198 protein-coding genes, 5 tRNA genes, 1 other RNA gene, 2 pseudogenes and 1 riboswitch (2 of these 207 only partly in view) are annotated in these 230686 nt (G+C 65.1%); of the genes and pseudogenes, 69 read left to right on the forward strand and 137 right to left on the reverse strand.

The genetic code is table 11. The features are described from left to right. Together ftsY and smc are read right to left on the reverse strand one after the other, a co-directional pair. Window positions 1-760 carry the 5' portion of a signal recognition particle-docking protein FtsY gene (ftsY, locus tag FBY36_RS00300; protein ID WP_142116805.1) on the reverse strand. It extends 446 nt beyond the left edge of the window, so only the first 760 of its 1206 coding nucleotides appear in the window; the start codon lies at window positions 758-760; the stop codon falls past the left edge of the window. Between the two features lie 99 nt (window positions 761-859). Then, window positions 860-4447 (reverse strand): chromosome segregation protein SMC, encoded by a 3588-nt coding sequence (gene smc / locus FBY36_RS00305; protein ID WP_142116808.1) that lies wholly within the window; start codon window positions 4445-4447, stop codon window positions 860-862. Window positions 4448-4675: 228 nt separating this feature from the next. Between smc and FBY36_RS00310 the strand changes: the two genes are divergently transcribed. Genes FBY36_RS00310 through FBY36_RS00320 form a run of 3 tightly spaced genes read left to right on the forward strand, consistent with a single transcriptional unit; the run spans window position 4676 to window position 9341 of the window. Continuing rightward, window positions 4676-5698 carry a 3-oxoacyl-ACP synthase III gene (locus FBY36_RS00310; RefSeq protein WP_200830407.1) on the forward strand — a complete coding sequence of 341 codons (1023 nt, stop codon included), beginning with the start codon at window positions 4676-4678 and terminating at the stop codon, window positions 5696-5698. Beyond that, entirely contained in the window at window positions 5692-8373 is a 2682-nt protein-coding gene (locus FBY36_RS00315; RefSeq protein WP_142116813.1) for an alpha/beta fold hydrolase, read from the forward strand. Before FBY36_RS00310 ends, FBY36_RS00315 begins: the two co-directional genes overlap by 7 nt. Further along, window positions 8370-9341: an NAD-dependent epimerase/dehydratase family protein gene (locus tag FBY36_RS00320; RefSeq protein WP_142116815.1), complete on the forward strand. Its 972-nt coding sequence runs from the start codon at window positions 8370-8372 to the stop codon at window positions 9339-9341. Before FBY36_RS00315 ends, FBY36_RS00320 begins: the two co-directional genes overlap by 4 nt. Window positions 9342-9370: 29 nt before the next feature. On the opposite strand, the gene mutM is transcribed toward FBY36_RS00320, so the two are convergent. The 5 genes from mutM to coaD form a co-directional block, all read right to left on the reverse strand. Next, window positions 9371-10339 carry a bifunctional DNA-formamidopyrimidine glycosylase/DNA-(apurinic or apyrimidinic site) lyase gene (gene mutM, locus FBY36_RS00325; protein WP_142116817.1) on the reverse strand — a complete coding sequence of 323 codons (969 nt, stop codon included), beginning with the start codon at window positions 10337-10339 and terminating at the stop codon, window positions 9371-9373. Window positions 10340-10345: 6 nt separating this feature from the next. After that, window positions 10346-11074 carry a ribonuclease III gene (gene rnc, locus FBY36_RS00330; protein WP_142116819.1) on the reverse strand — a complete coding sequence of 243 codons (729 nt, stop codon included), beginning with the start codon at window positions 11072-11074 and terminating at the stop codon, window positions 10346-10348. 20 nt (window positions 11075-11094) lie between these two features. Then, on the reverse strand, window positions 11095-11298 hold the full coding sequence (gene rpmF, locus FBY36_RS00335) for a 50S ribosomal protein L32 (protein WP_009356569.1): 204 nt from the start codon (window positions 11296-11298) through the stop codon (window positions 11095-11097). A gap of 36 nt (window positions 11299-11334) precedes the next feature. Continuing rightward, complete coding sequence (locus FBY36_RS00340; RefSeq protein ID WP_142116821.1) at window positions 11335-11859, reverse strand: YceD family protein; 525 nt, start codon at window positions 11857-11859, stop codon at window positions 11335-11337. A gap of 122 nt (window positions 11860-11981) precedes the next feature. Continuing rightward, window positions 11982-12482, reverse strand: coding sequence for a pantetheine-phosphate adenylyltransferase (gene coaD / locus FBY36_RS00345; RefSeq protein ID WP_056335335.1), 501 nt, complete (start codon window positions 12480-12482; stop codon window positions 11982-11984). Between the two features lie 43 nt (window positions 12483-12525). Here coaD and FBY36_RS00350 point away from each other — a divergent pair, with 43 nt between their 5' ends. Together FBY36_RS00350 and FBY36_RS00355 are read left to right on the forward strand one after the other, a co-directional pair. Then, a complete protein-coding gene (locus FBY36_RS00350; RefSeq protein ID WP_200830408.1) occupies window positions 12526-13755 on the forward strand; it encodes an aminotransferase class I/II-fold pyridoxal phosphate-dependent enzyme in 1230 nt (409 codons plus the stop codon). Next, window positions 13755-14543 (forward strand): spermidine synthase, encoded by a 789-nt coding sequence (locus tag FBY36_RS00355; protein ID WP_200830409.1) that lies wholly within the window; start codon window positions 13755-13757, stop codon window positions 14541-14543. Before FBY36_RS00350 ends, FBY36_RS00355 begins: the two co-directional genes overlap by 1 nt. On the opposite strand, the gene rsmD is transcribed toward FBY36_RS00355, so the two are convergent. The 4 genes from rsmD to thiL are packed head-to-tail and all read right to left on the reverse strand — an operon-like array spanning window position 14540 to window position 19557. After that, a complete protein-coding gene (gene rsmD / locus FBY36_RS00360; RefSeq protein WP_142116825.1) occupies window positions 14540-15184 on the reverse strand; it encodes a 16S rRNA (guanine(966)-N(2))-methyltransferase RsmD in 645 nt (214 codons plus the stop codon). The two genes, FBY36_RS00355 and rsmD, sit on opposite strands and share 4 nt — an antisense overlap. Before the next feature lie 57 nt (window positions 15185-15241). Further along, window positions 15242-17512: an ATP-dependent DNA helicase RecG gene (locus FBY36_RS00365; protein WP_142116827.1), complete on the reverse strand. Its 2271-nt coding sequence runs from the start codon at window positions 17510-17512 to the stop codon at window positions 15242-15244. Next, entirely contained in the window at window positions 17502-18488 is a 987-nt protein-coding gene (locus FBY36_RS00370; protein ID WP_142122417.1) for a DAK2 domain-containing protein, read from the reverse strand. Before FBY36_RS00370 ends, FBY36_RS00365 begins: the two co-directional genes overlap by 11 nt. A gap of 22 nt (window positions 18489-18510) precedes the next feature. Next, window positions 18511-19557: a thiamine-phosphate kinase gene (gene thiL, locus FBY36_RS00375; RefSeq protein ID WP_142116829.1), complete on the reverse strand. Its 1047-nt coding sequence runs from the start codon at window positions 19555-19557 to the stop codon at window positions 18511-18513. Between the two features lie 69 nt (window positions 19558-19626). On the opposite strand from thiL, the gene FBY36_RS00380 reads away from it, so the two are divergent. Continuing rightward, on the forward strand, window positions 19627-20130 hold the full coding sequence (locus FBY36_RS00380; protein WP_142116831.1) for a DUF3515 domain-containing protein: 504 nt from the start codon (window positions 19627-19629) through the stop codon (window positions 20128-20130). Between the two features lie 54 nt (window positions 20131-20184). Here FBY36_RS00380 and FBY36_RS00385 read toward each other — a convergent pair whose 3' ends face one another. The 6 genes from FBY36_RS00385 to leuC form a co-directional block, all read right to left on the reverse strand. Further along, window positions 20185-21333, reverse strand: a complete 1149-nt coding sequence (locus FBY36_RS00385; RefSeq protein WP_142116833.1) for a D-alanine--D-alanine ligase family protein — start codon at window positions 21331-21333, stop codon at window positions 20185-20187. 2 nt (window positions 21334-21335) lie between these two features. Beyond that, entirely contained in the window at window positions 21336-22385 is a 1050-nt protein-coding gene (locus FBY36_RS00390; RefSeq protein WP_142031557.1) for an NAD(P)H-dependent glycerol-3-phosphate dehydrogenase, read from the reverse strand. Next, complete coding sequence (locus FBY36_RS00395) at window positions 22382-23152, reverse strand: lysophospholipid acyltransferase family protein (RefSeq protein ID WP_142116835.1); 771 nt, start codon at window positions 23150-23152, stop codon at window positions 22382-22384. The genes FBY36_RS00390 and FBY36_RS00395 overlap by 4 nt, the downstream gene beginning before the upstream one ends. Before the next feature lie 10 nt (window positions 23153-23162). Further along, window positions 23163-24488: a UDP-N-acetylglucosamine 1-carboxyvinyltransferase gene (murA, locus tag FBY36_RS00400; protein ID WP_142116837.1), complete on the reverse strand. Its 1326-nt coding sequence runs from the start codon at window positions 24486-24488 to the stop codon at window positions 23163-23165. Window positions 24489-24646: 158 nt separating this feature from the next. Next, entirely contained in the window at window positions 24647-25249 is a 603-nt protein-coding gene (gene leuD, locus FBY36_RS00405; protein WP_142116839.1) for a 3-isopropylmalate dehydratase small subunit, read from the reverse strand. A gap of 9 nt (window positions 25250-25258) precedes the next feature. After that, window positions 25259-26713, reverse strand: a complete 1455-nt coding sequence (leuC, locus tag FBY36_RS00410) for a 3-isopropylmalate dehydratase large subunit (protein WP_142116840.1) — start codon at window positions 26711-26713, stop codon at window positions 25259-25261. Between the two features lie 113 nt (window positions 26714-26826). On the opposite strand from leuC, the gene FBY36_RS00415 reads away from it, so the two are divergent. Together FBY36_RS00415 and FBY36_RS00420 are read left to right on the forward strand one after the other, a co-directional pair. Then, complete coding sequence (locus FBY36_RS00415) at window positions 26827-27546, forward strand: IclR family transcriptional regulator (protein WP_142116842.1); 720 nt, start codon at window positions 26827-26829, stop codon at window positions 27544-27546. Window positions 27547-27603: 57 nt separating this feature from the next. Beyond that, on the forward strand, window positions 27604-28149 hold the full coding sequence (locus FBY36_RS00420) for a DUF1697 domain-containing protein (protein ID WP_142116844.1): 546 nt from the start codon (window positions 27604-27606) through the stop codon (window positions 28147-28149). A gap of 23 nt (window positions 28150-28172) precedes the next feature. Here FBY36_RS00420 and FBY36_RS00425 read toward each other — a convergent pair whose 3' ends face one another. The 4 genes from FBY36_RS00425 to FBY36_RS00440 all read right to left on the reverse strand — a co-directional run bounded on the left by FBY36_RS00425 (window position 28173) and on the right by FBY36_RS00440 (window position 32017). Then, window positions 28173-29789 carry a GTPase gene (locus tag FBY36_RS00425; protein WP_142116846.1) on the reverse strand — a complete coding sequence of 539 codons (1617 nt, stop codon included), beginning with the start codon at window positions 29787-29789 and terminating at the stop codon, window positions 28173-28175. Continuing rightward, a complete protein-coding gene (locus FBY36_RS00430; RefSeq protein ID WP_142116848.1) occupies window positions 29786-31552 on the reverse strand; it encodes a dynamin family protein in 1767 nt (588 codons plus the stop codon). The genes FBY36_RS00425 and FBY36_RS00430 overlap by 4 nt, the downstream gene beginning before the upstream one ends. Window positions 31553-31741: 189 nt before the next feature. Next, window positions 31742-31817 (reverse strand) — tRNA-Glu (locus FBY36_RS00435). Between the two features lie 128 nt (window positions 31818-31945). Next, window positions 31946-32017: transfer RNA gene (locus FBY36_RS00440), tRNA-Gln, on the reverse strand. 300 nt (window positions 32018-32317) lie between these two features. Between FBY36_RS00440 and FBY36_RS00445 the strand changes: the two genes are divergently transcribed. Continuing rightward, the gene (locus FBY36_RS00445; protein ID WP_235008653.1) at window positions 32318-33922 is read left to right on the forward strand and encodes a hypothetical protein; all 1605 of its coding nucleotides are present in this window, start codon (window positions 32318-32320) and stop codon (window positions 33920-33922) included. Between the two features lie 79 nt (window positions 33923-34001). Here the strand turns inward: FBY36_RS00445 and FBY36_RS00450 are convergent, their stop codons facing one another. The 14 genes from FBY36_RS00450 to ilvD all read right to left on the reverse strand — a co-directional run bounded on the left by FBY36_RS00450 (window position 34002) and on the right by ilvD (window position 53210). Further along, complete coding sequence (locus FBY36_RS00450; protein ID WP_142116852.1) at window positions 34002-34742, reverse strand: HAD family hydrolase; 741 nt, start codon at window positions 34740-34742, stop codon at window positions 34002-34004. Beyond that, window positions 34742-36256 carry a glutamate--tRNA ligase gene (gltX, locus tag FBY36_RS00455; RefSeq protein ID WP_142031566.1) on the reverse strand — a complete coding sequence of 505 codons (1515 nt, stop codon included), beginning with the start codon at window positions 36254-36256 and terminating at the stop codon, window positions 34742-34744. The genes FBY36_RS00450 and gltX overlap by 1 nt, the downstream gene beginning before the upstream one ends. Window positions 36257-36333: 77 nt before the next feature. After that, window positions 36334-37110: a fumarylacetoacetate hydrolase family protein gene (locus FBY36_RS00460; protein WP_142116853.1), complete on the reverse strand. Its 777-nt coding sequence runs from the start codon at window positions 37108-37110 to the stop codon at window positions 36334-36336. Window positions 37111-37115: 5 nt separating this feature from the next. After that, window positions 37116-37943: an MBL fold metallo-hydrolase gene (locus tag FBY36_RS00465; protein WP_235008654.1), complete on the reverse strand. Its 828-nt coding sequence runs from the start codon at window positions 37941-37943 to the stop codon at window positions 37116-37118. Between the two features lie 211 nt (window positions 37944-38154). Next, window positions 38155-39267 carry a branched-chain amino acid aminotransferase gene (locus FBY36_RS00470; protein WP_142116855.1) on the reverse strand — a complete coding sequence of 371 codons (1113 nt, stop codon included), beginning with the start codon at window positions 39265-39267 and terminating at the stop codon, window positions 38155-38157. Between the two features lie 103 nt (window positions 39268-39370). Then, window positions 39371-40423, reverse strand: a complete 1053-nt coding sequence (locus FBY36_RS00475; protein ID WP_142116856.1) for a 3-isopropylmalate dehydrogenase — start codon at window positions 40421-40423, stop codon at window positions 39371-39373. Window positions 40424-40511: 88 nt separating this feature from the next. Next, the gene (metG, locus tag FBY36_RS00480; RefSeq protein ID WP_142116857.1) at window positions 40512-42068 is read right to left on the reverse strand and encodes a methionine--tRNA ligase; all 1557 of its coding nucleotides are present in this window, start codon (window positions 42066-42068) and stop codon (window positions 40512-40514) included. 34 nt (window positions 42069-42102) lie between these two features. Then, entirely contained in the window at window positions 42103-42858 is a 756-nt protein-coding gene (locus tag FBY36_RS00485) for an ABC transporter ATP-binding protein (protein WP_056335262.1), read from the reverse strand. After that, a complete protein-coding gene (locus FBY36_RS00490) occupies window positions 42855-45653 on the reverse strand; it encodes an ABC transporter permease (protein ID WP_142116858.1) in 2799 nt (932 codons plus the stop codon). Before FBY36_RS00490 ends, FBY36_RS00485 begins: the two co-directional genes overlap by 4 nt. 215 nt (window positions 45654-45868) lie before the next feature. Next, window positions 45869-47458 carry a phosphoglycerate dehydrogenase gene (gene serA, locus FBY36_RS00495; protein ID WP_056335256.1) on the reverse strand — a complete coding sequence of 530 codons (1590 nt, stop codon included), beginning with the start codon at window positions 47456-47458 and terminating at the stop codon, window positions 45869-45871. A gap of 125 nt (window positions 47459-47583) precedes the next feature. Further along, window positions 47584-48609 (reverse strand): ketol-acid reductoisomerase, encoded by a 1026-nt coding sequence (gene ilvC / locus FBY36_RS00500; protein ID WP_056335254.1) that lies wholly within the window; start codon window positions 48607-48609, stop codon window positions 47584-47586. Between the two features lie 82 nt (window positions 48610-48691). Beyond that, window positions 48692-49204, reverse strand: a complete 513-nt coding sequence (gene ilvN, locus FBY36_RS00505; RefSeq protein WP_018768340.1) for an acetolactate synthase small subunit — start codon at window positions 49202-49204, stop codon at window positions 48692-48694. A 2-nt stretch (window positions 49205-49206) separates the two neighbouring features. Next, complete coding sequence (locus FBY36_RS00510; protein ID WP_142116859.1) at window positions 49207-51114, reverse strand: acetolactate synthase large subunit; 1908 nt, start codon at window positions 51112-51114, stop codon at window positions 49207-49209. 374 nt (window positions 51115-51488) lie between these two features. Continuing rightward, window positions 51489-53210: a dihydroxy-acid dehydratase gene (gene ilvD / locus FBY36_RS00515; protein WP_142116860.1), complete on the reverse strand. Its 1722-nt coding sequence runs from the start codon at window positions 53208-53210 to the stop codon at window positions 51489-51491. A 260-nt stretch (window positions 53211-53470) separates the two neighbouring features. Between ilvD and FBY36_RS00520 the strand changes: the two genes are divergently transcribed. From FBY36_RS00520 to FBY36_RS00530, 3 genes are all read left to right on the forward strand, one after another. Beyond that, window positions 53471-54580, forward strand: coding sequence for a sunset domain-containing protein (locus FBY36_RS00520; protein ID WP_142116861.1), 1110 nt, complete (start codon window positions 53471-53473; stop codon window positions 54578-54580). 40 nt (window positions 54581-54620) lie between these two features. Further along, on the forward strand, window positions 54621-55742 hold the full coding sequence (locus FBY36_RS00525) for a PQQ-dependent sugar dehydrogenase (RefSeq protein ID WP_442858255.1): 1122 nt from the start codon (window positions 54621-54623) through the stop codon (window positions 55740-55742). Window positions 55743-55856: 114 nt separating this feature from the next. Beyond that, window positions 55857-55932: transfer RNA gene (locus tag FBY36_RS00530), tRNA-Lys, on the forward strand. A 299-nt stretch (window positions 55933-56231) separates the two neighbouring features. Here FBY36_RS00530 and FBY36_RS00535 read toward each other — a convergent pair. Beyond that, window positions 56232-56690 carry a MarR family winged helix-turn-helix transcriptional regulator gene (locus FBY36_RS00535; protein WP_142033003.1) on the reverse strand — a complete coding sequence of 153 codons (459 nt, stop codon included), beginning with the start codon at window positions 56688-56690 and terminating at the stop codon, window positions 56232-56234. A gap of 96 nt (window positions 56691-56786) precedes the next feature. Between FBY36_RS00535 and bcp the strand changes: the two genes are divergently transcribed. From bcp to FBY36_RS00575, 8 genes are all read left to right on the forward strand, one after another. Further along, complete coding sequence (gene bcp / locus FBY36_RS00540; protein WP_142116863.1) at window positions 56787-57260, forward strand: thioredoxin-dependent thiol peroxidase; 474 nt, start codon at window positions 56787-56789, stop codon at window positions 57258-57260. A 118-nt stretch (window positions 57261-57378) separates the two neighbouring features. After that, window positions 57379-57460 (forward strand) — tRNA-Leu (locus tag FBY36_RS00545). Between the two features lie 233 nt (window positions 57461-57693). Then, the gene (locus FBY36_RS00550; protein WP_142116864.1) at window positions 57694-58386 is read left to right on the forward strand and encodes a fasciclin domain-containing protein; all 693 of its coding nucleotides are present in this window, start codon (window positions 57694-57696) and stop codon (window positions 58384-58386) included. Between the two features lie 156 nt (window positions 58387-58542). Further along, window positions 58543-60210 carry an ABC transporter substrate-binding protein gene (locus FBY36_RS00555; protein WP_235008658.1) on the forward strand — a complete coding sequence of 556 codons (1668 nt, stop codon included), beginning with the start codon at window positions 58543-58545 and terminating at the stop codon, window positions 60208-60210. A 79-nt stretch (window positions 60211-60289) separates the two neighbouring features. Continuing rightward, window positions 60290-61792, forward strand: coding sequence for a malate:quinone oxidoreductase (locus tag FBY36_RS00560; protein ID WP_142116865.1), 1503 nt, complete (start codon window positions 60290-60292; stop codon window positions 61790-61792). A 68-nt stretch (window positions 61793-61860) separates the two neighbouring features. Continuing rightward, window positions 61861-65091, forward strand: coding sequence for an efflux RND transporter permease subunit (locus FBY36_RS00565; protein WP_142116866.1), 3231 nt, complete (start codon window positions 61861-61863; stop codon window positions 65089-65091). A gap of 106 nt (window positions 65092-65197) precedes the next feature. Beyond that, the gene (locus FBY36_RS00570; protein ID WP_142116867.1) at window positions 65198-66307 is read left to right on the forward strand and encodes an LLM class flavin-dependent oxidoreductase; all 1110 of its coding nucleotides are present in this window, start codon (window positions 65198-65200) and stop codon (window positions 66305-66307) included. Next, the gene (locus tag FBY36_RS00575; RefSeq protein ID WP_142116868.1) at window positions 66307-66774 is read left to right on the forward strand and encodes a MarR family winged helix-turn-helix transcriptional regulator; all 468 of its coding nucleotides are present in this window, start codon (window positions 66307-66309) and stop codon (window positions 66772-66774) included. The genes FBY36_RS00570 and FBY36_RS00575 overlap by 1 nt, the downstream gene beginning before the upstream one ends. A 74-nt stretch (window positions 66775-66848) precedes the next feature. Here the strand turns inward: FBY36_RS00575 and FBY36_RS00580 are convergent, their stop codons facing one another. After that, window positions 66849-67655, reverse strand: a complete 807-nt coding sequence (locus FBY36_RS00580) for a transglutaminase-like domain-containing protein (protein ID WP_142116869.1) — start codon at window positions 67653-67655, stop codon at window positions 66849-66851. Window positions 67656-67726: 71 nt separating this feature from the next. After that, on the reverse strand, window positions 67727-68554 hold the full coding sequence (locus tag FBY36_RS00585) for a hypothetical protein (RefSeq protein ID WP_142116870.1): 828 nt from the start codon (window positions 68552-68554) through the stop codon (window positions 67727-67729). A 195-nt stretch (window positions 68555-68749) separates the two neighbouring features. On the opposite strand from FBY36_RS00585, the gene FBY36_RS00590 reads away from it, so the two are divergent. Both FBY36_RS00590 and FBY36_RS00595 read left to right on the forward strand, forming a co-directional pair. After that, on the forward strand, window positions 68750-69412 hold the full coding sequence (locus tag FBY36_RS00590) for a DUF1684 domain-containing protein (RefSeq protein WP_142116871.1): 663 nt from the start codon (window positions 68750-68752) through the stop codon (window positions 69410-69412). Window positions 69413-69498: 86 nt separating this feature from the next. Next, on the forward strand, window positions 69499-69987 hold the full coding sequence (locus FBY36_RS00595) for a GtrA family protein (RefSeq protein WP_142116872.1): 489 nt from the start codon (window positions 69499-69501) through the stop codon (window positions 69985-69987). Window positions 69988-70004: 17 nt separating this feature from the next. Here the strand turns inward: FBY36_RS00595 and FBY36_RS00600 are convergent, their stop codons facing one another. The 5 genes from FBY36_RS00600 to FBY36_RS00620 are packed head-to-tail and all read right to left on the reverse strand — an operon-like array spanning window position 70005 to window position 75884. Beyond that, the gene (locus FBY36_RS00600; protein ID WP_142116873.1) at window positions 70005-71171 is read right to left on the reverse strand and encodes a cysteine desulfurase family protein; all 1167 of its coding nucleotides are present in this window, start codon (window positions 71169-71171) and stop codon (window positions 70005-70007) included. Window positions 71172-71178: 7 nt separating this feature from the next. Then, window positions 71179-72096 (reverse strand): carboxylating nicotinate-nucleotide diphosphorylase, encoded by a 918-nt coding sequence (nadC, locus tag FBY36_RS00605; protein ID WP_142116874.1) that lies wholly within the window; start codon window positions 72094-72096, stop codon window positions 71179-71181. Next, window positions 72089-73873: an L-aspartate oxidase gene (locus FBY36_RS00610; protein ID WP_142116875.1), complete on the reverse strand. Its 1785-nt coding sequence runs from the start codon at window positions 73871-73873 to the stop codon at window positions 72089-72091. The genes nadC and FBY36_RS00610 overlap by 8 nt, the downstream gene beginning before the upstream one ends. Then, entirely contained in the window at window positions 73873-75177 is a 1305-nt protein-coding gene (nadA, locus tag FBY36_RS00615) for a quinolinate synthase NadA (protein WP_142116876.1), read from the reverse strand. Before nadA ends, FBY36_RS00610 begins: the two co-directional genes overlap by 1 nt. Next, the gene (locus FBY36_RS00620; RefSeq protein WP_142116877.1) at window positions 75174-75884 is read right to left on the reverse strand and encodes an NUDIX hydrolase; all 711 of its coding nucleotides are present in this window, start codon (window positions 75882-75884) and stop codon (window positions 75174-75176) included. The genes nadA and FBY36_RS00620 overlap by 4 nt, the downstream gene beginning before the upstream one ends. A 306-nt stretch (window positions 75885-76190) precedes the next feature. On the opposite strand from FBY36_RS00620, the gene FBY36_RS00625 reads away from it, so the two are divergent. The 3 genes from FBY36_RS00625 to FBY36_RS00635 all read left to right on the forward strand — a co-directional run bounded on the left by FBY36_RS00625 (window position 76191) and on the right by FBY36_RS00635 (window position 79315). Further along, complete coding sequence (locus FBY36_RS00625) at window positions 76191-77588, forward strand: amino acid permease (RefSeq protein WP_142116878.1); 1398 nt, start codon at window positions 76191-76193, stop codon at window positions 77586-77588. 84 nt (window positions 77589-77672) lie between these two features. Beyond that, a complete protein-coding gene (locus tag FBY36_RS00630) occupies window positions 77673-78500 on the forward strand; it encodes an alpha/beta fold hydrolase (protein ID WP_142116879.1) in 828 nt (275 codons plus the stop codon). Window positions 78501-78667: 167 nt separating this feature from the next. Then, window positions 78668-79315, forward strand: coding sequence for a phosphoribosyltransferase (locus tag FBY36_RS00635; RefSeq protein ID WP_142116880.1), 648 nt, complete (start codon window positions 78668-78670; stop codon window positions 79313-79315). A 64-nt stretch (window positions 79316-79379) separates the two neighbouring features. Here FBY36_RS00635 and FBY36_RS00640 read toward each other — a convergent pair whose 3' ends face one another. After that, window positions 79380-80714 (reverse strand): MFS transporter, encoded by a 1335-nt coding sequence (locus FBY36_RS00640; protein ID WP_142116881.1) that lies wholly within the window; start codon window positions 80712-80714, stop codon window positions 79380-79382. Between the two features lie 254 nt (window positions 80715-80968). Here FBY36_RS00640 and FBY36_RS00645 point away from each other — a divergent pair, with 254 nt between their 5' ends. Then, entirely contained in the window at window positions 80969-81700 is a 732-nt protein-coding gene (locus FBY36_RS00645) for an IclR family transcriptional regulator (RefSeq protein WP_142116882.1), read from the forward strand. A 34-nt stretch (window positions 81701-81734) separates the two neighbouring features. Here FBY36_RS00645 and FBY36_RS00650 read toward each other — a convergent pair whose 3' ends face one another. The 4 genes from FBY36_RS00650 to FBY36_RS00665 all read right to left on the reverse strand — a co-directional run bounded on the left by FBY36_RS00650 (window position 81735) and on the right by FBY36_RS00665 (window position 88448). Beyond that, window positions 81735-83072: an MFS transporter gene (locus FBY36_RS00650; protein WP_142116883.1), complete on the reverse strand. Its 1338-nt coding sequence runs from the start codon at window positions 83070-83072 to the stop codon at window positions 81735-81737. A gap of 82 nt (window positions 83073-83154) precedes the next feature. Next, window positions 83155-86268 carry an AAA family ATPase gene (locus FBY36_RS00655; RefSeq protein WP_142116884.1) on the reverse strand — a complete coding sequence of 1038 codons (3114 nt, stop codon included), beginning with the start codon at window positions 86266-86268 and terminating at the stop codon, window positions 83155-83157. Continuing rightward, window positions 86265-87443, reverse strand: coding sequence for an exonuclease SbcCD subunit D (locus tag FBY36_RS00660; protein WP_142116885.1), 1179 nt, complete (start codon window positions 87441-87443; stop codon window positions 86265-86267). The genes FBY36_RS00655 and FBY36_RS00660 overlap by 4 nt, the downstream gene beginning before the upstream one ends. 57 nt (window positions 87444-87500) lie before the next feature. Next, a complete protein-coding gene (locus tag FBY36_RS00665) occupies window positions 87501-88448 on the reverse strand; it encodes an aquaporin (RefSeq protein ID WP_142116886.1) in 948 nt (315 codons plus the stop codon). A gap of 226 nt (window positions 88449-88674) precedes the next feature. Between FBY36_RS00665 and FBY36_RS00670 the strand changes: the two genes are divergently transcribed. After that, entirely contained in the window at window positions 88675-89760 is a 1086-nt protein-coding gene (locus FBY36_RS00670; RefSeq protein ID WP_142116887.1) for an ADP-ribosylglycohydrolase family protein, read from the forward strand. Here FBY36_RS00670 and FBY36_RS00675 read toward each other — a convergent pair. Together FBY36_RS00675 and FBY36_RS00680 are read right to left on the reverse strand one after the other, a co-directional pair. Continuing rightward, on the reverse strand, window positions 89741-90220 hold the full coding sequence (locus FBY36_RS00675; protein ID WP_142116888.1) for a DUF4395 domain-containing protein: 480 nt from the start codon (window positions 90218-90220) through the stop codon (window positions 89741-89743). The genes FBY36_RS00670 and FBY36_RS00675 overlap by 20 nt on opposite strands. Window positions 90221-90301: 81 nt before the next feature. Beyond that, window positions 90302-91360: an exonuclease domain-containing protein gene (locus tag FBY36_RS00680; protein WP_235008660.1), complete on the reverse strand. Its 1059-nt coding sequence runs from the start codon at window positions 91358-91360 to the stop codon at window positions 90302-90304. An 82-nt stretch (window positions 91361-91442) separates the two neighbouring features. On the opposite strand from FBY36_RS00680, the gene FBY36_RS00685 reads away from it, so the two are divergent. Beyond that, window positions 91443-92237 (forward strand): DedA family protein, encoded by a 795-nt coding sequence (locus FBY36_RS00685; RefSeq protein WP_142122419.1) that lies wholly within the window; start codon window positions 91443-91445, stop codon window positions 92235-92237. 92 nt (window positions 92238-92329) lie between these two features. Here FBY36_RS00685 and rdgB read toward each other — a convergent pair whose 3' ends face one another. The 6 genes from rdgB to clpS all read right to left on the reverse strand — a co-directional run bounded on the left by rdgB (window position 92330) and on the right by clpS (window position 96646). After that, window positions 92330-92989 (reverse strand): RdgB/HAM1 family non-canonical purine NTP pyrophosphatase, encoded by a 660-nt coding sequence (gene rdgB / locus FBY36_RS00690; RefSeq protein ID WP_142116889.1) that lies wholly within the window; start codon window positions 92987-92989, stop codon window positions 92330-92332. Then, the gene (gene rph, locus FBY36_RS00695; RefSeq protein WP_142116890.1) at window positions 92986-93744 is read right to left on the reverse strand and encodes a ribonuclease PH; all 759 of its coding nucleotides are present in this window, start codon (window positions 93742-93744) and stop codon (window positions 92986-92988) included. The genes rdgB and rph overlap by 4 nt, the downstream gene beginning before the upstream one ends. Window positions 93745-93772: 28 nt before the next feature. Further along, window positions 93773-94570, reverse strand: a complete 798-nt coding sequence (locus FBY36_RS00700; RefSeq protein WP_142116891.1) for an MBL fold metallo-hydrolase — start codon at window positions 94568-94570, stop codon at window positions 93773-93775. Further along, window positions 94567-95580 (reverse strand): glutamate racemase, encoded by a 1014-nt coding sequence (gene murI / locus FBY36_RS00705; protein WP_142122420.1) that lies wholly within the window; start codon window positions 95578-95580, stop codon window positions 94567-94569. The genes FBY36_RS00700 and murI overlap by 4 nt, the downstream gene beginning before the upstream one ends. 123 nt (window positions 95581-95703) lie before the next feature. Continuing rightward, entirely contained in the window at window positions 95704-96270 is a 567-nt protein-coding gene (locus FBY36_RS00710; protein WP_142116892.1) for a DUF2017 domain-containing protein, read from the reverse strand. Continuing rightward, entirely contained in the window at window positions 96263-96646 is a 384-nt protein-coding gene (gene clpS / locus FBY36_RS00715; protein WP_142116893.1) for an ATP-dependent Clp protease adapter ClpS, read from the reverse strand. Before clpS ends, FBY36_RS00710 begins: the two co-directional genes overlap by 8 nt. Before the next feature lie 155 nt (window positions 96647-96801). Between clpS and FBY36_RS00720 the strand changes: the two genes are divergently transcribed. Together FBY36_RS00720 and FBY36_RS00725 are read left to right on the forward strand one after the other, a co-directional pair. Then, the gene (locus FBY36_RS00720) at window positions 96802-98130 is read left to right on the forward strand and encodes a nicotinate phosphoribosyltransferase (protein ID WP_142116894.1); all 1329 of its coding nucleotides are present in this window, start codon (window positions 96802-96804) and stop codon (window positions 98128-98130) included. A gap of 11 nt (window positions 98131-98141) precedes the next feature. Next, a complete protein-coding gene (locus tag FBY36_RS00725; RefSeq protein WP_142116895.1) occupies window positions 98142-98774 on the forward strand; it encodes an isochorismatase family protein in 633 nt (210 codons plus the stop codon). A gap of 4 nt (window positions 98775-98778) precedes the next feature. Here FBY36_RS00725 and FBY36_RS00730 read toward each other — a convergent pair whose 3' ends face one another. The 5 genes from FBY36_RS00730 to FBY36_RS00750 form a co-directional block, all read right to left on the reverse strand. Further along, window positions 98779-100560 carry a DEAD/DEAH box helicase gene (locus tag FBY36_RS00730; RefSeq protein ID WP_142116896.1) on the reverse strand — a complete coding sequence of 594 codons (1782 nt, stop codon included), beginning with the start codon at window positions 100558-100560 and terminating at the stop codon, window positions 98779-98781. Beyond that, window positions 100560-100901: a DUF3039 domain-containing protein gene (locus FBY36_RS00735; RefSeq protein WP_142031611.1), complete on the reverse strand. Its 342-nt coding sequence runs from the start codon at window positions 100899-100901 to the stop codon at window positions 100560-100562. The genes FBY36_RS00730 and FBY36_RS00735 overlap by 1 nt, the downstream gene beginning before the upstream one ends. A gap of 108 nt (window positions 100902-101009) precedes the next feature. Further along, the gene (nagB, locus tag FBY36_RS00740; RefSeq protein ID WP_142116897.1) at window positions 101010-101789 is read right to left on the reverse strand and encodes a glucosamine-6-phosphate deaminase; all 780 of its coding nucleotides are present in this window, start codon (window positions 101787-101789) and stop codon (window positions 101010-101012) included. A gap of 21 nt (window positions 101790-101810) precedes the next feature. Beyond that, window positions 101811-103382 carry a transporter gene (locus FBY36_RS00745; protein ID WP_142116898.1) on the reverse strand — a complete coding sequence of 524 codons (1572 nt, stop codon included), beginning with the start codon at window positions 103380-103382 and terminating at the stop codon, window positions 101811-101813. Continuing rightward, a complete protein-coding gene (locus tag FBY36_RS00750; RefSeq protein ID WP_142116899.1) occupies window positions 103364-104158 on the reverse strand; it encodes an ABC transporter ATP-binding protein in 795 nt (264 codons plus the stop codon). Before FBY36_RS00750 ends, FBY36_RS00745 begins: the two co-directional genes overlap by 19 nt. A gap of 51 nt (window positions 104159-104209) precedes the next feature. Here FBY36_RS00750 and FBY36_RS00755 point away from each other — a divergent pair, with 51 nt between their 5' ends. After that, window positions 104210-106084: a Na+/H+ antiporter gene (locus FBY36_RS00755; protein WP_142116900.1), complete on the forward strand. Its 1875-nt coding sequence runs from the start codon at window positions 104210-104212 to the stop codon at window positions 106082-106084. Between the two features lie 34 nt (window positions 106085-106118). Here FBY36_RS00755 and FBY36_RS00760 read toward each other — a convergent pair whose 3' ends face one another. The 3 genes from FBY36_RS00760 to FBY36_RS00770 are packed head-to-tail and all read right to left on the reverse strand — an operon-like array spanning window position 106119 to window position 109934. Next, window positions 106119-107216 (reverse strand): NADH:flavin oxidoreductase/NADH oxidase, encoded by a 1098-nt coding sequence (locus FBY36_RS00760; RefSeq protein WP_142116901.1) that lies wholly within the window; start codon window positions 107214-107216, stop codon window positions 106119-106121. Beyond that, on the reverse strand, window positions 107216-108211 hold the full coding sequence (locus tag FBY36_RS00765; RefSeq protein ID WP_142116902.1) for a tetratricopeptide repeat protein: 996 nt from the start codon (window positions 108209-108211) through the stop codon (window positions 107216-107218). Before FBY36_RS00765 ends, FBY36_RS00760 begins: the two co-directional genes overlap by 1 nt. A 52-nt stretch (window positions 108212-108263) precedes the next feature. Beyond that, entirely contained in the window at window positions 108264-109934 is a 1671-nt protein-coding gene (locus tag FBY36_RS00770) for a hypothetical protein (protein WP_142122421.1), read from the reverse strand. A 235-nt stretch (window positions 109935-110169) separates the two neighbouring features. On the opposite strand from FBY36_RS00770, the gene FBY36_RS00775 reads away from it, so the two are divergent. Then, window positions 110170-111489 carry an AI-2E family transporter gene (locus tag FBY36_RS00775; protein ID WP_142116903.1) on the forward strand — a complete coding sequence of 440 codons (1320 nt, stop codon included), beginning with the start codon at window positions 110170-110172 and terminating at the stop codon, window positions 111487-111489. Here the strand turns inward: FBY36_RS00775 and FBY36_RS00780 are convergent. Both FBY36_RS00780 and FBY36_RS00785 read right to left on the reverse strand, forming a co-directional pair. Further along, window positions 111486-112283: an alpha/beta hydrolase gene (locus FBY36_RS00780; protein ID WP_142116904.1), complete on the reverse strand. Its 798-nt coding sequence runs from the start codon at window positions 112281-112283 to the stop codon at window positions 111486-111488. The two genes, FBY36_RS00775 and FBY36_RS00780, sit on opposite strands and share 4 nt — an antisense overlap. Window positions 112284-112359: 76 nt before the next feature. After that, window positions 112360-112713 carry an ATP/GTP-binding protein gene (locus FBY36_RS00785; protein ID WP_142031620.1) on the reverse strand — a complete coding sequence of 118 codons (354 nt, stop codon included), beginning with the start codon at window positions 112711-112713 and terminating at the stop codon, window positions 112360-112362. 119 nt (window positions 112714-112832) lie between these two features. On the opposite strand from FBY36_RS00785, the gene nucS reads away from it, so the two are divergent. Together nucS and FBY36_RS00795 are read left to right on the forward strand one after the other, a co-directional pair. Then, window positions 112833-113528 carry an endonuclease NucS gene (gene nucS, locus FBY36_RS00790; protein WP_142031621.1) on the forward strand — a complete coding sequence of 232 codons (696 nt, stop codon included), beginning with the start codon at window positions 112833-112835 and terminating at the stop codon, window positions 113526-113528. A gap of 306 nt (window positions 113529-113834) precedes the next feature. Beyond that, on the forward strand, window positions 113835-114038 hold the full coding sequence (locus FBY36_RS00795; RefSeq protein WP_011692441.1) for a cold-shock protein: 204 nt from the start codon (window positions 113835-113837) through the stop codon (window positions 114036-114038). A 156-nt stretch (window positions 114039-114194) separates the two neighbouring features. Here FBY36_RS00795 and FBY36_RS00800 read toward each other — a convergent pair whose 3' ends face one another. From FBY36_RS00800 to FBY36_RS00865, 14 genes are all read right to left on the reverse strand, one after another. Next, complete coding sequence (locus FBY36_RS00800; protein WP_142122422.1) at window positions 114195-116765, reverse strand: phosphatidylglycerol lysyltransferase domain-containing protein; 2571 nt, start codon at window positions 116763-116765, stop codon at window positions 114195-114197. Between the two features lie 32 nt (window positions 116766-116797). Then, a complete protein-coding gene (locus tag FBY36_RS00805) occupies window positions 116798-118126 on the reverse strand; it encodes an alpha/beta hydrolase (protein WP_142116905.1) in 1329 nt (442 codons plus the stop codon). Between the two features lie 5 nt (window positions 118127-118131). After that, window positions 118132-118563 carry a DUF2550 domain-containing protein gene (locus tag FBY36_RS00810; RefSeq protein WP_142031623.1) on the reverse strand — a complete coding sequence of 144 codons (432 nt, stop codon included), beginning with the start codon at window positions 118561-118563 and terminating at the stop codon, window positions 118132-118134. A gap of 10 nt (window positions 118564-118573) precedes the next feature. Next, window positions 118574-118858, reverse strand: coding sequence for a F0F1 ATP synthase subunit epsilon (locus FBY36_RS00815; protein WP_056335099.1), 285 nt, complete (start codon window positions 118856-118858; stop codon window positions 118574-118576). A 1-nt stretch (window position 118859) separates the two neighbouring features. Continuing rightward, the gene (gene atpD, locus FBY36_RS00820) at window positions 118860-120314 is read right to left on the reverse strand and encodes a F0F1 ATP synthase subunit beta (RefSeq protein WP_056335096.1); all 1455 of its coding nucleotides are present in this window, start codon (window positions 120312-120314) and stop codon (window positions 118860-118862) included. A gap of 82 nt (window positions 120315-120396) precedes the next feature. Further along, complete coding sequence (locus FBY36_RS00825; protein ID WP_056335093.1) at window positions 120397-121287, reverse strand: F0F1 ATP synthase subunit gamma; 891 nt, start codon at window positions 121285-121287, stop codon at window positions 120397-120399. Between the two features lie 72 nt (window positions 121288-121359). Continuing rightward, on the reverse strand, window positions 121360-122997 hold the full coding sequence (atpA, locus tag FBY36_RS00830) for a F0F1 ATP synthase subunit alpha (protein ID WP_142031625.1): 1638 nt from the start codon (window positions 122995-122997) through the stop codon (window positions 121360-121362). Window positions 122998-123074: 77 nt separating this feature from the next. Continuing rightward, on the reverse strand, window positions 123075-123902 hold the full coding sequence (locus tag FBY36_RS00835; protein ID WP_056335089.1) for a F0F1 ATP synthase subunit delta: 828 nt from the start codon (window positions 123900-123902) through the stop codon (window positions 123075-123077). Further along, window positions 123902-124453: a F0F1 ATP synthase subunit B gene (locus FBY36_RS00840; protein ID WP_056335084.1), complete on the reverse strand. Its 552-nt coding sequence runs from the start codon at window positions 124451-124453 to the stop codon at window positions 123902-123904. Before FBY36_RS00840 ends, FBY36_RS00835 begins: the two co-directional genes overlap by 1 nt. Window positions 124454-124504: 51 nt before the next feature. Then, window positions 124505-124708: an ATP synthase F0 subunit C gene (locus FBY36_RS00845; protein ID WP_142116906.1), complete on the reverse strand. Its 204-nt coding sequence runs from the start codon at window positions 124706-124708 to the stop codon at window positions 124505-124507. A 107-nt stretch (window positions 124709-124815) separates the two neighbouring features. Next, window positions 124816-125616, reverse strand: a complete 801-nt coding sequence (gene atpB, locus FBY36_RS00850) for a F0F1 ATP synthase subunit A (RefSeq protein WP_142116907.1) — start codon at window positions 125614-125616, stop codon at window positions 124816-124818. Between the two features lie 81 nt (window positions 125617-125697). Further along, on the reverse strand, window positions 125698-126036 hold the full coding sequence (locus FBY36_RS00855) for an AtpZ/AtpI family protein (protein WP_142116908.1): 339 nt from the start codon (window positions 126034-126036) through the stop codon (window positions 125698-125700). A 4-nt stretch (window positions 126037-126040) separates the two neighbouring features. After that, entirely contained in the window at window positions 126041-126511 is a 471-nt protein-coding gene (locus FBY36_RS00860) for a hypothetical protein (RefSeq protein ID WP_142031629.1), read from the reverse strand. A 111-nt stretch (window positions 126512-126622) separates the two neighbouring features. Beyond that, window positions 126623-127735 carry an MraY family glycosyltransferase gene (locus FBY36_RS00865; protein WP_142116909.1) on the reverse strand — a complete coding sequence of 371 codons (1113 nt, stop codon included), beginning with the start codon at window positions 127733-127735 and terminating at the stop codon, window positions 126623-126625. Between the two features lie 286 nt (window positions 127736-128021). Here FBY36_RS00865 and FBY36_RS00870 point away from each other — a divergent pair, with 286 nt between their 5' ends. Beyond that, the gene (locus FBY36_RS00870; RefSeq protein ID WP_142116910.1) at window positions 128022-128918 is read left to right on the forward strand and encodes a glycosyltransferase; all 897 of its coding nucleotides are present in this window, start codon (window positions 128022-128024) and stop codon (window positions 128916-128918) included. Window positions 128919-128970: 52 nt separating this feature from the next. Here the strand turns inward: FBY36_RS00870 and FBY36_RS00875 are convergent, their stop codons facing one another. The 10 genes from FBY36_RS00875 to argS all read right to left on the reverse strand — a co-directional run bounded on the left by FBY36_RS00875 (window position 128971) and on the right by argS (window position 141685). Then, entirely contained in the window at window positions 128971-129729 is a 759-nt protein-coding gene (locus FBY36_RS00875; protein WP_142116911.1) for a WecB/TagA/CpsF family glycosyltransferase, read from the reverse strand. Then, complete coding sequence (locus tag FBY36_RS00880) at window positions 129729-130553, reverse strand: L-threonylcarbamoyladenylate synthase (RefSeq protein ID WP_142116912.1); 825 nt, start codon at window positions 130551-130553, stop codon at window positions 129729-129731. Before FBY36_RS00880 ends, FBY36_RS00875 begins: the two co-directional genes overlap by 1 nt. Next, window positions 130550-131449, reverse strand: a complete 900-nt coding sequence (prmC, locus tag FBY36_RS00885) for a peptide chain release factor N(5)-glutamine methyltransferase (RefSeq protein WP_142116913.1) — start codon at window positions 131447-131449, stop codon at window positions 130550-130552. The genes FBY36_RS00880 and prmC overlap by 4 nt, the downstream gene beginning before the upstream one ends. Window positions 131450-131462: 13 nt before the next feature. Beyond that, window positions 131463-132536, reverse strand: a complete 1074-nt coding sequence (gene prfA / locus FBY36_RS00890) for a peptide chain release factor 1 (protein ID WP_142116914.1) — start codon at window positions 132534-132536, stop codon at window positions 131463-131465. 185 nt (window positions 132537-132721) lie between these two features. Then, window positions 132722-134863, reverse strand: coding sequence for a transcription termination factor Rho (gene rho, locus FBY36_RS00895; protein WP_142116915.1), 2142 nt, complete (start codon window positions 134861-134863; stop codon window positions 132722-132724). 293 nt (window positions 134864-135156) lie between these two features. Then, complete coding sequence (thrB, locus tag FBY36_RS00900; RefSeq protein ID WP_142116916.1) at window positions 135157-136131, reverse strand: homoserine kinase; 975 nt, start codon at window positions 136129-136131, stop codon at window positions 135157-135159. A 2-nt stretch (window positions 136132-136133) separates the two neighbouring features. Beyond that, a complete protein-coding gene (gene thrC, locus FBY36_RS00905; RefSeq protein ID WP_142116917.1) occupies window positions 136134-137240 on the reverse strand; it encodes a threonine synthase in 1107 nt (368 codons plus the stop codon). Next, the gene (locus tag FBY36_RS00910; protein ID WP_142116918.1) at window positions 137241-138557 is read right to left on the reverse strand and encodes a homoserine dehydrogenase; all 1317 of its coding nucleotides are present in this window, start codon (window positions 138555-138557) and stop codon (window positions 137241-137243) included. Then, window positions 138558-140030: a diaminopimelate decarboxylase gene (gene lysA, locus FBY36_RS00915; RefSeq protein ID WP_142116919.1), complete on the reverse strand. Its 1473-nt coding sequence runs from the start codon at window positions 140028-140030 to the stop codon at window positions 138558-138560. Between the two features lie 5 nt (window positions 140031-140035). After that, complete coding sequence (argS, locus tag FBY36_RS00920; RefSeq protein ID WP_142116920.1) at window positions 140036-141685, reverse strand: arginine--tRNA ligase; 1650 nt, start codon at window positions 141683-141685, stop codon at window positions 140036-140038. Window positions 141686-141850: 165 nt separating this feature from the next. On the opposite strand from argS, the gene FBY36_RS00925 reads away from it, so the two are divergent. From FBY36_RS00925 to FBY36_RS00940, 4 genes are all read left to right on the forward strand, one after another. Next, window positions 141851-142342, forward strand: coding sequence for an FMN-binding protein (locus FBY36_RS00925; protein WP_442858226.1), 492 nt, complete (start codon window positions 141851-141853; stop codon window positions 142340-142342). A gap of 3 nt (window positions 142343-142345) precedes the next feature. Beyond that, the gene (locus tag FBY36_RS00930; RefSeq protein WP_142116921.1) at window positions 142346-143218 is read left to right on the forward strand and encodes an FAD:protein FMN transferase; all 873 of its coding nucleotides are present in this window, start codon (window positions 142346-142348) and stop codon (window positions 143216-143218) included. Next, window positions 143215-144783, forward strand: coding sequence for a ferredoxin--NADP reductase (locus tag FBY36_RS00935; RefSeq protein WP_142116922.1), 1569 nt, complete (start codon window positions 143215-143217; stop codon window positions 144781-144783). The genes FBY36_RS00930 and FBY36_RS00935 overlap by 4 nt, the downstream gene beginning before the upstream one ends. 109 nt (window positions 144784-144892) lie before the next feature. Beyond that, window positions 144893-144965, forward strand: a tRNA-Arg gene (locus FBY36_RS00940). Window positions 144966-145046: 81 nt separating this feature from the next. Here FBY36_RS00940 and FBY36_RS00945 read toward each other — a convergent pair. Beyond that, a complete protein-coding gene (locus FBY36_RS00945) occupies window positions 145047-145997 on the reverse strand; it encodes a cation diffusion facilitator family transporter (RefSeq protein ID WP_142031644.1) in 951 nt (316 codons plus the stop codon). A gap of 125 nt (window positions 145998-146122) precedes the next feature. Between FBY36_RS00945 and FBY36_RS00950 the strand changes: the two genes are divergently transcribed. The 4 genes from FBY36_RS00950 (at window position 146123) to FBY36_RS00965 (ending at window position 152619) form a co-directional block, all read left to right on the forward strand. Further along, window positions 146123-147175 carry a M4 family metallopeptidase gene (locus tag FBY36_RS00950; protein WP_142116923.1) on the forward strand — a complete coding sequence of 351 codons (1053 nt, stop codon included), beginning with the start codon at window positions 146123-146125 and terminating at the stop codon, window positions 147173-147175. 59 nt (window positions 147176-147234) lie between these two features. Next, window positions 147235-147573, forward strand: a complete 339-nt coding sequence (locus FBY36_RS00955; protein WP_142116924.1) for a protealysin inhibitor emfourin — start codon at window positions 147235-147237, stop codon at window positions 147571-147573. A gap of 66 nt (window positions 147574-147639) precedes the next feature. Then, window positions 147640-151605, forward strand: a complete 3966-nt coding sequence (gene hrpA, locus FBY36_RS00960; protein ID WP_142116925.1) for an ATP-dependent RNA helicase HrpA — start codon at window positions 147640-147642, stop codon at window positions 151603-151605. A gap of 30 nt (window positions 151606-151635) precedes the next feature. Continuing rightward, on the forward strand, window positions 151636-152619 hold the full coding sequence (locus FBY36_RS00965) for a beta-ketoacyl-ACP synthase III (RefSeq protein WP_142116926.1): 984 nt from the start codon (window positions 151636-151638) through the stop codon (window positions 152617-152619). A gap of 14 nt (window positions 152620-152633) precedes the next feature. Here FBY36_RS00965 and FBY36_RS00970 read toward each other — a convergent pair whose 3' ends face one another. Genes FBY36_RS00970 through FBY36_RS00980 form a run of 3 tightly spaced genes read right to left on the reverse strand, consistent with a single transcriptional unit; the run spans window position 152634 to window position 155139 of the window. Further along, window positions 152634-153068, reverse strand: a complete 435-nt coding sequence (locus FBY36_RS00970; protein ID WP_142116927.1) for an HIT family protein — start codon at window positions 153066-153068, stop codon at window positions 152634-152636. After that, window positions 153065-154225: an NAD(P)-dependent alcohol dehydrogenase gene (locus FBY36_RS00975; RefSeq protein WP_142116928.1), complete on the reverse strand. Its 1161-nt coding sequence runs from the start codon at window positions 154223-154225 to the stop codon at window positions 153065-153067. Before FBY36_RS00975 ends, FBY36_RS00970 begins: the two co-directional genes overlap by 4 nt. Continuing rightward, window positions 154222-155139 carry a sulfurtransferase gene (locus FBY36_RS00980; RefSeq protein WP_142116929.1) on the reverse strand — a complete coding sequence of 306 codons (918 nt, stop codon included), beginning with the start codon at window positions 155137-155139 and terminating at the stop codon, window positions 154222-154224. The genes FBY36_RS00975 and FBY36_RS00980 overlap by 4 nt, the downstream gene beginning before the upstream one ends. A gap of 108 nt (window positions 155140-155247) precedes the next feature. Here FBY36_RS00980 and FBY36_RS00985 point away from each other — a divergent pair, with 108 nt between their 5' ends. Next, window positions 155248-156357, forward strand: coding sequence for a PLP-dependent cysteine synthase family protein (locus FBY36_RS00985; protein ID WP_142116930.1), 1110 nt, complete (start codon window positions 155248-155250; stop codon window positions 156355-156357). On the opposite strand, the gene FBY36_RS00990 is transcribed toward FBY36_RS00985, so the two are convergent. Further along, on the reverse strand, window positions 156354-157010 hold the full coding sequence (locus FBY36_RS00990; protein WP_142116931.1) for an MBL fold metallo-hydrolase: 657 nt from the start codon (window positions 157008-157010) through the stop codon (window positions 156354-156356). The two genes, FBY36_RS00985 and FBY36_RS00990, sit on opposite strands and share 4 nt — an antisense overlap. A 116-nt stretch (window positions 157011-157126) precedes the next feature. Here FBY36_RS00990 and FBY36_RS00995 point away from each other — a divergent pair, with 116 nt between their 5' ends. Further along, a complete protein-coding gene (locus FBY36_RS00995; RefSeq protein WP_142116932.1) occupies window positions 157127-157588 on the forward strand; it encodes a Fur family transcriptional regulator in 462 nt (153 codons plus the stop codon). Here the strand turns inward: FBY36_RS00995 and FBY36_RS01000 are convergent. The 5 genes from FBY36_RS01000 to FBY36_RS01020 all read right to left on the reverse strand — a co-directional run bounded on the left by FBY36_RS01000 (window position 157566) and on the right by FBY36_RS01020 (window position 162717). Beyond that, window positions 157566-158450, reverse strand: coding sequence for a metal ABC transporter permease (locus tag FBY36_RS01000; RefSeq protein WP_142116933.1), 885 nt, complete (start codon window positions 158448-158450; stop codon window positions 157566-157568). The two genes, FBY36_RS00995 and FBY36_RS01000, sit on opposite strands and share 23 nt — an antisense overlap. After that, window positions 158450-159265, reverse strand: a complete 816-nt coding sequence (locus FBY36_RS01005) for a metal ABC transporter ATP-binding protein (RefSeq protein WP_142116934.1) — start codon at window positions 159263-159265, stop codon at window positions 158450-158452. The genes FBY36_RS01000 and FBY36_RS01005 overlap by 1 nt, the downstream gene beginning before the upstream one ends. After that, entirely contained in the window at window positions 159262-160239 is a 978-nt protein-coding gene (locus FBY36_RS01010) for a metal ABC transporter solute-binding protein, Zn/Mn family (RefSeq protein ID WP_200830411.1), read from the reverse strand. The genes FBY36_RS01005 and FBY36_RS01010 overlap by 4 nt, the downstream gene beginning before the upstream one ends. A 67-nt stretch (window positions 160240-160306) precedes the next feature. Next, complete coding sequence (locus tag FBY36_RS01015; RefSeq protein ID WP_142116936.1) at window positions 160307-161386, reverse strand: hemolysin family protein; 1080 nt, start codon at window positions 161384-161386, stop codon at window positions 160307-160309. Further along, complete coding sequence (locus FBY36_RS01020; RefSeq protein ID WP_142116937.1) at window positions 161383-162717, reverse strand: hemolysin family protein; 1335 nt, start codon at window positions 162715-162717, stop codon at window positions 161383-161385. The genes FBY36_RS01015 and FBY36_RS01020 overlap by 4 nt, the downstream gene beginning before the upstream one ends. Before the next feature lie 595 nt (window positions 162718-163312). Here FBY36_RS01020 and FBY36_RS01025 point away from each other — a divergent pair. From FBY36_RS01025 to FBY36_RS21110, 5 genes are all read left to right on the forward strand, one after another. Next, a complete protein-coding gene (locus FBY36_RS01025; RefSeq protein ID WP_142116938.1) occupies window positions 163313-167122 on the forward strand; it encodes a multifunctional oxoglutarate decarboxylase/oxoglutarate dehydrogenase thiamine pyrophosphate-binding subunit/dihydrolipoyllysine-residue succinyltransferase subunit in 3810 nt (1269 codons plus the stop codon). A gap of 155 nt (window positions 167123-167277) precedes the next feature. After that, window positions 167278-167877, forward strand: coding sequence for a GDSL-type esterase/lipase family protein (locus FBY36_RS01030; RefSeq protein WP_056334984.1), 600 nt, complete (start codon window positions 167278-167280; stop codon window positions 167875-167877). 81 nt (window positions 167878-167958) lie between these two features. Beyond that, the gene (locus FBY36_RS01035; protein WP_142116939.1) at window positions 167959-168789 is read left to right on the forward strand and encodes a DUF4097 family beta strand repeat-containing protein; all 831 of its coding nucleotides are present in this window, start codon (window positions 167959-167961) and stop codon (window positions 168787-168789) included. Beyond that, complete coding sequence (locus FBY36_RS01040) at window positions 168789-169250, forward strand: PadR family transcriptional regulator (RefSeq protein ID WP_142116940.1); 462 nt, start codon at window positions 168789-168791, stop codon at window positions 169248-169250. Before FBY36_RS01035 ends, FBY36_RS01040 begins: the two co-directional genes overlap by 1 nt. A gap of 121 nt (window positions 169251-169371) precedes the next feature. After that, entirely contained in the window at window positions 169372-169446 is a 75-nt protein-coding gene (locus FBY36_RS21110; protein ID WP_369299106.1) for a 50S ribosomal protein bL37, read from the forward strand. A 118-nt stretch (window positions 169447-169564) separates the two neighbouring features. On the opposite strand, the gene rsrA is transcribed toward FBY36_RS21110, so the two are convergent. Together rsrA and FBY36_RS01050 are read right to left on the reverse strand one after the other, a co-directional pair. Continuing rightward, a complete protein-coding gene (rsrA, locus tag FBY36_RS01045) occupies window positions 169565-169825 on the reverse strand; it encodes a mycothiol system anti-sigma-R factor (protein ID WP_056334975.1) in 261 nt (86 codons plus the stop codon). Then, window positions 169822-170634, reverse strand: coding sequence for a sigma-70 family RNA polymerase sigma factor (locus FBY36_RS01050; RefSeq protein ID WP_142122424.1), 813 nt, complete (start codon window positions 170632-170634; stop codon window positions 169822-169824). The genes rsrA and FBY36_RS01050 overlap by 4 nt, the downstream gene beginning before the upstream one ends. A gap of 237 nt (window positions 170635-170871) precedes the next feature. On the opposite strand from FBY36_RS01050, the gene FBY36_RS01055 reads away from it, so the two are divergent. The 10 genes from FBY36_RS01055 (at window position 170872) to FBY36_RS01100 (ending at window position 179356) form a co-directional block, all read left to right on the forward strand. Next, on the forward strand, window positions 170872-171420 hold the full coding sequence (locus FBY36_RS01055; RefSeq protein WP_142116941.1) for a DoxX family protein: 549 nt from the start codon (window positions 170872-170874) through the stop codon (window positions 171418-171420). A 6-nt stretch (window positions 171421-171426) separates the two neighbouring features. Next, window positions 171427-172809 (forward strand): 3-phosphoshikimate 1-carboxyvinyltransferase, encoded by a 1383-nt coding sequence (aroA, locus tag FBY36_RS01060; protein WP_142116942.1) that lies wholly within the window; start codon window positions 171427-171429, stop codon window positions 172807-172809. After that, the gene (gene rsgA / locus FBY36_RS01065; RefSeq protein WP_142116943.1) at window positions 172799-173914 is read left to right on the forward strand and encodes a ribosome small subunit-dependent GTPase A; all 1116 of its coding nucleotides are present in this window, start codon (window positions 172799-172801) and stop codon (window positions 173912-173914) included. Before aroA ends, rsgA begins: the two co-directional genes overlap by 11 nt. 44 nt (window positions 173915-173958) lie before the next feature. Continuing rightward, the gene (gene hisN / locus FBY36_RS01070) at window positions 173959-174771 is read left to right on the forward strand and encodes a histidinol-phosphatase (RefSeq protein WP_056334967.1); all 813 of its coding nucleotides are present in this window, start codon (window positions 173959-173961) and stop codon (window positions 174769-174771) included. Between the two features lie 151 nt (window positions 174772-174922). Beyond that, window positions 174923-175036, forward strand: a riboswitch (SAM riboswitch). Window positions 175037-175074: 38 nt separating this feature from the next. After that, entirely contained in the window at window positions 175075-176493 is a 1419-nt protein-coding gene (locus FBY36_RS01075) for an aminotransferase class V-fold PLP-dependent enzyme (RefSeq protein WP_142116944.1), read from the forward strand. Window positions 176494-176594: 101 nt separating this feature from the next. After that, window positions 176595-177353 carry a class I SAM-dependent methyltransferase gene (locus tag FBY36_RS01080; protein WP_142116945.1) on the forward strand — a complete coding sequence of 253 codons (759 nt, stop codon included), beginning with the start codon at window positions 176595-176597 and terminating at the stop codon, window positions 177351-177353. Between the two features lie 45 nt (window positions 177354-177398). After that, entirely contained in the window at window positions 177399-178112 is a 714-nt protein-coding gene (locus FBY36_RS01085) for a metal-dependent transcriptional regulator (protein WP_142116946.1), read from the forward strand. A gap of 7 nt (window positions 178113-178119) precedes the next feature. Beyond that, window positions 178120-178521, forward strand: coding sequence for a fluoride efflux transporter FluC (locus FBY36_RS01090; RefSeq protein WP_142122425.1), 402 nt, complete (start codon window positions 178120-178122; stop codon window positions 178519-178521). Then, window positions 178518-178916: a fluoride efflux transporter FluC gene (locus FBY36_RS01095; RefSeq protein WP_142116947.1), complete on the forward strand. Its 399-nt coding sequence runs from the start codon at window positions 178518-178520 to the stop codon at window positions 178914-178916. Before FBY36_RS01090 ends, FBY36_RS01095 begins: the two co-directional genes overlap by 4 nt. A 62-nt stretch (window positions 178917-178978) precedes the next feature. Then, window positions 178979-179356 carry a hypothetical protein gene (locus FBY36_RS01100; protein ID WP_142116948.1) on the forward strand — a complete coding sequence of 126 codons (378 nt, stop codon included), beginning with the start codon at window positions 178979-178981 and terminating at the stop codon, window positions 179354-179356. Between the two features lie 95 nt (window positions 179357-179451). On the opposite strand, the gene FBY36_RS01105 is transcribed toward FBY36_RS01100, so the two are convergent. Further along, window positions 179452-180435, reverse strand: coding sequence for a S1C family serine protease (locus FBY36_RS01105; protein WP_142116949.1), 984 nt, complete (start codon window positions 180433-180435; stop codon window positions 179452-179454). Window positions 180436-180598: 163 nt separating this feature from the next. On the opposite strand from FBY36_RS01105, the gene FBY36_RS01110 reads away from it, so the two are divergent. Further along, the gene (locus FBY36_RS01110; protein WP_142116950.1) at window positions 180599-181063 is read left to right on the forward strand and encodes a pyridoxamine 5'-phosphate oxidase family protein; all 465 of its coding nucleotides are present in this window, start codon (window positions 180599-180601) and stop codon (window positions 181061-181063) included. A 31-nt stretch (window positions 181064-181094) separates the two neighbouring features. On the opposite strand, the gene FBY36_RS01115 is transcribed toward FBY36_RS01110, so the two are convergent. Next, entirely contained in the window at window positions 181095-182150 is a 1056-nt protein-coding gene (locus FBY36_RS01115; protein WP_142116951.1) for a zinc-dependent alcohol dehydrogenase family protein, read from the reverse strand. Then, window positions 182147-183052: a hypothetical protein gene (locus FBY36_RS01120; protein WP_235008662.1), complete on the reverse strand. Its 906-nt coding sequence runs from the start codon at window positions 183050-183052 to the stop codon at window positions 182147-182149. Before FBY36_RS01120 ends, FBY36_RS01115 begins: the two co-directional genes overlap by 4 nt. Before the next feature lie 148 nt (window positions 183053-183200). Between FBY36_RS01120 and FBY36_RS01125 the strand changes: the two genes are divergently transcribed. Then, window positions 183201-183671, forward strand: coding sequence for a pyridoxamine 5'-phosphate oxidase family protein (locus FBY36_RS01125; protein ID WP_142116952.1), 471 nt, complete (start codon window positions 183201-183203; stop codon window positions 183669-183671). Between the two features lie 21 nt (window positions 183672-183692). After that, window positions 183693-184703: a zinc-dependent alcohol dehydrogenase family protein gene (locus FBY36_RS01130; RefSeq protein ID WP_142116953.1), complete on the forward strand. Its 1011-nt coding sequence runs from the start codon at window positions 183693-183695 to the stop codon at window positions 184701-184703. 30 nt (window positions 184704-184733) lie between these two features. Here the strand turns inward: FBY36_RS01130 and FBY36_RS01135 are convergent, their stop codons facing one another. The 16 genes and pseudogenes from FBY36_RS01135 to FBY36_RS01210 all read right to left on the reverse strand — a co-directional run. Beyond that, window positions 184734-185759, reverse strand: coding sequence for an ATP-dependent 6-phosphofructokinase (locus FBY36_RS01135; protein WP_142116954.1), 1026 nt, complete (start codon window positions 185757-185759; stop codon window positions 184734-184736). Continuing rightward, the gene (locus FBY36_RS01140) at window positions 185756-188941 is read right to left on the reverse strand and encodes an HAD-IA family hydrolase (RefSeq protein ID WP_142116955.1); all 3186 of its coding nucleotides are present in this window, start codon (window positions 188939-188941) and stop codon (window positions 185756-185758) included. The genes FBY36_RS01135 and FBY36_RS01140 overlap by 4 nt, the downstream gene beginning before the upstream one ends. A gap of 57 nt (window positions 188942-188998) precedes the next feature. Further along, a complete protein-coding gene (locus FBY36_RS01145) occupies window positions 188999-189460 on the reverse strand; it encodes a pyridoxamine 5'-phosphate oxidase family protein (protein ID WP_142116956.1) in 462 nt (153 codons plus the stop codon). Between the two features lie 215 nt (window positions 189461-189675). After that, window positions 189676-190044: a transfer-messenger RNA gene (gene ssrA, locus FBY36_RS01150) on the reverse strand. Window positions 190045-190117: 73 nt separating this feature from the next. Continuing rightward, on the reverse strand, window positions 190118-190591 hold the full coding sequence (gene smpB, locus FBY36_RS01155) for an SsrA-binding protein SmpB (protein ID WP_138132248.1): 474 nt from the start codon (window positions 190589-190591) through the stop codon (window positions 190118-190120). Window positions 190592-190675: 84 nt separating this feature from the next. Then, window positions 190676-192106, reverse strand: coding sequence for a M23 family metallopeptidase (locus FBY36_RS01160; protein ID WP_142116957.1), 1431 nt, complete (start codon window positions 192104-192106; stop codon window positions 190676-190678). 27 nt (window positions 192107-192133) lie between these two features. Then, window positions 192134-193048: a permease-like cell division protein FtsX gene (ftsX, locus tag FBY36_RS01165; RefSeq protein WP_142116958.1), complete on the reverse strand. Its 915-nt coding sequence runs from the start codon at window positions 193046-193048 to the stop codon at window positions 192134-192136. Then, entirely contained in the window at window positions 193045-193833 is a 789-nt protein-coding gene (ftsE, locus tag FBY36_RS01170; protein WP_142116959.1) for a cell division ATP-binding protein FtsE, read from the reverse strand. Before ftsE ends, ftsX begins: the two co-directional genes overlap by 4 nt. A gap of 186 nt (window positions 193834-194019) precedes the next feature. Continuing rightward, window positions 194020-195135 carry a peptide chain release factor 2 gene (gene prfB, locus FBY36_RS01175; RefSeq protein WP_142116960.1) on the reverse strand — a complete coding sequence of 372 codons (1116 nt, stop codon included), beginning with the start codon at window positions 195133-195135 and terminating at the stop codon, window positions 194020-194022. Window positions 195136-195212: 77 nt separating this feature from the next. Further along, on the reverse strand, window positions 195213-195659 hold the full coding sequence (locus FBY36_RS01180) for a pilus assembly protein TadG-related protein (RefSeq protein WP_235008663.1): 447 nt from the start codon (window positions 195657-195659) through the stop codon (window positions 195213-195215). Continuing rightward, on the reverse strand, window positions 195656-196279 hold the full coding sequence (locus FBY36_RS01185; protein WP_142116961.1) for a hypothetical protein: 624 nt from the start codon (window positions 196277-196279) through the stop codon (window positions 195656-195658). Before FBY36_RS01185 ends, FBY36_RS01180 begins: the two co-directional genes overlap by 4 nt. Next, entirely contained in the window at window positions 196260-196673 is a 414-nt protein-coding gene (locus FBY36_RS01190) for a TadE family protein (RefSeq protein WP_142116962.1), read from the reverse strand. Before FBY36_RS01190 ends, FBY36_RS01185 begins: the two co-directional genes overlap by 20 nt. A gap of 3 nt (window positions 196674-196676) precedes the next feature. Further along, complete coding sequence (locus FBY36_RS01195) at window positions 196677-196964, reverse strand: hypothetical protein (RefSeq protein WP_142116963.1); 288 nt, start codon at window positions 196962-196964, stop codon at window positions 196677-196679. Window positions 196965-197037: 73 nt separating this feature from the next. Then, complete coding sequence (locus FBY36_RS01200; protein ID WP_142116964.1) at window positions 197038-197979, reverse strand: type II secretion system F family protein; 942 nt, start codon at window positions 197977-197979, stop codon at window positions 197038-197040. Further along, entirely contained in the window at window positions 197976-198833 is an 858-nt protein-coding gene (locus FBY36_RS01205) for a type II secretion system F family protein (protein ID WP_200830412.1), read from the reverse strand. The genes FBY36_RS01200 and FBY36_RS01205 overlap by 4 nt, the downstream gene beginning before the upstream one ends. After that, a pseudogene (locus tag FBY36_RS01210) lies at window positions 198830-199156 on the reverse strand (CpaF family protein); the annotation flags it as partial. The gene FBY36_RS01205 and the pseudogene FBY36_RS01210, both read right to left, overlap by 4 nt. A gap of 115 nt (window positions 199157-199271) precedes the next feature. On the opposite strand from FBY36_RS01210, the gene FBY36_RS20500 reads away from it, so the two are divergent. From FBY36_RS20500 to FBY36_RS01220, 3 genes are all read left to right on the forward strand, one after another. Further along, window positions 199272-199430 carry a hypothetical protein gene (locus FBY36_RS20500; RefSeq protein ID WP_160141862.1) on the forward strand — a complete coding sequence of 53 codons (159 nt, stop codon included), beginning with the start codon at window positions 199272-199274 and terminating at the stop codon, window positions 199428-199430. Window positions 199431-200567: 1137 nt separating this feature from the next. Beyond that, window positions 200568-201209, forward strand: a complete 642-nt coding sequence (locus tag FBY36_RS01215) for a hypothetical protein (protein WP_142116965.1) — start codon at window positions 200568-200570, stop codon at window positions 201207-201209. A gap of 287 nt (window positions 201210-201496) precedes the next feature. Continuing rightward, complete coding sequence (locus FBY36_RS01220; protein WP_142116966.1) at window positions 201497-202258, forward strand: hypothetical protein; 762 nt, start codon at window positions 201497-201499, stop codon at window positions 202256-202258. A 787-nt stretch (window positions 202259-203045) separates the two neighbouring features. Here FBY36_RS01220 and FBY36_RS01225 read toward each other — a convergent pair. Both FBY36_RS01225 and FBY36_RS01230 read right to left on the reverse strand, forming a co-directional pair. Continuing rightward, entirely contained in the window at window positions 203046-203378 is a 333-nt protein-coding gene (locus FBY36_RS01225; RefSeq protein ID WP_142116967.1) for a hypothetical protein, read from the reverse strand. Then, window positions 203378-203656, reverse strand: coding sequence for a hypothetical protein (locus FBY36_RS01230; protein ID WP_142116968.1), 279 nt, complete (start codon window positions 203654-203656; stop codon window positions 203378-203380). Before FBY36_RS01230 ends, FBY36_RS01225 begins: the two co-directional genes overlap by 1 nt. Before the next feature lie 269 nt (window positions 203657-203925). On the opposite strand from FBY36_RS01230, the gene FBY36_RS20505 reads away from it, so the two are divergent. Then, complete coding sequence (locus FBY36_RS20505; RefSeq protein WP_160141863.1) at window positions 203926-204066, forward strand: hypothetical protein; 141 nt, start codon at window positions 203926-203928, stop codon at window positions 204064-204066. Window positions 204067-204679: 613 nt separating this feature from the next. On the opposite strand, the gene FBY36_RS01235 is transcribed toward FBY36_RS20505, so the two are convergent. From FBY36_RS01235 to FBY36_RS01285, 11 genes are all read right to left on the reverse strand, one after another. Further along, window positions 204680-205132 carry a hypothetical protein gene (locus FBY36_RS01235; protein WP_142116969.1) on the reverse strand — a complete coding sequence of 151 codons (453 nt, stop codon included), beginning with the start codon at window positions 205130-205132 and terminating at the stop codon, window positions 204680-204682. Between the two features lie 246 nt (window positions 205133-205378). Continuing rightward, entirely contained in the window at window positions 205379-206581 is a 1203-nt protein-coding gene (locus tag FBY36_RS01240; RefSeq protein ID WP_142116970.1) for an AlbA family DNA-binding domain-containing protein, read from the reverse strand. Between the two features lie 57 nt (window positions 206582-206638). After that, complete coding sequence (locus FBY36_RS01245; protein ID WP_142116971.1) at window positions 206639-207559, reverse strand: hypothetical protein; 921 nt, start codon at window positions 207557-207559, stop codon at window positions 206639-206641. A gap of 128 nt (window positions 207560-207687) precedes the next feature. Further along, the gene (locus FBY36_RS01250) at window positions 207688-211200 is read right to left on the reverse strand and encodes an SIR2 family protein (RefSeq protein WP_142116972.1); all 3513 of its coding nucleotides are present in this window, start codon (window positions 211198-211200) and stop codon (window positions 207688-207690) included. 54 nt (window positions 211201-211254) lie between these two features. Continuing rightward, window positions 211255-214371 carry a type I restriction endonuclease subunit R gene (locus FBY36_RS01255; protein WP_142116973.1) on the reverse strand — a complete coding sequence of 1039 codons (3117 nt, stop codon included), beginning with the start codon at window positions 214369-214371 and terminating at the stop codon, window positions 211255-211257. Window positions 214372-214373: 2 nt separating this feature from the next. Beyond that, complete coding sequence (locus tag FBY36_RS01260; protein ID WP_142116974.1) at window positions 214374-215708, reverse strand: restriction endonuclease subunit S; 1335 nt, start codon at window positions 215706-215708, stop codon at window positions 214374-214376. Further along, window positions 215705-217666 (reverse strand): type I restriction-modification system subunit M, encoded by a 1962-nt coding sequence (locus FBY36_RS01265; protein ID WP_142116975.1) that lies wholly within the window; start codon window positions 217664-217666, stop codon window positions 215705-215707. Before FBY36_RS01265 ends, FBY36_RS01260 begins: the two co-directional genes overlap by 4 nt. Window positions 217667-217774: 108 nt before the next feature. After that, window positions 217775-218689, reverse strand: coding sequence for a YDG/SRA domain-containing protein (locus FBY36_RS01270; RefSeq protein WP_142116976.1), 915 nt, complete (start codon window positions 218687-218689; stop codon window positions 217775-217777). Between the two features lie 358 nt (window positions 218690-219047). Further along, on the reverse strand, window positions 219048-220673 hold the full coding sequence (locus tag FBY36_RS01275) for a hypothetical protein (RefSeq protein ID WP_142116977.1): 1626 nt from the start codon (window positions 220671-220673) through the stop codon (window positions 219048-219050). Between the two features lie 1132 nt (window positions 220674-221805). Further along, window positions 221806-222282 (reverse strand): hypothetical protein, encoded by a 477-nt coding sequence (locus tag FBY36_RS01280; protein WP_142116978.1) that lies wholly within the window; start codon window positions 222280-222282, stop codon window positions 221806-221808. A 539-nt stretch (window positions 222283-222821) separates the two neighbouring features. Beyond that, complete coding sequence (locus tag FBY36_RS01285) at window positions 222822-223472, reverse strand: hypothetical protein (protein WP_142116979.1); 651 nt, start codon at window positions 223470-223472, stop codon at window positions 222822-222824. A gap of 156 nt (window positions 223473-223628) precedes the next feature. On the opposite strand from FBY36_RS01285, the gene FBY36_RS01290 reads away from it, so the two are divergent. Next, on the forward strand, window positions 223629-224201 hold the full coding sequence (locus tag FBY36_RS01290; RefSeq protein ID WP_142116980.1) for a recombinase family protein: 573 nt from the start codon (window positions 223629-223631) through the stop codon (window positions 224199-224201). 13 nt (window positions 224202-224214) lie between these two features. Here FBY36_RS01290 and FBY36_RS01295 read toward each other — a convergent pair whose 3' ends face one another. The 3 genes and pseudogenes from FBY36_RS01295 to FBY36_RS01305 all read right to left on the reverse strand — a co-directional run. Next, window positions 224215-225915, reverse strand: coding sequence for a recombinase family protein (locus FBY36_RS01295; RefSeq protein WP_142116981.1), 1701 nt, complete (start codon window positions 225913-225915; stop codon window positions 224215-224217). Between the two features lie 239 nt (window positions 225916-226154). Then, window positions 226155-228395, reverse strand: coding sequence for a P-loop NTPase fold protein (locus tag FBY36_RS01300; RefSeq protein ID WP_142116982.1), 2241 nt, complete (start codon window positions 228393-228395; stop codon window positions 226155-226157). A 186-nt stretch (window positions 228396-228581) separates the two neighbouring features. Further along, window positions 228582-229490: pseudogene (locus tag FBY36_RS01305) on the reverse strand (CpaF family protein); the annotation flags it as partial. 302 nt (window positions 229491-229792) lie between these two features. Here FBY36_RS01305 and FBY36_RS01310 point away from each other — a divergent pair. Then, window positions 229793-230686 carry the 5' portion of a glycosyltransferase family 39 protein gene (locus FBY36_RS01310; protein WP_142116983.1) on the forward strand. Its footprint extends 639 nt past the window's final position, so only the first 894 of its 1533 coding nucleotides appear in the window; its start codon is at window positions 229793-229795; the stop codon falls past the right edge of the window.

The following is a 230686-nucleotide window of genomic DNA, read 5'->3' on the forward strand; positions in this document are numbered from 1 at the left end:
GCTGCCCCCACGTGGCCAGCTGTTCGGCGGCGGCGGCGCGGAACGTGTCAGCGGCGCCCAGCAGGACGTCCTTGTCCTCGGCCACCAGCACGCGGGCCAGCTTCCCCACAGTGGTGGTCTTGCCCACGCCGTTCACGCCCACCACCATCATCACGGCAGGCTTGTCCGCATGCCGCTGGACATTCAGGCTGCGGTCCATGGAGGGGTCCACGAGCTTGATCAGTTCCTCCCGGAGCATGGCCTTGACGTGTTCGGGGGTCCGGGCGCCCAGCACCTTGACCCGTTCCCGCAGGGCATCCACCAGTTGCATGGTGGGTTCGGTTCCGAGATCCGCGAGCAGGAGTGTTTCCTCCACCTCGTCCCAGACGCTCTCGTCGATCCGGTCGCTGGAGAGCAGCGCCAGCAGGCCCTTGCCCATGATGTTGTTGGAGCGGACCAGCCGCTCACGGAGCCGGATGAGGCGTCCCTCGACGGGCAGCGGGGTTTCGACCGGGATGGTTTGCAGCCCGGCAGCGTCGTCCGGAACCGTGGTGGTGTCCAGCCCTTCGACGTCCACGCCTGCCGGGGTTCCGCGTTCTATGGTGCCGGTTCTGTCCGCCACCGCGGTGCTGCCGCCGGAGCGGATCTCCGGGTCGTTGGCGTCGCGGGTGCCGGGGTACCGGGTGATGTTCCTCCGCGTCTTGAGCAGGACCGGAATCAGCCCGCCGATGACCACCAGCGCAGCAAGAATGGACAGGACAATGGGAAGGATGTCATTCACTCCCCTAGCTTCTCACAAACAGCCCTGCCGATTCCGGCGCCAACTGCGCCCCTGACCTGCCCCTATGCGGCGCGCCGGCTGGCTGGACCTCGGCCGCTGCTACACCTCAGCGCCCAGGCGCTGGCTGATCACGGTGGAGACGCCGTCGCCCCTCATGGTCACGCCGTACAGGGCGTCCGCCACCTCCATGGTCCGTTTCTGGTGGGTGATGACGATGAGCTGGCTGGACTCCCGGAGTTCCTCGAAAATGGTGATCAGCCGGCCGAGGTTGGTGTCGTCCAGCGCCGCCTCCACCTCGTCCATGACGTAGAACGGCGAGGGGCGCGCCTTGAAGATGGCCACCAGCAGGGCCACTGCGGTGAGGGACCGCTCGCCGCCGGACAGCAGAGACAGCCGCTTGATCTTCTTGCCGGCTGGGCGGGCCTCCACCTCGATGCCCGTGGTGAGCATGTCCTCCGGATCGGTGAGGACCAGCCGGCCTTCGCCGCCGGGAAAGAGCCGCTCGAAAACGCGGACGAACTGGGCCTGGGTGTCCTCGAACGCTTCGGCGAAGACGCGCTGGACCCGGTCATCCACTTCCTTGATGATGTCCAGCAGGTCCCGGCGGCTGGCCTTCAGGTCCTCAAGCTGGGTGCTGAGGAACTGGTGCCGCTCCTCCAGCGCCGCGAATTCCTCCAGCGCCAGGGGGTTCACCTTGCCCAGACTGGCGAGGTCCCGTTCGGCCTTGCGCAGCCGCTTCTCCTGCTCCTGCCGGACGTAGGGCTTCCCTTCCAGGATCTCTTCCCCGCCGGCGTCAACGGGAGCGCGCAGTGCTGCCCACTTGTCGCCGGTCTCCTCCGCGGGCACCGGTACCGGGACGTGCGGCCCGAACTCTGCCACCAGGGCTTCGGGGGTGATGCCCAGTTCGTCCACCGACCGGGTTTCCACCGCCTCGATCCTGGCCCGCTGCCGGGCCCGGGCCAGCTCGTCCCGGTGCACGTTGTCGGTGAGGTCAGCCAGTTCGCGGGCCAGGGCGTCGTTCGCTTCCCGGATGTCCCGCAGCCCTCGGTCACGCTGTTCGCGGTTTTCCTCGGCCAGGTCCCGTTCGTGCCGGGAGAGGTCCACGGAGAGGTCCACATACCGCAGTGCCATTTCCACGGCTGCGGATACCGCGGCGGCACGCCTGGCCTGGATGCGGCGGCGCCGGGCGCGCTGGGCCGCTTCCTCCCGGGCGCGGCGTTCGGTGGCGGCGGCCCGCTCAAGGGATGCCACCCTGTTGCCGGTGGCGGCCAGCTGCTCCTCGGCACTGCGGAGGGACAACCGCGCCTCCACCTCGGCAGCGCGGGCGGCGGAAGCTGCATGGGCCAGGGCGTCCCGCTGTTCGGTGGAGGGCTCCTCTTCAACGGGAGCTTCCTGCGCAGCGGCCAGCCGGGCGGTGATGGCGGCGAGCGCTTCCTCCTCCGCGGCAACGTTCTCCCCCGCACGTGCCAGGGAGGCAGCCAGGCGCTCACTCTCGCCCACGGCGCTGCGCAGGACCGAGTTGAGGTGGCCCAGGCGTTCAGCGACGGCGGCCAGGCGGGCATCGGATTCGTGCAGCCTGTCCAGGGCAGCGTCTGCCGCCTCCTGGGCTTCGGCGCGCCGGGCCTCGGCGGCGGCCAGGGCGAACCTGTTCCGCTCCAGGTCCGCCGTGACCGCCGAGAGGCCCCGGTCGGCGTCGTCCACTGCCGCCTGCACCTCAAGGAGAGACGGTGCCTTGGCCGAACCGCCGGCAGCGGATACAGCGGTGAACACGTCCCCTTCGCGGGTGACGGCCGTGAGCCCGGGCTGCGAGGCCACGAGCGCTGCCGCGGCATCAATGCCGGTGACGACGGCGGTTCCGGACAGCAGGTGCCGGACCAGCGGGATGTGCCCCGCAGGCCCGTCCACCAGGTCGGCGGCCCATTGCGCGCCGTCCGGCAGCGGCACCTCCTGCCCGTCCTCCCGGTGGACCGCCGCGGCCGATGCCAGGAGCAGCGACGCCCGCCCGGCGTCGTCGTCCTTGAGTACCTGCAGGACTGCGGCCGCCGTGTCCCCGTCCTGGACCAGGACTGCCTCGGATGCTTCCCCCAGCGCGGCGGCGATCGCCGCCTCGTAACCGCCTTGCACCGTGATCCCGGCTGCCAGGGTGCCCAGCACTCCCGGCATCCCGGACTCCAGCACATGCCGGGCCCCATCCTTGCGGTCCAGTCCGAGCTTGAGAGCCTCGAGCCGGGCGGCGAGGGCGTCCCGCTTGCGGACTCCCTCATTGACCGCGGCCTTGAGGCCGGCGATCTCCTGGAGGACGGTGTCCAGTGCTTCGCTGGCAGCCTCATAGTCGGCGTCGAGGGACTCCTCCCCTTCTTCCACGCCGGCCACCTGGTTTTCCAGTGCGGTGAACTCGGCCTGGGCACGGGCACGCCGTTCCGTGCCGGCGGCAAGGGACTCCCGCAGCCGGCCCAGCTCCGCCTGCGCGGACTCCACCCGGGACCTGGCGGCGGCTACTTGTCCGGCCAGGCGGGCCAGGCCCTCCCGCCGGTCCGCTGCCGCCCGGAGCTGCGCCGTGAGCCGCCGGTCCTCTGCCTGGGCTGCCTGCTCTGCTTCCGCCTTGGCGGTGCTGGCGGTGTCCAGTGCGGCGCGCCTGGACTGGATGTCCTGTTCGAGCTCGGCCAGCTCCTGCCGCACCCTGGCTGCCTGGCGCTCGAGCTGTTCGGGATCCCGCCCGGAAGGCGCCACGGTGTCTTCGGAACCCAGCAGGCGGCTGCGTTCGGTGGCCAGCGAACCGAGCGACCGAAGACGTTCGCGTGCAGTGGAGAGCCGGTACCACGTGTCCCGGGCGGCGTTGAGGCGGGGCGTGGCTTCGGCTGCCAGCTGCTCCAGCGCTGCCTGCTGCCTGCGCCCGGCTTCGAGTTCCTCCTCGACGGCGGTCCGCCGGGCTTTGAGCGCGGCCTCGTCCGCCACGTCCTGCTCCAGCGCCTGCTGCAGCTGGACGAGGTCATCGGCGAGCAGCCGGGCCCGGGCATCCCTGACGTCGAACTGGACGCGCTGGGCACGGCGGGCCACTTCCGCCTGTCTTCCAAGGGGCGTCAGCTGGCGGCGGATTTCCCCGGTGAGGTCCGTAAGTCGCTGGAGGTTGGCCTGCATGGCCTCCAGCTTCCGGACCGTCCGTTCCTTGCGCCGGCGGTGCTTGAGGATCCCCGCCGCCTCTTCAATGAAGCCGCGCCGGTCCTCCGGGGTGGCATGCAGTACGCGGTCCAGCTGGCCCTGGCCCACGATGACATGCATTTCCCGGCCCAGCCCGGAGTCGGAAAGGAGTTCCTGGATGTCAAGCAGCCGGCAGCCGGCACCGTTGATGGCATATTCGGAGCCGCCTGTCCGGAACAGCGTCCGCGAAATGGTCACTTCGCTGTATTCGATGGGGAGCGCGCCGTCGGTGTTGTCGATGGTCAGCGAAACGTGGGCGCGTCCCAGGGGCGGGCGCCCGGACGTCCCGGCAAAAATGACGTCCTCCATTTTGCCGCCGCGGAGGGTCTTGGCCCCCTGCTCGCCCATCACCCAGGCCAAGGCGTCCACCACGTTGGACTTGCCGGATCCGTTGGGACCCACCACGGCGGTGACTCCGGGTTCAAAGTCGAAGGTGGTGGCAGAGGCAAAGGACTTGAACCCCCGGACGGTGAGGCTTTTGAGGTGCAAGGCTTTTCTGGTCTCCTGGAGCGGGTGGGGCACTTTGCTGGATCCGGCTCACTACAATCTACTGCGCAGGACCGACATTTCCCCGCACCAGCACCCGGAAGCCGGGGCCGGCACACGGCCGGATATGCCAGTTCCGGCCGGGCAAAGGCATAGTTAAGCTCTTGAGCCTGCGTTTATGTGGGTACAGTCACCGCATGAATGCGCCACGGAAACGAAGAGGGGCTTGAATTGGCAGGTAATGCAACCTTCCGCCACAGCAACACTGCGCTGCTTTCGGTGAGCAGCGTCGAGGCTCCGAGGATCGTCAGTTCCACGGACTTCGACCGCCACCTGGCGTCCACGCTGAAGCGGCTGAAGTTTCCGCCCCGCCTGCTTGAGCGCGTCGCGGGCATCACTCACCGCCGGTGGTGGGCCCCTGGAACATCGTTCGACGATGCCGCCGTCGAAGCCGGCGCCAAGGCACTGGCGGAGGCCGGCATCGAGGCCTCCGACGTCGGACTGCTGATCAACACCTCGGTGACGCGGCGCAACCTCGAACCGTCCGTGGCGGTGAAGATCCACCACGGCCTCGGCCTGCCGTCGTCGGCCATGAACTTCGACCTTGCCAACGCCTGCCTGGGGTTTGTGAATGCCCTGACCCTGGCTGCGAACATGATCGACTCGGGACAGATCCGGTACGCGGTCATCGTCAATGGCGAGGACGCCCAGCTGACGCAGGAAGCCACCCTTGCCCGGCTGCAGCGGCCCGAAACCACCCGCGACGACTTCAACCGCGAGTTCGCCACCCTGACGCTGGGATCCGGGGCCGCCGCGGCCGTCCTGGGACCGGCCGATGAGCACCCCGGTGCGCATCGGGTGGTGGGCGGTGTGATGCGCGCCGGCACCGAGCACCACGAATTGTGCGTCGGCGGCATCGACGGCATGCACACCGACACGAAAGGCCTGCTCGACGGCGGCCTTCAGCTGGTGGTCGATGCGTGGCATGAAGCGCAGCCCGAGTGGGACTGGGCTGCCATGGACCGCTACGTCACCCACCAGGTCAGCAACGCCTACACCCAGGCCATCATTGACGCGATCGACCTCGACCCCGGCAAGGTGCCCATCACGTTCCCGCACTGGGGCAACGTGGGACCTGCGTCGCTGCCCATGACGCTTGCGGCCGAGGCACAGTCCCTGGGAGCCGGGGACCGGGTCCTGTGCATGGGTGTGGGTTCGGGCCTGAACACCGCAATGCTGGAAATCGTTTGGTGATCGCGGACTGGCCGGGCGTGGACGCCCGATGGTCACGTGAAATCGATGTCCCCTCCACAGCAGCCGTGGACGCGCCGGGCGCGGTGCGCCGCTGGCACGTGCTGGACAACGGGGCAGAACTCACCCGCAGCGGCCTGGCTCCCGCCGGAACCCTCCTGTGCGTGCACGGCAACCCCACCTGGTCCTACCTGTGGCGGAGCCTGCTGGCCGCCGGATCCAACCCCGCTCATCCGTGGCGGGTTGTGGCGGTGGACCAGCTGGACATGGGCTTCTCCGAGCGTACGGGCACCTTCCGCCGGCTGGCGGACAGGATCCAGGACCTGGGCGACCTGACGGACGCGCTGGCCCTGGACGGCCCGGTGGTAACGGTGGGCCACGACTGGGGCGGGGTGGTCAGCCTGGGCTGGGCCCTGGCCCATCAGGACCAACTGGCAGGCGTGGTGCTGACCAACACGGCCGTGCACCAGCCCGCAGGTTCGCCCATTCCCCCGGCGTTGCGCCTGGCCCTGCACCCGGCCGTGCATACCTGGGGAACCACCACCTCCGACGCTTTCCTGCGGGTGACGCATTCGCTGGCGCATCCGCCGTTGCCGGCAGATGTCCGCAACGCATACATGGCCCCCTACCGCACAGCCTCACGGCGTGAGGGAGTGGGCAACTTTGTTGCAGACATTCCCGTTGATGCTTCGCACCCCAGCTTTGCTGCGCTCAGCGGCGTCGCCGAAGGCCTGCGCAGCCTGGATGTCCCTGCCCTGATGCTGTGGGGTCCGCGCGACCCGATCTTTTCCGACCGCTACCTGAAGGACCTCATCGGCCGCCTCCCGCACGCCGACGTGCACCGCTACGAGGGCGCGGGACACCTGCTCGCGGAAGACCGCGACATCGCACCGGCCGTCTTCGACTGGCTTGCCGGGCGGGTTACCGGTTCCGGGGAGGACTCACCAGCGGTTCGGCGCAGCATGCCGCAGGTACCGGCCGGCGAGGGTTTCCGGCCCCTATGGTCGCTCCTCGCGGAACTGGCAGCCGGTCCCTCCCAAGGTGAACCGGCCGTCGTCGAAATGAAAGCCGACGGCACCGTTGCCCGTTCCCTTACATGGCAGCAGCTGGACAATGCTGTGGGCCGCCTCGCCGCCGGCCTGGACCGGGCAGGCGTCAGGCCCGGCAGCAGGGTGAGCCTGATGGTCCCGCCCGGGGTCGACCTGACCGTAGCCCTATATGCCTGCCTGCGGCTGGGAGCCGTCGTGGTAGTGGCCGATGCCGGCCTGGGCACCAGGGGGCTGAGCCGGGCCGTCAAGGGGGCCACCCCCGATTTCCTGATCGGTATCGATAAGGCGCTGGCCGCCGCCCGGGTGCTGGGATGGCCGGCCAGGCGCATCAGCGTCCGCGACCTGCCGGCTGCCCGCCGCCGGATCCTTGGGGTTGAGACCTCCCTCGCCGCCCTGGCAAGGGAGGGGTCCAGGCCTACCGCTTGGCCTAATGACGGCGGCGCATCACACCCGGACCCGGACTCCCCCGCCGCGGTGCTCTTCACCTCCGGTTCCACCGGTCCTGCCAAGGGCGTGGTGTACACGCATCGGCAGCTCGCCGCGATGCGGGACACCGTGGCCGAAACCTTCGGGATCCATCCGGGCCAGCGGCTGGTGGCAGGCTTCGCACCCTTCGCCTTGCTGGGGCCGGCACTGGGAACCGTGTCCGTGACGCCGGCTATGGACGTCACCGCTCCACGGACCCTGACGGCACGTGCCCTCGCGGACGCCGCGGCGGCCATCGATGCCACGGTGGTGTTCGCGTCCCCGGCTGCCCTGCGCAATGTCGCCGCCACCAGCGGCGGACTGACCGCTGAAGGCACTGCCGCCCTGAAACGCGTCGAACTGCTGCTCTCCGCCGGCGCCCCCGTCCCGGAACCGCTCCTTGCCGAGGTGCAGCGGCTGCTGCCGGGCGCCTCCCTGCACACCCCCTACGGAATGACTGAGGCGCTGCCCGTCACGGACATCAGCCTGGAACAGATCCTGGCCGCCAGCGCCGACGCCGAATCCGGAGCAAAACCCGGGACCGGCAACGGCGTCTGCGTGGGCCGGCCCGTCCACGGCGCCCGGGTAGCCCTCATCCCGCTGGCAGCGGACGGCACCGCGCCCGGCTCCCTGCCTGTCACGGAGGCCGGGATCACGGGAGAAATCCTGGTCAGTGCCCCGCATGTCAAGGAAGCGTATGACCGGCTCTGGCTGACCGAAGAAGCCAGTGCCGCTGAGTCCGGCTGGCACCGCACCGGCGATGTGGGGCACTTCGACGCCGACGGCCGGCTGTGGGTGGAAGGCCGCATTGCGCACGTCATCACGGCGCCTGGTGCGGTGGTGACCCCTGTTGGCGCGGAACAGGCCATTGAACGCCTGGCCGGTATCCGCATGGCCGCAATTGTTGGCGTGGGACCGGCGGGGACGCAGGCTGTCACCGCCGTCGTGGAGACCGTCCCGCCCGTCCGGAAAGCCGGGCCCGCCGGCGTGGACCTGGCCGGAAAGGTCCGGGAAGCTGCCCGCACGGCAGGCGTCTCCGTGGCCGCTGTCCTGGTTGTCCCCGCACAGCCCACCGACATCAGGCACAACGCGAAGATTGACCGGACGCGGCTGTCCCGATGGGCTTCCTCCGTCCTGGCCGGCGGCCGCCCGGGGACCCCATGAAGATCCTGGTCACCGGCGCCAGCGGGCTGCTGGGCCGGGAAGTCGCGGGGCAACTGGTGCGCAAAGGCTATGACGTCACCACCTTCCAGCGGCGCCCTTCAGGGGTCGACGGCGCCACGGACCACTGCGGCTCCCTCGCCGACGATGCTGCCGTCAGGGGCGCCGTCCAGGGTGCCGAAGCAGTCATCCACCTGGCAGCAAAGGTCTCCTTCACCGGCCGTCCCGCGGAGTTTGACGAGGTAAACGTCCAGGGCACCCGCCGCCTGCTCCTGGCCGCCCGCGGGGCCGGGGTGCGGGACGTGGTTTTCGTGTCCTCGCCGTCAGTGGCCAACTCAGGTGCCGCCATCGCAGGCCTGGGTGCGGAACCGGCGGACCCGGACCGTGCCCATGGTGACTACTCCCGCACCAAGGCGCAGGCCGAACTGCTGGCCCTTGCCGCGGACGCCCCGGACTTTCGTGTTGCCGCCGTGCGGCCGCATGTGGTCTGGGGGCCCGGGGACACCCAGCTGGTGGAACGGGTGCTGGAGCGGGCGGCCCGGCACCGGCTGCCGCTGCTGGACGCGGGCGCCGCCCTGATCGACACCACGTACGTGGACAACGCTGCGGCAGCGATCGTTGCCGCGCTGAAGCGGATCAGCCACATCCATGGCAGGGCGCTGGTTGTCACCAACGGGGAGCCACGGCCGGTGGGCGAACTCATTGCCGGCATCTGTGCCGCAGGCGGTGCGCCCGCTCCGTCATGGTCCCTGCCGGGGCGGCTTGCCCGGATTGCCGGTTCCGCCGTGGAAAGGGTGTGGCTGGGGCTGGGAAAGCAGGACGAACCGCCCATGACGAAGTTCCTTGCTGAACAGCTGTCCACTGCCCACTGGTTCGACCAGCGCGAGACCCGGAAGCTCCTCGACTGGACTCCGGCTGTATCGATCGATGAAGGCCTGGCAAGGCTGGCCGTGCACTACGGCTCCCGCTGACATGACCGTCCGGACCGGCCGAACCCGCGTTACCAGCGGCCGTTGCGGGGCCGCGGCTGGCACACCGGGCAGGTGTGGGACGAGCGGTTCATGAACTGCTCGCGGCGGATGATCGCCTGGATTCCTGCTGCCGCGCATCTCCTGCACGGCTCACCCTGGCGGCCGTAGGCGTTGAGGGACCGGTCGAAGTAGCCTGAGGCACCGTTGACGTTGACGTACAGCGAATCAAAGCTCGTTCCTCCTGCTGCCAGGGCATCGAGCATGACCTCCCGGGCGGCATCGAGGACCCGTTGCGCCTCGCCCCGGCGAAGGGTGTCCGTGGGCCGGGCGTAATGCAGCTTGGCGCGCCACAGCGCTTCATCTGCGTAGATATTTCCGATTCCCGAGACCAGGCCCTGGTCCAGCAAAGCCCGTTTCAGCCCCGTTTTGCGTTTGCGCAGGCGGCGGTAGAAAAGATCGAACGAGAACGCGGGGTCCAAGGGATCCCGGGCGATGTGGGCCGCTTCCTCTGCGATGAGTGGAAGGGGGAATTCCGCGAGGCCGCCCGGGCCGCCGTCGTCCGTGGGTACCAGGGCGGTGACAAAGAGGCCGCCGAAGATCCGCTGGTCCACGAAGCGCAGCTGGTCCGGCATGCCGTCACGGGGGCTCAGCCGGAACCGGACCTTGAGGTGCTTTTCATCGGGAACGCCGGGGCCCTGCATCAGCAGCTGCCCGCTCATGCCAAGGTGCGCCATGAGTGCCACGCCCGGCACGGGGGAATCTTCGGGGTTCCCGGGAAGCGGGGCGGTGGCGTCCACCAGCGGCATCCACAGGAACTTGCCGCGGCGCACGACGTCGGACACCGTAGCGCCTTCGAGGTTGCCGATGAAGTCCCCGGCCCCGAGGGCGTGGCGCCGGATGGAGCGCGGATCAATGACGTCCACAGCGCCGATGGTCCTGCCGCGGACCCAGTTCACCAGGCCGCGGCGCACCACTTCCACCTCGGGCAGTTCAGGCACGGGGCGCTACTTGGCTGCTACGGAGCCTGCGGAGGTGCCGGGTGCAACCTGGGCCGCGGCACCGGAGAGTACGCGCCAGGCGTCGGCTGCCGCTTCCTGTTCGGCTTCCTTCTTGGAATGGCCCGAGCCCTTGCCATAGGCCGTGCCGCCGATGTTCAGCACCGCCGTGAAGGTGCGGGCATGGTCCGGGCCGGAGCCGTCCACTGCGTAGTGGATGCTGCCCAGCTGCCGGCTGGCGGCGAGCTCCTGGATGTTGGTCTTCCAGTCGGTGCCGGCGCCCAGGACGGCGGCGTCCTTCAGCAAGGGACCGACCAGACGCATGACCAGTTGGCGCGCGGTCTCGATGTCGTTGGAAACGTAGGTGGCCCCGATCAGGGCCTCCATGGTGTCCGCGAGGATGGAGGCTTTGTTCTTGCCGTGGGTGAGCTTTTCGCCCTGACCCAGGTAGATGTACTCCCCGATGCCGAGGCTCCGGCCGATGCCGGCCAGGGCCCGGGTGCTGACGACGGCGGAGCGGCGCTTGGCGAGTTCGCCTTCGGGCAGCTCCGGGTTGTCCCGGTAGAGGGCGTCGGTGACGGAGAATCCCAGAATGGAGTCGCCCAGGAACTCGAGCCGCTCGTTGGTGGGTATGCCGCCGTTCTCGTACGCGTATGAACGGTGGGTGAGCGCAAGACGAAGCGTCCCGGCGTCAATAGTGACACCGAGACGCTTCAGAAGCTCTTCAGTTGAAGACATCAGTCAGCCTGTTGGGCCGATTAGACGTCAGCGACCTTGCGGCCCTTGTACTCAAGGAACAGCGCAGTGCCGGCAGAGTCGGTAACGACCTTTGCCTGGTGCGGCAGGCTGTAGGTGACCTGGCCGTTCTCGACGGTCTTCACCAGGTGGGGGGCGGTCGCCTTCCACTGCGAGCGGCGGGCGCGGGTATTCGAGCGAGACATTTTCCGCTTGGGAACAGCCACGGCTAACTCATTTCTCTCTAGACAAACACGTACAAATCAATTTTGCCGGTCAGGCTTAGCCATATCAGCTAGGGCAGCCCAGCGAGGATCCAGGACCTCGTGGTGGTGCCCCGGCTCGTCTTCCAGGCGAACTCCGCATTCGGAGCAAAGGCCCTGGCAGTCTTCCCGGCACACCGGCTGGAACGGCAGATTGGTGACAACCGCGTCCCGCAACACCGGTTCAAGATCGATTACATCGTGCTCGACTCGACGTTGCTCTTCATCTTCTTCTCCGTCCGAAAGCGGGACGCCCTCGTAGAAGAAAAGTTCTTGCACATTGACCTCAAGGTCATACGCAAGGGGATCCAGGCATCGGCCGCACTCACCTGTAACTTCGGCAAGCACGGTTCCTGATACCAGAATTCCTTCGTGTACGGCCTCAAGCCTCAGATCCAGCTCGACATCCGAGCCTTCCTGAACACCAATGAGCGCCACACCAAGATCACCCGGTGCGGGTACATGTTCCTTCAGCGTCCGCATGCTTCCCGGACTGCGTCCGAGGTCCTTGACGTCGAACGCCAGGGGCGAACCAGCATCTCTGTTAATGAGAACTCCTGTTGAACATATGACCGACGTACCATCTTAGCCTGAAGAGCCGCAGCGACTCAAACCGGCAGGAGGAAGCGCCGAAGTACCGATCCAGCCTACCGCTTTGGCTGCTGATCCGGCGAAGGCTCGCCGGAAACCAGCCGGCGGTGCACCGATCGGGGGACGTAGTCCGACACGCTGCCACCCAGGACCGACACCTCTTTGATCAGGGTGGACGACAGATGGACGTAGCTGGCCTCGGCCGGGAGGAAGACGGTCTCCACCCCACTCAGCTGCCGGTTCATGGTGGCCATGGGAAGCTCATAGTCAAAGTCCGACGAGGACCTCAGTCCCTTGACGATGGCCGACACACCGCGCTGCCGGCAGTACTCCGCCAGGAGCCCCTCGCCCACCGGTTCCACCACGATCCCCTTAAGCAGCGCCAGGGTTTCGCGAGCCATTTCCAGGCGTTCCTCCAGGCTGAACATGTACTTCTTGGCGTAGTTGGTGGAGATGGCCACGATGACCTCGTCAAAGAGGCCGGCAGCCCGTGCGATGACTTCGAGATGGCCGTTGTGGATGGGGTCGAAGGATCCGGGGCACACAGCGCGTCTCATGCTCCGAACCTACCCCATGGAAAGGCCGGGATACCATGACTGGATGCATCCACCACGGGAACTTTCCACCCCCCTGGCACCTGCGCCCTGGCAGCGCACAGCGCTCGGAGCCAACCTCCTGGCCCCCGACGGCGGACTGGGTGTCACCATCTTCGAAGAGATGACCACCCTGGCCGTCCAAACCGGGGCGATCAACCTGGGGCAGGGCTTCCCTGACGAGGACGGGCCGGCCGAAATCCGGGAGGCGGCCCGGGCAGCCATCGCGGCGGGGGCCAACCAGTACGCCCCCGGCAAGGGCCTGCCCGAACTCCGTAGGGCGGTGGCCGCACACCAGGAACGCTTCTACGGGCTCAGGCCGGACCCTGACACCGAGGTCATCATCACCACCGGGGCCACGGAAGGCATCGCAGCCTCCCTGCTGGCCTTCGCCGGACCGGGCGACGAGGTCCTGACGTTCGAGCCTTTCTACGACTCTTACGGCGCAGTCATTGGACTGTCCGGCGCCTCCCACGTGACCGTGCCGCTGACCGCCCCGGACTTCATGCCGGATCTGGCAGCATTGGATGCGGCCTTCAACGAGCGGACCAAAGTGGTACTGCTGAACAATCCGCATAACCCCACCGGCGCTGTCTTTCCACCGGCTGTCCTGCAGCGCGTGGTGGAGCTGGCGGGAAAGCACGGCAGCATCATCATCACCGACGAGGTGTACGAGCACCTCACCTTCGGCGTGGCCCATACCCCGGTCGCCACCCTTCCGGGCGCCGCAGCCCGCACCATCACCATTTCCTCTGCCGGAAAGACGTTCTCGCTGACCGGCTGGAAGATCGGCTGGCTGAGCGGACCGGAAGAACTGGTCTCCGCCGTCCGCACGGTAAAGCAGTTCCTTACCTACAGCTCAGGCACGCCCTTCCAGGGAGCGATCGCCGCCGGCCTGGCCCTGCCCGACGATTTCTACACCGGCATCGCCGCCGCCCTTGGGAAGAAACGGGACATCCTCAGCGCCGGACTCCGGGCGGCTGGGTTTGACGTCTTCACACCGCAGGGAACCTACTTCGTCAACGTAGACACTGCTCCGCTGGGCATCACGGACGCCCTGGACCTGGCCCGCCGCCTGCCGGCACTGGTGGGCGTGGCGGCCATTCCGGTTCCCGTCTTCTGCCACCCGGAAGGTGCGGAGCGGATGCGAAGCCTGCTCCGGTTTGCCTTCTGCAAGAAGACCGAGGTCCTGGAGGAGGCCGCGGCGCGGCTGGCCACCCTGGGCGGCAGGCTCTGATGTCCGGCGGCAGCGGCGGGACTGCCAGCCGCTTCCTGCGGACCACGGGCCAGCACGCCACCATCGAAACCGATGCATGTACTGATGGCGGCTATGTCCTCAGCATCGGCGGAGCCGAACAGTCCCACGTCAACCTGGACCGGCCGGAGGACATCTTTTATGAGTACCTTCGCAGGATTGGACACCTGGTGGATCTGGCGGCCCCGCCCGGCCGGCCGATCAGCGCCCTCCACCTCGGAGCCGGGGCCCTGACGCTGGCGCGGTACATCCAGGCCACCCGCCCCGGCTCGGTGCAGTACGCGGTTGAGCTGGAACGCGAGCTGCTGGACTTTGTCCTTCGGCACCTTCCCATGCCCGAGGGGACCGACCTGACCACCATCATCGGCGATGCCCGTGAAGCGCTTGGTGCGCTCGATCCCGGCCTAAGGTTCGACGTCGTAATCCTGGACATCTTTTCCGGCCCGGAAGCTCCGGCCCACATCGCCACCAGCGGCTTCTACCGTGAGGCCAGGGAACGTTTGCGCCCGGACGGCCTGCTGATCGTCAATGTGGGCGACGAGGCGGCCCTCACGCTGGTCAGGAGCCAGGTGGCGGCGATGCGGGATGTGATGGCGGATGTGGGCGCCGTTGCGGAAGCCGGCATGTTCGAGGGCAGGTACCCGGGCAACATCATCCTGGCAGGGACGCAGGGTCCATGGCCGGAAGCCTGGACAGCTGAATTGACCGCGCGTGGCCCCCACCCTGCACGTGTCTTGGCGGGAGTCGACCTGGACCCCTTCTCGGGCTAGTCCCCAGGGGTGCCAGGCCCGGCAGCTTCAGGCCCGGCAGCGTCCGCCAGGTCGTCCGCAGCGATGGCATCGGGCACGAACGGTTCGGCGTACCACAACCGGGTTTCCCCGTATTTCTTCTCTGCGAACCGCGTCATCCCATCCGGCCATTGCGGCTCCGGGGAGCGCGACGAGCGTTCCACCACCACGACGGCACCGGGGACCAGGTGCGCGGCAAGCTTCTGCAGCACCGCTGCGAGCGCGGCATCCTCCAATGGGTACGGCGGATCCAGGAACACCAGGTCCCAGGCAGCTGATTCCGCGGCGCGGTCCAGGAAAGGCTCCACCTTGGAACGGTGCACGGTAACGGTTTTGCGGCCCAGCACCCCGTTGATGAGGTCCGCGTTGCGCTGGCACACAGCACTGGCCTTGGTATCCGACTCAACCAGGTCCACCGTCTTTGCTCCCCTGCTGGCGCTTTCCACCCCCAGCGAACCCGAGCCCGCATAAAGATCCAAAACCCGCGCGCCGGCAATGACTTCAAAGGCGTCGAGGCGGGAAAACAGCGCTTCCTTCACCCGGTCCGTGGTTGGCCTGGTTAAGGACCCTGGAACGGCCGCCAGTGGCGTGCCGCCGGCAGCCCCGGCAATAATCCTGGTCACCGCGTCCACCGCGATCCGCCGGCGCCCGGTGCGCCTCTGCGCGCCGCGCTTCTGTTGCTAACCGCGTTCAAGGAACGCCTCCTTCTCAGGGTTGAGGTACTTCTCGATGGCATCGGCCAGTTCCGGGCAGCCGGACAGCAAAGGGTCGCCGGCAACGATTGCCTGGGCGTCTTCCCTGGCCCGGGCAATCACGTCTTCGTGTTCGAGGACCCGCAGCAGTTTCAACGTGGACCGTCCGCCGGATTGGGAAGCGCCCAGGATATCGCCCTCGCGCCGCAGCTTGAGGTCCTCCTGCGAGAGGACAAACCCGTCAGTGGTGGCCGCGACGGCATCGAGCCGCCGCCGGCTTGGGTGGCCGGGTTCCAGGGCGGTGACCAGCAGGCAGGTTCCCGGCAGGCCGCCGCGGCCCACGCGGCCGCGGAGCTGGTGCAGCTGGGAAATACCAAATCTGTCGGCGTCAAGGATGACCATCAGGGTGGCGTTGTGGACGTCCACCCCCACCTCGATCACGGTGGTGGAGACGAGCAGCTTGATGCGGTTGGCGGTGAAGCCGGCCATGGTCTCCGTCTTCAGCTCCGGGTCCTGGCGCCCGTGCAGGGGAGCCAGCGGAACCCCGGCCAGCGAGGGCTCGGCGAGCAGATGGTCCACGACGGCGGTGACCGACGCGAGCTCCCGCGCCTCCTCCCCTTCCACGCCGGAAGGTGCCGCCTCCCCCGGGCTGAAGTCGCCGTCGTCGTCCGTTCCGATCTTGGGACAGACCACGTACACCTGGTGGCCGGCGTCGATCTCTTCCCTGGCGCGTGCCCAGATCCGGGCCGCCCAGGCGGGATTCTCCGCCAGGCCCACGAGGTGCGTGGTGATCGGGGCGCGCCCCTTCGGCAGTTCGTCGAGCGTGGAGGTCTCGAGGTCGCCGAACACGGTCATCGCCACGGTACGGGGAATGGGCGTGGCGGTCATGACCAACAGGTGCGGGGGCTTCCGTGCCTTGGCCCGCAGGGCGTCCCGCTGTTCCACGCCGAAGCGGTGCTGTTCGTCCACCACGATCAGGCCGAGGTCGTAGAAGGAAACATTGTCGCTGAGCAGGGCATGGGTGCCGATGATGATTCCCGCCGTCCCCGAGGCGGCGTCCAGCATCGCCTGTTTCCGCGCCGCCGTGGGCATGGACCCGGTCAGGAGGGTGACCTGCACGGAAGGACCATCGGCCCCGGCCAGCCCGCCCAGGAGTCCGTCGCTGGAGAGCACGCCCAGGGTGCGGCGGATGGAGTCGTAGTGCTGCGCAGCGAGCACTTCGGTGGGCGCCAGGAGCGCAGCCTGCCCGCCGGCGTCGATGACCTGCAGCATGGCCCGCAGCGCCACCACGGTCTTCCCGGAGCCCACTTCGCCCTGCAGCAGCCGGTTCATGGGGGCAGCTTGCGCCAGTTCCGCCGCGAGGGTGTTGCCGACGGCGGCCTGGCCGGCCGTGAGCGTGAAGGGCAGGTTTTGGTCGAAGGCAGCCAGGATGCCGTCGCGGACAGGACGCCGGGCGGTGGCTTCCTCGGCGGCGAGCTGGGCCCGCCGCCTGGCCAGCGCGGATTGCAGCACCAGGGCTTCCTGGTAACGGAACCGGTCCCGTGCGCGTTTCCAGTCGGCGGCTGTTTCGGGCGCATGGATGAGCCTGTAGGCATCCGCCACGGGCAGGAAGGCTTCCCTCCCAGCGACTGCAGGCGGCACCGGGTCCGGCAGCGAGCCCAGGTCCGCGGTTTCGAGCAGGGTGTTGATCACCTTCTGGATCCGCCAGCTGGGCAGCTTTGCCGTGGCCGGATAGACCGGGATGGGCATCGCGGCGATTTTCTCCGGATCACCGCTGCCCTGGACGAACGGGTCATCGTCCAGGAGCTGGAAGTCCGGGTTGGTGAGGCCCAGCTGGCCCTTGAAGCTGGTGACCTTTCCGGAGAACAGGGCGCGCCGTCCCTGCAGCAGTTCAGCTTTTGCCTTGTAGCCGTTGAAGAAGCTGATCTTGAGGGTCCCGGGCACTTTGCCGCGATAGTCCGTGCCCCCCACCAGCCGGAGCCCCTGCTGCCCGTCGTCGTCGGAAACGATGACGTCGGTGATGGTCCCCCGCCGTGCCTGCATGTGCCGGGTGCTGGTGGAAAGCACCCGGGCAATGAGGGTGACCTCCTCATTGAGTGGCAGCCCGCTGATGGGCGTCAGCTCACCGCGCATGAGGTAACGCCGGGGGAAGTAGTTCAGGAGGCCCTCGACAGTGGTGATGCCGAGGTGTTTCTCGATGACGGCGGCGGAGCGCTTTCCGATCCGGCGCTCCAGGGCCAGGTCCAGCTCAGCGCTCATGCCCGCCGGTGTTCACCTTTTCCACATCCGGGTCCCGCGGAAGCGCCAGCTCACTGATGCTGATCTGGGACGGTTCACCCAGGGACCGGATGATCTCCACGGCCGGACCGGGGTCCGGAACGTGCACGTGCACCCGCCACCGGTAGTTGCCCTCCGGATCCGGACCGCTGCCCACCTGGCTCATGATGACGGACTCGCCGATCTCGTCCAGCCGCTGCCGGAGCGTGGCGGCGTTCAGGGGCGAAAGGCTGATGGTGCACATGACCTCCACGCCGTCGTCGTCAGGCATGGAGGTATGGATGTGGGGGTCGGAGACGTCATAGCCGTGGAGGCCGTCGAGGAGTTCACTCTGCAGTTCTTCGCCCAGGACGGCGGAGCGGAGGCAGTCCAGGATCAGCAGCATGCCCACGCCGCCTGCATCCACCACATGGGCGGAATGCAGCGCATCGAGCTGTTCCTCGGTGTGGATCACGGCGGCCAGCGCGCCCTCCACCGCCGCGTCCAGGGCGAGGCCCAGCGCATGGTTGCTGTCATCGCCGTCCTGGGCGGCGTCGACGGCGGCTGCCGCACGGGCCGCCGCTTCCATGACCGACAGCATGGTTCCCGGAACCGGATCGCTGAGTGCGGACCAGGCGCGGATCTGGGCGCGGTTCAGTGCTGCCGACAGGAGCGTGGACGTCAAGCGGGTATGGCCGGCCAAAGGCTCTGCCGCGGCACAAAGAAACACGGAAAAGAGAGTGCCGGAGTTTCCCCTTGCTTCCTCCATGGCGGCCTGCCCGGCGGTGGCGAGGACTTCCCCGACGTCGACCGGGGCCGGCTGGCCGTCTGCAAGGACCAGGGAACGGGCGGCAGCCCGGACGGTGAGATAGAGGTTGGTGCCGGTATCGCCGTCGGCCACCGGAAAGATGTTGATGGCGTTGAGCCGGTCACTGTGGTTTCCCAGGGCAGTTTCAGCCTTGCCCAGCCACCTCTTCATCGCCAGCGCGTTGGCGGCAACCTTAGTGTGCAAAGTGATCCCATCCCCCGTTGTCCGCGGTCCGGCCCGCTGTCAGGACGCCCGGGCCTTCGTCGGTACCGAGTGCATGTATCGAGCCTATCGCAGTGAATCCGGGTGGCAGCTGAACGGCGGCCGGGAATGTGGCCAGCAGCCCGTGGTCCTCTCCCCCGCCCAGCACCCAGGCTGCGCCATCCACGCCCAGCCGGGCCGCGGCCGGGGCCAGGAGATCCGCCAGTTGGGTCAGCCCTGCCGGGTCGAGGGCGACAGCCACCTTGCTGGCGGCGGCCAGGCGCTTGCCGTCCCGCTGCAGTCCGTCCGAAATGTCCAGCATGGCCGTGGCACCTGCCGCCCGCGCAGCCGGTCCGGCCTGCAGCGGCGGACGCGGACGGCACTGCAGGTCCACGAAGGCGCGCTCCGCCGGGGCGAGCGTATCCAAGGCGATGTCCGATTCAAGCAGGGCCAGGCCCGCCGCGGCGTGTCCCACTGTTCCCGCCAGCGCCAGGATGTCCCCCGGCCTGGCGCCGGATCGGAGAACGGGCGGCCCGCCGTCCAGCGTTCCCAGCACCGCCGCGGTCACCGAAATCTCCCGGCCCCGGCCCAGGTCTCCGCCGGCCACCGAGCAGTGGCTGGCGCCAAGCTCGCGGATCCCCGCTGTCAGTCCATCCGCCAGGTCCTCCACCCAGGCCACCGGGGTATCAACAGGGAGCGTAAGGCTGACCACCATGGACGTTGCGTGTGCACCCATGGCGTTGATGTCGCTGAGGTTCTGTGCCGCCGCCTTCCACCCGACGTCGAACCCGGTGGTGCGGTAGCCGTTGGGCCACAGGAGGCGGAAATCCTGGTCCTGGACCTGGGTGTCAATGCTGATGACGGTCCTGCCGTCCGGGGCTGCGATGACGGCGGCGTCATCGCCTGGCCCCAGCAGCGTGCTGGTGCTGTGGCCGTCCGTCATCTGAAGGCGCGGAAAAATCCGGTCAAGCAGCTCGGCTTCGGAAAGGCCGGCGACTGTGGGCTGGCGGTCAACGCGGTTACGGAGGTCTTCAGGCACGCCACTACGCTACCGCGCCCGGCCGACATCGTGTCCGGACGGTCGCGACGGCGGCGATAGGCTGGGATTATGCACCATCCCCAGCTGCCCCTGTCCGCCCGTGCCGCCAGGATGGCGCTGGCTGGGGGAATCGCCGCCCTTTTCCTGACCGCCTGCTCGCCTGCCGTGGACGTCACCGCGGCCAAGGACGCCGCCAATCCGTTGTGCGCACCGATGATGGTGGCATTGCCGGACGTCATTGGGGATTCGAAACTGCGGAAGACCAACAGCCAGGCCACTGCTGCGTGGGGCGACCCATCGCTGGTCATCCTCCGCTGCGGTGTCAACGTGCCGGGACCCACGACGGACCGCTGCGTCACCGTCAACGGCGTCGACTGGGTCATCAAGGAAGGCGACCCCGTGTGGACGCTGACCACCTACGGGCGCGAACCTGCCACGGAGATCCTGATGGACCCGGACAAGATCAGCTCCGCCACAGTCCTCGCAGACCTGTCAGCAGCGGCGGAAAAGGTGCCGTCCGAACGGAACTGCGTGGGCCAGGAAGACCTGCAGAACCTGCCGAAGAGCCAGTAGGCTCCAGCGGATCCTGCAGACCGTGGGCCCCACCCCGCCAGGGAGCCGGTGGCCTCAGCGCAGGCCGGTCCTGCGGTTAAGGGCCAAGTGGATGAGTTCATCGATCAGGTCGGCATAGCCCAGTCCGGATGCTGCCCACATTTGCGGGTACATGCTCTTGGGCGTGAAGCCGGGCATCGTGTTGATCTCGTTGATGATCAGTTCGCCCTCGGGCGTGTAGAAGAAGTCAACGCGGCTCAGGCCCTCGGCTCCCACCGCGTCAAAGGCGGCGGCAGCGAGTTCACGGACCCGGGCAATAGCCTCTGCCGGGATCTCTGCCGGGCAGCTCAGGGAGGCGGCATCATCCTCGACGTACTTGGCGTTGAAGTCGTAGAACTCGTGGGTTCCGCCGGCTACGGAGATTTCCCCGGGCATTGAGGTCCGCGGCGCATCGGTGCCTCTGCCTTCCAGGACTGCGCATTCGATTTCGCGGCCGACGATTCCGGCTTCAATCACCAGCTTCAGGTCATGGCGGCGAGCTTCTTCGATGGCGGCGTCCAGGTCCTCCAGGGAATCAACCTTGGAGATACCCATCGACGAGCCTGCACGGGCCGGCTTGACGAAGACGGGGAACCCCAGGCGGTCCACCTGTTTCCGGACAGATTCGGGGTCCCTGCGCCACTGCCTGTCGGTGACGGCCACGTAGGGTCCCACGCGGAGCCCGGCGGCTTCGAATACCACCTTCATGTAGTGCTTGTCCATGCCGACGGCGGATGCAAGCACTCCGGCGCCGACGTAGCGCGTGTCCGAAAGTTCGAGGAGGCCCTGGATGGTGCCGTCCTCGCCGAAGGGTCCGTGCAGCAGCGGAAAGACGACGTCGACGGCGCCCAGTTCCTGGGGTACTTCATTGGGTGCGGCCACGATCAGCTGGTGTTCGCCGCCGATCTCGGCCAGGGTGACTGTCTGCGGCGAGGGCACGACTTCAGGGAGCGATGATGCCGCGAGGGACCACTGTGCGGTGTCGGCCGGGGCGAGAACCCACTGGCCGGTCTTGGCGATCCCGATGGGGATCACCTCGTACTTGTCCTTGTTGATCGCGCCCAGCACGCCTGCTGCGGTGACGCAGCTGACGGCGTGCTCGCTGGAGCGGCCGCCGAAAAGCACTGCTACCCGCGGTTTCCTGGCGTTGGCCGTTTCAGCTGTGGTGGGTGTGTCGTGGGACATGGTCAGTAATCGCCTTCAGGTTTCAATTCCCGGGACAGCAGAACAGGCCCCAGTTGGTCAACGGACAGCTTGCCTGCCAGTACCGCGACGACGGCGGCAGTGATGGGCATTTCGACGCCGAGCTTGCCGGCGAGTTCATGGACGGCCTGGCCGGATTTGATGCCTTCGGCGGTCTGGGTCATCTTTCGGCCCACCTCCTCCAGGGTCAGGCCCTGGCCCAGCAGCCTCCCGGCCGTGTGGTTCCGGGACAGCGCGGACGAGCAGGTTGCCACGAGGTCGCCCAGCCCGGCGAGGCCGGCCATGGTCTTGGCTTCGCCGCCCAGTGCCAGGGCGAGGCGGGACGTTTCGGCGAGTCCGCGGGTAATCACCGATGCCTTGGTGTTGTCCCCCATCTGCTTGCCCTCACAGATGCCCACTGCCAGCGCGATCACGTTCTTGACGATGCCGCCGATTTCGACGCCGACCACATCGGACGTGGTGTAGGGCCGGAAGTAGGGAGCGGTGCAGGTCCTTGCGAGCCAGCCGGCAGTGGCGGAGTCCGTACACGCCACCACCGATGCCGTGGGTTCCTGCCGTGCGATTTCCATGGCGAGGTTGGGTCCGGAGACAACCGCAATGCGTTCCAGCGGCAGGTCCAGCTCCTGCCCAATGACTTCGCTCATCCGGGCATCCGTGCCCAGTTCCAGGCCCTTCATCAGGGAGACTACAACAGCTCCGGGTGCAATCATGTCCTTCCATTCCCGCAGCTGCGGACGGAGGGACTGGGCCGGAACAGCCACGACCACGAGCTCGGCGCCTGCCAGGACCGCGCGGACGTCCGTGGACGCAGTGATGCTTTCCGGCAGGACAATGTCCTTGAGGTAGTCGCTGTTGCGGTGGCTGCTGTTGATCTCCTCCACCACTTCAGCGCGCCTGCCCCACAGCCTGATGGCACGCGGCGCGCCGGTGGCAAGGGCGGCGTCGGCCAGGACCTTCGCAAAGGTCGTCCCCCACGACCCCGCTCCCAGGACGGCAACGGTGCGGGCCGCCCCCGGCCTCGCGTCAGCGGTCACGGAGCTTCCGTTCCGGATCCCGGCTGCCGTCCGCGTTCAACGAACCGTCCATGATTGGTTTGGTTATGCGCTGCAGGGTCCCAGCGTTCGGCGGGAGGCTGCTCACCGCGAAGGCCGGCAAGGAGACCGGTGATGGCGTCCATGATCACATTCGTCGCTTCGGTCAGCGTTGCCCGGTCCAGCGGCCGCCCGGCGAAGGCGCTGAGGTCCACCGGATCCCCCACGAGCACGTGCGAGGTCTTCCGGGGAAACACGTGGAACCGTTTGGCGTAACGAGGGAAGACTTCGTGCGCTCCCCAATGGGCCATCGGGACCACCGGGATACCACTCTCCAGCGCCATCCGGGCCGCGCCGGTGTGGCCCTTCATGGGCCACAGGTCCGGGTCCCGTGTCAGCGTTCCCTCGGGATAAATGATGATGGCGCCGCCTTCGTCCACGACTTCCTTGGCGACCTGCAGTGAACGGTTGGCGCCCGCCGTCGAACGTTCCACCGGAATCTGCTTGGTGTTGCGCAGCACCGAGCGAAGGACCGGGACCTTGAACAGGCTGCCCTTGGCCAGAAACCGCGGCATGCGCTGCTGGTTGTAGAGCATGTGCCCGATCACCAGCGGGTCGATCTCGGTGCAGTGGTTCGGCGCAGCGATAAAGCCGCCGGCCGGGAGCTTCTCCAGGCCTTCCCACTTCTTGTTCATCAGCAGGTTCATCACCGGCCGGACGATCCCGGCGACGATGGCAAAAGTAACCCTGCTCTTGGCCGATTCCTTCACGGTCCCCGCGCTACTTCGTGGTGGTGATGTCGAAGTCGGCACCGAGGCCGGCGAGCTTTTCCGTGAACCGCTCGTACCCCCGGTTGATGATGTCGATGCCGGTCACCCGCGAGGTTCCCGCGGCGGCCAGGGCGGCAATCAGGTGGCTGAATCCGCCGCGGAGGTCCGGAACGTCGATGTCGGTTCCCTTGAGCTGGGTGGGGCCGGAGATCACTGCGGAGTGCAGGAAGTTGCGCTGGCCGAAGCGGCAGGGCACGCTGCCCAGGCACTCGCGGTGCACCTGGATGCTGGCGCCCATGCGGATGAGCGCGTCGGTGAAGCCGAAGCGGTTTTCGTAGACCGTTTCGTGGACGATCGATACGCCTTCGGCCTGGGTCAGCGCCACAACGAGTGGCTGCTGCCAGTCAGTCATGAAGCCGGGGTGGACGTCCGTCTCCAGGACCAGCGGGTTCAGCTTTCCGCCCTTGTGGTAGAACCGGATGCCGTCCTCGCCGATGTCCATTCCGCCGCCCACCTTGCGGTAGGTGTTCAGGAACGTCATCATGTCGCGCTGCGAGGCGCCTTCAACGAAGATGTCGCCACGGGTCACAAGTGCGGCCGAAGCCCAGGACGCCGATTCGTTGCGGTCCGACAGCGCACGGTGGTTATAGCCGCCGAGGTCGCGGACGCCCTCGATCCGGATGGTGCGGTCCGTCTGCACGCTGATGATGGCACCCATCTTCTGCAGCACGGCGATGAGGTCGATGATTTCCGGCTCCGTGGCGGCACCCGAAAGCTCGGTGATGCCTTCGGCGCGGGTGGCGCTCAGCAGGACCTGCTCGGTGGCACCCACGGACGGGTACGGCAGCGAGATCTTGGCCCCGTGCAGGCCCTTGGGGGCCGAGATGTGGATGCCGCCGGGGCGCTTCTCCACGACGGCGCCGAACTGGCGCAGCACATCGAGGTGGTAGTCGATGGGACGGTCGCCGATCTTGCAGCCGCCCAGGTCGGGAATAAAGGCTTCACCGATCGCGTGGATCAACGGCCCGCACAGCAGGATGGGAATCCGGGAGTCCCCGGCATGGGCATCGATCGCGGTGCTCGGAGCTGTCTTTGCAGCCTTGGGATCCAGGGTGAGATCGCCGTTGACGGGGTCTTTCTCCACGGTCACGCCATGCAGTTGCAGCAGGGAGGTGACAACCTCCACGTCCTTGATCTCCGGCACGTTCCGCAACACCGAGGGTTCGTTGCCCAGCAACGCCGCCACCATGGCCTTGGGAACAAGATTCTTTGCCCCGCGGACGCTGACGCGGCCAGTAAGCGGGACACCGCCGCGGATTGTCAGAACACTACTCATATACCGGTTTCCTCACGATCACTAGCCCCCAAAACCTTGCAAAGGCTCCAACCAAGCATAGGAGGTCGCGTTACCGAACCGAAATAAGGGGGCACCGGCGGCGGGGCGTGGCGGGAGCTGCGCCGGCCCCGCCACGCCGCCGGGGCGGTGGTACAGGGTCAGGAAAGCTTTGCCGGCAGGGTCTTCGGCTTGAAGGCCGGACGGGTCGCTTCGTAGGCGGTGATGTCGGCTTCGTGCTGGAGGGTCAGCCCGATGTCGTCCAGGCCTTCCAGGAGCCGCCACCGGGTGTAGTCATCGATGTCGAACGGCGCCACGATGTTGCCGCAGACCACGGTCTTGGACTCGAGGTCCACCGTGACCTGGGTCCCCGGCGCGTTCTCGAGTTCCTTCCAAATGAGCTCGATGTCATCCTGGGCCACCTGGGCGGCCAGGAGCCCCTGCTTGCCCGAGTTGCCGCGGAAGATGTCGGCGAAGCGGGAGGACAGCACGGCCTTGAAGCCATAGTCCTTCAGTGCCCACACTGCGTGTTCGCGGGAGGAGCCGGTACCGAAATCGGGGCCGGCAACCAGGACCGACCCTGCGGTGAAAGGCTCCTGGTTCAGGATGAAGGAGGGGTCCTTGCGCCAGGCGGAGAACAGCGCATCCTCGAAGCCGGTGCGGGTAATGCGCTTCAGGTAAACCGCGGGGATGATCTGGTCGGTGTCGACGTTGCTCTGGCGCAGCGGGACGCCGATGCCGGTGTGCTTGGTGAACTTTTCCATGGTGCTGTCCTAGGCTGCGTCGGTGCGGATGGCGGCGGGTTCGGGAGCGGGTTCAAGGTCCGACGGCGAGCTGAGCGTGCCGCGCACTGCCGTGGCTGCTGCCACCACCGGTGAGACCAGGTGCGTGCGGCCGCCCTTGCCCTGGCGTCCTTCGAAGTTGCGGTTGGAGGTGGAAGCGCAGCGCTCCCCTGCCTCCAGCTGGTCCGGGTTCATGCCCAGGCACATTGAGCAGCCCGCGAAACGCCATTCGGCCCCGAAGTCCTTGAAGACCTTGTCCAGGCCCTCGGCCTCGGCTTCCAGGCGGACGCGTGCGGAGCCCGGCACTACCAGCATCCGGATGTTGGGGTCCTTTTGGCGTCCGCGGATGATGTCCGCAGCGGCCCTCAGGTCCTCCATCCTGGAGTTGGTGCAGGAACCCAGGAAGACCGTGTCCACCCGGATGTCCTTCATGGGCGTGCCGGCTTCGAGTCCCATGTACTGCAGGGCGCGTTCCGCGGCCGCCTTGGCATTTTCATCGCCGAAGTCCTCGGGCGACGGAACGGCCTCGGACAGGGACACACCCTGGCCGGGGTTGGTGCCCCAGGTGACGAACGGCTCCAGCGTGTTGGCGTCCAGGTCAACCTGGACGTCGAAGGTGGCGTCGTCGTCGGTACGCAAGGTATTCCAGTACTCGACGGCGGCATCCCACTCGGCACCCTGCGGTGCATGCGGGCGGCCCTTCATGAATTCGTAGGTGGTTTCGTCCGGGGCCACCATTCCGGCGCGGGCGCCGGCCTCGATGGACATGTTGCAGATGGTCATCCGGGCGTCCATGGACAGGGCACGGATGGCCGAGCCGCGGTACTCCAGGACGTAGCCCTGGCCGCCGCCTGTGCCGATCTTGGCAATAACGGCGAGGATGATGTCCTTGGCAGTCACGCCGGGGCGCAGTGTGCCCTCAACGTTGATGGCCATGGTCTTGAACGGCTTCAGCGACAGGGTCTGGGTGGCCATGACGTGCTCCACCTCAGAGGTTCCGATACCCATGGCCAGTGCACCGAAGGCGCCATGGGTGGAGGTGTGGGAGTCGCCGCAGACCACCGTCATGCCGGGCTGGGTGAGGCCCAACTGGGGGCCCACCACGTGGACGATGCCCTGTTCCGCATCGCCCAGGCTGTGCAGCCGGACGCCGAACTCCGCGCAGTTGTTGCGCAGGGTCTGGATCTGGGTGCGGCTGGTCAGGTCGGCAATCGGCTTGTCGATGTCCAGAGTGGGGGTGTTGTGGTCCTCGGTGGCAATGGTCAGGTCCGGCCGGCGCAGCTTGCGGCCGGCCAGCCGCAGGCCTTCGAAGGCCTGCGGGGACGTGACTTCGTGGACCAGGTGAAGGTCGATGTACAGAAGGTCTGGCTGGGCGTTGGCACCGTCGCCGTCACCTTTGCGCACCACATGTGCGTCCCAGACTTTCTCGGCCAATGTCTTTGCCATGGCCATCTCCCTTCACTGCTGTTTGGCTGATTAGTCCAACTGAATCAGGACGGCTCCGCACTGCGCCAGCCGAAAGATTTGCATCTCAGATATTGAGACGGCAATATCATTACATGGACAATTCTAGTGGAGTCGGTGTCATTGACAAAGCGGCCCAGGTGCTCGATGCCCTTGAGGCCGGCCCCACCACGCTGGCGCAGCTGGTGGCCGCCACCGGCCTGGCCCGTCCCACTGTCCATCGCCTCGCTTTGGCACTGGTCCACCACCGGCTGGTCAGCCGCGACATCCAGGGCAGGTTCGTGCTTGGCAGCAGGCTCGTTGAGCTGGCCTCCGCCGCCGGCGAGGACCGCCTGATCGCTTCCGCAGGCCCTGTCCTGATGCAGCTGCGCGACGCCACCGGCGAAAGCGCGCAAATCTTCCGCAGGCAGGGTGGCTGGCGCGTCTGTGTCGCATCCGCCGAGCGCCCCATCGGCCTGCGCGACACCATTCCCGTCGGCACCCAATTGTCCATGAAGGCCGGCTCCGCCGCGCAGGTCCTGCTCGCCTGGGAGGACCACGACCGGCTCCTTGAGGGCCTGCAGTCCGCCCGTTTCACGCCCACCGTCCTGGCAGGAGTACGACGCCGGGGCTGGGGACAGAGCCTGGGCGAGCGCGAGCCGGGGGTCGCCTCCGTTTCGGCACCGGTGCGGGGGCCGTCCGGCAGGGTGATCGCCGCCGTCTCCATATCCGGCCCCATCGAGCGGCTGACCCGGCAGCCCGGGCGCCTGCACGCGGAAGTCGTCTGTAATGCCGGCCGCATTCTCACCGAAGCCCTGCGCAAGAACAACGATTAGGGCAGGACTGCCAGGCTGTTCCGGTCCCGGCGGACTTTAGGCCGCTAGGCTGTGCCCATGGGAAGCTATGCTGTGTTCCTCCGCGGCATCAACGTTGGCGGAATCAATATCAAAATGGCGGACCTGCGGGACGCCCTGGAGACTTGCGGTTTCACGGACGCAAAGACCCTGCTGGCCAGCGGAAACGTGGTGCTCAGCAGCCCGCTGGACGCAGCAGCCGTCAAACAGGAGTGCGAAAAGTGCCTCCGTGGCGCCTTCGGCTACGAAGCGTGGGTTGTGGTCCTGGAGGCTGCGCGGGTGGCCCAGCTGGTGGATGACTGCCCTTATCCGGATGACGACCGATCCACCCACACCTACATCACCTTGTCCTCAGATCCATCAGTCCTCGAGGAACTGGAGGCCGCCGGGGCGGCCCTGGAGGGCCAGGAGCAGCGGCGGCTGGGTCCGGAGGCGCTGGCCTGGCTGGCCCCCGCGGACGGAACCCTGGACAGCCCCTTCAGCAAGGTGACTGCCAAGGCCAAGTTCAAGGCCGCAACCACCACGCGCAACCTGCGCACCCTGATCAAGGTCCGCGATGCAGCGGCCACCCTCGCCGCAGGCTAGGTCACCACGGGCAGGCAGCAGACCTACGGCCGCCCTGCTTTCTGCAGCGCCTTGTTGAAGGCTGCCAGCCTGGCAATCTCCTCCTCCACCGGCGCCACCACCAGTTCCTCCGCCGCGGCTGCCACGGCACTGTTCAGCCGGCGTCGCGCCTTTGCAGCCCGCGCCCTGGCCGCGCCGCCGGCAATGAAACGGCCTGTGATGGCCAGGAAGATCCCCAGCACCAGTCCGAAGACGATCATCAGGGTGGGTACCGGCCAGCCTTCAACGCGTGGCACCTCCGGCACCGGCAGCTGCAGGTAGGCCAGTCCGGCCAGGACGCCAAGCCAGCCCAGGCCGCCGAGCACCGTCAGGAGCGCCAGCCACTGCACGACATTGAACGCGCCCCACCACCACGCCTTGCGGTTGGCCCCGAGATCCGTCCCGGCGATGGCCTGGTCCAGCGCATCCGGCAGCCGTTCCCGGCCGGCCCTGGCAGCCCCCCGGATCGCCGCCCGCCATGGGCCCGGCGCTCCCTCGCTGGCTGTATCCGCAAAGTCCCGGACGGCAGCATCCGTCCGGGCCCGCTCCGGCGCGCCTGCCGGCGGCAGCGAGGTTCGGTTCAGCCCGGCAGGGGAATCCCTGCGCAGATTGAGGCGGCGCAGCGGGTCTGCGCGGAACCTGGAAAGCCAGCGGGTCACCGGCCAGCCGGTGCGCCGGACGGACTCCAGCCGGTAGGACTGCCCCACGGCCCGCACCACGGCAGGCACGTTCGCTGCCACGGCCAACTCCTCGGCGAGCCGGGACCTGGCTGCGTTCCGGACGCCGGCGGCCTCGCCGTCACCGGCCGCGCCCCGCAGGTCCTCCGCAGCCTTGCTGATGTCCGCCTCCAGCCGCCGGGACTGGGCCTGCCGCTGGACAGCCACCTTGCGAATCGCCGCACGCACTTCCCCAATACCGGCCCCCGTCACTGCCGATGATGCCAGAACGCGGACCTGCCCCAGCCCTTCACCTGCGAGGATTGCGCGCAGCGAGTCGAGCACCGGCTGCACATCGCGTTCGGGCAGCCGGTCCACCTGGTTCAGTACCACAAGCATGACCGCCCCATGCGAGGCGTGCGGCGCCAGGAACCCGTTGTGGACGGCGGCATCGGCGTACTTTTGCGGGTCAAGCACCCACACCAGGACGTCCACCATCCCCACCATCCGCTGCACGATCTCGCGGTTGGCGGCGTGGGTGGAGTCAAAGTCAGGAAGATCGAGCAGAATCAGCCCCGTCTGCTCATCGGCGAAGCCGTCCACCGGCGCGGCATGATGCCGGTTCCCCACCTCCAGCCAGTCGAGGAGGGCCTCGCTGCCTGCTGCTCCCCAAACGCCCGCCAAAGGTTCCGACGTCGTCGGACGCCGGGCCGCCGCCGTCGCAATCTCCCCGCCGCTCACCGCGTTGAAGAGCGAGGACTTGCCACTGCCGGTCGCCCCGAAAAACCCCACCACGGTATGGTCCCCGGACAATGAACGGCGGGAACTTGCCCGCTCCAGGACGTCGAATGCTTCCTGCAATGACTGGTCCGGCAGGATCCCCTCCCCCAGCTCGCGGGCATCCTCGAGCGCCTGCAGCCTGCCATCAAGCCTCGAGGAATCCCGCGCCCCGCTGTGACGGCTCATGCGGCCTCCGCCAGCCGTGCCAGCTCCCCGGCGTGGGCAGTAAGACGTTGTGCAAGGGCGGGATTGCCCTCGGGCAGCCGCTGCAGGAACCTCTGTTGTTCGTCCGCCAGCAGGTGCCGGCAGCGCACGGCCAGGTCTTCACGGGCTTTGTCAGCCATGCGGCGCACGGCGTCCTCGCCGAAGACCGCCTCCAGCAGGCGCTGGCCCACGACGGCGGTACCGCCCGCCACGCCGATTTCCAGTCCGGTCAGGCCGGCGGTGGTAGAGAACACCACGATCATCAGCGCCGCGCCGAGGCCGTTGATGCCAAACGACAGCCACCGCGCCTGGGTCCGCTTTCCCTGGCCTTCGGTCCGGATGAGCTCCATGAGGGCTTCCTGCCATGCCCTGATTTCCGCTGCGGCCCGGTCGGGGAACCCCGGCGCTGTCCCGGAGAGGTCGTCCGGACCCAGCAGCTGCCGGCCCGCGGGATCGGACCGCCAGCGCTGGTCGGTGTCCTCCGCGGCATTGGCTGCCTCGTCCACAATGACCGCCTGGAGGCCGGTTTCGATGGCGGCCTCCACCCGGACGGCAGGGGCCGGTTCGCCGCGGAAGAAGGCCCCCAGCCGGTCCCGGAACCGGCCCACATTCTGCTCAACTGCGCGGAAGAATTCGCCGGTGCCCACAAAATCCTGCCACCGGGCCAGGACTTCGCCCCGCAGGAGTGCTCCGTCGTGGGTGGCGTCCAGGATCCGGGTGGCCGCATCTTCATACGCTGCCAGGGCGTCGGCCTCGAGCCGCGCGGCGGCCAGTTCCTGCTCACGGACGGCGCCGGCGATGTCCGGAATACGGAGGGCCAGGGCACGGACTGTCCCGTTCAGAGTGCGGCGGGCCACCTCGGCCCGGCCGGCAGCATCGGCGGCCAAGGAACCGAGCCAGTCCCGCAGCTCAGTGACCGCTCCGGGCGGGAGCATGCCGTGCGGATCCAGGATTGTCTCGGCGATGATGAACAGCCGGCTCGCGGCGAGGCCCTCCCGGTCGAGCAGGCCCCGGAGGTCCTGGCTCACTTCTTCCTCCGCGTCAGGGGGGACCCGGTCCAGCACCACCGCCACCGTAATGTCACGCGCCGCGGCGTCCAGGAGGAGCTTCCAGGGAACGGCATCCGCATACCGGTTGGCTGTGGTGACGAACACCCACAGGTCCGCGGCGGCCAGCAGCTGTCCGGCGAGCAGGCGGTTCTGGTCTGAAATGGAGTCGACGTCAGGAGCGTCGAGGAGGGCGATGCCGGCCGGTACCGCCGGATCGGCCAGCAACACCAGCGAAGAGGCCTCCCTCGGCTCCGGCATGGCGCTGGCTGCCACGGGACTGCCGGCGAGGGTGCCGCGGATCCGGCTCAGTCCAGGCAGGACCCGCTGGCCTTCGAACCACGTTCCCTCTGCGGGGTTGTGCAGCAGGATGGGCTGCCGGGTGGTAGGGCGGATGGCGCCCGCCCGCGTGACGGGATGCCCCACGAGTCCGTTCACCAGGGTGGATTTGCCGGCACCCGTGGAACCGCCGACGACGGCAAGCAGCGGGGCGTCCAGGCTGCGGTACCGCGGGAGGATGTAGTCATCCAGCTGCGCCTTGGCGGCTGACGTTTCGCGGCGTGCCTGGTCTGCCCCCGGGAGGGCCAGCGGCAGGGCAACGTCGTCCAGGCCGCTGCGGATTTCTTCCAGCAAGGTTACCGCAGCCATCGCGTGCGGCACCGGCTGGGCGGGGCGGCCGTGCTCGTCATGGGAGGTCACAGCAACATCATGCCAGTTGAGCGTTGGTCCCGAGCCGCCACGGCGCGTCGGCCCAGCAGGATCCTCCCACGCTGAAGGACAACTCCCCGCGAAATGATGAGGGGTTTTGTCGGCTTGGCGGGGAAGTCCAGGAACCTCGGTGTACGAAAACAAAAAATGGCCCCGGGCTGTTGCCCGGGACCATTTTGATGGTGACCCCAGCGGGATTCGAACCCGCGTTACCGCCGTGAGAGGGCGGCGTACTAGGCCGCTATACGATGGGGCCAGGTACTTTCGGCAGCGTTTCCGCCGCTCAAGCTCAGTGAGTATTTCACACACTTTGCCGTGGTTTCAAATCGGCGAACCGAGTGGAAACCTTCCGATTTTCAGCTGAAAACAGCTTTCAAAGCAGAGCTGGGATACCAGGACTCGAACCTAGAATGACGGTACCAGAAACCGTAGTGTTGCCAATTACACCATATCCCAATGGCACTTTCGGGCCGATTTTCAGGGGCATTTCCCTGCTCCGTGCGCCTCAGCACGAGAAATTACTTTACCCGAGACTTTCGGCTTGCACAAATCGGAGTCAATGCCGGCCCACAGAGCCTGACGCACTTCCCACCCCGACCCCTTGCCCACAGTCCTGCCGTGTGGTTACTCTCGAGTAAGTTACCCATCAGTAACAACAGCCCCTTCCGTTCCTCCGGACACCCACGAGGATTTACCGAAGGCCAAATAACCACGGTTTACGCCGCCGGGCAGCGTCGCCCTGCGGACAGTTAGGAAGTGTCAGCGTTGACGACCCGCACAGAAACCATCGCAACAGCCAAGCCCAAACCCCGGTCCCAGTCCATTGCCATCGTGGCCCTGTCCCTGCTGTTGATTCTGTTCCTGGCCTTTTACACCTACCTCACGGGCCAGATCTCCCATGGAGCCGCCCAGCTGAGGGACGGAGCAGAGCAAGCCGCAGCAGGGGCCAACCAGCTCAGAGACGGCTCGGGCCAGCTGGCCGCAGGGGCCGGCGCCGCCAACCAAGGCGCATCGCAGGTGAAGGAGGGTTCGATCAAGGTCAAGGACGGCAGCAGCGATTTGAATGCCGGGGCAGCGGCGCTGCAGTCGGGAGCCGGAAGGATCTTCTCCGGAGTCCGTGACCAGTTGGCGCCCGGGGTGGACAAGCTCCATGCCGGCACCACCAAGCTGCAGAATGACGTCCTGAACAAGCTCGTCCCGGGCGTCTACCACGTGGACGACGGCGCGCGGAAGCTGCAGTCCGGCGCCGTGGCCCTTTCCGCGGCCTTGACCCCAACGGCTTCCGGAAACGCACCGAACAACCTTGCGGACGGCGCGGGCCAGCTGGCGGCAGGCACGGGTCAACTCGCCGCCGGTGCCGGGCAACTGGATGCCGGCGCCACTACCCTCAGCAACGGGACTGCAGCACTGAAGGATGGCACGGGCCAGCTTGCCGCCGGAGCAGGCCAGCTGAAGGGTTATCCGGGTGCGGGGAACGATCCCGCAAGAGGTGACGGGCTCGCCGCGCTCAGCCAGGGACTGGACCAGCTCGAAGCGGCCGCGAACGGGCCCCAGGGCCTGGTGCCGCTTACGGTGATCAAGGACCAGATTGCCAAACTGGCCGACGGCGGCCGGAGGGCCTATGCCGGCGCCGTCCAGCTTGATGCCGGGGCGGCAAAGGTGAACGACGGGGCCGTGGCCCTGAACGACGGCGCAGGGCAGCTGAAGGCCGGGACCGCCAAGCTGAGCGCGGGAGCCGGCGAATTGAACAGCGGCGCCGGACGGTTGACGGCAGGATTCGCCACGTTGGCGGACAAGCTCAATGCGACGGATCCGCAGAACCCGGGCGTGGTGCTGGGTACTTCCATGCTGGCCGAGGGCACCGCGAAGATCCGGGTGGGAATGGACGGCGTGCCGGGCGACCCCGAGCGACCCGGCCTGATCTACGCCGCCAACAACCTCCAGGACGGCACCACCCGGCTCAGCGCGGGAATCAACGGCAACGGCGACCCGGCAAACCCTGGCCTGCTGGCCGGCACGGAAGCCCTCTCCGACGGCACCGTCAAGCTCAGCAGTGGAACGGGGCAGCTGGAATCGGGGTCCGCCCGGCTCGCCGAAGGAACCGGCCAGCTGGCTGACGGCAACGGCAAGCTGGACGACGGCTCGGGCAAACTCGCGGAGGGCGCAGGCAAGCTGGCCGACGGCAACGCAAGAATCGCTGCCGGCACCCAGGAGCTCCACACGAAGGTGGCGACCGTGTCGCCGTCGTCATGGCTGGACAACCCGGCAACCGCGTTGCTGCTGATCGGACTCCTGGTGGCCGGCGCCGTCGCGGCCTACCTGTTCCTGCGCCGCCGCGCCGTCCGATTGCGGGCGGCCTGACAGCAAAACGCAAAGCCGCCGGGACCGCCGCCTGAAACTCAGGCGGCGGTCCCGGCGGCTATCGGAACAGTTGGTCCCGTTATTGCAGCAGTTCCTCCAGGGAAGCCACCATGCTGCCGTCGAAGCCCTCCACAACCTCACCCATGCGGTTGAGCCAAACGCCCACCAGCCCAGCCGCCGTCGAGCCTTCCGCATCCAGCAGCCGGTTATCACCCACGTAGAGCGTTTCACCTGGGGACGTGCCAAGGAGCCTGACGCCTTCGAGGTACATCGCCGGATTGGGCTTGGCCACGCCAAGGGTGTCGGTGCCCACCAGGTGCGTGACGCGCTCCAGCCCGGCGCCATCGAGCTTGGCGCGCTGGTAGTCGTGGACGTTGTTGCTGACGGCTCCATATGGGACACCGGCATTGTCCAGGACGTCCAGGAGCGGCAGCACATCGGGGAACGGCTTCACGTATGCGGGCTGCTTTTCCATGTAGCCCGCCAGCCACCGGTGCGATTCCTCGCCGTCGCCCAGTTCAACCCCGAAGTGCCCCAGCGCCGCCCGACCACGGAGCAGGCGTTGTTCGTTGAACGTCAGCTCACCGGCCAGGTAGCGGTCGTAGAAGTGGGTGGTTTCGTGCGTGAAGATGCGCCCGAACCGCTCCCAGCCGGCCTGGTCCAGGCCGGGCAGGAGGTGTTCGCTGACCTCGCGCAGCGCGGTGGTCATCGAATACTCGAGATCCACCAGGGTGTCGTCAATGTCGAACAGGACACCCCGGACATCCCCAAAGGGTGTCTTGAGGATGCCGGCGCGTGCCGCTTCGCTGGGTGCTCTCATCAGCCGCGGAAGGCGCGGAGCCGGCGCAGGGACGACTCCTTGCCCAGGATCACCATGGATTCAAACAGCGGCGGCGAAACGCGGCGGCCGGAAACAGCCGTGCGCACGGGGCCGAAGGCCAGCCGCGGTTTGATGCCCATGTCCTCAACCAGGGCCTGCTTGAGCGCAGCCTGGATGTTTTCCGGCGTCCACTCGGCCACCGGTTCCAGGGCGGCGATGGCGGCATCAAGGACCTCGGGAAGGTTGGCCGGAAGGCCCTTGCGTGCGTCGTCGGCAACGTCAATGGCATCGTCGGCCTTGAACAGGAACGCCAGCATGTCCGGGGCTTCACCCAGGAGCGTGATGCGCTCCTGGATCAGGGGCGCGGCCTCGGTGAGGATCTCTTCCTCCCGGTCGGTCAGGATCTCCCCCACCAGGCCCGCTTCGCGCAGGTAGTGCGCAACCCGGTCGCGGAACACCTTGGGCTCGAGCATCCGGACGTGCGTGCCGTTGATGGCCTCGGCCTTCTTCAGGTCGAAGCGGGCGGGGTTGCCCAGGACGTCGTGGATGTCGAAGTGCTCCACGAGCTGCTCCACGGTGAAGATATCCTCGTCCGCGCTGAGGGACCAGCCCAGCAGGGACAGGTAGTTCAGCAGCCCTTCCGGGATGAAGCCCCGCTCACGGTGCAGGAACAGGCTGGACTCGGGGTCGCGCTTGGAAAGCTTCTTGTTGCCCTGGCCCATGACGTAGGGCAGGTGGCCGAACTCCGGCATGTATTCCGCGACGCCGATGGCGTACAGCGCCCGGTACAGTGCGATCTGGCGCGGCGTGGAGCTGAGCAGGTCTTCGCCGCGCAGCACGTGGGTGATGCCCATCAGCGCGTCGTCCACGGGGTTGACCAGCGTGTACAGGGGAGCGCCGTTGGCCCGCACCACAGCGAAGTCGGGGACGGAACCGGCCTTGAACGTGATGTCGCCGCGGACCAGGTCGGTGAACGTGATGTCCTCGTCCGGCATCCGGAGGCGGAGGACAGCCTGCCGGCCCTCTGCCCGGTACTGCGCCAGCTGCTCTTCCGTCAGGTGCCGGTCAAAGCCGTCGTAGCCAAGCTTCGGGTCCCGGCCGGCCGCACGGTGCCGCGCCTCGATCTCCTCCGGGGTGGAGAAGGACTCGTAGATGAACCCGCCGTCATGCAGCCGCTTGATGACGTCCTGGTAGATGTCGCCGCGCTGGGACTGCCGGTACGGCTCGTGCGGGCCGCCCACTTCCACGCCCTCGTCCCAGTCGATGCCCAGCCACTTCAGCGCATCCAGCAACTGGTGGTAGCTTTCCTCGCTGTCCCGCGCCGCATCCGTGTCCTCGATGCGGAAGACCAGCGTGCCCTTGGTGTGGCGCGCGTAGGCCCAGTTGAACAAGGCCGTCCGGATCAGTCCGACGTGCGGGGTGCCCGTGGGCGAGGGGCAGAAACGGACCCGCACGGGCGTCTCGGCGGTGACGGGCGGGATGGCTGCGGCAGGTGACGAAGAAGCGATAGTCATAGTGGCTTCAACTTTACCCGCCTGGCCGGGTTCAGCCTTCCGCCGGCCAGGCAGGCCAGCCCGCCGGACCGACAGGCTTAACGGCGGACGATGGGGTTGGAGAGCCTGCCGATCCCCTCGATTTCCACCTCGAAGCGGTCGCCCTCCTTGACCAGGCCCACACCGGCCGGCGTGCCGGTCATGATGACGTCACCCGGGAGCAGGGTAAATGCCTGGGAGACGATGGACACCAGTTCGCGCACGCCGCGGATCATCTGGCTGGTGCTCCCGTCCTGGCGCACCTCACCGTTGAGCCTGCCCTGGATCTGCAGGTCTTCCGTGTCAAGGTCGGTCTCGATCCAGGGACCCAGCGGGGCGGAGGTGTCGAAGCCCTTGGCGCGGGTCCACTGCAGGTCCGTTTTCTGGACATCGCGGGCAGTGAGGTCGTTGCCGCAGGTGTAACCGAAGATGACGTCGTCCACGCGGTCTTCCGGCACGTCCTTGCAGATCCGCCCGATCACCACGCACAGTTCGGCTTCGAAGGAAACCTCTTCCGAGAATTCCGGCAGCACCACGGGGTCGTTGGGGCCCACGACGGCGGTGTTGGGCTTCAGGAACAGCAGCGGCTGGGCGGGTACTTCGTTGCCGAGTTCATGGGCGTGCTCCACGAAGTTCCGGCCGACGCCGATCACCTTGCTCCGCGGGATGATGGGGGCCAGCAGCCGGACGTCCTCCAGCTTGTGGCGCACTGAGGTGCGCTCCACTCCGTTAAAGAAGGGATCGCCGTGGATGACAGTGATTTCCTCACTGCCCGGTTCACCTTCCACAACGCCGTACAGGGGATCAGAATCAACGACAAACCTGGCAATACGCATGGCTCCTACCCTACCGTTTCGGCGGGGCCAGGCCTGTTTGCGATGCCGCCGCCGCGCAGGTAGTCCAACTGGGCGGCGACGGACAGCTCGGCGGCACGCCGGACGGAAGGGCCGACGTCGGAATAGACGGCGTCAGCCACCTCCCCTACGGCTGCATTCTGGCCCAGCCGGTCCAGTGCGGCGCGGATCTGCGCCAGCCGTTCTTGCCGGTGCGTCCGGTAGTCCCGGACGATGGCTGCAAGGGAAGGCAGGACGGGGCCGTGGGCCGGGAGGACCGTTGCCGGCCCCAGGGCTTCGAGGCGGTCCAGGGATGCGAGATAGTCGCCCAGCGTGCCGTCCGGATAGTCCAGGACGGTGGTGCCCCGGCCAAGGACAGTGTCGCCGGTCAGCACCGATCCGTTGTGCCCGTCGGCAGGCAGGTGGAAACAGACGGAGTCGGAGGTGTGGCCCGGCGTTGCCAGGACAGCGATCTCCACCCCCGCAGCATGGATGACCTCGCCGCGGACCAGCGGCTCTCCCCCGCCGTGGCAGTGGTCGGGGTCAGCGGCACGGACCGGCGCGCCCGTCAGCGCATGCAGCCGGCCAGCACCCGCCGTATGGTCCGCGTGCCGGTGGGTCACCAGGATCAGTTCGACGACGCCGGCACTGGCCAGTGCGTTCAGGTGCGTTTCGTCCAAGGGACCCGGGTCCACTATGACCAGGGAGGAGTGATCCGGGGCACCCAACAGGTAGGAGTTGGTACCGTCCAGGCTCATGGGGCCGGGGTTGGGAGCCAGGATGAACTGTGTGAGGGCTGAGCTGCGCTGCGGGCGGGGGCCGGTAACTGAGGTCACTGACCCATCCTTGCATCCGCGGCCCTTCCGGCCCCAGCCCCGCGGCGGCGTCGACATCCACCAGGCGTCAGTCAGAGGCTTGTTCGCAAATCCACACCTACAAAGTCCAGTTCTGCGAACCAGCCCAGGAATTACCGCCGGTTGGAACGCAGAACGGCGCCTGCCGGACCTAAGTCCGGCAGGCGCCGTCGTACGTTGGACAAAAGCAGGGCTACGCCAGGCGGGTCAGCCAGCCGTGGGTGTCCGGCTCAGCTCCGGTCTGGATGCCCAGGAGCCTTTCGCGGATGGCCATGGTGGCCTCCCCCGCCTTGGCGTCCTCGGAACCAATGAACTCGGTGGCGTCCTTGAGAACGCCGATGGGGGTGATGACGGCAGCGGTGCCGCACGCAAAGACCTCGGCGATGTCGCCGGAGGCAACCCCGTCACGCCACTCGTCAAGGGTGATCTTGCGCTCGGACACCTCGCGGCCCATGTCCTTGGCCACCTGGATCACGGACATCCTGGTGACGCCTTCCAGGATGGTGCCGGTGAGCGCGGGCGTCACCAGCGAGCCGTCCTTCATGACGAAGAAAACGTTCATGCCGCCGAGTTCTTCCACGGCGTTGTCGTTGGCCTGGTCCAGGAACAGGACCTGCTTGCACCCGTTGGCCTCGGCCTCCTGCTGTGCGATCAGCGAGGCCGCGTAGTTGCCGCCGCACTTGGCATCCCCGGTACCGCCGCGTCCGGCGCGGGCGTACTGCCGCGAGATCCAGATGGAGACGGGCTTCAGCTCGCCGCCGAAGTAGTTGCCGGCGGGCGAGGCGATCACGCGGAAGGACACCTCACGGGCAGCGCGGACGCCCAGGAATGCCTCCGTGGCGATCATGAAGGGCCGCAGGTACAGGGCTTCGCCGTCGCCGGAGGGGACCCATTCCTTGTCAACGGCCACCAGTTCGCGGATGGCGCCGAGGAAGTATTCGGCCGGCAATTCCGGAAGTGCCAGGCGGCGGGCGGACTTGTTCAGCCGCGCCGCGTTGGCCTCCGGCCGGAAGGTCCAGACGGAACCGTCGGCGTGGCGGTAGGCCTTGAGCCCCTCGAAAATCTCCTGGCCGTAGTGGAAGACGGCTGCGGAGGGGTCCAGGACGATCGGACCGTAGGGTTCGACCCTTGGATGGTGCCAGCCGCCATTGCCGTCCGCGTCCACGCTGTAGTCGACGATGGCGGTGTGGTCGGTGAAGTAGTTGCCGAATCCCGGGTTTGCCAGGATGGCTGCACGCTCTTCGGCAGACTTCGGGTTGGCCGAAGGCTGCCGGGTGAATTCGACGCCATGGGCGGTCTGGGTCATGGTTCCTCCACGATCGGCCGCCCCTGGTTCAGCGCTGAACGGCGGGGCGGCATTTGGTGATTCGAGACAAGCTTACGCCCGAAGCCGGCGGCCCCGGCGCGGGCTACAGGCCGGCGGCGATGGCGTCGCCGACCGCGCTGGTGCTGCGTGCAGTGCCGTCGCGCTTTTCGACGTCGGCAACCACGGCGGCTTCGATCCTGCGGGCAGCGTCCGTGTAGCCCAGGTGGTCCAGCAGGAGGACAGCGGAGAGGATCGCCGCGGTGGGGTCTGCCTTGCCCTGGCCGGCGATGTCCGGCGCGGAACCGTGGACCGGCTCGAACATGGAGGGTGCGGTGCGGTCCATGTTGATGTTGCCGGAGGCGGCCAGGCCGATGCCGCCGGTGATGGCTGCGGCGAGGTCGGTAATGATGTCGCCAAAGAGGTTGTCGGTCACGATGACATCGAAACGGGACGGGTCCGTGACCATGAAGATGGTGGCGGCATCCACGTGCAGGTAGTCGTGGGTGACCTCCGGGAATTCCTGGGCCACGGCTTCGACGGTGCGCTTCCACAGGTGTCCGGCGAAGACCAGGACGTTGTGCTTGTGCACCAGGGTAACGTGCTTGCGCTCCCTTGCGCTTGCCCGGCGGAAGGCGTCCCGGACCACGCGCTCCACGCCGTGTGCGGTGTTCAGGGAGACCTCGGTGGCAACCTCGTGCGGGGTTCCTGCGCGCAGGGTTCCGCCGTTGCCGACGTAGGGGCCCTCGGTTCCTTCACGCACGACGATGAAGTCGATGGTGCCGGGGTTGGCAAGGGGGCTGCCGACGGTGCCGTAGAGCCGGGAAGGCCGCAGGTTGACGTAGTGGTCCAGGCTGAACCGGAGCTTGAGGAGCAGCTCACGCTCGATGATCCCGGACGGGATGCGGGTGTCACCGGGTGCCGCCCCCACTGCACCGAAGAGGATGGCGTCGCGGGTCTTCAGGTCCGCCAGGACGTGGTCCGGGAGCGTTTCGCCGGTGCGCAGCCAGTGCTCGGCACCGAGTTCGTAGTGCGTGGGCTTGAGCTCCACACCCTCCGCAGCGACGGCCTTTTCAAGGACTTTGAGGGCTTCGGCAATGACCTCGGGGCCGATGCCGTCGCCGGGAATTACTGCAAGATCGATGGAGGATGCGCTCATGTTTTCAGGGTAGCCAAGACATCCATATGCTGGTCAAACCGTCTCAGCTTTTGGACAGGAGCGCACCTCCGTCTCTTTCGTGCCCTGCCTACTCCGCGGGTTCCTCGAACTTGGGGAAGACGGGAGTGGGGGCAGGCAGCGCGGTTCCCGGAACGATCGGGGTGGCGATTGCGGTGAACTGGCGGGCATCGCCTTCGGCCTGGCCCAGCGCGTCCAGGAGCCTGGCCGTGGCGTTGGGCATGACCGGCTGGGCCAGGATGGCCACGATCCGCAGCACCTCCAGCGTCACGTACAGCACGGTGTTCATGCGTTCGACGTCGGTCTTCCGCAGGACCCAGGGCGCCTGCTCGGCGAAGTAGGCGTTGGTGTGATGCAGCACTGCCCAGATGGCTTCCAGCGCCCGGCTGAATTCCTGCTTGTCGAAAGCGGCCCGGGTAGCCTCGAGCAACCCGTTCGCCTGGGCCAGGATGGCGGTATCCGCCGCAATGAACTCCCCTGGGGCCGGCACGGCCGCGCCGCAGTTCTTGGCCACCATGGACAGGGAGCGCTGGGCCAGGTTGCCGAAGTTGTTGGCCAGGTCCGAGTTCATGCGGCCCACGATGGCCTCGTGGTTGTAGCTGCCGTCCGCCCCGAACGGCACCTCGCGCAGGAAGAAGAACCGCACCTGGTCCAGGCCGTAGCGGGCCACGAAGTCCGCCGGTGCCACAACATTGCCCAGGGACTTGGACATCTTGATCCCGTTGTTGTGCAGGAACCCGTGGATCATGACCCGCTTGGGCAACTCAAGGCCTGCACTCATTAGGAAGGCCGGCCAGTAGATGGCGTGGAACCGGGAGATGTCCTTGCCGATGATGTGGACATCCGCCGGCCAGTACTTCCGGAATTTCTCCGATTCGGTATCCGGGTAGCCAACGCCGGTGAGGTAGTTGGTGAGCGCATCCACCCACACGTACATGACGTGCTTGTCGTTCCCGGGGACGGGGACACCCCAGTCGAAGGTGGTCCGGCTGATGGAGAGGTCCTCGAGGCCGCGATTGACGAAGCTGATGACCTCGTTGAACCGGTACTGCGGGGCACCGAATTCGGGCTGGGACTCGTAGAGGGCCAGTAATTTGTCCTGGTAGGCGGACAGCCGGAAGAAGTAGCTCTCCTCAGCCGTCCATGTCACCTCGGTGTCCGTCTCCTTCGAGTAGCGCACGCCGTCGTCCTTGACCACGGTGTCGTCCTCGCCGTAGAAGGCCTCGTCCCGGACGGAGTACCAGCCCTCGTACTTGGACAGGTAGATGTCCCCGTTGGCTTCCATCTTCTTCCAGATGGCCTGGGACGCGGCGTAGTGGTCCTCGTCCGTGGTGCGGATGAAGCGGTCGTAGCTGATGCCCAGGGCGGCGTGCGCGGCCTTGTAGACCTCGGCATTCCGGTTCACCAGTTCCTTGGGGGTGATGCCTTCCTTTTCGGCGGTCTGGGCTATCTTCATGCCGTGTTCGTCCGTGCCGGTCAGGAACATCACGTCATAGCCGTCCAGGCGCTTGAAGCGCGCCATGGCGTCGGTGGCAATGTACTCGTAGGCGTGCCCGATGTGCGGCACGCCGTTGGGGTAGGTGATGGCCGTGGTGATGTAGAACGGCGTTTTCTCTGAAGCTGTCACGGTCGGACGGTTACCTTCGGTACGGAGGAGTGGGCTAGATCAGTTCTGTCAGGGTATCGCTGAGCCGGACCAGTTCGTGGTCGTGCGAGGCCACCAGCACGGCGATGCCGTCATTGGTGGTGTCCTTCAGGATGCTGATGATGCGGTTGGCGGAGGCACGGTCCAGGCTGGCGGTGGGCTCATCCACCACCAGGACCCGGGTGCCCAGGATCAGGGCGCGGGCGATCGCCACGCGCTGCCGTTCACCGCCGGACAGCTGCGCGGGACGGTGCCGCATGCGCCGGCCCAGGCCCACCAGGTCCAGCAGGTCCTTGGCCATGTCGCGCCGCTGGTCCACCTCGCCGTCGGGTACGGCGGGCAGGAGGACGTTCTCGAGTGCGCTCATGCCGTCGATCAGGGCGCCGCCCTGGTCCACGTAGCCGATCAGCGCACGACGGCGGTCGGCGATTTCGTCGTCGCCCATGCTTTCGAGGGAGTCACCTTCCCAGAAGACACGGCCCGACGTCGGCAGGGTGAGTCCGGCGCCGACGGTCAGGATGCTGGTCTTGCCGGAGCCGCTTCGGCCGGCCACGCAGTGCATCTCGCCCGCGTGCAGGGTCAGGTCGAAGCCTTCCACCACGCTCACGGCCTCGGCGCCGCCTTTTCCACCGCCATAGCGGATGGTGATGTCGCGCATCTCCAGCGGGGTGGCGTGGTCTGCCGACTTGACGATGGTGTTGGCCCGGGTCTGCAGGGGGACCTCATTGGAGCCGCTCCTGCGGCTGCGCTGGAGGTTCGTCGGGTTTGTCATTGGACCACTTTCGTTGCAATCGGTATCCAGCAAATAACAGCCGCCAGGCCTGCTACGGCGGCCCAGATGGCCGCGTAGGGTGCCAGCAGCAGGCCGATGCCGAGGGCGCCCAGCACGCCCAGCGGCAAGGCCACGGTTCCCACCAGTGCGTTCTCGAACAAACGGACCTGGCGGAGCATGTCCGGGTTCCATCCCATCGCCTGGAGGATGCCAAGGTACTGCCGCTTGGCATTGAGTTCGAAGCGGCCCGTCACCAGGGTCAGCACCAGTCCCACGGCCACGCCCGCAAGCGCCAGCAGGATGCTCGGCAGGGTCACGCTGGCCGCGGCCAGCCCGCTGAGCGCGCTGGCACCGGCGGCACGCGGGATGTCGATCAGCAGGGCGATCAGCCCGCCGACGGCGGCACCGAAGACGCCCACCGCCACCGCCAGGGACAGCGTGTTGAACTTGTTGGTGCCCAGCTGCCGGTTGGCGAAGGTCAGCGGCGAGTCCACCGGGATGAGCCGTTCGTCGTGCTGCGGTTCCTGGTCGATTTCGTCGCGATGGCGCAGCTGCTGCGCGGCAAAGAGGGCCGCACCGCAGTACAGGACCAGGACGGCGGCGCACACCAGTGCCGTGGCAAGGCTCCAGCTCAGCAGGCTCAGCACGACACCGGCGGCGGCGAGCAGCACTGCCCCCACGCCGAATTCCTCAAGCACCCAGCTGCGGATCCGCCGCTGGGTCCAGCCCATGGCCCGCAGGGTGCCGGCCTCGCTGCGGCGTTTGCGGATGTAGCTGACGGTGGAGGCACCGGTCAGCAGGGCCGCGCCGCAGAGGGTCAGGAACAGCAGCGTGACGTTGGTGCCGGACAGCGCTCCGGCCACCGCCTCCGCAGCGTTCTGCCGGACCCACGACTGCTGGACAGTGCCCAGCGCGGACTCCTTCCCGGCTCCGTCCTTTGAGTAGCCGGGAACGAAAATGCTGGTGTCCTCGCGCGCCGAACCGGCCACCACGGTGGCGTCCAGGCCCATGTCGCGGATCTCGGCGGCGAGCTTCTCCACCTCAGGCTGCGCGTCCTTCCAGCTGCCCGGTGCCTTGGCACGGACGCGCACGGCGTCGATGACGGCGGCGTTCTGCTTGTAGCCGCGCGCCGCTGCGAGGCCGTAGTAGTCGGTGATGGCGCCGGCGGACTGGCTGGCCAGCCCGGTGGCGCTCAACGAAGGTTTCAGGTCCGCGGCGGGAACATCCTTGCCGGCGGCATCCTTGACCAGGGTGAAGGGCGTGGGGTCGTAGCCGCCCAGCGGGAGCTTGTTGACGTCGCCCGAGGCTGCCTCGACGGCGGCGGGGTCGAACGTGCCGTACACCATGGGCAGCGGCGTTGCGGCCTGCTGCTGGCCGGTGGAGAGGTTGTCCCGGTAGGACCGCTCATCCACAGGGTTCCGCTGGGTCTGGTCCACGGGCGCGCCGTTAACCGCCTTCTCCGGAAGGCGGTTGACGGTGACCCATTCGCCTGGCACAGCGGCCTTGTCCACGGCGCCGTTGGCGGCTGTCCCGCCGTCCGTGTATTTGGGGGCGCCGGCAAAGTCGGTACTCCACTTGGCCGGGGTGTACAGGCCCGGATTGAAGTTGCCGTTGTTGCCCAGCAGGGAGGAGTGGTCCGTGGAGCCCGGCCAGGACAAAACGAAGGGGTCCTTTGACACGAACGGCAGGTAGTCCTTGCCCAGGGACTTCGAAACGGTGCCGACGTCCTTAACCACCTTGCCGGCGTCGTCAATTTCCTCGATCTTGACGTTGTACTTGAGATCCAGGGACGTGCCGGAGCGCACGATCAGGGGGACGGCCTGGGAGCCGCTGGTCAGCTGGCCGGTGCGCTTGGCCTGCTGGTACTGGGTCATCAGCGGAGCCCAGTACTTGAGCTTGACGCCCAGGAAGTCAGGTCCTTCCTTGAGCTGGTCCATGCTAATGCCGTTGGTAAAGAGCCCTTCCAGGTAGCGGCCCACGGCACCTGCGTCACGGGCGTCAGCGGGCGGAGCCTTCTCCAGCGGGGCCAGGAAGTCGCCGGCCGAACCGAGCAGGGCCCGCTCGGACGCGGGGTCCACCGCCACCACGGATTCGGTGACCTCAGGGGCCAGCGGCAGTGACACCGAGAGGTTGAAGAGGTTGTGCTCGGAGCCGCCGGCGGGAGCGGGGAACTTGATGCCGGTCTCCCCTGCCGCGGGGGCGATGCGGATGCTGCTGCCGCCCTGCGCCTTTTCCTCCACGAGCCGGGCCTTGCCCAGCGTGCCCTCGGCGGTGGTCTTGAAGAGGGTCTGCTCTGAGCTGCCATCCGAGCTCACCGCGCTGGCGGTCAGCCGGTACTTCTTGGCAGCGTCGGTCAGGACGGATTCCGCCGCCGGCCACTTGCCCGGCGCGGTGGCACCCGCTGCCTGGTCCGCGGTGGCAGTGCCGGCCAGGCCGGCGTTGTAGCCGAGGTAATCCATGGCATCCAGGCGGGGCGTCTCCAGGTTCTGCGTGACACGCGAAACCAGGCTGATGGGGGCCGCCACTGAGGTGCCGGACAGCTTCCGGATGGAGTCCAGCTGGTCGAAGCCGATGCCGCCGGCGCCGTTCGCAATCTCGGGCTGCAGGAGGGCACCGGAGGGCGCCTTCGCCTGGACCAGGATGTCGTAGAGCCCCCTCGAATTTTCATCAACCGTCCGGTTGAGCGCAGCCTGCGACTGGCTTTGGACGAGGACCGACAAGCACATGGCTGCGATCAAGATGGCCGCGGTCAACAGCAGCACTCTGCTTCTGATGAACCTCTGGACGGCGTTCATGGAACTCCCTGAAACCTGGATTGCGTGCGCACACTTTCATCCGCCCGAGGACGTGGACTATGGCGGAGGGATGTGCAAAAGGTATTGGCCGGTCTGCCGGCTACGGTCCTGAATCAGGACCAAGCCATTGTAAGCAGACCGGCCAATCATACGTGGCTCCGCCTGGACGGGGCCCCGCGGAGGTGCGGCTACGGCGTTTCGGCCGGTGTGTCGCCTTAGTCTTCCAGGTCCACTTCCCGGACCATCTCGGCGCCGATGCCGGCCTTGATGGCATCGAGCACCTGCTGGGGAACGGAGCTGTCGATGGTCAGCAGGGCAAGGACCTGGCCGCCCTCGTTGGAGCGGGCCACCTGCATGCCGGCGATGTTGATGTTGTTCATGCCCAGGATGTGGCCGATGGTGCCGATCACGCCGGGGCGGTCGGTGTAGGCAACCACCACAAGGTGCTCGCTGATGGGGATTTCCACTTCGAAGCCGTTGATGCCCACCAGCTTCTCGATCTGCTTGGGGCCGGTCAGGGTGCCGGCCACGGAGATCTGGCTGCCGTCGCTGAGGGCGCCGCGCAGGGTCAGGACGTTGCGGTAGGACTCGGTCTCCGGGGTGGTGATCAGGCGGACGTTGATGCCGCGCTGCTCGGCGATGACCGGGGCGTTGACGTAGGACACCTGTTCCGTGACGACGTCGGCGAAGATGCCCTTAAGCGCCGCCAGCTCCAGCACCTTGACGTCCAGGGAGGAAATCTCGCCGGCCACTTCGACGTCGAACTGGGTCAGGGATGCGTGGGTCAGCGCCGTGAAGATGCGTCCCAGCTTCTCGATCAGCGGGATGCCCGGGCGGACGTCGGGGGCAATGACGCCGCCGGCAACGTTGACGGCGTCCGGGACCAGCTCGCCGGCGAGGGCCAGGCGGACGGACTTGGCCACGGAGACGCCGGCCTTTTCCTGGGCTTCGTCGGTGGAGGCGCCCAGGTGCGGGGTTACCACCACGTTGTCGAGCTTGAAGAACGGCAGGTCGGTGCTGGGCTCCTTAGCGAAGACGTCAACGCCGGCACCGGCGATTTCGCCGTCCTGTAGGGCGGTGAAGAGGGCTTCCTCGTCCACCAGGCCGCCGCGGGCCACGTTGACCACGTAGGCCGTCTTCTTCATCTTCCTGAATGCGTCAGCGCCCAGCATGCCGACGGTCTCGGGCGTCTTGGGCATGTGGATGGTGATGAAATCGGACTGGGCCAGGAGTTCGTCCAGGGTGACCAGCTGCACGCCCAGCTGCGCAGCGCGGGCGGAGGTGATGTAGGGATCATAGGCCAGGATCTTGGTGTCGAAGCCCTTCAGGCGGGCTGCCACCAGGGCGCCGATGCGGCCGAGGCCGATGATGCCGATCTTCTTTTCGAACAGTTCAATGCCGGTGTACTTGGAGCGCTTCCATTCGCCGTCTTTGAGGGCGGCGCTGGCCTGCGGGATGTGGCGGGCCAGGCTCAAGATGTGGCCCACGGTGAGTTCAGCGGCGGAAACGATGTTGGACGTGGGCGCGTTGACCACCATGACGCCGGCCTGCGTGGCGGCCTTGATGTCCACGTTGTCCAGCCCCACGCCGGCGCGGGCGATGACCTTGAGGTTCTTGGCGGCGGCGATGGCTTCGGCATCAACCTGGGTGGCGGAGCGGACCAGGATCGCGTCTACGTCGCTGATCGCCGAGAGCAGCTGGGAACGGTCTGCGCCGTCGGTCTGGCGGATCTCAAAGTCCGGGCCAAGGGCCTCGACGGTGGCGGGGGAAAGTTCTTCGGCGAGCAGTACTACGGGTTTTGACACGGCTGATCCTCTGCGTTGCAGTCCTGGGGATGGAAACAAGTCTAGGCCGACGGAAAGGCCGGGCTCACATTGTTAAGTGTGAACCCGGCCTCACCGTTGCGGTCTGCGTGGTTGGGCTGGCAGCCTTAGCGGGCTGCGGAGCCTTCCACGTAGTCGACGTCCTGCTGCTGCCAGGAGAACAGGGAGCGCAGTTCGCGGCCAACAGCCTCGATGGGGTGCTGCTCGGCCTTGGCGCGCAGTTCCTTGAACTCAACGCCGCCGTTGTCCTGGTCCTCGATGAAGCGCTTGGCGAATGCACCGGACTGGATGTCGGCCAGGACGGCCTTCATGTTTTCCTTCACCTCGGGGGTGATGACGCGCGGGCCGGAGACGTAGTCCCCGTACTCTGCGGTGTCGGACACGCTCCAGCGCTGCTTGGCGATGCCGCCCTCCCACATGAGGTCAACGATGAGCTTGAGCTCGTGCAGTACCTCGAAGTAGGCGATCTGCGGCTGGTAGCCGGCCTCGGTGAGGGTCTCGAAGCCGTACTGGATCAGCTGGGAGACGCCGCCGCAGAGGACGGACTGCTCGCCGAAGAGGTCGGTTTCGGTCTCTTCGGTGAAGGTGGTCTTGATGACGCCGGCGCGGGTGCCGCCGATGGCCTTGGCGTAGGACTTGGCCAGCTCCCAGGCGTTGCCGGACGCGTCCTGCTCGACGGCGATGATGTCAGGGATGCCACGGCCGGCTTCGAACTCGCGGCGGACGGTGTGGCCCGGAGCCTTCGGGGCCACCAGGATGACGTCAACGCCTTCCGGAGCCTGGATGTAGCCGAAGCGGATGTTGAAGCCGTGGGCGAAGGCCAGGGCCTTGCCGGGGGTCAGCTTGTCCTTGATGGAGTCGTTGTAGATCGAGCGCTGGTGCTGGTCCGGCGCCAGGATCATGATGACGTCCGCCCATTCGGCGGCGTCGGCAACGTTCTTGACCGTGAAGCCTGCATCCTGCGCCTTGGCGGTCGACTTGGAGCCGTCCTTCAGGGCGATGACGACCTCGACGCCGGAATCGCGCAGGTTGAGCGCGTGGGCGTGGCCCTGGGAGCCGTAGCCAACAATGGCAACCTTGCGGCCCTGGATGATCGACAGGTCGGCGTCGTCGTCGTAGAACATTTCAGTCACTTGCGTAACTCCTCTTGAGTGGTTGTAGATAGTGGTCTTGCGGTGCTGCGGTTACGGGCGCCGGTCCCGCCTTGGCAGGTGCCTAGGCGGAGCGGAGCGCCCGGTCACTCATGGAGCGGGATCCCCGTCCAACGGCCAGGGTGCCGGACTGCACAATTTCGCGGATGCCGAAGGGCTCCAGCACTGAGAGCAGGGCTGTGAGCTTTTCGGGGTGGCCGGTGGCCTCAATGACGACGGAGTCGGTGGAGACGTCAACCACTGAGGCGCGGAACAGGTCTGCGGCCTGGGTTACCTGCAGACGTGTTGCGGCATCCGCACGTACTTTGACCAGGATGTGGTCGCGCTGTACGGAAGATTCTGGGGTCAGCTCAACGATCTTGATCACGTTGATCAGCTTGTTGAGCTGCTTGGTGACCTGCTCGATGAGGTCACCGTCGGCGTCGACCACCACCGTCATGCGGGATACGCCCGGCACTTCGGTGGGGCCAACGGCCAGGGAGTTGATGTTGAAGGCGCGGCGGGCGAAGAGGCTGGCCACGCGGGTCAGGACACCGGGCTTGTCCTCAACCAGGACGGAGAGTGTGTGGCGGCTCATGGTCAGTCTTCCTCTTCCCATTCCGGGGTCATGTTGCGGGCAACCTGGATCTGGTCGTTGCTCACGCCGGCGGGCACCATCGGCCACACCATGGAGTTGGGGCTCACTACGAAGTCGATGACCACGGGGCGGTCGTTGATCTCGAGGGCCTTTTGGATGGTGGCGTCGATGTCCTCTTCGCGTTCGCAACGGAACGAGGCGCAGCCGTAGGCCTCCCCCAGCTTGACGAAGTCCGGGATGCGGACGGTGTCATGGCCGGTGTTGAGGTCGGTGTTGGAGTAGCGGCCCTCGTAGAAGAGGGTCTGCCACTGGCGCACCATACCCAAGGAGGAGTTGTTGATGACAGCCACCTTGATGGGGATGTTGTTGATGGCGCAGGTGGCCAGTTCCTGGTTGGTCATCTGGAAGCAGCCGTCGCCGTCGATGGCCCAGACCACCCGGTCCGGTTCGCCCACCTTCGCGCCCATGGCGGCCGGTACGGCGTACCCCATGGTGCCGGCGCCGCCGGAGTTCAGCCAGGCGTGGGGGCGCTCGTACTTGATGAACTGGGCGGCCCACATCTGGTGCTGGCCCACTCCGGCCACGTAGACACCTTCGGGTCCGGTGAGGGCGCCGATCCGCTGGATGACCTTTTGCGGGGCGATGAGGCCGTCGTCCGGTTCAGTCCAGCCCAGCGGGTAGGTTTCCTTGAGGTTGTTCAGGAACGCCCACCAGGTGGTGAGGTCCGGGGTGCCTGAGGCCTCGAACTGGCCGCGCACGGCTTCGGTGAGTTCGGGGATGATCTCCTTCACGGACCCCACGATGGGCACGTCGGCGGTGCGGTTCTTGGAGATTTCGGCCGGGTCTATGTCCGCGTGGATAACCTTGGCATTGGGCGCGAAGGTCTTCAGTACGCCGGTGACGCGGTCATCGAAGCGGGCGCCGAGGGTGATCAGCAGGTCGGACTGCTGCAGCGCGGTGACGGCTGAGACGGTCCCGTGCATGCCCGGCATGCCCATGTGTTGCGGATGGGAGTCCGGGAAGGCGCCCTTGGCCATCAGGGTTGTCACAACGGGCGCGCCCGTTGCTTCGGCGAGGGCCAGCAGTTCGGCTGAGGCGTGTGCTTTGACCACGCCGCCGCCCACGTACAGCACGGGTTTGCGGGAAGCTGCGATCAGCTTGGCGGCCTCGCGCACCTGCTTGTTGTGGCCCCGGGTGACCGGTCGGTAGCCGGGCAGGTCGATCTTCGGCGGCCAGGAGAACGTCATCTGGCCCACCTGTGCATCCTTGGCAACGTCCACCAACACCGGCCCGGGACGGCCGGTGGAAGCCAGGTGGAAGGCTTCGGCCATGACGTGGGGGATGTCGTTGGGGTCGGTCACCAGGAAGGAGTGCTTGGTGATGGGCATGGTGATGCCCACGATGTCGGCTTCCTGGAAGGCGTCGGTGCCGATGACGCCGCTGGATACCTGGCCGGTGATGGCCACCAGGGGCACGGAGTCCATGTGGGCATCCATGATGGCGGTAACGAGGTTGGTGGCACCGGGGCCGGAGGTGGCGATGCAGACGCCAACCCGCCCGGTGACCATGGCGTAGCCTTGCGCGGCGTGGCCGGCTCCCTGTTCGTGACGGACCAGCACGTGGTTCATGGTGGAGGCCATCAAGGGGTCGTAGGTGGGCAGGATCGCGCCACCGGGCAAACCGAAAATATCGTCGACGCCGAGTTCTTCGAGCGAGCGGACGATTGCTTGCGAGCCGGTCATCACCGTCGGGGGTACGACGTTGTTCGGCCCAAGGACAGGAGAGACGGCAGCAAGGTCGGCGACGACGGCGGCGTGGTCAGCCGTCCGGTCGGCGCGTTCCGGAGCCTTGGCGGCTCCAGCGGACTTGGTGGCCATCAGCGAGGGGCTGATGGGCGATCCTTTGCTCATCGGACTCTTCCTTGTGGATCTTCTGTGGTTTGTGGCTGGAGGAAATAAAAAAACCCCTCAGCCGGGTGGCTCTGTGAGGGGTTTCGCGCGTGACGGTTTGTTACCAGTGGAGGCTAATGTGCCACGCGCTTGGTAAGGACGACGACGGTGCCGGCGGTAACGAAAGTCATGCGTTCAGTCTTCCCTCTTGGCAAGATCAGTGTCAACGAGCAACAACCCAATCTCACCATGTGGACTCCATTGTCCACTTTTCGATCCCCTCTTCGCAGGGACCAATCCCTCAGCGACCCACCCAAGCCCGGAAGGGCTTAATAAGGGTGACGCCGAGGGTCCCTTTACATAAGGCGCTCAGCGCCTTATGTAGAGGGAAGGCGTCACACGCCGGTGTAGGCGCCCTGGCTGGCGCTGTGGACCAGCTTGGCGTACTTCGCGAGCACGCCCTTGGTGTACCTGGCCGGCAGCGGCTGCCAGCCCACTTTGCGGGCTTCGAGTTCGGCTTCGTCCACCAGCAGGTCGAAGCTGCGGGCGGCGATGTCCACCCGGATCCGGTCGCCGTCCTTCACGAAGGCGATGGGGCCGCCGTCGACCGCTTCCGGTGCAACGTGGCCGATGCACAGCCCTGTCGTGCCGCCGGAGAACCGGCCGTCGGTGAGCAGCAGGACGTCCTTGCCCAGGCCTGCCCCCTTGATGGCACCGGTGATGGCGAGCATTTCGCGCATTCCCGGACCTCCCTTGGGCCCTTCGTAGCGGATGACCACAACGTCGCCGGCTTTGATGGCGCCGTTGTCCAGCGCGTCCAAGGCACCCTGCTCGCGCTCGAACACGCGCGCGGTTCCCTCGAAGACGTCGGCGTCGAAGCCGGCGCTCTTCACCACGGCGCCCTCAGGCGCCATGGAGCCGTGCAGGATGGTGATCCCTCCGGTCTTGTGGATGGGATTGTCCAGGGCGCGCAGGATCTTGCCGTCGACGTCAGGCGGGTTGATCGCCTCAAGATTCTCCGCCACCGTCTTGCCGGTCACGGTGAGGCAGTCGCCGTGCAGCAGTCCGGCGTCGAGCAGTGCCTTCATGATCACCGGCACGCCGCCTATCCTGTCCACGTCCGTCATGACGTAGCGGCCGAACGGCTTGAGGTCGCCCAGGTGCGGGATCTTGTCCCCAATGCGGTTGAAGTCGTCAAGGGTCAGCTCAACTTCGGCCTCGCGGGCGATGGCGAGCAGGTGCAGGACGGCGTTGGTGGAGCCGCCGAAGGCCATGGTGACCGCGATGGCGTTCTCGAAGGCCTTCCTGGTCATGATGTCGCGGGCGGTGATGCCCTGGCGCAGCAGGTTGACCACCGCTTCACCGGATTTGCGGGCGAATTCATCACGACGGCGGTCTGCCGAAGGCGGGGCGGCCGAGCCGGGGAGGGACATGCCCAGTGCTTCGCCGATGCAGGCCATGGTATTGGCCGTGTACATGCCGCCGCAGGCGCCTTCGCCTGGACAGATGGCCTTCTCGATGCGGGTGAGGTCCTCCATGCTCATCTTGCCGGCCGCACACGCACCGACCGCTTCGAAGGCGTCAATGAGGGTGACTTCCTTTTCGGAGCCGTCCTCGAGCTTGACCCACCCCGGCATGATGGAACCGGCGTAGAGGAACACGCTGGCCAGGTCCAGGCGGGCGGCGGCCATGAGCATGCCCGGGAGGGACTTGTCACAGCCTGCCAGCAGGACCGAACCGTCGATGCGCTCGGCCTGCATCACGGTCTCAACGGAGTCGGCGATGACTTCGCGGGAGACCAGGGAAAAGTGCATGCCTTCGTGGCCCATGGAAATACCGTCGGAGACGGAGATGGTGCCGAACTGCATGGGGAAACCGCCACCCGCGTGGACGCCTTCCTTGGCACCCTGCGCGAGACGGTTCAGGGAGAGGTTGCAGGGGGTGATTTCATTCCAGGAACTTGCCACGCCCACCTGCGGCTTGGCGAAGTCGTCATCCCCCATGCCGACTGCCCGGAACATGCCGCGTGCGGGGGCCGCATGGATCCCGTCGGTCACAACACGGCTGCGGGGCTTGATGTCAGGCGTGTTCTCGGTTGCGGTCTGGGCGTCACTCATAGGGGAAAGTCTAGGGCTCGGACCGTTGCGGAAACGACCGCCGGACCAGGGTTATGGCAAAAAAGCGCGAAATAGCTGCCAAATAGTGGACTTCCGTCTCATATTTTGAGACAGGGACTACAGGCGGGCCTGTTGCGGCCACCTGTAAGGACCTCCCGGCAGCGCAGTCGCCGGCGTCGCACGGCATCTCTGGACAGCAGTGGTGACCCGACGTAGCGTCGGGGACAGGACACCCAGCCACCTGGACCGAAAGGCCTGCCATGGACATTGTTTTCTGGATCATTCTCATCGTTGTCATCGCCGTCATCATCTGGTGGCTGCTGAACCGCAACAAGTCCGCCGGCCCCACTGGCGGATCATCAGCAGGAACCAGGACAGACGGAGCGCTCGAGGGCGGCAGTGCCGCAGCGTCCGCCCAGGCGGCAGGCACCACCGGTATCCCTACGGCGGCAGGGTTCGGAAAGCCGGCCGAACCGCCCGCCCCTGCCACGGTTGAGGAATCGCTGGATTCGTCCGCCGCATCCAGCCCCACATCCCCCCGCACTGCAGACGGCGGCAGTTCAGGCAGCGGCGCCGCTGCCGAGCAACGCCATCACCAGGACCAATCACACGGCCAATCGCAGAACGAGGCACAGAACCAGGCTGCGGACCAGGCCGAATGGGAAACCCAATGGTCCGAGGCCGGATCCGGGCCGGGCTCCTCGGTGGTGGGTTCAGCCGGAACTCCCGCGGGTCAGGCTGCCCGGAACGGCGCCTCCGCGGGGACGGATTCCGGTCAGGCTTCCCCGGCGGACGCCCGCCCCGTTCACCATGATGAGTACACGGCCCCCCACTCCCCCACCCTTCCCGGTGCTGAAACAGCTGCCGTGGAAGGCACTGACGACGGCGGCACATCGCCTGAGGTGCCGGCCGGCGGACAGGCGTACCAGCACCGGGCCGACTCCTCTGAATCAGGACACAGGCAGGAGCCGGCAGTGGCTGCAGCTGCCGGTGGCAGCCAGGGGGAAGCCGCCGCGGCCGAAACGCTGGACCGCACCCAGTCCTCCGCCCTGGTGGAGAACGGCGCGGACCACCACCAGCCATCCGGGCAGGACCAGGACCTGGCTGCTGCCGCGCAGGCACAGGGCATGGAGTCCGCTGCGCCTTCCGGGCACCTGGCAGCAGATGAGCCATATGGGGCAGGTTCGGCGGCGCCGGGCCCCGACGGAAGCGGACCGGCGGACTACACGGTCAAAGGCGACGCCGCCGCGATGGTCTACTACGAAGAAGGACATCCCGACTATGAGCAGACCCGGGCGGAAGTCTGGTTTGAATCTGCTGCGCACGCGGAGGCCGCCGGATTCCGGGCCCCGCGCCGCAAACGGCTTTAGCAGGGGGAAGGCCGGTCGCATTGCGGCGGGCCTTCCGTCCCTGGCCGTGTGCCTGGTACTGGCCGCCTGCACGGGAACGTCCGGGCCGCCCGAACCGGCCACAGGTACGGCCAGCAACGGCACCGCGCCGGGAACCGCCGTCGTTGTGCCTCCGCCGCCCGCCGGCTCTGCCGCTGCTTCTTCCCCTGCCCCAACCCCTCCCCCTGTTCCCACGGTGCAGGAACGGCTGGAACTGCAGCTGAGCATTCCGTGGGCAGCGGTATTCCTTCCCGACGGCACTGCCATCATCTCCGAGCGCGAAACAGCACTGCTGAAGGCCGTGCGGAATGGAAAAGCCACTACGCTCGGCAAAGTACCGGACGTTGCGCCCGCCGGAGAAGGCGGCCTGCTGGGCCTGGCGCTGTCCCCGCATTTTGACGCGGACCACCTGCTCTACGCCTACCTGACGACCCGTGAGGATAACCGGGTGGTCCGGCTTATCGTCGAGGGCGATGCCAACGGTTCCCTGGCCCTCGGCCAGCCCCAGGTGGTGTTGTCGGGAATACCAAAGGCCACCACCCACAACGGCGGCCGGATCCGCTTCGGTCCGGATGGCTTCCTGTATGTGGGCACCGGCGATGCCCAGCGCCGCGAACAGCCCCAGGACCCGAATGCGTTGGGCGGGAAAATACTCCGGCTCACCGCCGACGGCAGCCCCGCCCCCGGCAACCCGTTCGGCAACGCCGTCTACAGCCTGGGGCACCGGAACGTCCAGGGCCTGGCCTGGGACGGAGCAGGCAGGCTGTGGGCCAGCGAATTCGGCCCGGACATGGACGACGAGCTGAACCTGATTCTGCCGGGCGCCAACTACGGCTGGCCGCAGGTCACCGGCGCTCCGCACCGCGCCGGGTTCCAGGACGCCAAGGTGGTGTGGCCTTCCACCCGCGACTCTTCACCCAGCGGACTGGAAATCGCCGGAGGTGTTGCCTATCTGGGTGCCCTCCGCGGTGAACGCTTCTGGGCGGTCCCGCTCCAGGGGACGGAGGCAGGTGATCCTGTGGCCTATTTCACAGGTGAGTACGGCAGGATCCGGGACGTAATCCGGACGCCGGAGGGCGGACTATGGCTGCTGACGAACAACGAAAACCCTGATTTCGTGCTGGTTTTGCGCCCCTTCCAATGATGCAAACACCCCCGCGGGCGCCGATTTCACTTGCACCAAAAGTTCGTGTAGAGTTTCATGTCGTTGCGGAGATCAACGGGAAAGAAAAAGCCCGGGGATGGAAGCAAATAAGATGCACCTCTAGCTCAATTGGCAGAGCAATTGACTCTTAATCAATGGGTTCCGGGTTCAAGTCCCGGGGGGTGCACCACTGGGAAAACAGCCTCCGGCTTGTGGAAACACAAACCGGGGGCTGTTTTGTTTTGCCCCCATAGATTTCCCCGCCAACCGAACCCCTGACCGTTCCGCAGGGAATGGTCCTTCTAGGGGGAAATCTGCGACTGTGACCGCCGCCCCGCGCACAGGGCCGTGGGGCGGGGAGAAGTCCGACGGCGGCCCGCCGGCTGGGCACGGCGGCGGGCACAGGAAGGGCAGGCAGGCACAAAAAAGCGCGGCCCGGCTTTATCAAGCCAGAGCCGCGCTTTCATCAAGCGGCCTGCGGCGCCACAGCTATTTGGCGGCGTTGTCCACCAGGGCAGCGGCGTTGCCGGGCGTCGTGGAAAACTGGCTGGCGAGTTCACGCACCACAGCCTTGAGTTCCTGCCGCAGCAGTTCGGGGTCGATCGACGCAGATGCCAGCACGGAGCGCTCCATCTCCACAGCCTGGGCCACGGCGTCCTTGCCCTGCTCGGTGAGCGACACCACATGGCTCCTGCGGTCCGAGGTGCTGCGCACCCGGACGATATGGCCGTGGGACTCGAGCCGGCTGAGCGTCTTGCCCATGGTCTGGGCCTGGACGCGGACATACTGGGCAAGCTGCGCCTGGGTCATGGGTCCTTGCGCGGCAAGGACTTCGATGGCGATAACACCGGCGTGGGTTAGTCCGATGGCGCCAAGTTTTTCGTTCCATGAGTGTTCAACGAGACGCGCAGCAGTGGACAGGAGGCGCCCTGTGGGCCAGTGATCCATATCAGGCATAGCAGCAAGTATAGCCAAGTGGCGATTAGCACTCGTCCCACCTGCTTACTAGGCTGTTGTGTCCCGCCCGCAACAAGGAGAAAAACAATGGCTGAAAGACTCGCTACCGGCGACAAAGCACCCGCTTTCACCCTGCAGGATTCAACCGGCAGGGACGTCAGCCTGGCTCCCCGGCCCGGCCGCTCCACCATTGTCTATTTCTACCCGGCCGCCTCCACGCCCGGCTGCACCAAGGAGGCCTGCGACTTCCGGGACAGCCTCGCCTCCCTGCAGGCCGCCGGCTACGACGTCCTGGGCATCTCCCCCGACCCCGTTGAGAAATTGGCCAAGTTTGCTGCGAACGAGTCGCTGACGTTCCCGCTGCTCTCCGACGCGGACCACGCGGTGGCCGAGGCTTACGGTGCCTGGGGCGAAAAGAAGAACTACGGCAAGACATACCAGGGCCTCATCCGGTCCACTGTGGTGGTGGACCCGTCCGGCACCGTTTCCCTTGCCCAGTACAACGTCCGGGCCACCGGCCACGTGGCCAAGCTGCGGCGGGACCTCAACGTCGACAACTAAGCCATCCGGCGTTGCCTTGGATGGCTCCCCGGGCCTGCCCGGGCAGGCACCCGGGGCAACGCTACAATGGACACTGGCATCCGCCGTCGAACGTTCAAGGTTCGCAGCGGGACGCCGCGCGCGAGTGGTGAAATTGGCAGACACGCAGGATTTAGGTTCCTGTGCCTTCGGGCGTGGGGGTTCAAGTCCCCCCTTGCGCACACTGTGGATCCCCCGGCTCCGGCCGGGGGATCTTTGCGTTAATCAGCCGCCGGTCCTCATGTCGGGTTCGTGCCTCGATTCGAAAAACTCCAAAAGATCACCCATCCGCCGCCCCCTACCGGCCGAATAGCCATTGAGACACCAGCCAAGGGCAGGTGCTTACACCAAGGCAAGGTGCAGGCCGCGGACAGCGTCCAAAAGCGGCAGGCAAAACGATCCAAGGAGAACCGAAATGCAGACCTTCAAGCGCACCACTTTCACCGTCGCCGGCGTTGCAGCGGCCGCTCTGCTCAGCCTCACCGCATGTGGCGGTTCCGGCAGCGCCTCCGGGTCATCGGCGTCGTCGGCGCCGATGTCATCCTCCCCCAGCTCCAGCATGGCGTCCCCGTCCCCCAGCGCCATGGCCAGTTCCTCGGCCGGCACCATGGATCCGGCGGCAAACCTGGTGGGACCCGGCTGCGCCGCCTACGCCCAGCAGGTTCCCAGCGGTGCAGGCTCGGTGGAGGGAATGGCCCTTGATCCGGTGGCCGTGGCTGCCTCCAACAACCCGATCCTCACCACGCTTACGGCCGCCGTTTCCGGCAAGCTGAACCCCAAGGTGGACCTGGTTGACACCCTCAACGGCGGCGAGTTCACCGTGTTCGCACCGGTGGATGACGCCTTCAAGAAGATCGACGCCGCCACCATCGAGACCCTGAAGACGGACGACGCGCTGCTGGGCAAGATCCTGACCTACCACGTGGTTCCCGGCCAGATCACCCCTGACAAGATCGCCGGCACGCACGCCACGGTCCAGGGTGGCTCCGTCACGGTGACCGGCAGCGGCGACAACCTCATGGTGGACAACGCCAGCGTGGTTTGCGGCGGCGTCAAGACCAAGAACGCAACGGTCTACCTGATCGACTCGGTCCTCATGCCCAAGTAAGCACTTCCCCCCCAACAAGGCCGGGCCCCTCTGCAACGAGCGGGTCCGGCCTTGGCGCGTCCCGCGTGTACCTGGGGTTCGCCCCAGGTCCTGTCCTCTAGACTGGGTCCCGGCCCGCAAGCGGCGGAGCCGGCAGCATGCAGAGGTGATAAACGAGTGCCCAGCAGTACACCGCGGCGGACGGTCATCAAGGCCGGCGCCGTCCTCATGGCGCTGGGCATGACGTCATGCACGGGAATGCCGTCCCCTTCCCCCACCTCCGGAACGCCCAGTTCGACGCCCGCTGAGCCGGATGCCACGTTCAATTTCGGCACCGCCGCCCAGCCCCTCGGACTGGACCCGGCCCTTTCCAGTGATGTGGAGTCCCAGCGCATCACCCGCCAGATCCTTGAAGGCCTGGTGGGCGTTGACCAGACCACCGGCAAGCCCACCCCGCTGCTGGCCACGGAATGGAACGAGTCCAACGAAGGCAGGACCTACACCTTCAAGCTCCGCACGGGGGTGACCTTCCAGGACGGCACCCCCTTCAATGCCGACGCCGTCTGCACCAACTTCAACCGCTGGTTCGCCTTTCCCGCGGAGTTGCGGAAACAGGCGCCCGGCAGCTCGTTCAAGAGCGTGTTCAAGGCGCACTCTGACGAGCCCGGGCTGTCCATCTTCAAAAGCTGCACTGCGGTGTCCGCCGACACCGTCCAGATTGACCTGACGCAGCGCTTCACGGCGTTCCTCCAGGCACTGACCCTGCCGGCCTTCGCCATTGCGTCCCCGGCAGCCCTTGCCGCCGGCAGGGCCGACGTCCTGGACCAGAACCGGGGCGGCCAAGCAATGTCCGCGTTCGCCACCAACCCGGTGGGCACCGGACCCTTCACCCTGTCCGCATGGGGCAACGACGCGGTCACCCTGTCCAGCAACAAGACCTACTGGGGCGACCGTGGCCAGATCGCCACCATCAACTTCCTGGCCTACAACCATCCCCAGACCCGCCTCCAGGCCCTGCTGGACGGAAAGATCGACGGTTATGACGCCGTCACCGTGGGAAATTTCGATCAACTGGTCAAGCGCGGCAAGCAGATTGTGCAGCGCGACCCCTTCTCGGTGATGTACGTCGGCATGAACCAGGACATCCCGGTGCTCCAGAACCAGAAGGTCCGGCAGGCGGTGGAGCTGGCGATCGACAAGGAAACCCTGATCCGGAAGTTCTTCATCGACAACACTGCCAAGGCCACACAGTTCGTCCCGCCCAAGATCAGCGGGTTCAACAACGACGCGCCGGCCCTGGGACACGATCCGCTGAAGGCCAGGGATTACCTCAAGGAGGGCGGCTACGCGGGCGAGGAACTGAAGTTCTACTACCCCATGAATGTCACCCGCCCCTACCTGCCCACGCCGGAGAAGGTTTACGCGGAGCTCAGCCGCCAGCTGACAGCGGTCGGCTTCAACATCCGGCCCATCCCGGTTGACTGGTCCGACGGCTACCTGCAGAAGGTCCAGTCCGCCGGCGACCACGCGCTCCACATCCTCGGCTGGAACGGCTCCTACTCCGACGCGGACAACTTCGTCGGCCCGCTCTTCGGCGAGAAGAACGGCGAGTTCGGCTACCAGGATCCCCAGGTCTTCTCAAAGATCAACAGGGCCCGGGGGCTGCCCGACGGCAAGGAGCGCGATGAGCTCTATCACACCATCAACGCCCAGATCGCGGCCACCGTGCCGGCTGTTCCCATCGCATTCCCCATCTCCGCGCTTGCCCTGTCAGACCGCGTGCTGAGCTACCCGGCATCCCCGGTCTTAAACGAAGTTTTCACGAAGGTCCAGCTAAAGCCTTGACGGCCCGGGCCAATTTCAGTATGCGGGCTGCGCGGGGATATTCTGTGACAGCCAGAGCCGCTGCAATCGGAGACTGATCGTGACCTTCATTTCCAAGACCCCACACGCCGACGTTGTCCTGATAGGCGGCGGCATCATGAGCGCCACGCTGGGGGCATTCCTCAAGCAGCTGGAGCCGGACTGGACCATCTCCCTGTTCGAACGGCTGGACCAGCCCGGGCTGGAAAGCTCAGATCCCTGGAACAATGCAGGAACGGGCCACGCCGCCCTCTGCGAGCTCAACTACTCCCCCGCAGCCAAAGACGGCTCGGTCAACCCCGCCAAGGCACTGCTCATCAACGAACAGTTCCAGCTCTCCCGCCAGTTCTGGTCCCACCTGGTGGACAACAACCTGATCGGTTCGCCCAAGGGCTTCATCAACACCGTCCCGCACATGAGCTTCGTGATCGGCGAGGACCACGCCCGGTTCCTGAAGACCCGCTATGAGGCACTGAAGCCGCACACCCTGTTCCGCAGCATGGAGTACTCCGAGGACCACGCCCAGATTGCCAAGTGGGCGCCGCTGATCGTCAAGGGCCGCGACCCCCGGGAGCGTATCGCCGCCACCCGCGCCGCCGAGGGAACCGACGTCGACTTCGGGGCACTCACCCGCGAGCTGACCACCTACCTGGGGCACAACGGCGTCGAAATCAACTACAACCACGACGTCACCGGAATCTCCCGGGCGTCCGACGGCGGCTGGGACCTGACGCTGAAGCACCCCAAGTCCGGGGAACACGGCAAGATCCACGCCAAGTTCGTCTTCGTCGGGGCCGGCGGCGGGGCCCTGCACCTGCTGCAGGCCTCCGGCATCCCGGAAAGCAAGGGTTACGGCGGCTTCCCCGTCTCCGGCCAGTTCTTCCGCTGCACCGACGAGGCCATCGCGGCCCAGCACAGCGCCAAGGTCTACGGCCAGGCGTCAGTGGGCGCTCCGCCCATGTCCGTTCCGCACCTGGACACCCGCTACGTCAACGGGAAGCGCTCGCTCCTGTTCGGCCCGTACGCCGGATTCTCCACGAACTTCCTGAAAAACGGCTCCTACCTGGACTTGCCGCTGTCCATCCGGCCGTCCAACATCATCCCCATGCTGGCAGTTGCCAAGGACAACATGGACCTCACCGCCTACCTGGTCAAGGAAGTCGTGAAGAAGCACGACCAGAAGGTCGAGGCACTGCGCGAGTACTACCCCGAGGCAAAGGGCGGGGACTGGGAACTCATTACGGCCGGCCAGCGTGTACAGATCATTAAGAAAGACCCTCAAAAGGGCGGCATCCTTCAGTTCGGAACCGAAGTGATCGCCGGCCGCGACGGCTCCATCGGTGCGCTCCTGGGCGCCTCGCCCGGAGCCTCAACCGCTGTCCCCATCATGATCGAGCTCCTGCAGAAGACGTTCCCCCGGAACTTCAAGGGCTGGCAGGGCAAGCTCAAGGACATGATGCCCGGCTACGGGGTGAAGCTGGATGAGAATCCGGACCTTGCCGCGGAGCTGGAACGGGCCACGGCCAAGTCACTCCAGCTGGAGAGCGTTTCCGCCAGCCACTGACCCTGCGGGGCCAGCGGCTGGCACCCCCAGGGCATGTACCAGTCACTTAGACCCCCAGGAGACCACCCATGTTCCGGCTGGCGCACCTTTCCCTGGCGAACCGGGCCCTGATCGCCCTGATCACCGTCTTCGCCTCGGTCTTCGGCGTGATTACGATGTCATCGCTGAAGCAGGAGCTCATTCCTTCCATCGAGTTCCCGCAGATCACCGTGCTCAGCTCCATGCCCGGTGCGTCGCCGGAAGTGGTGGACAAGCAGGTCAGCGGTCCGCTGGAAAAGGCGCTGAACGGCGTGGAGGGGCTGGAGTCCACCTCCTCCACGTCGCGCACCGGCGTCTCCCAGATCACCATGGTGTTCACGTACGGATCAAACCTGGACCGGGCCCGGAACCAGATTGACCGTGCCATCTCCAACGCCAAGCGGACCCTGCCCGGCGATGTCCAGCCGCAGGCCATTGCCGGAAGCATCAGCGACTTCCCCATCGTTTTCCTCGCGGTCTCCTCGGACAAGCCGCTCAGCGGGCTGAACGCCGACCTGCAGCGCCTGAGCGTCCCCCGCTTGCAGAAGATCGACGGCGTCCGAAGCGCCGACGTGACCGGCGGCGCCTCCCAGCACATCGAGATCCTTCCAAAGCCCGAGGCCATGACGGCAGCGGGGACAGGTGTCACCTCCATCCGGGACGCCCTGTCCAACAACGGCGCACTGGTCCCTGCCGGCACCCTCCAGGACCAGGGCAAGACCCTCTCGCTCCAGATCGGCAGCCCGGTGGACTCCCTGGACGCCATCAAGGCACTGCCGCTGGCCGGCGCCAAGAACGGGGCAACCATCGGTACTGTCGCGGATGTGTCGCTCAAGGACGATGAACGCACCTCGATCACCCGCACCAACGGTGCCGAGACGCTGGCCATCTCTGTAACCAAGAAACCCGAGGGCGACACAGTAGGCATTTCGCACGCGGTGCGGGACTCCCTGACGGACCTGGAAGCCGAACTGGGATCCAACGCCAGGTTCACCCCCGTCTTCGACCAGGCACCGTTCATCGAGAAGTCCATCAAGGACCTCACCACGGAAGGCCTGCTGGGGCTGGGGTTCGCCGTCGCCATTATCCTGCTCTTCCTGATGTCCGCCCGGTCCACGCTGGTCACGGCGGTATCCATTCCCCTGTCCCTGCTGACCACGTTCATTGGCCTGTCGGCCACAGGCTACTCGCTGAACATCCTGACGCTCGGCGCGCTCACCATCGCGATCGGGCGCGTGGTGGACGACTCCATCGTCGTCATCGAGAACATCAAGCGGCACCTCAGTTACGGCGAGGAGAAGTCGACGGCGATCCTCACGGCCATCAGGGAGGTGGCCGGCGCGATCACAGCCTCCACCCTGACCACGGTGGCGGTGTTCCTGCCGATCGCCTTCGTCGGCGAACTGGCCGGCGAACTCTTCCGGCCCTTCGCCTTGACGGTGACCATGGCGCTGCTGGCGTCGCTGCTGGTGTCCCTGACCATCGTCCCGGTGCTCGCCTACTGGTTCCTCAGGAACCCCAAGGGTTCGGCGGGCACGGCGGCGGCCGGCTCTCCGGAGGCCCGGCGGATCGCTGACGAGGCAAAAGCGAAGGCCCACGACGCCGAACAGCGCAGCCGCCTGCAGCGCGGCTACCTGCCCATCCTCCGGTCCACCCAGAAACATCCCGTCATCACCCTCATGGCTGCGGTGCTGGTGCTGGGTGCCACCGGCGCCATGACACCGCTGCTGGCCACGAACCTCCTGGGCAATTCGGGACAGAACAGCCTGACCGTGCGCCAGGTACTGCCGGCCGGCACCAGCCTGGCCGACACCAGCGCCGCCGCCATCCGCCTCGAAGGGGTGCTGCGCGGGATCGACGGCATCAAGGACGTCCAGGTGACCTCCGGCAACGCCCAAGCGGGCTTTGCCGCACTCACGTCGACGGGTTCCTCCAACTCCACATTCACCGTTGTGACGGACGAAAAGGCCAACCAGGCACGCCTGCAGGAGACCGTGCGCACGGAGCTTGCGAAGGTGCCCGACTCTGGCAAGGTATCCGTGGGCACCCAGCAGGGCGGCTTTGGCACCTCATCCACCGTGGACATCACGCTGAAGGCTGCTGACAGCGCCGACCTGCAGGCTGCCAGCGACACCGTGGTGGCGGCCATGACAGGCGTGCCGGGCACCAGTGAGGTGGCCAGCAACCTGGCCGCCAGCAACCCAGTGGTCCAGGTCCGGGTGGACAGGGCCAAAGCCGCCGCCGCTGGCCTGAACGAGGAACAGGTGGGCGGGGTGCTGGCATCCACCATCAGCCCCGTCCCTGCCGGCACCGTACGGATCGACACCAACGATTTCCCCGTCCGCATCGGCCAGGGCACCAAGTTCACCAGCATCGACGCCGTCCGGAACATTCCGCTGCCGGCGGGAGGCCGGCCGGTGACGCTGGGAAGCATCGCTTCCGTCGAGCAGGTGGACGTCCCCGTTTCCATCACCGCCAGCAACGGTGAGCGCACCGCCAAGGTGTCCATCACGCCGTCGGGCTCCAACCTGGGCGCGGTGAACACGGAAGTCCAGAAACGCCTGGCCGATGTCCAGCTGCCGGCGGGCGTCACGGCGGAGATAGGCGGCGCCACCACCCAGCAGGCGGAATCCTTCCGGCAGCTGGGGCTGGCCCTGCTGGCAGCCATCGCCATCGTGTACGTGATCATGGTGGCCACCTTCAAGTCCCTCATCCAGCCGCTGATCCTGCTGGTCTCGGTTCCGTTCGCGGCCACCGGCGCCGTGGCGCTGCTGCTGCTCACCGGAGTGCCCCTGGGCCTGCCGTCGCTCATCGGCATGCTGATGCTGGTGGGCATTGTGGTGACCAACGCCATCGTGCTGATCGACCTGATCAACCAGTACCGGCAGCCGCGTGACGGCCGGCCGGGCATGAACGTGGCGGACGCCATCACCAACGGCGCACGCCAGCGCCTCCGGCCCATCCTGATGACGGCACTTGCCACGGTCTTTGCCCTGACACCCATGGCCCTGGGCCTCACGGGCGGCGGCGGGTTCATCTCGCAGCCGCTGGCCGTGGTAGTGATCGGCGGCCTGGTCTCCTCCACCGCGCTGACCCTGGTCCTGGTCCCGGTGCTTTACCGGCTGGTGGAGGGGCGGCGCGAGAAGAAGACGCTGTTGCGCGACCTCAAGGCCCGCCCGGAGTTTGGTCCTGCCGCCGACGTGGACGCGGAGTTCCGCGACTGGACCACCGGCCAGGTTCCGAAAGTCAGCGGGCGGCGCGCCGCCCCCGGCGCCGAATAAAAACAGCGGAATATTTCCGGCGCGGCGGCGTTGTATCCGGCGATAGATGCAAATGCATCTATATTGGCCTATACTGGAGCCAAGCCCAGCAACGGAAAGGCACGCCATGCAGATCGGTGTTTTCAGCGTCAGCGACATCACCAAGGACCCCACCACGGGCCGCACCCCCACCGAGCATGAACGCATCAAGGCCTCGGTGGCCATTGCCAAAAAGGTCGAGGAAATCGGCATGGACGTGTATGCCCTGGGCGAGCACCACAACCGGCCCTTCTTCTCTTCCTCCCCCACCACCACCCTCGCGTACATTGCGGCCCAGACCGAACGGATCATCCTCTCCACGGCCACCACGCTGATCACCACCAATGACCCGGTGAAGATCGCCGAGGACTTCGCCATGCTCCAGCATCTGTCCGACGGGCGCGTGGACCTGGTCCTGGGCCGCGGCAACACCGCCCCCGTGTACCCGTGGTTCGGCAAGAACATCCAGGACGGCGTGGAGCTGGCCATCGAGAACTACAGCCTCCTGCGCAAGCTGTGGGATGAGGACACGGTCAACTGGTCCGGCAAGTTCCGCACCCCGCTGCAGAACTTCACCTCCACACCCCGGCCCCTGGACGGCGTGGCTCCCTTCGTGTGGCACGGCTCCATCCGCACCCCGCAGATCGCCGAGGTGGCCGCGTACTTTGGTGACGGTTTCTTCGCCAACAACATCTTCTGGCCCAAGGAGCACTACCAGCAGCTGATCGGCCTCTACCGTGAACGGTACGAACACTACGGGCACGGCAAGGCGGACCAGGCGATCGTGGGCCTTGGCGGGCAGTTCTTCATGCGGAAGAACTCACAGGACGCCGTCAAGGAGTTCCGGCCCTACTTCGACAACGCCCCCGTGTACGGCCACGGCCCGTCCCTGGAGGACTTCACCTCCCAGACCCCGCTGACCGTGGGCAGCCCGCAGGAAGTCATCGAAAAGACCCTGACCTTCCGGGAGTACTTCGGCGACTACCAGCGCCAGCTGTTCCTGATCGACCATGCCGGGCTGCCGCTGAAGACCGTCCTGGAGCAGCTGGACCTGTTCGGCGAGGAGGTCCTGCCCGTCCTCCGCAGGGAGTACGGGGCCCTCAAGCCGGCCCACGTTCCCGAACCGCCCACCCATGCCGGCCGCGTGGCCGCCCTGCTGGCCCCGCAGGACGCCGACAAAGCCGCCGCGGAGGCGTGATGGCTGCGGGAGGATCGGAATCACCGGTGCGGCTGGCCGCCGAAACATGGGAGTCCCTGTTCCGGGCCCAGGTTGCCGTGATGCGCAGGCTGCAGTCCGGGCGCGCGTTCCGGAAGCTGGCGGTGAATGAATACGATGTCCTGTTCACGCTCTCCCGGTGTCCGTCCGGCTGGCTTCGGCTCAACGAGCTCAACGACAATGTGCTGTTGAGCCAGTCCAGCCTGAGCAGGCTGGTTGAGCGGCTCGAAAAGCGCGGACTCGTTGCCCGGATGCCGGCCCCAGGGGACGGCCGCGGCATCCTGCTGAAGCTGACTGACGAGGGGCGGGAACTGCAGAAGGAGATCGGCCGCGAGCACGTCCGGGACATCTCGGCGCTGGTGGGTCCTGCCCTGACGGCCGCGGAGCAAAAGGAACTGATGCGGCTCACGGACAAGCTGCGGAGCTCGCTGGGCCCCCTTCCCAAGTAGCAGGCGGCTGCCCGGCCGGCGGGAGAGCCGGCCGGCGGACCCGTCAACGCGGGAGAACAAGCCGGGCCGGGAAGTCAGCCCAGCGCCACCAGCTGGGCGGGATCCTCGACCGGGAGGTCGCCGTTGACCACGGCGGTGACACGCAACTGGTTCAGCACCAGGCTTCCGCCCACCGTGGACAGGAAGGCGGTGTCAGACGAGTCCCTGCCGGCGGTGATGCGCAGCATCGACTCCCGCGGCGCAAGCCCGGTGGGGTCGATGATGTGCCACGCTCCCTCCACGTAGGCTTCGGCCACGGCATGGAAATCCATGGGACTCAGGCCCGGTGCGTAGACGGCCGCCAGCCGGGCAGGGATGTCCTTGGAGCGGAGCAGGGCGATGGCCAGGTGCGCGAAGTCCCGGCAGACGCCGCGCCTGCTGAGGAGGGTCTCCACCGCACCGTCCGTGCCGCGGGAGGAGCCGCTGATGTATCGGAGCTCACAATTAACCCAGTTGCGGACGGCCTGCATCAGGTCCGCCCCCTGGACCCCTTCGAACTCGGCGTAGGCCGTAGGCAGGAGCCGGTCCGACTCGGCGTAGCGGCTGGGACGGACATAGCGGATCCGGTCGGCCAGGCTGGCGTCTTCGGGGACAGCGCGGCCGGCTACCGTGGCCGAGTATTCCACGGTGACGTCGGTGGGTTCGGCGAACTCCATGTAGTGGAACCGGCCGCCGTGGTGGTCCGAAACCTCGGTCAGTGGCACCTCTGCCCCGCCGGCCGTGACGGAGAGGGCTTCCTCAAAGGATGAGTAGCCGCTGTTCCTTGCCACGGCAATGGCCATGGCCACCTTGGTGTTGGCGATGGTCCTGAAGGCCAGGCGTGCGGAAACAGAGCGTTCCATGTTTCTCCGGGGGTGTTGGGGGCGGAAGGCGAGCCGCGCCTGCCCCGCACTTGTGAGTGCCGGCGGCGGGACTAGTTTTTGACCTTCAGCGACATTAGCATCCGCTGGACGTTGGCGAAGTCAGGGCTTTCGTTGACGTACTGGGCGGCCTGGCCAAGGGTGTCGAAGGCCTTCGCCGGCGCCACTTTCTCATCCGGGGCAAAGGCCTTGAGGTTCACCAGGTCCCCGAACGAGTAGTCGCCCTTGCCGGCCGGACCCCGCACCACATTGCGCAGCTCGCACGCCTGCCCATTCGTTCCGCCCACCAGGTTGGTGATTCCGTACGAACCGAAGTAGCGGTAGCCCTGGATTACCCGGTAGACCATGCGTGGCGGGACGGTCCCCTCCCCGCCCTGGGCGGGAAGATCAAAGGGTACGCTGCTGATCACCGTGTAGGGGTGCCGTGCGCTTTCCGGGCAATCAGCGGACGACGGCGGCAGTCCGGTGCGGAGCGCGGCAACAAAAGTTCCATCGGGCTTCTTGACCTCCACCCTCATTCCGCCGGGAAGCACGCCGTCCTCCGGCGCCACGGACTGGGCGATCCAGTCCGCAGGCAGGTCGAAGCTGACGGTTTTTGCGGGGTCGGAGAACGTCTTCCAGGAAGCCGCGGTGGCAACACCCCGGGGTTCGCCGGATGTCGCGGAAGGGGAGTCCTGGACACTGCCGGAAGAATCGGGCGAGGCCGATGCCGTTCCCGGCGTTGGACCGGGCGCTGCAGATCCGGAGGTTGCCGCAACGGATGATGTGGGCTGCGCCGTCCATCCCGGGCCGGCCGGGGATCCAGAGCATCCCGCCAGCAGGAACACCGCCGCCGCCAGGGACGTCCGGGAAAGGGCGGTCACTGCTGCCTTGCCTGTCATGGAAGCCAGCCTAGTAGTGCCGCGGCTGCTCCCCGGGCTGGCGCACTGGTGTTTCATGCACGCTGGAAGGGGTGCATCATGCGCCTGCCGGGACGGACCCCTCCAAGCCCTCCAGCCGTCCCCGACGGTGGGCACCCATCCCGGCGTGTCGCCGTCGGGCGTCTACCACCCCGGCCTGGGACTAGGCTGGACGTTATGGCGGAAGAGCAGCACGGCGCAGCCGAAGACAACCCGGCGGATATCTCCGCCCTGGACATCGCCGACTGGCGGCTGAGGACCTTCGCGCTCTATGACAACGTCCGCAAGTTCGCGGTGGAGAGCCCGTCAGAGGCGCACTCGTACTGGCGCCACCAGCGTGACCTGATGTTCGGCACCCACCCGGCTTCGGCGCTGACCGCCGCGGACAAGGCACGCTTCTCGGGGCTGAAGACTGCCGATTACGATCCCATCTACCGGTTCCACGTCCCCCTGACGAAAGAGGGCGCGGGCCGGGAGATGAGCGTCGAAACCGCCACCGACGGGGTGGTCCACTTTGTCCGGCTGGGGACGTTCGACCTGCCGGAAATGGGACAGCTCGGGGTGTGGAAACTGCACGGGTACGGCGGCGGTATCTTCGTTCCGTTCCGCGATGCCACGGCCGGACAGCCGGGCGGAACCTATGGGGCGGGCCGTTACCTGCTGGACACCATCAAGGGCGCCTTCCACGGCGTCAACGGCACGGGCCCCGGTGCCACGTTCGTCCTGGACTTCAATTTTGCCTACAACCCCTCCTGTGCCTACAACGAGGCCTGGGCCTGCCCGCTGCCCGGGCCCTCCAACCGGCTGGCAGTGGAAATCCCTGTAGGCGAGCTGTACTGACCCATGGCGGTTTGTACCGGGCGCCCTGCCCGCAACCCCTTACTCCTGCCTGCCCGCGGCACTGAACGTGCAGCCGGGGCCGCCGGATGACGGAGCAACCGTCCGCAGCCGCTGTGCAGGAAACCACGCCCCGGCGCCTTCCTGCCACCAGGCACTACCGGGGGATCCTGCGCTTTCCCGTCATCCGGCAGCTGATCCGCTTCTCCGGTGTTGGCGTCATCTGCACCGCGGCATCGCTCGGCCTCTACGCGCTGCTGCGGCCGTGGCTCGGCGCCCAGCTGGCCAACGCGGTGGCGCTGGTCCTCACCTCACTGCTGAACACGGCGTTGAACCGGCGGCTGACCTTCAAGATCGCCGGGCAGCAGCGCCGTACCCGTGACCACTTCAACGGCCTGGTGGTGATCGCCGTGGCGCTGGTGATCACCGGCAGCAGCCTGGGCGTGCTGCACTGGTTCAATCCGGATGCCACCGTGGGGGACGAACTGCTGGCCACCACGTTGTCCGGCTTCCTGGCCACGGCGGTGCGCTTCAGCATGCTGCGGCACTGGATATTCCGCCGCGCGCGCCACCGCTGACCCGGCCGCCCGGCCCGTCAGCGGGCCTGGCCTGCGCCGAGGTTCCTGACCCTGGCGACGGCGGACCTTACCGCGTCCGCAGCCATGTCCAGGTCCTCCCGGGTCACTAACGCGTCGAAACTGAACCGGACGGCGGTCTGCGCCACTTCGGCGGTAATTCCCAGTGCGGTGAGCACGGGCGACGGCGCATCCGAGCCCGCAGCGCAGGCCGAACCGCTGGAGCACACCACGTCGTGCCGTTCCAGCTCCAGGAGCAGGGACTCACCGCTGGTTCCGGGGAAGCAGAAGGAGGCAACGGACGGCAGCCGTTCGGTGGGATGGCCTGTCAGCACGGCGTCCGGCACCGCGCCCATCACCGCACCGATGAACCCGTCCCGCAGGGCTGCCACCCTTGCCTGCCGCTCCGGCTGCCGGTCCCTGGCCAGCGTGAGGGCGGTGGCCAGGCCTACCGCCCCGGCCACGTTTTCCGTTCCCGAACGCCGGCCGCGTTCCTGGCCGCCGCCGTGGATGACCGGTTCCAGCCGGGTGCGGCTCCGGACGAAAAGCATGCCGCAGCCTTTGGGCGCCCCCAGCTTGTGCCCGGAGATGCTCATGGCATCAACGCCCAGGGCCTTGGTATCCAGCGGCAGCCAGCCGGCGGCCTGGACGGCGTCCGTGTGGAACGGGATTCCGTGGCGGTGGGCCAGGTCGGCGAGCGCGGCGATGGGCTGGATGGTGCCTACCTCGTTGTTGGCGTACATGATGCTGACCAGCGCGGTCTCCCGGCGCAGGATGCCGGCCAGGGCATCGGGCGTCACCCGGCCGGTGGCGTCCACCGGCACCACATCCACCAGAAAGCCGTGGAAGCGCTCGAGGTAGCGCGCGGATTCCTCCACGGCAGGGTGTTCGACGGCGCTGATCACCACCCGGTTCAACTCCGGGTTGGCGGCCTGCCGGGCCAGGGCAATGCCTTTGACGGCCAGGTTGTCCGCTTCCGTTCCCCCGGAGGTGAACACCACCTCGCCCTGCCGGCAGCCCAGGACACCGGCAACGGCTGCCCGCGCCCCCGCGAGCGCTGCGGCTGCCGCCTCACCGAGGGTGTGGTGGCTGGACGGGTTCCCGAATGCGCCCGTGAGGTAGGGCCACATGGCGTCCAGCACTTCACGGCGGACGGGGGTGGTGGCGGCTGCGTCAAGGAAGATCACGGCGGGCTCACCCGGCAGTCAGTTCGACGTCGAGGCCCAGGTCCAGCGCGGCCACGGTGTGGGTCAGTGCTCCTACGGAGATGACGTCAACGCCCGTGCCGGCTATGGCCGCGACAGTGCGGGGGTTGACGTTGCCGCTGGCTTCCACACGGGCGCGTCCGGCCACGAGGGCCACGCCGGCCTTCAGCTCCGCCACGGTGAAGTTGTCCAGCATGATGGTGTCCACGCCGGCGGCAAGGACGGGTTCGATCTGGTCCATGCTGTCCACCTCGACCTCAAAATGGGTGGTGTGCCCCAGCTGGGCTTTGACGGCCAGCAGGAGGCCGGTGAGCTTTGCGGGGTCTCCCCCGGTCATCACGGCCAGGTGGTTGTCCTTGGCCAGCACGGCGTCGGAGAGGCTGTACCGGTGGTTGGAGCCGCCGCCGCACCGTACCGCGAAACGTTCCAGGATGCGCAGGCCCGGCGTGGTCTTGCGGGTGTCGGTGATGCGGGCCCGGGTCCCCTCCGCCAGCCGGACGAATTCGGCAGTCTTCGTCGCAATGGCGGACATCCGCTGGACCAGGTTGAGGGCCACGCGTTCGGCCATCAGCACCGAGCGGGCGCTGCCGCTGACCCTCGCAAGGTGCGTCCCGGCGTCGAACATTTCCCCGTCAGCCACGAGCAGCTCCACCTGGGTGGCGGGGTCCACCAGCTGCATCGCGTCGCGGAACACGGTCGCGCCGCTGAGCACGCCCGGGACGCGGGCATTGAGGACTGCTGTGGCGCGCGATTGGGCGGGGATGAGCAGTTGGGAGGTGATGTCGCCGGAGGGGGCATCCTCGGCGAAGGCCCGTTCCAGGATCTCCCTGACCGGTGCTGCCGGAAGGGTGAGGTCAAGTGCGGGGCGCAGGGTGGCTGCCTGGTCGATCACGGCGGGTTCAGTCATGGAGCAGGCTCGCTTTCGGGCGTGGAGGGTAAGGGGCTTCGGCGTGGACGGGCCCGTCGCTGCGGTAGTGCGCCCCAAGGGATTCAGGCCGGCAAAGGGCTCCGGCGACCAGCAGCTGCGCAGCCAACAGGAGGTTCCGGTCCTCATGCACCAGGGGGTCGGAGGAACGGTCGGCATCAGGACGGACGACGGCGGCCCACCGGTCAAGCGTGGCAGCGGCCTCAAGCAACAGCTCCCCGGAGCGCAGCACCCCGGCGTGCGAGGTCATGAGCCGACGAAGAGCGTCCCGGGAGAACGGAGCTTCCAGACCTCCATTCCCACCGGAGTAAGACGGCCAATTCCCGCCCGAGACAACAGACCCGGCCGCTGTTTGCCTCTCCCAGCTGGCACCCAAGCCGCAGTGACCATCGGCGCCTGAGGGTGCTCCGGAAGCGAGCGTCAAGGGGAGGCCGCCCGCGGCCGAGACAGCGAGCGGAGGAGCGCCGTCAGGCGCCACCCAAGCGAAGGAGCCGGCAGGGCCAGAGAGAAAAGCTTCAACAGCGCGGCGGCCGAAGACGAGTCCCTCGAGGAGGGAGTTGCTGGCCAGCCGGTTAGCCCCGTGGACCCCGGTGCACGCAACTTCACCGGCGGCGTAGAGGCCGGGGACGGTGGTGCGTCCGTGGGTGTCGGTCCGTACCCCGCCCATCCAGTAGTGGGCGGCGGGTGCGACGGGGACCAGTTCGCGGGTCCAGTCGATGCCGGCGTCGAGGGTCTTGCGGGTGAGGGTGGGGAACCGTTGCTGGAGGAAGCCGGAGCCCCTGGCCTGCTCGATGGCGCGCGCGTCGAGGTAGACGTGGCCGTTGGGGTCTCCGAGTTTGGCGAGGTGGAGGGCGATGCTGCGGGAGACGACGTCCCGGGGTGCCAGTTCGGCGTCGGGGTGGTAGGCCTTCATGAAACGGCGGCCGTTGGAGTCGAGCAGGACGGCGCCTTCGCCGCGGACGGCTTCGGAGATCAGCAGCGGGCCGTCCAGCCGGGCCGGGTGGACGGTGGCGGAGCTGACCAGGCAGGTGGGGTGGAACTGGAAGAATTCGAGGTCTGCGGTGGCTGCGCCGGCGCGGACGGCGAGCGCCAGCCCGTCGGCGGTGGCCACTGCAGGGTTGGTGGTCTGGGCGAACAGCTGGCCTGTTCCCCCGGTGGCGAGCAGGACGGCGTCAGCGTCCAGGCTGGCGTGGCGGCCGCCATGGAGGTATTGGACCCCAACCACGCGCCCTTCAGCGGTGGTGAGGGCTGTGGCGTGGGCATGCGTGAGGAGCGTGAGCTTTCCTTCGTCCCGCCGGGACAGGACAGCCTGGATCAGCGCGCCGGCGACGCGCGCGCCCGTGGCGTCCCCTCCCGCGTGCAGGATGCGGGCGGCACTGTGCGCTGCTTCGAGCCCAAGGGCAGGGCCGCCGTCGTGCCTCCCGTCCCCCTGGGCTTCCCTGGGGCCTGCGTCAAAGGCCACCCCGTAGCGCTGGAGGCCCGCGATGTCCTGCCGCGCCTGAGTGCACATGAGCCGGACGGCAGCCTCGTTGCAGTGCCCCGCCCCGGCCCGGAGGGTGTCGGCGATGTGGGCGGCAACGGTGTCCCCCGGGGCGGGCTGGGCGAGTACGGCAGAAATGCCGCCCTGCGCGTACCAAGTGTTGCTGTGCTCCAGGACGCCCTTGGTCAGCAGCACCACGTCGGCGCCGGCCTCCGCGCCAAGCAGTGCCGCGTAGAGCCCCGCGATGCCGCTTCCCACCACGGCGAGCCGCCGGCTCATCAGGGCCTCGCAGCGAGCATGCGCTCGAGCGCCGTCCTGGCGTTGGCCTGCACGTCGTCGTCCACCGTGATGCGGTTGACGGTGCGGCCGGCCACCAGTTCCTCCAGGACCCAGGCCAGGTAGCCGGGGTGGATGCGGTACATCGTGGAGCACGGGCAGATCACCGGGTCCAGGCAGAAGATGGTGTGCTGCGGGTATTCGGCGGCAAGCCGGTTCACCATGTTGATTTCCGTGCCGATGGCGAACGTGGTGGGCTCCGTGGCTGCTGCGATGGCCTTCTTGATGAAGTCGGTGGAGCCGGCGGAATCAGCGGCGTCCACCACTTCCATGGGGCACTCCGGGTGCACGGTGACCTGCACGCCGGGGAAGTCGGCGCGGGCTTTCTCGACCTGGGCCACGTTGAAGCGCTTGTGCACCGAGCAGAATCCGTGCCAGAGGATGACGCGGGAGTCCAGCAGGGCCTGTTCGTCGTTGCCGCCGAGGTCCTTGCGCGGGTTCCACATTGGCATCTGCTCGAGGGGCACGCCCATGGCCTTGGCGGTGTTGCGGCCCAGGTGCTGATCGGGGAAGAACAGCACCCGCTGGCCGCGCTGGAAGGCCCACTCCAGGACGGTCCGGGCGTTGGAGGAGGTGCAGACGATGCCGCCGCGCTCGCCGCAGAAAGCCTTCAGGGCTGCGGAGGAGTTCATGTAGGTGACGGGGATGACCGGTACCCGGCCCTCGGCGTCGGGCTCGGTGCCGAAGATCTCCGCCAGCTGCTCCCAGCAGTCCTCCACGGAGTCCGTGTCCGCCATGTCTGCCATGGAGCAGCCGGCGGCGAGGTTGGGCAGGATGACCGCCTGCTCCGGGGTGGAAAGGATGTCCGCGGTCTCGGCCATGAAGTGGACGCCGCAGAAGATGATGGCCTCGGCCTCCGGCTTGGTGAGTGCCGCGTTGGCGAGCTGGAAGGAGTCACCCACGAAGTCCGCGTACTGGATCACTTCGTCGCGCTGGTAGAAGTGGCCCAGGATGACGGCCCGTTCGCCCAGCGCGGCCTTGGCGGCCTTGATCCGTTCCCCGAGCTCGGCGTCGCCGGCAAGCTTGTACTCTTCGGGGAGCTGGCCCTGGCGCGGGGTGGTGGCGGGGGCGGGGTCGGCACTGGACGCGCCCGGACCGTAAGCGGGGACACCGGCGAGCGCCTCGGCCAGGTCGTAGTCCCAGGGGCCCCTGGCCAGAGCCGGGCTGCAGGTGCTGCGTTCAGCTGCTGCGCCTTTTTCGGCCTGTTCGCGCGTGATCAGCTGGATTGCCGTGTTGACGCTGCTCATGGTGTGCTCCTGTTGTCTGGGTCAAGGCCTGGCCGGCCGGTGTAGCGGTAGAGGCGGGGTGGACGGTGTTTGCCGCCCTGGAGGTATTCCCCGGTTTCTTCGATTTCCGGGGTCGATTTAAGTTGCCGGCGGAAATTGGCCGGATCGAGTTGGCGGTCAAGGACGGCTTCATAGACTTCACGGACCTGGGCCAGGGTGAAGTACTCGCCCAGCAGGTGGTACGCCACCGAGCCGTAGGCCAGCTTGTTGCGCAGGCGCCAGAGCGCATAGTCCACGATGGCGTTGTGGTCGAAGGCCAGTTCGCCGAGCCGGTCCGCGCGGAACCACCTGACGTTCTCGGACTCGTCCGCCAGGGCGGCTTCCGTCGGCTGGACCAGGGCCCAGTACACGATGGAGACCACCCGCTGGGTGGGTGAGCGGTGCAGGCCGCCGAAGGCGTACAACTGCTCGAGGTAGCGGGGTGCGAGACCCGTGGTCTCCCGCAGGTTCCGCGCCGCGGCGTCCTGGAGGGATTCCTCATGGCTGAGGGGCCCGCCCGGCAACGCCCACAGTCCCTTGAAGGGTTCGCGGATGCGGCGCACCAAGGGCAGCCAGAGCGTGGGACGGCCGGAGGTTTCACTTGGCCGCAGGGCGAAGATCACCGTGGAGATGGCGAGCGACGGCGGCGCGGCCTGCCGCTCGGAAACATTTGCCGAGCTGTAGTACACGTCCACCGCCTTCCGTCGTGCTCATCGTGCCCGCCCCGGCGGTTCTTCAGAGTTATGGTCAACTTGACCAAAACTAATTCTACGGCGCTCGTCGACGGAATGGGAAATGTTTCTGCGACCTTCTGGTTAGCTGCGGCACGGCACGGCCAATGACACCGCTCCCGCTGCCGTGCCAGGTCCCACCGCAGGGGCCCCCTTCCGTTTTTGGCCCGCTCGCGGAAGCGGTAAATTCAAGAGGTCCCAAAAGGATCCCCCGGACCATTCGGACCGGACCGTCGAACCAGCCCCCAGAAGGTGCACTGCCAAATGACGATGAAGTCTGACCGGACCGCGTCCGCCACACTCCCGCCGAGGACCACAACCGTCCACAGCATGAAACCGCGCCAGCTCACCATGATGGGGCTGGGCAGCGCCATTGGTGCGGGCTTGTTCCTCGGATCGGGCGCCGGGGTCCAGGCAGCCGGGCCGGCAGTCCTCATCTCCTACCTTGTGGCCGGAACACTGATCATCCTGGTGATGTGGGCGCTGGGCGAGATGGCGGCCGCAAACCCGGCCAGCGGGGCCTTCTCCGTCTACGCCGAGCGGGCCCTTGGCCGTACCGCCGGCGCCACCATCGGATGGCTGTGGTGGCTGCAGCTGGTGGTGGTGATCGCCGCCGAGGCACTGGGTGCCGCCGGACTGCTTTTCTCCGTCTGGCCCGTGGTCCCGGTCTGGGCGCTGGCACTGCTGTTCATGGTGGTGTTCACCGGCATCAACCTGGCCGGCGTCCGGAACTTCGGCGAGTTCGAGTTCTGGTTTGCCATCCTCAAGGTCGCCGTCATCGTGCTCTTCCTGGCCGTCGGCGCCGCTTTGCTCCTTGGCCTGCTGCCCGGCGTCGCCTCCCCCGGTGCCGGCAACCTCACTGAAAACTTTGCTCCCCAGGGCCTGGGCGGGGTTGCTTCCGCCCTGTTTGTAGTCATCTTCGCCTTCGGCGGGACGGAAATCGTCTCGGTGGCCGCGGCCGAAACCGAGGACCCTGAACGCAGCGTGGGAAAGGCCATCCGCACCGTGGTGTGGCGCATCCTGGTGTTCTACATCGGCTCCGTCTTCGTCATCGCCGCCGTCCTCCCGGCGACGTCCAAGAGCCTTGCCTCGCCTTTCGCCGGCGTCCTGGACGCTGCCAGGATCCCAGGCGCCTCCACCACCATCACCCTGGTGGCCGTCGTCGCGCTCCTCTCGGCACTGAACGCCAACCTCTATGGCGCCTCCCGCATGGCCTACTCCCTGGCGCAGCGGGGTGAAGCGCCGCGGGTCCTGACCCGCCTCAACCGCGCGGCCGTTCCCCTGCCCTCGGTGGCGGTATCGGTGGCCTTCGGCTTCGTTGCCACGGTCCTGGAGCTGCTGTTTCCGGAACGGATCCTGCCTGCCCTGTTCCAGCTGGTGGGCTCAACGTGCCTGGTGGTCTGGGGCAGCGCGCTGGTCTCCCAGCTGATCCTGCGCCGGCGGGCCGACCGGGACGGAATCCCGCTTCCCCTGCGGATGAAGGGCTTCCCCGCCCTCACCATCCTGGGCCTGGTCCTCCTGGGCCTTATATTCGCCGTCGGCTTCAGCGCGGAGAGCAGCCGTGTGCAGCTGTTCAGCACCTTCGCACTGATCGCCGGCATCGCGCTGGCGTGTGCCGCCGGGGCCCGCCTCACCAGCAGGAGCCGGGCCGCCAGCAGGTAGAGTGGTGCGTACCTTTCCAAGGAAGACGCACCGACGCGCCGGGCCCCCGCCCCAGGCGCCGAACCTGATTGGGGAACTGACACCATGAGCGGCAGGCACACCGGACAGCAGCACGCGCACACCGTTGAAGGGACCGACCCCCAGCTGTTCGTGGCAGTCCATGACCCCGCAACCGATGCCGGCCTGCGGCCTGTCCTGCTGCTGCACGGCTTTTCCTCCTCGTCCAAGCTCAACTGGGAGGACACCGGCTGGGTGTCCGCCCTGCTTGACGCCGGCCGCCGGGTTATCACCGTGGACCTTCCCGGCCACGGCCGCAGCGGCGCGCCGGAGGACCGCGACTCCTACTCCCCCAGCCGGATCAGGGCGGACCTGCTCCAGGCAGCGTTCGACGCCGGCACACGCCCCCTCCAGGAAGGCGATCCTTCCAGCGGGCTGGACGTGGTGGGCTACTCGCTGGGATCGCGGCTCGCCTGGGAGTTCGCCGCAACCCAGCCCGAACTGGTGCACCGGCTGGTGCTTGGCGGGCCCAACGACTCCGATCCCCTGGCCGCGTTCGACCTCCGGGCTGCCCAGGATTACCTGGCGGACGGTACGCCGATCCAGGACGAATCGACAGCCCAGCTCCTGAAGATGGCATTGCTGCTGCCGAGCAACAACATTTTCGCGCTGCTGTCCCTGGTGGAAGCCATCAAGGCCGAGCCCTACGACCCCGCCGAGGCAGTCCCCCACGTTCCCATGCTGCTGGTGGCCGGGGACAAGGACGAGCGCGCCGGCATCCTGCCCAAGCTCGCCGAACTGGCCCGCGGGGCCGGGTCCATGCCCGAACAGCTGGTCCTCCCGGGCCGGAACCATACCAACGCCATCACCAGCAGGGCCTTCAAACAGGCCGCCATCTCGTTCCTGGCCGCCTAGGGCACGGGCCCGTCCAGGTACGCCCATTCAGGCGCGGATTGTTCGGGTACCCCTCCGTCCGGGCCTTGGCCGTCCGGGCGTTCCGGAAAACGCCGGCCGCTGCGGAACGGGCAGGGCACCCAGCAGTACGCTGGGGGCAGTCACGCCACAGATGCCGGGAGGGGTACATGGGGACGCGTTTCGAAGACCGCAGCGACGCCGGCCAGCGCCTGGCCGCTGCGCTTGGCCGGTTCCGGGAACATCCGGGCACAGTGGTCCTGGGCCTGGCGCGCGGGGGCATTCCCGTTGCGGCGGCGGCGGCAAGTGCCCTCCACCTGCCCCTGGGCACGGTCCTGGTGCGGAAGTTGGGGATCCCGGGGCACGACGAAACTGCCTATGGAGCCCTCGCGTGGGCGCGCGGGCGCACTGTCCGCTTGATCAACAAACCCCTGTTGGAGCGCGTCCTTGAACACGGCGTGCAGCAGGGATGGCTGGACGACGTCGAAAAGCGCGAACGGGAGGAACTGCTCCGCCGGGTGGAGCTGTACCCGGGAAGCAACACCGACGTGGCAGGCAGGACGGTTCTTTTGGTGGATGACGGACTGGCCACGGGCGCCACGATGCGTGCCGCCGTCGAGGCCGTGCGGGAAGGCGGCGCGGCTGCCGTGGTGGCGGCAGCGCCCGTGGGATCGATCGACGCCGAAGCCTCGCTGGAGCGGGTTTGCGATGCCGTGGTGTGCCTGCACCTGCCGGGCAGGTTCCGGGCCGTGGGGAGCTACTACCGGCACTTCGGGCAGTTGAGTGACGACGACGCGGTGGCGCTGCTGGCGCGCTGAGGGACCGGGAACACAGCAGGCCCGGACCTTTCGGTCCGGGCCTGCTGTGTTGGGACGGTGGGGATCAGTGGTGGCTGCTGACTCCGAGCGGGCGGCCCTTGGTTTCCTTGGCCAGGACCACGCCGACCGCCGAAATGACGCAGAGGACCATGATGTAGATGCCGATGGAACCGGTCCACTTGGTGGACTGCAGCAGGGTTTCAGCAATGGTGGCCGCGAAGGCCCCGCCCAGGATGGCTCCAAACGCGTAGCCGATGGAGATGCCCGAGTAGCGGACGTGGGCAGGGAACATTTCGGCATACATGGCGGACATGGGGCCGTAAGACAGGCCCAGGCCAATGGTCAGGACGAACAGTGCAACGCCGTAAAGCAGGATGTTCTTGGTGTCGATGAGCGCGAACATCGGAATCATCCAGGCGAAGACGATGGCGTAGCCGGTCAGGAAGGTCTTGACGCGTCCGATCCGGTCCGAGAGCCAGCCGCCCACCAGGGTGAAGATCAGCCAGCCAAAGGACGCCAGCGTGGTGGCCAGGAGGATCTGCGGGGTGGGCATCTTCAGGGTCTTGGTGGCGTAGGAGATGAAGAATGCGATCAGCAGGTAGCCTGCGGCATTGTTGCCAATGAAGATCATGGTGGAGTACAGGACGGGCAGCTTGTGGTTCCGGATCAGCTCGCCCAGCGGCGCCTTGCTTTCCTTCTTCCGCAGGGCCATCTCCTGGAAGACCGGGCTCTCGGCCACCGCGCGCCGGATCAGGTAGCCCACCACGATCAGGACGATGGACAGCAGGAACGGCACCCGCCAGCCCCAGGCGGCGAAGTCTTCCTTGGACATGCTGGTGTTGAGGAAGAACAGCAGGCCGGTGGCCAGGATCATGCCGACGGGTACGCCGATCTGCGGGTAGGCACCGAACAGGCCGCGGCGGCCGATCGGCGCATGCTCCACGGCCATCAGGGCGGCACCGCCCCATTCACCGCCGGCTGAGAAGCCCTGGATGACGCGCAGCAGGATCAGGAGCACGGGGGCCCAGGCGCCGATCTGCGCGTACGTGGGGAGCATGCCGATCAGGGCTGTCGCGGCGCCCATCATGACCAGGGTGAAGACCAGCATCGCCTTCCGTCCCAGGCGGTCGCCCAGGTGGCCGGCGACGACGGCGCCGAGGGGGCGGAACAGGAAGCTGATGCCGATGAGGGCAAAGGAGAGGATCTGCGCCAGGCCCGGGTTGGAATCGTTCAGCGGCGCCAGGAACAGCGGTGACAGCAGCGTTGCGGTGAGCTGGGCAAAGATGAAGAAGTCGTACCACTCGATGGTGGTTCCGACGAGGGTGCCGGCGAGGACCTTGCGTTCCTCCCGCCGGCTGCTGGGACCGGCGGGGGTATCCACCTTGGAAGGTGTGGTCATTGAAACTCCATTGTTCATTGGGCAGCAGTGCCGCCCGGACGCCTTCAGAATTACCGACAGAACGGTCAGTTAGTTAGTAGGGTACTACGGATTTGTGATGCGGGACACGGGGTGGCGAAAGTTTTACCGGGGATATCCGTAGAATTTGGATGTTCTATATTAGAACGACCATTTCGTATAGAGGACAATACCGTGCGGCGGTTGATGAGACAAGAGTCACGGCGTGCTGTGCATTGCCACCTAGGATGGATTTCATGACACCTCCAGCAGCTGCGGCCAAGACGGCGGCGGCGCAGGCTTCGCCGTCCCAGACCCTTTCGCGGGGCATCCGCGCCCTTGAGATCCTGGCCGCTGCCCCGGGTCCGCTGACCATCGCCGAACTGGCCGACGCGATGGGCGTCCACCGTTCGGTGGCCTACCGGATCCTGCGGACCCTCGAAGACCATTCCCTCCTGGTGCGTGACGACGCCGGACGCGTCCAGCCCGGCCCCGGCCTGGCAGTCCTGGCCCGCGGAGTGTCACGCAACCTGCAAAGCGCCGCACTCCCGGAGCTCACCCAGCTGGCGAACTCGTTGGACATGACGGCGTTCGTGGCGGTGTGGGACCACCATGACTGCATCACGCTGGTCACGGTTGAGCCCCGGCATTCAGGGGCAACCGTAGCGCAGCACCCGGGTACGCGGCACCCCATTAACGCCGGCGCGCCGGGCATCGCCATCCAGTCGGCCCTGTCCGAAACGGAGTGGGACCGGTTGGAAACGGGCATTCCATACCGGCCGGAGGCGGCGGAAGCACGGCGGAAGGGCTTCTCGGCCAGCCATGATGAGGTCATCGCCGGGGTCTCCTCACTGGCAGCCCCCGTCCGGGTGCCCGGTGGGCGTCCGGCAGCACTCGCCGTCGTCTATATCCGCTCCGCCCATGATCCGGAAGCGGTGGGGGCTGCCATCGCCGAAAGCGCGGCGAGGATTGAGCGGCAACTGGCCTGACAACGCGGGATGCCGGTTGCCGGGGAGGCGGCGATCAGGCCCGCCGGCGGATTACGACGGCGGCTCCCGCACCCAGCAGCGCCAGCGCCGCCGCCGCGCACACCGGGACAAGGAACGCGGACGAGGGGCCGTGGTGCTGGGCCAGCTGGCCGCCGACAGAGGAACCGATGGCCGTTCCGGCGACAATGCCGCTGGCCAGCCCGGTCATGACCGTGCCAAGCCGGCCGGCGGGAGCCAGCTTTCCGCCCACCGCGAAGACGGTGACCATGACCGGACCCACGGGAAGCCCCAGGACCAGCAGGACCGCCGCCATCGAGGGCAGTGAAGCCGGCACCAGCAGCAGGACCGCCAGCGCCGCCATCAGGACCGCGCAGAGCACCCAGCGCAGTGCCAGGCCGGCGCGCCGCGGCCAGTAGGCAACCGAGAGCGCGGCCGCTGCGGAACTCAGGCCCATGACGGCGTACAGCAGGCCGGCTATTTCGGCGCCGGCGAGCCCGGCGGAGAAGGCGCTGAGGGCGGCCTGGGTGGACCCAAAGAAAGTCCCCATGCAGACCATGGCAACAACAGGCAGGGCCACGGCCCAGGGCAGTTTGGCGGCAGGTGCAGCACCCTTGCCCTTCCTGCCGCCCCGGCGCGGAGTAGCAGGCACTGCGTGATGCGTGGGGTGGATGGCGAAGGCAGGAACAAGTGTGATGGTCATGGCCGCCGCCAGTGCCAGCGGAAGCCAGGGCGCCACGAGGCTGGCCAGGATACCCACCAGGGCCGGTCCAAGGACAAACGTCACTTCGTCGGCCGTGCTCTCGTAGGAAAGGGCGGTATCCAGGTCGCGGGCAGCGCCGGCGGTCGGTGCCGAGGAACCTGTGGCGTCCGTTGTCAACGCCATCCATCTGACCCGGGCGAGCGGGCCCACTTGGGGGCAGGTGGCGCCGGCGGCAAAGGCAGCGGCCAGGACGGCCGGTGGGAAGTCCCCCGCCCCGGTGGCGTCTGCGGCGACGACCAGGGCCAGCACCGCCACGGTGTTGAGCACCGCCGCCAGCAGCAGGACAGGTCGCTGTCCCCGCCTGTCTGCAAGGGATCCGAGCACCGGAGCGCCCAGTGCAGAGCCGATTCCCACGGCGCCCGCTGCGGCGCCACCGGCGGCAAACGAGCCGCTGACCGAGGTGACGAGGGTAAGGGTGCCCATGGCCAGCATGGCCAGGGGAAGCCGCGCAAAAAGTCCAAGCGGGATGAAGCTTCTGCCGGCAAGCAGCGGCAGCCGGGAGAACCGTCCCCTTGCTGCCCGTTCCGCCGGGGCCTGGCCTGGGCCTTCCTGCCCTGTGACAGCGCGGGACGGAGTGTTGCGGGTGGTCGAAGGAGTACTTTGAGGTGTCAATTCCGGGCTCGTTCAGTAGGTGCGCATCGTCCCTCCTCCCGATGCGCGCAACCCGGTAACGGGCTCCATTATATCGGCCGGGTCAGAGGAGGGCGTCCAGGCTTTCGGAGATCCGCAGCGTGGAGCCGTTCCGGTTCTTGAGCACCTGCAACTGGGTACCGATCCGCTGTTTCATCTCCGCAACATGGCTGACCAGCCCCACCACCCTGCCGCCGTCGCGGAGCCCTTCGATGGCATCCATGACCTGCTCCAGGGACTGTTCGTCCAGGCTTCCGAAGCCCTCATCCACGAACAGGGTCTCGATTTCCACCCCTCCGGCCTCCTGCTGGACGACGTCCGCGAGCCCGAGTGCCAACGACAGCGATGCCATGAAGGACTCGCCCCCGGACAGGGTGGAGGTGTCCCGCCGGAATCCCGTCCACTGGTCCACCACTTCAAGGCCCAGCCCCGACTTGGCGCCGCGGGCCGCCTTGGCGTCGGTGTGCTGAAGCAGGTAGCGGCCGTCACTCATGGCGACCAGGCGCTCTGACGCGGCCAGGGCCACCTGTTCCAGCCGGGCGGCCAGGACATAGCTGTTCAGGCTCATCCGGTAGGTGTTTTCGCCCCGGCCGGCTGCCGCGTCAGCCAAGCCGGCCAGCATCTGTGCCCGTTCCGCCGGCTCCCGGCACGAACGGACCAGGTCATGGTATTCGGCGGTGATGGATTCCAGGGATTCCAGGCAGTGGGTGGCGAGCCCGGCAGCCAGGTCCGCTTCCCGCGCCGCCTTCTGGGCAGCAGCGGCTTCAAGGCGCAGCGCTGCCAGCTGGTCCTCGTCCGCCAGGAAACCGTCGGCGGCCTCTGCCAGGGCGAGCACAATGTCCTCGGACTCGAACAGTCCGGCCACGCGCGCGGCTTCGTCCTGGGCTGTACGGATGGCAGCTTCCAGGGCTGCCGCTTCAGCCGCTGCGAGGAGCTGGCCGCGGACATCGCCGGCCGTGGCAAAACCGGCAGCCGGCAGTGCCAGCTCCAAATGTTCCTGCACTTCGGCGGACCGAAGGCGCGCCGCATCCAGCCGCGCCTGCGCTTCAACTGCCTTGTCCAGGACCGCCACGGCCTCCTCGAGTGCCCGCAGCCGGTGGTTCAGGCTGCGGTGGTGGCCGCGCAGGCCGGCGAGCGCTTTGTCCAGTGCTGCCGCCTGCTCCGCCACGTCGGCAAGGGACACGCTGGTCTGCGAGAGCTCGGCCTCCGTTTCGGACAGTGTGGCATGCGCCTGCCCGATCCTGGCATCCAGCGCTTCCAGCCGTTGCCGCCTGTCCTGCAGCTCGTCCGCGGCCTGCTCTGCATCGTCCGCTGCAGCGAGCGCGGCATCGGCACCGGAACGTGCCTCCCCCACCGGAGTGGTCCCGCCCTGGCCGGCGAGGACTGCCACTGCCTGCTCCGCCTCGGCAAGATCCGCGGCAACCAGGGTGTGGGCTGCCTCTGCGGCCTCGTAGGCGCCGTGGGCCTCCTCCTCGGCCTGCGCAAGTCCCGGACCCGCATTGCCACCATCTGCAGGACGGGGATGTTCCGCGCTTCCACAGACAGGACAGGGCTCCCCGCCCACCAGTTTCGCCGCCAGCTCCGATGCCGCGTTGGCCAGACGCACCTCCCGCAGGTCCAGCCACTGGCGTTTCGCCTCCAGCAGTGCCTCCCGCGAATCGTCGTGGCGGATCCTGGCCTGGTTCCTGCGCCGGGCAGCTGTTTCATACTTCCGGACGACGTCCAGCAGCTCGGCCGCCGCCGCAGCTTCCTTGCGGCGCAGGGCCGCCTCGATCGAACGGGATTCCAGCTGCTCCATGCCCTCGGCCAGCGTTGCCCGCTGCTCCTGCAGCTGGGCCGCCCGGCTGTCCAGGGTTCCGATGGCCAGCCGGAGCTCTTCCTCCCGGCCGGCCAGGCTGCGGTGCCGCGTCCGGAGGTTCTGGAGCCTGTCCTCGTCCGGCAGCCGGGCTTCGACGACGGCCAGCAGTGACCGCAGGCGGCTTAGTTCGTCCGCTGCCCCGGACAGGCTTCCACCGGTGGCCCCCGTTTCCGGGTCTGGTGTTTCCGGGCCGGCCGGATCCAGGCCACCCGTTTCCCATCCACGTGTTTCCAGGCGCAGCTGGGCCAGCTCGCCGTCGTCACCGGCAGCCATGCGGAGCAATGTCATGGCAGATTCGGCAGCGGCCGCCGCGCTGCGGACCTTGGCAGCGGCCGCATCCACGGCCTGCAGTTGCCCCTGGAGGACCTCGGCCTGGCGGTGCCGGGCGAGGCGGGTGGAGAGCTCTTCCCGGTGTGCGGCGCCTTCCTCCACGGCGTTTCGCCGCGCCGTAGCCGCGTGAAGTTTCCGGTGCCGCTCATGCCGTGCGGCCTCGCGGTCCACAGCGCTGCGACGGTCCTGGCTGACGGCCGCAGCAGCGGCGGCATGCCCGGTGAGTTCCGTCAGGCGGCCGGCAACGGAAGCCTTCAGCCAGTCGAGGCGGCCGGGGACGTCGTCCTCCGGCGGTGCCCCGGCGCCCGGAAGCTGGAGCGGAGCGGCCTCGGTTTCGGCACGTGAGGCTAGAAGGGCGAGCTGCCCGGACAGTGTGGCCACGTCTTCCCGGGCAGCGGCGGCCTGCCGCGACAGTTCCTGTTCCAGAGCTTCGAAGCGCTGGGTGCCAAAAAGCTTCTGCAGCAGGTCCAGGCGGTCGGCAGCCTTGGAGCGGAGGAAGGCGGCGAAATCACCCTGCGGCAGCATTACCACCCGGGTGAACTGCTCGCGGTCCATGCCCAGCAGGGCCGTGATTTCGGCGCCCGCTTCGTCGTTGCGGGCCGACTTTTCCACCCAGGCGCCGCCCACCCGCTCACGGAGCAGCGTCTTGGCCTGCTGGACCGTAAAGCCATTCTTGCCCCGCGCGCTGGGCTTGTCCCATGCCGGGGACCTGGTCACCTCGAAGCGACGGCCCTGGGACGAGAATTCGCACGTCACGGCAGGTTCCTGCGCGGGTTCCGCGTGGTCACTGCGCAGCCGTTTTCCGTCCTGGCGGGCTCCGGGGACGGAACCGTACAGGGCAAAGCAGATGGCATCCAGCACGCTGGTCTTACCGGCACCGGTGGGCCCGTTCAGCAGGAACAGGCCGTGGGCGCCGAGGCGGTCAAAGTCGATGTCCTCGGTTCCGGCAAAGGGACCGAAGCCGCAGATGCGCAGATGGTGGATCCTCACCGTGACGCCTCCAGCAGCCTGACGTTCTCCAGCGCTGCAGCGAGCGCGTTCTTTTCTGCCTGGTCCGCGGTGCGTCCCCGCACGTGTTCCAGGAATCCGCAGCACAGGGCGAGGTCGTCCGGCGCGCCGGCAAGCCTGCTGCTGTAGCTGGGCCGGGACGTGGCAGCCGCACCTTCCGGGTCGAATGCCAGGACCAGGGTGTCCGGGAACCTGTCGCGGAGCCGTTCCATGGCACGGGCGGGACGCTGGGGATCGGTCAATGTGATCTGGCAGTAGGCGGATTCAGCCCATGCATGGCCGGGATCCGCCAGGAGATCCTCAAGGGTTCCGCGCAGTACGGCCAGCGAACGCGGGGCCTCCCACAGTACCTCCGTAACGGCAGTGACTCCCTCCGCGCCGATGTCCACCAGCCAGGCACCCTTTTGATGGGCGGATTCGGAGAAGGAATAGGCCAAAGGTGAACCGGAGTACCGGACGGATCCGGACAGCTGCTGCCGCCCGTGCAGGTGGCCCAGGGCGGTGTAGCTGAAACCGTCGAACAGGTCCAGCGGCACCGCACCCACGCCGCCAATGCTGAGGTCCCGCTCGCTGTCCGAACTGATGCCGCCGCTGGCGAAGGTGTGGGCCAGGACCACCGAGTGGACGGTGGCGGAAGCCGCGCGCCGGGCGATGTCCCCGCGGATCAGGCCCGTGGCCGCCCGGGTGACTTCGAAGTGGCTGGCCGTTTCAGCACCCAACTGTTCGGCAACCAGCCTGGGCTCAAGCCAGGGGATGCCGTAAAGCGCCAGGACGGCTTCCTTTCCGGCATCATCCGTGCCCAGCGGCAGGATGAGCGGGGTGGCGAGGTCCTCCACCCTGGTGCGCAGGTGCACTCCCCCGCGTTCGAGCAGGCGGGAGGCGAAACCCAGGCGGATGGCGGAGTCGTGGTTCCCGCTGGTGAGCACTACCTTGGCGCCCGCGGCAGTCAGGCGGACCAGTGCGTCGTCGAGCAGGTGGACCACGTCCACGCCCGGCAGCGCACGGTCATAGACGTCCCCCGCGATCAGGACAATGTCCACGCCGTCCCGCTGGACCGCAGCCACCAGCTGGTCAACGAAAGCGCGCTGGGCATCGAGCATGCCAACGCCATGGAAGGATCGGCCCAGGTGCCAGTCCGAGGTGTGAAGTAACCGCATATCCCTAAGCTATCGGCAACCACTGACACTCAAAGAAACCGCCGCGGCCGGCGCCGGTCAGGACCGTTTGCCCTCAAAGAATTCCTGTGCCTCACTGATGCTTCCTGCCTTCCCATGGCGGGCAGCCGCTGGGGGCACAGGCCCGTCGGCTCCCTCACTTTCCAGGCCCTCACTTTCCAGGCCCTCGTCGTCGCCCTCGTCGTCAACCTCGGCCTCGGCGGCGTCGGTGTCCCCGCCGTCCCCAACGGGAGCTACGGACGCATCCACGCCGGTGATGCGGAACACCAGCCCGGCGATGGCAGCACCGGCCAGCGGCGCGACCAGGAAGACCCACAACTGCTCCACGGCCCAGCCGGAACTGAAGACTGCGGACGCCAACGCCCGGGCGGGGTTGTAGGGCAGGTTCCCCACCGACTGGCCCAGCTGCAGCAGGGCTGCGAAGGACAGGCCGACAGCAACCGGCGCTGCAGTGCGGCTGCCGCCGGAGCGGCCGGCGGCGAGGAAGACCGCCACGATAATGGCGGCTCCCAGCAGTTCCAGGAGCACGGCTGCGGCGAGCGGCGCCTGGATGATGGAGTGTTCGCCGAAGCCGGCGGTCACGGTATCGAAGGCAGTGCGGCTGTCGGCGATGCCGGGCAGGGTGCGCAGGATCCCGAACAGGGCAAGCGCGCCCACCAGCGCTCCCACCACCTGGGCGGCGGCGTATGCTGCGGCGGCGCCGGCGCGGATGCGTCCCGCCAGGAGGTGGCCCAGTGTGATGGCCGGATTGAAATGGCCGCCGGAGATGTGTCCGAACGCGAGCATTGCCGCGGTGATGGCCAGGCCGGCAGCAAGGGCGGCAGGCACAGGGCTGGACTGCGGAATGCTGAACAGCGGCACGCCCAGCCCGGCCACGGCCAGGAACAGGCTGCCGAAGGCCTCGGCCGCCAGGCGGGGCAGCAGGGCTGTCCGCCCGGCAGCCGTGCCGGGGTGCAGTGCGTCGCGGGCGGGGACGGGGGTGCTCATGATGGGACCTTCGCTTCCTGGGCTGGTACTTGCGTTGCCTGGTGTCCGGATGCTGCTGGTTCCGGTGCTTCCGGCCAGCAGGTGCGCGCGGGGCAACCCGTGAAGTATTCCAGCCCAGGCTGTGCATTTGCTGGACGGCCGCTGTCCGCGGCGCCTTGCCAGGAGGGAAGGGACGCCTCGAGGGGCAGCCGAACCGCAACCGGTGTCCGGACGGTAAATTTACTGCATGAGCACAGACCACGGCGCGCCCGCGCCCACCCTCAAGTCCCGGATCCATGGCGCCCTGGTGGGCGGCGCGCTCGGCGATGCACTGGGCTACGCCGTGGAGGCTGACTCCATCGACGCAATCCGGCAGCGGTTCGGAGCGGAGGGCCTGACCGGGTTTGACGCCCTCTCCGGTCCCTGGCCCTTTTCGGACGGCACGCAGTTGACCCTGTACACCGTGGACGGGCTCGTGGAGGCGTTGGAGTGGGCCAATTCCGGGGTGGGTGCTGACGTGAACGCCTGCCTCTGGCTGGCGTACCTGCGCTGGCTGGGCACCCAGGGCAAGGACGCCGGGCCTGCGGCGCCTGCACCCCAGCCCCGCTGGATCGACGGCAACGAGGTGCTCCGCCAGCGCCGGCATCCGGACCAGGACTGCATCACAGGCCTCGCCACCGGCGAGATGGGTACCTCCGTCCGGCCCGTCAACCCCGAAGCGAAGGGCGCCGGGACGGTGGTGCGCTCGGCGCCTTTCGGGCTGGTTCCGCACATTGCGCCCGACGCCGTCTACAAGTTGAGTGCCGACGCCGCCTCCCTCACGCACGGACATCCTTCCGCCCGCCAGGGTGCCGGCATCTTCAGCCTCCTGATCCACAGGCTGGTGTCGGGTGAGGCGCTCCGGGATGCCGCGGCCGCGGTCACCGCGCACGCGGCCACCCTCCCGGACGTGGCACCGGAGCTCCCCGACCGGCTTGAGGCCGCACTCCGCCTCGCCGACAAAGCCATTGTTGCCCCGGAGGAACTTGTCCAGGTGCTCGGCGAAGGCTGGACGGCCGGGGAGGCCCTCGCCGTCGCGCTTTATGCAGTCCTTGCCACGTTGCCGGCCGACGGCGCAGAGGCGCAGCCTGCCCGGCATTTCCGGGACGCTGTGGCGCTGGCTGTGAACCACGGCGGCCCCAGCGACACCACAGGCTCGCTGGCGGGAAACATCCTGGGAGCCCTGTACGGGGAGGACTGCCTGCCGGCGCAGTGGCTCGGGGCCCTGGAAGCGCCGGAGGTAATCCGCGGCATGGCGGACCAGTTGGTGAAGGTTACGACCGGCGAAGGCTGATGTTGTTGCAGGCCTCGCAGACGTCCTCGGGGATCAGTCCGCGGCGCTGCAGGAAGCCGAAAATGGCGCACCCCAGGCAGAATCCGGCGAACGCCTCCAGCGACGCCGCGGCCACCAGGATCCCCAGGAGCGCCCAGGCTGCGGGCGCGGCACCTGCGGCGAACAGCAGCAGGGCGGCGGTGGATACGGCAGCGCCGATCCCCTGGGCAAAGCGCTTGGGCGGCCCGGGCACCAGTTTCACCTTTCCCAGCGCCGGGGTGATGACCTTGACCGAGAGCAGCGCCAGGGGTGAAATCCTGGGGCCGAAGAGCAGCCGCAGCCAGAACCCGATGCTGATGGCCAGCAGCCCGAGCCCGGAACCTGTCACGGCGGTGACGACGGCGAGCAGCACCACCAGCGCTACCGTGACACGGGCGGCGTACTCGTTCACGGGATTGGGGAAAGCAAAGAGGGAGGCCATGACGAAAGGGTAGGAGCCTGCCGCGGGGCGGCCAAGCTGTGTTGCGCCGCATGACAGTGCGCCACTCCCGTACCGGCCGGATCAGGCGCTGATGGCAGCCGCGCCGTCCCGGACTTGCCCTGCATGGGCGTGCGCGGCCTGCGGGACGTCCCCGCCTCCCACCATCTGCAGGAACTCACCCTCGGACAGCACTTCGATGGCCCGTCCCCGCTCATGGAGCTCCAGGACGCGGCGCGCCTTGCCGGTGAGCCTGCCCGAACGCAGGTCCGAGGCCACGAACCCGTCCCCCACCACCAGGACCGTGGTACGTCCGGTGACCCGGCTCTCCGTCCGCGCCCCGCACCTGGCCGAGCGGAGCTTGGCTTCCGGGCGGTCGATGGAGAGCTGCCCCGTGAACACCACCGTCTGCGCGTACAGGGGATGGCCGGGCTCGGCGTCCAGGTCCGGTTCCGGATTCGGCCCCTCCTCGGGCCAGCCGGACTGGAACCGCTGCACCAGTGCTGCACCGTTGCCGGAAGCAGCCGCCATGGCCGCCAGGCTTGCCTTTGACAGCTCGCCGGAGGCGGGATCGAAGGCCTGCTGGTGTGGCATGGCCAGTCCCAGGGAGAGGAAGAGTTCAGCGATGCTGTTGGCACCGTTGCGCGCGGCGATGTCGATGAGGATGCCGGCGCAGGCCCGGGCATCCTCGGCAGCGTCGTGGTGGTTGACCAGCGGCACGCCCGCTTCCTCGGCGGCGAAGGGAAGGGAATTGGAGACGAGCGAGTAGCAGCGCCGCGACAGCATGACCGTGCAGACATAGTCATAGGCGGGACCGGGCAGGCCTGACACCTCCAGCGCGGACCGGATCACGCCCAGGTCAAAGGCGGCATTGTGCGCTGCGAGCACGTCATCACCGATGAACGCGCCAATTTCCGGGAACAGCTCGCCGAAGCGGGGGGTTCCGGCAACGTCCGCTGGGGTGATGCCGTGGATCCGGACGTTGTGGTAGTCGAAATGGTCATAGCCGGCCGGCGGGCGCATCAGCCAGGAGGCCTCTGCGACGATTCTCCCGCCCCGCACCTTGGTCAATCCCACGGAGCACGGGGAGCCGCGGAAGCCGTTGGCCGTTTCGAAGTCGATCGCCGTAAAGTCCAAACCCACGGCCCTTACCTTACCGCCGTAAACGTCCCAGCCGGGGAGGCACAGGCTGGTCAAGTACCCTTGAGGGGTGAACTTTCCTGTGATGAATGACCTCGCTGTGTCCATGCTGGGCGGTGCGGGACCGGTGCAGCCAAAAATGGCTTCCTTCCTGCCCGATTGGCTGAACCCCCAGGTCTTCCTGGCCGATCCCGCGCTCGCTCCCTGGGTGGTTCTGCTGGTGTGCGGAATCGTCTTCGCCGAAACCGGGCTGCTGGTGGGGTTCTTCCTCCCCGGGGACTCCATGCTGTTCACCGCGGGCCTGCTGGTGGCCACGGACACCATCAAATTCAACATCTGGCTCCTGGCCCTGCTGATCGTGGTTTCGGCGATCATCGGCAACCAGACCGGCTACCTCATCGGTTCCAAGGCCGGCCCCGCAATTTTCAACAAGCCAAACTCGCGGCTCTTCAAACGTGAAAATGTCGAAAATGCGCATGCCTTCTTTGAAAAGCACGGTGGCAAGGCCCTGATCCTGGCCCGGTTTGTGCCCATCATCCGTACCTTTGTCCCCGTGATCGTTGGCGTTGCGCAGATGAGCAGGAAGAAGTTCTTCATCTACAACGTCATCGGCGCCGCGCTGTGGGGCGGCGGCGTGACGCTGCTCGGTTACCTGCTGGGCGACAAGGTTCCGTGGGTCCGGGACAACCTGGACATCATCTTCATCGCCATCGTGCTGGTGTCGGTGATTCCCATCGGCATCGAGGTCCTGCGCGGCCTGTCCGCCAAGCGCCAGGCGCAGGCCTACGGCACCGATCCGGTTGATGAGTTCATCGAGGAACACGAGCCGGAAGAGGAGCAGAAGACTCCCCGCAACATCCGCGGCGGCCGCCCGGAGTAGCAGCCGTCCCGCCACCACATTGTGAAAAAGAAGGTGCCCACCCCGCCGGGGTGGACACCTTCTTTTCGTTGGCTTGCCTCGCCGGCCGGCTCCTAGCCGGCTGCCTCCAGGGCTGCCACGATCGACGGCAGCAGTGCCCGGAAGGCCTTGCCGCGGTGGCTGATGGCATTCTTTTCCTCGGCAGAGAGTTCGGCGCAGCTCCGGTCCTCGCCTGCCGGCTGCAGCACGGGATCGTAGCCAAACCCGCCTGTCCCCCGGGGTTCACGCAGGAGGATGCCCTCCAGCTGCCCGTACTCCACCACTTCGCGCCCCGGGCCTTCCGCGCCGGGCGGCATGGCCAGCGCGGCGGCGCAGACGAACGCGGCGCCGCGGTGCTCGTCCGGAACGTCGGAGAGCTGGTTCAGCAGCAGGTCCAGGTTGGCGGCGTCGTCCCCGTGGCGCCCTGCCCAGCGGGCGGAGAAGATCCCCGGAGCCCCGCCCATGACGTCCACGGCCAGCCCTGAGTCGTCGGCGATGGCCACCAGTCCGGTGGCGCCGGCCACGGCGCGCGCCTTCAACAGCGAGTTCTCGGCGAACGTCACGCCGGTTTCTGCGACGTCCGGCGCACCTGCCGCCGCAGCGTCCACCACCTGGGTGTCGACGTCGAGCCCTGGTACCTGCCCGCGCAGCAGCTCACGGAGTTCGCGGAGTTTGCCTTTGTTGTGCGTGGCGAGCACCAGCCGTGGAGTGCTGCCCGCAGGGGTTCCGCTCACAGGGATTCCGCGAGGGTTTCGCGCTGGATGGCGGCGAGCTGGGCCGTTCCCAGCAGGGCCAGGTCGAGGAGCTGGTCCAGTTCCGCCCGGTCGAAGGGAGCGCCCTCCGCGGTGCCCTGCACCTCCACGAACTTGCCGGATCCGGTAACCACCACATTCATGTCGGTCTCGGCGCGCACATCCTCCACGTAGGGCAGGTCCAGCATGGGAACGCCGTCGATGATCCCCACGGAGACGGCGGCAATGGTGTCCACGAGCGGCTCGGCCGTGCGGGCAATCAGCTTGTTGTCCCGGGCAAACCGGATGGAGTCGGCAAGCGCCACATACGCTCCCGTAATGGCCGCCGTACGGGTGCCGCCGTCGGCCTGGAGGACGTCGCAGTCCAGGACGATGGTGTTCTCCCCCAAGGCCTTGGTGTCGATAATGGAGCGCAGCGAACGACCGATCAGACGCGAAATCTCGTGGGTGCGGCCGCCGATCTTTCCCTTGACGGATTCGCGGTCGGACCTGGTGTTGGTGGCGCGCGGCAGCATGGCGTATTCCGCCGTGACCCAGCCGCGGCCCTCGCCCTTCAGCCAGCGCGGGACACCGGGGGTCAGCGAGGCCGTGCACAGCACCCGGGTGTTGCCGAACTCGATGAGTGCCGATCCCTCAGCCTGGTTGGACCATCCGCGGGTGATGCTGATGGGCCGGAGCTGGTCGGGGGCACGGCCGTCGGCGCGCACAATGGGCACTGCAGTTGCTTCAGATGTCATGCCCCCAGCTTATCGAGTGCCGGCGCGGCTAGATGGTGTAGTGCACGCCTGCCACGGCAACGGCCACGTCGCCGGGGAACACAGGACGGGCTTCGGCCATGACGGTGGTCTGGGAGGTCCATACCGGGATGTGGGTCAGCAGGAGCCGCCGCGCACCGGCCGCCGCTGCAGCCTCCCCCGCCCGTTTGCCGGTCAGGTGGACATCCTTGATCTCGGCGTCACGGCCTTCTTCGAAGGCTGCCTCGCACAGGAACAGGTCCGCATCCTTGGCGGCTTCCTCAAGCCCTGCGCAGGAATCCGTGTCGCCGGAATAGGTCAGGACCCGGGACACCGGTGTGCCGTCCCTGCCGGGCTCCACCACCTCCACCCGCAGGGCGTACGCCTCCTCGATGGGATGGTTGACGGCGAAGGGGGTCACGGTGAAGGGGCCAACGGTCACGGGTTCGCGTTCGGTCCAGTTGGTGAAGTCGAATTCCTCATGCATGCCGGGGTCCAGGTCCAGCCCGTAAGCGGTTGCCATCCTGTCGGCTGTGGCGGCGGGCCCCCACACGGGAATCCGGCCGCGGTCCCAGCCGCCGGGCTTCCAGCGGATGGCCACATGCAGCCCGCACAGGTCCATGCAGTGGTCCGGGTGCAGGTGGGTGAGGAAGATCGCGTCGATGTCCTCCAGGTCGGTGTAGCGCTGGATGGCTCCCAGCGCACCGCTGCCGAGGTCCATCACCACCTTCCACGTCCGTTCACCGTCCGTGGCGGTCAGGAGGTAGCACGACGCCGGGGAGCCCGGCCCGGGGAACGAGCCCGTGCATCCCACGATGGTCAGCTTCACAGGGCGGTCCCTCCGGCTCGGTGGGCACCGGCCAGTCCGCCGCCAACGAAGTTGGAGATCCGGGGGCGGTCGCGCGCACTCTGCGCAGCGGCGATCATCTCCGGGGTGATCCGCGCCAGGCTGCCTGTGGGGTACTGCGCGGCCACATGGTCCACGTGGCGGACGGACAGCACCTCAGGGCCCAGGAAGCGCCGGGCCAGCGCCTCGAACTGTCCGGCGTCGCCGGTGGCCACGAAGTGGTGCTCGGGCGGGGTTTGGGAGGTTCGCTGCAGGTTGTGGGTGGCCAGGGCGCGGTACACGTCCTTGGCGGTTTCCTCGGCACTGGAGACCAGCGTGACGTCCGCGCCCATGACGTAGGAGATCACGCCCGTCAGCAGCGGGTAGTGCGTGCAGCCCAGGACCACGGTGTCCACACCGGCGGTCTTCAGCGGCGCAAGGTATTCCTCCGCCACGGCGAGCAGCGCCGGGCCCGTGGTGATTCCGGCCTCAACGTAGCTGACGAACTCCGGGCAGGCCACGGAGGTGATCTCCAGGTCAGGCGCGGCGGCGAAGGTGTCCTCGTACGCGCGTGAACCAACGGTGGCGGACGTGCCGATGACGCCCACCCGTCCGCTTCGGGTGGCGGCAACGGCGCGCCGCACGGCGGGCTGGATGACCTCAATGACCGGGATGCCGTACTTGGCGGTGTAGCGCTCGCGGGCATCCCGGAGGACAGCCGCCGACGCCGAATTGCAGGCGATGGTGAGCAGCTTAACGCCGGAGTCCACGAGTTCGTCCATGACGCCCAGGGCGTTGGCCCGCACCTCCGCGATGGGGAGCGGCCCGTAGGGCCCGTGGGCGGTGTCCCCCACGTAGAGGATTGACTCATTGGGCAACTGGTCGATGATGGAGCGGGCCACGGTGAGCCCGCCGACACCGGAATCGAACACACCGATGGGACGGGTTTCCGGGGCAGCGTCCGGAAACCCGCTGCCGGGGTCCGTGTCCTGCGCTTCCGCCGGTGGTTCCATGCTCGGGGCTGTAGTCATGATTATTCGAGGATAGGTGTTCCCGGAAGCGTCAGCCATCATCTTGTGTCCTGCGACTCATGTCGTCTGCGTCACAGCGGACGGCCTCCCCCTGGCCGCCGTGGCTCACCGGCGGGATTCCATGGACTGCAGCATGGCCTGGACCAGGGACTCCTGAAGCCAGGTGGTGAAGTTGTACACGAGTGCCAGGTAGCTCTCCACGTCCTCGGCCTGGGACCAGTCCTGCATGCGGTGGACGTGCTCGGCGTCCGCCTCGTCCCGGATGTCCAGCCGCTCCGCCAGGACCAGCCGCACATCGTTCAGCGCCATGGACCAGTGCTGCGCCCCCTCCGGCGTCAGGACGATCTCGTCCCTGTCCAGGTCCAGCGCCGCGGCGCGCAGGGCCCCGATCTTTGTTTCCCGGAGAGAACGCTCGGTGAGCTGGCGGAACTCAAGGGACGCGCCGCCGTCGTCCTTCACCACGTTGGGGAGCAGCCGCTTTACCGCACGGTCCGTGGGTTCGGCCACGTCCATGTCCAGGCCGATCAGCGCTGCCAGCGGGTCCTGACCGGTGCGGTCCTCGGGCTCAAGCATGGAGATGACGTCGTCGATCAGGCTGCGCAGCAGGTCCCGTTCAGCCGGTTCAAGGTAGCCGGTGATGCCTTTGAGCCCGTATTTAAATGCCTTAGCCACGTTTTCCCTTACCCTGGCGCGGACCGCCGGACTTGCCTGATGCGCCGCCGTTGCCGCCGCTGGCCTTTTCCACCGTGGCCCACAGGCCGAACCCGTGCATGGCCACGGCGTGGCGCTCCACCTGCTCCTTGCTGCCCGAGGCGACGATGGAGCGGCCCTTCTTGTGGACCTCCATCATCAATTTGTTGGCTTTCGTCTCGGAGTAGCCAAAGTAGCTTTGGAACACGAAGCTGACGTAGCTCATCAGATTGACGGGATCGTTCCAGATCACCAGGTTCCAGGGGATGTCCGGCGCGGTCAGGGAGTCGGTGGACTCTGCCGTGCCGGTCCGGGTGCCCTCCTGTGTACCAGTGCCGGGCGCAACGCTTATGGTCATCTGTCCATTCTATGTTGGGGTTGGGCCCACGCCGGCGAGGGCCCCACGGCGAAGCGAAGCGAGACGAGGGAGCCGGTGGGTGGGCCCACGCCGGCGAGGGCCCCACGGCGAAGCGAAGCGAGACGAGGGAGCCGGTGGGGACTAGAGTGACTTTCGTGAGCACCTCAGCCGGCTGGGACCATCCCCGCACGTCCTTTTACACCGACCACTACGAGCTGACCATGCTGCAGGCGTCCCTCCATTCCGGGGCCGCGCACCGCAGGTCCGTGTTCGAGGCGTTCGCGCGGCGGCTGCCCGACGGCCGGCGCTACGGCATCGTAGCCGGAACCGGACGGCTCCTGGAAGGCATCGCGCAGTTCCGCTTCGGCGACGCCGAACTGGAGTTCCTGGAGCGGACCCGGGTGGTCAACCGGGAGACGCTGGAGTACCTGGCCAACTACAAATTCTCGGGCGACATCTGGGGCTATGCCGAGGGCGAGGCGTACTTCCCCAACTCCCCCATCCTGATCGTCGAGGCCTCCTTCGCCGAAGCCTGCATGCTGGAGACCTACCTGCTGTCCGTACTTAACCACGACACCGCCATTGCCTCCGCCGCTTCCCGGATGGTCAGTGCCGCCGGTGGCCGGCCCTGTATCGAGATGGGTTCCCGGCGCACCCATGAGGAAGCCGCCACGGCATCAGCCCGCGCGGCCATCATTGCCGGTTTTGACAGCACGTCGAACCTTGAAGCAGGCATCCGCTACGGCGTGAAGACCGTGGGCACCGCAGCCCACTCGTTCACGCTGCTCCATGACACCGAGCGGGAAGCCTTCGAGGCCCAGATTGCCTCGCTGGGCGAGGGCACGTCGCTGCTGGTGGATACGTACGACGTCGAAAAGGCAGTCCGCACGGCAGTGGACCTGGCAGGGCCCCGCCTGGGCGCCGTCCGGCTGGACTCCGGCGACCTGGTGGCCCAGGCGCAGTGGGTGCGCAGGCTGCTGGACGACCTCGGCAACGAACACACCAAGATCGTGGTGACCTCGGACCTGGACGAGTACGCCATCGCCGCCCTGCAGTCGGCGCCGGTGGACTCCTACGGCGTGGGAACGTCCCTGGTAACCGGTTCCGGAGCTCCCACCGCCAGCATGGTCTACAAGCTGGTCAGCCGCGCCGGCGACGACGGCAACTTCGTGTCCGTGGCCAAGGCGGCCAAGAACAAGGCCAGCGTGGGCGGGCGCAAGTACGCGCTGCGGAAGCTGGACGAACGGGGCACCGCCACCGCGGAGGTGGTGGGCGTGGGACACCGGCCGGAGGACGACGGCAATGACCGCCCACTGCTGCAGCAGTTCATGAAGAACGGCGAGCTGCTGCCGGGCTGGACCGGCTACGACGGCGTGCTCCGCGCACGGCAGCGCCACGCCGACTCCATGGCCGAGCTGCCGTCCGTGGTCAACCGCCTGCAGCGGGGCGAGGCCGCCATCCCCACTGTCTACGAGGAAAACTGAAGGAGCACTTGATGTCCCGCGCTTTGATCATCGTGGACGTGCAGAATGATTTCTGCGAGGGCGGCTCGCTCGCCGTTCCCGGCGGCGCGGCCGTGGCAGGGGCCATCAGCGAGTACCTGGATGCCCACAACAGCGAATACGACTACGTGGTTGCCACCCAGGACTGGCACGTGGACCCCGGCAGCCACTTCTCGGACACCCCTGATTTCAAGGAGAGCTGGCCGCCGCACTGCGTGGCCGGCACCCGCGGAGCCGATCTTCACCCGGATCTGGACACGGAGTACATCGATGCCTACTTCCGGAAGGGCCAGTTCGCCGCCGCCTACTCAGGCTTTGAGGGACTGCTGGCCCCGGAGGACGCCGTTCCCACCGGGGAACGCCAGGCCGGCGGACTGGCCGGCGCCAGGGAGTCGCTGGAGCCCGATGAGGGCGCCATCGGCCTCGATGACTGGCTGCAGAGCCACGACGTGGAGGACGTGGTGGTGGTGGGCATCGCCACCGACTACTGCGTAAAGGCCACCGCGCTTGACGCCGTCCAGGCCGGCTACGGCGTCACAGTGGTACGGTCGCTGACCGCCGGCATCGCCGAGGACCTCGAAGACACGGTGGCCGAACTGGAACTCGGCGGGGCCGACATCGCCTGAGCCGCTACTTGCGGCCCACGAACCAGTCCTGGAGCTTGCGCAGCCGCGACTTCAGCTGCTCCTCGTTGGCCTGCGCCACGGGGGGACCGCCGCAGACCGTGCGCAGCTTGGTGTGCACCACGCCGTGCGGAGTCCCGGTCCGGGCAGCCCAGGCAGCGACGTTCTTGGCCAGTTCATTGCGCAGGTCCATCAGCATCCGGTGGTCAGGAACGGCCGGGGCCTGGCTTTCGGCTGCAGCGGGCGATTTCCGGTTCTTCCGGTTCAGCTGCTCATGCTGGCGCTGGCGCAGCAGCGTCCCCACCTGCTCCGCGTCCAGCAGGCCGGGGATCCCCAGGAAGTCCAGCTCGTCGTCGGACCCCACTTCGCCGCCGGTGCCAAACTCGCCGCCGTCGAACAGGACCCGGTCAAAGGACGCCTGCGAGTCCAGCGCCTCGAACTTGCCCTTGGTCAGGCTGTCGGAGGCCTTTTCCTCGCGGTTGGCCTCCTCCATGAGCGAGTCTTCGGGGTTGAACAGCCCGTCCCCGTCCTCCTTCTCCGGCCGGTCCAGGGCGTGGTCGCGTTCCATTTCCATGGAGTTGGCCAGCGCCATCAGCTGCGGCACCGAGGGCAGGAAGACCGACGCCGTCTCTCCCCTTTTACGGGCACGCACGAAGCGGCCCACGGCCTGGGCGAAGAACAGCGGCGTGGAGGTTGAGGTGGCGTAGACGCCGACGGAAAGGCGCGGAACGTCAACGCCTTCGGACACCATGCGCACGGCCACCATCCAGCGCTTCTCGCCGGCGGAGAATTCCTCGATCTTGCTGGAGGCCTTGGCGTCATCGGACAGGATGACAGTTGGCGACTCCCCGGTGATCCTCTTCAACTGCCCCGCGTAGGCGCGGGCGTCCTCGTGGTCGGTGGCGATGACCAGGCCGCCGGCGTCCGGGACGGTGCGCCGGACCTCGCTGAGCCTTTTGTCCGCCCCGGCCAGGACCGCTGGGATCCACTCCCCTGCCGGGTTCAGCGCCGTCCGCCAGGCGTGGCTGGTGATGTCCTTGGTCACCGCTGCCTCACCGAGGGACGCCGCCATTTCCTCGCCCGCGCTGGTCCGCCAGCGCATCTGGCCGGAGTAGGCCATGAACATCACGGGCCGGACCACATGGTCGCGGAGGGCGTTGCCGTAGCCGTAGGTGTAGTCGGCCTTGGAGCGGCGGATGCCGTCCCGGTCCTCGGCGTATTCGACGAACGGGATGGGCGAGGTGTCGGACCGGAACGGGGTACCGGTCAGGGACAACCGGCGCACGGCGGGATCGAACGCCTCGCGCAGGCCGTCGCCCCAGGACAGGGCTTCGCCGCCGTGGTGGATTTCGTCCAGGATCACCAGGGTCCGGGCCGCTTCAGTCTTGGCCCGGTGCAGCAGCGGCTTGCTGGCCACCTGCGCATAAGTGACGGCGACGCCGATGAAGCCGCGGCCGTGCTGGCCGTCGGAGTTCTTGAAGTTGGGGTCGATGGCGATCCCCACTTTGGCGGCAGCATCCGCCCACTGGCGCTTCAGGTGGTCAGTGGGCGCCACGATGGTCACCCGGTTCACGGCACCGGAGTCGATGAGCGTGGAGGCGATCCGCAGCGCGAAGGTGGTTTTACCGGCACCCGGGGTTGCCACCGCAAGGAAGTCCCGCGGACTGCTCTTCAGGTAGAGGTCCAGGGCTTCCTGCTGCCAGGCACGGAGTTTCGGGGCGGTTCCCCAGGCTGCGCGTTCCGGATAGGCCGGAGGCAGGGTGGGGCCGCCAAAGAGCGTCTCCGTCACTACTTGTTGCTGCCCGAGTCCCCTCCGGGACCCTTGCCGCCGTCATTGCCCGGCCGGAGGCCTTCGTAGACCTCCTTGCACATGGGGCAAACCGGGAACTTCTGCGGGTCCCGGCCCGGCGTCCAGACCTTGCCGCAGAGGGCGATGACGGGCTCCCCGGTCAGCGCGGACTCCATGATCTTTTCCTTCCGCACATAGTGCGAAAAGCGCTCCCGGTCCCCGGGTTCCACTTCCTGGCGCAGTTCCTCGCGCTCAATGGTGGCCGTGGACGATCCAGCCCCGGAAAGCTCGCGCATCGGGTCGTTGTCGAGAGGGTCCGTCATGCTAGTCATGGCATTCATCTTAGCCGTTCCACGGTCCGGGCGTTCGACGGCGGCACGCCCGTGGCAGGGTCCGGCGCCGGCCGCCGTCGTACTTTTTCATGGTCGGCGGCAGCGCCTGCAAGGCATCTAAAGCCCCTGCCAGGCCGGCTTGTTCTCGTAGGTGTGGCGGTAGAAATCCGCCAGTTTCAGGGCGGAAGCGGCGGCCTCGTCCAGCAGGACCGTGGCGTGCGGATGGAACTGCAGCACGGACGCGGGGCAGATGGCTGCCACCGGCCCTTCCACGAAATCGCGGACAGCCTGGGCCTTTTGCGCCCCCGTTGCCAGGAGGATCACGTGCCTGGCCGCCATGATGGTGCCCAGTCCCTGGGTAATGACATGGTGCGGCACCTCCGCGAGGCTGTTGAAGAACCTGGCGTTGTCCCTGCGGGTCTGCTCGATCAGGCTCTTGATCCTGGTCCGGGATGCGAAGGAAGAGCCTGGTTCATTGAAGCCGATATGGCCGTCGGTGCCCACGCCCAGCAGCTGCAGGTCCACACCGCCCGCCGCGGCGATGGCCTGTTCGTACGCGTCGCACGCTGCGGGAATGTCGGTTGCGGTCCCGTCGGGGCCATGGACGTTCTCCGGCGCGATGTTCACCCGGTTGGTGAATTCACGGCGGACCACCTCACGGTAGGACTCGGGATGGCCTGCCGGCAGGCCAACGTATTCGTCCAGCGCGAATCCGGAGGCACGGCTGACGTCCAGGCCCTGTTCGTGCCGGGCGGCCAGTTCGTCGTAGACGGGCAGCGGCGAGGACCCCGTGGCCAGGCCTAGGACGGCGGCGGGCTTGCGCCGGAGCAGCTGTTCAATGGCGTCGGCTGCGAGTTTTCCGATCTGCCTGCTGCCGCCCAGGATGACGATTTCCATGGTGTTCCTTCCGGGATCTTGTCAGCGGTTGACGGTTACCTGCGCCAGGAGCTCGGGCCCCCGCGCCTCGATCCACTTGCCGCCCAGGCGGACGCCGGCCAGGAAGAGGGCCAGGCCAACGATTGTTCCTGCGGCCAGGTTGAGCCAGCCGAACAGGACGTTCCCCGTGACAGCCTGGGCAACCAGCAGCGCGGCCTCGGGCAGGACCAGGACCATCAGGACCAGCATCCCCACGAACTGCACCGCAAGGGTCTGGCCCACGTTGCCCGGTGGCTTCTTGAACGGGCTGTCGCCCGGCAGCGGGACAGTAACCGTATACCGGGCCGACACCACCGAGGACAGCCCCAAGCCCGTGAAGAGGATTCCCAGGCTGAATCCCAGCTGGCCAGGCAGCGCTGCCCAGTTGTGCGTGAAGGCCGCGCACCCCACGGCGAACACCAGCACCACCGGCAGCGCGAAGGTCAGGCACGCAAGGGCCCTGCCAAGCCGGTCCGCTACCCCGCGGACCCCGGTGGCCAGGTGCAGCGCAAAGGCTGTGTTGTCATAGGAGACGTCCGCGGAGATGGACCAAGCCAGGATGAAGGCCGAAACCGGGGCGAGGAAGGCAAGGCTGCCGTAGCTGCCGGTCTGGGCCCCTTGGAAAGCCAGCACCACCGGAAGCAGCGGGATCACCACCAGCGAACCTGAATACCGCGGGTCCCGAAGCCAGTAGGTGAGCGACCTGGCCATCACGGCGCCGGCGGGGGTGGCCGGCAGCACGCCGAACAGACCCAGGCGGCCGCCCCTGCGCTTTCCGGCACCGGCAAATGGCGGGGTGACCAGCGCGCGCTCGAGCAGCAGCTTCCAGCACCAGGCCAGGGCGCCGAGGACCGCCACGGACACCAGCAGCTTCACAGCGGCCTGCCCGGGCCTGCCGGACGCGATGTCGCCGCCGAGCGCCCACGGTGCTCCGAGCGGAGTCCAGGACAACGTCCGGGCGAACCCGGGCAGGAACCCGGTGGACGCGCTGATGCCGCGGCCAACCCCCGCCACGATGGGTCCCAGCAGGACCAGGGGCACCATGAACGCGATGGCGCTTATGTCCTTGAAGCGCCGGGAAGCAGCAAGGCTTGCCGTTGCGGTGGTGACCACCTTGGCCAGCACGACGCAGGTCATCACGCCCAGGGCTGCGCCCAGGAGGGCTGCGAGCGCGGGAAGCACTCCGCGGGACCAGGTCACCACCGTGGACAGGGCCACGAGCACGGTGGCCAGGCCCGGGATGCCGATCAACCCGCCCAGGGCCAGGCCGGCGAGCAGCTGCTTCATGGGAACCGCAAAGGTGGTGAAGCGCGCCGGATCAAGGGTCATGTCCGTGGCGGATGCCACCACCGGTATGACGCCCCACCCAAGCACGGCGGCGGAGCCGCCGAGGACAACTGCTGTGTGTGCGGTCTCGGGGCCTGCGTTGCGCAGCAGGACCAGGGCGATGATCAGTGTTGCCACGACCCCGAGGGCATAGAGCCCCGCGATGGCCATGCCCACCAGCTGCCAGGGGCTGCGGCGCAGCCCGTTGCGCAGCAGCGTGAGCTTGAGCCTCAGAAGGTGCGCAACCATTCCAGCCCTTCCGTGTGGCTGTGGCCGCCAACCAGCTGCACAAACCGGTCTTCAAGGGAGGCGCCGGCGCGGACCTCGTCCACGGTCCCCGCTGCCAGCAGCCGGCCACAGGCCACCACGGCAACGTGGTCGCACATGCGCTGCACCAGATCCATCACATGGCTGGACACGATGACGGTCCCGCCGGAGGCCACATACCGGTCCAGGATGGAGCGGATGTTCGCGGCTGATACCGGGTCGACCGCTTCGAAGGGCTCATCCAGGACCAGGAGCCGCGGGGCGTGGATCAGGGCGGAGGCCAGCGCGATTTTCTTGGTCATGCCGGCCGAATAGTCCACCACCAGCGTGCCGGCGTCCTGCGTCAGGTCCATGGCCGCCAGCAGCTCCCCCACCCGGGCAGCCACTACGGCTTTGTCCATGCCGCGCAGCAGCCCGGCGTACGTGATCAGCTGCTCCCCGGTGAGCCGGTCGAAGAGCCGGACGCCGTCAGGCAGGATTCCCATCAGCCGCTTGGCTTCCAGCGGGTGCTGCCAGACATCAACCCCATGCACCACCGCAGTGCCGAAGTCGGGGCGCAGGAGGCCGGTGGCCATGGAGAGCGTGGTGGTCTTGCCCGCGCCGTTGGGGCCCACGATCCCGAAAAAGGAACCCGCGGGAACTTCCAGGCTGATGCCGTCCACCGCGATCTTCCCGCCGAACCGCTTGGCCAGCCCGCGGATGGAAAGGGCCGCCACGGGCCCGGTATTCGACGCCTGGTCAGGGATCGGAGCAGTCATGATGCCAGCCTAGCCGCGGACCGGGCCGGGCGGGGGTGGGAGACTAACCTCATGGACATTGCGTTGGGCCTGCTGGTGATCGTTGCTGTGGTCTGCGCCGGCAGCGCCGTGGGCCGCAGGTTCAACATCCCGGTTCCGCTGCTGCTGGTCCTGGCGGGAGTGGCGGGATCGTTCCTGCCGTTCATTCCGCCGGTGGAGCTGAACCCCGAACTGGTGCTGGTGGGCCTGCTGCCGCCGCTGCTCTACGCGGCCGCGTTCCGCACCTCGCTGTTCGACTTCAAGACCAACCGCAGGTCCATCGGCCTGTTGTCCGTGGGCTACGTCATCTTCGGCACCCTGGGAGTCGGGCTCGTGGTGTGGTGGCTCTTCCCCGAAATCCCGCTGGCGGCCGCCATTGCCCTTGGCGCAGTGGTGGCGCCTCCGGACGCCGTGGCCGCTACGGCCATTGCGCGGAAGGTGGGAATGCCGCGCCGGATCGTGAACATCCTGGAAGGCGAATCACTGGTCAATGACGCCACGGCGCTGGTGTGCCTGCGCGCAGCCCTGGCGGCCATCGCCGGGTCCGTCTCAGTATTGGACGTGGCCGGCGGCTTTGTGGTGGCGGCCGGCGGGGGCCTCGCGGTGGGCCTCGCCGCCGCTTACCTCCTCACCGAAATCAGGAAACGGATCAGCAACGTTGCCATCAACACCTCAACATCGCTGATGGCACCGTTCGTTGCATTCCTTCCCGCCGAGGCGATCCACGCGTCCGGCGTGCTCGCCGTCGTCGTGACCGGCCTGGTGATGGGTACCAAGGCGCCCTCAATGCCCAACGGTGCCGCGCGGCAAAGCGCCCGGAGCAACTGGGACACCGTCCAGTTCCTGTTGGAGAACGCCGTGTTCCTCCTGATCGGCCTGCAGGTGCGCAGCATCATTGACAGCGTCCAGGACGATTCGCTGGGCGCCGGCCGGGTGTGGCTCGGGTGCGCCGTGATCCTGCTGGCGGTGCTGGTGCTGCGCCCCGTTTGGGTTTTTCCGGCCACGTACCTGCCCCGCCTGGTTCCTTCCGTGCAGCGGGCAGACCCCGCGCCGCCCTGGCAGTTTCCCGCCATTGTGTCCTGGGCGGGCATGCGCGGAGTGGTCACCCTTGCCGCCGTCCTGACGCTGCCGGATGACCTGGAGCACCGCAACGTGCTGGTCCTGGCCGCCATGGTGGTGGTGGCCGGCACCCTGGTGCTGCAGGGATTCACGCTGCCGGCCCTGGTCCGGGCCCTCGGGCTGCCGGGGCCGGACAAGCGGGAGGACGCGCTGAACCAGGCCTCACTGATGCAGCTGGCAACCGCCGCGGGGATGGACCGGCTGGAGCAGCTGCGGCGCGAGAGCGACCCGCCGGAGGTCATGGACATGCTGCGGCGGCGCACGCAGGAGCGGGGACTTGCGGCCTGGGAACGCCTGGGCAGGTCCGCGGCAGAGGCGGCCACCCCAAGCCAGCGGTACGCGCAGCTGCGGATGGCCATGCTGGAGGCCGAACGGGACAAGGTGCTGGAGCTCCGGCGCGGCGGGGACTTTGCCCATGAAGTCCTCAGCGAGGTCCTGGAACGGCTCGATGTGGAGGAGTCCATGCTGGACGCTTCCCTCCACGAACTGGGCGCTGCCGCTGAAGGCGCCGGCGAAGGGCTGTCCCAGCCCGGCGGCGTCTGCGACCACCTGGCGGCAACCATGCCGTCGCCTGCCCCCGCCAACCCGTCCTGTGCCGGGTGTAAGCGGGAAGGGACCACACCGGTGCACCTGCGGCTGTGCTTGGGCTGCGGAAACGTTGGCTGCTGCGACTCCTCCGCGGGCCGGCACGCCAGCCGCCACTTCAAGGAGACCGGCCATCCGGTCATGCGCAGCATCGAACCCGGCGAAGAGTGGCGCTGGTGCTACGTGGACGACCTGCTGGGCTGACGGCACCATGAACCGGCAGCCCGGGACGCCGCGGTCAGAAGGCCCGGCGCGGGATGGCCCGCTCGTACTGGGGCGGCCAAGCCATGTCATAGCCCAGGTCGAATGCGGCGCGGAACCACCAGTGGGGGTCCCGCAGGGCCGCCCGGGCAATGAAGACGCCGTCTGCCTGCCCGGTGGCGATGGCGTGCTCCGCCTGACCGGGGGTGGTCACCAGGCCCACGGTGCCGGTTGCGATTCCTGCCTCCCCGCGGATGGCCGCCGAGAATCCGGTCTGATAGCCCAGGCCCGGCTTGATCTGCTGGTTGGCCACTGCCCCGCCGCTGGAAACATCCACCAGGTCCACACCGTGCGCGGCAGCCTCCCGTGCCAGGCGGACCGACGCTGCCTGGTCCACGCCGCCAGGTGCCCAGTCCGTGGCCGAGATCCGGAGCAGCAGGGGCATCGAATCGGGAATCACGGCGCGGACCGCGTCAACCACGGCCAGCATGAGCCGGTTACGTCCGGCTTCGTCGCCGCCCCAGTCATCGCTGCGCTGGTTGATCAGCGGGCTCTGGAACTGGTGCAGGAGGTAGCCGTGCGCCCCGTGGATTTCCATGGTGTCAAAGCCCGCGTCCACGGCGCGGACAGCGGCTGCGGCGAAATCGGCAATGACGCCGTGGATCTGTTCCTCGGTCATGGCGGCAGGCGCCGCATAGCCTTCAAAGGCGGAGGTGGACGGGCCCACGGTGTCCCAGCCGCCGTCGGACGCCGGAACGCTGCCGTGCTTGCCGGAAAACGGCCAGTACGTGGACGCTTTGCGCCCGGCGTGGGCCAACTGCACGCCGATCTTCGTTCCGGCAACGCCGTGCCGGTGGACAAAGGAAATGATCCGATGCCAGGCCGCCGCCTGGTCGTCGTTGTAGAGTCCGGCGTCGCGGGGACTGATCCGGCCGGCTGCGTTTACTGCCGCGGCCTCCGTGAGGATCATTGCCGCGCCGCCCGTGGCGAACGCGCCCAAGTGCACCAGATGCCAGTCGTTCGGCACTCCGGGGGCGTCGTCGGGATCGCAGCTGTACTGGCACATGGGAGACACCCAGCCGCGGTGCTCCAGCTCCATGGACCGCAGCGTCAGCGGCTGGAACAGGGCCGGCACTAGAAGAGCACCCGGGCAAGCGCCTGCCGAGCCTTTGCCACCCGCTCATCACCGGCGCCCACCACGTCGAACAGCTCCAGCAGCCGCACCCGTGCGGTCTCCCGCTCCGGGCCGAAGTTCCTGCCGATGAATGCCACCAGCCGGTTCAGCGCATCCTCGACGTGCCCGCCGGCCACGTCCAGGTCCGCCACCCCAAGCTGCGCCGCCAGGTTGTCCGGCTCATCGGCGGCCTGCGCGCGCAGGGCCTCGCTGTCCTGGGCCGACAAGGACTGCAGCCGGTCCATCAGCTCCACCTGCGCCAGCCCGGCCTTGGCCTCGTGGTCCGACGGCATCTCTTTCAGCGCCTGGCGGTAGGCCTCGGCGGCCGCGGCGTAGTCGCCGGCCTCGATGGCGTCGAAGGCGGCCTGGTGCAGCGGCGGCAGCGGCGCGGGCTCCGGCTCTCCGCCCGCTCCACCGTCAAGGCTCCCGGTGACCCCGTTCGCCGCAGCCACCTTGAGGAGTTCGTCGAAGAGGCTGCGCACCTGCTGTTCCTCGGCCCCGCCCTGGAACAGCGGCACCGGCTGCCCCTTGAGGACGGCGACGGCGGTGGGGACGGCCTGCACCTGGAAGGCCTGGGCAAGCTGCGGGAAGGCTTCGATGTCCGCGGCGCCAAGGACCAGGCGGCCGCCGTAGCCGGCAACCACGCGCTCAAGGGTCTCGACCATCCTGCCGGACTCGGGCGAGTAGGGGGCCCACAGGGCGAACACCACCGGGACCTGGGCGGACAGTTCCACCAGCTGCTGGAAGTTGGCCTCGGTGACGTTGACCGTGAGTTCGGTTCCGCCGGCGGGTGCCCCGGGCTGCGGAGCCTGCGGCGTTCCTGCGGCAGGGCCGGAGGGGGCGGCAGTACCGGAGGGTGATGCGGGGCGCTTCAGCGAGGAAAGGTCGACGGCGCCGCGCAGGTTAAGCGGGTTGGCAGCGGCAGGAGGGACTGGGCGGGAAGCTGGCGAACTCATGTTTCCCACTCTAGCCACTCCGGCCGCTGCCGGTGGTAATACAGCCAGGGGCCTACTTGAAGGAGGCCCCGACCAGGCCGCGGGTGGCGGCGACGAGCTTCATCGGGTCCGTGGATCCTGCGGGCGGGACGTAGACCGCCATGGATTCGGCGAAGCTCAGGACCATGCCGGTGGTGGTCTCCTTGCCGCCGGCCAGTGCTGCCGCGTCGTCGCCGATGCTCAGTTTGTCACCGGCCGCTTTGGGGGTGCCTTCGAAGCCGAAGTTGATTCGACCCAGGACCAGGGCCCCGCCGTCGGAGGTGCGGAATACCACGGTGCTTTCGGGGACCACCTTGTGCGTGAAGGAGAAGTTCCCATTCTCGCCCGCCTTCACCACCTCGGCCTGGTAGGACAGGGTGTCGGCGATGTACGGCGAGGACTGGCCCTCGACCAGCTTGTCCTTGAAGGGCGAGTCCGCTGAGGTGAGCCTGTCAGCCAGGCCGGACATTGCTTCCTCGCCGCTGTAGAGCAGTCCGGTCTTGTCCGATGCGGCGAGCGTCTCGGTACCGCCCCGGCTGATGTTGGGGAAGGTGGTGCCCGGCTGAAGCGGGGTGGTTTCCATCAGCTTGTAGTTTTCACGCGGCGACTGCTGGACCAGGGTCAGGATCTGCGGAACCACGTTCCCTTCGCCCTGGGTCACGGCCAGCACGGAGCGCGGCCAGTCGCGGCCGCTGGTGACCACGGTGGTCAGCAGCTTGGTGGAGCGCACCGGCATGCGCGGCTCGTAGGAGCCCACCTGGGAGCGGATCTTGTAGTTCTGGGTGCGGATTTCCAGTTCGGGTCCGCCCACGCGGTCCGACAGCTTGGCGGCATCCTTTGCTGCGTCGCCGGCGTCGGCGGCACTGGAGACCTGTTCGAGGATCCGGCGGAACTGGGCGTCCAGCAGGACCGGCGATCCCGCTGCATCCTTGGCTGCCGTGGCGCCCCCGGACGGCTGCGGGCTGGGATTGGCGGCCTGGGCTGCGGTGCCGGATCCGGCGAGCAGGGCTGCAACCACACCGGCCGCCACCATGGTGGCCTTGGAAGAGGAGGACGACGACGGGGCCTGGCCCTGCGGAGCGGCGTTACGTTCACGGGCACGGCGGGCATCCCCGCCCTCGCCGCCCTCGCCGTCCTTCCGGCGGGCCGAGAGCAGTGCCAGGACGATTCCGCCCAGGATCAGCAGGCCGCCCAGGACCATCAGCGGAACGGCCCAGGGGGTGGAGGTGTCATTGGGGAAGGTCATGGAGACAGAGGCGGGGGCCGGCTTGGTGCCGTCGGAGGCGAGCAGCAGGCTCCAGTCACCGTCGGCAGGCGGGGTCCAGGTGTAGTCGAGCCCGCCGCCGGCGTTCTCGGTGGAAACCCAGAGATCCGAACCGGCCGGGTTGGGTGCGGTGCCTTCGCCGTCGGCGTGCTCAACCACGAGGGATTTTTCATCCCCGGATACGCCCGTGATGGTGTTGTGCGCCGTCTGGCCCACCCAGGCGCTGACGTCATCAGGCCGTCCGGTGGCCAGCATGAAGTTTCCGTCGCCCTGGACGGTGATCTTGACCGGTCCGTCATGCAGGGTGCGCAGCTTCTGATCAATGACGGTCAGGGGCGCGGCAGCGGAATCGGCCGGCACGGACGCGGTGAACGTCTCGGATGGAGCCCAGATGGTTCTCTGGCCGATGCCGGCCAAAAGTGTCAGGAGGCCGAGCAGCACAAGTGCGGCTGCAGTCTTTAAACGCAAGGGAAACACCTATCATCAGCGGGGGTTTTGCCTCCAATAGTAACCTTTTTGTTACCCGTGGCCCCTTTTGGCCAGGCCGGCCCCTTCCGTTGGCGGACTCAAGGTGGCGGCTTCAGCTCGCGGTGACAAGCCTGCTGATAGTGTTTGCGATGATCATCACACCCGCCCGCAAACGCGGAGCCAAGCACGGAACAGGCCCCCAAAACCAGTGACAGACAAGACGGACCCGTCCTCGGCTGCAGCCGGAAAATCCGGGGATTCCAAGGGCCCTGTCCCTGCGCCGGTGCCTCCCCTCGGCATGGCAGCAGCCGCGCACCGCAGGGGTCACGCCACCGCCGCCCTTGGCCAGGTGGTCCGCAGGCTCCGCCAGCCCCTGCCAGGGGCACAGCCCAGGCTCCGCTTCGAAATGCCCCCCGAATACACGGGACAAGTGCCGGACGTGGAGCAGGGCGGCGACGAGGAACCCCAGTTCGGCCACCCCGGGCCACGCATGTCCCCTCAACATCCGCTGTACATGGGCTTCATGGGGACGGTGGGCGTGGGACTGGCGCTGCTGGTCTACTGGATCGGGTCCCACACCACGCAATTGCTGCTGTGGATCGTCGCGGCGTTGTTCATCGCCCTGGGGCTTGAACCCGTGGTGGGCTGGCTGGAGAACCGCAGGATCCCCCGGCCCGCCGGCATCCTGGTCTCCGTGGCTGTCCTGATGGGCGCCGTCGTCGGATTCTTCGCCACGCTCATCCCCACCATTGTTGAACAGGTATCGGAGATCGTGCGGCAGGCGCCGGACTGGGTGCGCAGCTTCATGGACTCGGACTTCTTCCGCAGCCTCGATGACCAGTTCGGCGTGCGCGACCGCATTACCGAGGAACTGGACAAGTTCGTCAACGATCCCGCCGCCATGGGCGGTATTTTCGGCGGCGTGGTGGGATTCGGTTCCACCGTGGCCAACGGGCTGTTCGGCACCCTGATCGTCCTGGTGCTGAGCCTGTACTTCCTGGCGGCGCTGCCGGCGATGAAGAAGTGGGGCTACCGGCTGGCGCCGCGCTCCCGCCGGAAACGGGTGGCAGCCCTCTCGGAGGAAATCACCCGGTCGGTGGGGAACTACGTGATCGGCCAGGCCTGCGTGGCCCTTCTCAATGCCACGTTCGCCTTCGTGGTGATGTCCATTGTGGGCATTCCGTTTGCCCTGCTCCTGGCGTTCGTGGTGGTCCTGCTCGCATTCATCCCGCTGGTTGGCGGCATGATTGCAGGCATCGTGGTGGTCCTCGTGTCCCTCACGGAGGGCTGGCAGGCGGCGGCCATCTACGCGGTCTGCTACTTCGCCTACCTGCAGTTCGAGGCCTACTTCATCTCACCGCGCATCATGCAGAAGGCAGTTGCCGTGCCCGGTGCGGTGGCGGTGATCTCCGTTATCGCCGGCGGCAGCCTGCTGGGCGTGCTCGGTGCCCTGATTGCCATTCCCACCGCCGCCGCCGTACTGCTGCTGCTCCGGGAGATCTACATCGTCCGGCAGGACCAGCACTAAGCTCCGGCAGTGGCCGCCGGGCCGTCCCATTCCTGCGGCAGCGGGGCTGCGCCGGGGTCGGGGCTGACCAGCGCCACGATGTCGTTCAGGACCCGTCCCGCGTACTTCTCCCCCACCCACAGATGCTTGGCCCCGTCCACGCCCACCACGCGCGCCTGCGGCACCAGCCTGAACCGTTCGGCTGCCTCGGCAGGCTGGAGGAAGTCGTCATGCTCCGGCACCAGGACGGTCAGGGGCTTGCCCGATTCCGCCCAGAGCTGCAGGTGCTTGTCCGTGGCCCGGTGCAGCGGCGGCGACAACAGGACCGCGCCCTCGATCTCCCCGGCCACCGGCTCCCGGGCACCGTACATCAGCGCCAGTTCGGTCCCGAATGACCAGCCGACCAGCCAGCGGTTGGGAAGTCCCCGGTCAACGGCGAACCGCACGGCCGCCTCCACGTCATACTGCTCCCCGATCCCTTCCTCAAACGCCCCGCTGCTTGTGCCGCGTGCGGAGGCGGTACCCCGCGTGTTGAAGCGCAGCACCGCGATTCCCGCCAGCGCCGGCAACCGGTAGGAGGCCTTGCGGTAGACGTGGGAATCCATGAAGCCGCCGTGCGTCGGCAGCGGATGGAGCGTGATCAGCGTGGCCTTGACCGGACCCGATTCAGGCAGCGCCAGTTCGCCCACCAGCCTGTGGCCGTCCGCGGTCTGCAGCTCGATGTTCTCGCGCCGGGCAGGCAGGACGGTGGAGGCGCGGATGGGGACAGGTCCCGCGGCTTGGGTGAATTGGTACGACGCCGGATCAAAAGTCATGCCTGCCAGCTTAGCGACAGCGGGGGTGGCAGCGTCACACGGCAGGGCCTGCGGGGCGGCTGCCCGCGGCGGGTGGTCAGCGGTACCGGTAGCTGCGCGTCATCCAGCAGTTGGTATGCCAGTGCCGCCGCTCCGCCAGGCCGGCTGCCGCACCAAAGAGGTGGTCATCCTTCCAGACCACCAGATGTGCAACGCCGGGCAGCACGGCCGTGGAGCATTCCGGGCAGATGTAGGTCTTCTCCGCGTTCCTGGCGGTCATGGTCCGAACCATCCACTCGCCGTCAGGGGCGCTTTCCCGGCGGGCAATCCCGGCCCGGGCGCGTTCCAGGTCCAGCTCGGGGACCTCGCCGCTCCTTTTCCCTCCCGTGCCCCTGCCGGATGCGGAACCCTTGCCGGAAACGGGACGGCGGGGACGGTTGGAACGCGGCATGTATCCATTCTGCCCCAGCCCGCCCACTCACCCGTCCCGCTCCATGCCGCCCCTGCCGGCGCACCCGGTGTCCCGCCGTCGCGCATGGGCTGCCGGGCCCACGCGGTAGTCTGTACGGCGTGCGACTTGTCATAGCCCATTGCTCCGTTGATTATGTTGGCCGGCTCAAAGCCCATCTCCCCCTCGCCACCCGGCTCCTGCTGGTCAAGGCGGACGGCTCCGTGCTGGTCCATTCCGACGGCGGTTCCTATAAGCCGCTGAACTGGATGAGCCCGCCTGCCACGCTGCGGGTTTCGTCCCCGGACGACGTGGACCTCGAACTTGGCGTGGTGGAGCAGTGGACCGTGCAGTCGGCCAAGACCGATGACCGGCTCATCATCAACATCCACGAGAAGATCACTGAGTCCTCCCATGACCTGGGCGTGGACCCCGGGCTGATCAAGGACGGGGTGGAAGCGGACCTGCAGCGGCTGCTCGCGGAACAGATCGAGACGCTCGGCCAGGGCTACTCGCTCATCAGGCGCGAGTATTTCACCGCCATTGGCCCCGTTGACATCCTGGCGCGGGACGCTGACGGTGCCACGGTGGCCATCGAGCTCAAGCGCCGGGGAGACATCGACGGGGTGGAGCAGCTGACCCGGTACCTGGAACTGCTCAACCGCGACCCCCTGCTGGCACCGGTGCGCGGAATCTTCGCGGCCCAGCAGATCAAGCCGCAGGCCAAGGTGCTGGCTAACGACCGCGGGATCGATTGCGTGACGCTGGATTACGACGCCATGCGCGGCGTTGACGACAGCGAATCCCGCCTCTTCTAGGTTTTCCTTTCCTGCTTAGGCATTTAATCGCCGGGCTTTGGCTGCACGCTTCTGAGACATCTGAATTTTTGCCCAAATTTTGTCCTTTTTGTCCTCCGGGCCGTTGACCTGCGGGAATGGGCATGAAATTCTTATCTCAGTCTTTGTGTAGGTGTTTTTCATGCTCGCAAGACATGTTGCGAGCGCGAAGCTCCTGCAGCGCCGGACCTCCTTTTGGGACGAGGCAATCAGGATTCTTCTCGCGGAGTGACCAAGGTCGGCACGAGGTGTGCCGGTCTTAAAAAGTTCCACAATGAGGAGAAATAAATGGCACAGGGAACCGTCAAGTGGTTCAACGCTGAAAAGGGCTTCGGCTTCATCACCCCGGATGACTCCGATGGCGATGTCTTCGTTCACTACTCCGAAATCCAGACCGGCGGCTTCAAGACCCTCGACGAGAACCAGCGCGTTCAGTTCGAAATCGGCCAGGGTGCCAAGGGCCCCCAGGCCACTGGCGTAACGCTGGTCTAGTACCGCCCGGCCGCCCACCGCGGCTGTCAGCGAAACAAATGGTCCCCGGCACAATTGCCGGGGACCATTTGTTTATGCCGCAATTGTTGCCACAGAAATACTGCATTTCCGGCAAACCGCCACGACCATTGCCGGCCGTTCCCTGTTGATGCCGTGTCAAGTCACGAGTTTGCGGACCAGCCTCGCGCCCTGTGCCAGGGAAAGTCCGGGCAGGTACGCCCGGGTCAGCGCCCTGCCGATGGCCGGCAGGTGCAGCGGGTCCTGGTAGTACAGGTAGAGGGCGCGGTACTCCGGCTTGAACCGGGATTTGAAGGCCGCCAGGGAGCGGAAGCCGTAGACCGGTTCAAGCGCGTGGCCCACCAGGTCAAGGATCCTGACCAGGTTCTGCGCGCCCTCATCGGGAGCCTCCTGCCCTGCGTCAGCGGGCCCACCGATTCCTTCGGTGCCTGTGCCCTCTGCGCCTGTTCCCCGTTCCGGAGGGCCTTCGGGCCGGCTGGCCAGCGGCGACCCCGAAAGGGAGATCACGTCCACCGAACCCCGCAATTCCAGCACGGCGGAGGCAATCAGGAATTCCATCACTCCCGGAAATCCCTCACTCCCGCGGCGCATGACGTCCAGCGTCCTGCTCACCAGCCGCCCGCCGTCGTATACCGGCAGCCAACTGGTCACTCCATGGACAGCACCGCTGCCGTCCACGGCCAGGCAGCACAGCACTTCCTCGTCGTCGAGCTCGTCCACACCCCCCAGCGTGAAGCCCATCTCCGGAACGGACTTGCCGGCCGCCCATTCCTCGGACACTTCGCTCAGCCGTGACCGGAGCGTTGCGGGCAGCGAATGGTACGAACCCCAGACGGCATGGACCCCCAGCTTCGCGGCGCGGTTGAGGGCGGTCCTGACGTTCTGCCATTCCTTGCCCTTGAACTCAAGCTCGTTCAGAGCCAGCCGGGTCTCCTGGGCGACGGCCACGCGGGAAAAGCCACGTTCCCTCAGCATGGGCCACATGGTGTCATCACAGGAATACAGCGCCGGTATCAAAGCCTGGCTGCGGCAGTAGTCCAGGAAGCCTTCGGTCACCCGCTGCTCTGCCTTGCGGTCACCGAACGCACCGCCCAGTGTCAGGGCCACGGTCCCGTGCTGCTGGAATGCCATGCCGCCTGCCCCGTCCGGGCTGAACCAGTACGTGTTGGGCTCCCAAAGGGCCATCCAGGACAAGGGGCCGCCGCCCTGGTGGAGCAGTTCCCGGGCACGGCTGCGGTCCTGCCGCCCGAAGTGGAGGCCGTGGTGCCGCCCCACCAGGATCCACCACACCGCAGCCAGGGCCACGAGCCAGAACACCGGACCCGAGTACGCAAACAGCAGCGCCTCGGCGCTGTCGCGTTCGGGGAAGACCCGGCGGAAATGCTGCGGAATCGGCACCGGGACGTACTGCCGGGCCAGCTCGGCGAAAAGACCCAACAGCCCGCCGTCACGGGACAGCCCGCCGGACCAGAACCAGGCCACGGTGTATGAACTGGCCAGGACAAGCCACGTTCCGCAGACCACCGCCGCGAGCGTGCGCCGGGCGCCGGGACGCGTCTGCACGCGGAACTGCCGGCGGTTCAGCCACAGGACCACCGCCAGCAGCAGCGGGACACCCACGAGTGGCAGCACATGGGCGAAAGCGGAGGACAGGGGCGTTGCGTGCGTGCCCTGCAGGCGCGAAGGGACAAGGGCGAACAAGGCAAGGTAGACCGCCGCGAGGGCAGTGACAGCCAGCTGGATGGCCAGCGCAATGTTCAGTGCCAGCCGGCGGCCCCTTCGCATGCCGTCGGCGCAGATCAGCAGCAGGATGACGGGGACCACGGCCAGCGCCAGGCCGAAGGGTCCGGCGAATCCTGCCCTTCCCGTTTCCAGGCAGGTGGCGTCAACGGTGGCACCGCAGTTGAAAATCAATTCATTCAGCGTGGGCATCGGGCTTAGCACGACATCCCGCAGCAGTGCCAGCGGGCCGGTCGGCGCCCGCGTGATTCCGGTCAGGATGGGACCCACCGCAAACACGGCGACGGTCAGGGCCAGGAGGTTCCTGGTTTCCCGTCCGGTGGACCGGTGCCGGTGAAGCCTCCCCTGGTCCCCCTGGATCCACCAGCCGGCAAGGAGGCCAAGGAGGGCACCGATGAGGCCAATGACGGTTTCGGCGTGCCCCACATAGAGGACCAGCAGCAGGGAAATGGACAGCACCGCGGTGCGGAGCCGGCGCTGCCACAGCAGCGTGATCCGGGCACTGGCCGCCAGGCCCGCGGTGAGCACAGGGGCGTAGGGGCCGATGAGCCGGTCATCCACCATCGCGTCCAGCCAGCCGTCGCCCACATACCCGGCCAGCTGGGTCACCAGGAGGAACACCGTGACGGCCGCGAACTGCCCGCCAAAGAACAGTCCGACGGCGGCCCGCCGGCCAAGCTTGCGCTCCGCCAGGCCCAGCAGCAGCACGATCATCAGCGACGCTGCCAGGTACGCGAGCGGGTTGGTGGCGAAGAAGAGGCTGGTGAAAAGTGTCCACCACTGCCCGCCGCGCAGCCCGGGGCCGCTGACGGAGGCCAGTCCCAGGAGCTGCTCCGGCGGCCCGTCGAGGAAGCTTCCGGTCAGCGCCGCGGCGGCAAGGAAGGTAACAAGCACGCCCAGGGTGAAGGGCATGGACTTTAGCGTGAGCAGCACCTGCCGGACTGCAGGGCGTCCGACGGCGGCCCACATCAGGGCGGCGGTACGCTCCTGGTTCCTGGTGCTCACCACTGCAGCCCCCACTGGGTGCCAAGGAACTGCAGGGCATCCGCGAACCGCTTGGACGAGGTGTCCCAGGAGTGGCCGGTATGCTCCACCTCGTGCGCCTGCACGGTGAAGCCCGCAGCCTCCGCCGCAGCGGCCAGCGTGTGGAGGTTCGCTACGAACTCGGGATCGTTCCGGCCTGCGGTGAGGTACATGCCGCTGGACTCAAACCGTTGGTGTTTCATGATCTCCAGTGGCGTCTGCCTGGTGAATTCGTCAGGGTTTCCGGGGAAGGCTGCGTCGATGGTCTTCTGCCGTTCCTTGGCAATGGCGGGCTCGGCCTCACTGGAAAAGGCGAGCACGTCGGCGTAGATGTCGGGATGCCTGGTTCCCATCTGCACGGCGCAGGTGCCGCCAAAGGAGAACCCGCCTATGGCCCAGTGGCTGTGGTTGGTATCGACAGCCAGGGTGGAACTGATCCACTGCGGAACGTCCCGCGCGAGGTAGGTGTCCGCGTTGGCAATGCGGCTGTCCATGCACATGGTGTTGGCAGACTGGGAGCCATTGGGATCCGGGATGACAACCACCGGGGACACCCCGCCGTGTGCCGCGGCAAAGGAGTCCATGTGGCCACGGATCGCTCCACCGGTAAGCCAGTCCGCAGGCCCTCCCGGCTGGCCGGCCACCAGGACCAGTACCGGCAGTGCAGGGCGGTTCGCGGCGAAGTAGGCCGGCGGGAGGTAAATGTAGGCGTCGCGGGTGGTCATTCCGGACAAGGCTCCGGGGATCGCGGACTTCCGGAGGACGCCGCCGGCCGGCAGCTCCCCCTCCGGCTTCCAGCCCTGGAGCGGTACGCCGTCGGATTGGCCCGGTAGGCGCATGAGCTTCTGTTCGAGGACCGGAATCCGGGCCTGGGCCGTGCCGAGCAAGTCGCTGACGGTCCTGTTCAACCCGAAATACGCGTTGATTTGGACCGCCGAGAGCAGCGCCACCAGCAGCGCTGCGAGGATCCCTCCCCCGCGTCCGCCCCAGCTGCTCCGTGGCAGCCGGAACAGGCCCAGGAAGACAGCAGCTACGCCGGGCACCAGCCACAGCAGCACAGGGTCCGGCAGGTCCTCGGGGAAGGTGGTGAAAATATTGATGAGCGCCCAGTGGACGGTACCCACCAGGGCAAAGGCAGCTGCCGCTGCGGCCAGGACGCGGGACGCCCAGGCAGTGGCGCGGTGTGCGGGCGTCATGGAGGCGCGCCAGGGTGGCACCAGGAGCCAGGCTGCGCCGCCCATTCCCAATACCAGGACAGTTCCATACAATGGACCGTCCGTGAGCCGGATGTCTGAAAGCCAGTCCACGTCGGCTAGCGCCAGGTCCCCACGCCTATCACCGGACCTGCTTCCAGCCAGGATGAAAGACCCGTATAGGCATCGAACTTCATGGCAAGGTGCAGGTCCTGACCCTCATAGCGCAGTTCAACGATCACTACGTCCGGCTGGACCTTAACTGCCTCAGCCTCTGTGGGTTTCCGGCGGCCCAGCAGTTCCAGTGAACTGCGCTTGAACGTGTACTTGGGACGGACGCTCAGGGAGATGAGCCTGAACCATTCCAGGTCATTGTCCTGATAACGACAAACCCCCATTTGCCAGCTGTTTCCAGCCAGGCGAATGGAGGCGTCCACCGTGCCGAGGGCACGCCGCAGGTTGAAGCGGCGCACCCCCGAAAGGCACAGTGCAATAATCAGCAATCCGAAGGCGATTGCCAGTGCGATGAACGGAATACCCGGAGCGTCCATCAAGGTCGTGCTAGCGGATCCCAGCGGTAGCCGAGCCGCCCATCTGGGCATTGTCGGCAACGATCACCACGCGGTTGTTGTCAACGGAGAAGAACCCGCCGTCCACATCCACCGCAATACGGTCCCCGGACACCGGCTGGATGGCCAGTTCACCCTCGGCCAGGATCGCCAGCAGGGGCGAGTGGCCGGGCAGGATTCCGATTTCACCATCGCTGGTGCGGGCCTTGACCATCTTGGCCGCTCCGGACCACACGAAGTGGTCCGCTGCGACAATCTCAACCTCAAGCTCAGCCATATTACTTGGTCTGTTCCTGGATCTTGGCCCACTGGCGCTCAACGTCATCGAGGCCGCCGACGTTGAAGAACGCCTGCTCCGCGATGTGGTCCAGCTCGCCGTCGCAGATGGCTGCGAAGCCTTCAACGGTGTCCTTGATGGAAACCGTGGAGCCCTCGACGCCGGTGAACTGCTTGGCGGTGTAGGTGTTCTGCGAGAGGAACTGCTGGATGCGGCGTGCACGCGACACGACGATCTTGTCTTCTTCGGAGAGTTCATCGACACCGAGGATGGCGATGATGTCCTGGAGTTCCTTGTTCTTCTGCAGGATCTGCTTCACACGGACTGCCGTGTTGTAGTGGTCCTGTCCGATGTACTGGGGGTCCAGGATGCGGGAGGTGGACGTCAGCGGGTCAACGGCCGGGTACAGACCACGGGAGGCGATTTCACGGGAGAGTTCCGTGGTCGCGTCGAGGTGTGCGAAGGTCGTGGCCGGAGCCGGGTCCGTGTAGTCATCTGCGGGGACGTAGATGGCCTGCATCGAGGTGATGGAGTGGCCCTTGGTGGAGGTGATGCGCTCCTGCAGGAGGCCCATCTCATCCGCCAGGTTGGGCTGGTAGCCCACAGCCGAAGGCATGCGGCCCAGCAGGGTCGACACTTCGGAGCCGGCCTGGGTGAAGCGGAAGATGTTGTCGATGAAGAGCAGTACGTCCTGGTTCTGCACATCGCGGAAGTACTCCGCCATGGTCAGTGCAGATAGGGCCACGCGCAGACGCGTTCCCGGCGGCTCATCCATCTGGCCGAAGACAAGGGCGGTGTCCTTGAGGACGCCCGCCTCTTCCATTTCAACCCAGAGGTCATTACCTTCACGCGTGCGCTCACCCACACCGGCGAAGACCGAGGTACCACCGAAGTTGCGTGCAACACGGGTGATCATTTCCTGAATCAGAACGGTCTTGCCCACGCCGGCACCGCCGAACAGGCCGATCTTTCCACCCTTGATGTACGGGGTGAGGAGGTCGATGACCTTGATGCCGGTTTCCAGCATCTCGGTGGAGCCTTCGAGCGAAGCGAAGCTCGGTGCCTTGCGGTGGATGGGCCAGCGTTCGCTGATCTCCAGCTCCGACTCGGCAACGTCCAAGGGCTGGCCCAGAACGTTGAAGATGTGGCCCTTGACGCCGTCGCCAACCGGGACGGAAATCGGGGCACCGGTGTCCACCACGTTGGTACCGCGGACGAGGCCGTCGGTCGCCTGCAGCGAGATCGCGCGAATGAGGTTGTCGCCGAGGTGCAGCGCAACTTCGAAGGTGATGGTCTTGGTTTCACCGTTGAGAGTGATCTCGGTGGTGAGGGCGTTGTAGATTGACGGGATTGCGTCAGCCGGGAATTCGACATCGACAACCGGGCCGATTACGCGCGCAATACGGCCGGTTGCACCGGACGTTGCGGCTACGTGTTCGGTAGCAGTGGCAGTCATCTCTCTCACTTCATTCAGTAGATGGCGTGGGGTTAAGTCTATCTGTGGTGGTGCTGGTTACGCGGAACCGAGGCGGTGGAGGCTACGACGCGAGGGCGTCGGCACCGGCAACAATCTCGGAGAGTTCCTGCGTAATTTCGGCCTGGCGGGCCGTGTTGCGCAGACGCGTGTACTTCTTGATCAGGTCCGTCGCGTTGTCGCCTGCGGACTTCATCGCCCGCTGGCGGGCGGCGAGCTCGGAAGCTGCTGCCTGCAGCATGGCTGCGAAGATACGGGATTCGATATAGCGCGGGAGCAGGGCGTCAAGAACACGCTCCGTTTCCGGCTCGAACTCGTACAGCGGCAGGAGATCCGATTCGGACGCGGCTTGCTCTTCGACAACTTCGAGCGGGAGCAGGCGGATAACCGTCGGCTCCTGCGTGACCATGGACTTGAAGCGGGTGTAGACAACGTGGATTTCGTCCACGCCGCCGTCTTCGAAGTCCGTTGCAAATTCGGCCAGCAGCGCTTCGCCGATTTCCCGGGCGGTTGCGAACTCTGGCGCGTCCGTGCCTCCGGTCCAGACCCGTGCATACTGCCGGTTCCGGAAATCGAAGTAGGCCTGGGCCTTACGGCCCACGACGTAGGTTTTGACTTCCTTGCCTTCGGCGTGGAGCAGCTCGTTGAGACCTTCCGCCTGCTTGAGGACGCTGGCGGAATAGGAACCTGCCAAACCGCGGTCCGAGGTAATTACCAGGACGGCGGCGCGGCGGATCTGCTCCGGCTCAGTGGTCAGCGGGTGGTCGATTTCGCTTTGGCTGGCGACAGCAGAAACGGCGCGCGTAATCGCGTTCGCGTAAGGCAGTGAAGCTGCTACGCGCGCACGGGCCTTCCCGATGCGCGAGGTAGCGATCAGTTCCATCGCCTTGAAGATCTTGCGCATCGACGTTGTCGAGCTGATCTTCTGGCGGTAGACCCGGATCTGGGCTCCCATACTTATCCTTTCCTAACATTCCGTAGCCTGGTGTGCCGGACCGTTTGGCCCGGCACACCAGGCGGTGCGGAACTAGCGCTTCTGCTTGACGATCTTTTCCTGGTCGACTTCGCCCTCGGAGATGGCGTCATGCTCCTCGTGGCCGGCGCCTACCAGGTGGTTGTCACCCTGGCCGAAGAAGCCCTTTTTGAAGTCGACGATCGAGGACTTCAGAGCTGCAACTGTGTCGTCGTCCAGCACGTTGGTCTGGGCCAGCGTGGTGAGGATCGAGGACTTGTGGCGCAGGTGCTCCAGGAACTCACCTTCAAAACGGCTGATGTCCTCGACGGGAACGTCATCCAGGTAGCCGTTGGTGCCGGCCCAGATGGAGACGACCTGGTCCTCGACCGGGAACGGCGAGTACTGGCCCTGCTTGAGCAGTTCCATCAGGCGGGCGCCACGCGTCAGCTGCTGGCGGGATGCTGCGTCCAGGTCGGATGCGAACATTGCGAACGCCTGCATATCGCGGTACTGCGCCAGGTCCAGCTTCAAGGTACCGGAGACCTTCTTCATGGACTTCACCTGGGCGGCACCGCCAACGCGGGAAACCGAAACACCCACGTCAACAGCAGGGCGCTGGTTGGCGTTGAAGAGGTCGGACTGCAGGAAGATCTGGCCGTCCGTGATGGAGATGACGTTGGTCGGGATGTAGGCGGACACGTCGTTCGCCTTGGTCTCGATCAGCGGCAGGCCCGTCATGGAGCCGGCACCGAGCTCGTCGGAGAGCTTGGCACAACGCTCCAGCAGGCGGGAGTGCAGGTAGAAGACGTCGCCCGGGTAGGCTTCGCGTCCCGGCGGGCGGCGCAGCAGCAGCGACACCGCGCGGTAGGCTTCGGCCTGCTTGGACAGGTCATCGAACACGATGAGGACGTGCTTGCCGCCGTACATCCAGTGCTGGCCGATGGCCGAGCCTGCGTACGGAGCCAGGTACTTGAAACCTGCGGGGTCGGAGGCGGGAGAAGCCACGATGGTGGTGTACTCCAGCGCGCCGTTGTCCTCGAGGGTCTGGCGGATGGCGGCAATGGTGGACGCCTTCTGCCCGATGGCCACGTAGATGCAGCGGACCTGCTTGGTCACATCGCCGGAAGCCCAGTTGGCCTTCTGGTTGATGATGGTGTCGATGGCGATGGCGGACTTACCGGTCTGGCGGTCGCCAATGATGAGCTGGCGCTGGCCTCGGCCGATCGGGATCATGGCATCGATCGCCTTGAGGCCGGTCTGCATCGGCTCGTGCACCGACTTGCGCTGGGTCACGCCGGGAGCCTGGAGCTCCAGGGCGCGGGTGGTCTCGGCCTTGATCTCGCCGAGGTCGTCGATGGGCATGCCCAGCGGGTCAACGACGCGGCCCAGGAAGGCGTCGCCCACGGGGACGGACAGAACCTGTCCGGTGCGGTGCACTTCCTGGCCTTCTTCGATGCCGGTGAAGTCACCGAGGACGATGACGCCGATTTCGCGGACGTCGAGGTTCTGGGCGAGGCCCAGTGTGCCGTCCTCAAAACGAAGCAGCTCGTTCGCCATGACCGAGGGAAGGCCCTCAACACGGGCGATGCCGTCACCAGCGGTGGTTACGCGGCCGACCTCTACGCGCTCTGCGTTTCCGGGTTCGTAGGACGCCGCGAACTCGTTCAGCGCATTACGGACGTCGTCGGCGTTGATGGTCAATTCGGCCATCTGCAGTCCCTGCTCTCCTGTTTGTGGTCACCGCAATCGGTGACCGGGGTTTCTATCAGTTTGTTGTGCTTGTCCGGCTAGCCGGCCAGCTGGCGTTGCAGTTCGCCCAGCTTGGTGAGAACCGAAGCGTCGAGCACTTCGTCACCGACCTGGACGCGGATGCCGCCAATGAGTGCCGGGTCAACATTGACGTTGACCTTCAGTTCCCGTCCGTACAGGGCATTCAGGCCGGCCTGCAGGCGGGCAAGCTGCGTCTGGGTCAAAGGACGGGTCACGCTGACCGTTGCAATCCAGCGCTGCTGCCGCTTGGCTGCCAGCTCGGCAAACCGCTCAACAAGCCGGGTGGGCTTGATGCCACGGGGCTGGGTCACAGCCTGGGCAATGAGGACTTTGGCTTCCTCACTGGCAGCGGGCACAAGCTTCTCGGCAAGCGCAACCTGCGCTGCACTGCTGGCCTGTGGTTCGGACAGAGCACGTTGTACCTCATGGCTGGAGGCAACAGCCTGGTTGAAGGAGAACAGATCGTTCTCCAGCTCTTCCAGGCCAGTGATTCCGGAGGCAGAAACGGCCGACTTGTTTTCAGCAACGGAAATGACCACCGTTGCGGCAAGAGTCTCGAGTGCATCGCCGATATCACGGGCGTTTGCCCAGCGTGAGCTGGCCAGTCCGCCTGCGATGTCTGCAGCATCAGCGGAGACTTTCCCGCCAACCAGCTGCTTGACCAGCGCCGACTTTTCGTCACCGTTGCGGGACGGGTCAGTCAGGGCGCGGCGCAAGCCAGCCGAGCTGTCCACCATTCCCAGAATTCCGAAGAGTTCCTTTGCCAGCTGCAGCGACGCCGTCGGAAGCTTTGCTTCCAACTCCGCCAGCGCTGTTGCCAGCGATTCGCTCGATACGCCTGCCATTACTTAGCTGCACCTGCGTTCTGGGACTCCAGATCTGCCAGGAAACGGTCCACGACCCGTGCCGCGCGCTCATCGTCGTTGAGCGATTCGCCCACGATGCGGCCGGCAAGGGTGGTGGCCAGGGTGCCCACCTCAGAGCGCAGCGACACAACGGCCGCCTGTCGCTCGGACTCGATCTGTGCGTGGGCCTGCGCGGTGATGCGGGCAGACTCGGCTGCAGCCTTCTCCTTGAGATCCGCAAGGATCTGTGCACCTTCGGCGCGGGCTTCCTCACGGATGCGGTTGGCTTCGGTGCGGGCGTCGGTCAGCTGCTGCTTGTACTCTTCGAGTGCAGCAGACGCCTCAGCCTGTGCCTTTTCAGCCTTGGCGATGCCGCCTTCGATGGCCTCGGCACGCTCCGCGAAGGTCTTCTCGAACATCGGGACAACAAACTTGACCACGATGAACAAGAGGATGAGGAAGCCCACGAGGACAACGCCCATTTCCCAGAGGTTGGGCATGAGGGGGTTGACTTCGCCCTCAGTGGCGGCTGAGATGATCAGCTGATTCATATTTCACCCGTCCTTTTCTACTCGGTTCTGAAAGTTCGCTTCGCTCTAGGACTAGAGAACGAAGGCGAAGACCAGGCCGAGGATGGCAAGGGCTTCGGTCAGCGCAAGGCCAAGGAACGCGATCGGCTGCAGGATACGCTGTGCTTCCGGCTGGCGTGCAACGCCGTTGATGTAGGCAGCGAATACGAGGCCAACACCGATACCACCGCCGATTGCGGACAGACCGTAACCTACGAGGTTGAGATTGCCTTCCATTTTTCTTCCTTTCAAGATGCCACCCATGTGGCAGGTTGTTTGGGTTGCTTCATCCCCGCGAGGGGAAGTCTGTGGTTGCCCCGAAGCTGCGCTTCGCCGGCGGGTGCCTAGTGGCTGTCGGCGTGCAGGGCGCCTTCGATGTAGATCGCGGTCAGCAGCGTAAAGACATAGGCCTGCAGGACCATGATCAGGGCTTCAAGCATGTACATGGCGATGGCGCCGGCGAGGACCAGGACCGAGGTGCCCTTCAGCAGGACGTTCTCCTGCATCACCAGGTATTCGATGCCGGATCCGGCGATCATCACGATCAGGTGGCCGGCGAGCATGGTGGCGAACAGACGGAGGCTGTGCGTCACGGGCCGGACGAGGAAGTTGGAGATGATCTCAATGGGGATCACGATCGGCAGGATGAACCACGGCACGCCCGAGGGGACGGTGGCCAGCTTGAAGTAGCGCAGGCCGTTCTTCTTGACGCCGATAACGATCCAGGTGAAGTACACCAGGCCGGCCAGAACATACGCTCCACCCACGTGCGAGAACGTGGGGAGCTGGATCACCGGGATAGCACCGTAGATGTTGTTGACCAGGATGAAGAAGAACAGGCTGAACAGGAGGGGAACATACTTGATGAAGTCCCTGCCGCCGATGATGTCCTTGGCAATTCCGTTGCGGACGAAGCCGTAGGCGGCCTCGCCGGCGAACTGGAGCTTGCCGGGTACCAGCTGCTGCTTGCGTGCAGCCAGCACGAAGAAGGTAGCGATAATTGCGACAGAGAGGAGGACCAGCAGCATCTGCTTGGAGAATCCTTCTGCGGCACCCCACGGCAGGATTGCCGGCAAATGCATTTCGTTAATACCAGGAGGAGTAAACTCTCCTGAATCTTGGGCCGGGAGCGCAAGCGCGATCAACGCGTTTCCTCTCTGCAGTGTCCATCATTGGGCGTTGGGCGGGGTCCGGCAGCATGAGCGCCTGCTGTTCCCCCTGTGAAATTATTTGGCACTATCTTTTCCGTCCTGGGACGGTGCGCTGGGAGCATGGAGCTCATCAGCATTTTTGCGGGAACTGGTGAGGCCATGCATGTGGGAAAGGTAGAAACCTCCGACGGCTCCGAGCAGAGCGCCTGCGAGCACAATCCAGCGCATTCCCCACAGATAATCCAGTCCCCACCCTATCAAACTCCAGACGATGATTCCGCCAACGATGTAGCTGAAGACAGCTATTCCAGCGTTGTAGCCGCCGTCGGTGTTATCGGCTGCGACTCCGGGCGCGGATACCCCGCGGATGGGTGCGGAGTGGTCCGCCTGCCCCCGTTTCCGTGTGTTGCGCATAGGGTTATTCCTTCCCCTCTGGATCGTTGTAGATCTGGAGGCGCGCCCTGCTGAAGCCGTGGATCTCCGCGGCCTGCCACAGGACCACCGCAACGACGGCGCCGATGACGAACCAGCGTCCGTGGAGCCACTCCGGGGCGCCGATGACGAACAGGACGACGGCGAAGCCAACTACCTTGATGAAGTACGTGGCCACGAACATCCCGATTGCGCCGGAAGGGTTCCCGCGTCCCACGAAGTGGCCAACGAGCAGGCTGATCCCGAAGAACAGCATGACCAGCAGGCCCCCGAGGGAACTGGAAGCCGCGCCGGTTGCTCCATTGAGGAGTCCGGCAGGAATGGCACAAAGCGCAAGTCCTGCTGCAGCAGCAATCGAGCTGCGCTTGAGCAGGTCCAGCCACAGCGAAGGGGTGGGACCGGAGGCGCCAACGTGTCCGTTGCCGGAGGCAGGTCCGGACTCGGCGTTGGAGGTCATTCGATCCCAATCGTCGGCACCACATGGCAGCTGGCCAGGAGGCAGGGGGTGGAGTGGCAGCTTGGGCTGCCCCTAAATTCTACACGAGATAGAAATAATTCAGAACCGGCGTTACGCCACGGTTTGCCCGTTGCCTCGGGACAGATATGGCCATGCGGTCACCAGCCCCATGACCAGTGTGGCGAAGATGTCGACGGCGAGAACCACCTGCCAGGGAAAGATGGCAAACGCCAGGCCGCCGAAGGAAAGCACCGCGGTCCAGAGATACATCAGGATCACGGCGGTTCTGTGGGAGTAGCCGATGTCAAGCAGCTTATGGTGCAGATGCCCGCGGTCGGCGGACCAGGGCGATCGCCCGCGGGCCGTGCGGCGGACCACGGCAAGGCCCAGGTCGAGCAGCGGCAGGAAGAGCACGGCGAAGGGAAGCAGGATGGGAATCACGGTGGAGATACCGTTGGCACGGTCATAGAGGCCGGAGGAGATCTGTCCCGTGGATACCACACCGGCCGAGGCCATGAGCAGTCCGATCAGCATCGCCCCCGAATCGCCCATGAAGATTTTCGAGGGAAAGAAGTTGTGCGGCAGGAAGCCCAGGCAGCCGCCCACCAGGACGGCGGTAATGAGGGTTGCCAGGTCCGAGTAGTCCAGCAGCACGGCGTTCCGGTGCACCCAGTAGGCGGTGAAGAAGAACGCGGTGCCGCCGATGATGGCCACGCCTGCGGCCAGGCCGTCCAGTCCATCAATGAAATTGAAGGCATTCATGGTGGTGACGATCAGCCCCGCCGTCAGCACCACACGGAGCATTCCGTCCTGGAGATAGATGGGTTCGGGCACCCAGGGGACGATGGTCATCTGGACACCCCAGATGGCCACTGTCAGTCCTGCGGCGCTTTGCCCGATCAGTTTCACCCACCAGCGGATGTCCAGGAGGTCGTCTGCCACGCCTACCAGGACGATCACGGCAGCGCCTGCCAGGACGCCCCATGGCGAGAAATTGTTCCGGTAGATGTCCCTGACGAAAAAGGACTGGCTGGCCACGACCAGCGCCACCAGGACGCCGAGGAAGATTGCCACGCCGCCCAGCCTGGAGACCGGGGTGGAATGCATGTCACGGCTGCGGATGGGCAGGTGCAGCTCCAGCCGGTGTCCCACGATGCGGGCACCCCAAGTGGCTGCGTAGGAGACGACGGCAGCCGTGAGCCCCATGAGCAGGTACATGATCATGGGACTGGAACCGTTTCGGGCGTGGTGTCGAAGCCGTTCAGCTGCGTCGGCAGCCGGTCCGTGGTGGGTGGGCTCACTGGCCGGGAATCTGTTCTTCGATAAATGAAACTTCTCCGTCGCCGAGCACGCAGCAGGCAGTGCGCACAGACTTACGCGCAGTGCCTTACAGGGCTGTATTACAGTGGACTCTAGTCAAAGATACTAGTGCCACCGGCACCATGGCTCCGCGCCACACGGGCGCACATCAGGCGGGGAACTCCCTGGCGGCCATGCTGAAAGGACCCCCATGACCCCCCGCATTGCGGTTGCCGCGGTGACGTTCGACCGGCCCAAGGAACTCTCCGTTCTGCTGGATTCGATCAACGCGCAGACCCGGCATGTTGACACTATTTGCCTGGTGGACAGCGGTACAACACCTGCACGCGCCGTGGCCGAAAAACACGGCAACGTCGACTACGTCCGGTCCGAAGCCAACCTTGGCGGCGCAGGCGGGTTTGCGCTGGCCGCCCTCAAGGCCGTGGCCAGCGGTGCGCGCTGGATCTGGATGATGGACGACGACGCCGAGCCCGCTGATCCCGAATGCCTCGCCACGCTGCTGCGCGAGGCCGAGGCACGCGGCCTCGAGGCCGTGGTCCCCCTTGTTACGGCACCCGGCCATCCCGACCGGCTGTCCTTTTTCTTCCGTCTTGACGGCAAGGTCACGCACGATCGGGCGGAGGTGGAGAAGCTCGGCTTCCTCCCGGCCGACGGCCACTTCTTCAACGGCGCGCTGATCCGCTCAGACGTGTTCTTCAAGGTCGGTTTGCCGGACATGCGGCTGTTCATCCGCGGCGACGAGGTGGATTTCACCATCCGCCTCCGCCAGGCGGGAATCCGCTTCGGGACCGTGACCACCACTTCCATCACACATCCGCACGCATTCTCGGAGACGCAGCATGTCTATGGCGCCCGCTGGCACGTCATCGTCCCCGACTCCGCCTTCAAGCGCTACTACTACTACCGCAACCGCGGCTACCTGATCCGCCGGTACTTCCGGGTGCGCTCTTTCGTGGCCGACGTCGGCGGGTACCTGGGCTACTTCCTGCAGCGCCGCGACCTGCCGGGCTTCCTGGGCTGGGCGCGTGCATTCGGCACCGGCCTGCGGGGCAAGGGCTTTGCCCCTTTGGAAGACCAGAAGTTCTAGCCGGCCCTGGTTCCGCCCTGCCGGCGCTCAGATTCAGCCTGCCGCTGCCTGTTCAGGCCTTGGCCTTCAGCCGGCGTGCTGCAAGGAGCCAGAGCAGGACCCATGGCTCACCCAGAACGCGGTAGGCCACACGGCGCGGATGCAGGAGCAGGCGCCAGGCCCACTCCAGTCCCATCCTGCCGAGCCACCGGGGCGCAAGCTTCTGGACTCCCGCCAACTGCTCGATCGCCCCGCCCACGGCACAGTACACAGCCGGCGGCATGTCACCCAGCCGGCGCTGCAGCACTTCCTCCTGCAGGGGCATGCCCAGGCCAAGCAGGACCAACTGCGGCTGTTCGCGGTGCAGCCAGGCAACGGCCGCTTCCTCCAGGGCAGGACCCCAGCCCTCCCCCGGAAAACCCGCTACGCGGGCGCCCGGAACGATTGCCTCAAGCCGCCGCACAGCCCCGGCGTTCGCTTCCGGCCCCGCGCCGACCACAGCAATCCGGTCCAGCCCGCGGACCTGGTCCAGGGCCGGCAGCCAGTCGGTGGAGCCCAGCCGGTAATCCATGACGGGGCCGTCGGCATTGCCGGTCCTCCCCCACAGCCACAGCACCGGCGCCCCGTCCAGGAGCACCACATCGCTTTCCTCGTAGAGGCGGCGGAAGCCGTCGTTGGACAAGGCGAGCGTGACGCTGTGCAGGTTGTGGCCCAGCACGGTGCGCGTGGAGCCTTCCGCAATGTAGCTGTTCAGTTCTGCAACCAGCTCGGAAACCCGCAGTGGAGTGGCATGGACGTCCAGGACGGGTATCTGCTGGCGGTCAAGCGCCATCAAGGCTGTGCGTTCCCGGCAGGAGCGCCGGGTTCTGCTTCTGTACCCGTCACCGCGGACGAGCCGGAAGAGGCGGGCAAGGACCCGGCGTCGTTCCCCTTATCCGAAGGTGCACCTTGCCCGGGTGCGGCGGATACCTCCGGTTCCTCCTCAGCCATGGGGATTTCGCCCAGGCCCAGGACGCCCGGGACGTGCTCGCGCAACCTGTCCAGGCTCACCGCCCCGTTGCGCACCACGCGCAGGATGGGGCCGGTGGCGTCCACGATGGTGGACGGGACGCCGGCTTCACCCTCCAGCGGTCGCGGCCCGCCCTCCAGGTACACCTCCACCGAGTCAGCCAGCTGTTCCCGTGCCGCTGCGGCGGTCTGGGCCGGAGCCTGGCCAGTGCGGTTGGCCGAGGAAACGGCAAGCGGTCCCGTCAGGGTCAGCAGTTCCAGGGCCACCTCGTCAGCCGGCATCCGGAGCGCCACAGTGCCTTTGGTTTCACCCAGGTCCCAGTCCAGCGACGGCTGGGCGTGCAGGATCAGGGTCAGGCCGCCGGGCCAGAAGGCCTCCGCCAGCTTGCGGGCCTCGGCGGACACCTCGGTGGCCAGGCCGTCCAGTGCGTTAATGCGCGGAATCAGGACGGGCGGGGGCATGGTGCGGCTGCGCCCCTTGGATACCAGCAGCATGGTGACGGCCTGCGGCGAGAACGCATCCGCGCCGATTCCGTACACGGTGTCCGTGGGGAGCACGACGCACTTCTTCTCGCTGATGGCACGCTGGGCATGTTCCAGTCCCCGTGCCCGTTCGTCGTCAGTGGTGCAGTCATAAGTTGTGGTCACTGGCCCATTCTTTCATTCGGTAGGGCCTGGTCCGCGAGCAGGGCGCTGGTGGCGCGCTCCTTGCCGTTGAGGTCCAGGTGCGTCGTGATGGTTGTCCAGGAGCCCGTCCTGGCAAGCATTGCGGCGATCCAGCCGGACTGGACTTCCGCGTGTTCCATGACGAAGTAGCCCCCGGGACGCAGCAGCCGGGCCGCGGAGGCGGCGGCCGCCGTCGGAAGTTCCATGCCGTCCGCTCCCCCGCCGTACAAAGCCTCCGGGGGGTCGTGCAGGGCTACTTCGGGTTCGTTGGGGATGGCTTCAGCGGGGATGTACGGAGGATTCGAAACCACGACGTCGACCGTGCCGTTGAGTTCCGGAAAGGCGTTGCGCAGGTCCCCCATGACAAGGTTGACGCCCAGCGGGGCGAGGTTTTTCGCAGCCCAGGCGTGCGCAAACGGGCTGAACTCGACGGCATGCACCTCGGCGCCCGGTACCTCATGCGCAAGGGAACCGGCGATGGCACCGGAGCCGGTCCCAAGGTCCACGATCCGGGGGTGGGGCATGTCCCTGACGTGGTCGATGGCCAGCTGGACCACTGATTCGGTCTCCGGACGCGGGATGAACACCCCGGGCCCCACGGCCAGTTCCAGGTAGCGGAAATGCGCCACCCCGGTGATGTGCTGCAGCGGGACGCGGCGCGCACGTTCGGCCACAAGGGCTTCGTAGCCTTCGGGCGCCGGCGTATCACCGAGCATCAGGGAGCGGAGCCGCCCCAGCCCGACGTTGAGGAGATGGTCCGCCAGCAGCTCCGCGTCCACACGGGGACTGGGGACACCGGCCTCGGCCAGTATTGCCGCGGCCTCGCGGACCGCCGCGGCCAGGGACTGGGAAGGCGCCGGGGAGGCGGGCTCAGTCATGCAAAGCTCCCGGTCAGTCGCCGATGGCGTCCAGCCGCGCCTGCTCATCCATCTCGATGGCGGACTGGATCACCGGTTCCAGGTCCCCGTTCATGACCTGGTCAAGGTTGTAGGCCTTGTAGCCGGTGCGGTGGTCAGCGATCCGGTTTTCCGGGTAGTTGTAGGTCCGGATGCGCTCCGAGCGGTCCATGGTGCGGATCTGGGACTTGCGCTGGGCAGAATTCTCGGCGTCGATCTGCTCCTGCTGGTGCGCAAGGATGCGGGCGCGCAGGACGCGCATGCCGGCTTCGCGGTTCTGCAGCTGGGATTTCTCGTTTTGCATGGCCACCACGATCCCGGTGGGAAGGTGGGTGATGCGGACGGCGGAGTCCGTGGTGTTAACGGACTGCCCGCCGGGGCCGGAGGAGCGGTAGACGTCGATCTTGAGGTCGTTCGGGCTGATTTCGAGCTCTTCCGGCTCGTCCACTTCCGGCAGGACCAGCACGCCGGCGGCGGAGGTGTGGATGCGGCCCTGGGATTCCGTAACCGGGACGCGCTGGACGCGGTGCACGCCGCCCTCGAACTTGAGCCGGGCGTACACGCCCTCGGCGGGGTCATTCGAGTTGCCCTTGACGGCCACCTGGACGTCCTTGTAGCCGCCAAGGTCGGACTCGGTGGCGGAAATGATTTCGGTCTTCCAGCCGCGGGACTCCGCGTACCGGGTGTACATGCGCAGCAGGTCGCCGGCGAACAGGGCAGCCTCGTCGCCACCTTCACCGCCCTTGACTTCAAGGATCACGTTGCGGGCATCATCGGGATCGCGCGGAATCAGCAGGCGGCGGAGCTTGGCGGCAGCAATCTCCAGAGCGGCTTCGAGTTCAGGCACCTCGGCAGCGAACTCAGGATCCTCCGAGGCCATTTCCTTGGCAGCAGCAAGGTCGTCCCGGATGCCTTCCCACCTGTGGTAGGCCTCAACAATGCCATTAAGCTGAGCCGAACGCCGCCCGAGCTTCCGGGCAAGCCGCTGGTCAGCATAAACAGCAGGATCCCCCAGCTGCGCCTGGATAGCATCATGCTCATCAAGCAGGCCCTGTACGGACTCAAACATTTTTCAAAACCTCTTTCGACTTGCACAAGTCTAGTAATGCGACAAGGTGGGTTAACGCCGAACCGCTCAAAATATGCCGGCCAGGGAGTGGCTTCGGGCTTGCCGGAGCTGGGTGGCCTGGGATCGTAGATCGCAAGCCACCCGGCGTAGGGGCGGGGCCGGCATATTTTGAGCGGTGAGCTCAGCTACTTGTCGTTATCGGACTTCGCACCAAGCGTCGTCTTCTGGACCTGCATGAGGAACTCGACGTTGCTCTGGGTTTCGCGGATCTTGTTGGTGAGCAGTTCAAGGCTCTGCTGGGTCTCGAGTCCGGAGAGGACGCGGCGCAGCTTCCACATGATCTTGACTTCTTCGGGCGAGAGCAGGTTTTCCTCGCGGCGGGTGCCCGAGGCGTTGACGTCCACGGCGGGGAAGATGCGCTTGTCGGCCAGCTGGCGGGACAGGCGGAGCTCCATGTTGCCGGTGCCCTTGAACTCTTCGAAGATGACCTCGTCCATCTTGGATCCGGTCTCGACGAGTGCCGTGGCCAGGATGGTGAGCGAGCCGCCGTTCTCGATGTTGCGGGCGGCACCGAAGAAGCGCTTGGGCGGGTAGAGGGCTGCGGAGTCGACGCCACCGGACAGGATGCGGCCGGAGGCCGGTGCCGCCAGGTTGTAGGCGCGGCCCAGGCGGGTCATGGAGTCCAGGAGGACCACCACGTCCATGCCCATTTCCACGAGGCGCTTGGCGCGTTCGATGGAGAGTTCGGCCACAGTGGTGTGGTCGTCGGCGGGACGGTCGAAGGTGGAGGCGATGACCTCACCCTTGACGGTGCGCTGCATGTCCGTGACTTCTTCGGGGCGTTCGTCAACCAGCACCATCATGAGGTGGACCTCAGGGTTGTTGGTGGTGATCGCGTTGGCGATGGACTGCAGGATGAGCGTCTTGCCGGCCTTGGGCGGGGAGACGATCAGGCCGCGCTGGCCCTTGCCGATGGGGGCAACGAGGTCGATGACGCGGGGACCGATCTTCTTGGGGTCGGTCTCCAGGCGCAGGCGCTCAGACGGGTACAGCGGAACCAGTTTGGCGAACTCTACGCGGTCCTTCAGCTCTTCCGGGGTCTTGCCGTTGACAGAGGTCACGCGCACCAGGGCGTTGAACTTCTGGCGGTTGGACTGCTGGCTGCGGTCTTCGCCGTCACGGGGTGCGCGGATGGCACCGACGACGGCGTCGCCCTTGCGGAGGTTGTACTTCTTGACCTGGGCCAGGGAGACGTAGACGTCGTTGGGGCCGGGCAGGTAGCCGGAGGTCCGGATGAACGCGTAGTTCTCCAGGACGTCCAGGATGCCGGCGACTGGCAGCAGGACGTCGTCTTCGGTGATCTCGACGTCGTCCACGTCGGGGCCCTGGTTGCGGCCCCGACGGCGGTCGTTGCGGTCGCGGAAGCGGTCGTTGCGGGAGTTGTCCCGGTCCTGGCCGCCGGAGCGGTCATTGCGGTCATTCCGGTCGCGGCGGTTCCGGCGGTTGCGGCGGCTGCCGCCGTCACTGTCGTCGTTGTCCCGGCTGCCTTCACGCTGGCCTGCATCGCGGCTGCCGCTGTTGTCACGGCCGCCGTCCGAGTCGCGCGAGGTGTTGTCGCGGCCGCGGGTGCGGCCGCCGTCGCGGCGTTCGGTGCGCTGGCCGGCGTCGCCCGTTTCAGTTGCGGGGGCTTCGGTGCGCTGTTCGCCCGAACGCTGCTCGCCTGAACGCTGTTCCGTGGCGGGCTGCTCCACCGGAGTTTCTGCCGGGGCCTCCTGGACGGCGGCGGCAGCAGCCTCGCTGCGGCGGCGGTTGCGGGTGCGGGGCTGGCGGCGCTCCTGGGCGCCTTCGGTTCCCTCCGTGGTTTCCGCAGGAGCAGCCGACGGCGCCTCAACGGTTGCGCCGGAAGGCGCGGCAGGGGTTTCCACGACGGGAGCTTCGGCTGCCGGGGCAACCACACCGTCACTGACGGCGCGGCGGCTGCGGCCGCGTCCGCGGGCACGGGTGCCCTCAGCGGCGGGAGCTTCGGCGGCCGGGGCCTCCGGAGCGGAAGCCGGTGCAGCTGAAGCCACGGCGGTTTCCGGAGCCCTTTCCGCTGCCTTTGCGGGGGCCTTGGCGGTGAGTGTTCCTGCACGGTGGGCGGAAATGGCCGAGACCAGGTCCCCCTTGCGCATGCGGGATCCGCCTGAGATACCGAGCTGGCTGGCCAGGGCCTGCAGCTGGGCGAGCTTCAGGCCGGCGAGGCCGCTGCTCTTGGCGGTTGCGGCCGGTGATTCGGCAGCAGAAGTTGTGTGTTCCACAGCTGGCGACAGCTCAGTGGTTTCGGTCACGAAGGATCCTTCCCCCTCGACGGCGTCCAGACTGGGAGCTGGGCGCGATGATTTGATCTGGGCTGCAGTTCAGATCTGCAGCCGGGATTTCGGCCTTGCCGGTTGGATTTCGGCCAGCAGGGCCGGATACTGATTCACCTTGCGCTGCGCCCAAGGCACAACGCCGGGCTGACGGTTCAGGGGCAGTTGGATGCTGCAGATTCCTGCGACAGACCAAGCAGGCGGCACCGGAATACATTCACAGTGGTAGATCAAATAGCAACTGAATGCAGGAGCAGATCAGATAGGCGGAATTACCGCCGGTGCAGTTCAACCTTAGCACCTTCGACGTCCACTGCCAGCTTCAGCACGCGCCAACCGATGTCCGGCGTGTTCTCCGCCGTATAGGCCTGGATGAAGGCGAGGGCGTGGACTGCCTGCTCCTCGCCGTTTGCCAGTACCAGGACGGTGGGCCCGGCCCCGGAAACCACTGCGGCATAGCCCGCTTTGCGGAGTGCGCCGATCAAGGCGGCACTGGGCCGCATGGCGTCGGCTCGGTAGCTCTGGTGCAGGTAATCCTCGGTGCCCGGCAACAGGAATTCGGGGTTCTGCGTCAGTGCGTGGATCAGCAGGGCGGCGCGGCCGGAGTTCATGGCGGCCGCATGGTGTCCCACAGATGCCGGCAGCAGGGCGCGGGCCGCTTCGGTGGACAGTTCAAAGTTGGGTACCGCCACGATGGGGATAACGGACCCGGCCACGGTGGCACGGGTGCTGCTGTACTGCTCACTGTCCTGCCATGACAGCGCCAGTCCGCCGAAAAGGGCCGGTGCCACGTTGTCCGGATGGCCCTCCAGTTCACTGGTGAGCTGGAGGATCCAGTCCTTCCCGCGCTGGTCTTCGGCCGGCACCATGGCATTGGCAGCCGAGACTGCGGCCACCACGGCAGATGCGGACGAGCCCAGTCCCCGGCCGTGCGGGTTGACGTTGTCGGCAACAACCTTCAGTCCGCCGTGCCGGTAACCCAGCCGCTCGAAAGCCGCGTCCATGGCGCGGACCACCAGGTGGCTGGCATCGCGCGGCAGGGTGTCAGCGCCCTCGCCGCGGAGCTCGAACACGAGGTCGTCCGTGTCGAGGCTTTCCACGGTGAGGGTGTCGTGCAGGGCCAGTGCGAGCCCAAGGCTGTCATAGCCGGGGCCGAGGTTGGCGCTCGTGGCGGGGACCCTGACGGTGACGCGCTGCCCCGGCTCAATCAGGTGCAGTCCGACCGCGGCCTGCGAGGTGGTGTCCAAGGCTATTTTTCTTCCAGTCCCAGCTCAGCGGCAACGGTGACCACATCGTTCGGAACCTTGACGGGCTGGACGTCGCTGCCGTCCTCCGTGCGCAGGGCCCACTGGGGATCCTTCAGGCCGTGGCCGGTGACGGTGATGACGATGGTCTTGCCGGAGGGCACTTCGCCGGCGGCGTGCTTCTTGAGCAGACCGGCTACACCGGCGGCGGAGCCGGGCTCGACGAACACGCCTTCACGGGATGACAGCCAGCGGTGGGCGTTCAGGATTTCCTCGTCGGTGACGGCTTCGATGAGTCCGCCGGATTCGTCGCGTGCGCCCACGGCTCCGTCCCAGGACGCGGGGTTTCCGATGCGGATGGCCGTGGCGATGGTGTCCGGCTCGGTGATGGGGTGGCCGGCTACGAACGGTGCTGCCCCGGCAGCCTGGAAGCCCCACATGGCGGGCGTCCTGGTGGAGACGGCGGGCAGGGTGCCGGATGTTTCGGACTCGAACGGAGCCGAGTACTCCTTGTAGCCCTTCCAGTACGCGGTGATGTTGCCAGCATTGCCCACGGGCAGGACGTGGATGTCCGGTGCGTCGCCCAGGGCGTCCACCACTTCGAAGGCGCCGGTTTTCTGGCCCTGGATGCGGGCAGGATTGACGGAGTTGACCAGGAAGACGGGGTAGGACTCCCCCAGCTTGCGGGCGATGTCCAGGCAGGTGTCGAAGTTGCCGTCCACCTGGAGGAGGGTGGCGCCGTGGGCGATGGCCTGGCTGAGCTTGCCCATGGAGATCTTGCCTTCGGGCACCAGGACGGCGCACGTCAGGCCGGCGGCGGTTGCGTAGGCGGCGGCGGACGCGGAGGTGTTGCCGGTGGAAGCGCACACCACGGCTTTGGCGCCCGAGGCCACCGCCGCCGTCATGGCCATGGTCATGCCCCGGTCCTTGAAGGAACCGGTGGGGTTCATTCCCTCCACCTTCAGGTAGACGTCGGAACCGGTGAGTTCGGAGAGCTTCTGCGCGTGCACCAGCGGGGTGCCGCCCTCGCCAAGGGTGATCACCCTGGTGGACTCCGTCACGGGCAGACGGTCAGCGTATTCGCGGATGACACCGCGCCATTGGTGAGCCACTTAGACTCCTTCTACCCGCAAAACGGATGTAACTGAATTGATGACGTCCAGGCCCTTCACGGCCTCGACGGTGGCTGCAAGGGCAGCCTCTGACGCGCGGTGGGTGACAATCCGCAGTTCGGCCGACTCCACGTTGGATTCCGAATCCCGGTGGATGGTTTGCCGCATGATTTCGATGGACACACCGTGCCCGGCAAAGAGCTGGGCGATCTTCGCCAGCACGCCCGGCTGGTCCGCGACGTCCAGGCCGATGTAATAGCTGGTGGTGGCGGCGTCGATGGGAAGCGCCGGAACATGGCCAGTGGTGGTTTCGGTGCGTCCAGGGCCGCCCAGGACCAGGCGGCGGGCTGCCGAGACGAGGTCGCCCAGCACGGCGGATGCCGTGGGGGTGCCGCCGGCGCCCTGGCCGTAGAACATCAGCTCACCGGCGTTTTCGGCCTCGATGAACACGGCGTTGAATGCCCCGTGCACGGCGGCAAGCGGGTGTTCGCGCGGCAGCAGCGTGGGGTGGACGCGGACGGACACGCCTTCCTTGCCGTCGGCACCGGTCAGTTTCTCCGCGATGGCCAGCAGCTTGATGACGAAACCGGCATCCTTGGCAGCGGCGATGTCCGCGGCGCTGACGGACGTAATGCCTTCACAATGGACGTCGTCCAGGGCGAAGCGGGTGTGGAAGGACAACGACGCCAGGATGGCGGCCTTCGCTGCAGCGTCGTGGCCTTCGACGTCGGCGGTGGGGTCCGCCTCGGCGTAGCCAAGGCGCTGGGCCTCGGCGAGGGCGTCGGAGAACTGGGCGCCGGTGGTGTCCATCTGGTCAAGGATGAAGTTGGTGGTGCCGTTGACGATGCCCAGCACCCGGGTGATCCGGTCGCCCGAGAGGCTGTCGCGGATGGGGCGGAGGATGGGGATGGCTCCGGCCACGGCGGCTTCGTAGGACAGCTGGACGCCTGCCTTGTCCGCCTCTTCGTAGAGGGTGGGTCCGTCCTGTGCCAGGAGCGCCTTGTTGCCCGTGACCACGCATGCGCCGTTGCGCAGCGCGGAGAGGATCAGCGTGCGGGCCGGTTCAATGCCGCCCATCAGTTCGATCACCAGGTCGGCGTCCTTGACCAGGGTGTCGGCGTCGGTGGTGAAAAGCTCCTGCGGCAGGTCCACGTCGCGCGGGGCGTTGACGTTGCGCACGGCAATGCCGCTGAGTTGCAGGCGGGCACCGGTGCGGGCAGCGAGGGCATCCGCGTCCTCAATGAGGATCCGCGCAACCTGGGCCCCAACGTTGCCACAGCCCAGCAGGGCCACTTTCAGCGTTCGCATTTCCGTCATTCAGGCTCCCATATCGCGGTTCAGCAGGTCTTCTTCGGTTTCCCCGCGGACAATCAGCCGGGCAGATCCGTCGCGCACCGCGACAACGCCCGGCCGGGCCAGATAGTTGTAGTTGCTCGAGAGGGCCCAGCAGTAGGCGCCGGTTCCCGGTACAGCAAGCAGATCACCGGCTGCCACGTCCTCGGGCAGATATACATCTCTAACAACTATGTCGCCGCTCTCGCAATGTTTGCCCACCACGCGGGACAGTTGCGGAGCCGCGTCGGACGTGCGCGAGGCCAGAACGGCCGAATAATCCGCGTCGTACAGCACCGGCCGGGCGTTATCGCTCATACCGCCGTCAACCGAAACATACCGGCGCGGATACGTAACGTTGTTGCCCGCGTCACCGTCGGCGGAAGCCGCAGGGGCATCCACGCGCACGGTCTTCAACGTGCCCACCTCGTACAGGGTGAAGGTGGTGCTGCCCACGATGGCGCGGCCGGGCTCGATGGAGATACGGGGCGCGTCAATGCCCAGCTCGGCGCAGGTTGAACGCACGACGGCGGCCATCGCCGTCGCGATTTCTGCTGCGGGGCGCGGGGTGTCCACCGGGGTGTAGGCGATCCCGTACCCGCCGCCGAGGTCCAGTTCGGGCATGGTGATGGAGTACTTGTCCTGCATGGCGGCCAGGAAGCGCAGGAGCTTCTGGGCGGCCAGGGCAAACCCGTCAGGTTCGAAGATCTGCGAGCCGATGTGGCAGTGCAGGCCCAGCAGTTCGATGCCTGGGTGTGCTGCTGCCGCCGCCACTGCTTCCTCGGCGGCGGAGATGCCGGCCTCATCGGTGGTGTCAGCCGCCATGGAGAGGCCGAACTTCTGATCCTCGTGGGCGGTGGCGATGAATTCGTGCGTGTGGGCGTGGACGCCGGGGGTAAGCCGAAGCATGACCTTCGCCTGTTCACCGCGGGCCTGGGCAATGCTGCCCACGCGCTTCAGTTCGGCCAGGCTGTCCACCACGATCCGGCCCAGGCCCATGTCGAGGGCCCGGTGGATCTCGCCGTCGGACTTGTTGTTGCCGTGCAGGGCGACGTCCGCACCGGGAATCCCCGCACGATAGGCCACGGCGAGTTCCCCGCCGGATGCCGTATCAAGGCGCAGCCCTTCCTCCTCCACCCACCGGACAACCGAGGTGCACAGGAACGACTTTCCGGCGTAGTAGACGTCCACTCCCCCGCAGATGTCCGCGAACGCGTCATTGAACGCGTCGCTGAAGGCCCTGGCCCGGGCACGGAAGTCGTTCTCGCTCATCACGAAAAGGGGCGTGCCGTACTGCCGCTGCAGCTCGCTGACGGGGACACCGTCAATGCTGATTTCGCCATCTTCGTTGCGCGCCACGTCACGGGCCCACATGGGCTGGTGGAGGGCATTGAGGTCCGCCGGAACGGCGAGCCATTCCGGGGCAAGCGGAGAACCTTGTGCTCCTGTGTGCGTCATCAGTCCTACATCCGTTCCGGGGCTGAAACGCCCAGCAGGTCAAGTCCGTTGGCCAGCACCTGGCTGGTGGCGTCGTTGAGCCACAGCCGGGTGCGGTTGAGGTCGGTCACCGCTTCGTCACCCATGGGGGCAATGCGGCAGGCGTCGTACCAGCGGTGGTAGGCCCCGGCGATGGCTTCCAGGTGGCGGGCCACGCGGTGCGGTTCGCGCAGCTCTGCCGCCTTGGCCACGATGGACGGGTAGCTGCCGAGGTAGGACAACAGCTCGTTTTCGGTGGCGTGGTCCAGCAGCGAGGCCTCGAATGCGGAGCGGTCCACGCCTGCATCCACCGCATTGCGTGCGGCGCCGCGCGAACGGGCATGCGCGTACTGCACGTAGAACACAGGGTTCTCGTTGCTGTGCTTCTTCAACAGCTCCGGATCAAGGGTCAGCGGCGAGTCGGCCGGGAACCGGGCCAGGGAGTAGCGGACGGCGTCCTTGCCCAGCCAGTCGATCAGGTCCTTGAGCTCGATGATGTTGCCGGCACGCTTGGACAGCTTGGCTCCGTTAACGGACACCAGCTGGCCGATCAGGACCTCGATGTTCATTTCGGGGTCATCGCCCGCAGCGGCAGCGATGGCCTTCAGCCGGTTGATGTAGCCGTGGTGGTCAGCGCCCAGAAGGTAGATCTTTTCGGTGAAACCGCGGTCCTTCTTGGACAGGTAGTAGGCGGCATCCGCGGCGAAGTACGTGGGCTCACCGTTCGCACGGATCATCACGCGGTCCTTGTCATCGCCAAAGTCCGTGGTCCGCAGCCAGACCGCACCGCCGTCGTCGAACACGTGACCCTGTTCACGAAGGCGGGCCACGGCACTTTCGATGGCACCGGCGTCGTGCAGTTCCTGCTCCGAGAAGAAGACGTCGAACTCCACGCCGAAGTCCGCCAGGGTGGCCTTGATGTCCTTCATCTGCGCTTCGTAGGCGGCGGCGCGGATGACCGGCAGCGCAGCCACCTCGGTAAGTTCGCGGATGTCCGGGTGCGCGGTGAGCACCTCGTGGCCAAGGTCTGCGATGTACTGGCCCGGGTAGCCGCCGTCGGGCACGGGAAGGCCGTGCAGCCGGTTGTAGACCGAGTGCGCGAAGGTGTTCATCTGCGAGCCGGCGTCGTTGATGTAGTACTCGGCTGTGACGTCGGCACCGGAGGCGCGCAGCACGCGGGCAATCGAATCCCCCAGCGCAGCCCAGCGGGTGTGCCCGATGTGCAGCGGGCCGGTGGGGTTTGCGGACACGAATTCCATGTTGACCGTGTGCCCGGCGAGCGCCGTGTTGGTCCCGTAGCCCTTGCCGGCCTCGACGATAACCTTTGCCAATGCACCGGCGGCTGCGGCGTCCACGGTGATGTTCAGGAAGCCCGGGCCTGCGATGTCCACTGCGGAGACACCGTTGATTGACTTGAGGCGGGCGCTGAGCACGCTGGCAAATTCGCGCGGGTTGGTGCCCGCCTGCTTGGCCAGCTGCAGGGCGATGTTGGTGGCCCAGTCGCCGTGGTCCCGGTTCTTGGGCCGCTCCACGCGCACGTCCTCGGGGACTGCTGATGCCGCAAGGGCGATCTCGCCGGCGGCGACGGCGTCCTTGAGGCAGGCGGATATGGCGAGGGAAAGTTCTTCGGGAGTCACCCCTCTAGACTACCGGGGGCCAGTGACAGCAAAGAATTTGGCGCACATCGCCGGCCGTTCCGGCCGTACCGGAAGAGTGCGGTGAACCATTCGCGTGGATCCGGCGTTGACTAAACCGTAGCGAAAGTGAACGGTACAGCCCCAAAAAGTGAAACGAGAGCCTTCATGAGACCCTCCAGTCCCCAAAGCCCCGCCACCTCCGGCACCATGTTCCGCAAAAGTCTTTTCGCCGGTCTTGCAGGCCTGTCCCTCGCGGGAACGGTGGCGGGCTGTGCACCGTCCGCGGCGGACAGCACCCCCGGCACCGCGGGAACCCCGGCAACTCCTGCTTCGGGTCCTTCGGCCCTTGCCGGCAGCGGCGGCAGTTACAAGGACGGCACTTACAGCGCGGACGGGAACTATGTGTCCCCGAACGGCACGGAAACCGTGGGCGTGCAGCTGACGCTGGCGGGGGGAAAAGTCACGGATGTGCAGATTACCCAGCACCCGTCCAATCCAAACACCCGGAAGTTCCAGGGCCAGTTCGCCGGCGGCATCGCTGCGCAGGTGGTGGGCAGGAACATCGACGAGCTGAACGTCTCCAAGGTTGCGGGGTCCTCGCTGACCAGCGGAGGCTTCAACCAGGCCGTCGACAGGATCAAGGCGGAGGCGCAGTAGGCGGTGCCCGTCGCGGACTGGGAGGACTTTTCGTTCCAGGGGATTGGAACCGCGTGGGACATCACCACTGCGCAGCCATTGCCCCCTTCCCTTCGCGCACACCTCCTGGACAGGGTTGAAAAGTTCGACGCCGTCTGGTCGCGTTTCCGTGCCGACTCACGGGTAGCGGACCTGGCACGGGCGCCGGGACGTTATGCCTTTCCGGCTGAGGCCGCTCCGCTGGGCGAGCTGTACCGCCTGCTGTACCAGGCCACCGGCGGCGCCATGACCCCGCTGATTGGCGGCAGCCTGGAGCGTCTGGGGTATGGCGCAGCGTATTCGCTGCGGCCCGCCGGTCCGCCGCTGCCTGCACCGCCCTGGGAATCGGTGCTCACCTGGTCCGGGACAGTCCTGACCGCGAGTGCTCCCGTGCTGCTGGACATCGGCGCCGCCGGCAAGGGCCTGTTGGTGGACCTGCTGGCCGCGGAACTGGAGGACGCGGACATTGATGCGTTCGTCATCGATGCCAGCGGCGACCTGCTGGCCCGCGCAGCAGGACCTGTCAGCGTGGCGCTTGAACACCCCTACAACCCGGACCAGGCCATCGGGAAGATCGACCTGGACGGCCGCGCCCTGTGTGCTTCCGCTGCCAACCGCCGGGCCTGGGGCGACGGCCTGCACCACGTCCTGGACGGGACCACCGGGGAGCCGGTGCGGACCGCCGTCGCCACCTGGACACTGGCCGGGACGGCCATGCTGGCCGATGCCTTGGCAACGGCCCTGTTCTTTGTTCCCGGCGCCATGCTCCAGGAAACCTTTGATTTTTCGTGGCTGACCGTCTTTTCCGATGGCAGCGCAGCCTATTCCGCCGAATTCGAAGGGACACTGTTCTCATGAACCCCGTGGAAACACCGCACGCCCGCCCGCCCGTGTCCCTGGCCGGCCGGATGGGGACTGCCGTGGGCAGGTTCACCATGTACCGGATTACCCTGGTGGTCCTGGCGGTGCTGGCCGCCTACAGCCTCCTGCTCAACCTCCTGGGCTGGCTGACGTTCGGCATCCCGGAAATGCCGGCCCACCTGGCACTGTGCCTGGGCTTGACCTACGCTTCCAACCGGGCACTGGCGGCGCTTTTCAGGGTGAACCCCCACACCGAGTCGTCCCTCATCACGGGGCTGCTGCTCTACTTCCTGTTCTGGCCGTCCCTGCAGCCACTGGACCTGGCCGGGGTGGCATTAGCCTGTGTCCTGGCGTCGGCCTCGAAATACGCACTGGCGTGGCGTGGCCGGCACATCTTCAATCCCGCTGCCGCCGGTGCGTTTGCCACCGGACTGACCGGGCTGAACATTGCTACGTGGTGGGCGGCTACTCCTGCCATGCTGTGGCTGCTGGTACCGGGCGTGCTGCTGGTCCTGTACCGGACCCGCAAAGTGCTGATGGCGTCCGTGTTCACGCTGGTGGCCACTGCCGTCATCACGCTGGAACTGCTTCGCTCGGGCATGACGCCGGGCATGGGCATCTACCAGGCCCTGGCACAGCGGCCGGTCCTGTTCTTCGTCGGATTCATGCTGACCGAGCCCCTGACGCTGCCGCCCCGCCGCCGCCAACAGCTGGCGCTGGCCGCCGTGGTGGCGGTGCTCTTTTCAGTCCCCTGGAACCTTGGCTTTTTCGCCAACTCGCCCGAGGCAGCCCTGCTGGCCGGCAACCTGCTGGCCTTCCTGGCAGGCCAGCGGGGGGCCGTGAAGCTCCGGCTCGCCGGCACCCGGCAGCTGACGCCGGCTACCACCGAGTTCACGTTCGAACCTGCCCGGCCGGTGCGTTTCATTCCTGGCCAGTACATGGAAGTGGACCTGCCGCAGGCCAGGCCGGATGGCAAAGGCCGACGACGGGTGTTCAGCCTGACCGGCTCCCCCGGCGGGCGCCTGGTGAAGATCGCCGTGCGGACGGCCGGCCCCTTGTCCGCGGCGAAGGAGGCGCTCCTGGCGCTGCGGCCGGGCGACGAAGTGGCAGCCACGGCAGTGGGCGGCGACTTCGTCCTGCCGCGCGATCCGCACCGCCCGGTACTGCTCATTGCTGCGGGAATCGGGATCACACCCTTTGTTTCGCATTTGTCCTCCGGGGGCCTGCGGGAGCGGGACGCGGTACTCCTGCTCCTGGCCAGGAGCGCTGACGAAGTGGCCTACGCGGAAGAACTCTGGGATTCCGGTATCCGGGTGCTGGTGCGGACGGCGGACGGTTCGCAGCCGCCGTCCGGACTGGCCTCCGCTGCCGGACGCTCCGGTCCCGGGGACCGGCTTCCCGGGGACCGGCTGGACGGCGAAACCCTTGCGGCACTCGTGCCGGACATCGCCGCCCGCGAAGTCTATGTCTCGGGATCACCGGCGAGTGTTGCGTCCCTTCGCCGCGCCGCGAAGAGCGCCGGTGCCCGGCGGGTCCGGACAGACTCTTTCTCCGGCTATTAAGCCCGCTTCGTCGCCTGCCCGGTCCTGGCGTTGGCCCGGTTTTCCCTTGCGGGCCACCTTCCTGCTAAGCTCTAGGACGTCCCGCCGGGAACGGCAGGAAATCCCGATTGCCCTCGTAGCTCAGGGGATAGAGCGTCTGCCTCCGGAGCAGAAGGTCGTAGGTTCGAATCCTATCGAGGGCACAGAAAACCCCCGTCGCTTCACTGAAGCGGCGGGGGTTCTTTCGTTTTCCCGCCCTTAGCCGGTTCCACCGTGCCGCAGGATCAAAACTTCAGGGCGGCCTCATCCAGCGTGGCCAGGGTCAGCACGGCTTCCTCCACCGTTTCATGGTCTTCCAGCTCACGCTCGATCCGGCGGAGGGTTACGGCGACTTCGTGTTCGGGATGGTCCCCCTGCAGGTCCACGGCCGCCACGAGATACAGCTTGCGGGGTCCCACGAATTCCAGGTGCAGGTAGGTGAGCCGGGCGATGTCCGGGTGCTCCAGCACCCGCCGGGCCATGGACCGTTCGATGTCAGGGGTGACGCCCTGGCCCACCAGGAAGCGCCTGTTCCGGTCGATCAGGACGACGGCGACGACGGCCAGCAGTACGCCCACGGCGATCGAACCGATCGCATCCGGCAACGGCGATCCCGTGACCTGATGCAGGAACACGCCCACGAATGCCACAACGAGGCCGATCAGCGCGGCAGCGTCCTCGGCGAAGACGGCGCGCAGGGTGGGGTCTGAACTGATGAGTACCTGCTCCAAGGTGTGCCGGTCCAGCTCATGGGCCGCCTTCCTGGTCTGCCGGAACGCCTGGACAAACGAAATTCCCTCGAAGACGAAAGCCACGGCCAGGACGACGTAGGCCACACCGAAATCGGCCGCCGGCTCCGGCTCAATAATCTGCTGGACGCCATGCATGATGGACACCACCGCGCCGGCGGTAAAGAGTCCGAACGCGGCGAACATGGACCACACATAGGCTTCCCGGCCGTAGCCCATGGGGTGGCTCTCGTCCCTGGGCCGGCCGGAACGCCGCTCGGCGAAGAAAAGGAACACCTGGTTTCCCGTGTCTGCCCAGGAGTGGGCTGCCTCCGCCGCCATGGAAGCCGAGCCCGTAAGGACAGCGGCCACGGACTTCGCCGCAGCCACAAGGGTATTGGCCACAAAGGCGATGATGACAATCAACAGGGTGGAGCTGGACGAGGATCCTTTTTCGGTTTCAGCCATGCGCCTACCGTACCCACCTGGGCTTGCTGCAGTACCCGGAAGGCTGCCCAATCTGCGGCCGCGGCCTGCCGTTGATTGTCGGTGGCTCCTCTTAAGCTGAAACCACCTAGCTGAGGGAGTACGCCATGCACGTTCAGTTCTGTTCCATCGTTCCGCCTTACCTGTTGCGCCGGCTGGCGCAGCAGGACGCGCCGGGATATTCTTCGGCCGCAAGCGCCGCCCGGAAGGCCCTGGGCCACGTCGAATCATTCCAGGCCGCACGCGCACAGGCTGTCCCGGTCCTCCCGCCCAGCCTGAGGCAGGCCAAGCCGGGCCCGGTGAACCGCACCATCTACGATGCCGGCGGTGAAGAGACCCTGCCGGGCAGGCTGGCCCGAAAAGAAGGCGGACGTGCAACCGGCGATGCCGCCACCGATGAGGCCTACGACGGGCTGGGACACACGCACCGGCTGTATGCCGAGGCGTTTGGACGGGATTCGGTTGACGGACGCGGGCTGAAGCTTGATGCCACGGTGCACTTCGGAAATCTGTACGACAACGCTTTCTGGAACGGCGCCCAAATGGTGTTTGGTGATGGCGACGGTGACGTCTTTGAACGGTTCACCAAGTCCATCAGCGTCATCGGCCACGAACTGGCGCACGGCGTTACCCAATACTCAGCCGGACTTGTTTACCGGAACCAGGCGGGTGCCCTGAATGAGTCGATGTCGGATGTCTTTGGCGCGCTCGTTGAGCAATACGTCCGGAAGCAGACCGCGGCCCAGGCCAGCTGGCTGATCGGGGAAGGCCTCTTTACGCCCAAGGTCCAGGGGCTGGCCCTTCGGTCCATGAAAGCCCCCGGAACGGCATACGACGACGACGTGCTGGGCAAGGACCCGCAACCAGATTCCATGGACTCCTACGTCCGGACCAGCGCTGACAATGGCGGCGTGCACATCAACTCCGGCATCCCCAACCGCGCGTTCTACCTGGTTGCGGATGCCCTGGGCGGCCATGCCTGGGAGGCACCGGGCCGCATCTGGTACGAGACCCTTACCAATGGATCATTGCCGCCGGCCGCAACGTTTACCGTCTTTGCCCGTGCCACGGTACGTGCCGCCACGGACCTTTTTGGTTCGGACTCCAAAGAGCATGACGCCGTCCGGGGTGCGTGGGAAACTGTAAAGGTCAAGGTTTAACCACCACCGGCTGCCGGGTCACAGGCCGCCGGGCCAGAGGGAAGCCCAGGGGCCAGGCCATGAAGATCAAGGTGGAGCGGAGCGGCGGGTTCGCTGCGGTCAAGCGGGTGTGGACCGTCGATGCCCAGTCAGACAGCGATCTCAGCCAGTGGCAGCCCCTTGTCGAGGCCTGCCCCTGGGACGCCGTTCCCAGTACGCCGCGGGCAGCCGCTGCGGCTTTCGAGGGGCCGCAGCCGGACCGCTTCATCTACTCCATCTCGGCAGGGCAGCGCCGGGCCGCCCTGCCGGAACAGGCCGTCACCGGCCCCTGGCGCGTCCTGGTTGATACCGCACGGGCGGCCGCAGAAGAATCTGCCGGCGGGGCCCGGCCCGGGGCTGGTGGAGGCGGTCCGGCCTGAAGGCCCGGCCGCAGCAGGGAGTCGAATGAATGGCTGTTTCCGTCCGGCAGTAGACTGTCTGCAGCCATGACTTTTCATATCTCCTATCCCGCCGAGCTGCCGGTTTCCGAGCGCCGCGAGGACCTGATGGCCGCGATCGCCGCCAACCAGGTGACCATCATCGCCGGCGAGACCGGCTCCGGAAAGACCACCCAGATCCCCAAGATGTGCCTGGAACTTGGCCTGGGCGAGAAGGGCCTGATCGGGCATACCCAGCCCCGGCGGCTGGCAGCACGGACCGTGGCCGAGCGCATTGCGGAAGAACTGGGCGTGGACATCGGCCAGGAGGTGGGCTTCCAGGTCCGTTTCACGGGCGAGGTCAGCAAGGCAACGAAGGTCAAGCTGATGACCGACGGCATCCTGCTCGCCGAGATCCAGCGGGACAGGCTGCTGCGCAAGTACAGCACCATCATCATTGACGAGGCACACGAGCGAAGCCTCAACATCGACTTCATCCTGGGCTACCTGAAACGGATCCTGCCGCAGCGGCCGGACCTGAAAGTCATCATCACCTCGGCCACCATCGATCCTGAACGGTTCGCCAACCACTTCGGCACCCCCGAGGATCCCGCCCCCATCGTCGAGGTGTCGGGCCGGACCTATCCCGTGGAAATCCGCTACCGGCCCCTGTCCCAGCCGAAGGCGGATGACGACGAGGCCTCGGATGATGAACTCGAGGAGGACCGCGACCCCCTGGATGCCGTCTGCGATGCCGTGGACGAACTTGCAGCAGAGGCGCCCGGCGACATCCTGGTCTTCTTCTCCGGCGAGCGCGAAATCCGCGACGCCGCAGACGCACTGCAGGCCCGTATCCAGTCCAACCGCAGGCTGGCCAACACCGAGATCCTCCCCCTGTTCGCCCGCCTGAGCCTGCAGGAGCAGCACAAGGTGTTCCACCCGGGCGGCAAGCGCCGGATCGTGCTGGCCACCAACGTGGCGGAAACGTCGCTGACGGTCCCCGGCATCAAGTACGTCATCGACACCGGCACGGCCCGCATTTCCCGGTACTCACACCGCACCAAGGTCCAGCGCCTGCCCATCGAACGCGTCTCGCAGGCATCGGCCAACCAGCGTTCCGGCCGCTGCGGCCGCGTGTCTGACGGCATCGCCATCCGCCTTTACTCCGAAGAGGACTTCGAATCCCGGCCCCGGTTCACGGATCCGGAAATCCTGCGCACCAACCTCGCTGCCGTCATCCTCCAGATGACCGCCATGGGCGTGGCGAAAGGCCCCAAGGACGTTGAGGAGTTCCCCTTCGTCGAGCCGCCGGAAACGCGGGCCATCAACGACGGCGTTACCCTCCTTCGCGAGCTCGGCGCCCTGGCTCCCCCACGCCCCCACGGAAAGGGCGGCAGGCCCGAGGCAGGCGGCGGCCTCACCGCCGTCGGACAGAAACTCGCCCAGCTGCCTGTCGATCCCCGGCTGGGCCGGATGATCGTGGAGGCCGGGAAACGGGGCTGCGTCCGCGAAGTCATGGTCCTGGCGGCCGCCCTGACCATCCAGGACCCGCGTGAACGGCCCACGGACAAGCAGCAGCTGGCCGCGGAAAAGCACACCCGCTTCCGGGACGAGAACTCGGACTTCACCGGCTACCTCAACCTCTGGAACTACCTGCAGGAGAAGCAGCAGGAGCTGTCGTCGTCGGCCTTCCGCCGGTTGTGCCGCGCCGAATTCATCAACTACCTGCGGGTGCGGGAATGGCAGGACCTCTTCGCCCAGTTGCGCCAGCTCGCCCGGCCCCTGGGGATCTCCCTGGACAACAAGCGCCTGGCCGATCCCGTGGGCAACCATGACGGGATCCACATCAGCCTGCTTTCCGGGCTGCTGAGCCACATCGGGATCCTGGACGAGCGCAAGCGTGAATATGCCGGTGCCCGCGGCAGCCGGTTCGCGATCTTCCCGGGCTCCGCCTTGTTCAAGAAGTCCCCCACGTTCGTTATGGCAGCGGAGCTGGTGGAAACCAGCCGGCTGTGGGCCAGGGTGGCTGCGAAATTCGATCCCCTGTGGGCCGAGCAGGTGGCGCCGGACCTGGTGAAGCGCAGCTACAGTGAACCGCACTGGTCCACCCGGCAGGGCGCCGTGATGGCCTACGAAAAGGTCACCCTCTACGGCGTTCCCATCATCGCCCAGCGGCGGATCAACTACGGCAGGGTGGACCCGGTGGTGGCCCGGGAACTGTTCATCCGCCACGCACTGGTGGAGGGCGACTGGAAGACCCATCACAAGTTTTTCCACCGCAACCGGGCGCTGCTGCACGAGGTGGAGGAACTCGAGGCACGGATGCGCCGCCGCGACCTGCTGGTGGACGACGAGACGCTGTTTGAGTTCTACGACGCCAGGATCGGCCCCGACGTGGTGTCCGAACGGCACTTCGACAAATGGTGGAAGGATGCCCGCCGGGAGAACCCCGACCTCCTGGACTATGACAAGTCGCTGCTGCTCAGCGACGACGCCGACGACCTGGATGAAGCGGCGTACCCCAAGACCTGGCTGCACAAGGGCTTCGAGCTTCCGCTGACGTACGAGTTCCACCCCGTGGCTCCGGGCTCGCCGCCCGATCCGTCCGACGGCGTCACGGCGGAAGTTCCGGTCCTGTTCCTCAACCAGCTGGATGACGCTCCGTTCCGCTGGCTGATCCCGGGCCAGCGCGTGGAGCTGGTGACCGCGCTGATCAAGTCGCTGCCCAAGCAGGTCCGGAAGAATTTTGTTCCTGCCCCCGACGTTGCCCGGCAGGCTGTGGCCCTGCTGGAGTCGGACTTCGATCCGGCCAGGGACGAGCTGGAACCGTCGCTTGAGCTCGCGCTGCGGCGTATCCGAGGCGCCATCATCCCGCCCGGTTCCTGGAACTGGGATGCCGTGCCTCCGCACCTGCGCGTGAGTTTCAAGGTGGTGGACAGCAAGGGCAAGGTCCTCGGCGAGGGAAAGGACCTGGCCGAACTCCAGGAGCGGCTGGCTCCCGCCACCCGGCGTGCCATTGCCGAATCGCTTGGCGCCACCCCGGCCTCCGCTGCGCCCGGCGCCGGTGGCAAGGGGCAGCGCGGGAACGGCAAGGCGCCCGACGCCGGGGCACCCGTACGGCAACAGGCGGGCGGGGTGCCGGGAGCCGCCGCCACGGCCGGGTTCGTGGAGCAGGAGGGCCTGAAGGAATGGACCTTCGGCACCGTCGAGCGCCAGGTAAGCAGCATGGTCAAAGGCCACACTGTTACCGGCTATCCTGCGCTGGTGGACAAGGGCACCTCAGTGTCGCTGCGGGTCTTCCAGACCCAGGAGGAACAGCTCGACGCGATGCGGGCCGGTGTGATCCGCCTGCTGGCCCTGCGGGTTCCGGCGCCGGACCGTTATGTCCTGGAGCACCTGAGCAACACCGAAAAGCTCACCTTCAGCCAGAACCCGCACGGCTCGGTGTCCGCCCTCATTGCCGACTGCGCGCTGGCGGCCATCGACAAGCTCACGCCCGCCGACCTTCCGTGGGACCGGAAGGCCTTTGACCAGCTCTATGAGGTGGTGCGCGCCGAACTGATCGACACCGTCTTCACGGTCACCGCCGTGGTGGAGCGCATCCTGGCCAGCACCCGCCGGATCGAAAAGCAGCTCAAGGGCACCACCAGCCTGGCCCTGATCAGCGCGTTGAACGACATCAAGAGCCAGCTGGAGCAGCTGGTGTATCCGGGGTTTGTGGCACGCACGGGCTACGCACAGCTCAGCCAGCTGCCCAGGTACCTGGCGGCCATCGAGAAACGGCTGGAACGCCTGCCCGGCAACGTCCAGCGCGACGCCCTCAACATGGCTGTGGTCCAGCGGCTTGAGGACGATTACGACCATGCCGCCTCGGCACTCCTGCCCGGGCGCCGTGCGGGACGTGAGTTAACCCAGGTGCGCTGGATGATCGAGGAGCTCCGGGTGAGCCTGTTCGCCGTCGAGCTCGGCACGGCCTATTCGGTATCCGAGAAGCGGATCCGCGCCGTGCTCAACAAAGCACTGGCCCCCGCCTAGCGACGGCCGGCCACCAATGAGAGGAATCCAATGAAGCTCACGCTTGCCCAGGGCCCGGCAGGGACCGAGATTGCCGGCCTCGGCCACGCCCAGCCCTCGCGCATCATGGACAACCATGAGCTCGAAGGCATGATGGAGACGAGCGACGAATGGATCCGCCAGCGCACCGGCATCGTCACACGGCGCATCGCCGGCGAGGGTGAAACCGTGGTGGACCTGGCCATTCCCGCGGCCCGGATGGCCCTGGCCGATTCGGGCGTCGCGCCCGGGGACATCGACCTCGTGGTGGTGGCCACCACCACGGCAGCCGAACGCTCCCCCAACACCGCAGGCCGGGTGGCGGACGCGCTGGGGCTGGGACGGGACGGCCGCGGCCCGGGAATCATGGACGTCAACACGGCCTGTTCGGGTTTTGAGTACGCCCTTGGCGTGGCCGACCAGGCCATCCGCAGCGGAAGTGCCTCCCACGCTATCGTTGTCGGCGCCGAAACACTTTCGGCGGTGACCGACTGGACGGACCGCGCAACCGCCGTGCTCACCGCCGACGGCGCCGGCGCCGCCGTCGTACGCCCTTCGGAGGCGCCCCGGATCGGCCCGGTGGTGTGGGGTTCGGAGGGCGGCATGGCCGACGCTGTCCGGATCTCTCCGCCCTCCGGAAGGTTTTCGCAGAACGGGCGCGAGGTATTGCGCTGGGCCCTGACCAAGGCGCCGGAACGTGCCCGCGAAACGGTGGCGAAGGCCGGACTGACCTTGGACGACATCCAGGTGCTGGCCGCCCACCAAGCCAACCTCCGCATCATCGAACCCCTCGCGGAGGCATTGGGACTCTCGGACCGGATCGTCATCACCGATGTCACCGAGTCGGGGAACACCTCCGCCGCCAGCGTGCCGCTCGGACTGAGCAAATGGTGGCACTCCGGGCGGATCCCGGCGGATGTCCCCGCACTGCTTTTCGGCTTCGGCGGCGGCTTCACCTACGCCGGCATGGTGGCGATGACCCCACGCCGGGACTGATGTCCCTGCCCGGCTTATCCCTGGCCGCCGGGTACGAACTCCCCGTACCCGGCGGCGCGGAGGCCTTCGCGCAGCTTCTCTGCGTTGGCGTCCAGGACGGCGGGGTCCGGGTTCTGGTCCGCGGAGCCGAAGTCGTAATCGGCCATGCTTTGCGACGGCCACACATGGACGTGCAGGTGGTTAATCTCATAGCCCGCCACGATCAGGCCCGCCCGCCGGGCCCCGAAAATGTCCACCTGGACCGCGCCGATGCGCCGTGCCACTTCCATGACCTTGGCAAGGGTTTCCGGCGACGCGTCCGTCCAGCGGTCCACTTCCTCGGTAGGGACCACCAGCGTATGGCCGTCGGCGAGCGGGCCGGTGGTGAGGAACGCCGAAACGTCGCCCTCGCGCCACACAAACCGGCCCGGAATCTCGCCCTTGATGATCTTCGTGAACAGCGTGCTCATGCGTCTGCCTCCTCGGCGGCGGTGTGCAGCGTGCCGGCGTCCAGCACGAACCGGTACTTTACGTCTCCTGCGACCATCCGGTCGTAAGCTTCATTCAGCCTGCCGGCGGACACCACCTCGATGTCGGCCACCACGCCGTGGTCAGCACAGAAATCCAGCATCTCCTGGGTTTCGGCGATACCGCCAATCAGGGATCCCGCGTAGGCGATCCTGCGGCGGATCAGGGCACCCGGGTTGACCGGGGGCATGGCTTCGGAGGGCAGCCCGAGCTGGAACAATGCCCCGTCCACCCGCAGCGTGCGGAAGAAGGGGTTCAGGTCGTGCCGGGCGGCAACGGTATCAATGATGAGGTCCACCGTGCGGTCCGCGGCGGCCATTGCAGCGTCATCCCGGGACAGGACAACCTGATCCGCACCTAGCTCCAGCGCAGCCGCCACCTTGGACTCCGACGTGGTGAACACCACCACCTTCGCCCCCATCGCCTTTGCAAGCTTGACGGCCATGTGGCCAAGCCCGCCAAGACCGACGACGCCCACCACGTCCCCTTCCCCGACGTCGAAATGCCGCAGCGGCGAGAAAGTGGTGACGCCGGCGCACAGCAGTGGCGCGACGGCGGCCGGGTCCAGTGACGCCGGTACGCGAAGGACGTAGCGGCGGTCCACCACGATGGACGAGGAATATCCACCCTGGGTGATGGCATCGCCGTTGCGCCGGTCCTTTGCACCGTAGGTGCCGGTCATGCCGTTTTCGCAATACTGCTCCAGGCCGTCAAGGCAGCTGTCGCATTCGCGGCAGGAGTCCACCATGCAGCCCACACCCACCCGGTCGCCCACGGCGAAGTCGGTGACGTCAGAACCCACCCTGCTGACGGTTCCCACGATTTCGTGGCCGGGAACCAGCGGGTACGCCTGCCCGCCCCATTCTCCGCGGGTTGCGTGCACATCGGAGTGGCAGAGCCCGCAGAATTCGACCGCGATTTCCACGTCGTCCGGCTTGGGAGCGCGCCGGGCCACCGTCAGCGGCACCAGGCCACTGTCCCGGGACACTGCACCATAGGCTGCGGCACGCACGCCGGCGTCTTCCGTGGACATGCCCGTGCGGTTGGCAGGGCTTATGGGTTTGGCGAGGGGCGGCGGTACGGGGCGTCCTGGTGTCATAGTGCGACCGTACCCCCGCCGCCCGCGGAGTTTCCAGCCGGCCGCCCGGTGTCTTCCCGGTTCTCCCCCGCCGCCGCACCCGGTTCCGGTCCAGTGGCCACCGGCAGCCCCGGCCGGTTGGACCACTCCGAAAAGGAGCCGGGGTACAGCGCGGCCGGGATCCCCGCGAGTTCCAGCGCAGCCACCTCATGGGCCGCCGTCACGCCGGAGCCGCAGTAGACGGCCACAGCCCGGCCGGCCGCGACGCCAAGGGACTCGAACCGCCGCCGCAGCTCTGCCCGGGAAAGGAACCGCCCGCCGTCGTCCACGTTCCCAGTGGTGGGGGCACTCAAAGCTCCCGGAATATGGCCGGCCCGGGGGTCAACGGGTTCAACCTCGCCCCGGTACCTTTCCCCTGCCCTGGCATCAAGCAGCAGGCCATGGCGCGGCCAGGCGGCGGCAGCCCCGGCGTCGACCACCGGCATCTGCCCACTGCCCAGCTCCACGTCACCCGGTCCGGGATGGACGGGCCCAGGTTCGACGGGCAGCCCTGCGGCACGCCAGGCGCCCAAGCCGCCGTCGAGCAGGTAAACCTCGTCCAGGCCGGCATCGCGGAGCATCCACCACACCCTGGCGGCGGCCATGTTCGCGCTGTCATCGTAGGCCACCACCACGTCGCCCTTCCTGATGCCCCAGCGCCGGGCCGACTCCTGGAACTGCCCGGCGGAGGGCAGGGGGTGCCGTCCCCGGTCAGGGACCGCCGGATCCGAAAGCTCGTAGGCCAGGTCCACGAACACCGCACCCGGCAGATGGCCGGCGAGATAATGGTCGCGGCCGTGGGGATCGCCCAGCACCCAGCGCACGTCCAGCAGCACCGTCCGCTGCCTGGCGGCAAGCCTGGCTTCCAGGGCGGGAACGTCCATCAAGGGCTTCATCGGTGCTCCTTCTGTTGCATGGGGCGGCGGATGCGGAACGTCGTGCCGGGACGGCCAACGGTCCCACTCTAGACGGGCCGCTCCCGGTCCCGCGGGTAGGCTGGACCAGTGACGATCGAGGGCAGCACCGGCAGGAACCATGACGGCTCGGACCGGGCCTGGGCCGACCGGGCCATCCGGACCATCAGGGCCGAAAACAACCGCTCGGCGGACACACACCTGTACTCCGTGCCGCTGCCGGAACAGTGGGGCATCCAGCTGTATCTCAAGGACGAATCCACGCACCGTTCCGGCAGCCTTAAGCACCGGCTGGCCAGGTCCCTGTTCCTGTTCGGCCTGGTCAACGGCCTGATCCGGGCGGACACCACCATCGTGGAGGCCTCGAGCGGCAGCACAGCGGTCTCGGAGGCATATTTCGCCCAGCTGCTGGGGCTCCCCTTTGTTGCCGTTATGGCGCGCACCACCAGCCCGGAAAAGATCGCGCTGATCGAAAAGTTCGGCGGCTCCTGCCTGCTGGTGGAGTATGCCTCGGATGTGTATGCGGCGGCCGAGGAAGTGACTGCCACCTGCAACGGGCACTACATGGACCAGTTCACGTTCGCGGAGCGGGCCACGGACTGGCGCGGGAACAACAACATCGCCGAATCCATCTTCGGCCAGCTCAGCCTGGAGCAGCACCCGGTGCCGGAATGGATCGTGGTGGGCGCCGGCACGGGTGGAACCAGTGCCACGATCGGCCGGTACCTGCGCTACCACAGCCATGCCACACGGCTGCTGGTGGTTGATCCGGAGAACTCGGCGTTCTATCCGGGCTGGCTCGGGGAAACAGCCGGACGGCCCACCGGCCCCTCCCGCATTGAAGGCATTGGCAGGGCCCGGATGGAGCCAAGTTTCATCCCATCGGTCATCGACCGCATGGTCCAGGTTCCGGACGCCGCGTCAATCGCCGCGATGCGGCACCTCGATTCTTTCGCCGGGCTGCACGCCGGCCCGTCCACGGGCACCAACCTGTGGGGGGTTTGGCAGACGGTGGCGCAGATGCTGTCAGAGGGCCGCCGGGGCAGCGTCGTCTCCTTGATGTGCGACGGCGGCGAACGGTATGCGGGGACCTACTGGAACCAGGACTGGCTGGCTTCCCAGGGGCTGGATCCCGCGCCGTACGAGACAGTGGTTTCGCGCTTCCTGGACACCGGCGAGTGGACCGGCGCTCCTGCCTAGACCTCCACGGACTCGCGGGCGGCCAGGTGCCTGTACTCGGTGCCGTACTTGGCGCCGATCCGCTTGACGTGGCCTTCAACGATGCCCAGGCCGTTTTCATTGAGCAGCCCGTCATGGATCTGGAACGCGCGCGGCGCCCGCACCCCAATGACGAAGTCCACCACCTCGGCGGACTTGCTCCACGGCGCGTGCAGCGGAACCAGGAGCGTCCGGACCGGGATTCCTTCAGGGATGATGAACGAGTCCCCCGGGTGGTACACGTTGCCGTCCACCAGGAAACCGATGTTCGCCACCACGGGGATCTGGGGGTGGATCAGGGCGTGCTGGCCACCGAAGCTGCGGATATCGAAGCCGGCTGCCTGGAAGGACTGGCCCGGTTCCACCGTATGGACGCGGTCTGCCGCAGCAGGAGCTTCCCCACGCAGTTGTTTGGCGACGCCGTCGGGGGCAAACAGGACCAGGCTCTTGTCTCCGTCGAGGGCGGCCACCACGGCCTTGGTGTCGATGTGATCCGGGTGTTCGTGGGTCACCAGGACCGCCTGCGCCCCGGACAGCGCCTCGGCTGATTCGGAGAAGGTGCCGGGATCCAGGACCAGGACCCTGCCGTCCTTCTCGAGCCGGATGCAGGCGTGAGTGTATTTAGTCAGCTTCATAGCGCCAGCCTAGGATCCGCCGCGGAAGCCTGTCCACGAACCCTGTCCCTAAGCCCTGCCCTTGAAGCTCCGGCTGGTAATCTTGATGTTTGCCCCCCACGGAAGCGAGTTCGTCCATGCCGATCGGCGTCAAGGCTGATTCCGCCGCCCCATCCCCGGCAGGAGGCGGCAGGGAACAACGCGTAACCAAGCAGCGCAAGGCCGTCAGCGCGGCGCTGGACCACCTGGACGACTTCGTCAGCACGCAGGAGCTTTACCGGATCCTGCAGAACCAGGGCGTGTCCGTGTCACTGGCCACTGCCTACCGGATCCTGCAATCGCTTGCCGACGAAGGGTTGGTGGATGTGCTGCGCAATGGCGACGGCGAAGCGGTGTACCGGCGCTGCGCGGTCACCGCCCACCACCACCACCTGCTGTGCAGGAACTGCGGAAAGGCCGTGGAAGTGGAGGCACCCGCCGTCGAAACGTGGGCAATGCGCACGGCGGCGGACCATGGATTCACCGAGGTGGACCACACGGTGGAAATTTTTGGCCTGTGCCCCGACTGCACCGCCCTTAAGGCCGCCGGGGAGCTGTAAGGACCCGCCCGTTGATGCCGCGTGCGTCGCGCACTGAGCTGATGGCGCGGCACACGACGTAGATCAGGAATGACAGCGTGGTGACGTAGGGGCTGATGGGAATCCGTCCGCCCAATGCCAGCAGGATTCCGCCAACGGTTGCAGTCACAGCGAAGACGACGCTGAGGACCACCGCCGCCACCGGCGAGGACGTGACCCGCAGCGCCGCGGCTGCAGGCGTAATCAGCAGGGCAAGCACCAGCAGGGCACCAACCACCTGGATGGACAAGGCCACACTGACGCCCAGGACCACCATGAAGACGATGGCCAGCGTGCGTACCGGGACTCCCCGGGCCTCTGCGAGCTCGGGATCCACGCTGGCGAAGTTCAGCGGCCGCCAGATGGCCAGCAGCACGAGCATGACCACGACGGCGGTCCCGGCGAGGGCCTGGAGCTGGACGGTGTCCACGGAGACGATCTGCCCCGTGAGGAGCCCGAACTTGTTCGCGGCACGGCCCTGGTACAGGGACAGGAACAGGATTCCAAGGCCCAGGCCGAAGGGCATGATCACGCCGATGGTGGAGTTCTTGTCCCTGGCCCGGACTCCCATGAGGCCCAGGAGCAGTGCTGCGGCCACCGATCCGATGAGCGAGCCGAAGACCACGTCCGCGCCGACCAGCAGGGCGAAGGCGGCGCCCGCGAAGGAAAGTTCGGAGATGCCGTGGACCGCGAAGGCAAGGTCCCGCTTCATGACGAACGTGCCAACCAGGCCGCCAAGGAGCCCCAGGATGGCACCGGCCCAGATGGAGTTCTGGACCAGCATCAGCAGTTCGCCGTAGTTGTCGAAGTTGAAGATGGCCCCAAGGATGCTGTCGGCGTCCACTACGCGGGCTCCCCTGCCAGGGCGTCGGCCTCGGCGTGGTGGTGGGTGGTGGCATCGGGCAGGCCAACGACGACGATCCGCCCGTTGGCGTGGATCACCTCTACCTGGGTGCCGTACAGGTCGGAGAGCACTTCAGTGGTCATGACCTCTTCCGGCGTCCCCACCCGGAACCGTCCCCCTGCCAGGTACAGGACCCGGTCGACGTAGTCGATGATGGGGTTGATTTCGTGGGTAACGAAGACAACGGCGCTGTCGTGTTCACGGCTTTGTTTGTTGATCAGGGCGCTGACTGCCTGCTGGTGGTGCAGGTCAAGGGACAACAGCGGTTCGTCGCAGAGCAGGACCTGGGGGTCCGTTGCCAGCGCCTGCGCCACCCGCAGCCGCTGCTGTTCCCCGCCGGAGAGCTGGCCAACCGGAACCTTGGCATAGTCGGAGGCGCCCACCAGCTCCAGGAGCTGGTCCACCCTGCGGTTTGTCTTGCCCGCCGACAGCCGGACGCCCCAGCGGTGCCCATCGACTCCCAGCGCCACCAGGTCGCGGGCACGCATGGGTGTGTCCTGCGGAAAGGACTTTTGCTGGGGAATGTAGCCGATCAGGTTGCTGCCGCGTTCCACGGACCGTCCGCCCAGGGACGCCTTTCCGGAGTGCAGCTTCTGCAGGCCCAGGAGGACTTTCAGGAAACTGGTCTTGCCGCTGCCGTTGGGGCCCAGCACGGCGAAGAATTCACCGGGCTTGATCTCCAGGTCCAGGTCCTCCCAGAGCGTGCGCTGACCGAACTTGAGGCACGCCCCTTCGAGGCTGACGACGGATTTCACCTGTTTGACTCCAGAATTTTGCTGACGTTGTTCACATTGTCCGTCATCCACTGCAGGTAGGTCTTGCCCTCCGGCAGGGTTTCGGTGAAGTCCACCACCGGAACGCCTGCGGCTTCGGCCGCTTTCTTCAGCGTTTCCGTCTGCGGGCCTTCGGTCTGGGCGTTGTAGGCCAGCAGCCGCACGGTCCTGGACGCCACCACGTCGGTGGCCTCCTTCATGGCGGCGGGCGGCACGTCAGTGCCCTCCTCGATCGCGGCAGTGTACTGCTCCGGCGTGGCGTTCTTCAGGCCGGCATCTTCGAGCAGGTACAGCGGGACGGGTTCGGTGACCGCAACCTGGCCTCCGGACGCCGCGGCTTTCGCGGCGTCCAGCTTGCCGTGCAGCCCTGCGAGGGAAGACTTGAAGGCGTCGGCGTTGGCAGTGAATGTGGCAGCGGAACCGGGATCCAGCGCGCCGAGCTTCTCCGCAACACTGTCGGCCACGCGCTCCATGGCCGGCAGGCTGTACCAGACGTGCTCGTTGACGTCGCCGTGATCGTGCCCGTCCGAACCTTCCGCCGCCGGCGGGGTCGCCGCCTGGGTCTCCTCTTCCGGGTGGGCAAGGCCGGAGATTTCGACGGCGGTCAGCACGGAGCCGCTGTCCAGCTTGCTGCTCTCCACCAGGGTATGGAGGAAATCGTCGTAGCCGCCGCCGTTTTCGATGACCAGCTGGGCTTTGGAGACGGTCAGGCGGTCCTGGGCGGTTGCCTCGTAGGAGTGCGGGTCCTGGCCGGCGCTGTTGATGATCGCGGTGACGTTGACCTTATCCCCGCCAATGGTCCTGGCGATGTCGCCGTACACATTCGTGGAAGCTACGACATTGATCCCCTGTGCGGACGCAGGACTCCCGGGCTGTTGCGTACTGCATGCAGTCAGCAACAGCCCAAGTCCCGTCAAGGCGGCAAGGAAAGAGCTGGCAGCGGCTGTACGGCGCACGGAAAACCTCAGTTCACACAGATGGGGAGGATGACAGTGCAAGCCTATACCTAAATGCGAATGATTCCTATTTAGGTCCGCTGCCGTTGGGCTGGCCCAGGCGACGGATCCCGGTGGCCTGCGTCGCATCGCGGATTTCGCCAACGAGCTGTTCAATGACGTCCTCCAGGAAGAGCACACCGCGCGTCCTGCCGTCCGGGCCTATGACGCGGGCCAGGTGGGATCCCGTTCGCTGCATGACGGACATCGCCTTTTCGATCTCGTCACCCAGTGCCAGGTTGGCCAGCGACCGGATGCGGCTCTCGGCAATCGGCAGCTCGTAGGCAGACTCCGGAATGGACAGCACATCCTTGACGTGGAGGTAGCCGTAAAGCATGTCCTCGTCATCCAGCATGGGAAACCGGGAGAACCCCGTACGGCTGACGGTCTTTTCAAACTCCACCGGAGTGGTGGAAGCCCCCAGCATGACCAGGTTTTCGAGCGGCACCATGATGTCCTCCGCCGTGTGCTCCGAGAACTCGAGCGCACCGGTGATGAGCCCGGCGTCGTCGTCCACCAGCCCATGGCGTGTGGACTCCTGGACGATCGACTGCACCTCCTCCAGGGTGAAGGAGGACGTCACCTCGTCCTTGGGTTCGATCCGCATCAGTTTGAGGATGTGGTTGGCCGACCAGTTGAGAACTGAAATCACCGGGTGGACCAGCCGCGAGACGAACAGCAGGGGCGGGGCCAGGACCAGTGCCGCCTTGTCCGCCACGGACACCGAAATGTTCTTGGGCACCATCTCGCCGAAGGTGACGTGCAGGAAGGTCACCAGCATCAGGGCCACCGCGAAGGCCGCAACGTCCGCGGCTTCCGCCGGCAGGCCCACCGCCTCCATGGGGGCGGCAAGCAGGTGGTGGATCGCCGGCTCGGCCACCAGCAGGATCAGCAGCGAACACACGGTGATGCCCAGCTGCGCGCAGGCCAGCATCAACGACACATTCTCCATGGCGCGCAGGGTGGTCTGGGCGCGCTTGGAGCCGGCATCGGCCAAAGGCTCGATCTGGCTGCGGCGCGCGGACATGATGGCGAATTCAGCGCCCACGAAAAAGGCGTTGCCCAGCAGGAGGAAGCCCAGCCAAAGTATTCCGGCCCAGTCGCTCATGGCTTGCTCCTGTCATTGGCGTCCTGCACGGCGGGTTGTTCCGCGGGGTGGAAGCAGATGCGGTCGATCCTGCGGCCGTCCATCCTGGTGACGCTGAGGGTTCCGCCGCCCACGTCGACGGCGTCCCCCACCATGGCGATCCTGCCGAGCTTGCTCATGACGTAGCCGCCCACGGTCTCGTAGGCCGCTTCGTCCGGAACGCTCAGTCCCGGAATCTGTTCTGACAACTCATCCGGGCGGAGGAGTCCGGGGAAGTACCAGTCGCCGGAGGCGCTTTGCAGGAGTCCGGGGCGGACCCTGTCGTGTTCATCCGCCACCTCGCCCACGATTTCCTCCACGAGGTCCTCGAGGGTGGCGATGCCTGCCGTGCCGCCATATTCATCGAGCACGACCGCCAGCTGGAGGTTTCCCTCCCGCAGCTCGGCCAGCAGTGCATCAAGGTGGATGGTCTCGGGCACCCGCAGCACCTCGGTCATGATGGCGCCGGCTTCAAGGTTGCGGCGCCGTTCCCACGGCACAGCGACAGCCTTCTTGACATGCACCAGGCCACGGATGTCATCGGCGGAATCACCTATGACGGGGAACCGGGAGTATCCGGTCCGCCGTGCGGCATCCACCACATCGGAGACCGGCTGGTCCGCGTCGATCGTCTCAAGCCGGATGCGCGGCGTCATGACGTCAGCGGCCGTCCGGGTCGAAAAATTAAGGGTGCGGGCGATGAAGTTGGCGGTTCCGGCGTCGAGCGTCCCCATCGCCGCGGACCTGCGAACCAGCGAGGCAAGCTCTGCAGGTGTCCGCGCTCCGGAGATTTCCTCCTTGGCTTCCAGCCCGAAGATGTGCAGGACCTTGTTGGAAAAGCCGTTGAGGACCAGGATGGCGGGCTTGAAGATGGCCGTAAAAACCAGTTGTGGTCCGGCCAGTGCCCGGCCCACGGGAAACGCCAGTGCAATCGCCATGTTCTTGGGCACCAGTTCGCCCAGGAGCATGGACAGCAGTGTGGCCACGACCATCGCCAGGACCAGCGAGATGGACTGCACGGCCACGGCCGGAAGTCCGACGGCGGAAAGCGGCGCCTCGAGCAGGTGGCCCACCGAGGGTTCCATGACATAGCCGGTGAGCAGAGTGGTCAAGGTGATGCCCAGCTGGCAGCTTGAAAGCTGCGTCGACAGCGACTTAAGGCAGGCGAGCAACGGCGCGGCACCGCTGTCGCCGTCGTCAATGGCGCGCTGGACGGTGGCCTGGTCGAGGGCGATGAGGGAGAACTCGACGGCAACGAAGAATCCGGTGCCGGCGATCAGCAGCAAGCCTGCTGCCAGGAGGAGCCACTCCATTCAGCATCCCGCCTGGAGTGCCGAAAGGGGCCCAAGGTCAGTCAAACGGAGAGGGGAAAAGCTGTTTCGGCCCGGCGGAGGATGGTCGGCGGATCGTGATGACCGTTCCGTGCAGGCCGCGGCAAGCTGGGCCGTTGGCTGGTGATGGGCGCGTTGTCGGGGTTTGCCGGCTCTGGGGGCGGACTGCGCGGTGCTTCTCTTGGAGCTCCGCTGACAGCGCCCAGGCCGGCACCTAGATTTACTGTCCATAAGACTTTCAGTCTACAGGAGCGGCCCCCTCCCCTGATGCGCGGCAGGGTGTCCTGGGCCGGCACGTTTTCCGGCCCCCGAAGCCCTCCCCGGGGCTGCGGGCAAGGCACGGCGCGCAGCGGGGGCTGCCGTCCCCGGGCCCACATTCGGACGCTTTTTTAGCCCTGCATTTAGCCCCGCGAACGTCACTTCATGATTTGGGTCACCCTTATTGGCAGTTAACACAGGATGCTCACTAGACTTGCAAAGGGTCTGGGTTCAGAGGACGCAGAGACTGGTTCGATCGCAGTGCTGAAGCACCGGGGGGCCAAAGAGAAATCAAACTCATGGAAGAGGCGTATTTCAAGTGCCAGAGCAGCCAAGCCACCGTCTACCAGAGGAATTTGGCGGGAACGAGTGGCTCGTTGACGAACTGTACGAGCAGTACCAAAAGGACAAGAATGCTGTGGACGCCAAGTGGTGGCCGCTGTTTGAATCCTTCGACTCGGGTAACGGTTCTTCCAACAACGGAAATTCCGCTCACGCTGCCAACCCTCCTACCCGGGAACTTCCCGTGGTGAAGCCGGCACCCTCTGCTTCGGCACCGTCGCCGGCTGCAGCGCCTGCCGCTCCCCCGGCCGCCCCGGCGCCCGCCGCTCCGGCAGCGGCCCCTGCACCTGTGAAGAAGGCCCCCGCCACGGAGGCACGCGACGGCGGCAAGAAGACTGAAGCAGGAACCGGCTCGCAGCCCATTCCGGCGCAGCTGCCCAAGAACGTCAAGGCTCCCACCGCGCCGGAGGAGGACGTCGTCTCCGTCCTCCGCGGACCGGCCAAGGCCATCGCCACCAACATGGTCACCAGCCTTCAGGTGCCCACCGCCACCAGCGTCCGCGCAATTCCCGCCAAGCTGCTGATCGACAACCGCGTCGTCATCAACTCCAACCTCGCCCGCGCCCGCGGCGGCAAGGTTTCCTTCACGCACCTCATTGGCTACGCCGTGATCCGCGCGCTGTCCCAGTTCCCGTCGATGAACGTCTACTACGACGAGGTGGACGGCAAGCCCGTCGCAGTCCAGCCGGCACATGTCAACTTCGGCATCGCCATCGACATGCCCAAGCCCGACGGCACCCGCCTGCTCATGGTCCCGAACATCAAGAAGGCCGAGACCCTCAACTTCGCCGAGTTCTGGCACACCTACGAGGACCTCATCAAGCGAGCCCGGAACGGCAAGCTCACCGCCGAGGACCACCAGGGCACCACCGTTTCCCTGACCAACCCCGGCGGCATCGGCACCGTGCACTCGGTGCCGCGCCTCTCCAAGGGCCAGGCCGCCATCATCGGCGTCGGCGCCCTTGACTACCCCGCCGAGTTCCAGGGCGCCAGCGAAAAGATCATCGCGCAGAACGCCATCAGCAAGGTCCTCACGCTTACTTCGACGTACGACCACCGCGTCATCCAGGGCGCCGGCAGCGGCGAGTTCCTCAAGCTGGTGCACCAGCTGCTGCTCGGTGCGCAGAACTTCTACGACGAGATCTTCGAAGCCCTGCGCATCCCCTACGAGCCCGTGCGCTGGAGCCCGGACCTTCAGGTGGATCCGGCCGACGAGATCAACAAGGTGGCCCGGATCCAGCAGCTGATCCACTCCTTCCGCGTGCGCGGACACCTCATGGCGGATACCGATCCGCTGGAGTACGTCCAGCGCAAGCACCCGGACCTCGACGTCCTCACCTACGGCCTGACCCTCTGGGACCTGGACCGCGAATGGCCCACGGGCGGCTTCGGCGGCAAGCCGATGCTGAAGTTCCGCGACATCCTCGGAGTCCTGCGCGATGCCTACTGCCGCACCACCGGCATCGAATACATGCACATCCAGGAGCCCGCCGAGCGCAAATGGTTCCAGGACCAGCTGGAACACGCCTACTCCAAGCCCAGCCGCGAAGAGCAGCTGCGCATTGTCTCCAAGCTGAACGCGGCCGAGGCCTTCGAGACCTTCCTGCAGACCAAGTTCGTTGGGCAGAAGCGCTTCTCGCTGGAAGGCGGCGAGTCCCTGATCCCGCTGCTGGACGCCATCATGTCCGATGCAGCCGACGACGGCCTGGACGAAGTCGCCATCGGCATGGCCCACCGTGGCCGCCTCAACGTCCTGACCAACATTGCCGGCAAGACCTACGCGCAGGTCTTCCGGGAATTCGAAGGAACGCAGGATCCGCGCTCCATTCAGGGTTCCGGTGACGTCAAGTACCACCTGGGCACCGAGGGCACCTTCACGTCGGACAACGGCAAGGAGACCAAGGTCTACCTCGCCGCCAACCCGTCCCACCTGGAAGCCGTGGACTCCGTCCTCGAAGGCATTGTCAGGGCCAAGCAGGACCGCCTGGACCAGGGCGAATCGTTTCCCGTCCTGCCCATCATGGTCCACGGCGATGCTGCCTTCGCCGGCCAGGGCGTGGTGGCGGAAACGCTCAACCTTTCCCAGCTGCGCGGCTACCGCACCGGCGGAACCATCCACATCGTGGTCAACAACCAGGTCGGCTTCACCACCGCCCCGTCATCGTCGCGCTCGTCCACGTACTCCACCGACGTTGCCAAGATGATCCAGGCACCGGTCTTCCACGTGAACGGCGACGACCCCGAGGCCGTTGTCCGCATCGGCCAGCTTGCCTACGAATTCCGCCAGCGCTTCCACAAGGACGTCGTCATCGACATGGTGTGCTACCGGCGCCGTGGCCACAACGAGGGCGACGACCCCTCGATGACCCAGCCGCTGATGTACAACCTGATCGAGGCCAAGCGCTCCGTCCGCAAGCTGTACACCGAGTCGCTGATCGGCCGCGGAGACATCACCGAGGAAGAAGCCGAGCAGCTGCTCCGCGACTACCAGGAACGGCTGGAGCGTGTCTTTGCCGAGACCCACGCCGCCCAGACCTCCCCGATCCCGATCGTCACCGCGGATTCCGCCGCCGTGTCCGATATCGAGCGGCCCATGGCACAGCAGTCCGATTCCAGCGTCAGCGCTCCGGTCTCCACGGCCATTAGCGCCGAGACCCTGGCCCGGATCGGCAAGGCACACGTCGAGATCCCCGAGGGCTTCACGGTTCACCCGAAGCTGAAGCAGCTGCTGGAGAAGCGCGAGCAGATGTCCCGCCAGGGCGGCATCGACTGGGGCTTCGGCGAGATCGCAGCCTTCGGGTCCCTGATCATGGAAGGCGTGCCCGTACGCCTCGCCGGCCAGGACTCGCGCCGCGGCACGTTCGTGCAGCGCCACGCTGTCTTCCACGACCGCGCCAACGGCAAGGAATGGCTGCCGCTGGGCAACCTTTCCGACGACCAGGCCAAGCTGTGGATCTATGATTCGCTGCTGTCCGAATACGCTGCCATGGGCTTCGAGTACGGCTACTCAGTGGAGCGCCCGGACGCCCTGGTCCTCTGGGAAGCCCAGTTCGGCGACTTCGTCAACGGTGCACAGACCATCATCGACGAATTCATCTCCTCTGCCGAGCAGAAATGGGGCCAGCGTTCCTCCTTGGTCCTGATGCTCCCGCACGGCTACGAAGGCCAGGGACCTGACCACTCCTCTGCGAGGATCGAGCGCTTCCTGCAGCTGTGTGCAGAAGACAACATGATCGTGGCCAACCCCACCACGGCGGCTTCGCACTTCCACCTGCTGCGCCGCCAGGCGTACAACCGCCCGCGGAAGCCGCTGATCATCTTCACGCCCAAGCAGCTGCTGCGCCTGAAGGCTGCCGCATCGTCCGTGGAGGACTTCACCAACGGCACCTTCCGCCCCGTCATCGGTGAGCATGAGCAGCTGCCGGCGACCGCCGTCGAACGCGTCCTCCTGGTCTCCGGCCGCCTGTACTACGATCTCCTGTCCACCCGGCAGAAGACCGGCGACAAGACCACCGCCATCATCCGCGTGGAGCAGCTCTACCCGCTGCCGCACGAGGAGATCGCGGCTGAGCTCGCCAAGTACCCCAACGCCGAAGTGGTCTGGGCCCAGGACGAGCCTGCCAACCAGGGCCCCTGGCCGTTCATTGGCCTGAACCTGCCGGAGGTCCTCGACCGCCGCGTGCGCCTGGTATCCCGGCCGGCCTCCGCCTCCACCGCAGCTGGCTCCATGAAACGGCACGCCGCGGAACAGGATGTCCTCCTGAAGCAGGCATTTGCACGGAAGTAAGCAGTAAGGCTGCCCGGCCGGAGTCGAAATACCAGACTCCGGCCGGGCAGTTCTGTTTAATGGATGAACAGCGCCGCCCCGTACCTCCGCAGCCGCGGCGGCGACGATGCAGCGGCCGTACCGAAGCAAACCCGTACCGAAGTAAAGAGGAACGCGTGGAAGACAGGAAGCTGCGGATCGCAGCTGTAGGAGACGAACTGCTGGCCGGACTGGGCGATCCCAGGGCGCTTGGCTGGCTGGGCCGCGTCCTGGCCCGCACTCCCCAGGACGGCATGCTCCTGGAAAGCTACTCCCTCCCCTGTCCGCAGGAAGGTACGGAGGGGCTGGCCGCGCGGTGGCTGGATGAAGCCGGCCGGCGCTTCAGCGCCCAGGCGGAGAACAGGCTGGTCATCGGCCTGTCCGGACGGGACATCGAGTTTGGCCTCTCCACGGCACGGAGCAGGCTGAATCTGGCCAACATCCTGGACTCGGCTTCGCAGAACCGGATAGAGGTTTTCGTTGTGGGGCCGCCGCCCACACTTGACCCGGCGCAGAACCGGCGGCTTGACGAACTGAACACCGCCTTCGCTGACGTCACCACCCGCCGCAAGCACCTCTACGTCGACACGTTCTCGCCCTTGCTGAACCATGAACAGTGGCGCCAGGACCTTGCGGCCAACGGCGGTACGCCCGGCCAGGCAGGGTATGGCCTGATGGCATGGCTGGTGCTGCACCGCGGCTGGTTCCAGTGGCTCCGCCTGGACGCGCCCCAGTAACCCCTTTCGAGATACCTTGACCACGCCTTCCGGCGGCATTACGTTGGAGGCCAACGCGATATATCGTCTTTGGAGGGGACCATGACCGGGCAGACCTGGACTGTTACAGAGCCGCAAACGATGGACATCGACGGCGTGACGTCCCTGAAGCTGGGCATGGTCCGGGGAAGGTTCCAGGTGGTGACGCACACCGGACCCGGGTTCCGGCTGGAGCTTGCCGAGGTGCACGGCGATCCGGTGGCAGTATCGCTGTACAGCGGCAGGCTGGAAGTGCGGCATCAGCTGCACGGCGCCCAGGGCTGGTTCAAGAACTTCATGGAGACGGTCAACCACAACAGCGACAATTCCGCTGTCATCACCATCACCGTTCCCCACGGGGTGGACATCGAGGCAGGCACCGTCAGCGGTGAGGGACTCGTTTCGGGTATCTCCGCCCATATCAGGCTGAACACAGTCTCAGGTTCAGTGGTGGCGGACAGCACATCCGGCGAGCTGCAGGTCAGCACCATCAGCGGCAGCGTGGACGTCAGGAACCACCGCGGCGTGCTCACCGCCAAGAGCGTCTCCGGAGCGGTTACCGCCTCCGGCCACTTCACCAATGTCCGCACCAACACCGTGAGCGGCCACCTCAGCTTCGAATTGCTTGGCTTTACCCGTGACTTCGGCTCCAACTCGGTGTCCGGGGACCTCACCATCAGGCTGCCGCATGACGTCGGCGCCGACATTGTGGCCAAATCCGCCGGCGGAGCAGTGATCCTTGACGGCCAGCAGTGCCTCCTGGCCAACGGCAAAGTGGAGACCATTGCCGGACCGGACGGGCAACTGATGCTCGTCCGGACCAATTCGGTGTCGGGCAGGACTTCCATCGTCCATTCTCCCGAACCCGTTGGCGGCGGGGAAGCGCACGGCTGATGCCGCCCGTCTTCGCACACGGTGCGTTGCGCCTCTACCTCCTGGCCCTGCTGGAAAGCGGGCCCAGGCACGGCTATGAGCTCATCAAGGCGCTCAAGGACAGGTTCGGCGGGACCTACTCCCCCAGCGCCGGCACCATCTACCCCCGCTTGGGCAAGCTCGAGGAAGACGGCCTGGTGGCCACCGAGCGGCTCGGGCGGCGCACCAACTACTACATCACCGCAGCCGGCCTTGCCGAACTGGACCGGCGCCGGGAGGATGTGGCCGGGGTCGAGCATGACATTGCGGTCTCCCTGGAAAGGCTGGATGTGGAACTGATGGTGCAGAAGTTCCGCGACGAGTTGTGCGCAGACCTCCGGCAGCCGGGCATACGCCGTCCCATCAGCCCCGGCACACTGGAAACCGTCAGGGCAGCCCTGGACGAGGCCCGGGCTGCCATCCGGAGCACCCTCCAGTCCTAGGCATGGCGCTTCCTGCCGCGCTGCCGCAGGTCATCCGCCCCTTCCCGGTTCGCGGGCCGCCACATCATGTGGGAGACTTGAGGGCAGCTCTTTTTGAGTACCAACAGTAAGGAGGCCAGCTATGAGCAAGCGTGCACGCAAGCGTCGTGACCGTAAGCGTGGCGGCGCGAACCACGGGAAGCGCCCCAACACCTAGGCAAATGCCAGGAACTACGGTTCAGGCAAAGGACCCCGCAAGCCAATCGGCTTCCGGGGTCCTTTGCTGTCTGCGGCCCTGATCCGCTCACGCGGTCCCTGCAAGGGGCGGCTTATACCTATGCCTCCACTGGACGGATGGCGTGGATCCTGTCCAGGATGGCGTTCTTCAGGTTGTCCGGCGCGGATTCGGTGCAGGAACGCTTGACCATGTTGCGGATGACGCACTCCAGGTCATACTGCTCCGTGCACTCAGGGCAGTCATCAAGGTGGTTCTTGATTTCCGTGATGTCCTCGCGGGTCAGTGCCCCGTCAAGGTATTCGTAGATGCGTTGCATCCGGGTGTCATCGCAATCGCCCAATCCCTGGCAGTCGCTCATTTCCTGTTCTCCTGTGCTTTGCTTCCTGCCGCATCGGTGGCGTCCGCGGCCGTTTTGAATCCCCGCTCGGCGGCGTATTCCGCGAGCATGTCCCGCAACATTCGCCGGCCGCGGTGGAGCCGGGACATCACAGTGCCGATGGGCGTATTCATGATGTCTGAGATTTCCTTGTAGGCGAAGCCCTCCACGTCGGCGAAGTAGACCGCCAGCCGGAACTCCTCCGGAATATCCTGCAGCGCCCGCTTTACGTCCGAATCGGGAAGATGGTCCAGCGCTTCCGCCTCGGCCGAACGCAGTCCGCTCGAGGTGTGTGACTCCGCCCGTGCCAGCTGCCAGTCCTCAATGCTGTCCGAGTTGGACTGCAACGGCTCGCGCTGCCTCTTCCGGTAGAGGTTGATGTACGTGTTGGTCAGAATCCGGTACAACCAGGCTTTCAGGTTTGTACCCGGCTTGTACTGGTGGAAGGCCGAAAACGCCTTGGTGTAGGCCTCCTGCACCAGGTCTTCGGCGTCGGACGGGTTCCGCGCCATGCGCATGGCAGCGGAATACAGCTGGTCGACGTACTGCATGGCGTCCCGCTCAAAACGAAGGCGGCGCTGTTCGTCGCTCTCTTTGGAGACGTCCAGGGTACTGTCCTCGGTGCCCGCAGCAGCTGTCACCGAATCAGCGCCTGCTTTTCCCGCAGGCACAGGCGCGGAGCCGGCCTTCCCGTTCACTTCGCCGGGGGTAGCCTCATACATGGCCGCAACGGCCGGATCCAGGGTGTTCATTGCCTTCAAGTCTACTGTCAGGCTCCCTGCCCGGGGCATGCCGTACTCCGGCGGCTCCGCGGCCAGCTTGTCCACTGCCACCGGGCCCGCCTGCCTGGTTCCGTCCAACACCTTCCCCAAGGGCCAACTCCGCTCTGTATCGGGTAAATGATCGTCAGGCCCCATGTCACGGACCCGTTTGCCATAACCGGCTCCCACGGGCAAATATTCCCCAAAAGTGCAAGACTAGGACCGACTCCGCCGCTCGCCGCGGCTCGTCCATCCAGGAGGAAATCCATGCCCTTTATCCGCACCCTCGCACGGCCCATGCTTGCCTCCAGTTTCGTTCTTGCCGGACTGGATAAGCTCAGGAACGCCGACGACACGGCACAGCAGCTCTCACCGCTGCTGCGCAAGGCCGCAGCAGCGCTCCCGTTCCAGGCGAATGAAAAGACCCTTGCCCGGGTTATCGGCGGCACGCAGGTGGGTGCCGGTGTCCTGTTCGGCCTTGGCAAGTTCTCCCGGCTCTCGGCCGGCCTGTTGACGGTGATTTCGCTCCTGAACACCTTTGTTGAGTGGCGCAGTGCGGACATCAGCAGCAAGGAAGGTCGCGAAGGCCGCCGGAACCAGCTGCTCAAGAACCTCTCGCTGAGCGGCGGCGCCCTGCTCGCTTCCGTGGACACCGCTGGCAAGCCCGGCCTGGCCTGGCGCGCCGGGCACCTGGCGGCCGATGCCCGCAGGAATGCCTCGCACCTGGCAGCCGATGCCCGCAAAACCACCAGCAAGAAGCTGAACAAGGCGGACAAGGCCGTGCGCCGCGCCGTCGAACACGCCACGGGAGCATAAGCACGAATGACCGCAGCAGCTGCCACCCGGGACGGCTCCGGAACACCTGTCCCCCATTGGGCCGCGCCTTTCGCATACCGGCCCGTTGACGCCACCGTAACGGTGCCCGGATCCAAATCCCTGACCAACAGGTACCTGGTCCTGGCGGCCCTCGCTGACGGCCCGTCCCGGCTGCGCGCGCCCCTGCACTCGAGGGACTCGGCGCTCATGGTCGACGCACTCCGGCAACTCGGTGCCGTCATCACCGAAGTGCCCGGGGACGGCGATTTTGGGCCTGACCTGGAGGTGGTGCCGCTGCCGGCGGCAGCGCCCGCCTCCCTGGCCAGGATCGACTGCGGACTCGCCGGCACTGTCATGCGGTTCGTCCCGCCGCTGGCGGCGCTCCGCAAGGGAGCCAGCGTATTCGACGGCGACCCCCACGCCCGGAAGCGGCCCATGGGAACCATCATCGAGGCCCTCAAGGCCCTGGGCGTGGCCGTATCCGCCGAAGACGGCAGCGTGCCGTCGTCGCTCCCCTTCACGGTGGACGGCAGCGGCGCAGTCCGCGGCGGCCACCTGGTGATCGACGCCAGTGCCTCGTCGCAGTTCGTCTCCGCCCTCCTCCTGGTGGGGGCGCGGTTCGACGAGGGCCTGCACTTGGAACACGTGGGCAAGCCGGTGCCCAGCCTGGACCACATCAACATGACGGTGGCCGTCCTGCGCGGCGCCGGCGTGTCAGTGGACGATTCCGTCCCCAACCACTGGGTTGTGGCGCCGGGTCCCATCCGCGCCTTCGACCAGCGGATCGAACAGGACCTGTCCAACGCCGGGCCCTTCCTTGCGGCGGCCCTTGCCTCGCAGGGGACAGTCCGGATTCCCAACTGGCCGGCGGAAACCCAGCAGGTGGGAGACCTTTGGCGCGGAATCCTGGCCAGCATGGGCGCCACGGTGACCCTGGCTGACGGCGTCCTGACAGTCACCGGCGGCCCGGAGATCAAGGGCGGTGACTTCGCTGACACCAGTGAATTGGCTCCGACGGTGGCAGCCCTGTGCGCCCTGGCCTCCGGACCTTCCCGGCTCAGCGGGATCGCCCACCTGCGGGGGCATGAGACGGACCGGCTCGCGGCCCTGGTGGCGGAGATCAACCGGCTCGGCGGCGACGCCGAGGAAACCAGCGACGGCCTGGTGATCCGGCCCGCCCCGCTGCATGCCGGCGTCGTGCACAGCTACGCGGACCATCGAATGGCCACGGCGGGTGCCATCCTGGGACTCGCGGTGGAGGGCGTCCAGGTGGAGGACATCGGCACCACCGCCAAGACCATGCCGGACTTCCCACAGCTGTGGGCCGGCATGCTGGCCCAGGAAGCGGGGTCCGCAGCCGGACCGGAAGGGCGCGTCAGTGGCGCGTAGCACTGGTTCCTGGGACGAATCGGACGTCCGCATCCGTCCCAGCAAGAAGGGTTCCCGGCCACGCACCAAGGACCGCCCCAGCCATGACGACGCCGTGACCGGACGCATCATCACGGTGGACCGGGGCCGGTACACCGCAGTGGTGGACGAGGACTCGGAGAACGAGCGCGTTGTCATTGCCGCGCGCGCCCGGGAACTGCGCCGCTCGCCAGTGGTTGCCGGCGATTTCGTGTCACTGGTGGGGGACGTGTCCGGAGCACCGGACACGCTGGCCCGGCTGGTGAAGATCCAGGACCGCCACACCCTCCTGCGCCGCAGCGCCGACGACACCGACCCCATTGAACGGGCGGTGGTGGCCAACGCGGACCAACTGGTGATCGTGGTGGCCGCGGCCAACCCGGAGCCCCGCACGGGATTCATAGACCGCGCACTGGTGGCCGCCTACGACGCAGGGATCGAGCCCATCCTGCTGGTCACCAAGGCCGACGTCAAAGACCCTGCGGAACTCCTTTCCAACTACACCCATCTGGACTTCCCGGTCATCATCAGCCGGACGGCCGATGCGCAGGCATCGGGCATCGACGCCCGGTCCGATGACGGCCTCTCGGCGCGGCTGGACAGCGCGGCGGTGGCTGCCCTCCGTGACCACCTGGACGGCAAGGTCACCGTGATGCTCGGGCACTCAGGAGTCGGAAAGTCCACCATGGTGAACGCGCTGACCGGCGCGGAGCGGGCCACCGGCGGAGTGAACGCCGTGACCGGACGCGGCCGCCACACGTCGTCGTCTGCCCTTGCCTTGCGGCTGGCGGATGCGCCGCCCGGCAGCTGGATCATCGACACCCCCGGCATCCGCTCCTTCGGCCTGGCGCACGTGGACCCGGACCGGATCCTGCGTTCCTTCCCGGACCTCTCCCCCGGCATCGAAAACTGCGAACGCGGCTGCAAGCACACGGCAGCCGCGGTGGACTGCGGCCTTGACGACTGGGTGGCGGGCGGACACGCAGGCCCCACCGGGGCTGCCCGGCTGGCGTCCCTGCGGCGGCTGCTGGGTGCGGATCCACGGATGGAAGCACAGGAAACCAAGGAGCTCGGCAGCGTCAACTGACGCGTTCTCCCGGCAGAACCGTTTGCAGACGGTAGTTTGGAACCATGATCCAACCCGCTTCGAGCTACAACGATGACCTGCGCCTGGCCCATGTCCTGGCCGACTCCGTGGATGACCAGACGATGAGCCGCTTCAAGGCCCTGGACCTCCACGTTGAGACCAAGCCGGACCTGACGCCGGTCACCGACGCGGACAAGGCCGCCGAGGAAGCCATCCGCGGCCAGCTCTCCCGTTCCCGCCCCCGCGACGCCGTCCTGGGCGAGGAGTTCGGGAGCACCGGCCACGGTTCGCGGCGCTGGATCATCGATCCCATTGACGGGACCAAGAACTTTGTCCGCGGCGTTCCGGTGTGGGCCACGCTGATCGCCCTCGTGGATGAGGGCGAGCCGGTGGTGGGTGTAGTCAGTGCCCCGGCCCTTGGTAAGCGCTGGTGGGCGGCGAAAGGCATGGGCGCGTACATGGGCAGATCCCTTGCCGCCGCCACCCGGCTCCGCGTCTCCGACGTGTCAAAGCTTTCCGACGCCTCTCTCTCGTACTCCAGCCTGGGCGGCTGGAAGGAACGCGGAAACCTTGACGAATTCCTTGGCCTGACCGAGGATGTCTGGCGGACCCGGGCCTACGGCGATTTTTGGTCGTACTGCATGGTGGCCGAAGGCTCGGTGGACATCGCCTGCGAACCGGAGCTGAACCTCTATGACATGGCCGCCCTGGTGCCGATCGTGGTAGAGGCCGGCGGCCGGTTCACGTCCCTGGAAGGCGAGGACGGCCCGTTCGGCGGAAACGCCCTGGCCACGAACTCAATCCTGCACTCGGAGGTCCTGCACCGCCTGAACCCGTACCTGGACGATCTGCTGTAACTGACGCCCTTTCCGCAAAAAAGCGAATAATGCGACGCCGGACACCTTCTTGGGGAGGTGCCCGGCGTCGTTTTTCGGCTGCACGTAACAAATGCCTTAACAATTGCCGCGGCTTCAATCCTGGCCGCCCCATGTCCTACGCTTTTAGGCAGGTCACGAGTGCCAGCGCAAAACCCCGGTTTGCTGGCCGGCAACCCTCCATTCGCGGTGGGGTGCCCCGGGTGACGACCAGGCCGGTCCGGAGCGGATGCGGCAAGCGCGGATTCCCCCAATGGCGGAGTCCTGTCATCAAGTGAGGTCTCTGTGACAACTGCCACCGTCTCCCCCCAGCCCGTCATTGCCGAAGCCAACGTCCCCGACGGACGCCACGCCGCAGCCGGCCGGCCGCTCGCTGCCGTCACCGGCGCCGAAATCCAGGCGCCCCTGATTTCAGGCGGACACGTCCGGTACGCCAACCTCGATTACGGCGCCTCAGCCCCGGCGTTGTCCGTGGTGTCGGCCTACCTGAACGAGATCCTCCCCTACTACGCGAGCGTCCACCGCGGGGCAGGATACGCATCCCAGATCAGCACCTCCGTGTATGAGAACGCCCGCAGCATCGTCAGGGATTTCGTCGGCGGCCGGGCGGACGATTCGGTCATTTTCACGCGCAACACCACAGATTCGCTGAACCTGCTGGCCGGTTGCCTGCCGGTAACCAATGGCCGGCACGACGGCGAAGTGCTCTACCTGGACATCGAACACCACGCGAACCTCCTGCCGTGGCAGGGCGTCCCGCACCGCAGCATCATCGCCGCCGACACCATCACCGGCACCCTGGAGGCCCTTCGGGCCGAACTTGCACAGGGCGGCGTCAGCCTGCTCGCGGTCACCGGCGCCTCCAACGTCACCGGCGAAATCCTGCCCATCCGGGCCCTGGCCGCGCTGGCCCATGACCACGGCGCACGGATCGTGGTGGACGCCGCCCAGCTCGCTCCCCACCGCCGCGTGGACATCAGCGCGGACGATGTCGACTACCTCGCCTTCTCCGGCCACAAGCTGTACGCGCCCTTCGGCGCCGGCGTCCTGGTGGGACGCCCGGACTGGCTGGACGCCGGCGTCCCGCACCTCGCGGGCGGCGGCGCGGTCAAGGAAGCCAGGCTCGACGGCGTCAGCTGGGCCACCGGGCCGGCGCGCCATGAGGGGGGCTCACCCAACGTCCTGGGAGCCGCCACACTGGCCCGCGCCACCCAGGTGATTGCAGGCTTGGACCAGGAACGCTGGCATGCCCACGAGTCCGCCATCCGTTCCTTCCTGGTGGAGGGCCTGCTGGGGATCGACGGTGTCACCGTCCACCAGATCTTCAAGGACACCAACCCCGAAACGGACACCATCGGCGTGGTCAACTTCTCCGTTGAGGGCTACGACGCCGGACTGGTGGCGGCCTACCTCTCGGCAGAGCATGGGGTGGGACTGCGGGACGGCCGATTCTGCGCCCATCCCCTGCTCAAGCGCCTGGGCCTGCCGTCCGGTTCCCTCCGCGCCAGCTTCGGTGTCGGTTCACGCCTGGAGGACGCCGAACGCCTGCTCGCCGGCATCCGCGCCCTGCGGAGCAACGGTCTGGGCTGGGATTACGTGGTGGACGCCGGCCGCTGGGTGCCCGCCAATGACACCCGCACCTACCCGCACTGGGCACCCAACACCCCGGGCACCGCCGGCGCCGCGCCCTGCATCGACGACTGACACCCCACCCAACCCCTGCCGCCTAGGCGATCGATCCGGCGGCCGGGAGGATGCGGTAAATTCGAAAGGTACCGCAGGATGCCAGGTGAAGGAGGCCACGCGTGGTTCGGGGTGGCCCCAAGCTTGATCACGGGCGGCGCAGGGAACTGGGGCAGAGCTTCCAGGACGGCGGCAGGCACTACCAGCGCGTCCGGCCCGGCTACCCGGAAGTGGTGGCCCGGTGGTTGGTGCCCGCCGATGCCCACGATGCCCTCGACGTAGGCGCCGGAACCGGAAAGTTCACTGCTTTGCTGCTGGACATGGGACTTCACGTCACGGCCGTGGACCCCTCCGCGGACATGCTCGCCCAGCTCACGGAACACTACCGGGCCGCCACGGCCGTGCCGGGGACTGCCGAGGCGACAGGCCTGCCCGACGCCCACTTCGACGTCGTCACCGTTGCCCAGGCGTGGCACTGGTGTGACGCCCTCGCGGCAAGCACCGAGCTGGCCCGCGTCCTGCGGCCGCACGGGACCCTGGCCCTGGTCTGGAACCAGCTGGACACCTCTGTTCCCTGGGTGCACCGGCTCTCCCGGATCATGCACGCAGGCGACGTCTACCGGCCGGGCCACAAACCCGTCGTCGGGCCCGAATTCCAGGGCCTCGAAGGGCACGTCACCCACTGGCAGGACACGATGACCACCACGGACCTCATGGAACTGACCAAGTCCCGCAGCTACTACCTCCGGGCCGGCGAGGCAACGCGCGCCAAGGTCCTGGCCAACCTGGACTGGTACCTGCACAAACACCTCGGCTACACCCCTGACCAGGAAATCGAGCTCCCCTACCTCGCTCTGGCCTGGCGGGCGGCCAAGGCATGACCTCGCATCCCATGCGGCGCACGCCGAGCCGGTAGGCTTGACCGTGTGAAGACCAGCGCGCCCTCCTCCTCGATCGAGGACTACGTCAAGGTCATTTATTCGTTCACGGAATGGCAGGACAAGCCCATCACGTCCACCCAGCTTGCGCAGCGGCTGGGGGTGGCCAATTCCTCGGTGTCCGAGATGGTCCGCAAGCTCAAGGACCAGGGCCTGGTGGACCACAAACCCTACAGCGCCGTCACGCTCACCGAGGACGGCCTGCGGCTGGCCCTGGCCATGGTCCGGCGCCACCGGTTGATCGAGACCTACCTTGTCCAGCGGCTCGGATACAGCTGGGACGAAGTCCATGATGAGGCAGAACAACTCGAACACGCAGTGTCGGACACGTTCATCGAACGGGTGGCCGCAAAGCTCGGCAATCCAAAGCGTGACCCGCACGGCGATCCCATCCCCACCGCCGACGGGAATGTGCTGATGCCGCGCGCGCACCTCCTCGCCGAACTGGACCAGGGCCATGCCGGCAGGATTACCAGGATCAGCGACGACAACCCGGAGCTGCTGCGTTACCTTGCCGGCCAGGACATCGACCTCGACGCCGATGTCGAGGTGGTGGGCCGCCGGCCCTTCGGCGGCGCCCTGGTGGTGCGGATCGGCGCTTCGGGCGGCGTCCGCGAGTTCGACCTCGCTGACGAGATCGCCTCCGCGCTGTGGGTCTCCAGCGACGCCCCGCACGCCGGCTGCACCCTGGACGGTCCCTGACGTGGCGATGCCCACCGGGCGCGCCTGGCTGGCTGTGGCCGTCGGCGGGCTGGCCGGCAGTGAGCTGCGCTACGGGCTGGGGCTGGCGTTTCCGGACGTGCCCGGCTCGGTCCCGTGGGCCACGCTGGCCATCAACATCAGCGGCAGTTTCGCCCTCGCGGCGCTGACCACCATCTGGATGGCACGCCCGCATACGGCGTTCTGGCTGCGGGCCGGGATAGGGCCGGGCCTGCTGGGCTCCTTCACCACGTTTTCAGCGGTGGTTTTCGCCTCGGACCAGTTGGCCCGCGCAGGTGCACACCCGGTATGGATCCTGTATCTGGGATTGTCACTGGGGCTCGGTCTGGCGGCCGCCGGCCTGGGTTGGCGTTCCGGAAGGCTGATAGCCCGGAACCTCGGACTGCAATGATCACGGCAGCCCTGGTGGGAGTCTTTGGCGTGGCTGGCGCACTCCTGCGGTTCGCAATCGACAGCTGGTTCGCGCACCACAGCAGCATCCGCAGCGTCCGCAGGGATGGCCACGCGGCACTGCACTGGCCCTGGGCCACGCTGGTGGTCAACGTCATGGGGTGCTTCATCATTGGCCTGGCACAAGGGGTGACCGGCAGGCTGGGACTGGGCGCGGAATGGCAGGTGGGCCTGGCCACGGGACTGGCCGGCGGACTCACCACCTTCAGTTCATGGACCACGGCCACCATCCGCCTGCTCAGCGAAGCCCGGTTCGGTGCCGCGGCCCTCAACGTGGCAGTCAACCTGGGCCTCGGGCTTGCCGCCGCCGCCGCGGGGATTGCGTTGGCCGCATAGGTACCGCTGTTTCCGGTGCCGTTCCGCCGGCGATTTGGCGGCCTCCCGTATGGTGGAAGGTGATGATCAGCAGACGCGACGCCGCAATAACCCTTGACGTTCCCCTTGAAATGGCGCAGCGCCACGGCCTGCCGAAATGGATGACGGAGGCCGAACTCCGCGGCATCCTGGACAATCCTCCGCCCTGGCTTGTGCAGTCGCGCGCCAATCGGACGGGCAAGCGGCCGGTGTGGGTGCACCTGGAATGCGCAGTCTGCGGTTACGAGGAGGCGGCCAGGCCCAAGAAGTGGTGGCCGGACTTCACCTACGTGGTGTGCAGCCACCATCCGCCGTCCGATGTTCCCGCCGTCCGCCCCGGCTGTGTCCGCGGCGAGTACGACGGCGTGGGGACGCGTTTCGTGGGCATCGCGGACGTGGAAGCGCCTCCAGTCAGCCGATAGCTCCCCCCGGTGACGCGCCCCGATGACGTGATCGATGACTGCCCCAGTAACGCGCCCGGGTGACGTGCGTGCTTATGGCCGGGCGCCGTCGGCCATCAGGCCGGGCCGTTGCCCGTCATTTCCTCCGGGACAGCGGTGAGGTGCAGCTCTGTACCGTCGCGCAGCACGGCCACATCGAGTGGTTCGCCGATGGCATCGGAAAACAGGAGCCGCTGCAGGCTTTCGGCGTTGCTGACCGGGCGGCCTCCAGCGGTGACGATGATGTCGCCTGCGGACAGGCCCGCCTTGTCGGCCGGCGAGCCCGGCAGCACTTCGACGATGCGGAGCCCTTCCCGCCGCCCGCTGCGGATCACGGCGCTTGGGTTGAGCTGGATCGGGGTGCTCACAAGGCCCAGGTAGGCGCGGCGCACCCTTCCGTCCGACAACAGTGCCGAGATGATCCTGCGGGTGGTGGCGTTGATCGGGATGGCCAGGCCCAGGCCGGCGCCGGCCACTGCGGTGTTGATGCCGACAATCCTGGCGTGGGTATCGGCCAGCGCTCCACCGGAGTTTCCGGGGTTCAGGGCAGCGTCTGTCTGGATGACATCCTCAATGACCCGCCGGTTGCCGCCCGACCAGACCGGGATGGCCCGGCCCAGGCCGCTGACCACGCCCGCGGTGACTGACCCCGCCAGGCCCAGCGGATTTCCAACGGCGACCACAAGCTGACCCACGCGCAGCGTCTCTGCCGCGCCGAATTCAGCGGGCGGCACCTTGGGCCGCGAACCGTGGACCACGGCGAGATCGGACAGGGGGTCGGCTCCCACCAGCTCCAGGTCCATCCGGCTGCCATCTCCGAACGCGGCAAAACCGTGCCGGGTGCCGGCCACGACGTGTGAATTGGTGAGCAGGTACCCGTCCTGCGTAAAGAGCACCGCCGAGCCCGCGCCCACCCTGCCCCTGCCGTTGCGGCGGTTTGCGGTCATTTCGATCGCTGCCACGTGCGGCGTAACGGCCGCGGCCACGCGCATGACTGTCTGCGAGTACGAGTCCAGGACGTCCTCGTCCCCGGTGGGTATGGGTTCCTGCGCCTGGTCCATGACGCACCTCCGGCTTGGTGCCGCTTCCGGCAATGGCCTGCCCTGTAGGGGCCTTATGGGACACAACAATGGATGGGCCCGGTCCACTCCCGGTACAGCTACGCCTTGGGTGAACGCCCGCATTGCGGTGGGCAGCACCAGTCCCAGGCTTTAGGATCGGAGCATGACTGACTCCCCCGCAGGGTCTCAAACAGAAATACTGAACGCCGAGGAATGCTGGCGGTATCTTCGGTCCTCCTATATCGGCCGGCTGGCGGTCATCAACGGTGACATTCCCGAGATTTTCCCCGTGAACTTTTCCATTGCCGGAGAAACCCTGGTGTTCCGCACCGCACCCGGGACCAAGCTTCGCGCCCTGCTTGGCGGAGGAATTGCCGCCCTGGAGGTGGACGGCCTCAACCCCTATTCCACGGAGGTCTGGAGCGTCGTCGCCAAGGGCAGGCCGCAGCCGTTTGATGAAACCACCATGCAGCTTCCGGCCGGCGACGCCGACCGGGAACCGTGGGAGCCGGGGATCAAGAACCACCTGGTGGCCATTACCCCCACTGATGTCACAGGCCGCCGGTTCCCGGTCAGGCCGCGCTCCCGCTGGTGGCCGCCCGTCGATTTCTCCGCCGACTGGCTGTAGCGGCGGCCGAACCTGATCAGGGCCTGCCTCGTCAGGCCTTGAGGATCACCTTGAGTGCCTTGGTTTCGGCGGCCCGGGAGAACGTGTCGTAGGCATCAAGGAACTGGTCGAACCCAAAATGGTGGGTGGCGAATTTTTCCGCCCGGATCTTTCCCTGGGCCACCAGCTTGAGCAGCATGGGGGTGGTGTTGGTGTTCACCAGGCCCATGCTGATGTTGATGTTTTGGATCCAGAGGTTTTCCAGGTGCAGCTCCACCGGCTTTCCGTGCACTCCAACGTTCGCTACGGATCCGCCGGGCCGCACAATGTCGGTGCACATGGCAAATGTTCCCGGGACGCCGACAGCCTCGATGGCCACATCGACACCCTGTCCGCCTGTCAGGGCCAGGACCTGTTCCCGCCAGTCGCTGCTGCCGGAAAGGACCGTGTCCGTGGCGCCGAACTCCCTTGCCTTTTCCAGGCGGTTCGCATCAAGGTCGATGGCCACGATCGTGGCCGCGCCGTACAGTCCTGCCGTGGTGATGGCTGCCAGGCCCACCGGACCGGCGCCCACCACGGCAACTGTGTCGCCGGGCTTAACCCTGCCGTACTGGACGCCGATCTCGAATCCGGTGGGAAGGATATCGGAGAGCATGACGGCTTGTTCGTCGCTGACCCCGGCGGGCAGCAGGTGCAGCGAGTTCTCCGCGTAGGGAACCCGGACGTATTCGGCCTGGGTCCCGTCGATCAGGTGTCCGAAGATCCACCCGGTGCCTTCCTGCCCCTCACTTCCCAGGCAGTGCGAATAGAGGCCGGCCTTGCAGTTTGCACAGTGGCCACAGGACTTGATGCACGAGATGATGACGCGGTCGTTTACCTTCAGTCCGGTCACTGAAGGACCCGTTTCCACGACCGTACCTACTCCTTCGTGGCCCAGGATCCGGCCCTTTTCGACGGCGGGAACGTCGCCTTTGAGGATATGCAGGTCTGTGCCGCAGATCGTGGTGGTGTCGACTTTGACGATGACGTCGCCGGGTTGCTGGATCCGGGGGTCCGGAACATCCGTCCATGACTTGTCACCGGGTCCGCCGTAGACGAGAGCTTTCATGGTGTTTTTTCCTTACTCTGCGGAGGGCTTGGCGTCGGTTGCCGGCTTTGCGGGAATTCTTGCCGGGTGGACTGTTGGCGGAAGGGCTGAGGACCGCCGGGACCCGCTGCGGGGGTCTGTGTCACCTGCAGTTTGGCCAGATGCAGGATTCCGAGCACCAGGAACAGCCCCGAGAGCCCAAGTGCCGGCAGCAGGGCGGACATGCTGGGCTCAGCGCTGAACAGGGGCTTAACCAGTTCACCCACCGCCAGCGAGAAGATGAGGGTGAAGCCGAGGACATACAGGGCCGGCAGGAGCAGCAGCCCCGCACGGTGGTTCCGGTAGGTCAGGAGGGACAGGACCAGGAATCCGGGCATGATGAAGCACAGGTCCAGGATGAAGATCGAGTAGAGGGAATCGATCTGCTCACCGCTCCGCATCAGAGGCAGGAGCATCCCGATCCAGAGGGGATAGAAGATCAGCGGCTGGAGGATGGCGCCGGCGGCCGACACAATTCCCAGCCCACGGGGAAGGGAGGCGGACGGCGCGTCACGGCCCATAGTGGCCCCGGCAGTGACCATGGCCCAGAACGACAGGGTGAAGACAGCCATGTAGACCAGGTACAGGCCGTTGTAGGTGCGCTCAATGACATAGATTCCGTAGGCATAGAACAAATAGCCAAGCAGTCCCAGGGCCACGATCTGGTGTTTGGGCCTGTCCGGCCTGGCTGCCCATGCCAGGTACAGCAATCCGGTCCCGGCCGCCACGGAAAGCAGGTCCTGGGAGTAAGCACCGGGGACCAGTTCACTCGAGACCACCCGATCGTAAATCTCCGGCCGCCATATTCCGGTCCCCGCGGCGGCCAGCGCCAGCAGACCGGCAACAGCCCACAGCAAGCGGCTGAGGAACAAATGCGTCAGCATGGCCACCTTTCGCAGGAAGATCTGGAATTCCCGGGCGTTCCCCAGACTCCCATTGGTCCGTGCGGGCCCCAAGGGCCATAGGTCCTTCCTTGGAGGCCGGGCCTTTATGCCCTTACGGGAGGCAGGAGAGTTGCCTACGCTGTGCCCTATGACTGAGAAAACGAACGTGCCTGTACCGGAAATCCTTGATGCGGACGAGTGCTGGAACCTCCTTTCCCAAACAGGGGTGGGGCGCCTTGCAGTCATCGCCGATGGGCATCCGGATGTCTTTCCCGTTAATTACAAGGTGGACGGCCGCACGCTGGTATTCCGCACCGGCGGGGGCACCAAGCACCAGGCCCTGCAGTCGGAGGCCACCGTGGCCCTGGAAGCGGATGCGGTGAGTTCCCAGTTTGGCCTCGCCTGGAGCGTGGTGGTCAAAGGAACTGCAGCTGAGGCGACGCCTACCGGCCCTGACCTGGATGACGTCCGGCGGGCACTGTTTCCGTGGCAGGGCGTGGGGCAGGAACATTTAATCCGCATCACTCCGGAGTCGATAACGGGCAGGCGCTTCACCGTGGACGCGCCACTGCTGTGGCAGACCCCGCTGGATGACGCAACCCGCGCCGGTTTCGAGTAAGCCATCCGGACGGCAGGCACTGTGCGCGCCTGGTGGGTAAACGGGCCGGGCCCCATCTCCACCCGCCCACTGGTTCAGGGACTTCGTGACACTCCCACGCCTGCCGCCCACGAACTGCTGGTTGAAGTGACTGTTTGCGGCATTTGCCGTACCGACCTCCACCTCGCAGAAGGAGACCTGGCTCCGCACCGCCCGCACACGGTGCCCGGGCATGAGGCAGTCGGCACCGTTGTTGAAACAGGGGCCGCCTGCTCCCGTTTCAGGACGGGTGACAGGGTGGGCGTGGCTTGGCTTGGCGGCGTCTGCGGCAGATGCGATTACTGCCGGCGCGGTGACGAAAATCTTTGCCTGTCGCCCCTCTTCACGGGTTGGGACCGGGATGGCGGCTATGCCGAGTATCTGACAGTTTCGGAGGACTTTGCCTACCCGCTGCCTCCTGGATTCCCGGACGAACAGGCTGCGCCACTCCTGTGTTCGGGCATCATCGGTTATCGGGCCCTGAAGCGCGCCGCCCTCCCCGTGGGTGGCCGCCTGGGTATTTACGGCTTTGGGAGCTCAGCCCACATCACTGCCCAGCTGGCGCTCAAACAGGGTGCCTCCGTATTTGTCATGACCCGGTCTGAAAATGCGCGGCGGCTCGCGCTGGAGCTGGGGGCGGACTATGTTGGGGAGGCATATGACCAGCCGCCGGTACCGCTCGATTCCGCCATCCTTTTTGCACCGGTGGGGGACCTTGTCCCGGCCGCGCTTCGTGCCCTGGACCGTGGCGGGACCCTGGCCATCGCCGGAATCCATCTGACTGACATCCCGGCGCTTAATTATGGCAGGGAGCTCTTTTTCGAACGGCAGCTGCGGAGCGTCACCGCCAATACCCGGGCCGATGGACGTGAGTTCCTGGCCCTCGCGGCCAGGCTTTCCCTGGCCCTTACCACTACGGCGTACCCGTTCGAGGCTGCGGACCAGGCACTGGATGACCTGGCGGCCGACAGGATCACTGGTTCGGCGGTCCTGCGGGTCCGGCCGGAACGCTAGTCGCCTCGCCGCCACCGCACCTCCCCTGCTTTAACCGAACAGGACGGCGGCCTCCTGGTACCGGGCTTCCGGGACCACCTTCAGTTCTCCCAGCGCTTCGTCCAGTCCGACGTTGACGATGTCCGTGCCCCGCAGGGACACCATGGTGCCCCACCTGCCGGCCGCGGCGGATTCGACGGCGGCGAGGCCAAGCCTGGTGGCAAGGACGCGGTCGAAGGCTGTGGGTTCACCGCCACGCTGGATGTGGCCCAGGACGGTGGCCCGCGTCTCGATGCCGGTCCGTATCTGCAGTTCTCCTTCCAGGAGCAACCCGATGCCGCCGAGGCGCGGCCGCCCGAAAGTGTCCAGGCCGCGGGGCGCGTACGGTGCCGCGTGCCCCTCGGGGGCAAAGGCCTCGGCCACCACCACAAGGGGTGCCCTGCCGCGGTCACGCGCTGACAGCACCCAGGAACAGACCTGGTCCAGGGACACTGGATGTTCAGGTATCAGGATGGCGTGCGCGCCTGAAGCCATCCCGGAATGCAGTGCGATCCAGCCCGCGTTGCGGCCCATGACTTCGGCCACCATGCAGCGGTGGTGCGATTCACCGGTAGTCCTCAGCCGGTCAATGGCCTCGGTGGCAGTCTGGACCGCAGAATCGAAGCCGAATGTGTAGTCCGTGGCGCCGAGGTCGTTATCGATGGTCTTGGGCACCCCCACCACGTTGATGCCCTGGGCGCACAGCTCCCGGGCCGCCGCCAGCGTGCCTTCTCCTCCAATGGCAATCAGGCCCTCGAGTTCGTTGTTCCGCAGGCAGGCACGGACGCCCTCGATGCCGCCACCCACCAGCGGATTGGTCCGCGACGTGCCCAGAATGGTACCGCCCAGGCGCGAAATCCCGCGGACGCTCGTCCGGGGCAGCGGAAAAACATCCTGCTCCAGGACGCCCCGCCACCCGTCCTTGAACCCCAGGAATTCGTAGCCATGCGCAATGTCCCCGCCCAGTACCGCTCCCCGGATTACGGCGTTCACCCCCGGGCAGTCACCACCACTGGTAAGGATCCCCAGCCGCTTCACGGCACCACCACCTCCGAGGCCCTGGCAGGCAACGTAAAATGCCGCGTCTGGCCGGGAGGAAGTTCCTCATCGATACCCCGCACCTGCACCTTTATCGGTCCGGCGTCGCCGGGGGCAGAGGCGATGCTCATGTCCCCGCCCTTGAGGTGCACGCGGAGGCGGTGCCCCCGGTACAGGACCTCAAAAGCGACGGCGCGCAGCCCCGTCGGGAGATTAGGGGTGAACAGGATGGTGTCGCCGCTGAACCGCAGCCCCGCAAAGCTGCGCTGAACCACGTCGATGCTTCCTGCCATTGCACCCAAATGGATACCGGCGCGTGTGGTGCCATGCTGGGTATCGTCAAGATCGGCGTCGAGCGCTTCACGGAAACTGTCCCACGCCCGGTCCGCATCCAGGCCTGCAAGGACGGATGCGTGGGCAACCCTGCTCAGGGTGGACCCGTGCGCGGTCCTGGCCAGGTAGTACTCGATGGTGGTGTTGAGTTGTTCCTGCGTGAATGCATACTGCAACCGCTGAAGGATGGTGGCCAGCCCTTCATGCCCCAGCAGGTATGGGAGCATCAGGACATCTGCCTGCTTTGCCAGCTTGTAGCAGTTGGTTGTGTCATTTTCGGCTTCGAGGATGAGGTCCAGCCGCTCAATATCGCCGTACGCGTCCCGGTAATGCTCCCAGTCAAGTTCCTTCAACGTCCCGTAGCCCTCGAACTGGCTGATGACGCCGTCCTCGTGAAATGGGACGTACATCGCCGTTCCCATGTGCGACCACCCCGAGGCTTCCTCTTCCGTGATGTTAAGCCGCTCCATCAGCACGGCACGCTCGCTGCCGTGCAGTAAGTCCATGATCTCCCCTGCCTGGGAGCAGACCCAGGCAGCCATGACATTGGTGTAGGCGTTGTCGTCCAGGCCAGGTGAGTCGCTGCCGGGGTAGCCGGTGTGGTACTCGTCCGGTCCCACCACGCCCCGCAGGTGGTACCGGCCGCCCTGCTCGTCGTAGTCCGCCAGTGAACGGAAGAACCGGGCAACCTCGATCACCAGTTCAGCCCCCTTCTGGAGGAGCCAGATCTTGTTCCCTGTGGCCTGGAAATACTGCCAGGCATTGAAGGCGACGGCCAGTCCCGAGTGCACCTGCAGGTGTGAGTGGTCCTTGACCCACCTGCCGGACCTGTCGTTGTACAACCATTTTGGCGTTTCCTCGGTTCCGTCGCTGGCGCTTTGCCAAGGAAACTTCGCCCCTGCCAGGCCTTCACGTGCCGCTGCATGCCGGGCGGCGGGAAGCCGCCGCCACCTGTAATCGATCACGGACCTGGCAACCTCAGGCGTCCTTGAGGTCAGTACCGGCAGGACAAACAGCTCATCCCAAAAGACGTGGCCACGGTACCCCTCGCCGTGGAGCCCGCGCGCGGTCACGCCGGCATCCAGCTCGGCTGTGTGCTGTGTCAACGTCTGAAGCAGATGGAAGATATGCAGGTTCAGGACCAGGCGCACCTGGACCGGGGCATCAATTTCCACCATGAACGGACGCAGCTCGCGGCGCCAGGCCTCCTCGTGCGCCGCCAGCAGAGAGTCAAAGTCACCACCCGTACGCTCCAGGACAGCACGGGCTCCCGTCTCCGGAGAGGAGATGGCGCGGTCACGGGACGTCACTACCGCCACCGTCTTGGTGATCCGCACTGCGGTGCCGGCAGCAAGCGGCAGCAGAAGAGTTTGGAAATGGAAAGCTCCTTTCCTGCCGTCCTTCACTGCCGCTGCCTTCCCAGCGACGTAAGTTCGAAAGGCTGCGGCGATCCGGATGAGGCTCTGGGTGGTTTCCACTTCGACGACGGAAGCAGCGTCCTGGAGGCGCCCTGGGCTGGAGCGGCGGGAGGCTGTCCTGTCAGCCAGGTGGAGGTCGGAGCCTTGGGCGGGTTCGGGCAGGTTTGCGTTGCGGACGCCGGCGTTAACCCCGCTGCGGACTTCCACCTCGCCGCTCCAGCCCAGGGCGGTGATCACCGTCGCCAGGACCAGCAGATGGGGTTCGGCCATGGAAACAAAGCGGGTCTGCACCACTTCCAGGCGGCGGTGGTCGGCACTCTCCAGCAGCAGCCGCCGCTCGAGCACTGCCCGCTTGAGGTCCAGGACCCTGCGCTCACGGATGGGGCTCATTCCGCCTTCCGACCACCACTGCTGGCCGGCCAGGCGCAGATCGAGCGGGAGGCAGTCGGGTGCGTTGACCATGTGCTCTTCCAGCAGCGTCTCGCCGGCCGCCGTCACCTGGACACGGTTGTAGACGCCCGCGAGGTACATTCCCGCGTAGCTGAAGTTGCCGCCTTCGGGCGCCGCCCCCCGAACGCCCAGATAGCCGTTGCCCAGGGTGGTGAGCGCCTCCCGGTGGCCCTCGTGTGCGACGTCGAAGCCTTCATAGACCAGGTGCCAGGCGTTGCCGATGACCTGTCCCAGGTCCAGCTCCCCCACATCGTTGAGGACAGTGTCGGCGCCGGCCGCCTCCAGTTGCCGGCGGTTGCGAGTCCTGTCGATTCCGACCACGAGGCCGAAGCCTCCTTGCCGGGCTGCCTCAACCCCGGCCGTGGAGTCCTCGACCACCACGGCGTGCGGCGGGGCCACGCCCAGCCGCGATGCGGCCTCAAGAAAGATGTCCGGCGCCGGCTTTCCGCGCAGGCCCAGCCGTGCCGCCGTCGTTCCGTCCATCACTGCCCGAAAGAGATCCTGGATGCCCGCCGCTTCCAGGACCACCCCGGCGTTGCGGCTCGAAGTGACCACCGCCGCAGGCACTGCCGCCTCTTTGAGCCTCCGCAGCAATTCAAGGGTGCCGGGGTAACTCTGGACGCCGTCGGCCCGCACGTGCTGCAGGAACAGCTCGTTCTTCCATGCGCCCAGGCCGAACCCGGTCCAGGCGCCCGCCTCATCCGTCTCCTGTCCCTTTTCAACCTGCACTCCCCTGGCGGCCAGGAACCGCACCAACCCCTCCTCGCGAGGCATACCGTCAATGAAGGTGAGGTAGTCCGCCCTGCTGAGCGGGGCACGGTTGGCGCCTGCCGGGACCCTGGGGTCGTGCAGGATCCGCTGGAACGCATCCTTCCAGGCAGCTTGATGGACCAGCGCCGTGTTGGTGACCACCCCGTCCAGGTCGAAAATGACGGCATCAAAGGGTGGCCTGGCAGCAGCGGCGGTGGGAGACCCGATCATAGGTCAGTGGTACCAGCAAGCGCCCGTTCCGGACAGGGCCGTAGGGCCCGGCGGCGGCTACGCTTTGTCCGGACGGGATGCCCGCCCCACGTGGTTCCACCATGTCAGGGGCGAGGTGATGGTGAAGCGCCTGCCGGTTATTGAGGTGGGCTCGATCCGGACGTAGTGGTCCTTTTCACCGGCTTGCCAGGGAAAGAGCGTCAGCGCGGCCCCGGTCAGCAGTTCCTCCGAGGGCTCCAGGATGACGGCCTTGCCCTTGACCAGGACGCTCCATGCTTTGGCGTCATCGTGGCCGTCGGCTTCGAGGGCGACGGCCAGCGGTCCCCCGGCTGCCCGCAGTTTGGTTCCTTCGCCTGTGCGGAAGACCAGGGACTGCTGGTCAACCTTGTAGTTCACGGGAAAGACCTCCGGGTACCCGTTCACCAGTACTGCCAGGTGGCCAACGGACACACTGCGCAGGAGGTCCCAGCACGTGCCGGGATCCAGGACTTCCGTGGGCGTTTGCGGGTCGTTGTGCATGCTGTCGAAGGTAATGGCATGCCCGCTCCCCCGCTAGAGCATTTGGGCCCGCCGGGTATTCCGGGGCGGGCCGCTTGGGCGGGGGCCCCACCTGCGGCAGGACAGGGGGTGCCGCAGGACACCTGTTGCAGGACAAAGAAAAACACCCCGGTCCGAAGACCGGGGTGTTTTCGATGAATCGGGTCATCCGTGAAGGATGCCTCGAGTCACCGCAAGGGTGGAGATGGGGGGAATTGAACCCCCGTCCGATGTCGTGTTGTCAGGGCTTCTCCGGGCGCAGTTTGCGTCGGATTTTCTCGGCCCCAGCCATGCTGCAAACAGCTGGCTGATCCGGGCCCAGTCATCTAAAAGTCCCGTTTACTCCGATGACGGGAGCAAACAGCAGTGGCTATCTAAATGACGCCAGGATCCGGGGCGATAGCAACCCCGGGCTGACGGACTGTCTTACTGCTTAGGCAGCAAGAGCGAAGTCAGTGCGCTTAGATTCGGCACTTATTGGTTTGCAGAAAGCGTTTACGAGATAATTCTGCATCCTCGGCCCGCTTCACCTGTCGCGACTAACACCGTCGAAACCGATCATCCCCGTATTTTGTTACCAAACCGGCTGGCAAGCCTGCCGGACTACCCATACTAACGCATGCCCCACCGAAATAATTCCTAGCGCCGCCGGTTGCGTTCGCGCATCTCCCGCTGGGCTTCGCGGTTGTCCTGTTGCTCCCGCAGGGTCTGGCGCTTGTCGTACTCGCGCTTACCGCGTGCTACGGCAATTTCCACCTTTGCCTTGCCGTCCACAAAGTACAGCTGCAGCGGCACGATGGTGTAGCCGGCTTCCTGGACTTTCCGGGAGATCTTGATCAGCTCTTCCCGGTGCAGGAGCAGCTTGCGGCGGCGGCGGGCCGCGTGGTTGGTCCAGCTGCCCTGGTTGTACTCGGGAATGTGGATGGCTTCCATCCACAACTCGTCGTTATAGAACGTACAGAATCCGTCCACCATGGAGGCGTGGCCCTCGCGCAGGGACTTCACTTCGGTGCCCATCAGCGCGATGCCGGCCTCGTAAGTGTCCAGCACGTGATAGTCGTGCCGGGCCTTGCGGTTGGTGGCCACCACCTTACGGCCACTTTCTTTAGGCACGGGTAAACTCCTCGGGTTCCAGGTCGGGTGCCTCCGGGCCTGCGGCGCGGAGCTCTACCAGTCTACGGCAGCAGCGCGGGGCCCCTAGAGCAGGCCCATGGGGTCGACGGCGGCGCCGTTGAGCCAGGTTTCGAAGTGGGCGTGGCAGCCCGTGGAGTTGCCGGTGCTGCCGGAGTAGGCAATGAGCTGGCCCTGGGAAACCCTCTGGCCATTCGAAACCACGATGCTGGAGTTGTGGTAATAGATGGTGGTGAGCGTGTTGCCCTGTGCCAGCCCGTGGTCGATCTTGACGCGCCAGCCGCCGCCGTCGGCAGAGTTCCAGCCTGAGCTGAATACTTCACCGGCAGCTGCAGCGTACACGGGAGTGCCGCAGGCAGCACCAAAGTCGATTCCGGTGTGCATGTATCCACCGGTGCCGTAGAAGTCGATGGTTCCCGGCGGAGTGGTGCGGTACCCAAAACCGGAGGTGATGGGGATGCTGCCGTCGAAAGGATGGCGCAGGCCAAAGGCCGACGGCGATCCGGCAGCGGGCGGGACGTACGGCGGGGCCGGCGGGGCCGGGCGGTTCGCGGCGGCGGCCGCAGCAGCTGCCGCAGCAGCCGCAGCCGCGGCCTGCCTGCGCTGTTCGGCTTCCCACGCCTCGCGGGCCCTGCGGTCACGTTCGGCGATTTCGTTCGCCACCTGGTTCTGGTTGGCCTGGACACCGGCCAGTTGCGCCTGGATGCCGGGCTTGGCCGCCTGGAGCTCAGCGTCAAGGCGGGTGGTATCCGCGATCAGCTGGTCAACCTGGGCCTTCTTTGCGGCAGCCTCGTCGCGTGCGGCCTTCTCCCGCTCCAGGGCAGCGTCGGCTTTGGCCTTGAGGTCCTTGATCTCGGCTTCCACGGCCTGAAGCCGTGCCTGCGAGTTGACGTTGGTGGCGTTCTGCTGGCTGAGCTTGTCCATGGCAGCGTTCTGGCTGCGCATAGCCTGGTCCGCGAGGTCCATGGTTTCGGTCAGGCTGCTGCCACTGTTGGATCCGAAGAAAAGCGACAGGTTGGAGGGAACGCCGCCGGATTTGTAGGCCTGGGTAGCGATCTGGCCGATCAACTTCTTGGTGTCGGCGATCTTCTGCTTGTCCGTTTCCAGCTGCTGGGTAATCTTGGCCTTGTTCTGCTGGGCCATGTCCACACGGGCCGACAGTGCTTCGACTTCCTTGACGGCGCCGGCTACGCGCCCCTGCGCCTCCAGGAGTGCCTGCTGGGCGCCGGGCAATTGGCCCTGGTAGATCACCAGGTCACCGGCAGCCTTCGCGATCCGGGAATCGACAAATTCAAGGGATGCCTGGACGCGGGCAGCTTCGGCCTCGAGCGCGGCCTTGCGGTCTTCGAGGTCGTCTGCGAACGCGACAGGAGTGGCGAGGGCCATCCCGGCTGAAAGGATGACGGTGAGCACGCCGCTGACGATCCCCAGACGGCCGGCAGCAGACCGCCCTCGGCTGCGCCGGGGGCGGGGCAAGTTTTGATCAGTCAGGTTCATGGGCATTCCTTGGTCGGTGTGCACAGCCTAAACGCGCAAATATCTACGTAAGGTCAAGAGAGACGAAATTCCTGCCAAGGATCCGCCAAGGATCAGCAGCGCCGGAACGAGGATCAGGGTCTGGCTGGATGAAATGAAGGCTGTGTCCGGGTACTGCCGGGACATGTAGTCGCCCAGGAAGAATTGCGCTACTGCCCACAGGGTGCCCGAGGCGAGGGCAGCGCCGATGACGGCTGCTATGACGCCTTCCAGGATGAACGGCAGCTGGATCACAGTCTTCGAGGCACCCACCAGACGCATGATCCCGGTCTCGCGCCGCCGGCTGAACGCCGAGAGCCTGATGGTGGTGGCAATCAGCAGGATGGCGCAGACGATCATGACACCCGCGATGCCGACCGCCACCAGGGAGGCCCCGTTCATCACCGAGAAGAGGCGTTCGAGCAGCTGCCGCTGGTCGATCACCGTTTCCACGCCCGGCTGCGAGGAGAACGTCTCGCTGATGATCTGGTACTTCTCCGGGTCCTTCATGTTGATCCGGAACGATGCAGGCAGCTGGTCCGGCGTCACGGAATCGACGATCGGCGAGTTTGAGAACTGGTCCTTGAAGTGCTTGTAGGCCTCATCCTTGGACTCGAACTGGAAGTCGTTGATGTACTGCGCTACTGCCGGAGATTCAAGGAGGGCGTTCAGGCCCTGTTGTTGTTCAGGGGTGACCGGCCCGGAAGCGCAGCCGGGCGCCGTCGAACCTTCACTGCACAGGAAGATGGCCACCTGGACCTTGTCGTACCAGTAGCCCTTCATCTGGTTGATCTGCATCTGCAGCATCCCGGCCGCACCCACGAAGGTGAGGGACACGAAGGTCACCAGGATGACCGAGACCACCATGGAAAGGTTGCGGCGCAGGCCGCTGCCGATCTCCGAAAGGATGAATGCCAGCCTCACCGCTGGGCCTCGCCTTCAGCGCCGTTGCCCGGCAGACCGCCGTCGGGCCCTTCCCTGCCGCTGGCGTCCTTCAGCCGCCTGGACTGGCCGACGACGGGGATCATCGACGTGTACAAGGCCTTGGCTTCGTCGCGGATCACCACGCCGTTCCTGAGTTCGACCACCCGTTTGCGCATCTCGTTGACGATGTCGTCGTCGTGCGTGGCCATCACCACGGTGGTTCCGTTCTGGTTGATCTTGTCCAGCACGCCCATGATGCCCATGGACGTTGTGGGGTCCAGGTTTCCGGTGGGTTCGTCCGCGAGGAGGATCCCGGGCCGGTTGACCACGGCACGGGCGATCGCCACGCGCTGCTGCTCGCCGCCGGAGAGCTCGTGCGGCATGCGGTGTTCCTTGCCTTCCAGGCCCACGGTCTTGAGGACTTCCGGGACCGTGTCGCGGATGACGCTCCGGCTCTTGCCGATCACCTGCATGGCGAAGGCTACGTTGGCGAACACATTTTTCTGCGGCAGGAGGCGGAAGTCCTGGAAGACGACGCCGATCCCCCGGCGAAGGCGCGGAACCCGCCAGCTGGAGATCTTGGCGACGTTCTGGCCGGCGACGTAGACAGCGCCGGACGTGGCGCGGTCTTCCTTCAGCACAAGGCGGAGGAAGGTGGACTTTCCGGAGCCGGACGCGCCCACGAGGAAGGCGAATTCGCCGCGGTCAATCTCAAGGTTGATGGAGTCCAGTGCCGGGCGGGCTTTCTGGTCGTAAACCTTGGTGACATTTTCGAATCGGATCATGGCCCTAAGTACCCTGCAGGGCATGGCTGATTCATGTGATGCAGCCCAGTTCTGCAGCCGGTGCACGGGTTTTCGTTTGGGGAAAGTAGGGCCCCGGCCCCTCGACTATACGCAGGATGCCCGGTGGTTGGGCCTGCTTTCAGGGGCGTGTCGCCGGATCAGCCGCGGCCCGGCCGGGGCCGCAGCCTATTTTTCAGCGTTGCGGTTGTCAGTGCGCCAGCGGATGCCCGCGTCAATGAAGTCGTCGATTTCGCCGTCGAACACTGCCGACGTATTGCCCACTTCGTGTTCCGTACGCAGGTCCTTGACCATCTGGTACGGGTTCAGGACGTAGGACCGCATCTGGTCACCCCACGACGCTTTGACATCGCCGGCCAGTGCCTTCTTCTCCGCGTCTTCCTGTTCCTTCTTGAGCAGCAGGAGCCGGGACTGCAGGACACGCATGGCGGCGGCGCGGTTCTGCAGCTGCGACTTTTCGTTCTGCATGGACACCACGGTGCCGGTGGGAATGTGGGTAAGGCGGACTGCGGAGTCGGTGGTGTTGACCGACTGGCCACCGGGGCCGGATGAGCGGAATACGTCCACCCTGATCTCGTTGTCCGGGATTTCGATTGAGTCGGTTTGCTCGATCAGCGGGATGACTTCCACGGCCGCGAAGGATGTTTGGCGGCGTCCCTGGTTGTCGAAGGGGCTGATCCGGACCAGGCGGTGCGTTCCGGCTTCGACGCTGAGGGTGCCGAAGGCATAAGGCGCCTTCACCTCAAAGGTGGCCGATTTCAGCCCGGCTTCCTCAGCGTAAGAGGTGTCCATGACGGTGGTCGGGTACCCGTGGCGCTCAGCCCAGCGGAGGTACATGCGCATGAGCATCTCGGCGAAGTCTGCGGCATCCACTCCGCCTGCGCCTGCCCGGATGGAGACCACTGCTTCGCGTTCGTCGTATTCGCCGGACAGCAGCGTGACGACTTCCAGGTCCTTGAGCGCCTTCTTGATGGACTCGAGTTCAGCCGCGGCCTCCCCCATGGAGGCGGCGTCGTCCTCGTCCTGCCCAAGCTCCACCAGGACTTCGAGGTCGTCAATCCTGGATGCCAGGTTAGTGAGGCGCTCGAGTTCGGATTGGCGGTGGGAAAGCCGGGACGTGATTTTCTGCGCGGCCGCGGGATCATCCCAAAGATCCGGCTCCCCTGCCCGCTCGCTGAGTTCGGCGATGTCTTCCTTGAGTGTCTCCACGTCGCTGACGCGTTCAATGGACTCGTAGGTGGCGCGAAGCGCGCGGATTTCAGCGGAAAAATCAATATTGGCCATGGTGGTTTAAGCCTACGCTATCGCCGGATACAGCCAGGCGTGCTGGCCCGGCGTCCTGTTTGGCACAGCAGAGTCACTTATCGGGTGAGGCGCGAGCGCGCAGTGGACGCCGCCTCGATACGGATACCGTCCGGAACGAGGAAGTTCACCACAGGCGGGTGAACGGCTGCCGTGAGGACCACGACGGCGGTGGAACCGTCCGGTGTACCCGTTGCCCCAGTGACGGCAAGACCGGAGAAACGCTGTGAGGCGGGACTTCTTGCGATGAAGTCGGCAGCGACATTGCGGACGCGGGCGGGACTAAGGACAGCCGAGGGGCTTCCGCCCTGGGACGTGACTTCACCCAGGGTGTAGCTGTCGGCCGCCGCCAGCGAGGCGCCGTCCGCCAGCGACAATAGACGCTTGTGCTCCAGGTAAACGGCAGATATTCCAATGACGACTGTCGCCACCAAGAGCGCCAGGACGATGTAGCCGAGGATCATGACCATCACCTGGCCGCTCTCATCCGGTTCACCGCGATTCACCGGTACCTCCCCACCAGTTGAGTGGAGGACGCCTCAACCTCCGTGGCGGACAATCCATCCGCAAACGGTATGAACGGCAGCGGCACGTTCAGCCTGACAGTCACCGTTACCGTCGTTCCGGCGGCCTGGCAGTCTGCCGGGTTGCAGCTGGTGGTCATGCTGGCCCTTTCTGCAGGGTGCCCGAAGTCGGAGAGGGCAAGGGCCACGGCCTGCTCCGCAGCTGCCTGGGCGGTGGGGGCATCGGGCTGTGCTTCATAGACCTTGGCAGCCTGGTCGGCGGCACCCACCACGGCGAAGGAACCGCCTTGGATTTGGCCGACAGTGATGACGAAGTACACCAGCGGAACCATCAGCAGGAGTGCAAGGAACGTGAATTCGACGACTGCACTTCCATCCTCATGCATCAGCCCATGGTGCTCATGGTCGGGGCCCTGCTGCAGGTGCTCCCGATGCGCATGGCCGGGGCACTTGAACCTGTCACCCACACGTGTGGCCCCGGAACCCTCCCTGCAGAATGCTTCTGCCAGACGTGTGCGGAACGGAAAGGCATTGGAATCGGGCCGTGCATGGGAGCGGGGCAATGGGCGGGCGCTGGACGGATCAGGGCTGAACAGCCGCATGCCCTTTCACCTCCAGCATGTCCCGTGGGCCAATGAACCCGATAACCGGCATAGGAGACCGGACGGTTACTTCCAAAGTGCGCATGCCTTGGACCGTTATTTCCTGCGTGCTGACCTGTTCTGCGAACCCCTCATTCAGGGCCATGCCGATGAGGCTGCGGGTCCGTTCCCGGGCATCGGAGGCATTACGGTCAGCGAGTGTCCCGTACCGTGCACCAGAGGCCGCAGCATCGATGAGTGTGTTCCGTACGTGCAGAACCAGGGTCAGCTGGATGATCGCAAGGAAGAACATGGTCAGCAGCCCGCCAACCAGTACAAAGTCCACCACGGCTGAACCCCGCTCCCCCGGCCGGGACAGCTTGGGCTGCACCGGCCCGTGAGGGGACGCCACCATGGTTCAGTTCCCCACCTTGTCCATGGCCTGGTTGAACATGGTCTCCAAGGCGGGGCCCGCGAGCGCCAGCAGGGCTGCAACCAGGACGGCGGACATCAGGGTTATCATCACCCATCCCGGCACGTCACCGCGCTCGGCATTATCATTTGCGCTTGCCCGAAGCGGCTGGAAGCCTTCATTGACATGCCAGCCTGCACGCCGACTCGCCCTGGCCGCGCGGGGCACCTTTAGCTGCAGTGTGGCCGTAAGGCCAAGAAGCAGCAGCAGACAGCGGGTTCCCATGTTTTGCATCTTGCGTCCTATTCCTGGTTCCTAGAGTGGCTTTTAGTAATCGAACAGAGCCGGGCTTCGGGCTTTTCTCCCATCAGAAGCCCAGGTTGATGGCCGCGAGGCCGGGGAAGACAGCAAACACAACGGTCAGGGGAAGCACTCCGAAAACCAGCGGCACCATCATCGCGATTTCCTTTTTCCCTGCAGCTTCCATGAGGTCCCGTTTGGCCGAATCGCGGACGTCCTGCGCCTGCGCGCGAAGCACTTCCGCAAGAGGTGTCCCTCTTTCCACCGCAACGATGACGCCGTCAACGAATCTGACCAGCGGCGCAAGGTCAGTCCGCGCAGAGAACTCCTGCAACGCCAGGACCAGGGGTTTACCGGCCCTTGTCTCTGCGAGGATCTTCGAAAATTCCTTGGACAGCTCACCGTTGGCACTCCTGCAGACACGATCCAACGCGCCTGTTGCGCTCTCCCCTGCGCCGACGGCCAAAGCCATCAGTTCGGCAAGGCTGGGGAATTCTGCCATCATCCGTTCTTCCCGCCGGCGGACCTGGGCGCCCAGCCAGTAGTCCCGCAGCACAAAACCTGCCGCAGCACTGCCGATGATCACTGCGGCAGCCAGCAGCGGGCTGAACCTGCCCGCTGCTGCTCCAAGGAGGATAAAGGCCGACGAAACGACAAAACCGGCTGCCGCCCACAGCAACTGTTCTGCGCGGAAGTCGATGGGCGACTTGTTGATCCCTGCCTGGGCCAGCCGCCGCGCGGTTGCCCCGGGCGAAGGGTTGAGTTTCCCCAAGGCCGAGAGCCAGTCCCGGAAGACCGGGCGGAGAATCCGCTCGAGCGGGCCGAACGGCGTCAGGTTCTGCTCGTCTGCTCGGAGGAGCCGCGACTCCAGGTTCTGCGACTTCAGTTGCGGCTCAATCCGTTCCGACAGGCTTATGGGGCGCATTGGAGGAGACCGGAAGATCACGAGCCAAAGACCGAAGCCAAGACCCATCCCGCAGATAACTGCTCCCGGGGAAACAATCATCATCGGAGGACCCTTTCGTCCTGGGGCAAAGCCCCGATCTTCAACATGACCGTGTAACAAACCAGCGAGACCACCAGGCCGCCGAGCAGGACTGCGGCGCCCATGGGCGTGTTGTAGGCCTGGATTGCCTCCGGTCTGGTCGCAAGCAGAATCATGACGATCCATGGCGCTGCAACTGCAAGCCGGGCGGCATTGATGGTCCAGGACTGCCTTGCCTCCAGCTCACTGCGGGTCCGGGCGTTTTCCCGAAGGAATTCCGCCAGGGTACCCAGGAGCTTCCCCAGGTCTGAGCCGCCCACCTCACGGGTGAGCCGGAGCGCTTCGATAATACGGTCGGCTACTGGGTCGGCAAGACGCTGTTTCAGCTTGTTCAGAGAGCCATCGAACTGGCCGCCTGCGCGGTAATCGGCGCCGAACTCGCGAAAGGTGGGCCGCAGTTCCTCAGGCCCCTTATCTCCAAGCTGGATGAGGGCCTCAGGTAGGGGCAGGCCCGCCCGGATCGCAGAGCGCAGATGATCCACGACGTCAGGCCAAAGTTGGCGCAGCATCGCGGTCCTCTTTTTGGCACGCCACCGGAGGATGGTGACCGGCAGCCACGCGCCGAAAAGCCCGAAACAGCCGGCAATGGGCAAGGAGCGACTGAGAGCGAAGAAGACCAGCGCCACGAATACCCCCAGCCCCAGACAAGTCCCTGCCAGGCCGCTCGCCGAGACTTTGTCTACCCCGGCAGCCGCAAGCAGGTCGGCCAGGCGCCCGGGCTTGCGCTTCCGGTTCCTACGGTCCGGCGTTTCCCAACAGGACCACCAGATGAGGAAGAGGCCTACCCCTCCTGCTGCTCCCACCAATGCGGAAATCATCGCGGATCCAGAAGTGCGGCGACGTCGTACCCTGCCCGTGAGAACTTCTCCGCGGCCGGCATGGCATTGGCCCGGGGCTGCAGCACACCGTTCTCCAGGGCAAAGACCAACGACGACTCGATGATGCCGTTTTCCACACGGCGGCCCAATGACAGGATTTGAGTTACTTGGCGCCGACCGTCGGCGTGTCTGCTGCAATGCACCACGAGGTCTATGCAGGATGCAACCGTGGGGACCACGAAGGCGCTTGAGATGTTGTCCCCCGCCAGCAGCGGCAGCGTGCAGATCTTGGTCACCGCGTCGTGGGCCGAGTTGGCGTGGACCAGTTACAGCAAAACCATGACGAAAAAACCGCGTGTCTAGACGACGGAATTCTGAATTCAAACGAGAAGAACATATTCGATTGGGTGGATTCAGATGCAACTTAGCAACGCCGACATGGCATTTATTATGCAGACGCGGAAGGCATGCGGTCTTCGCCGCAAAATGACCGAGGATGAACTGCGCGCCTTCGGCACCGCATTTGCGGGGCAAGGTTTCGCGGTAATTTCCGATGGCGAAGCAGCGGCATCTAAGGCAACTTCAGAGGCGGCGTGAATCAACGGCCACGAGATTTGAAGAGTGCGATATTTTTTCCTTCCCACTCTCCTGCGCTGCGATGCGTAAAAGCGCGCGATTACACAGATTCAACTTTACTGAACAACAACAACGCCGTGTGCACAGCAAGGCTGAAATGAATTTCCTCAGAAAAAGTGCATGAAATTATGATCTATAGTTTTGGTATCAGCTTACAAAACAGGAATGCGAAGCGACAAGATATTGCTTTCTGAAGACTGCATTTCGGGACACAATTCCAGAACACTTAGATTGGAGCTATCCATATGGGCCGCTCATCGGCCTGCTGTCACGGGGCTAACAAGAGAAGGTTGCTTGATAGGCGCTGCACAGAGTGCGTTGCAGATCGAAACAAGACGTACTACATGAAGAATAGGGAGGCAATTCTCGCTAAAGCACAGAAGCAACGAGATTACGTTGCGGCACTTATAGCCGCAGACAAAAAAGGCTGACCCGCAGTCGCTACCAACGAACTGCAAGCCAGCCTTAAAGCGATCCGGCGCTACCCACGCTAAACGGATCAAACAAATACAAATTCCAGAACGTCTCACCGCATCAGAAAGGCGCCTTTGTTATGAGCAAGTTTATCCAAATCTTGATCACCCTGTCCATTCTTCCGGGAGGTTTTACCCTACTACACGGCGAGGCGAACGACTGGTTCGTCGCGAGGAGTACTCCTCAAAATTCTCCACGGCGCATCTCTCCCGTTGGTTTCGCGAAGCGCATGACTTATGGCTCGCCCACAGCCGACGAAACGACAACGCAATCGAAACGTTCTCCACGGTGACGGACTGGGATAAATGCGTCAGGTAGGCCAGCAAGCCCTCTGCGACCGGGTTACGTAACCCACCTCATTTGGCCGCAGGGTCTTCGCAGCTTTCTACGGTGACTCACCGGCGGGTAAGCAACTCGATTGCATTTTGCCACATGCAGTTTCAGGACGTGGCGCGGCGGAAGTCACCCACTCGATCCACCCCTTCTCATGGTCCCTCAGGGCGCTCCACTCGCCCGTGACACCAATCCCCCCGCTCCACCTCTGGGAGGCCTGTAGAACGTCTCTCAGCGTTCGCGCGGCCCTTCTCACAAGCACTTCTTCTATGCCTAGAAAGGCAACTAAGTATGATTTCCCAGAATGATCTCACGGGAGGCTTGAGCCTCCCAGCATTTGGTCTAAATGAAGCACTAAGAAAATGGGTCACAGTCGAAGGTTCAGACGGTTTTGTACCCGCTTACAAGATCACTTCCATGGATGACGTAACGTCACTAATTATCGAGTTGGTCGATAGCGAAATCTGGACAGCGATTACTCACAACGGTAAGCACTACGGCTACCAGATCACCAACGAATCAACTGCTGATCCATCAGACGATCACTTAGTCGCGTCTGATGATGAACCCGAGATTCGTGTCAGTGACCTTGCTCAAAGCCTCGTAGAAGACGAACTTGCCCACGACGATGAAGATCAGCCAAAAGAACCAAGGCGAGCATCACGTCGTGGCACACCGGAGCGATGCCAGCAGTTCCGGAAAGAGATAACCGATGAGGATATCGAAGAAGGGTTCACCCAGTTCCGGAATATCTTCTATGGCACCAAGGACAGCGGGCGTAACTACGACGCCTTCAAACGAGCAGTAAAAGACGTTCGATCCATCGAGAAAATTCTCAACGCCGCCCACGCCTACACCGGCTTCGAATCCGCCCATCGCTTCCTCGCGGATGAGCTGTACCTAGACACCGAAGTATTCCGCCGCGAACTCTAATTCGCTCCGCTTTATATGCTTGAAAGGCCATCCTCGTGCCAACGATACTTCAGTCCACGCGGACTAAAGCCTCTGATATACAAAAACGTCTCGACAAATGCCAGCGCACTGAAGGAATTCTGATGCTGCATGGTGATCGGGGAGTCCAGTCTTACTACCCAAACCCGGTTGCCGGTTCCACTGGTAAACCAAAGTCTACTCACGCTGCTGGCACTCGTTCCGCTGCGCAGCGCGTCGGCTGCAACCAAGGATGGAATTTTCGTACTCTCACCTCGGCAAAGACAGCTATGACCATGTTTGACCTGTCCCCGATCACTGACCGTGTTGATAACAACGAGGACGTACACATCTCCTTCCTTGTTCTCAGCTATGCGAAAGGTGTGGTGACCGACCCCGAGTCAGTGCACGACAATATCGCCAAGTTTCAGCGGAAGATTCGTCAGACAGTGGGAACTGAGGCAGCCTACGTCTGGGACATAGAAGCGAAGCGCTCAGGTCAAGCACATGTCAACTTCCTAGCGGCCCTGACTGCCAACGAGGCGTACCAGCTCAGGCTCTGGTGGGCAAAGAATGCATCAGGATTCTCCGGTAAGTACAAGCTGAAGGACGCAGCGTTCCTAAGCGTTCCCACATCCTTTGAAGAGCGCACGATCTCTTCGAGGATGCTGGCGCAGCGAGCACTGGGGTACTTTGTCCTCATCGGTTCTAGCCAGAAGGCGATCAAGAAGCGGCACCAGTACAAGTTCGATGGTGCGTGGCTGACGAACTCTGGCGCGATGTGGGGACGCTCCGCCAACATCGGCAGGGCGGAGACAGTCCAGTTCGAAATTACGAACCTGAAGCAGCGCAGGGCCATCGATCGCTATGTCTCTCGCCAGCTTTGTATCAAGCAGAAGATAGTGCAGTGGGTTAGCGTTGATGGTGAGTTGTCGGACGAGTTCGATGTGTCTCCCTTCTCTCCTGACCGGATTGCTGGCAGTAAGTATGGCGTCACGATCACTCCGCAGATGCGAGTGGACATCGAGTACATCATCAAGGCGCTTGGCTGAATCCCCGCAACAGTTCGTTTCGGTTCTCTGCCGTTGATCATCCCGGTCTCGGCAGGGAATCGCTCTTCAATCACATATGAACGGCTGCTGACATTGAAGTCCTATCCATGTTGAGTTGCATGTTTCGAGAAGGACGCATGATCACCACGGTGGGCAGGGAAGCTTTCCCTACAGAGCTGTAGGCTCGCAGGACGAACCGTCGTTAGGCCGATGAGGCTGCACGAAGTGCCTTTAGTCGAAGCAGCAAAGGTTGTCAGGCACGCCGAACTTGTTCTTCATCTGGTGGTTCATCATCTCGATACAAAACGGTTGCGTCTCTCCCCACAGGACTTCGCTGAGTTCCAAACATTGGCTTAGTTTGAGGACAGGGCTTTCCCAGCTATTCCTTAGAATCGTTTCGGCGGATTGACGTGGCAGCAGTCAAAGGAAATGGCAACCGGATTGGCGCGGCGATGCGGGCAATCGAACGAACATTTAGGAGTGGTGTTCCCACCAATTGGTTTGAACACTCCCCTTCGCCAAACCCCCCTATAACCCCCTATATGGGGGGTAACGCCGATGTATCTCCCGCCTAGGTAGTATGAATAGGTTTTAGCTGGCGCACATAAAGTACGTTTGCCATGACCGAGAGCTTTTTATCGGTAACGAAGAGAGAGTTGCGTAGTGAAGAAGTCCGGTTGTACGAGTCGATGCCTGTCCAAGCCGCGACTGTCTTTCCTACGCTGATGCTTCCTCGGTCGGTGGAGCGGGCCGCTGCGCGGGGCAACGAGGCGACGGGCGGGCGTGGCTAGAGAACCCCGTCCAGCAACACTTTCGGTACACCGTTGGCCCGTGCGCTTTCGAGTAACTGGTAGCGACCCACCATGGCAGTGTGCAACTTCACGCACGCCTCCTCGGAGTCCGTCGCGTATTCCTGCATACCGACTTTCCGGTCGCCGATCACGGTCGTGGTGAACAAGGGTTCGTTGTTACGGTGCGCGATTGGCCGGAGACGAGAGCGGACGAGGACGTGACCACCATCGAAGTCGATTACGTCGCGAACGAGTTCGACCTTTCCTTGCTGCACCATTCTAGAGGCTTCAATCACGCTGATTTCATGTCCCTTATGATCACGTATCACTAAAGCACTCCTTCAATGAGCGACGGATGTATGTGGTCCTTAGCTGCGATTAGTCTGCGCCGGATTTCGACAACGGTGTACTCGTGTCCCAACTGCGTGGACCTGCTACTCCCGTAAACATCGTATGGAACTTTCGGATCGATTCCCTCCACGCCAACAACATAGGTCTTGAGAACCGCGTGCATCCCGACCAGTTCATGGTCCTCGACCTTCTCCATTGTTATGATGGTGACACTCGCGTTTATCCTCGACTTCTCGATGATTCGGCTGGCGGTCATGTGCAAACTCTAGCGGAATCGCATCCGCAGTGACAGAACGTTTTGTATTTAGTCCCGTCGGAGTTTGCGACTGTTGAAGGGCCATCATCATTACGTAGCAACAACGGTGACAATGTTCCGGGCCATAACATTGATCCTCGGCCAGCAATTCCTACTAGGGTCACTATGCAGCTCTCGTTCATTCAAGAATTCATATTCGCTTGCAACGCAATTTCTGATAACTGACAAAACCGCCGAAGACAAGTGCGCCGAGGCCCGCAAGGATAACGATGGGCACTGCATCGAATCCATCGTTATCAGCAACGGACGTGGTACCCGCCTTGATTACCGCATCACTCTTCGGTGTGAACGGCGGTGACGGCGTGGCACTAATGCTCGGGTTGCTGCTGGTCGCCTCACCGCTCCTCTGAGCTTCAACGGCCACTACACCGACTGCCAGTTCCTCCGCAGGGATTATGGACAGACTTACTTCCCCGTCGTCGGGAAGTGGGTTTTGAATAGCTGGCGCCGGGGCCTGTACCGGGGCAACGACATTCGGAGCGTAAGCACCCGGAGCTGGCACAGGAGCCAGAGCCGCATGGGGCTGCTCAGCAGGAGCTGCCGGAGCGAGAACGTTCACAGGTGCCGGAGCTGGTGCTGGCGGAACATAATCGGGCACTAGCGGGATGTATGGGACGTCCGGGGTATCGCAGCCTTGGACGGGATGCGGCACGGTGCAAGTGGGACCCGATGGCGGCGTCGGAGCTGATGGAGCAGGCGGAGCGACACTCGATGCTCCCCCACCGACATAACCGGGAGGCATCAGCGCTGGATCGTCAGCGGCTATCGCGGGTGATGCCATCACAACGCTGCCGAGCAAGACGCTCAAGACTAGTCCTGTCGATGCACCCATTCGCTTCATTTCCGAGACCCCGTTAATCAGAATGATTGATTGAAGGCATACTATTCAACAATGTTGTCAATTAAAAGGGTCAGGAGGAAGCAGGATGCTGCTCAGGATTAGCGAAAACCAGCAGCGATCGACTAGCTGCGTTGTTTTGCCTTGGGTAAAGGGGAAACTCGATTGCCCTTGCCCAGTCGAAGCTCGCGCCGCATGGCATCGATCATGGCAAGAAAGGTATAGTCGCGTTTCTCCATGAGCGACTCCCATTGATCGACATGGATACCAGCGACGCTGGCTTCCTTTGCAAACTCGCCTACCTTGGATGCCAGTCCATATACCTCGTCGCTGCCCAGAAGTAAGACTTCATCTAGAACCACTGAACGGCGAGCTTCAATCTCCCCAGAAGAATCGGGCCCATTCGTGTTCTTGTCGTCTTCGGCGCTGAGCAGATGAGTGATCTTGTTGTAGACCTTCATTTTTTCGTTTCGGAGCCATTGCCTGTGCTCGTTGCGACTGCCCCATATTGTACCTAGATATCCAGCCGTGATCGCCACGACGCCGGTCACTAGAGCCGCCCAAAGTCCATCTTCCATGAGGTAAGAACTTACCCGACACGGTCCATAGATGTTCAACGGCATGCAGCACCGGTGCTCTCCGGCGCCAAGATGTTGCACCCACCGCACATTTTCACTCACGACAAAGGTATTTTACTCTCGACTTGTCGTCGCAATGTTGAGATCGAGGTAGCCCCAACACGAGCCTGACTCCCCATTTCAGTTCATGCCTTCATCGTCACTTGTATGGCATGTCCGCCGACTCCTAGTCGTGGGATAAAAAACTCAACCCGTCCTTCCGAGGTGGTGTTCTGTAGTTCCCAATATCTTGAGCATCCGCCCAACCAGTGACTCCACGGTCGCTTCCGGCGTCATTTTCAACGCTTCAGTACTGACCGTCACCACACGGGAGTGGACGTCGCTATGCATAGTTCGCGGAGGCTCGAAACTACTCCAGTTATTCACCATGATGTGCGAGCGGAGCCCCTTGACGCCGTTGATCCTGAGTCCTAAGGTCCACAAAGACCGGTAACCATAGCGTTCGCTGAGACCGCTGACCCAATAGGCGAGTCGCTGCGCGTATGCCACCGCTAGCCCATCACAGACGATTGACTCTTCCGGGTTCCACTTTTCTGTACCGCGTCCGACCAATATTCGAAGACCCCCCGATTCTAACAACTGCACGTCGAGGATCGACTTCTCACTGAAGTCAGAAGGCTTAGGTGTCAGGCCAGCCTTCTCGGCATCGGCATTTAGGATCGAGACACCGAGATCACGATGTTTGATCCTAGTCGCGTATTGGGGAGTGGGATAGAAACTGACTAGATTTGCTTTGCATCTGTTGTGCCCGGAAGCCACAAAGTTGACTAGCGCATATTCGTCATCCAAAAACTGATCTACCAGAGTGCTGTTCACCGGCATTAAGGGTTCGGCGACCAGATAAATATGCCCGTGTTCCCTCTCGGTGGACGACACATAGTCACTCATCTCGGCGTCGTCCAAGAGCTTCATGGCTAGGTCGGCTTGCTCTTGACGGCGTTGATGGTAGCGCAGAACTTCGGCATCCGACAACGCGTGCTTCGACGCGTCGCCCCGCCCGAAATATTTGTTACCGGTCATATGTGGGGCAACTGGCGACGGCTGGACCGTAACCACTACGAACCCTCCCCCACCTTCAACTTCTATGATTCTGGTCGTGACTGGCAGAGGTGGTTCAATCGCATTACGGGCTATGCCGTCGATCCGTTCAAGCATCCCCTCGACTGGGATCGGCTTTGGGACGAGTCGCTTCGAACCATTGCCATCTTTCGCTTCAGCGATGCCGATGATGAACATCCCACCATCAATCGCAAAACTAGCTAACGTCTGAGCAATTTGCTCGTTTCGCGCCTGTTCCTTCACTTCTATGTAGTGGGATTCAGAGATCGCTCCGCTCCTAATCCCGTCTACAATGTCTGCCTCAGTGGATGGTTGCCAAAAGTTTGCCATGATGCCTTCAGATGATGAACTTCAAATAGTTTGGTGCCGAATGCTGACCTGAATCTTTTAAACCGAGGCTCCTACAAACTCCGAGTTCAGTAACCGATGACTCTCGAAGTAGGCACTGGTTCGAGGCGAAAAAGCCTCACATGCACGACCTATCACTGCTTCGACAGCCAAAGTTAGATCGTGGGTTCCCTCACGCCACCCGCTTTGGATGGCGCCGTTTGCATCGACAATAATGAAATGTTTCTCGAAGAGAGCGTCACAGCCCAGCGTGCAAGCTGCCATAACAACGTAGGGATCGTTGCGTTCGACCGTGTCGCAATGCTTGCGGGGCTTGATATGAGCAGTCGTCAGCAACTGGACCGGCAGCTGTCTCCCGCAGATCGAACATGTAGAAAACGTCTTGTCTTTGAACAAGAAGTCGCGCAGGGTTGACTGCTCGCGGCGGGCGTTTACGACCACTCGACGATTAGTCTCATCGAAGTAGGCAGTTGCTTTCTGGTCCTCAGGTTGTTCTTCTTCATCATCAACTGCATCAGGAATAAGGTCCAAACGATCGCTGAGCCACACCCCCACTTCTGACGGCAACGAAAAGAGGTATCCCTGATTGACATCGCCGTTCTTGTCAAAGGCCGAGCCGTAGGTTTTCGCTTCAACGCGAAGGCTAGTAGGAATTTCAGTGAGAGGTAGAGGCTTCTCAAGCATCGAGTAGATAACTTGGATGGAGCGCCCATCATTTTGCCAAACGTCCCCACCCTTGTATGGGATCGCAGTCGGCAGTGAGCCGCGCGACACGTACCCGACGGACTTAATATGCTGCCCGGCGTAGTGAAAGATGACATCGCCTACAGCAACGTCATCTAGTGCGTCCCAATGACGTTGCCTATAGCCCTTTTCCGTTCGAAGCGGAGCCCAGAGGATACCCAGCGGGCGATCGTGGTCAAAAGAGTTGTTCTGATTGACCCACCAAAAAGTTGTCATTTGAATCCCCCACTACGCTCGTTATCCCGACAAGAGCGAGCCTAGTGGACGATGCACCACAGCAAATGCCACTCGCCTCGTGGCATGTTAGGCGACCATCACGGTTCCTGCACATTTCACAGCTATGGCTACAAAGCGGCAGAGCCTTCGGCTGTCGGGTCCAGCCAGCCTATTGCTCCAGCGACACCTAGTCGAACAAGTTCATTTACCACTGACAACGCCTCTGCCCGCGCTCCGGAGCGCCCCAGATGCCTAACAATGGGCTCCAATCCTTGGCCAAGCCAAGCCCCTACAGCACAACCCTGCAACACCCTCGTCAGAACTTTTCCGCATTCTGCCGGGTACTGGGTAACAGGAAGTTTGTTGTAGTCGAAGTTAATTCGGCTTCCCTCGTCTGGTGCCCTTGGTATAGGACTGCTGAGTAGGACTGCGAGCGCCTCTGGAAGGGAAGTCTCCGTAAGAAAAAGCCATTGGAGGAGCGCGTTCACCTCAATGCCGTCGAGTCCTATCGGCGTGTTTCTCGCTCTGCGCGCCCAGTAAGTAAGCAGCCGCCTCCATGCCTCAGGGCTGGGTCCCGTATCGCCATACCGCCGAGATACAGAATCGATCCAGAGTTCCCGCTCCTCGACGGTCGCCGCCAAAGTGAACGCATCCACCCATGTGGGGTCGTTGTCCGGCAGAAGACCCGAAGAAAACAAGAACGAATGATGGTCCACAAACGCAGGCATCGCCTCCGGGATATATCGGCTGACCCATGAATAGCCAGATCGAACCGACTCGCTTAACTTCTCCACGGTGTGACTGGACCACGAGGAGCCGTTCAAGAACCCGGACCAAGTGGCCGCCGCCACCTCAGGGCTCAGAGTCCAGTCGAACAGCGGCAAGAGCTTGTTGTCGGCCCAGTCTTCATACTCAGAAAAAAACCAACCCGTGCTACCAGCCAGAATTGTAACTGTGTGGAGGTCTCGCTCGTTCCCGATCATAGACTCGATCACCCCTCGAATCTCACCAGCGAGTACTGGCGTTTCGGGCGCGATACGGGCCAGAACCCCCATGCCCTGAAGGTAATGGAGGGCAAGTCGTCCTCGTGCAGATGACCTTGCGCTGCTGTAAGCGTCGGGCTCCTGATCTCCCTCGGGCTCGCTGGCAGCCCCGACTGACTGCCAGAGTTTGTAAAGCGCTGCTAGAACCGGCTTTACATCATCGACCTTTTGCGGAGCTTTGTCTGACCATGCTTTGGAAATCAGCGACTCTAAGGAGTAAAGATAACGAGTCCTAGAGGGGTGGTTCGCGAGAACCTCCAGAAGCCCTGCCATGTCACCCGGCGCCGCGCATTTTTCGAGGGCCGGAAGGAGTATGTCCCATAGCTCTTCAGACCACAAGTTGCTTTCGCCTAGGCCTCGAAGCAGTTTCTCGATCCTCGGAGCCGAGGACGCCGCTTCTGCAAGCTCTTGTAACCACTCCTGTGGAAACTCCTCGTTGAAGCCTCGGACTTCTTGGATGATTGACTCGGCACTTTCCTTGGATAACCGACCGGAGACAGGTGCTTTTTCAGCTTTTTCTCCGGTTCCGAACTCAAAAAAGAATGACTCAAAGTCAGGATTTTCCCTTGGTTCGAATGCCGGGTTCTCTTCTTGAATACGCTCCAAGGCTTTTCGCGTAGCCTCGTCCGACGCGTCCAACTTACTCAGCCAAACAAGGAGGTTGTACCGTTCATAGTCGCTTGGCACGTCCGGGGCAACAGCGTGCGACTGGGAAGCAATCTTTAACAACGCCTCTTTCGTCGATTTTGACGCCTTCGGATAGAAGGCGGCCAGCAGACGGAAGACCTCGTGCTTGACTCGGTGATCGAACAGAAGTTTATGATCCAGTACCAGCCGTACAGCGGTGTCCACCTGCATGGAATGGAAATGGTGCAGCGCATCGAGGGCCAGCCTCTGAACCACGGTGGACGAGCTTTGCAGCATCCACCGCAGCACCGGTAGGAATTCCTGCTGCCAAAGCTCTGCCTGTCCTCTGACCGACTCGCGAGCAACATCAATGAGTAGCTGACATCGGTCGCCGTACTGGTCCTGATTATGAGGTTCTATGGCTGCTCGGCCAGTTGAAATAGGGTCTAAGGGCCGTCCGCTGAAGTGCCGCGAAGCTCCACTGGAGCTAGTAAGAAGGCCTATGCATATCATCATCATTGCGCTTGACTCAGAGGACGACAGCGGCAACAACCGCTGCCAAGCGACCTTTGCATGGTGGCGGTCACCATTGACGTCAAAATCAATCCGAACGTCATAGTCCTCGCTCAGGGACCACATGCTTTTCTCAAAGGCAGGCGTTGGGGTCACTGCCCACTCAAGGAGGCGCATGGCGCCTTCCCTATCGCTTGAGGCAGCTTGTAAGAGCAGCAGAGATAGTTCGAGACGTCTAGAGCGTGAGGCGCCTTGGAGCAGCACGGACAAGTATGGACCCGCCACATGCGGTTGAGGATATTCGGTGATGAGAGTCCGCCAGATGGCGGACCATAATGCGTCCGCAACCCCACCACCGTGTTGATGAATAACCCGAAAGAGCAACAAAGGATCGGAACCCTCCACAGACCTCCCACACCACTCCGCCCATGCATAGGCTTCATCGGTTCCGCGCTCGACTGATTTTTTCCACAAATCGTCAAGATCACCGCGCTCCGCGCACCAGCGCAACCAGACACTGGGGTCTGCTACCGCGAGGAAGTGTTGCAGAGTCTCCACACGCATAAAAGCCGACGAGAGGTACGATTCGTCCAGTGCTGATAGCGAGGGACCCTGCTCTACGATGCGGCTGATCTTTTCAAGGCGCCCGATGTGAGTCGTGCTGACGCTGTTCTTCCACGCATCCAATGCTTCGGGTAGAGCTGCAAATCTACGCTCGATAGGGAAGGGTATAGGTGTAACTCCCAGCCCTTCCCACTTATCCAACTCGCTTGTAGGAACAAAGGCGAAATGCTCGATTCCTGCGGGCGGGAGAGACCTAGTCAGGTAGCGCATGACTGTGTCCGTCCCACTGTAGCCAACGAACAAAACAGTGTAAGTGCTGAACATACTCGTCAAGAAGCGGGTCGCCCATCCGCCGGTGACATAAGCTTCGCCGAAGTCCCTGTCCGTCAAAACTACAGAGTCGTTGTCAGCTAGGGGAAACTTTCCATGTAGATACACCAGACCCGAGAACGAATGTCCGAGGGGCACCGCAGGGCCTACAAACTCCCGGTTCCTCAACCTTGCCCGTTTAGCAGCCCGGCTCAAATAGGGATCAAAATTGGTTGTGACCACACGGAGGCTCGCGGTTGCGGATAATTCGATAATCAAGTTATGCAATCGATTTCCCCGCCTCCCGTGCGGAGCTAGAAGTTCTTCCGCCATACGGTGAACGTTGCCCCCTGAGTAATCCTCCACCCTCCCCAAAAAAGCATCGATCTTGGAAGGGTCGTCCAAAACATGCGGATAACCCGCGTTTGCAGCAAGAGCACGGGCTAAAGCTTCGAAGCCGGGGAGCCTTGTGGGTGCTGGTATCGAAATACCGGCACCGGCGAAGACAACAAGACGGTCATCATTCAGCGCGTCTAGCAGGCGACGAGGGACCGCGACTTCGTTGGTGAGCCATTCGCTAACCATCGAAACTCGTAGTCTTCCTAGTCGTCAAAGGCCGTGATGGGCCCTTGCCGGAAATCACGCCGCCTCCTCACGCAGCTTTTCGAAGAGACCCATCTTCTTGAGGAGTTCAACCATCTCGCCCACCTTGTCAGAAGACAGCACCCAGCCGATGCCCCTTGCATGCTGCTCACCAGCTTCGATAACGGAGTCCTCTACCGTGGTCCGGATTTTGGGTGACGAGTAAAAGTCGGCCTTCCCATTGGCTACTGCTTGCCCTCTTAGGGTGTGATTCTCCAGTGCCTTGTTCAGAACGCTTTCTGCCACTGAAAGTTGATCTGCGTCAGAAAGGCCCGAGCCCTCAAAGAACTTGTTCATCTGCTCGATGATCTCTGCCCAGCGCGCTTTCTTCGCCTCGTGGGCTGTGGCGCTACCAGCAGCGGTCATTGGGTCTAGCGCCACTGACTCCTCAGCCGACAGCTTCAGGTCGGCCTTGGCCTGTTTGTGGAGCTTGTAGTGGGTCATCACAACCTCAGACAGGTCCAGCTTTTCCCGGTCCTGATTCTCCGAGCTGATGATGCGGGCCAGCAGTTTGTAGAAGATGGACCGCTTTTCCAGATCGGTGTCCTGATAGTCGATGATCTGGGACAGGAAATCATAGGCGCGGATGAAACTGCCGAGGTCCTTGCGGAAGATGTCTAGAGCGTCCATACCTGCTGTGTCATTAGCATCGCGAGCCTGCTGGTACCGGACTTTAAACCGGGAACGTGCTGGTTCGACAGTGGCCCTTAGCAGTTCGTGGCTGACCTTGCCGACCCATGCCGCAGCCGTTTGCTCAACTTCGCTTTCCTCGTAGATGCCAGTCTTGTCCAGCTTCGCCTGAAGATCATGCACAATGTCCGGGTCAGTGACACCGGACATTTCGGCTTCCTTGTGGTACTGCTGGAAGGCGGCGAGTATCTCGTCAGGGTCGTTCACGAAGTCAATGACAAAGGTCTGGTCCTTGCCAGCGGTAACTCGGTTGAGCCGGGAAAGCGTTTGGACGGCGGTGATGCCAGAGAGCTTCTTATCAACGTACATGGCGACGAGCAGCGGCTGATCAAACCCTGTCTGGAACTTATTGGCAACCAGCATTATCTGGTATTCATCCGTGTTGAACGCCTTCGGTATCTCACGCCCGTTGAGCTTCGGGTTCATGTTAATTTCGTTCAGCTTCTCAACGGAAACCTCACTATCCACCACATCACCTGAGAAAGCGACAAGGGTTGCGAGGTCAGTGTAGCCCCTGTCGGCAATGTACTTGTCGATGGCCACCTTGTAGCGCACGGCTTCCTTACGGGAGCCGGTGACGACCATAGCCTTAGCGCGACCGGCAAGGTGATGCCTGACGTTGGAGCGGAAGTGCTCCACGATGACAGCAACCTTCTGGCTGATGTTGTGCGGGTGTAACTTCACCCACCGCATCAATTCCTTTACGGCCTCAGATTTCTCAATAATCGTCTGGTCGGAGTCGTAGTCAACGCCGTTGTGCGCGAGCTTGAACGCCATCTTGTACGGCGTGTAGTTTTTCAAAACATCGAGGATGAAGCCTTCCTCAATTGCCTGCTGCATGGAGTACAGATGGAAGGGTGCCGGGAGGCCCGCCGCGTTTTTCCGCCCGAACAGTTCCAGCGTCTTGGCTTTGGGGGTTGCAGTGAACGCGAAGAACGACAGGTTCCTACTCTCCGCGCGCTTATTCATCTCCTCCAGCAGTAGGTCCTCCGTGGTAAGACTCATCTCATCGACCTCGGTAGCGTCTTCACCCTCAGCTAGAGGTGCCTCGTTCCCGGAGGTCAGCACCTTCTTCAGGTTCTTGGCGGCGTCACCCGACTGAGAGCTGTGTGCCTCGTCCGCGATGATTGCGAACGACTTACCTTTCAGCCCCTTGTTCTGCTCGATGGCGTCCAAGGCAAACGGGAAGGTCTGAAGCGTGACACCTATAATCTGGATGCCACCAAGTAACGCGGCGGTGAGCGCTTTGGACTTGGAGCCGCCGGAGCCTGACGTGATGGCCTTGAATACCCCGTCAGTCTTGTTGAGCTGCTGGACTGCCTCCTGCAACTGTCCGTCCAGCACCTTCCGGTCGCTGATGACAATTACGGCATCGAAGATCTTCATTCCGTTGGCGTCATGAAGAGAGTTGAGGCGATGGGCAGTCCAAGCAATGCTGTTGGTCTTACCCGAACCAGCCGAGTGCTGGATGAGGTAACGGTGACCCCGCCCTTCGACGGCAGCAGTATCCGCGAGAAGATTGACCGCCTCCCATTGGTGAAAGCGCGGGAACAGGAGAGACTTGAAGACGGTCTTTTCGCCCGTGATGGGGTCAACCTTCTTCTCAACATGCAGGTGCATAAATTTGCCGAGGATAGTCAGCCAAGAGTCCCGCTGGAGCACTCGCTCCCAAACATATGCGGTCTGGGAGCCGTCCGGGTTGGAGGGGTTGCCCTTGTGTCCGTCGTTACCCATGTTGAACGGCAGGAAGCGTGTTTTCTCCCCCTGCAAGTGGGTTGTCATGAAGCATTCCGCGTTGGACACGGCGAAGTGCACCAACGCGCGGTGACCGAACGAGAACAGCGGCTCAGACTTGCGCGTGGTCGGATCGACAGGAAGTCGGTTGGTCTTGTATTGATCCATGGCGTCTTGCACTGTCTGGGTGAAGTCGGTTTTCAGCTCCATGGTGGCAACCGGCAGCCCGTTGACGAAGAAAACGAGATCAATGCTGTTCCCGTTACTAGAGGAGTAATACACCTGTCGCATGACCCGGAGACGCATCTTGGCGTAGTCCGCCACAGTCTTCGGGTTTTTGGCATCGTTGGGCTTGAACTGCGACATTCGGAACTTTGCAGGTGTCGCCTTGAAGCCGCCCCGCAGCACAGACAGAGTGCCGCCTCCGTTTTCCAGCGGGGTATCCAGCACCTTCACCAACCGCGACAGCAACCGTGCAAACGATTTTCTCTGAATCTCAGCGGAATCGTCGGGTCTAACAAACTTCTCAAACTCGTCAGGCTGGGTATCAGTAAGCCAGCCACGCACGTCCTCGGGGAACAGCGCAAGCTCTTTATCGTAGCCGACGCCGTTCTCTGAGTAGAGCCAACCGTGAGCATGCAGATACTCAGCAATCCCCCTCTCGAACTCAATCTCGTTGTACAGCGCCATTCTTATGCAGCCCCAACCTCAGCAGTAATGTGACTCCGAACATCGACCTTGCCGGTCACGACGTCAAAAATAAGGGCAGCGCGGCGCTCTTTGGATAGGTCGATTGCTTCCTTGGCATCAGCAATCGCAGCGTCGATCTCCCCTGTCTCGTAGTTGAGATAGTCAACAATCGCCTGCTGCTCTCGGGGAGGTGGGATTGGCACCCTGAGGTTCAGCAACTTCTCTGCTGTGAGGTGAGCGATTGTAGAAACATTGCAGAGCACGCCAAGGACGTTCGAGTCCCTGAGTGAGCGGAGCACATATTGCAGAAAGGAAGTGAGAGAGGTTCCCTTGCTCCGCACCCTATTGACGGTCTTCTGGAAACTCCATCCATCCATGTCGTGAAGCACGAGGTAACTGGTTCCGATTTTTCCGCCTTCGACAACAAGGAGGTCACCTGATCTTATAGAGAGGTTCTCGGCTTGATCCGGAGTAAATGGCATGGAGTTCACAACGGACAAGTCCAACCCAGCGTCCTGTATATTCGCGGCGCGAATGTAGGGCAGAACCTCGGCGTCAGGATGCACCTCCTGTCCGGCGTCAAGCATCTTTCCTAGCACGACATCGTAGTATCGGGCGATGCGAGATACATGCCAAGATGCAGGAACCTTGCCCAGCCACTCCACGTGGCTATCTTGCATTGGGACGTCTGGGTCAAGTCCCTTGGTAATAGCCTTCGTGATCGTTGCGGCCCGTCGCTCATTTAGCAATTCGATGAGTTCGTTCTGATCTTCGATGAAGGTGTCAATCTCCGCAGTTTCGGCGTCGAGGAATGTCGCCATTGCTTTTTGCTCGTCCACTGAAGGAAGAGCAATACGGGCCTGTCCAATGAGACTTTGATTCAGTAATTTTGCTCCGTAGATGTTCTCAATGGCGTTCTCACCGATAAAGAGAGGAAAGGCATAGTACGCGTACTGAAGCATTATGTTTTTGGTCTCCAAAAACGTAGCGATTGCCTCGTTGGTGTACATGTCACGGCCCGCAAAAGACACCTGCCCGACGGACAGCTTGAAGCTGAAAAGCAGGCTGCCCTTTGGAGTCATCGTAATTCGCGATGTTGCAACAGCATCATCGCTGATGCGCTTGGAAGTATCAGATAAGACCCGAGGACCGAGGTCCGATATATTTGCCCACAAGTTGTTTCCCTCAAAGGAGCTTGCCTCGCCCGTGGGCGGCGTCCATCCCACCGTCAACTTTGAAATACGGCTGATCTTGTTCAGATGCCAGTGCTTTGGGATTCGCGGAAGCCACTCGATACCACTGGCCTTATACTCCGAGTGGGGTTGAAGTTTACTCATGCCTTCACCGCTTCTAGGCGTGCCCGGATGCGTCCGAGCACGGCGTCAAGGTCATCGTCGATGGCTTCCAGAGAGCGCGGTTCCTGATACTTGTAGAAGTGGCGCGTGAACGGGATTTCATAGCCAACCTTCGTCTTCGAAGCATCAATCCACGCATCGGGCGCAAATGGCAGAACCTCTCGCTCGAAGTACGCCTGAACGTCCTCCGTAAGTGGCACATTTTCCGTGTCCCGCAATTCGGGATCAGCTTCCGGCGCGCCCTTAGCATTAATTACAATGCCGCCTGATTCGTCACGGGCCGCAAGCCCGGTCACGAGCGCCTTGAGCTGCGGCGAACTGAGCCTCGAACCAGCTTTCTTGAGTGCCGACTGGATGTCAGCCAAGAAGTCTTCGCGACTTACCCAAACCTGTTCGGGGTTCAATTTCGCCAGAGCTTCACGAATTGCGTCTGCTTCTCCTTCAGTCACTTTCGCCAAAACCTTGGACTCGAGAGCGGAGGCTACGCGATCCTCGGTGACGGCAAAGTTGGTCCGGAGGGGTCGCTCAATCGTGATCGTCTGGTAGCCAAAGTCGGCAATTCTTAGTACCTTGCTGTAGTCGGAATTGGTGTCGCAAGTGCCGTAGAGCTTAACGATGCGCTCAATATGTTTCTCTCCTAGTTCCTTGCGCTTGTCACCAAGACTTTTACGCATCTTCTGGAAGAACTGGTCACCAGAGGCGTCAATGAGCTGGACGGTTCCCTTGCGCTCCTCGGACTTTCGGTTGGACAAAACCCAGACATAGGTGGAAATGCCCGTGTTGTAGAACATGTCTGTGGGAAGAGCGATGATCGCTTCCAACAAATCGTTTTCCAAGACGTACCTACGAATCTCTGATTCGCCCGAACCAGCACCGCCTGTGAAAAGCGGTGAACCGTTCAAAACTATGGCAGCACGACCACCACCGTCTCGTACGGGGCGCATCTTCTTGATCAAGTGCATGAGGAACAAGAGCGAGCCGTCGGAGACTCGTGGGAGTCCCGGTCCGAAGCGCCCCTCGTAGCCCTCCTCCTTGTGTTCTTTTTCCACGGCTGTCTTGATTTTCTTCCAAGCGACTCCGAAAGGTGGATTGGAGAGACAGTAGTTGAAGGTCTTGCCAGCGTGTCCGTCATCAGTCAGCGTATTGCCGAGGACGATTGCTCCCACGTCCTGCCCCTTGATCACCATGTCTGCCTTGCAGATGGCATACGACTCCGGGTTAAGTTCTTGACCGGCGAGGGTTAGCGTGGCATCGGGGTTCATCTTTCGGATGTGCTCGTCCGCAACAGACAACATTCCGCCGGTCCCTGCGGTCGGATCGTAAATGGACCGGACAATATTCGGCTTGTCGAGGTCGCTATCGTCTGGCGCGAAAAGGATATCCACCATAAGCCGGATAACTTCACGAGGCGTGTAGTGATCCCCTGCTCCGTCATTAGTAGATTCGGCGAACTTCCTAATCAGTTCTTCGAAGATCAGTCCCATAGCAGTGTTCGTGACAACGCGGGGATGAAGGTCGATGGCGGCGAACTCCTGTGCGATCAGGAATAAGAGGCCGTGACCGTCTAGTTCTTCAATACGCTCTTCAAACTTGTACTTCTCGAAAATATCGCGGACGTTGTCTGAGAACTTGCTCACGTAGTCCAAGAGATTCGCTCGAATGTTGTCAGCGTCCCCCGTCAGCTTCTGAAAGTCGTACTTGGACGTGTTGTAGAAAGCGTGCTTGGACTTCCGGGGCAGCAACACCGTCAGTGGGATGCCGACGTCCTTGGACTTCTCGTACTCCGCCAGCACCTCGTCCTTCGTCTCTGCCAGTACTGCATCGAGACGGCGCAGGATGGTGAACGGAAGGACGATGGACCCGTACTGGTGTGGGCGGTAAGAACCGCGCAGTAGGTCAGCAATGCTCCAGATGAAGTTGGCGTAGTTCTGGTCGGACAAGGGGTCCCCCGGCGAGTTTGGTTGAGCAGGTAGTGGATGTCATGTTATCCCGGCCCAACGCCTGCTATTTCATGGCTGGCAGCAAAGAGGTGTGATACGAAAGGCGCATTAGGGACGGCTAGAAGACTGGGAGCTTTCCCGATGGTAGGCGACGTGGTCCATGCTGATCCCGTGCCTTGGATTCCGCTTCAGCGCTCCGATCGGGTGCCCCAGATCGTAGACGCGCCAGTCCTCGCTGATCGTCAAGGCATGCCCGTCAAACTTCTTATGGCAGTTCGGGCATAAGCATAGGATGTTGCCCGGCACATCTGGACCGTTATGGGGGGCTCCGAGGGGTCTGATATGGGCCGCTTCCGAGTAGGTTCCAACTGACGTGCGCAGCTGAGTACCGCAGACTTGGCAGACGTCGGAGTAGAGCTTCTTGACCTCCTCCGCGATCTTATAGTCGCGAACAATCCTGTTGGTCGTGATCCCGCGCCGCTCCGGCTCCTCGGCGCCTCCTGTCAGGCTGGCAAGGGAAGAAAGGAGTCCAGCCTCGGTTTGGCCGATCAGAGATCTAAGTTGATAGACGAGGACTTTGAATCCGTCCCGGAGTGCCCAATCCCAATGGACGACTACGTAGAGTCCGGCGTAGATGTAGCTGTTGTCTTGTCGGTTTCTCGTCAACACAGATTTCTTGACGAGAACCCTCACTGGACGTTCCAACTCGTAGTTGCGCACCAGTCCGAGGTTGCCCCTGACGAGCTGTTGGTCTGCAATATGGCGCCGTGTGTTTGCGTCCTGCCCACCGAAACCGGTGTACGTGATCAGGTCTCCATCAAAGGCGTCGTCCGTGTACCCGTCGGAAAGGCAAATTGCATCAACTCCTTCGGCGCCGCCGGAAATGCCAGCCTGTGTCTGCCGATGAACACCAGCTAGGAATGCCGCCCGGCGATTCACAAACTCCCACGGAGCAGGGTAACCCGGTAAGTCCCCATACGTGATGCCGGTTGACCTGCTCGGTTCCCCGACCTGTGCTGTCATAACTGCACCCCTTGAAAAGGCTCGGCCACTCTCCGTGATTCGCCACGTATCACGGGGCGAGTCCTCGATCCAGCCCCTTGAGCGCAAGTAGGACTTGGTCGCAGCTAGTCGTATCACCCAATTTGGGCGCGGACGCACCTTATCCTGCTCGCTCAGCGGCACGCGGAGGTCAGTTCCATTAAGTTTGGAACCGTATTGTTTTTCAATGGCAGAGACCAGCTGTCCTGTATGGAGTTCCCCGTTGTCTTGCTGAGACAGGACATCAAGAATCCGAGGTGCGTGAGTCGCACTATTAGTTCGTTGCACCATCAAGTCTTCCTTCGTTATTTAGCCGTTCTGCAACAGTTGACATCGTCCGCTAAGCATCTAGGCGAGCGGGCGCCCCTTCAACGTCAGCGGGGAGAAGCCAAAAGAAACCTAAAACAGTGAAGGCAGCAATAGCGAAAGCGAGCATGTCCTGCACGGCTGTATGTGTACTGAGAGCGCGAACTCGTCGGTCACGATCATCCCGGCCACGAACATGCCACCTGTAGTCCTTTATTCGCATTGGAAGGGCCATCATTCGATTTAGATGAGAGGCATCTTCTCTGAAATGGGCGGGCACGGCCAAACCCATGCCTGCGATCGTCCGACCCACATGGCCATTGTTGACACCCGTTATCCATACCAAAACCCCGACGTAAAGGGCAATGAAGCCGACCAGTATCTGAGCCACTATGGCGGGTCCATAGAGCAAGTTCTTCTGGGACGGAATATGGGCATAGATAGTCAGCGGCAACCATGCCATGAGCAGCCACATGGGCAGCAGCATTAGCGAGTCCTGAACGGCTCCCTTCCGGCGATCTCCCCATGTCCAGTTCTTTGGTTCGGAACTGCCATGGATGCTTACGGTCGCACCGACAGTAAGTGCAAAAACAACCAAGTATGCCCCCGCAAAGCCAAGTAGAGACTGCGGCACCTGCACGGGCGCATCCGGTCGGCCAATCGCTACCGTTAGGGACCAATAAACGGCGGCGAAGATGCTAGCAACAACTGACACCAAATCTAATTTCGATCCTAATGTTGGCCGCACGAGCCCCATCCTGAGCCCGTTACTGAGGATGCACTCTCCGGCGAAAAGAGCTAGAAGGAAGCTTTGGATTGCGGCCCATAAGTCGAAGTAAGCACTGTCCAGCACTTGCACGAGGATCGGTACGACGAGAGCCAAACAACAGGCGAGGCTAATGGATACAGTGGCTTTGGTTCTCCATCCGTCTAAGGCGTTCCTTCGGGCGCCCCTATCCGAAATAAGGAGTAGGACGATGCCGCCTAGAGTGGTGACGATGGCCCCGAGCACAACCCCCACCGACCAAGGCAGACCTGCTGATCCGTTATTCCATCCGAGTGTGTAAGACGTGAGAAGTGCGAGTGCAACAATGGAGCACAGCGCACCCACCCCGGTCACGGCCAAGCGCCAGTAGATTCGCACGATTTCCGGCTTCTGCATAATTGTGGGGCTAGAACCGTTGCCAAGGTATTCCGGGCTGGATTCGATGACGGTGAGCTTTTGCAACTCCGTTTTTCCCACTTTGATCGCTGGGCCCGCCAGAATGGCTCCCAGTATTGCAAAAACCAGACCGGTTGCAGTTTCAGACAGGTCTGGGCTGCCCGACAACGCGGTGGCCCCGGATGTGGCCACGAGAAATACTGCCGAGGTAACTATCCATGGGTAGTCCTCTCTGAAGGACCAGACACCGCGACGCAGCCTGCGGACGACCAATAGCCACCATACTGCGCCCACCACCGCGCTGAGGAGAAACAGGAGAGAGACCGGCTGATCAATGCTGGAATGAGTCGCAACAACAGCGGGAGAGACGTAAAGGGACGCGCCCGCAACTAATTCCAGAGTGGAAATTCCAGCGACACTCGTCGCTGTGCCTGTGGCGTCGGGAAATCGCTGAGGCGAGAGACCAACTGCGAGCCCAAAAGCAGCCGCCGCAATCACGAATAGGAGGGTAACGAGGCTGGCACTCCAGAAGAGAGTCACTGTAAGGAGGGCAACGGCGACAGGAACGGCAACCGCTAGGGACAGGCACGTGCTCAAGAAATGCCGCCAGCCTACAGCCCACATAATCGACGAGCCCAGCACCAATAGCGAAGCACAGAGAGACACGAGCGAGGCCTGCCCAGCTTGTGTCAGTCCTACTGCACCGCTGTCTATTCCCGCGACAAAGCAGTACGCGATGAACGCCCCCCATGCAATGGCGACGGCTCCGGAGGTTAGTACAGTCCTACCTTTAGCGACCGTAGATGGGTTTGAAAAGGCGTTTCGCAACCTTTGAACAAAATCTGCCCAAAGCCATGCGAGCAGCCCGGCGGCGCCGATGAGAAAACCCGCGTGATACCACCCCGCTGCGTTCAGTTGATGAGCACGCGGCATCGTCCAGTTAGGCTGTACGGAAGCGTCAGTCATCCAGACAACAACAACCACCACTCCCGAGGAAACCCCGACAAATCCTGCGGACCCTCGAAGTAAATACCCGTCAGGCCTAGGAAGCTTCGAACTTGCCCATGCAAGGGCACCAGCGAACAAGGGTAGGAATAGCCCATCTCCCCAAGTCGCGCTGCGGTAATCGAAAAGCCCCGGAAGACTGCTGGGATGCGACCCGGAAAACCACCACACCGATAGAGCCCCAAACCCGGATAGACACACTGCCAAAGCAAGAATTGACGATGCCCACAGCGATCGGTTCATCGCAGTCCCCCTGCTAGCTCAGCGCAACGATTACTGCCCAAGTATCACTCAGGGACTGTCTCCTGCAAGGAAGGCGCGAGTGCAATAGCGGTCTTCGAGTGCGTAGGTCTATCCCTCTTTCCGGTGCTGCGTGGAGAGCCTCCGCAGGGCTGGTAAGAGCAGCGATTCCCCTGACTGCTCCTTCGATAATGCACAAAGGGGCTATGGCTATTCGTTTCGCCGCTGGATTCGCACCCACGCCAAGTACTTCGCTCCCGATGACACACCGGGACGGGACGAGGTCTAGGCGATAAGCTGTTCCCTATCCGAATTGAAAAGCCGGATGTTTCCAAAAAGAAGACCCCCGCTCTCCCTCTCGGGCTGGGTGGGGGTCTTTTGGGTTTTAAGCGGGATTATGCTCTTGAAGCGTTGTCTCTTGCACCCGGTGGACAGGCTTCCCCTCCGTGCGATCTTCCCAGCGGATAGTCGCCAATCGCGGGAGCTGCGGGCCTACCGCCTGCTGAAGACCCGGCTTGACGCGCGCATGGAACTCATATTTTTCGAGAGGACGCACTTTTTCGACGTGCAATTCTTGACCTGCCATGAATTCAGGAAGAGCCACGTCCAGCTCATGGGCATCACGAGTCCCGGCGTTGAAGATAAGATAGCGGTCCGTACCGTTGCTGACTATCTCCCAGCGATAACCCATGGCCCTTTCGAGAGTGAGAGCGCGCTGCTCCGCCTTCTCTGCCGCTGTCGCAGATTTCTCGGCGGCTGTCGCCGAGGTTTCCGCTGCGTGCGCCTGACGCTTGTTGTACCAAAGGGCAATGACCGAAATGATCGCCGCGCCGAGCGCCATCCAAAAAGCTAAAAAGTCCATCAGGAAATCTTATATTCCGCGACTTCACTACCGGCAATTCGCTCTTTTTCTTCAGCTGCTCTCCCGCTGCCGCTCCCCCATTTGAAGATGTGCGCCTGATCCTATCCGGCAGTTATGACTTCCCGTCCTGATATACGTACACATCCCGACAGCGCTCAACAATGGCGCGACTCTAGTCCTCCTCGATTACCCCTCGCTTGGCTCGCATGATGCCGACGAAGCGCCGCAGGTGAGTCCATCCTTCCCGTTCTTCCCCCGCTGCGCGGTCACGGATCATCTTCAGCGCCGGTTCTGGCTTTAGGATGACCGACGATGCGTCCAAGAGCATGGGGTGAGTCGGTGTGCTCAGCGAGCTATGACAGTTTTTCGTCGGTCACACCGGGAGATCAAAGCAAGTGTCACCTTGTGGTGAAGACGGGGGACCATGAGGACATCGAGCACTTCTGCCGTGATGTTGGTTCGCGTAGCAGCAGTGACCTGATCCTGCCATCGTTCCGACCGGGCCAACTCCATCAGTTCGGCTTCCGTGTAGCTACCGATCATGAGTAGTGGCGCGTTGCTTCGTGACTCTTCATCTGAATCTCTTCCATCCATTCCGGGTCAGTACTTGAGATGACGCGAGAGATGTGCATGACTCCATCCGGGTCCCTCCTCATATCAACGCCGACGACATCCTCGCTAGCAATGGTCCTGCACAAGGAAATGAGCGTGCTGGCTTCGAGGAAATAGCAGTGCTTGCCCCTTTCGTTCTCCGACGAGAGGAAGTACCCGTTGAATAGGTATTCACCTTCGACCTCTACACCGTCATCCCCCACGTAGGGTTCGTCGATCTCTTTGCAGCTATGGACGAGTACGAAACTGTGCACGATCACATTGCATAGCTTGGCAAGGGTGATCTGGGCCTTGATGGGATTTGCGAGGTCGTAAATGACATCGATCTCGTGGCGGTTGTAAACGTCAGGTAGTGGTCCGATGCGCTGGTGCCGCGCGATTGGAATCTGTTTTGCGGCGAGCCTATCCGAGAGTTTGCGAGCTTCGAGGAGTCTTCGTATTGCGTAGCCCGCCATCATAAGGTCTTTCTCGACGCGGAAGCTTGACCGTTCCGTCCAATGAGTCTGGCGGGTCTTCCGTTCCAGCCGTCTGGCTATGCGCCAGAGTTCGTACCGCCATGGAACAGAGTCGGAAATCATTCGGCCATAGTATCCGGAGCCGGGTGTCCGCAAACGATCCTTCTCGGACACACTCGACACCAACGCAGTTCGTATTGCAAACAGTGTCACAAAAGCCGTCTCAGAATCATTGTCAACTTTGTAGACACCATTTACGAGTTATGAAACACTCTGGTCATGGGACTTCTCGGTTACGCTCGCGTCAGCACCTTTGAACAGAACTTGGACCTCCAGCTCGACGCATTGAAAGAAGCTGGCTGCGTCAAGATTTACTCCGACAAGGGCATCTCGGGAGCCAAGGCAGAGCGCCCCGGTCTCGATGAGATGCTGCGGAACCTACGTCCCGGCGACACCATTGTTGTCTGGAAGCTTGACCGTATCGCCCGAAACACTTTGAACCTGCTCACACTTGTCGAGAAGCTGGACGCAGAGGGCTGCGCGTTTCGGTCGCTGACGGATGGCATCTCGACAGATGGTCCAATGGGCCGGGCGTTCCTGACGATAGCGTCAGCGTTCTCTACCCTAGAACGAGACCAGAATATCGCGCGCACTTCGGCGGGGCTAGCAGCAGCCCGCGCAAGGGGTCGCGTGGGTGGCAGGAAGCCGTCACTCACCGTAGGGCAGGCACAGCAGGTCAAGGCGCTCTACGAGGCAAAGATGTCCGTCACGTCGATTGCCGCGACGATGGGCGTTTCACGACAGACCATCTACCGCTACCTCGAATTACAGAACGAATCGGTTTCGATCTAGCTCTCGGGTAGGCCTAGTTCTTTACCAGCGACAGCCGAGCAGTGCCGGGTTTTCTCAGTTCCTCCTTCTCTAGGTTCACCCATTCGATCCATTTGATGCGCTTCGCGTTCAGGGTATTGCTGTGCCCGGTCTTTTGGCTCGGGCCGGGGTACGGCTGACTCTTGCCGATGATGATCGCTTCGATACCCAGCCTGATGCGCTCGTGCTGCTGACTCTTAGATAGGGTCTTCCAAAATTCCGCTACGTCCATTAGCTGCGCATTGGTTGTTGCATGGTCCCGGAGTGCAGCGATTTCCTCAGTGATAACACCCACTCTGACGTCGATGTCTGAGCGGTTCCGTTTCAATTCCTCTGCTGACATTTCCCTATCAGCACGCATGATCAGCATGCTGTCGAGCCTTGCGGCAAGCTTTGCCCTCTCATTCTCGAGCTGAATTATGGTGGAGTCGTTGTTAGCATTGTTTGCATTCTTGCCAATTCGACCGTCCATCATCTCGTACTCGACCCACCCGAGGTAGAGTTTGATGATTTCCTTTTCAAGGGTCAAAGCACCAACTCGCATGTTGCCGCATGACGGTGCCTTCCTCCACTTCACGGCATTTGTCCGCGAGCAGCGGTAGGACGCGTACCGCTTCCGTTGCTTCTTGGCGTCCCATCCCTCGCCGTCGTAAGCCATGACTCCACCGCAGTTGGCGCATATGACAAGGCCGCCTAAAAGGCTTTTGCTTGGGCGCTTACCCCGTTTAGCGTTCACCAGTTTTCTTCGCAGGTCTTCCCAATCCGGGATGGTGACCAGAGCATCCCATCGCGCCTCATGCATGGTCACTTTGTCTTCAAGAAAGTTCGGTGTCGTAAGTATCTGATAGGTGGACAACGATCCACGGTCAGCCTGCGTTATATGCATGCGTCGCCCGGTGATGCTCGGGCCGATCAAACCATTCCTGAACGAAGTATGTTCGAGCTGATTCATACCTGTTTCAGCTCTGAATTGGAGCAGGGCTTCAGTGAATGTCTTGCCCCCGAGAATGTTCGCAACGGCTCGCTGGAGAGCGGGACCAGTTACGGGGTGGGGTACGAGTTTTGATTTTTCTACAAGGACTTTTTCGTCATCTTCGATAGCATCAACAACATTGACGAGCACCTCCTGACCATCTGCTGGTACCGACTTATAGCCGAGCGGCACTCTGCCGCCATTCCACAGACCAGATTTAGCTTGGGTGCGCTTCTTGAGGATCAATCGCTCTGATTTGGCGTCGGACTCCTTCTGAGCCACCGCAACGAGAATCGACGCGGTCATGATCCCATCGGAAGTGGACAGGTCAAGCCGCGAGCCCTGTACGGAGTAGAGTGTCAGCTTTTGGTTGCTTATCAATTGGGTGAGCTGAACGAGTTCAGAGGTTCGACGGTACAGCCGGTCGGTATTCCAACAGACAATCGCGTCTACTTCAGCCTTCTTCACTAAAGCAAGCAAGCGCTGGTAAGCAGGACGTTCCCGCTTTGTGTACTTGGACGCACTGATGGAGTTATCGAAGAAGGCTCCGTGGGTATTGAAGCCGACAGTCTGTACTTCCCCCGTGTCAGGTACGAGCACGACCTGACTGTCGTTCGCCATCATGCGCTGGACGACTCCGAAGCACTCGTTGATCTGAGCTGCCACGTTGACGGCTTTCCCCGAACGGTCGTCGCTGATTCGGGCGTAGATGGCAACTCGCATGGGCCGATTCTATCCACGGCTTGCCCCTACCACTGGGAGGTTGAAAGCGGTGAACCCGCTTTTGCTGAAACTGCGTGAGTGGTCCTACCAATCAGAAGCAGCAAATCGTTGAATAGATCGGAGCAGCTATCTCAAGGCGCCAAATGAACGTTCGCATATGCGAGCTAGTCGGCGGATTTGGTTATTGGACAAGGGAACCGGCTCGGTTGCGAGTCTAGGTCTAGAGGTGCCCGCCTGATCTATCCCGCAAGGCGCCTAACGGCGTCTTGGAAAACTTCCAGTCGCAATTCATCAGCTTCACCTCGGTACGCCATAGCAAGTGCAGCAGCTTCGAAAACGCCTTCATCTGGAGTTAGCCACTTGTCTGCGGACACGACGACCGTTGTCTCAAAGTAGTGAACTAGAGCCTCACCTAGGCTGGTCACCGACGCGATGCTGCCGAGGGCTGGATCGAGGGTGGGCGTTGTAGCGGCGTTACGGTCAACGAGGAAAGACCACCTTTTTCTTCGCTTCGGTTCCAAGTCCTTCCTCACACGTTTGTGCCCTTCAAGACTGCTAGTGCGGGTCGTATGAAGCCCCAAACTGCGTGCCCTTTCCCTAAGCGCGCAAAGAGCAGCCCGGTCTTCCGCCGAAGTCTTTGCCGTAGCCGCCGCCCGCAGCCTACCTTCAATAATGGCCAGAATATCCTCGGCGACGACAGTCCTGACAAAAACGTCGATCGATGATGCTTTGCGATCCCGATGAATTTCCACGCATCTCCTCGCGACACGCAAAAGATCGCGAGGCAGACCTCCCGACCATGCATGACAAAACGCGCCCACTATCGGGGGGAACCCCTCCGCGCGTGCGGAAAGTACATTAAGTGATTCCGCCAATGTAAGCGGCGGAACTCTAACAATCGTGTCGAATGATGAATCAAATGCATCCCTCGACGGCAAACCACGCTGCTCGAAAGTGTGTAGAGCGTCGGTCGAAACTGAAACCACGAAGTGAACGCCGTCAATGTGGAACAGGTCTTTCAGATCGTTCACCGTATCGATCAGGTCCTCTGTGAGACTGATCTTGTCCAACTCATCTATGGCAACCACTATTGGGGTGGGATATTCGTCTCGGGCGTACTTGGCGAGCAACGCCCGCAGGTCGTTCATAATATCGGCATGGGATAGGGCTCGGTCCTTCAGGGTTATGGAGTCTTCGTCTTCCAGCCCCAAGAGTCCACCCATCAGCTTGAAAGCATTCTTGCTCTTAGAGTTCGACTCCGAGTCGAACTGCATACGCCTAATCGCCGTCCGGGCGACGTCAGGGGCAAGCTTAGGAGCAGGAGCTAGCGCGACGTGAGTCAGCCGACGAAACGGATTGCGGAAGATTCTCCATGACTTTTCGGAGACACTGGCGAGCAATGGTCTCGCGGCGCTGACTGCGGTAAGCCCGACTAATAGAGCTGATCCAATTGCAACGACGCCTAGAATGCTTGCCGCCCCCATCCCTTCACCCAGTGAAGGTTTGTAGGGGAGTAAATCCCATAATATGAGGCTCAAGCCAGCGAATCCGACCAGAAGTGCGACAGTGATCCGAACGCCAAAAACACGAAGTCGTTGCTGCGCAGGACTCCGAGTGGTACTGCTGCTTTCGACTTGACTTAGTACGTCCTCAGCGACCTTCCGGTGGAGCCGACGTACGAAGTCGATGGGTTCGTACCTGACCGGCGCGGTCATCGGCACCACCCGCAAGCTAGTTTTCGGGTCGCTATCCAAGCCTCGCATCAAAGTTGATTTGCCGCTACCGCGAGGTCCGGCAATTCCGATCGCCGAAGAGGCGTGACCTGCTATGAAATCCCGCAAGAAACGGCCCGAAGCAGAAGGAACCACGACTGAGGTTCCGAGTTCGACGAGGCGCGGCGCGTCAGTTGGGAAAGCTAGTTTGCCTTCGGGACCGAGCACCTCATTTAAAGTCCGAGAAAAGGCTTCCTGAACGAGTGTTCGGGCTTTATCTACCAGTTCCTCGGTTGCGATTTGTACAGCGAGAGTCGCGTTGAGCTGTTTAAGCTTCGCTCTTATCCTAGCTAGTCCAAGCACATTTATTAGCGCTATAAGCAAGCCTAGTGTCGCGAACGCTGGGACGATCCCCAACACAGGATACGAACGAGAAACCTCGTCTAGGCCATATTGTATGTTGGCGCCAAGGCTAAAAACAATGATTCCAACAGATGCACAAACCCCCACAAGCGCCACCCAGCGAAGTCTGGATGGCCTACGCCGCAGCACTGCGATAGCAGTCTCCTCCGCTGCGATGAAAGATGCAATCTCCGGCTTTAGTTGTTCAAGGATTTCAGGGAACGTCTCCTGAATGCGGCGGTCCAACGACCCCCGAAATTCCACGTAGGGAAGATAGTCATCCGAGTCGGCAATCTCAGTGTAGAGGTCGAGAAGATTAGAAGCTTTCATGCCATCGACGGCCTCCCATGCCTCCGTCGCACCCATTGCCACTCCCTCGTCTTCAAACGATCAGTGTTCGTGGTTCTGAACCCACGACCGAAACACTACATCTGCGCCCCAGAAGCGGGACGTGGGCTAAGGATACGGCGCCAGTCGTTGCATCTCGTCGCAGACTCGCAGGTCCCCTCCGGAACCGGCAGAGAAGGAGGGGGCCGTCGTGGGTTTGCTGTAACTGGCATGGACGGTGCACATTCCAGGAAGGCCACTATTAAGTGCAATCAGCATGTCGAGGCTCTCGGCTTCCCGCACCTCCCCCACCACGAGCCGGTCGGGGCGCATGCGCAACGCCTCTTTCACCAGCCGACGAAGTGGAATTTCGCCCTCACCTTCGAGGTTCGGCTGCCTGCACTGCAGACCTACTACGTCACGGAGCGGAAACTGCAATTCGAAGATTTCCTCGACAGTAATGACACGCTCCCGGCTTCCGATGCTGGCCGCCAGACAGTTCAACATCGTGGTCTTGCCGGCCTGGGTGGCCCCCGACACGAGGACGTTGAGTCCGCTGGATACTGCAGCGCCCAGAAATCGCGCTGACTGCGGGGTCAGCGTTCCCAGCTCCACCAGATGTTCCAGACGACTGGCCTTCACGACGAACTTGCGAATGTTCACGGCCCAGTGGCGGCGGGTCACGTCTGGAATAACGACGTGCAGCCTGGAGCCGTCCGGCAACGCAGCATCGACAAACGGCGACGACATATCGAGCCTTCTACCGGAGCTTTTGAGCATTCGCTCCACGAGGTCACGCACCTGCTGCTCCGTAAGACTCACCGATGTCAGCTCTGATTCGCCGTTGCGCGCCACATAGATCTCGTTGGGTGCGTTGAGCCAAATCTCCTCGATCGAGGGATCGTCGAGGAGCGGTTGAAGTACCCCGAACCCTGCGACGGCGTCGAAAAGAAACCGGCGGGCTGCATCAAGGGGACCAAGCGGCGGGAGCGGCCCCATCAGTGCCCGTTGGTCATAGTCAGTGACCGCGGCCTCGACCAACCGCCGGACCTCGCCGGCCTGCCTGAGCGGATCCAGCCCCCGGCGGCGGATGAGCTCCCGGACTTCGTCCTCGACTATTCCCAGCGCGTCCATATGTTCCCCCATACAACTGCCGCCCCCGGCGGAGGCAGTGCGACTGGGTTACAGCCTAAGTAGAGGACCCCGGCGCAACAAGTCATTCGATGACTCTGTGGATAACCGACGAAGAGCAGGTTTCGCTGAGAACTACAAGATTCCGCGACGAGACCACAGGACTCCCGTAGTTACTATCAGGATTAGTCGTTGCGCGTGCAACACGAAAAGGGCGTCTTACCGGGTCATGCCCGCCGTCCGTCCCCCGAGGTCACAGGCGTCGATACGCGTATTCAGTGCATGAGCGAGTAGCATACAAGCTCGTGACTTCACTGATCCAGGACCGGCCCTCCAGGGCGTCGACTGCCGCCTTCGGAAAGGCCCCAAGGTCGTTTCTTGCTGAATGCCGCAGGCCCATTTGGAGCAGTATTCTTCTGGGTCTACTCGGATTTCTCGTTAGTTTCCTCGGCTCCTGGATTCCCTCGCCTTGGCTCGATGAAGCTGCGACCGCTCACATTATCAAGTATTCGGTCGCCGACATGCTCCAGTTGTGGCAGCACATAGACGGCGTTTTCGCACCGTACTATCTCTTCATACATTTCTGGGTCAAGATGACCGGACTCACACCGTTTGCCTTACAACTACCTAGTCTGCTGGCAGTAGGCGTTGGTACGGCTGCCATGGCCGCCACGGGCCGGGCAGTAGCCGGGTGGAAAAGCCAACTGTCTTATGCAGCCTGCTTCGCTCTGCTGCCAAGGGTCACGGCCATGGGGATCGAAGCGCGCCCCTATGCGATGTCAGCCGCATTCACTGCGCTTGCACTGCTGGCAGTCGTGAAGCTGCACCAAGGTAAGTCAGCCAGGTACTGGGTACTGCTCGGATTCTCGATGATCGGCGCTGTCGGAGCGCATCTCTTTGCCGCGCTGCCCATAATCGGACTCGTCCTAGTCGCCATAGTCGTGTTTCCCAGACGGTTGAAGCTATCCCTCGTTGCCACGAGTGTTGTATCAGGGATAGTTTGCCTCCCTCTCGCGATGGTTGGGGTTCACCAGCAGCAACAGGTTTCCTGGATCGCAAACGCTCCCTTCAATATTCCCAATCAAGCGCTGGTAGAGGCGTGGTTCCCCTCCCGCCTGGACCCGCGAAGCAGCCTTCTACTCGCCTCCGTCGCGGTATCCCTTTCGATTCTCGCCGCGCTGACCGTCCTTATCGCGTTG

The organism is Arthrobacter sp. SLBN-122, from assembly GCF_006715165.1.
Taxonomy (GTDB): Bacteria; Actinomycetota; Actinomycetes; order Actinomycetales; family Micrococcaceae; genus Arthrobacter.

What these genes read in the sequence shown, in the direction of transcription:
- FBY36_RS01015 (WP_142116936.1), bottom strand. Translation starts at nt 161,386, where the DNA reads ATGAGCGACTGGGCCGGAATACTTTGGCTGGGCTTCCTCCTGCTGGGC.
- FBY36_RS00660 (WP_142116885.1), bottom strand. Translation starts at nt 87,443, where the DNA reads ATGCGGTTACTTCACACCTCGGACTGGCACCTGGGCCGATCCTTCCAT.
- FBY36_RS00475 (WP_142116856.1), bottom strand. Translation starts at nt 40,423, where the DNA reads ATGAGCGCATCCTCCATCGATCTTGCAGTAATTCCCGGCGACGGCATC.
- FBY36_RS01125 (WP_142116952.1), top strand. Translation starts at nt 183,201, where the DNA reads ATGACTGAGAAAACGAACGTGCCTGTACCGGAAATCCTTGATGCGGAC.
- FBY36_RS00860 (WP_142031629.1), bottom strand. Translation starts at nt 126,511, where the DNA reads ATGACCTCCAACGCCGAGTCCGGACCTGCCTCCGGCAACGGACACGTT.
- FBY36_RS01260 (WP_142116974.1), bottom strand. Translation starts at nt 215,708, where the DNA reads ATGAGTAAACTTCAACCCCACTCGGAGTATAAGGCCAGTGGTATCGAG.
- FBY36_RS01235 (WP_142116969.1), bottom strand. Translation starts at nt 205,132, where the DNA reads ATGGAAGATGGACTTTGGGCGGCTCTAGTGACCGGCGTCGTGGCGATC.
- FBY36_RS00350 (WP_200830408.1), top strand. Translation starts at nt 12,526, where the DNA reads ATGCATCCACCACGGGAACTTTCCACCCCCCTGGCACCTGCGCCCTGG.
- FBY36_RS01295 (WP_142116981.1), bottom strand. Translation starts at nt 225,915, where the DNA reads ATGCGAGTTGCCATCTACGCCCGAATCAGCGACGACCGTTCGGGGAAA.
- leuC (WP_142116840.1), bottom strand. Translation starts at nt 26,713, where the DNA reads ATGGCAAAGACATTGGCCGAGAAAGTCTGGGACGCACATGTGGTGCGC.
- FBY36_RS00320 (WP_142116815.1), top strand. Translation starts at nt 8,370, where the DNA reads ATGAAGATCCTGGTCACCGGCGCCAGCGGGCTGCTGGGCCGGGAAGTC.
- FBY36_RS00855 (WP_142116908.1), bottom strand. Translation starts at nt 126,036, where the DNA reads ATGCGCAACACACGGAAACGGGGGCAGGCGGACCACTCCGCACCCATC.
- FBY36_RS00825 (WP_056335093.1), bottom strand. Translation starts at nt 121,287, where the DNA reads ATGGGAGCCCAGATCCGGGTCTACCGCCAGAAGATCAGCTCGACAACG.
- FBY36_RS00910 (WP_142116918.1), bottom strand. Translation starts at nt 138,557, where the DNA reads ATGACGGAAATGCGAACGCTGAAAGTGGCCCTGCTGGGCTGTGGCAAC.
- FBY36_RS00595 (WP_142116872.1), top strand. Translation starts at nt 69,499, where the DNA reads ATGACGGAGCAACCGTCCGCAGCCGCTGTGCAGGAAACCACGCCCCGG.
- FBY36_RS01200 (WP_142116964.1), bottom strand. Translation starts at nt 197,979, where the DNA reads ATGATGATTGTTTCCCCGGGAGCAGTTATCTGCGGGATGGGTCTTGGC.
- FBY36_RS00425 (WP_142116846.1), bottom strand. Translation starts at nt 29,789, where the DNA reads ATGAGCCGTCACAGCGGGGCGCGGGATTCCTCGAGGCTTGATGGCAGG.
- FBY36_RS00590 (WP_142116871.1), top strand. Translation starts at nt 68,750, where the DNA reads ATGGCGGAAGAGCAGCACGGCGCAGCCGAAGACAACCCGGCGGATATC.
- FBY36_RS00520 (WP_142116861.1), top strand. Translation starts at nt 53,471, where the DNA reads ATGGACATTGTTTTCTGGATCATTCTCATCGTTGTCATCGCCGTCATC.
- bcp (WP_142116863.1), top strand. Translation starts at nt 56,787, where the DNA reads ATGGCTGAAAGACTCGCTACCGGCGACAAAGCACCCGCTTTCACCCTG.
- FBY36_RS01145 (WP_142116956.1), bottom strand. Translation starts at nt 189,460, where the DNA reads ATGCACAACGACCCGCAAACGCCCACGGAAGTCCTGGATCCCGGCACG.
- prmC (WP_142116913.1), bottom strand. Translation starts at nt 131,449, where the DNA reads ATGACTGAGCCCGCCTCCCCGGCGCCTTCCCAGTCCCTGGCCGCGGCG.
- FBY36_RS00510 (WP_142116859.1), bottom strand. Translation starts at nt 51,114, where the DNA reads ATGAGCAAAGGATCGCCCATCAGCCCCTCGCTGATGGCCACCAAGTCC.
- FBY36_RS01270 (WP_142116976.1), bottom strand. Translation starts at nt 218,689, where the DNA reads ATGACAGCACAGGTCGGGGAACCGAGCAGGTCAACCGGCATCACGTAT.
- FBY36_RS00785 (WP_142031620.1), bottom strand. Translation starts at nt 112,713, where the DNA reads ATGCCGCGTTCCAACCGTCCCCGCCGTCCCGTTTCCGGCAAGGGTTCC.
- FBY36_RS00665 (WP_142116886.1), bottom strand. Translation starts at nt 88,448, where the DNA reads ATGAGCACCCCCGTCCCCGCCCGCGACGCACTGCACCCCGGCACGGCT.
- FBY36_RS01205 (WP_200830412.1), bottom strand. Translation starts at nt 198,833, where the DNA reads ATGATTTCCGCATTGGTGGGAGCAGCAGGAGGGGTAGGCCTCTTCCTC.
- ilvN (WP_018768340.1), bottom strand. Translation starts at nt 49,204, where the DNA reads ATGAGCCGCCACACACTCTCCGTCCTGGTTGAGGACAAGCCCGGTGTC.
- rph (WP_142116890.1), bottom strand. Translation starts at nt 93,744, where the DNA reads ATGACATCTGAAGCAACTGCAGTGCCCATTGTGCGCGCCGACGGCCGT.
- FBY36_RS01290 (WP_142116980.1), top strand. Translation starts at nt 223,629, where the DNA reads ATGGGACTTCTCGGTTACGCTCGCGTCAGCACCTTTGAACAGAACTTG.
- aroA (WP_142116942.1), top strand. Translation starts at nt 171,427, where the DNA reads ATGACCGCAGCAGCTGCCACCCGGGACGGCTCCGGAACACCTGTCCCC.
- FBY36_RS00610 (WP_142116875.1), bottom strand. Translation starts at nt 73,873, where the DNA reads ATGAGCCGGCGGCTCGCCGTGGTGGGAAGCGGCATCGCGGGGCTCTAC.
- FBY36_RS01105 (WP_142116949.1), bottom strand. Translation starts at nt 180,435, where the DNA reads ATGGACCAGGCGCAGGAACCCATACCCACCGGGGACGAGGACGTCCTG.
- FBY36_RS00645 (WP_142116882.1), top strand. Translation starts at nt 80,969, where the DNA reads ATGACACCTCCAGCAGCTGCGGCCAAGACGGCGGCGGCGCAGGCTTCG.
- FBY36_RS00995 (WP_142116932.1), top strand. Translation starts at nt 157,127, where the DNA reads ATGCCGATCGGCGTCAAGGCTGATTCCGCCGCCCCATCCCCGGCAGGA.
- FBY36_RS00675 (WP_142116888.1), bottom strand. Translation starts at nt 90,220, where the DNA reads ATGGCCTCCCTCTTTGCTTTCCCCAATCCCGTGAACGAGTACGCCGCC.
- FBY36_RS00765 (WP_142116902.1), bottom strand. Translation starts at nt 108,211, where the DNA reads ATGAGTTCGCCAGCTTCCCGCCCAGTCCCTCCTGCCGCTGCCAACCCG.
- FBY36_RS01190 (WP_142116962.1), bottom strand. Translation starts at nt 196,673, where the DNA reads ATGGTGGCGTCCCCTCACGGGCCGGTGCAGCCCAAGCTGTCCCGGCCG.
- FBY36_RS01255 (WP_142116973.1), bottom strand. Translation starts at nt 214,371, where the DNA reads ATGGCGCTGTACAACGAGATTGAGTTCGAGAGGGGGATTGCTGAGTAT.
- FBY36_RS01185 (WP_142116961.1), bottom strand. Translation starts at nt 196,279, where the DNA reads ATGCGGCTGTTCAGCCCTGATCCGTCCAGCGCCCGCCCATTGCCCCGC.
- FBY36_RS00750 (WP_142116899.1), bottom strand. Translation starts at nt 104,158, where the DNA reads ATGACTGCTCCGATCCCTGACCAGGCGTCGAATACCGGGCCCGTGGCG.
- rsrA (WP_056334975.1), bottom strand. Translation starts at nt 169,825, where the DNA reads ATGAGCGACTGCCAGGGATTGGGCGATTGCGATGACACCCGGATGCAA.
- FBY36_RS00745 (WP_142116898.1), bottom strand. Translation starts at nt 103,382, where the DNA reads ATGGTTGCGCACCTTCTGAGGCTCAAGCTCACGCTGCTGCGCAACGGG.
- FBY36_RS00945 (WP_142031644.1), bottom strand. Translation starts at nt 145,997, where the DNA reads ATGGCTGAAACCGAAAAAGGATCCTCGTCCAGCTCCACCCTGTTGATT.
- FBY36_RS00490 (WP_142116858.1), bottom strand. Translation starts at nt 45,653, where the DNA reads ATGAACGCCGTCCAGAGGTTCATCAGAAGCAGAGTGCTGCTGTTGACC.
- FBY36_RS00585 (WP_142116870.1), bottom strand. Translation starts at nt 68,554, where the DNA reads ATGACAGGCAAGGCAGCAGTGACCGCCCTTTCCCGGACGTCCCTGGCG.
- FBY36_RS00550 (WP_142116864.1), top strand. Translation starts at nt 57,694, where the DNA reads ATGCAGACCTTCAAGCGCACCACTTTCACCGTCGCCGGCGTTGCAGCG.
- FBY36_RS01240 (WP_142116970.1), bottom strand. Translation starts at nt 206,581, where the DNA reads ATGGCAAACTTTTGGCAACCATCCACTGAGGCAGACATTGTAGACGGG.
- hisN (WP_056334967.1), top strand. Translation starts at nt 173,959, where the DNA reads ATGATCCAACCCGCTTCGAGCTACAACGATGACCTGCGCCTGGCCCAT.
- FBY36_RS00625 (WP_142116878.1), top strand. Translation starts at nt 76,191, where the DNA reads ATGACGATGAAGTCTGACCGGACCGCGTCCGCCACACTCCCGCCGAGG.
- FBY36_RS00810 (WP_142031623.1), bottom strand. Translation starts at nt 118,563, where the DNA reads ATGGACGCTCCGGGTATTCCGTTCATCGCACTGGCAATCGCCTTCGGA.
- FBY36_RS00630 (WP_142116879.1), top strand. Translation starts at nt 77,673, where the DNA reads ATGAGCGGCAGGCACACCGGACAGCAGCACGCGCACACCGTTGAAGGG.
- FBY36_RS00575 (WP_142116868.1), top strand. Translation starts at nt 66,307, where the DNA reads ATGGCTGCGGGAGGATCGGAATCACCGGTGCGGCTGGCCGCCGAAACA.
- leuD (WP_142116839.1), bottom strand. Translation starts at nt 25,249, where the DNA reads ATGGAAAAGTTCACCAAGCACACCGGCATCGGCGTCCCGCTGCGCCAG.
- coaD (WP_056335335.1), bottom strand. Translation starts at nt 12,482, where the DNA reads ATGAGACGCGCTGTGTGCCCCGGATCCTTCGACCCCATCCACAACGGC.
- FBY36_RS00570 (WP_142116867.1), top strand. Translation starts at nt 65,198, where the DNA reads ATGCAGATCGGTGTTTTCAGCGTCAGCGACATCACCAAGGACCCCACC.
- FBY36_RS00870 (WP_142116910.1), top strand. Translation starts at nt 128,022, where the DNA reads ATGACCCCCCGCATTGCGGTTGCCGCGGTGACGTTCGACCGGCCCAAG.
- FBY36_RS01020 (WP_142116937.1), bottom strand. Translation starts at nt 162,717, where the DNA reads ATGGAGTGGCTCCTCCTGGCAGCAGGCTTGCTGCTGATCGCCGGCACC.
- FBY36_RS00965 (WP_142116926.1), top strand. Translation starts at nt 151,636, where the DNA reads ATGAAGCTCACGCTTGCCCAGGGCCCGGCAGGGACCGAGATTGCCGGC.
- FBY36_RS00385 (WP_142116833.1), bottom strand. Translation starts at nt 21,333, where the DNA reads ATGTCCCACGACACACCCACCACAGCTGAAACGGCCAACGCCAGGAAA.
- FBY36_RS00485 (WP_056335262.1), bottom strand. Translation starts at nt 42,858, where the DNA reads ATGACAAACCCGACGAACCTCCAGCGCAGCCGCAGGAGCGGCTCCAAT.
- FBY36_RS00875 (WP_142116911.1), bottom strand. Translation starts at nt 129,729, where the DNA reads ATGGCGCTTGACCGCCAGCAGATACCCGTCCTGGACGTCCATGCCACT.
- FBY36_RS00935 (WP_142116922.1), top strand. Translation starts at nt 143,215, where the DNA reads ATGAACCCCGTGGAAACACCGCACGCCCGCCCGCCCGTGTCCCTGGCC.
- FBY36_RS00355 (WP_200830409.1), top strand. Translation starts at nt 13,755, where the DNA reads ATGTCCGGCGGCAGCGGCGGGACTGCCAGCCGCTTCCTGCGGACCACG.
- murI (WP_142122420.1), bottom strand. Translation starts at nt 95,580, where the DNA reads ATGGAACCACCGGCGGAAGCGCAGGACACGGACCCCGGCAGCGGGTTT.
- FBY36_RS01220 (WP_142116966.1), top strand. Translation starts at nt 201,497, where the DNA reads ATGACCATGTTTGACCTGTCCCCGATCACTGACCGTGTTGATAACAAC.
- FBY36_RS20500 (WP_160141862.1), top strand. Translation starts at nt 199,272, where the DNA reads ATGGCATTTATTATGCAGACGCGGAAGGCATGCGGTCTTCGCCGCAAA.
- FBY36_RS01110 (WP_142116950.1), top strand. Translation starts at nt 180,599, where the DNA reads ATGACTGACTCCCCCGCAGGGTCTCAAACAGAAATACTGAACGCCGAG.
- FBY36_RS01050 (WP_142122424.1), bottom strand. Translation starts at nt 170,634, where the DNA reads ATGCCCCGGGCAGGGAGCCTGACAGTAGACTTGAAGGCAATGAACACC.
- FBY36_RS01300 (WP_142116982.1), bottom strand. Translation starts at nt 228,395, where the DNA reads ATGGGTGCGACGGAGGCATGGGAGGCCGTCGATGGCATGAAAGCTTCT.
- FBY36_RS20505 (WP_160141863.1), top strand. Translation starts at nt 203,926, where the DNA reads ATGGGCACTGCATCGAATCCATCGTTATCAGCAACGGACGTGGTACCC.
- FBY36_RS00420 (WP_142116844.1), top strand. Translation starts at nt 27,604, where the DNA reads ATGGGAAGCTATGCTGTGTTCCTCCGCGGCATCAACGTTGGCGGAATC.
- FBY36_RS00365 (WP_142116827.1), bottom strand. Translation starts at nt 17,512, where the DNA reads ATGAGCGCTGAGCTGGACCTGGCCCTGGAGCGCCGGATCGGAAAGCGC.
- atpA (WP_142031625.1), bottom strand. Translation starts at nt 122,997, where the DNA reads ATGGCCGAATTGACCATCAACGCCGACGACGTCCGTAATGCGCTGAAC.
- FBY36_RS01115 (WP_142116951.1), bottom strand. Translation starts at nt 182,150, where the DNA reads ATGAAAGCTCTCGTCTACGGCGGACCCGGTGACAAGTCATGGACGGAT.
- FBY36_RS00470 (WP_142116855.1), bottom strand. Translation starts at nt 39,267, where the DNA reads ATGACCCAGACCGCCCATGGCGTCGAATTCACCCGGCAGCCTTCGGCC.
- FBY36_RS01040 (WP_142116940.1), top strand. Translation starts at nt 168,789, where the DNA reads ATGCCGCCCGTCTTCGCACACGGTGCGTTGCGCCTCTACCTCCTGGCC.
- FBY36_RS00925 (WP_442858226.1), top strand. Translation starts at nt 141,851, where the DNA reads ATGAGACCCTCCAGTCCCCAAAGCCCCGCCACCTCCGGCACCATGTTC.
- FBY36_RS00795 (WP_011692441.1), top strand. Translation starts at nt 113,835, where the DNA reads ATGGCACAGGGAACCGTCAAGTGGTTCAACGCTGAAAAGGGCTTCGGC.
- FBY36_RS01280 (WP_142116978.1), bottom strand. Translation starts at nt 222,282, where the DNA reads ATGGACTTTTTAGCTTTTTGGATGGCGCTCGGCGCGGCGATCATTTCG.
- FBY36_RS00670 (WP_142116887.1), top strand. Translation starts at nt 88,675, where the DNA reads ATGAGCACAGACCACGGCGCGCCCGCGCCCACCCTCAAGTCCCGGATC.
- FBY36_RS00865 (WP_142116909.1), bottom strand. Translation starts at nt 127,735, where the DNA reads ATGATCATGTACCTGCTCATGGGGCTCACGGCTGCCGTCGTCTCCTAC.
- atpD (WP_056335096.1), bottom strand. Translation starts at nt 120,314, where the DNA reads ATGACTGCCACTGCTACCGAACACGTAGCCGCAACGTCCGGTGCAACC.
- lysA (WP_142116919.1), bottom strand. Translation starts at nt 140,030, where the DNA reads ATGACGCACACAGGAGCACAAGGTTCTCCGCTTGCCCCGGAATGGCTC.
- prfB (WP_142116960.1), bottom strand. Translation starts at nt 195,135, where the DNA reads ATGGCCAATATTGATTTTTCCGCTGAAATCCGCGCGCTTCGCGCCACC.
- FBY36_RS00955 (WP_142116924.1), top strand. Translation starts at nt 147,235, where the DNA reads ATGAAGATCAAGGTGGAGCGGAGCGGCGGGTTCGCTGCGGTCAAGCGG.
- FBY36_RS01195 (WP_142116963.1), bottom strand. Translation starts at nt 196,964, where the DNA reads ATGCAAAACATGGGAACCCGCTGTCTGCTGCTGCTTCTTGGCCTTACG.
- FBY36_RS00990 (WP_142116931.1), bottom strand. Translation starts at nt 157,010, where the DNA reads ATGAAGCTGACTAAATACACTCACGCCTGCATCCGGCTCGAGAAGGAC.
- murA (WP_142116837.1), bottom strand. Translation starts at nt 24,488, where the DNA reads ATGAGTAGTGTTCTGACAATCCGCGGCGGTGTCCCGCTTACTGGCCGC.
- nadC (WP_142116874.1), bottom strand. Translation starts at nt 72,096, where the DNA reads ATGACTGAACCCGCCGTGATCGACCAGGCAGCCACCCTGCGCCCCGCA.
- FBY36_RS00370 (WP_142122417.1), bottom strand. Translation starts at nt 18,488, where the DNA reads ATGAAGAGGTGGCTGGGCAAGGCTGAAACTGCCCTGGGAAACCACAGT.
- FBY36_RS01055 (WP_142116941.1), top strand. Translation starts at nt 170,872, where the DNA reads ATGCCCTTTATCCGCACCCTCGCACGGCCCATGCTTGCCTCCAGTTTC.
- FBY36_RS00685 (WP_142122419.1), top strand. Translation starts at nt 91,443, where the DNA reads ATGAATGACCTCGCTGTGTCCATGCTGGGCGGTGCGGGACCGGTGCAG.
- nagB (WP_142116897.1), bottom strand. Translation starts at nt 101,789, where the DNA reads ATGGAAATCGTCATCCTGGGCGGCAGCAGGCAGATCGGAAAACTCGCA.
- FBY36_RS00450 (WP_142116852.1), bottom strand. Translation starts at nt 34,742, where the DNA reads ATGAGAGCACCCAGCGAAGCGGCACGCGCCGGCATCCTCAAGACACCC.
- FBY36_RS00815 (WP_056335099.1), bottom strand. Translation starts at nt 118,858, where the DNA reads ATGGCTGAGCTTGAGGTTGAGATTGTCGCAGCGGACCACTTCGTGTGG.
- FBY36_RS00755 (WP_142116900.1), top strand. Translation starts at nt 104,210, where the DNA reads ATGGACATTGCGTTGGGCCTGCTGGTGATCGTTGCTGTGGTCTGCGCC.
- FBY36_RS00780 (WP_142116904.1), bottom strand. Translation starts at nt 112,283, where the DNA reads ATGACTTTTGATCCGGCGTCGTACCAATTCACCCAAGCCGCGGGACCT.
- FBY36_RS00735 (WP_142031611.1), bottom strand. Translation starts at nt 100,901, where the DNA reads ATGAATGCCATGACTAGCATGACGGACCCTCTCGACAACGACCCGATG.
- FBY36_RS01230 (WP_142116968.1), bottom strand. Translation starts at nt 203,656, where the DNA reads ATGACCGCCAGCCGAATCATCGAGAAGTCGAGGATAAACGCGAGTGTC.
- FBY36_RS01245 (WP_142116971.1), bottom strand. Translation starts at nt 207,559, where the DNA reads ATGACAACTTTTTGGTGGGTCAATCAGAACAACTCTTTTGACCACGAT.
- ftsE (WP_142116959.1), bottom strand. Translation starts at nt 193,833, where the DNA reads ATGATCCGATTCGAAAATGTCACCAAGGTTTACGACCAGAAAGCCCGC.
- FBY36_RS00580 (WP_142116869.1), bottom strand. Translation starts at nt 67,655, where the DNA reads ATGGAACGCTCTGTTTCCGCACGCCTGGCCTTCAGGACCATCGCCAAC.
- FBY36_RS01090 (WP_142122425.1), top strand. Translation starts at nt 178,120, where the DNA reads ATGCCCACCGGGCGCGCCTGGCTGGCTGTGGCCGTCGGCGGGCTGGCC.
- FBY36_RS01215 (WP_142116965.1), top strand. Translation starts at nt 200,568, where the DNA reads ATGATTTCCCAGAATGATCTCACGGGAGGCTTGAGCCTCCCAGCATTT.
- FBY36_RS00415 (WP_142116842.1), top strand. Translation starts at nt 26,827, where the DNA reads ATGGACAATTCTAGTGGAGTCGGTGTCATTGACAAAGCGGCCCAGGTG.
- FBY36_RS00725 (WP_142116895.1), top strand. Translation starts at nt 98,142, where the DNA reads ATGTCCCGCGCTTTGATCATCGTGGACGTGCAGAATGATTTCTGCGAG.
- FBY36_RS00950 (WP_142116923.1), top strand. Translation starts at nt 146,123, where the DNA reads ATGCACGTTCAGTTCTGTTCCATCGTTCCGCCTTACCTGTTGCGCCGG.
- FBY36_RS00980 (WP_142116929.1), bottom strand. Translation starts at nt 155,139, where the DNA reads ATGAAGCCCTTGATGGACGTTCCCGCCCTGGAAGCCAGGCTTGCCGCC.
- FBY36_RS01285 (WP_142116979.1), bottom strand. Translation starts at nt 223,472, where the DNA reads ATGATTTCCGACTCTGTTCCATGGCGGTACGAACTCTGGCGCATAGCC.
- gltX (WP_142031566.1), bottom strand. Translation starts at nt 36,256, where the DNA reads ATGACTATCGCTTCTTCGTCACCTGCCGCAGCCATCCCGCCCGTCACC.
- FBY36_RS00460 (WP_142116853.1), bottom strand. Translation starts at nt 37,110, where the DNA reads ATGCGTATTGCCAGGTTTGTCGTTGATTCTGATCCCCTGTACGGCGTT.
- FBY36_RS01160 (WP_142116957.1), bottom strand. Translation starts at nt 192,106, where the DNA reads ATGAACCTGACTGATCAAAACTTGCCCCGCCCCCGGCGCAGCCGAGGG.
- FBY36_RS00635 (WP_142116880.1), top strand. Translation starts at nt 78,668, where the DNA reads ATGGGGACGCGTTTCGAAGACCGCAGCGACGCCGGCCAGCGCCTGGCC.
- FBY36_RS00565 (WP_142116866.1), top strand. Translation starts at nt 61,861, where the DNA reads ATGTTCCGGCTGGCGCACCTTTCCCTGGCGAACCGGGCCCTGATCGCC.
- FBY36_RS01250 (WP_142116972.1), bottom strand. Translation starts at nt 211,200, where the DNA reads ATGGTTAGCGAATGGCTCACCAACGAAGTCGCGGTCCCTCGTCGCCTG.
- FBY36_RS00640 (WP_142116881.1), bottom strand. Translation starts at nt 80,714, where the DNA reads ATGACCACACCTTCCAAGGTGGATACCCCCGCCGGTCCCAGCAGCCGG.
- ilvD (WP_142116860.1), bottom strand. Translation starts at nt 53,210, where the DNA reads ATGAGTGACGCCCAGACCGCAACCGAGAACACGCCTGACATCAAGCCC.
- nadA (WP_142116876.1), bottom strand. Translation starts at nt 75,177, where the DNA reads ATGAGCAGCGTCAACACGGCAATCCAGCTGATCACGCGCGAACAGGCC.
- FBY36_RS00380 (WP_142116831.1), top strand. Translation starts at nt 19,627, where the DNA reads ATGCACCATCCCCAGCTGCCCCTGTCCGCCCGTGCCGCCAGGATGGCG.
- FBY36_RS01095 (WP_142116947.1), top strand. Translation starts at nt 178,518, where the DNA reads ATGATCACGGCAGCCCTGGTGGGAGTCTTTGGCGTGGCTGGCGCACTC.
- rnc (WP_142116819.1), bottom strand. Translation starts at nt 11,074, where the DNA reads ATGTCTTCAACTGAAGAGCTTCTGAAGCGTCTCGGTGTCACTATTGAC.
- FBY36_RS00975 (WP_142116928.1), bottom strand. Translation starts at nt 154,225, where the DNA reads ATGACACCAGGACGCCCCGTACCGCCGCCCCTCGCCAAACCCATAAGC.
- clpS (WP_142116893.1), bottom strand. Translation starts at nt 96,646, where the DNA reads ATGACCATAAGCGTTGCGCCCGGCACTGGTACACAGGAGGGCACCCGG.
- FBY36_RS00970 (WP_142116927.1), bottom strand. Translation starts at nt 153,068, where the DNA reads ATGAGCACGCTGTTCACGAAGATCATCAAGGGCGAGATTCCGGGCCGG.
- FBY36_RS00835 (WP_056335089.1), bottom strand. Translation starts at nt 123,902, where the DNA reads ATGGCAGGCGTATCGAGCGAATCGCTGGCAACAGCGCTGGCGGAGTTG.
- FBY36_RS01035 (WP_142116939.1), top strand. Translation starts at nt 167,959, where the DNA reads ATGACCGGGCAGACCTGGACTGTTACAGAGCCGCAAACGATGGACATC.
- FBY36_RS00840 (WP_056335084.1), bottom strand. Translation starts at nt 124,453, where the DNA reads ATGAATCAGCTGATCATCTCAGCCGCCACTGAGGGCGAAGTCAACCCC.
- prfA (WP_142116914.1), bottom strand. Translation starts at nt 132,536, where the DNA reads ATGTTTGAGTCCGTACAGGGCCTGCTTGATGAGCATGATGCTATCCAG.
- FBY36_RS01120 (WP_235008662.1), bottom strand. Translation starts at nt 183,052, where the DNA reads ATGCTGACGCATTTGTTCCTCAGCCGCTTGCTGTGGGCTGTTGCCGGT.
- FBY36_RS00800 (WP_142122422.1), bottom strand. Translation starts at nt 116,765, where the DNA reads ATGTGGGCCGCCGTCGGACGCCCTGCAGTCCGGCAGGTGCTGCTCACG.
- FBY36_RS00845 (WP_142116906.1), bottom strand. Translation starts at nt 124,708, where the DNA reads ATGGAAGGCAATCTCAACCTCGTAGGTTACGGTCTGTCCGCAATCGGC.
- FBY36_RS01100 (WP_142116948.1), top strand. Translation starts at nt 178,979, where the DNA reads ATGATCAGCAGACGCGACGCCGCAATAACCCTTGACGTTCCCCTTGAA.
- FBY36_RS00535 (WP_142033003.1), bottom strand. Translation starts at nt 56,690, where the DNA reads ATGGATCACTGGCCCACAGGGCGCCTCCTGTCCACTGCTGCGCGTCTC.
- FBY36_RS01140 (WP_142116955.1), bottom strand. Translation starts at nt 188,941, where the DNA reads ATGATCGGGTCTCCCACCGCCGCTGCTGCCAGGCCACCCTTTGATGCC.
- hrpA (WP_142116925.1), top strand. Translation starts at nt 147,640, where the DNA reads ATGACTTTTCATATCTCCTATCCCGCCGAGCTGCCGGTTTCCGAGCGC.